Source organism: Paenibacillus sp. sgz302148 (assembly GCF_056120465.1).
Genome location: NZ_JBVYOJ010000003.1, coordinates 120,957 through 351,642, shown reverse-complemented (window position 1 = coordinate 351,642; position 230,686 = coordinate 120,957). Strand labels below are relative to the sequence as shown.

The window sequence follows — 230,686 nt, the reverse complement described above, 5'->3', positions numbered from 1 at the left end:
CGAATTTGTTCGACGGCCCGAAATACCGGTTGTCGGGGCTTAGCGGCATGGCGTTTAAGCTGTCGGTTCATCGCCAATTGCTCCCATTGTCGGTAACGGCGTACGGGCAATGGGGAGACGAGCATTGCCCCGCCGTCGACCGCCTCGGCATATTCACGCAATTTGACGGCGGACGTACAAGGCATCCGACGTTTCGGTGTTATCAGCAGGCGGGGGTGCGTCAAGTAAAGCGAGAGCTGGATCAGGGCCGCGGCGTCATCTATTGGATTCCCGAATTCGGCGTCATTCACGGCTATGATGATGAGGATGAAGTGTTCTACATCCGGAATGGTTGGTCGGAGGCAAGCGAAATCGTATTATATGATAATTTCGGGCTGAACGTGACCCCGTTCTGGTATATCCAGACCGTCGGCGGCCAAGTCCACGTTCCGCTGCACGAACAAATCGCGGAGTCGCTGCGCGCCTCCGTGCAGGAGTGGAATACGCCCTATAAGACGCTGCCGGACCGCGATATCGGCTCGGGCAGACTGGCGTATCGCTATTGGCTCGATGCGCTGGAAGCGGGAGATTACGACGAGTTCGGTGCCGTATATATTTTGCAATCTTACGCGACGGCCAAAAGTGAAATTCGCGATTACATGCACGAAGCCGCGGCTTCGATTGCCGAATTGGGCGGAATCGCCGAGCTGAGCGCACGCATCGCGGATGCGGCGGACGAAGCCGCGCGCTGCATCGATCATCGCGGTAAAGGCCCGAAGCTCGACCGCGGCAAGCTGGCCGAGCTGCAGCAAGCGCTTCGCCAGGCGTTGGCCGTGGAAGAACGGTTCGCCCAAGAAGCCGAAGCGTTCCTGGCTAGCCGCGAGACGGAGCGAACGATCGTCCCGCGCTGGGGAACTTGTTCTCCGCGATAAGCAAAGTGGGGGACCGCAAGAAACCAAGTGGAATCAAACCGCAAGAGAAGGGGTGGAAACGATCGCGAGAAGATGTATCGACGCGATTCAATATACGGCCGAGACGGGAGCTTATCCCGAGGCGATGCACGCCGTCCTGACGGAAGCCGGCTGGACGGACGCGCCCAGGGCGGTGCTCGCCGGCATGACGGTAAGCTCGTTCCGGTTCCAGGTGCACCGCAGGCTGCTCGCCGAGTCGCCGACCGCCTACAACTGGAAAGCGGAGAACTTCCTCGCCGCCGACTTCATCGGTGTTGCCCCCAGCGGGGATGCGGGCTCCGTCTTCGCGCGGACGTTCCCGCTATACCGCGAGCATGCTGTCGCCGTGCTGAAGCAATCGATCGACCGCGGCATCGGCGCCGTCATCTGGCATAACGGCTTCGTTGCGGTTAAAGGCTACGACGATGCGGAGCGGGCCCTCCTGTACACGGACGGCCGATCGTCCGGGGATTTGCTGCTGCCTTATGACTCGTTTGGTATGAACGGTACGCCGTATTGGTACTACCAAACGTTCGAGCAGGCGATCCCGCTCGATCCGATCGAGGTGTACCGCGAATCGCTGATCCAGGCCGTGTTCAAGTGGGAGACGCATGACAGCGTGCTGCCGGCCGCCGATTACGGTTGCGGTAAGCAGGCGTACGAGGTGATCGCGGCTGCCCTTGCAAGCGGCGATTACGACGCTGTTGAGGCCGCCAACACGCTGTCCGTTTACGCCGCCCACAAAAGGGACATTGCGGTTTATCTGGCCGAAATTCAGACCGTCTGGCCCGATGTATCGATCGCAGCCGAACATTACGGCGATCTCCGCGAGGCGTGGACGCGAATCGCAAGCCTTGCGTCCAAAGGCGCGACTACGCATGAATCCGGCGTTTACGCGCCGGACAAGGAGCTCCTGGAAGCGGTCGTCTGCGCCCAGGAGACCGAGGAGCAAGCGATACGGGCCGCGTATCGGCTGCTTCGCGAGAAAATAAGCAACCGGTACGGCGATATCGGGTTGCGCTAACCATTCAGGAAAGGAGGGATACCGATGCCAAAAACAAAGCGAGGCCGCGTGTTATGGAGCCTGCCGTCCCGCGGGCGGGGCACTTGCCCGATCTGCAACGCTACCCGGATCAAGCTGCTGTACAACAAAGCGCTTGAGGACGGAAAGTCGATCAAAGTATGCAAGCGATGCCAATAAATCGAGAAGGACAGTGCCCGTTCGGTGCTGTCTTTTTTTTGCGCGTATTTTGTAAAATTTACTCGGATTTTGAAACGGGCCTACGCTCCTCTGCGTAGAAAATGGGTGGCAACGACAATCATTTATGGGAGGTTTTCGGTATGGGGTTGTTCGATATGTTCAAAGGGGATAAGAGCGAGGAAATGACGCCGCATTTTGCGTTTGCGACATCATTGCTGTACATGATGGGCTCCGACGGCGAAATGGATCAAGAGGAAATCGGACAGCTGCTGGCCGTTCTCGGCGGCGAGGAAAGCAACGGCGTCATCAGCGTAGGCGCCAACAACCGCCACTTGCTTGACCGCGCGTTCAAATACATACGGAAGCATTCGCTTAGCGAGTTCCTGAGCGAAGCCGCTCCAATTCTGACGGATGCGCAAAAAATTTGCATCCTGATCAATCTGGTCGACTCCTCTCTCGCAGACGGCCAGCCGGAAAAAGAAGAGCAGCAAATGTTCGCGCAATTCCTTAGCGCATTCGGCATTTCGGAAGAGCGCTTTAAGCCGTTCTTCGAAACGATTGCACTGAAGAACGACCGCTCGGTTTTCCTGAACCAGAACCATCCGAAAAACGCGCCGGGCTATGAGGTTAAGCTATCTGTATAATTCGTTATTTGCCCTTAAGGGGCTGTCCCAAAAGTCAATTTTGGATTTTTTAATGTCCGCTTTGAATGTTTCATTGGTATGAAATAAAGTTGGAGAGCTTCAGTCCCTAAATAAGAAAAAAGTTTCTGAAATTCAGAAACTTTTTTCTTACTTTATGGGCGAAAGAAGAGTTGTAGGGCGAATTCAGAAAGTTAATTCTGAATTTCAGCTAAAAATTTCTTAATTTCAGAAAATAAGTTCTGAATATGATGATTAACAGACGTTACCGTAAGCAAATCAGAAAATAATTACTGAATTTCAGCCAGAAACTTCTGAGTACCCGCTAAAGCAGCCATCCCGAGTCCTGCAACAACCGTCAGGAGGTATAAATCAGGTGCATGAAGCAAACAGGTGCATGAAGCTACCAACTGCATGAAGCAAACAACCTCAAGAGCCAACGTCGCACCTGGAACCCGGTCCCGTTCGGCGATGAGCTGCTTTAATTGTGCAGCCTGGCCGGCACGTTCCGGCTTCGTGCTTGTTATACAGCCGCACGAGCGCCGCCGCGCAGCTTGCCATACAGCAGCTTGATGCCGGCGCACACGACAACGCTGTCGATAATAATGAACAGCGGCATCATCAGGTAGTTGTACCTGTATTCCGGCACGAACAGCAGACGGAGCAGCGACATAACGACGATAATAATGGCGAGCGGCGTCATGAGCTGACGCCAGCGGATGGCCGTCAAGATCAGTCCGAGTACGCCGACCCAAATGATCGCTTTATGGTATAAGTCCGGTTTCGGAATGATATTGTATGAACCGTGAATGCTGCCGAAATACATGCGCGAATACGTATAATCCAGCTTGCCGATCGTATACCACTTCACGAACGTCCACGTGTGCTGCGTAAAGCCGATGCGCAGCCGCTCTCGCGCCACTTCGTCCTGCGTTTTGCCGTGGCGGTCGACGAGGCCGTCCTCGTAGTTTTTGTTCGGATATGTGCCCGCCGTGAACGGATTTGTTTGCGTGGCGGTCAGGATGATTTTGTCCATCGTCACCAGATTGCGAATCCACCAAGGCGACATGACGACCCCGATGCCGATGCAACCGATCAGCAGCAGCTTCCAGAAGTCGCGTTTTTTCTTCCAGAACCAATAAAACAAATAAATCGGCACGATAACCGGCAGAAATTCGGCGCGGACAAGCCCGGTGCAGCCGAGAAACGCCCCGGCGATAAGCGAGTCGTACCACGTTGCCGTTTCCAAGGCGCGAAGCTGCCAATAAATGTACAGCAAGAAGAAGAACAGCGCCAGCACTTCCGTCAGAATCGCCCCGTTAGCCCATACGAACGGCGGATAGATGGCGGAAGCCATCATGGCGGCGAGACCGACCCAGCCCCCGGCCACTTTGCGCGCAATAAGGAAGATCAACGCGAGACTGACCAGGCTGAGCAGTACTTGGGCATTACGGACGTAGGGAAACGGGTCGCGAACCGTGTAATCCACGATTTTGTAGATCGTCGCCAAAAATAACGGGAATCCCGGCATGACTTGGGCGTTCGAAACTTCGTCCTTGTAGGCGTAGATGCCTTTTTCGATGATTTGTTTGACCATGACATCGTAATTGATCGTATCGTGCGAATCCTTCTGCGTTACGTTGTTCACGAAATCGAATCGTAAAAATGCCCCCAGCAGCATAATCAGAACGAACAAAATCCATATCGTTTTTTGGGAGCGGAGTATGGTTTGGATGTTCAAAGCATGTCCTCCTAAACTAAAAAAAAAAGCGGCTACTTCCAGCTAAGCACGGCGATGCCGCAAATGATGATCAACGCGCCGATCCAGCGGTTCAGCGGCACGACTTCATGGAACAGGAAGAAGGCGACCGCAAGGCCGAGCACGAACGCAAGGCTTTGCAGCGGATAAGCGATGCTAAGAGGCAGACGCGACAGCACGGCGAGCCAGAGCACGGTGGCTATGCCATAGATGACGATGCCCAGCAAAATAAGCGGAGAGAACAACACTTGCATCAGGTTGTCCATCCGCAATCCGCCCAGCTTGTCCAGCCCGATTTTCCAAACTGTCTGGCCTGTCAGCAGCAGCAATACGTTAATGATTAACAAAATATAAACGAACATGAATCAGTTCTCCTTCTTGCGGAGCCGTTCCCGTTCCTGCTCGTTTTTCAATATCGCCATTTCCTGCGTGAGCCGAACGACCCGCTCCGTCAGTTTCGAGACGACCACCGTCAAATGCAGGATCAGAACTAGGCAAAAAATAATGCCGACCAAGAAAAGCAGCGCCGGCGCGTATTTGACGTCGACAAGATGCGCAAGCCATTCCAGCCAGGACGTGCCGATCGATAAGACGATCATGCTTAATCCGAACAGCAGCCACAATAGGGAATATTGCTCGCGTAAATATTTTTTGCGGATGAGGTGCAGAACGACCAGAACAAAAATGATGCTGAGCACCATCGAAAGCATTTGAACGATTTCCATGTTGTTTCTCCTCTACCTAGCGAAAGCTCTTCATCAAAATGGACAACGTCACTTTGATCATATAATAACCGGATTTGATCATCGTAATCGATGAGGTGCCGGCGACCCGCTGCTCCATTTCGACCGAAACTTCCTTGATGCGGAACCCTTTTTTCTTCACGAGGACAAGAGAATCAACCTCAGGGTAATCGGTGGAATAATCTTTGGCGAACATTTCGATCGTCCGGCGGTTGATGGCGCGGAATCCGGATGTTACGTCCTTAAGCGGCTGTCTTGCAAAAAAACTGACGAGTCCGGACAAAATAACGATGCCTGTCCGGCGGCTAAGCGAAGACTGGTAGCTCGTCTTCTCCACGAATCGGGAGCCGAGAACTAGATCGGCTTCGTCCCGCACGAGCGGAGCGAGAACTTTTTCCAGCTCCTCCGGCTTATGTTGTCCGTCCGCATCGACCTGCACCGCAATATCGTATCCATGGCGGTGGGCATAAATATAGCCGGTTTGCACGGCCCCGCCGATGCCCAAATTTTGTGGCAAAGTAATGACATTTGCTCCGGCGGCGGTTGCGACGGCTGCCGTACGGTCTGCCGAGCCGTCATTAATGACGAGCACGGTAAAGTTCGGATGCAGCGAATGAATCGTGCGAACGACGGCGCCGATACTTTTTTCTTCATTATATGCCGGAATAATAATGGCCACTTTCAAATCGTTAAAATTCATTGTCGTTTCCTTTCGCGATAATCTCGGGAAGTTGCTTTCAAGGTCCGCGCACTATCCATAGATATAGTTAACTGTATTAAGTTGAAGAAATCAAGCGTTAATTTCCGGTTTTCTTGGCACTTGGGGCGTTTTGCCTAGCGTATATCGGCGGGTCATATCCGAAGCTGCGATGACAAGAAGCATGGCGGCCATCATCATGAACGGCACCGCATAACGCGCGGTAGGGATGAAGAGCAGCTGGAATGCCAGCATGCCGGCAAAACTCCAAGCGATCATGTCCTTGCGCCACATTTTCCAGGGCACGGTGACGAGAGCCGAGCAAATCAGTCCATAATGAAGCAATACGGCCCCCATTCGGTATATACGCGGGAAATGCATCGTTTCGCTAATCCACATATGCTTGAACAGGTAAACGAGCTTGCCGTACGTGAACCAGGCGGCGTAGTTCCAGAAGTCGCTCTTGAAACCGCTCGTAATCACGCGCAGGCCGTACGAAGTTTGGTCCAATCCGAGCGCATACATCTCTTTCCAGTTTGCCTGATCTTTGAAAAAAGGATACGCGCCGCTAAGCAGGGCATTGCCGCTGTCGGAGGCGAGTAAAGTAAATTCATGCAGAACGACGATGTTGCGAATTGTCCATGGCGCGAACCAGGCGAATACGTAAAGGACGAAAAAAACGGCCTTCAGGCGCGTAGCCCGGTTCCACAGCAGGAACAGCACCATCACCGCCGCGATCGGCAGCGCGCCGGGGCGAGCCAGGATCGCCGCAACAAGCAAGAACGCACATCCAATTAGACGCAAATGCGATGCATTTTGTTCCACTTTCGTCCAAATCCAAAAAATACAGGCAAGCAGCAGCAAAAATACCGTTTCCGTCAAAAACAAACCCGCCCCGTAAATGAACGGAGGGTATACAGCGACAACGGCAGCGGCAATCAACCCCCAAACCGGGCCGGTACGAGGTTTGATCGTATAATAGACGGGAAATACCGTCAGGGCGCCAAGCAGAATGTGAACCCATTTGGCCAGCGTGAGGCTAACTCCGAATAACTGGAACAGAGCGGCGAATAATAGCGGGAACGTAGGCGTGACCCGTGCGTTGGACTGCTCCGAGTTGTAAGCGTAAACGTTGTCGTCCAGCAGTTGATTTACCATTGCAAAATAATTTTTTCCGTCGCCCTCGAGAAAATTTTGTCCGCCGTAAAATACGAAATAAATGCGCAGCATCAGGGCTAAAGTAAAAATCGCGAGAAGTCCGTATAAAGCATTGGAACGGGTAATGGCAGAAAATCGCTGAAACATGAGCAGCGCGAAGCCTCCTTATTATGTACAAAATAAATGGCGTAGCGGAACTTCATTAGTACTAGTAAAAATCATCAGGAAAATAAATGCAAGCCTCTATACCTTTGACGAATGGAAGGCGAATTGAGTTTTATGTACCTTATTTTTAATGAACATTCGCGTAGAACTCCCGCAAGCTGCGCTTAACCGATCTCCGATCGCCTGAATACAATGGGAAAAACCCCACCTGGGCGAATAAGGATGATGGACGATGGAGGAACGCGAACGCGAGACGCTGCATTCCGCGGTCGGACGGAGAATCGAACGGTTGTCGCAGGCGCTGCTGCGGGAGCAGAAGCCCGACGGGACGTGGCGGTTTTGCTTTGAAGGCAGTCTCGTAACGGATGCGTATATGATCATATTGATGCGGATGCTAGGGCTTGCAAGTGAGAAGGATCTTGTCGAAAAACTGGCGGAGCGGGTCGCGAACATGCAGCAGCCGAACGGCGCATGGCGGCTGTACGAGGATGAGGCGGCGGGCGGCAATTTGTCCGCGACCGTGCTGGCGTACTACGCCTTGCTGTATGCGGGGCGTTACCGGAAAGAGGATCCGCAAATGCGGCTGGCCCGGGATTTCATTATGGCCCAAGGAGGTCTCCGCGAAACGGATATTTTGACCAAGGTGCTGCTGGCGGTTGGCGGCGAGTACCCTTGGCGCAATCATTTCACAGTGCCTGTAGAGGTTCTGCTGCTGCCCGAGCTGTCGCCGATCAAATTTCAGGATTTTAGCGCTTACGCGCGCGTCTATATGGCGCCTTTCTTTATTTTATCGAATAAGCGGTTTACGCTGCGGACGCCGGACGGCCCGGATTTGTCGGAGCTCGCGGAACGAAGAGCGGAATATGGCTGGAATGCAAGTGAAGGGGATGCAGGCGAATCAGACGGTTATGCTGCAAGGAGCCGTGAGCGAAACGCAAACGAGTGGGCAGCGGGAGATGAGGCCGGCGAAACGCCCGGTTTCGGGGACCATGGGCTTCACGGCGGGCGTAGATGGACGCCTCCGCTGCGCGCCCATTCCTTGTTCGGCAAGCTGGAGGAAGGCATCAAAGCGTTGTGGCATATGCCGGAGAAGCTGCACGCCGAAGCGCTCGCCAAGGCGGAACGGTACATGCTGGAGCGGGTGGAGCCGAACGGGCTGCTCTACAGCTATGTCACAGCGTCCGTCTGGATGATCTGGGCGCTGCTGGCGCTTGGCCGCCCACAGGACGATCCGATGATCGTCAAGGCGATCGGCAGCATGAAGACGATGGCGTGCCGGAACGGCCACATCCAGAATTCGACGTCGACCGTATGGGATACGGCGCAGATCGGACACGCGCTGCTTGCCGCAGGCGTCGATCCGAAGCGCGAGCCTGTGCGGCGGACCGGCGCGTACCTGCTGGCGCGGCAGCAGCAGCGGTACGGCGACTGGAGCTGGCGCAACCCGCGCGTGTTGCCCGGCGGCTGGGGGTTCTCCGACGTCAACACGATGCAGCCGGACGTCGATGACTCGACCGCGGCGCTGCGCGTGATCAACCGGCTGCGCGGCAGCACACCGGAGTATGACGCCGTCTGGAGCCGCGGTCTCAACTGGGTGCTGTCGATGCAGAACGACGACGGCGGCTGGGCCGCCTTCGAGCGGAACAGCGACAAGCAAGTGCTGACGTGGCTGCCTGTGCCGGGCGGCGAGTGGGCGGCGATCGACCCGTCCACCGCCGACTTGACCGGCCGCACGCTCGAGATGCTCGGCAGCGCGGCGGGCCTCCGCATGAGCCACCCGATCGTCAGCCGCGGCGTGAACTGGCTGCTGAGCCGTCAGCGGGACGACGGCTCATGGTTCGGCCGCTGGGGCGTCGCGTACCTCTACGGCACGTGGGCCGCGCTAACCGGCCTATGCGCCGTCGGCGTCCCGCCGGAGCATCCCGCCGTGCGCAAAGCGGCGCAGTGGCTGCAACAGCGCCAGCTCCCCGACGGCGGCTGGGGCGAGTCGTGCCGCAGCGACGCCGCGGGGCGCTACGTGCCGCTCGGCTTCAGCACGCCGTCGCAAACCGCCTGGGCCGTCGACGCGCTCGTCTCGGCGCTGCCCGAGCCGACGCCGGAGCTTGAGCGCGGCGTGCGGCGGCTCGCCGATGGCGGCTGGTCGGCGGCGCAGGTGCATTACCCGACCGGCGCGGCGCTGCCCGGCAGCTTCTACGTGGATTACCACAGCTATTCGNCTCGGCGCTGCCCGAGCCGACGCCGGAGCTTGAGCGCGGCGTGCGGCGGCTCGCCGATGGCGGCTGGTCGGCGGCGCAGGTGCATTACCCGACCGGCGCGGCGCTGCCCGGCAGCTTCTACGTGGATTACCACAGCTATTCGTCCGTATGGCCGCTGCTTGCGTTAAGCCGATACAGGGCTAAGTTCGGTTGAACTTAGCCCTGTATCATTTACATTTCTCTCCCTCTATAATGAACCTTCGCGTTCAGGTCCCCGAACCGGCCGGTTCATACGGCGTCAGGCCAAGCGGCTTGCCCTTTTCGTTCAAGCGCCCGGCTTTCGCTTCTTGGTACAGCCGCTTCAGCCAGTTCAGCTCCGTCAGCGAATGCTCGTAGCCGACCCATAGCGTATGCAGCGTGGCCCGCGAGGCGATTTCAACATGCTCCTCGTATAATTCCCGCATCTTGATGACTTGCTTCCCGAGCGCCGCGATTTTGCGTTCCAGAATGTCCGCGATCTTCTTCTGGTCGCCATACGAAGCGAAGATGAGCGCCACGAACATCGGGTGGTTCATCTTAGGCTCCTCATCCATATGTTCCAGCAGCAGCTTGTGGAATAATGCCTTTCCGTCCTCGGTAATGCGGTAAATCGTTTTGTCCGGCCGAGTGCCTCCGCTGACGACTTCTACCGGCTCGATATACTCGTCTTTCCTTAATTGATCGATCGCGTAATAAAACGTGCCGTATTGGATTTTGACATAGTTGTGCATTTGCCGCTCCTTCATCATCTGCACAATCTCGTAAGGGTAGCTGTCGCCCTCCATCAGCAGGCCGAGAATGGCGAGCTTGATTGACATGTCATTCACCTCTTATCCCGTTGCTTGCTTGTCTCCTTTTATCATTTTAGCATTTCCGAGCAGAATGACCAACAAGGCGGCGAGTGCGCTAGGGAGGAATCAATATCCGTCTGTGGACGTATCGCAAAATCAATCCGAGGACAATGGCTGCCGAAGGCGATCCGGCTTATGCTAAAAATAACAATACGAAGGAGGAACAAGCAATGACCTTGCTTTTGCCGAATACATTACGTACTTTTCCGTCGGAGGCGCTCGCCAAACCGGATATGGAGCAAAGCGTTGACGCCGATGGAATCGGGGTGCTGCGCGTAGATGCGCATGCGATCGGAAACCTGATGATTCATTTTGATGCCGTATCGGAAGCCAAGGTCGCTTCCTCAGGCGATGCTTACCTGCTGCCGAATCGGATCGCGCGCGTCGACGATACGTTGCTTATCGAAGCTCGCAACATGCGGGCGTATCTTCGCCACGGGCAAACGCGGAAAATCGTGACGGAAGTGCATGTTCCGGCAGAAGTGAAGGTAGATATCGCGTTTACGGCAGGCGTCGTCATTCTGAACGGAGGTTTCGGGGAGGTTACGATCCGCGGCAAATTCGGCGAAGTCGCGGGAGTGAGCCATTCCCGAAAAGTCGACATCAGGCTGCAAGGCGGGGACGTTTCCTTGAACGAGCTGTCCGGCGAAGCGGATGTTCACATCACGCTGGGCAGTGCAACGCTCGGTTGGACGGAGCTGCGGGGCTCCGAGCGGATTCAGGTCCAGTGCGGCTTCGGCGGCGTCGATTTGCTGCTCCCACCGGGCATTTCGCCGGTAGAGGAGCATGGAGGCTTCTTCAAGAAGAAAAAGGTCCAGACGGAGTTTGGGACGGAGATTGCAGCAAAGCTGGGCTTCGGCGGCTTGGATGTGTTGGACTGGGGATTGCTTGACCACAACAAGCAGTAGGACAGTATGGCGAAGCGAACAATCGATGCAAAAATTCGATACAAATATCCGATATCGAATTGCATATTAAGCATTGGCGGGGGCATAGGCAGATGATAAAATAGCGGTATATTCATCTATAATCAATTTTATTGGAGAATATTTTCTCGATTGATGAAGGGGGATTGCCGTTATGAGTCAGCAGCCGACAGTCAAGGTTCATTTCCTTGGCACCGCCGCCGCCGAAGGGTTTCCGGCTATATTTTGCCGCTGCGAGCACTGTGCCAAAGCGCGGGCGCTTGGCGGGAAGAACATTCGCACGCGTACGTCCGCAATCATTGACGACGTGCTTAAAATCGATTTTCCGGCGGACACGAACCATCACGTACTTCGCGACGGCATCGACTTGGGCAAAGTGAAGGAGTTATTTTTTACCCATACGCACCTCGATCATTTGCATGCCGAAGATTTAAGCATGCGGCTTCCCGTTTATGCGCACGGCATCGAATATCCGCTGAAGATTTACGGCAATGACGCGGCGCTTCGCGTATGCAGCGAACGAATCGAGCGGGTGGAACGGCATTTTGAATTCAAGCTGCTGCAGCCGTACGTCACCGTCGAAGCGGAGACGGCAACGATTACGCCGCTGCTCGCCGATCATGACAAGCGGGAAACGTGTTACATCTTCTACATTCAGCGTAACGGCAAGAACATTTTGTACGGTCACGATACGGGCTGGTTCCCGGAGCGGACGTGGGCATGGCTCGAAGACAAGAAGATCGACCTCGCCATCTTGGACTGCACGAACGGCAATCTGCCTTACCGCACGAACCATATGAATGTGGAAGCGGTCATCGAGACGCAGCAGCGGTTCCGGGACAAAGGCATTTTCCATGAAGGCAGCCGGGCGATCGCAACGCATTTTTCGCATAATATCGGCTTGCAGTATGACGATTTGGCCGAGATTTTTGAGCCGCATGGCATCGAAGTGGCTTATGACGGCCTAGTTTATCATTTATAAACGCAACTTACAGAACCATACCAGAAGCCATGAAGTAAAACAAAGCAACAATCGCCCTGTTCCGGTTCGATGAGCCGGAGCGGGGCGATTGGCGTTTGAAACGGTTGCTTGGCTGAGCTGTCCGAACCTGCGATTCGTCCGTAACATGTTCGAGCCTGCGGTATCGGATGATGAGGTTCGAAGTTACGGCGATCTGAATCGTCGTTATACCTGTGGCATTTCGTTGCTGTCGCGTTCATACATGGCGATCGTGTCGTTGTTCAGCCAACCGATCCACGTCCCCGCCCCCGCAAGCTGGAATTTGCCCTTGGCGGTATCATACACCCATATCTCCGTCAGAAGCTGGTTGCGGACCGCATAGGCAACCTTGCTCCGGTCGGGGGACCAATAAAACGTAAGCCAGTTTGTTTGCTCCTTCGAGAGCGCCTTTTTCTCCGCGGCATTTTGTTGATCCGCGAGCTCTTTTACCTTGTTCGCCTTGATATCGACGGAGCGGGAGCCTAGCTTCATCGAGTCTTTGACCGAGATTTCCGTCTTCGCTACAACCGTGCGATTGTCCGTCCAAGCGATCGGGTAGCTGCCGAGCACGCCGTCGCTTTTGGAAGTAAACGACACCTTCGAGCGTTTGTATACCGTTTTGCCCTTCGTATCCAAGACGAGCAGGTCTGCCCATGGGCCGGCTGCCGTATCGTGGCTGACCAAGACGGCAACCTTCGTTCCGTCCGGGGAGGATGCGATGTCATAGATCGGTTTGTCCTTCGAGCTCCACAATGGAGTCGGCTTTTTGGATTTGAGGTCGATCTTGTACACATCCGTATGGCCCTTGACCATGAACGTATGGCCTTCATAGAATCGATCGCTGTACAACTCGTCTTGATATAACATCCAATCGGCAAACGGAGATTTTCCTTTGACCGAAACTAGCGGTAGGGTTACGGAAGTTCCTTTGACGGGATCGACAAGCTGGTGCCCCTTGGCGCCGTAAAGCAGCGCATATGTAGCGGCAGCTCCTTTAGTGGCTGTTTTCAGCACCGATTTCACTTTATAATCCGAACCGTATTGCCGCTCGGCGAGCATGGCGTCAGAACGCTTCACTTGGCCGGTTCGAACGTTCTTGGTGACGATATTAGGCTTATCGGACGATGAACGTTTAACCGTGACGTGCGGCGGGTTCACCTGCGTCGGATCAATGAAGGCAACTCCCCGTTTATTTTTAGCTCCGGTAAAATCCAACCGTACCACTTCGCGGTCAGCCAGCTTCGGCAATAACACCGTAAATTCCCGGTCGCTTTTCCAAACCAATTGAAAATCAACTTTTGTCCGCGACGTATCGCTGCTAACGATCGACTTGCGAATCGCAGCCTCTACGGATGCACGGTCGGCATCCGAATTTGACGTTATCTCGACCGTGACTGGTTCGTCTGCTGAGAAGCTAGGGTATGTGAAGGCAAATTGAGGAGAACGGTCGTTGTCTGGGACGGACTCCTTCTTGGAAGAAGCGGACGATTCAACTGCCGCTGCTGGTGATGCATGGCCGGCGGCATACGCCGAGGGTGCCGTCGCCAACAGGGTGACGCCAATGACGAGAGGGATAGCTTTTTTCACGAGGGGTTCTCTCCTTTTTCTATATGGGAATTTACAAAAATTAGACGAATTGTTATGTGAGAAGGTTTCAAGCTTTGTGGAAAAAATGTTCATACCCGGGAAGGGCTGGTTTCCAACGTTGCTTCCATTATTCCGGCCTTTTCGTCGATATCCCGTTCGCTCAGGTAACTTGAACGAAACTTCGCAAGAGGCCATTTCCCAAGTCGGGCAGCTCGACCGAACCTAAGAGGCATCTTCTCTGGCGTGATCTCATCCTGAAGCAAATTCTCAGCGTGCCTCTTCCTGAAGCAAATGGATAGTGGAATATGTCGTTTTGAATTATGATTGGAAGATGGCTGTACTATTGAAGATGGTTTAGATGATGTTTGAAGGACGGGCGCTGCATGAATCCGTTTCTGAGTGAAGGGGATACCGACAAAAGGGGCAGAAAAATCCCAAATAAAGCAAGCGTTTTTACCGAAGAAAAGGTTTCTTGTCGGGATTGACGCGGTGTTGGTAACGTGATAGTATACCAATAATATCTTTACTTTGGCAGTATGGTAATATGGTAACACTGCAATGAACTAAAGTGTTTGACGGGGTGATGTTGTGGCAAAGCCAAAAGTGTTCGAAAAACCGGCCGGTTTCAAAGATTATTTGCCGGTGGCGGTGGATAAACTTCGCGCAATTGAAACGAAGGTGCTGGATTGCATGCAGCGTTGGGGATATCGGCAAATGATTACGCCAACGATCGAGTTTTACGATACGGTCGGGGTGGCGAGCTCGACTTCGGACCATAAGCTGTTCAAGCTGCTGAACAATCGAGGGCAAACGTTGGTTCTCCGTTCCGATGTCACGGGACCGATCGCACGCGTTGTTGCTTCCTTATTAAAGGAAGAGTCTTTCCCGCTGCGGTTGTCGTACCACGCCAACGTGTTCCGGGCGATTGAAGAGGAAGCCGGGCGAGAGGCGGAATTTTTCCAGACGGGCGTTGAGCTTGTTGGCGATGCGTCGGCCGAAGCGGATGCGGAAGTTGTGGCGCTTGCGATTGCCACGCTGCGGGCGGCGGGTGTAGACAAGTTCAAAATCGCGATCGGACACGTCGGATTTTTGAACGGGTTGTTCGAGGAGACGCTGCAAGGGCGCGAGGAAGAGCAGGAAGGGTTAAAAGCTTGCCTGCTGAACCGCGACTATGTCGGTTACCGTCAGCAAATCGGCGAGCTTCAGCTTGACGAGCATGTGCGCAAGGAACTGGAAGGCATCCTGCGTCTGCGCGGCGGACAAGAAATATGCGACCAGGCACTCAGCCTGACGAGCCATGCTACGGCGCAAGCGGCGATTCGCCACTTGTGCGACGTGTGGGACGTGCTGGACGCATACGGCGTTTGCGAGCATGTTTTGATCGATTTGACGATGATCGGCGATTTTACCTATTATACGGGTATGACGTTCGAAGGATATGCGTCCGATCTCGGCTTTCCGGTATGCAGCGGCGGCCGTTACGACAAGCTGCTGGAGCAGTTCGGCCGCCCGGCACCGGCGACGGGGTTTGCGCTCAAGACGACGCGCATTCTGGAAGTAGCAAGCGATGCGGAGGGCGAGTTCATCCTGCCGGTGCTTGTCGCTTATACGGCGGAACACCGCGCGGAGGCGCTGGGCGTGGCGCAAAGCTTGCGCCAGCAAGGCGCTAAGGTCGTCACGGCGCGAGTTGACGACGAAGCGGAGAAAGCGAAGCTGAACGAGCTGAAAGCAGGCTCCGTCACACGCTATCTCGGAGTCGAATACGGCGAGATCCTCGCATTTTTTCAAACTGAAGCTTAAGGAGGCAGCACGGTGCAGCAAACGTTGAAGGTAGCCATGCCAAAAGGACGGATTTACAAACAGGCATCGGCGCTGTTCCGCAAAGCGGGGCTGCCGATTCCAACCGATTTTGACGATTCGCGAAAATTGATTATTCCCGTAGAGGATGCCCATATGGAATTCATTATGGCGAAGCCGGTGGACGTTCCGACGTTCGTCGAATACGGCGTCGCCGATATCGGCATCGTCGGCAAAGACGTGCTGATGGAGGAAAATAAGGATGTCTACGAGCTGCTCGATCTGGGCATCGCGCGGTGCCGGATGTCGGTGATCGGGCTGCCTGGCGCGAAGCCGGCCATTCATCCGCGGGTCGCTACGAAATATCCGCGAGTGGCTTCGCAATATTTTCGCGAGCAAGGGCAGCAGGTTGAAGTGATCAAGCTGAACGGCTCGATCGAGCTGGCGCCGCTGATCGGATTGGCCGACCGGATCGTCGACATGGTCGAAACCGGACAGACGCTCCGCGAGAACGGGCTCGTCGAGCAGGAGCAAATATTCAGCATTACGAGCCGGCTGATCGCGAACCGCGTCAGCTATCGAATGAAGAACGAGCCGATCCAGAAGCTGTGCGACTTGCTGCAGCAGACGATTGTGGCAGACAATTCGTAGATGAATGATATTCAACGTGAATGCGTCCGACATGAATGACATTCAATGTAAGGGTCGTATATCATAAGGGTTGTACAACATAAGGGCCGTATAACATCAATAGCGTATAACATAAACGATATACAACATGCACGGCATTAATTATTTATCGGTTAAAATGATAGGGGTACGTTCCAACGATAGGGGCATGCGCCTATGAGAGGGGAAGCGACAACGATGCGGATCATGCCTGCGGCACAATTTGCAATCAACCGGGAGGTCGAATACGGATCGCCCGAGCAAAATGAAACGGTATCACGCGTGCTGAGCGCAGTGCGTCAAGAAGGTGACGCCGCGCTGCTCCGCTACACCGAGCAATTCGACAAGGTCAAGCTCGACACGACGAACCTTCGGGTGACCGACGATGAAATCCAGGCCGCTTATGCGCAGGTGGAAGCGCCGTTCTTGGAAGCGATCCGCGAGGCCGCGGCCAATATTCGCGCTTTTCATGAAAAGCAGCTGCGCCGGTCGTGGATGGACTTGCAGCCGGACGGCACGATGCTCGGGCAGATTATTCGCCCGCTGAAGCGGGTCGGCGTATATGTGCCCGGCGGCAAAGCGGCTTATCCGTCTTCGGTGCTGATGAACGTCATTCCGGCGCAGGTCGCCGGCGTGCCGGAAATCGTCATGGTGACGCCGCCGGCTACCGCGGGCCAAGAGGGCATCAACCCGTACATTCTTGTCGCCGCCGCGGAAGCGGGGGTCAAGGAAATGTACCGGGTTGGCGGCGCTCAGGCGATCGCGGCGCTTGCGTACGGCACGGCGACGATTCCGCCGGTGGACAAAATTTGCGGCCCGGGCAACATCTATGTGGCGCTGGCCAAGCGCGGCGTTTACGGCGTCGTCGACATCGACAGCATCGCGGGTCCGTCGGAAATCGCCGTACTCGCCGACGATTCGGCCGATGCGGCTTATGTCGCCGCCGATCTGCTGTCGCAGGCGGAGCATGACGAAATGGCGTCGGCCATTCTCGTCACGACATCGCAGCGGCTGGCCGAAGCGGTGCAGCGCGAAGTCGAGCGGCAGCTCGCCGAGCTTCCGCGCAAGGACATCGCGCAGCGCTCGATCGACGACTACGGCGCGATCCTGACCGTTGATACGCTGGCGGAAGGGCTAGACGTGATCAACCGGATGGCTCCCGAGCATTTGGAGCTGATGGTCGCCGAGCCGCTGGATGTGCTGGGCAAAGTGGAAAACGCCGGAGCGATCTTCATCGGCGCATACAGCTCGGAGCCGGTCGGCGATTATTTTGCCGGTCCGAACCATATTATCCCGACGAACGGCACGGCGCGGTTTGCGTCGCCGGTCAGCGTGGACGATTTTATCAAAAAATCGAGTCTGATTCATTATAGCAAGGACGCGCTGCTCGCGAACGGCGAGAAGATCATCACCTTGGCGCGGCATGAAGGGCTGGAAGCCCACGCAAGGGCAATACAAGTTCGATTGGATAAAGAAGGGCGGTAGATCAAGATGGCGGAGCAAAACATGAAACGCGAAGGCAGCGTCGCGCGCAAGACGAACGAAACCGACATTAAGCTTTCGTTTGCGGTGGATGGCACGGGCGTATCGGAACTCGAAACGGATGTGCCGTTTCTGAACCATATGCTCGATTTGTTCACGAAGCATGGACAATTCGATCTGAAGGTTGAAGCGATCGGGGACGTCGACATCGACGATCATCATACGGTGGAGGATATCGGAATTTGCTTAGGGCAAGCGCTGAAGGACGCGCTCGGCGACAAACGAGGCATCAAGCGCTACGCGAGCGTTTTCGTGCCGATGGACGAGGCGCTTGCTCAAGTTGTCGTCGATTTGAGCAACCGTCCGCATTTTGAATACCGTGCATCGTACCCATCCACGCAGGTGGGCAGCTTCCAGGTGGAGCTGGTGCATGAGTTCCTATGGAAGCTTGCGCTGGAAGCCCGCATGACATTGCATGTCATCGTTCATTACGGGGTCAATACGCACCATATGATCGAAGCGGTGTTCAAGGCGCTTGGACGGGCGCTCGACGAAGCGACGAGCATCGATCCGCGCGTACAGGGGGTTCCTTCGACGAAAGGAGTGCTGTAAGCCATGATTGCGATCATCGATTATGGAATGGGCAACTTGCATAGCGTGAGCAAAGCGGTTGAACGCCTTGGCTATGAAGCGGTCGTGACCTCGGACGAAGCGGAAATCATGGCGGCGGACGGCGCGATTCTTCCTGGCGTCGGCGCGTTCGGCGACGCAATGGAGGAGCTGGCGGCTACTGGGCTTGATGGCGTCGTGAAGCGTTACGCGGCTTCCGGCAAACCGCTGCTCGGCATTTGTCTAGGTATGCAGCTGCTGTTCAGCGAAAGCGTAGAGCATGGGCAGCACAAGGGGTTAGATTTGCTGCCGGGGCGCGTCGTCCGCTTCCAAGGCAGCTATAAGGTGCCGCATATGGGCTGGAACCGGCTCGCCTTCGGGCAGAATAGCCCGTTGTTCGCGGGACTTGCGGAAGGGCACGTTTATTTCGTCCATTCCTACCACGTGAAGCCGGAGGTCGCATCGGATCTGCTCGCGACGACGGACTACTACCAGCAAGTGACGGCGATCGTCGGCCGCGGCAACGTATACGGCATGCAGTTCCATCCGGAGAAAAGCGGCGAGCTCGGCATGAAGCTGCTGGGCAACTTTTTGAACTTGTGCGGAGCGGGAACGGCACTACAAACTTCGATAGAAAAAGGGAATGTATCGTGAAATTCAGGCCATGTATCGATCTTCATCAAGGCAAGGTCAAGCAGATCGTCGGCGAAACGCTGCAGCAGGATGCAAGCCGCGTCGTCGAAAACTTCGTATCCGGCCATACGGCCGATTATTATGCGGCGATGTACCGCGATGACCGGTTGACCGGCGGCCATATCATCATGCTGGGCGGCGGCAACGAAGAGGCTGCCGAGCAAGCGCTTCGCGCTTATCCGGGCGGCATGCAAATCGGCGGCGGCATTCATGAAGGGAATGCGGCGCGTTATTTGGACATGGGCGCGTCGCATGTGATTGTGACTTCGTATATTTTCCAAGACGGAAAGCTCAATATGGATCATCTGAACGCCATTGTCGGAAAAGTTGGCAAAGATCGGCTCGTGATCGACCTGAGCTGCAAGGAGCGGGACGGAAAGTACTTCGTCGTCACGAATCAGTGGCGGACGTTCAGCGATTTTGAAGTCAATGCAGCGGGCATTGCGATGCTGGAGGAGTACTGCAGCGAGTTCTTGATTCACGCGGTGGACGTTGAAGGCAAACGCGAAGGCGTACAGGAACGGCTGGCGTCACAATTGGCGGAATGGACAACGATTCCGACGACGTACGCCGGAGGCGCCAGGTCGATTGCCGATTTGGAGCGTTTCCGCCAAATTACGAACGGCAAGCTGGACATCACGATCGGCAGCGCGCTTGATATATTCGGCGGTCAGCTAGCTTACCGCGATGTCATCGATTATTGCCGCTCCTGAACCTGTTGGGCGGCGGCTAATGGGCTCGGATGAGCCCAGGGAGGAGGAGGACGGACATGTTAGCGAAACGAATAATCCCTTGCCTTGACGTGAAGGACGGGCGTGTCGTCAAAGGCGTCAATTTCGTCAACTTGCGCGATGCGGGCGATCCGGTCGAGCTTGCGGCGACGTATGACCGCGAAGGCGCGGACGAGCTTGTATTCCTCGATATATCGGCTTCGGTCGAAGGCCGGGCGACGATGATCGAGGTCGTTAAGAAGACCGCCGGCGAGATCACGATTCCTTTCACGGTGGGTGGCGGTATCTCACATGTCGATGACATGAAGCGTCTGCTGCGCGCAGGCGCCGACAAAATCGGCATCAATACCGCGGCGGTCAAAAATCCGCAGCTCGTCTCGGATGGCGCCCGTAAATTCGGCTCCCAGTGCATTGTCGTGGCGGTGGACGCCAAGTATAATGAGACATGGGGCGAATGGGAAGTGTTCACGCACGGCGGCCGCAACGGCACGGGCATCAAGGTGCTGGAGTGGGTGAAGACGGTGGAGAAGCTTGGAGCCGGCGAAATTTTGCTGACGAGCATGGATGCCGACGGCACGAAGGACGGCTTCGATATTCCGCTCACGCGAGCCGTATCCGATCTCGTGACGATTCCGGTTATCGCTTCCGGCGGCGCGGGACGCGTCGAGCATTTCGCCGAGGTGTTCCAGCAAGGAAACGCGGACGCGGGGCTCGCCGCTACGATTTTTCATTATAAGGAAATGACGATCGATCAGGTCAAAGCCGACCTGAGACACAAAGGGGTTGAAGTCCGGTGACGGAACAATATATAGCGGGATCGCTTGAACAAGTTATCGACGCGATCAAGTGGGATGAGGCAGGACTCGTGCCTGCAATCGTCCAAGACGATGTCAGCAAAGACGTCCTAATGATGGCGTACATGAGCAAGGAATCGCTGAAGCTGTCTGTAGAATCGGGAGAAACCTGGTTTTGGAGCCGTTCGCGCTCGGAGCTCTGGAATAAAGGCGCAACGTCCGGCCATAAGCAAAAAATCGTGTCGATGAGCTACGACTGCGACGGCGACACGCTGCTCGTACGCGTTGTGCAGCAAGGCCCCGCTTGCCATACAGGGCGTTACAGCTGCTTCTACAACGACATTCCGTTGTCGGCTGCTGCCGCTCCGGCAGCAGAAGGCGATGGCGCAGCACCTGGATTGCTCGTGATGTCCGGTGCCGAAGGCGTGGAGGTTTGCACTCCTGAAGGATGTGCAATTCCTGGTGCAGCCGAGCCCGCAGCGGATCGCTTCGCGATTTTGTCCAAGCTGGAGTCGGTCATCGCGCAGCGCGACGCGGAGCGTCCGGAAGGCGCTTATACGACGTATTTGTTCGAGAAGGGCGTCGACAAAATTTTGAAAAAAGTCGGCGAAGAAACGGCGGAAGTCATTATCGCCGCGAAGAATAAAGATAACGATGAGCTGCGTTACGAAGCGAGTGATTTAATCTTCCATCTGATGGTACTGCTGCGCGAGCGTAAGCTGCCGTTCGATCAGCTGCTGAGCGAGCTGGACCGCCGGCATGTGAAGGCGAAGAAGTAAACCGAACGGATACGAAAGAACGGACAAACGGAGGAACGCATTCATGCTGATCGATTATCATACGCACCACGCCCGCTGCGGCCACGCCGTCGGCGAGCTGGAAGATTACGTGCGTCAAGGCATCGCCATCGGGCTGTCGCAGCTCGGACTGTCGGATCATATGCCGCTTATTCATGTGGATCCGGCTTCGTATTATCCGGAAATGGCGATGCCGATGAACGAGCTGCCGCGTTATGTTGAGGAGTGCTTTGCTCTCAAACAAAAATATGCAGGCCAGATCGATATTCGCATCGGCATGGAGGGCGACTACATCGAAGGCTACGAGAAAGAGATCGAACGGCTTGTCCGCGCCTATGACTGGGATTACGTCATAGGCTCCGTTCATTTTCTCGGGGAATGGGACGTCACCGACTTCCGCCAAACTCATGGCTGGGAAGGCCGTGACGTCTTCGATGTCTATGCCCGATATTACGATGCCGTGATCAAAGCGGCCGCGACCGGCTTTTACGACTACATCGGCCATATCGACGTCATCAAACGGTTCGGCTTTAAGCCGCCCGAGGATCGGCTTGCCGACGTAATCGCGCTTGAGCATGCGGCGTTAGACGCCGTCAAACGTCACGATCTGGCCATCGAGCTGAACGCGTCCGGCTTGCGGATGCCCGCGCAGGAAATGTTCCCGAGCCGCCGCATGCTGGAATATTGCTTCGCGCAAGGCATTCCGGTGACGATCGGCTCCGACGCCCATCAGCCGGAGAGACTCGGCCAATATTTGGATCAGGCGCGCGAGATGCTGAAAGACATTGGATTTCGGCAGCTGGCGACATTTTCCGAGCGCAAACGCCAGATGATTACTTTTTGAAAATTGGCCGAATCCATGTATAATGTAGCTGTATCGGTTTTTGCTCGGTATAAATTAGCGAAAGCTTCACAAATATTTAGGAGGGTATCATGATTTCCGACAAGTTGCGCATCTTTTCCGGTTCCTCGAATCCAAAGCTGGCGGAGCGTATCTGCCACGAGCTAGGACAGCCGCTAGGGAAAATCAAGTTGTCCCGTTTCAAAAGCGGGGAAATTTATGTCCATTACGAGGAAGGAATCCGGAACTGCGACGTATTTCTCGTTCAGACGTTTTCCAACCCGGTTAACGATCATTTCGTCGAGCTGCTCGTCATGATCGACGCAGCCAAACGTGCGGCTGCGCGCACGGTAAATGTCGTGATCCCGTATTACGGCTACGCCCGCCAAGAACGGAAGGCGAAGCCGCGCGAGCCGATCTCGGCCAAGATGGTTGCCGACGTCCTGACAACCGTAGGCGCGAACCGCGTCATTACGATCGACTTGCACGCGCCGGCGATCCAAGGCTTCTTCAACATCATGGTGGACCACCTGACCGCGCTGGATCTAATCAGCGATTACTTGAAGTCGAAGAACATACCGAATCCGGTTATCGTATCCCCGGATGCCGGACGCGCCTCGACCGCGGAGAAGCTGGCGAGCTACTTGAATTCGCCGTTCGCGATCATGATCAAGAATCGCCCGGCTCATAACGAAGCCGTCATCACGCACGTCATCGGCGACGTGGAAGGCCGGACGCCGATCATTATCGAGGATATGATCGACACGGGAACAACGATCGTCAACGTCGTTGAAGGCTTGAAGGAACGAGGCTCGGAGGACGTATTCGTCTGCGCGACGCATCCGCTGTTCTCGGGACCGGCGCTGCAGCGCCTGGATCATCCGAATATTAAGGAAGTCGTCGTCACCGATACGATTGCGCTTGCGGACAATCATTCCGATAAATTCAAAGTTCTTTCCGTCGCGCCGCTGCTGTCGGAAACGATCCGCATTATTTTGCAAGGCGGTTCGATCAGCACGTTGTTCAAGGATAAAGGACTATAATTCGACAGCCCGTTTCCGGTTCGTTCGCGAGTCGGGTCGTGGTATACTCTTCTTAAAACATAGACTTTATAAGATTCACCGCGCCCAATGTCGACGGCGCAAGCCGTTTATCTTGACCGTAATAGAATTTATAAGTTTTCCGCAGATAACTCGGTGCTCTAAATTCTATTTGGCAAGAAAAGCTTCCTCTTACGCAGGGTCATTCGTCGTGGAGTAGGCTTCGAATTGAAACTTTTCTTATTCGCCCATTATGATCTACCGGAGGTGCCTTGCCATGGAGAAGAAAAAGCGTGTCGCTGCGCACATACAACCACAGAACGTCATCCCGCTGCAGCTCGATGCCACGTTCTTTTTCGAACGAGCCGTCCGCAATCTGGATCGATACCATTACGACAAGGCATTGAAGTACTTTCGCCGTGCTGTCGAATACGAGCCGGAAAATCCGGTCAACCATTGCAATATGGCGGGTATTCTTTCCGAGATGGGCAATTTCGAGCAGTCCAACGACATTTTGCGGCACGTTCTGGACCATATTGATCCAAGCATGACCGAATGCCACTATTATATGGCCAATAATTACGCCAACATGGAAAATTTTGCGGAAGCGGAGCAATCGCTCGTCACGTATTTGGAGAACGATCCGGTCGGACACTACTTGGAAGAGTCCGAAGAAATGATGGAGATGTTCGGTATCGAGCTGTCCCGTCCGACGAAGCTTAAGACGATCAAAAGCCGGGAAGCGTTGTTCGAGCATGACAAAGCGCGCTCGATGCTCGAGGAGGGCCGGTTCGCGGAAGCGGTCCGCATTCTGGAGAAGCTTGCGGTTAATTTTCCCGACTTCACGGCATCTCGCAACAATTTGGCCTTGGCCTATTATTACATGGGTTATTTCGATAAAGCGATGGAGACGATCGGGGAAGTGCTGGAGCATGAGCACGGCAATATGCATGCGCTATGCAACCTGGCGATCTTCTATCAGCATGCGGGCGACCGCGAACAGCTGGCTCCGCTCGTGGAGCTGCTGAAAAAAACGTACCCGTTCCATTCGGAGATCAGCTTCAAGCTGGCGACGACGATGGGCATTCTGGGGGAGCACGAAACGGCGTATCGGCTGTTCCGGTCGCTGCTGAAGGATCCCGAAGCGGGGTACGATCCTTGCTTGTATCATTATACCGCGGTTGCGGCTTGCAATATCGGGAAATTCACCGAAGCGGAACGGTATTGGCTGCAAGCGGCGAAGCTTGATCCGGGCTCGGAGATTTCGCATTTTTACCTGGACCGTCTGCCGGAGCTGAAAGCAAGCGGCATCGCTGGACGCCGGGAAGTCCCGCTCAGCTACCATTACCATCTGCCGTTCGACGAGCAGTTCCGGATGTGGGAGCAATCGGAGACCGGCATCCCCGATCATCTGAAGCGCGATCCGCTCGTTCGCTCGTCCTTTTTCTGGGCGTTGCGCCACGGCGACCCGCACACGAAGCTGCAGGTCATCCAGGCGCTCGGCATGATTGCCGACGACGAGGTGGAGGAGACGCTGCGGGCATTTCTGCTGGAGCCTGACGAGGACGATTACCTGAAGAAAGTAGCTGTCTTCGTGCTGCGGACGATGGGCGTGAAACAGCCGATCCGGGCTCACCTGAACGGCAAGGAAACGGAAGTGGATCCTGCGCTGTTATCGCCCAGCCTGCCCGTCTGGGAAGAAAAGTGGCAGTCCGTGATGGAAACCGCGCTTCGCAAAATGAACAAGCGGTACGACATGATCCAGCAGCATGATCTGCAAACGCTGTGGGTGGAGTTTCTGACCCGCTTGTACCCTGAAGTGCCGAAGATCAACAAAGTTGAAGGCTGGGCTGCGGCGCTTGAATATTTGACCGCCAAAATGCACCGACGGGCGATATCGTATCACGAGGTCGCGCTGCAATACGGGACTTCGATTACGACGGTCAGCAAATATGCCAAATGGATCGACGAAACGTGCGGCATCAAGGAAAAAATGAAGGCGATTTTTCCGAAGTTTACGGAGAACTGAAGTTGTAAATAGTAAAAGGGATAACATTGATCTTTATCAAATGTTGTCCCTTTTTTTTACCGTTAAGGGATGTGAGTTCGCTGAAGCTTAAAGCGAAAGTGAACTTTCTTTACCAAGAACAAACTTCCGCAATTTTGGGGTCCCCGCAGTATCGCTTCCGATGCAAGTTTGCTACGCAAACTTTTTAGTAATCGGAATAAGCTCCGAAGCAGATCTTCACTTTGTGGGTTGAGTAACGGTCGCTCATCCTTGAAGGTCTTCGATAGAAGTTTTTCTTATTTTCAACAGGGGGTAAGCCTTATGCACAAAACGATTGTCATCGGCACGGGTCCGGCGGGACTGACGGCAGCGATTTATTTGGCGCGCGCCAATTTGAGCCCGCTCGTCATCGAAGGGCCGGAGCCCGGGGGCCAATTAACGACGACGACCGAGGTGGAGAATTTCCCGGGATTTCCGGACGGCATCATGGGGCCGGAGCTCATGGGCCATATGCGCAAGCAGGCCGAGCGGTTCGGCGCCGCCTTCCGATCCGGGTGGGTGAACTCGGTCGATCTGTCGAAGCGGCCTTTCAAACTTTCGGTGGAAGGGATCGGCGAGCTGGAGGCGGAATCGCTCATCATTTCGACGGGCGCATCGGCCAAATATCTCGGCATTCCGGGAGAGAAGGACAATGTCGGACGCGGGGTCAGCACCTGCGCGACGTGTGACGGCTTCTTCTTCCGGGGCAAAAAGATCATCGTGGTCGGCGGCGGCGACTCGGCCATGGAGGAGGCGAACTTCTTGACGCGCTTCGCGTCCGAAGTCGAACTAGTCCATCGCCGCGCCGAGCTGCGGGCCTCCAAGATTATGCAGGATCGCGCCCGCGAGAACGGCAAGATCAAATGGAGCCTGAACCGGACGCCGCTTGAGGTGATCGCCGGTGACAAAGGGGTCACCGGGCTCAAGGTTCATAACAATGATACCGGCGCAGATGAAGTGATCGAAACGGACGGTTTGTTCGTGGCGATCGGCCATACGCCGAACACGAAGTTTCTGGGCGGGCAAATCGATACCGACGAGCTAGGCTATATCGCGGTGAAGCCGGGCACGACCGAAACGAACGTGGCTGGCGTATTCGCCTGCGGCGACGTGCAGGACCACAAATACCGCCAGGCCATTACGGCGGCGGGATCGGGCTGCATGGCCGCGCTCGATTGCGAGAAGTTTCTGGAGCATAACGCGGTGCATGACTGGAGCCTTACGCTTTAAGCTGGCGTAGAGGAAGTGAGGGGGCCTTGTCGGTTTTGTGCCGCGCGCTTGATGCGAATGTATAAGCAACAATGAAAAGTAATGAATTTGTTGGGGAGAAGGGGTTAGTTAGGTAAGGTATAAGTTTGGTATAAGAAGGATTTGGGCCAGGCGAGTTCAGTTCAGGTTAAGACATTGGAGTCCAGCGAAGATGGATTAATTTCGGCAAATGGAATCCAGCGTGGCTAGATTAATTCACATTAGGTTGATTGAGTCCAGTGACGATGAATCAGTTCATGTCAGGCTAGTGGAGTCCAGATGGAGGAGTCAGCTCAGGTGAGGCTAGCGGAGTCCAGAAGGATGAATCAGCGCAGGTCAGGCTAGGGAGTTCAGAAGGATGAATCAGCACAGGTCAGGCTAGAGAGTCCAGAAGGATGAATCAGTTCATGTCAGGCTAGTGGAGTCCAGAAGGAATCAGCACAAGTGAGGCTAGGGAGTCCAGAAGGATGAATTAGCACAGGTGAGGCTAGGGAGTCCAGAAGGATGAATCAGCACAGGTCAGGCTAAGGAGTCCAGAAGGATGAATCAGCACAAGTGAAGCTAGGGAGTCCAGAAGGATGAATCAGCGCAAGTGAAGCTAGGGAGTCCAGAAGGATGAATCAGCGCAAGTGAAGCTAGGGAGTTGAAGGATGAATCAGCACAGGTCAGGCTAGGGAGTTCAGAAGGATGAATCAGGTCAGGTCAGGCTAGGGAGTCCGGAAGGATGAATCAGCGCAGGTCAGGCTAAGGAGTCCAGAAGGATGAATCAGCACAGGTCAGGCTAAGGAGTCCAGAAGGATGAATCAGCACAAGTGAAGCTAGGGAGTCCAGTATGGCAATATGAGTTCGGGTATAGGCCGTTTCTCGATGAGGGCGGTCTCTTTTTTTTGCGATGCTATGTTTGACCGCTCCACTCAAGAGAAAATAACTGGAAAACATGTAGTTAATTTTATTTGTATTACTACAAAAATACTAAATAACTGGAAAACATGTAGTTAATATTTAGCTAGGGACTGGATTAGGCGGAATGCCTGCAAATTAAATACATGAAATCCAGTTAATTGGTCGGTCCCAGTGCAAAACGCTAAAAATAACTACATATAATCCATTTATTTTTCGCCAATGCTGTGATTAGAAGGGGGAGAGGAAGCCGGAGCCAGTACCGGAGCTAGCCAAACGTAAAGCTAAAGCCACGCAAGAGCAAGAGCAAGAGCAAGAGCAAGAGCAAGAGCAAGAGCAAGAGCAAGAGCAAGAGCAGCAGGAGCAGCAAGAGCAGCAGGAGCAGCAGGAGCCGGAGCCAGTGTAGTGCTAAAGCTAAACCAGGCTACAGCTGCTACTAGTCCAGCCCCCTTACAACCGAATGCATTCGCAATGACAGCCTCTTACCCCCGCAACAACGACTCCGCCCCGTCGATATAAATCGATGTTCCCGTAATGTGCGACGATTCCTTGGAAGCCAAGAACAGGACAAGGTCGGCCACCTGCTCCGGTTTGCCCGGTCCTTCTTCCAGCGGCTGGTCTCCCTCCGGGAATTGGATCGGGATTTCGATTTCCTTCAGCTCCGGCGTAGGATGCGTGCTCTGGCCGATGTTCGTTTGGATCGCGCCGGGGCAAATCGCGTTGACGCGGATTTTATATTGCGCCAGCTCCAGCGCCGCCATTTGCATGAACGCGACCTGACCGGCTTTGCTTGTGCTGTAGGCACAAAATCCGAAGCCGGAAAACACCCTGTTCCCGTTGATGGAACTCGTGATGATGATGCTGCCGCCTTGTTTCTTCAAATAAGGTATGGCGTATTTGACAGTAAGAAACGTGCCGCGCAGATTGACGCCAAGCGTCTCGTCCCAGTCTTCCGGCGGCATATCCTCGATCGGCGCCATCGTCCCGTTGATGCCCGCGTTGGCGAAAACGATGTCGAGCCGTCCCCATCTTTCGACAATTTCCTTCACGGCTCGCTCCATATCGGCTGCGGAAGCCACATCCGCGCCAACCGCCATAGCCTCGCCCCCTGATCTGACAATGTGCTCCATGACAAGGCTTGCATCGCTTGAGTGTCGATCGACGATCCCAACCTTGGCGCCGTGCTGCGCAAGCCGGATTGCCGCCCCGCGGCCGATCCCGGATGCGCCGCCGGTCACCAGGCACACTAGATTTTGCAGTCTATGTTCATTGCTCATCATTAGATTTCCTCCATTCCTCTGCCGGTAAAGTTGATTGGTTTCCTATGCACCATTGCGAACTAAAAACGTTCTCATCTTAACCAAGTTGCCTGCGATTATTCAGAAACATATTGGAAAAGTCAATTGACAATAAACGACATCAATCGATAGAATCTCGTTAGAAGGAATAATGTTTCGGGTAGAGGAGCACGACATCATGGACAAGGAATGGCTGTCAGAGGCGAAATTTTTGATTGTGGACGATCAGGAATACAATATCGGCTTGCTTGACCGGATATTAAGGCGTGCCGGGTTCGTTCATCTGCACGCAACCACGAAACCGCAGGAGCTTGTTCGGCTGTTCAGTGATGTGCAGCCGGATATTGTATTGCTCGATTTGCATATGCCGGAGGTCGACGGCTTCGAAGCGATTCGCCGATTGCGTGAGCTGATGGAGGATGATACGTTCCTGCCGATTCTCGTGCTCACGGCGGACGTCACACCGGAAGCTCGGCAGAAGGCGCTGCACGAAGGCGCTAACGACTTTTTGACGAAGCCGTTCGATAAGACAGAAGTGATTTTGCGGATCCAAAATTTGCTCAAAACCCGTTATCTTTATTTGGAGCTGCATGGGCAGAACACCATGCTCGACCGCAAGGTCAAGCAGCGGACGGTGCAATTGGAGGAAGCGAAGCACGAAATCCTCCACCTGCTTGCGCGCGCATCCGAGTTCCGCGACGACATGACGGGCCAGCATACGCAGCGCGTCGGCCGCATGTCGGGGGAAATCGCAAGGCTGCTCGGATTATCCAAGCGGGAGACCGAATTGATCCGGCTTGCCGCGCCGCTGCACGATTTGGGCAAAATCGGCATTCCGGATGACATCTTGTTAAAGCCGGGCCGATTTACGCCGGAGGAATTCGATCAAATGAAGTCTCACACTTCGATCGGCGCCTCCATTTTGTCGGGCAGCCAGTTTGAGGTATTGGAGGTTGCCGAAGCGATCGCGCTGTCGCATCATGAGAAGTGGGACGGCAGCGGTTATCCGAATGGCCTGCAGGGGGAGGAAATCCCGCTTGCAGCGCGCATCGTGGCGCTTGCCGATTTCTACGACGCCTTGACGCACGAGCGGCCGTACAAACGGGCTTGGACGCCGGAGGAGGCATTGGAGGAAGTAGACCGGCAGTGCGGAAAGCATTTCGATCCGCGTGTCGTGGACGCGTTTAAGCGGGTTGTGCTGGGGAATCGGACGTAAAACGAGTCTACTACATATTTTCGCGCTAACGCGAAGGAAGCAGGGATTGTTGATGAAAGACATCGTTTTTACGGCTTTTTTGGAAAGGGTAGAGTGCATGTCCGGACGGAACGGGCGATGGCACGGCTGCCCGATTTACGCTAGATCGGCAGGTGTAAGAAGATGACGGAAATCGAGCTGCTGCGCAAACAGTTGGAACAAGAACGCAAAGCGCGCAAGGAAGCGGAGAATATCGCCGAAGAAAAAACGCGCGAAATTTATGAAATGAACCGGGAGCTGCATCTACTGAACGAGCATTTGGAGGAAATGGTCAAGGAGCGTACTTCGGAGCTTGCCAGAGCGCGGGACGAGGCGGTCGAAGCGAACCTGATCAAGAGCCAGTTCCTGGCCAATATGAGTCACGAGCTGCGGACGCCGCTCAATGCCATCATCGGCTATAGCGAAATGCTCCAGGAGGAGGCCGAGGAGCTTGGCGAAACGATGTTCGCTGACGATGCGTCCAAGATCAATAAGGCAGGCAAGCATTTGCTGTCGCTCATCAACGACATCCTCGACCTGTCCAAAATCGAAGCCGGCAAAATGGATCTATATTTCGAATCCTGCGATGTGTCAGGTCTTGTCGAAGACGTGCTCGCGACCGTTGCTCCTCTGGTAGAGGCTAACGGCAATACGCTCGAGGTAGATTATCCGCAAGGGGAAATCAACACCGACGTGACGAAGCTGCGGCAAATTTTGTTTAATTTGCTGAGCAACGCGAGCAAGTTCACGTCGAACGGCAAAATCGCGCTAACGGCTGCGTACGAGCAGCGGGAAGGCCGGAACGGCCTGCTGTTCCGCGTCAAGGATACCGGCATCGGGATGACGGCGGAACAGCTGGGCAACCTGTTCCAAGCGTTCATGCAGGCCGATTCCTCGACGACGCGCAAATACGGCGGCACCGGCCTTGGACTTGCGATCAGCCAGCGGTTCTGCCGCATGCTCGGCGGTGAAATTGCGGTTGGGAGCGAGTATGGGGCGGGCAGCGAGTTTTCGTTCTGGCTGCCCTCGCAGAAGGTCTCGAGCGAGGAGCTTGATTTACCGGCCCAGCCGCCGGCGTCAGCAGCCGAAGGCGTCTGCACGGTGCTCGTCATCGACGACGAGCCGTCATCACTTCAGCTCATCCAGCGCTATCTCAGCAAGGAAGGCTGGCGTGTCGTTCTTGCCCAGAGCGGGCAAGAAGGGTTGCGCCTTGCCATGGAGCTGAAGCCGGATGTGATCTGTCTCGACGTGCTGATGCCGAGCATGGACGGTTGGACCGTCTTGACGACGCTTAAGAATACACCCGAATTGGCCCGCATTCCGGTCATTATCGTAACGATGATGAACGACAAAAACTTGGGCTACGCACTCGGCGCTTCGGAATTTATGACCAAGCCTGTCGGGCGGGAGCGGCTTGTGTCCATGCTTGACAAGTACGTACCGAACCGCCAGGCGAACAGCATCCTTGTGATCGAGGACGATGTCACCACCAGCGAGATGATGACCAAGGTGCTGGTGAAGGAGGGCTATCGGGTCAGGCGGGCAAGCAACGGTCGAATTGCCTTGGATAGCATGGCGAAAGAACAGCCGGAAATCATACTGCTCGATTTGATGATGCCGGAGATGGACGGCTTCCAATTCGTCGAGGAGCTGCGCAAGCAGGAGGCGTGGAGATCCATTCCGGTCATCGTCGTAACGGCGAAGCATATGACGGGCGAGGATCGCGCGAGGTTGAACGGTTATGTGGAGAAGATCGTACAGAAGGGATCGTTTAACCGCGAATCGCTGCTGCAGGAAATCCGGGTCTGGATCGCCAGATCGGTAGAACGGAGTGCGACATGAAAACGATACTGCTCGTGGAAGACAACGAAATGAACCGGGATATGCTGTCCCGGCGGCTCGCCCGGAAAGGGTATGAAGTGATGATCGCCGTGGACGGCGAGCAAGGCGTCGCGATGGCGGGGTCGGGACAGCCGGATCTCATCCTGATGGATATGAGCCTTCCCTTGCTGGACGGCTGGGAGGCGACGCGGCGGATTAAGGCGGATGACAGGACGAAGGCGATTCCCGTGATCGCGCTGACGGCGCATGCCATGGACAGCGATCGGGAACAGGCGCTTGCGGCAGGATGCGACGACTTCGACACGAAGCCGGTCGACCTGGAAAGGCTGCTCGGCAAAATCGGGAAGTTTGTGTAGCTTGCAGCAATTCCTGGGAGCGTAGGCGCCTCTTACTTGACCTTGTTCTAGGCATAGCTTATAGTGTTACTGGAGTGATTATTCTAGATTTGTAGAGGTGTCATTTAGATGTCGAGTAAAATCTATATTGGCGTCGACTTGGGCGGTACGGCGATTAAGGTCGGGATCTGCAACGAAGACGGAGAGCTGATCCAAACGTACGAAGGCCCGACGGGCACGGAGAACGGTCCGGATGCAATTTTGGACAACATCTGCACATATGTACGCAAGATTGTGGAGCAATCGCAATATACATGGGAGCAAGTAGAAGGAATCGGCGCGGGGATTGCCGGCTTTATGGACATTCCGGAAGGATTCGTGAAGTTTTCGCCGAATCTTGGATTCCGCAACGTGCCGGTGAAGAAGATATTGGAAGAAAAGCTGGGCAAGACGGTGAAGATCGACAACGACGCCAACGTTGCGGCGCTTGGCGAAGCATGGGCGGGCGCAGGCAAAGGCGTGCCGAACTGCGTATGTTATACGCTCGGCACCGGCGTAGGCGGCGGCATCATCATTCACGGCAAAATCTATCAAGGCTTCTCCGGCATGGCCGGCGAGCTCGGCCATATGTCGGTCGTGCCCGACTTGGAAGCGATTCAATGCGGCTGCGGACGGATGGGCTGCCTGGAGTCGGTATCTTCCGCGACGGGCATTATCCGCATGGCGAACGATGCCGTGGAGCGCGGCGACCGGACGACGCTGTCGGCCGTCGAGAAAATTACGGCCAAGGACGTGTTCGACGCGGCGAAGGCCGGCGACGAAGTGGCCGCGCGCATCGTCGCGCGCGCAGCGTTCTATCTCGGCAAATCGATGGCGGCGATTGCCGTTGTCGTCAATCCGCAGCGGTTTATTATCGGCGGCGGCGTGTCGAAGGCGGGCGAATTCCTGTTCGAGCAAATTCGTGAGGTATTCAAGCGTTACGCGCCGGAAGTGGCGCAAGAAGGCGTAGAAATCGTGCCGGCGCAGCTCGGCAATGACGCGGGCGTCGTTGGCGCGGCGGGACTGCTGCTGCGTTCGTAGCTTATACGCGTAGGGTGAGGGCAGTATCTTTTTCACATCGCTGAAAAAGATATGCCCTTTCTCGGCATCCAAAGGGCATGTTCCATAAGCGTGATTGCTGCGAGCGCTTGCTGCCCGCACAATTCAGGGAGGGAATTTGCATGGAAGACAGAATGGCCATGGCCAAGCTGGTTATCATAACGGGCATGTCGGGGGCAGGCAAAACGATCGCCGTGCAAAGCTTGGAGGACCTCGGCTTCTTCTGCGTCGATAACCTTCCTCCGGTGCTCATACCGAAATTCGCCGAGCTGATCGAGCAGTCGAAAGGCAGAATCGGCAAAGTCGCGCTCGTGATCGACTTGCGTGGACGGGAATTTTTCACGGCGCTTTCGGAATCTTTGAACTATATTAAAGACAACTATACGTTGAATTACGAAATTTTGTTTCTGGATGCAACCGATTCGGTGCTCGTGCAGCGGTACAAGGAAAGCCGCCGCCGCCATCCGCTCGCTCCGGACGGCATGCCGCTTGACGGCATCATGATGGAACGCCGTTTGCTGGAGGAGCTGAAGGGCTGGGCGACGCAGGTTATCGATACGAGCAGCATCAAGCCGGCGCAGCTGAAGGAAAAGATCATTTCGCGTTTTAATGATCTGGAGCAGAATATCCTATCGATCAACGTCACCTCGTTTGGTTTTAAGTATGGCATCCCGATCGATGCGGACTTGATTTATGACGTTCGTTTTTTGCCGAATCCTCATTACATTGAGCATTTGCGCCCGAATACCGGCCAAGACCAAGAAGTGTACGATTATGTCATGAAATGGCCGGAGACGCAGACGTTTCTGGTGAAGCTGCTCGATATGCTGAATTTCCTAATTCCGCAATATCGCAAGGAAGGTAAGAGCCAGGTCGTCATCGGCATCGGCTGTACCGGCGGCAAGCATCGCTCCGTCGCCATCGCCGAATATTTGGGCAAAATGATCGGCTCAAGCGAAACGGAACAAGTGCGGGTACACCATAGAGATGCGGAAAAAGACCGACACTAAGAGGTGAGGATACTGTGCCGAAAACTGAAGGCATCAAACGTCCCCGCATCGTCGTGATCGGAGGGGGGACGGGACTGTCCGTCATGCTGCGGGGGCTCAAGGAAAAGCCGCTCGACATTACGGCGATCGTCACCGTGGCCGACGACGGCGGCAGCTCCGGCATTTTGCGCAGCGAGCTGCAGATGCCGCCGCCGGGTGATATTCGCAGCGTGCTGACGTCGCTTGCCGACGTGGAGCCTCTGCTCACCGAGCTGCTGCAATACAGGTTCAACAGCGGCGCCGGATTAGCCGGGCATAGTTTGGGAAACCTGATATTGGCGGCAATGACGGATATATCCGGCGATTTCGTCACCGGCATCCGCGAGCTAAGCCGGGTATTTGCCGTGCGCGGGCGCGTGCTTCCCGCCGCAGGTCAAGCCATTGTGCTGAAAGCCGAGCTGGATGACGGTACGGTCATTTCCGGCGAATCGAGCATTCCGAAGGCCGGGCTGCCGATCAAACGGGTGTTCATCGAGCCGGCTGACGTCGAACCGCTTGAAGAAGCCGTCGAAGCGCTGCGTGAAGCGGATGCGATCTTGATCGGACCGGGGAGCCTATATACAAGCATTATTCCGAACCTGATCGTGCCGAAGCTGGCGCAAACGATCGTCGAATCGGACGCGGTCAAAATATTCGTCTGCAACGTGATGACCCAGCCGGGCGAAACGGACAATTATTCGGTCAGCGATCATTTGAAGGCGGTTTACCGCCATATCGGGCATCATTTGTTTGACTACGTCATCGTGAATGACGGAGAAATCCCGCCGCAAGTGCAGGATAAATACGCCGAAAAAGGCGCCAAGGCCGTGCATCTCGATTTGGATGAGGTGACAAAACGCGGCTACCAGGTCATCGCCGACAGTCTGGTGCTATTCCGGACGTATTTGCGGCATGACGCGGAAAAACTAAGTCACCACATTTATCAATTGGTGGAGGACTGGATGAATAAGAAGAGGTGAGTCCGTTGTCTTTCGCGGCACAAACGAAAAAGGAACTGACGCTGGTCGAAGCCGATGCGTGCTGCGAGAAAGCGGAGCTTTCGGCGCTCATTCGGATGAATGGCTCGGTGCAGCTGAGCAATCGCAAGGTTGTGCTGGACATTTCGACGGAGAATGCGGCGATTGCCCGGCGGATTTATTCGCTGATCAAAAAAACGTACCAACTGCATACCGAGCTGCTCGTGCGCAAAAAAATGCGGCTCAAAAAAAATAACGTCTACATTGTGCGAATCCCGAACAAAGTGGAGGATGTATTGTCCGATCTGCATATCGTGTCGGAAGGCTTTATGTTCACCACCGGTATCGATAAACATATCATCAAGAACAACTGCTGCAAGAGAGCGTATCTGCGCGGCGCTTTCCTGGCCGGCGGCTCCGTGAACAACCCGGAGGGTTCGTCGTATCATCTGGAGATCGCCTCCATGTACGAGGAGCATTGCCAGGCGCTCGTGCAGCTCGCCAACCGTTTCGGACTCAATGCAAGATGTATCGAGCGGAAGAAAGGCTTTATTTTCTACATCAAAGAAGGCGAGAAGATTATCGAGCTGCTGAACATTATCGGCGCGCACCAAGCGCTGTTCAAGTTCGAGGATGTCCGCATCATGCGCGACATGCGCAACTCGGTGAACCGGATCGTCAACTGCGAAACGGCCAACCTGAACAAAACGATTGGCGCTTCCGTCCGGCAAATCGATAACATCAAGCTGCTGGAAAAGGAAATGGGGCTGGAAAACTTGCCGGATAAGCTGCGCGAGGTCGCGGAAATCCGCTTAAAGCATCCCGACATGAACCTGAAGGAAGTCGGCGAATTGCTGAAAGGCAAGGTCAGCAAATCCGGCGTCAACCACCGGCTTCGCAAAATCGACGAATTGGCGGAAAAAATCAGGAACAGTTCAGGGTGACTAGTAGTTTCTGTGCGCCATAAATGTTATAATATTTAAAAACTGCGTTACATGAGGTTTTTCAATACGTTGCGACTGACAAAAGCAAGTCATGCTTTCGGTCGTCGACACTTTTGCGTAAATTTGTAAGGGGGGTATCGTATAGGATGACAAGGCACCCGGTAGTGGTTAAGTTAAAAACGGGATTACATGCAAGACCTGCGGCATTATTCGTACAAGAAGCGAATAAGTTTTCTTCCGAAGTGTTCGTGGAGAAGGACGACAAGAAAGTGAACGCGAAGAGCATCATGGGCATTATGAGCCTCGCAATCAGCTCCGGCACCGAAATTCACATTAGCGCCGAAGGTTCGGACGCAGAACAGGCTGTAAACGCTTTAGTCGTATTGGTCAGCAAAGAAGAGCTGGAGAACCAATAATTGTTGCCGTAGGGAGGAAATTCGCCTCCCGGAAGCTATAATGGAATGAACGAACAATAAGGGGAACCTGCAGGGTTCTCTTTTTCGTTTTTTTGGATATGCTGCAACATTTTAGATCGCGCTGCGTCTATGATGGCAAATACAGATTCAACCATTTTGAGGAGGGTGACGACAATGCAATTTGCAGCAAACGGCGTTAAAAAAGCAACGATGATCGCCATCGTGCTGGCGGCAGTAGCGATCGTATCGGTCATGATGGGGGGCTTCATGAAGCCGGTGCCGGCAAAGGCGGAAGGAACGGCGGCGGACAAACGCGTCATTAGCGTGTCCGGCAACGGGGAAGTGACGGTGGAGCCGGACGTAGCCTATCTGAATTTCGGCATCGAGACGAAAGGCAAAACGGCAAACGAAGCACAGAAGGCAAATGCCGAGCTGTTCGCCAAGCTGAACAAAACGTTGCTGGAAGACTACAAGCTGGATAAGAAGGACGTAAAGTCAACTTCCTTCAACGTGCAGCCGGAGTACACGTACACGGAGAAAGACGGACAGAAGCTGGTCGGTTATATTGCCTACCACCAAGTTCAAGTCACCTACCGGGCGTTGGATAAAATCGGGCAGCTGCTCGACACGGTATCGGCAGCCGGCGTCAATCGCGTGAACAACATTCAGTTCAGCACGGAGAAACAAGAGCAATACGAGCTGCAAGCGATCGAAAAAGCGATGAAAAACGCCGAAACGAAAGCGAAAGCGATCGCCAAGACGACAGGCAAGGAGCTGAAAGGCGTCATTAGTGTGCAGCAATCCGGCGGAGGCTACAACCCGATCATGTACGGAGGCGGCTATAACGGCGTCGCATTCGAAGCAAAAGCGGCGGACACGTCGATCCAAACCGGGCAAATTACGATCAATACGAGCGTCAGCGTGCAATATGAGTTTTAAGTTCATAGCTGAATTGCGCAATAGCGGCGGTTTCATAGGAAAAGAGGGCATCGGCCCTCTTTTTTTTCGTTCACGTGCATTCGTTACCCCTGAAGCCTTTTGACCAGTTTATCGCACCATTCAATATACAAACGCTCATATTCAACCCCGAATTCCACGACGGAGATGCTGGACGAGAGCGGATCGCCGCTTCGGGCCGATTCGAGCAATCCGTTTAATTCAGCCACTTTATCTTCGTATACCGCCAAACGTTCTTCGTGTTGTTTCTTTATTTCCTCCACTTGCCGGATCATTTGGTCCGGCGCCACAAGCCAGGCGTTGTAAGCTTTCAGCAGAAAATCGTCACGAACATTTTCAGCGCCCCCCGGCGAGATTGTCCACTCGATTAACGCCTCGCGCCCCGCGTCCGTCAGTTCATACAATTTGCGGGCAGGACGGTACGTATGCTGTTCTACCCCTTGCAGCTTGACGAGACCCTCGGCTTCCATTTTGGATAATTCCGGATAAACCTGGTTGCTGCCCACCTTCCAGAAAGGGCCGATCCGGCTGTTCATGTGCTGCTTGATATCATAGCCACTGAGAGGCTCACGGGCCAATAACGACAGCAGCGCAAATCTAATGGAACTCATGGAATCAACTCCTTATCGACGTAAACAATGAACATTTCGCATAGGTTCATTTTAATCTATATTCGTTCCAATAACAACAAAATGATATAGGTCAAATTTAACTTATATTTTTGTTGACACAATAAATGTGTATAGGTTAATATTGACCTATATCAATGATAACTTATAACGAAAAGAGGACAATGAAATGAAACATGCATTCAAAACGTATTTGAAAAAACCGCAAACGACGCTGGCCGTCGTCGTGGCGCTGATGGCCCAGCTCATATTTTGCGTCGTGTGGATGACGGCGTATGACGGCGTGCTGGATCGGGTCGACCGTCTGAAAATCGCCATCGTCAATGAGGACGGCGAATCGGGGAAACAAATGATTCAGCAGTTGCGGCGGAATCTTCCTTTCGAAATCGTAACGCCGTCCAAGGATGAAGCGATGGATGAGCTGATAGGGCGGAACGTGCATCTCGTTCTGACGATTCCGGCGAAGTTCGGCCAATCGTTATCGACGCCCGGTACGCAAGCGAAGCTGTCTTACGTCCTGAATGAATCCAATCCGCAACTGACCAAAAACGTCATGCAAACAGTCGAAACGAACGTGACGGCGGAGCTGAACCGAAATACTGCGCTTCAAGGCACCAAGATCGTACTTACGCAGATGAAGCTGCCGGCGGACCAAGCGGAGCAAACCGCCCAAGGCTTAATGAACAAAGTGGGGGCGGACGTTCAATCGCTATATCCCGTACATGGCATGCACAATCAGATGGTACCGATGATGCTCGTATTGGCGTCGTATGTCGGCGCGATGCTGATGGCGATGAACATTCATCAAGCCTCGGAGTCGATCGGAGCCGCGCTTTCGAAAGGGCAACATCTTGCCGTACGCTCGGCCGTTATTGTCATTGCGGCGTTTCTTATCTCGATTGCCGGGTCTTCGCTCATCGCGGCGTTAGGCGGACAAATGGAGAGTGGCTTCGGTATGTTTTGGCTGTTTCATTTTCTGACGCTAATCACCTTTATGTTCTTCGCGCAAATGTTTCTGGTTGTCTTCGGGATGGCGGGAATGTTCCTCAATATGGCCGTGCTTTCGCTGCAGCTGGTCACTTCCGGAACGATCGTGCCAAGAGAAATGCTGAGTGATTTCTATCAATGGCTAGGCCAATATTTGCCGGCGACCTACGCGGTCGAAGGGATTATGAATTTGCAGTTCGGCGGTACGAATACGGCGCAGGATGTTTGGACGCTGCTTGCGGTGATCGGTGCCAGTCTCGTCATTACAATCGCGGTTGCCGTCGCGAAGAAACAAAATAACCCGCAACAAACGGCAAAAGCCGTTCAAGCCGCGGCAGCGGTCTAGAACCGGAATTGAAAAGAAGGTTCGAGGGAGCATCTTGATGCTCATCACTCGAACCTTCTTTATGTTTAAATCGCGTGCGTGGCCGGCCACTCCAGCTCGACGCCTTGCGATCGCAATAAGCTTTGGAATTCCGCAAGCAGCGATTCCGTGTTCCGTACTTGCCGCGGCGTGACGTTGCGCTCGAGGCAAAATGCGGCCAGGAAGCCGGCCGATTCGCCGATGTTCCATTCCGCGGGGTGGACGCGGTAGCAGCCGTTCGTAATGTGGGTCGTGCCGATATTTTTGCAGGCCGGCAGCAGGTTGTTGACCCGCACCGGGATCATGCTGCCGAGCGGAATTTGGAACGGATATACCGAGCTGTCGATATAGTTGCGTCCGCCTGTGCTCGGATGCAGGTCGATCCGGTAGCAGCCGACGCCGACGGAATCGGCGAAAGGCATCGCGCCTTGGTCGCCCCGGCTGAGCGGGCTCAAGTGCTGCTCCAACACGGTGAATTCCGCCCGAATCCGGCGCGATTCCCGGATATACGGCGCCATCGCGAGTCCGTCCGCCGTGCCGACGACGTCCTTGCGCAGCCGAAGGCCGGGATACCCTTTGCCGCCGTCGGGGCGAGGCGCTTCCGTCTGCATCCAATAGAGGAAGGAGAGGCTGAGCTGCTTGGCGCCTTCCAGATGCCGCTGGCGCTCTTCCTCGCTAACGTCGATAATCGAGCCGAGCCAATAATCGTGCATGATCCAGTTGCAAAGCGTAATGTCGCTCTCATAAGTGCCGGGTACAAAATTCGATTGATCGATAATGCGGCGGTAACGCCAGAAATCGACTAGCCCGTCTTGCGGGAAGATGGAATATAAGGTCGGCTCCAGCGTGATGTAATGCGGAACGAGCATGCCAAGCTGCTTGCCCGGCCAAAAGTCGGCCTGATAGTTGCGCCAAAATTCATAATCGCGCGGCTTCTCGATTGTATGATCCTCGCCCTCGATATAATCCATGGCGAAGCAATGCGTAATCGCCTGCATGTCTTGCGGATCGGCGTCGCCGGCCAAAGCCTGCGGCTCGCCGGTTTCCTGCTTCGATTCGGCCCCCGTGACATACTCGACTCCGGCCATCGGCAGCAGGTCGCCGCAATCGGTCGCATCGAGGAAATACGGCGCGCGCAGCACCAGTTCCTCTCCGTCGTCCAATCGGCGGACGGTGACGGATTGAACCCGGTCACCCGATGCTTCGGCGTGGATCGGCTTGCAACGCGTCAGCAAGGTGATTTTGCCCGTATGGATGTAAGGGGCCAGCATCTGCTGGAGGACGGCCAGCGCGGTGCGCGGTTCGAGGCATATCCGGCTGACGTAGCCGTTGCCGGGATTCAGGTGCGGGTTGGCCCGCGCGGCTGCCGTTAACGGCATATGCTGGCGGTAGTATTCACGAACGCCGTCCCGGAATTGCCTGTATGTACGGGTACAGCCGAATTGCTCGATCCATTTGTGCTCATCGGGAGGTACGGCTTGGCTCGTCAGTTGACCTCCGATCCATTCGGTTTCCTCGGTCATAATAACCTTCTTCCCCAGCTTGGCGGCGGCAAGAGCGGCGGCGCATCCGCCTGTGCTGCCTCCGATAATGACAACGTCGCTTTTCCATTCAGCCTTCATCTGATCCCACCCTTAGACAAGTTGACATTCATTTGTGTATTATTTTATAATCAAATCAAACAATAATCTAGCTCCATTTTAGTTTCACTTTTGTTTCACTTAGGTTACATATTTCAATTGAGTTCGGAGTGAGCGTTTTGTCGCGTAAAAAAGCCATTACATTGGACGAGCTGGCCAGCGAGTTAGGATTGACCAAGCATACCGTGTCCAAAGCGCTGCGCGGTTTGCCCGGCATGTCGGAGGAGACGCGCCTTGCCGTATGCGAGCATGCGGCAAAGCGCGGTTATTATACGAAGGAGCAGAAGCAGAACGCGATGCTGGAGAGGACCGCGGCGCCTGACGCCGTCAAGCCGCGCCGGTTTTTGTTTATCGTCCCGACCCAAGCGACCGGTTCGGATACGCATTATTTATTGCTTCAGGGCTTGCAGGAACGCGCGACGGAAGCCGGCCATTTCGTCAACATGCTGTTCGTTCCGACGACGATCGAGAACGATCGGCAGTTCGGCGATTGGCTGGAGCAGAACCGGGTGATGGAAGCCGACGGCATTTTTATTACGCCGAATACGCCGCTATTCATCGAACAGAAGCTTCTTGGCCTTGATATGCCGCGGATCATGCTGAACTTCAAGCTTCCGGAATACAAGGTGGACAGTGTCATCTGGGACGTCCAGGACGTTACCCGGGTCGCCGTAAAGTATTTGCTAAGCCAAGGCCATCGGCGGATTATGTATATCGGAGACGTGAGCGAAAATCGCGGCAGCAAGCTGCGCTGGGAAGCGTTCGAGCTGGAAATGAGAGAAGCAGGTATCGATATTGATCCCCGCCGTCATCTGCTGGAACGTTCCGAACGGCTGGAGCTGCTGTCCGAGCATTTTTTGGAGCGATATCGAAGCTACAAACCGACGGCCTTGATTTCGACCGGTTATTATGATTTGAAATGGATTTATTACGCTTGCAGCACGCTTCAATTGCAAATTCCACAGGATTGCTCGTTAATGACGTTGTCTACGTTCCCGCTTGTCGCCAACGAAACCCGCCCTTTGTTCATGATCAAGGAATGCGGCAGCCGCGCGGTCGACAGCATGTTATGGCGGATGGAGCATCCGCAGGCTCCGTACGAGCAGGTTCGTCTGTTCAGCCCGTTTCATGAAGGATCAACGGTTGCGCCCGTCGGCGATGCGGCCGTTCAGCTAGCATAATGGGGACTCGGGAGGAGGCAGTTATTTCAAATATACGCCGATGTACGGCATTATTATCGTTTTTAAAGATTTTAATATTTTTAAAGGCATGGCGAAGAGCCCTTGGTTCGGCTTCAAAAATTTCGAGAAGCTGTTTGCTTCGTCGGATTTCATGCGGGTATTTTCGTACACGATGATCATCGGGACGAGACGGGCAAAGGCGCGAACGATTGGTATCAAGCGAATAAAAAATAACGTTTCGAGCGGCATGGGCCGCTGCAGCTATGGGAGGTACTCCTAAGTTGCAGCGGTTTTTTAATTTTAGGTAAGCGTTGTCAAAAAGTTGTTGCAACTTGTAGAAGTTAGGATATAATGGAATTATAAATGCGAAAATACGTTCGCATAATCACGGTCGCTTGGGGGAGCTATGGCGTTGTACAACGACGAATTAATCGAAAGTTTGGAACAGCGGCCCGATGAAGAGCTGGTCGAGCTCGCGCGCTGCGGCGATAAGGAAGCGATGAACGCGCTGCTGACGAGGCATCGGAACCGGATGTTCGGTTGGGCGAGGAACATTACGCGAGACGCGCACCTGGCGGAGGATGTCGTACAGGAAGCACTTGTGCGTGCATTCCTGAAGCTGGCGACGCTAACCGACGTCCGCAGGTTTTTGCCGTGGTTGCAGACGATCGTGCGCAATTCGGCGCGGATGAAGCTGCGGCGCGGCGGGCCCCACGGGCGGGAGAAGCCGCTTTCGGCGTTTGACCGTTCCGGAACCGCTGAGGAGCCGGACTGGAGCAATATGGAGACGGTGCTGTCGGAGCTCATGCGCCGGAATCAAACCCACCAAACGCGGGTTTGGACGGACGATCCGGCGAATTGCGTTGTCGAGCCGGAGTTGGCCGAGCTGATGAGCGTGCTGCTGCCGCGCCTTGGGGCGAAGGAAAGGCTCATCTTCGAGAAGCACTTTTACGAGCAGATCAGTCCGACGGAACTGGCCGAACACTTCAATACGTCATTGAACAACGTGCATAAGACGATATCACGGGCTCGGCAGAAGCTGCAGCGCGAGCATATGGAGCTGGACATTCGGGCGAGCCTTCGAATGCACCTGGATAGGCATGGGCGAAGGCAGGCGATGATCGCCGAGCCGCCGATCCTGGGCCAAGCATATATGCATCCGGATGCGGCGTTTATCGATTGCTTGTATTATACCGTGTCCTATGCCGGACACGCCGATATGACGATGACCGACGTGATGGGCTACAGCGGGTACGCTTTTTTGTTACAGTTGGTGACCCACAACGCCGCGATCGAAAGCTTGTTTTATTGGGACTGGGATACGTATTGGAGCAATGCCATTCTCAATTTCGGCATGTATTCACGATTCGTCGATTATCAGCATTTTGTGCCCGCGCCGCATAGCCCTCATCGCACGCGCAACCTGATGTTCGCCCTGGAAGTCATTCGCGAGTCGGTCGATCAAGGCTTTCCGGCGTGGGTGACAAGCTGCAGCCGGTACGGCTGCCAGATGATCTATGGCTACGACGACGAAGAGCAAGTTTTGTATTCGGTTGATCCCGACGGCCGCGAGAAAATTCCTTATATCAAGCTGGCTGCCGGCGTAACGAATTCGCTGTATTTATTCGCGTGCGACGGCAAGTTTGATCTACCACCGGACAAAGCATTGACCCGGCTGCTCGCCATGATGGTCAACCATGCGCGAGGCAACGTTCTGACGTTCGGCGGCTGCATCAACGGGCTTGCCGCATACGAAGCCTGGATATCCGCGCTTCGCCGCGGCGAGGTCCAGGAGCTTGGCCATGCCTTCCACGCGATGACAGTTGGAAAGGCGCGAAGGTACGGCGCCGATTTCTGGCGGCAGCGGGCGAATCGACTTCCGCAGGAGTGGGCGCGGATTGAGGGAGCTGCCGGTTTTGTATCCCGGATTGCCGAGCGTTACGACTGCGTTGCGGGATGCTTCATGCGGCTGCACGAAAGGTTTCCTTACCCGTCGGGCGGACAGCCGAACGAGCCGGAACAAGCGGCTTATGCGGTATCGCTGCTGGAAGAGGCCCGTCACGCGGAGAGCGAGGCGATTGAATGCGCCGAGCGGCTGCTGGAGCTGCTGCACAGCAAAGGGACGAACGGCCCTGCGCCGGGGCTCGTACCGATTCATCCGCTATACTGCTTCGGACACGCGTTCGAGAATAATCGGGAGGATTTCCCCGCGGCACGATTCGCCTATCGCGGCCAAGTGGTCCATAGTCGCCGTCTAAGGCGGTCGATCCGATTGTATGCCGCCTTGTTCGGCAGGGAGCGGGAGCTCGATGACGGCATCTTGAACCGGTCGATATACGATATCCCGATGGACGACGGCATCAGCCTGCTGTTGATGGATCCGCGGCTCGACCTGGTCCACGCGGATTGGCGTCCGCAGTACCTTATCTGGACGGAAGATATTCTTAAGGCGAAGAAAAGACTAGTGGATCACAAGTTTGCGATCGTGACGGACATTATGAAGGGCGCGCGCAGCCAATTTTTCGTATGCGCCGATCCGGACGATAACCAGCTGCTTGTTTATGACGGCAGCCTGAGGTGGGAGGAACCTCCTTTGCATGCCGGCTTGAATGACGCAGCGGCTTCGTATCCACCGTCCATTCCGTTTCGGCTTGCCGCGAGGAACCCGCAGCGGTCCGCTGAGCTATACGATTCGGCGTTCATGGGCCTTGTACCTGAGATCGTCGAGAAGCTGCGCAGCGGCTCGGACGAACCGCGCCTTTGCCTGCAGGTGCCGGACGTGGTCGCCGCATATCGAGTCGTACGGCAAAGTGGCGTTCGCATCGTGCGTCACCTGGCCGAGAAGGAGCGGGAAGCGTGGGCAGCAGGGGGAAGATCGGGCACGGATGAATGGGCAAGGTCAGGAACAGATATCGAATACAAATCCGGCGCAGGTAAAGAAACAGCCCCGGATGCAGTTGCAGACGCAAGAGCAAGTTATAATGCGGTATCAGTTAGGAACATACATAGACGAGTCGGAACTAGCTCAGTAGCGCTCGCAAGCAACGGAGTCGGTTTGCGAGCGGAGGAGGGAGCGGGAGCGGGTACGGTTGCTCGTGCCGATGCCAATGCCAATGCCGGTGCCATTGTGGGTGCCGTTGCCGGTGCCGATGCCAGTGCTGTTGCCAATGCCAATGCCAGTGCCAGTGTCGATACCGGTGCAGTAACGGGTGCAGTTGCCCGTACGGCTGCCAGTGGCGATACCAGTATTGATCCCGGCGGAGGTGCGGGTACCGAGGTGGGATCCGGAGAAAAATTAGGCGCGGGTTTTACGTTTGTCGATTATGATGGAACGCCGGTCCGGGTTGTCGGGGTAAAAGTTTGAACTTTTTTATATCCGAAGTCAGTTTAACACCCCTAGCGGGCATCTATTTATTAGAGTGATAAAAAAGGAGGTACTTTCATCGTGAATCAGGTTGATCAAGTCAAACAGTCGAATCGACGGACTAAAGTGAAACGTATTGAATGCATCTATATTCCCGTCACCCATGCGGAAGATTCGGCACACTGGTATATCGAGTATTTCGGCATGGAACTGCTCCGTCCGGCATCGGCAGACCAAGCGCAGCTTCGCATCAGCGACGATCAGACGATCTTTCTAATCCGGACGGCTGAGCGGACGACTTTGAACTATACCAAGGCGAACGGCAACGAGATGTCGGCTTTGACGCTCGAAGTCGAGCATCTTGACGAGCTATACCGTTCGATGAAGGAAGCCGGGGTGCGGACCGACGAGCTGGAGGACGCCGGCGGCTGCGGGCGCGGCTTTCATGCCTACGACCCTGACGGGAATATGCTTCATGTCTGGGGAGGTTGGCCTGAGCCGTGGAGGCGTAACGTTGACGGAGTATATAAAGTCGACTTGTCGTTTAACGGTCCTGAGGTCCGTGAACGAAGCCGTATCCAATCTACGTTATGCGTAGAAATTCCGGTGACGAACGTGCCTCGCGCGGTTGATTTTTACGTTAATAAGCTCGGTTTATTCATTAATCGCGAGTGCAACCCGTACCCGATTCAGGACGAGTGGGACATTACATTCGTCGATCCGGTCGCTGCCGGGCCGCGGCTCGTGCTTGTCAAAGCGGATAACGGCGGCCTTGGATATACTGTCCAAGGAGAGCCGCATCATTTTTTGCTGCTGCAAATCGATCCGCATCAAGATCTGTTACAGCTGCGGCAAGAGCTAATCTCTATGGGCATCAAGGTCGGCGAGTATCGTGACAGCGGGGGCTGCGGGCGGGCGTTTAACGTGTACGACCCCGACGGCAACATCATTCGATTGAGCGATTGGAAATAAACGATAGCTTTTGCAGGACCGTAATCAGATGAAACAAGGGAGAGTGATCGAATGTCGAGTGTCGAGCAAGCTCAGGCTTTGGCTGCGAATACGGCAAGCCGGCCATCGTTTATAGGAAGTATTGCGACTATTTACGTTCCCGTTTCGGACTTTTGGAAATCGAAGAAGTGGTATGAGTCTGTTCTCGGGTTAGAGTGGGGAGGACACTGTTTTCTTTTGGATTCTGGACCGACCTTATTTCTGTGTGAAACCAAGGATCACGCGAAACCTCATTTCAATTTCAAGGAAAGAGAAGGCTACGAGATGTTTGTCGTAACCTTCCAAACGAAAACGATCGAACAATTGCACGATTTCCATGTGTATTTACAGCAAAACGGCGTGAAAGTCGAAGATATCGAAGATCGAGGATTATGCGGACGGAACTTCAAATTTTACGATCCGGACGGAAATAAGTTCGATGTGTGGAACGGCGATTATCGCCATGAAACCGCTCCGCAATGGGTCGAACCGGAATAAGTGTTTCTCATGCTTACACCGTTTTATCGAAATGATATTCCATTACCCCGGCCAACGCGGCCGGGGTATCGCCGGTTTCGTGGAAGTCGAGAGTACCGGAAAAACAATCTTTGATTGTTTTGAAATAAGCAGCTACTCCTTCGTAGGGCCCAACTCCAGTTGACGCCCTATCTCTTCATGCTATAATAAACATAAGGATTAGGGAAAGCGCTTAACCGTATTTGGCCGAAGTTGAGTGACTATAGAGGTTAAGCAAAACAGGTGATTATAGCACTTAACCATACGAATGATTATGGCGATTAAGCAATGCCCTATTTTGTTGTGCGGTATAATCCATGCACGCGGTGTTGCGTCATATGACCGGGGACATGAAGCCAAGCTGCTGTTGCAGTCATCGAAGGGGAGGAACCTCAATTGAACAAGACATTAATCGTGACCGATATGGATGGGACATTGCTTAACGGACAGGAGCGCATTAGCGAAGAAAACTTGCGGGCGATCAAAGCGTTTATGGAGGCGGGAGGATTGTTCACGCTGGCGACGGGCCGCGCGGAAAAATCCGTAATGCCGTACGTTCGGGAGCTGGGAGTGCAGCTGCCGCTTATTTTGTACAATGGGGCGCGAATCGTTCATCCCGAGACGCTCGATATTTTGTACGAAAAGCAATTAACAGTGCCGCCGGCTCTTTGGAACGAATTGTTGGAGCGTATTGACTCCGGGCTGGAACTGCTCGTTTATCTCGGGCGCGACGTATTCCCGCTGTCGGCGGAGTCTTGGACGAAACGTATTGCCGAAGGGAAATTCGACAAACCGGCACTCGAGTTCGGCGAGAAGAACGTTGCGAAGCTTGTTGCGGTTTCGGCCTCTCACGAACGGTTGGAAGAGATGAAACGATTGATCCAAGAAAGCGGCATGCCTTGCACGCTAGTCTATTCCGAGCCGACTCTGCTCGAAATATTGCCGCAAGGGGCTTCGAAGGGCGACGCGCTGAAGGAGCTCGTGCGCATGCTGCAAATTGACGGCCTTCGCACAATCGCGCTTGGCGATTATTTGAACGACGTTGAGATGCTGAAGTGGGCCGATAGCGGCATCGCGGTCAGCAATGCACATCCGCAGTTGAAGGAAGTCGCCGACGAAATTACGGTACACCATGAGCAGCATGCCGTAGCGACTGTTATTTTTGAGAAGACAGGTTTAAAAGTTTCGTAATAGAGGGAAGCACCGGTTCGAGTGAGGTTGTGGTCGTATTGAGGACTTTTTTGAGTCGTAAAGATAAAGTATTCGAATGAGATCATTGCCGATTCGGACCAACGGAGCATCGTATCTTTTCTCTATATATTGTATAATGTAATAATGGTGTGTACCAAATATAGAGTAATCTCAGCAGGGAGTAGGAAAATACGATGAAGAACATTTGTGTTTTTTCGGGTTCGAATCCGGGGAATGGTCCGGAATTTATGGAAGCGGCGGAAACGCTCGCGAAGCTGCTTGTATCGCGCGGGAAAGGTCTGATTTATGGCGGTTCCCGGTTCGGTCTGATGGGAAAATTAGCGGATACGGTGCTGGAGGCGAAGGGCGAAGTTGTTGGCGTCATGCCAAGGGGCTTGTTCCGGGGCGAAATGATACATACGGGACTGACGAAATTTCATGAAACGGCCAATATGCACGAGCGTAAGGCGAAAATGTATGAGCTGTCCGACGCTTTTATCGCCATACCGGGTGGTTACGGAACGTTCGAAGAATTGTTCGAAGTGCTTAGCTGGTCTCAGCTCGGCATTCACCAGAAGCCGATCGGATTGCTCAATACAAAAGGTTTTTACACGCCGTTGGTCGACATGGTTAAGCATGCGATCGATGCCGGATTTATTCGCGAATCGCAAATCGGTTTGTTCGTCGTTGATGAAGATCCGGAAGCGCTGCTGCAGAAGCTGGAGCAGTTCCAAAGACCGGTTTACGAGAATAAGTGGAAAGACCTCGAGAACAAGTAAACAACATCTATCGTGGAGCTTTAAAAAAGAAACCGCCTTGCCTTGCTGCACGATGTGCGCTTCGGTCGAGGCGGTTTTTCGTATTTGGCCGGAGCCGGTGGCAGGCGTTTATTAAATGCTTCGCTTCTTCTTACAGGTAATTGTCCTTCAGCCAGTTCATGCTGATCGCGATGCTGTTCAGCGCGCTGCCTTTGCAGTTGTCTTGCTCCACGATAAGCCATTGCGTGCCGGCGGCACCCGCGGAGGCAATAACGCCCGGCAGGTCGATGTCGCCTGCGCCAAGCTCGACGGTTTCGATGGAGCCGTCGCTATGCTTTTTCGTATCTTTTAAGTGAAGGAGCGGCAGTCTGCCTTCGTATTTGCCGATATAGGCAACAGGATCGAAGCCGGCTGCATGAACCCAGCAAGCGTCAAGCTCGCAGAACATTTCTTCCGGCGTAGTCGAAGTGAATAGAACGTCCATAAGCAGCTGCTCGCCGATTTTTTCTTTCAGCTCAAAATCGTGGTTATGATATCCGAACCGAATGCCGCTTGCCGCGAATTGACGCGAGGCATGCTTGAACAGCTCAATCAGCTCGGTAATGTTCTCCGGCGATTTGCGCATCTCCTCGGACAAATAAGGGCAAACGACATATGGGCTGCCGATGGCCGTGTTCATCTCGATTTCTTCTTGCAGGTGATCGCGCAAACGCTCGACGCTAACATGACTGCCTACCGAAGTCAGCTTCAATTCGCCCAGAAGTTCTTTCAGTTCTTGCGGAGCCAATCCGCCGTAACCCGCAAACTCAACACCCTCATAGCCAAGCGCGGCGACCTGCCGCAGCGTTCCTTTGAAATCTTGCGCCGTCTCATTGCGCAGTGTGTACAGTTGAATTCCGATTCCCATACGTGACATTGATTTCACCATCCATCCAGAGGTATGTAACATTCTACTTTTATGTATATCACAGCTCGCCTATAATGAACATGAATGATCTTATCAAACATGAACAATCTTGCTACATATCGACAAGAGGTGAGTTTGCCGATGCTACCGGACCCACCGTCCGAAATATTGATCTCCGGTTATTCCACGCATACGAAGCCATTCATAATGAACGAACGCCAAGGGCTTCCGATGTACCTGTTCCGCATGCAAACGGAAGGCAGCTGCGAGGCTTGGGTGCGTGACCGCTTCGAACCGATCATTGCTGGCGATCTGCTGATGTACGGGCCCGGAGAGCCGTATGAGCTGCGCGTTGGCGCATCCGCCCCGCCGCCGGCGAAAATCCACAGCACCGACTATTTTATCATGTGTCAGGGGCCGTGGCTTGATGCTTGGTGGAAAGGGAGCGGAGGGCAGGCCCGGGCTATCAAAACCTATATCGGGCTGGACGAAAGCTGGATCTCATTATGGCGCCAAATTATTCTCGAAAAAAGGCGCATCCGCGACGCCGACCCTTCGATCGCCGAGCATTTGCTACGGCTGCTGTGCCTGACGCTCGACAGGGCGATCAACGAACGGACGCAGGCTTCGCCCAGTTCCCGTTCCTATGTGGCGTATCGGCTGAAGCATTATGTGGAGCGGCACGCGATCGAGCCGTTCACGCTGGAAGAGGCGGCAGGCAGCGTCGATATGAGCGTTTCCCGGGCCAGCCATCTGTTCAAGGATACGTTCGGCCAATCGATTATCGACTACGCGATCGAGGTGCGCCTTAGTCTCGCATGCGAACGCATCCGGTTCAGCAGCATGACGCTGGAGCAGGTCGCCGAAACGACCGGCTTCCACAGCTACAGCTATTTTCACCGCACGTTCCGCGCTCGAATGGGCATGTCGCCGAAAGAGTACCGGGAGCGGATGTAGTGGAGAGTCCTGGCGATGCGGCTATGCGTAATAGCGAATAGAACGATGCGAATGCATGTATATCGTGTAAAAAAAAGCCTTTCCCCTGACCCGACGCGAGGTCGTGATGGGGAAGGCTTTTATCGTTGTGGCTTACGCCTTATACGCGCTCGATCACTTTATCGATCAAACCGTAAGCTGCGGCTTCTTCCGCGCTCATGAAGTAGTCGCGGTCCGTATCCTTCTCGATGCGGCTGAGCGGTTGGCCCGTACGCTCGGCCAGGATCGTGTTCAGCTTGTCGCGCATTTTCAGGATGCGCTTCGCGCGAATTTCGATGTCGCTCGCTTGCCCTTCGGCGCCGCCGAGCGGCTGATGGATCATCACTTCGCTGTTCGGCAAAGCGAAACGTTTGCCTTTGGCGCCCGCCGCAAGCAGGAATGCGCCCATCGAAGCGGCCATGCCTACGCAGATCGTAGATACGTCGGGTTTGATGAATTGCATCGTATCGAAAATCGCCATGCCGGATGTGATCGATCCGCCCGGGCTGTTAATGTACAAATGAATGTCTTTATCCGGATCATCGGCTGCCAGGAACAACATTTGCGCTATGATGGAATTGGCGACGACATCGTTCACCGGGGTGCCGAGGATAATGATGCGATCCTTCAATAGCCGGGAATAAATGTCATAAGCGCGCTCGCCGCGATTGCTTTGTTCGATAACCATAGGGACAAAACTCATATTTATCTGCCTCCTGACATGTGAAATAATTGCTACATCGCTATCATACAAAAAACAAATACAAAAGTCAAAGATAGTCAAACTTTTTTGATCAAATTTTAAATTGATATATTCCGTCATATTCCATAAATTATCCAGAAAACGGAGTCAAGGGGTGACGCTTGCTTTATTTCCGGTGGAACAAAATGTTAATTCGTGCGTCTAATGATGCAGGAGGTGGTTCATCGTGATCAAACAATTGATCGCAGTGTCCTTGTTATTGATGATGTTAGCGACAAACGGCTATTCGTATAACGTAGTACCTGCTGTGAAGTCGGCCGACCCGCCGAAGCAAGAGCTGAAAACCCCACCCTTGCCCAAGATTAGCACAACGTCACAAGACATTCCTGCCTACCAGAGCAGCTATTGCTGGTACCGGCTTGGCTGTGCCGATTTTATCGGCGGCAAAGCGCAGCTTCGGGGCAATGCACCTACCGCTGTAGAACCTGGAACGCAAATATGGATCACCTGGGACTATGAGCCGCATCCAATGCGTATGAATGTGAACGTGGAAGACGATTCTCAAGGGAAACCCGCAACGATAGCGTTAGAAAACGGCTCGTTCCAAGCGCCTGAAGAAGCCGGAGAATACTACTACACGATTTCGGCGGATTGGCTAACGAAAGACCAACAATTCGTTACGAACCAAACGTCGGTCGTCATCGGAATCAAAGTGAAATAACAAAACCGCATTTTGCTAGTATAGGTCATCTGGCATATTGTCATACGGGGGTGAGAGGAAATTGATTATATGTTGAGTTTATGAACCGTTGGACCTGCGGATGCAGGGTCCGGCGGTTATTTCTCTTAGGTGATGAAGATGTGAATGCATCGATTCGCCGGGATTTACGGAAAATGAAAAAAAGCCACCCGATGTCGGATAGCTTCTTTATAGGAAAAATGGCGCGCCCGCGAGGAATTGAACCTCGATCTCAGGCTCCGGAGGCCTACGTCATATCCATTGGACCACGGGCGCATGTGAGATAGCGAAATTTATTATATGACAGATAGATGAGAAAAGCAAGCATGTTTGTTCAGATTTTTTTGGAAGCCGATTGTGTCTACTGTTACGGGAGGAATCTCGCGGGGATAACTGCAAAAGTACATCTATTATTTCCTCTCTGTCGGACAAGCCAAGTGTTACTGCAAAAATGCAGCTATTATTCTCGAAATCATCGGTTCAGACGTTCATTCCGGCCAATAACTGCACGGTTGCAGTTATTTGTCTGTTAAGGTGATCAAGTTGGTTAAATAAATGTACTTTTGCATCTAAGTTTGTAGAGCGTCCCAAGAGCGGTCCAAGTGAAGGTGCCTGCAGTCCCTTTCGAGCACTTAGTTCTCATCACTTCCTTTTGGAGAATTTCCGCCACAAATCAAATAACAAACAGTATAAAAGTTTAAATGCCGAATGTTGTGTCGAATACTTGAAAATCGACATCTTTTTCGTTACAATGATAGTGGGACTTAAAAAGAACACGCGGGACGTTTTACGACCAGCTATTGATGTAAGCAGGGCGCATCAGAATTAGTCGTACACCTTAGCCGATGTGTCACCGTAATTTTTGCTGGGGCGGATCCAATGAGGAATATTGTAGACATTCAGAAGCAGCTTGTGCCGGACATCATGGACGTATTGAAAAAAAGATACACCATCCTGCGACACATCATGCTTTCCGACGTAATCGGCCGCAGAATGCTGGCATCCAGCCTCGATATGACGGAGCGTGTGCTGCGGACGGAGGTCGATGTGCTGAAAGCGCAAGGGCTGCTCGAAACCGACGGTCTCGGCATGCGGATCAGCGAAGCGGGACGCAAGCTGCTCGACGACATGGAGCCGGTCGCCAAGGAACTGTTCGGCTTGTCCGACATGGAAGAGGCGATTCGCGACCGATTCGGCCTGAAGCAAGTGTTCATCGTACCCGGCGATTCCGATGTCTCGGAGATCACGAAGAAAGAGCTTGGACGCGCGGGTAGCGCGGCACTTCGCAAATACGCGGCAAGCGGCGACATCATCGCGGTAACCGGCGGCTCGACGCTGGCGGAGATCGCGGGGCAGCTATCGCTGCCGGCCCAACTGAAGGGCATATGGTTCGTGCCTGCACGCGGCGGACTTGGCGAAAGCCTCGACTACCAAGCGAATACGATCGCATCGATGATGGCGAAACGGACGGGCGCACGCTACCGACTGCTGCACGTGCCGGATCATCTCAGCGATGAAGCGTATCAATCGCTGATGCAGGAGCCGAACATCCAAGAGGTCGTCCAGTTCATCCGGCAAGCGCGCATCGTCGTTCACGGCATAGGAGACGCGATGGTGATGGCCCGAAGGAGAAAGGTCGACGAACAGACGATCGAGAGCATCGCAGCCGACGGAGCTTTGGCGGAGGCGTTCGGGTATTATTTTGACCGAAGCGGTAAAGTCGTCCACAAGATGCCGACGGTTGGACTCCGCATCGAGGACATTCAAGAAATCGAAACCGTCATTGCGATAGCAGGCGGCAAAAGCAAAGGCGAAGCGATCGCTTCGGTGCTGCGGTTCGGTCACGAAGACCTGCTCGTCACGGACGAGGCGGCCGCACACGAAATGCTGAAGCATGCGCCGACGCGAGATTGAACGTAACAGATCAAGAGATCTTGACGTGCCTCTGGCTCGTCTTGAAATATAAAAAAGCAAAAAAACAGGAGGAATTATCATGGTAAAAGTAGGTATTAACGGTTTTGGACGTATCGGCAGAAACGTATTCCGCGCTGCGCTGAACAATCCGGAAGTGGAAATCGTTGCAGTCAACGACTTGACGGACGTTAACACGCTTGCTCACCTTCTTAAATATGACACGACGCATGGCAAACTGAACGCGACGGTTCAAGCGGGCGAAGGCGCGCTGATCGTAAACGGCAAAACAATCAAAGTATTCGCAGAGCGCGACCCAGGAAACCTGCCTTGGGCTTCCGTAGGCGCGGAAATCGTCGTTGAATCGACGGGTATTTTCACGGCGAAAGAAAAAGCCGAGCTTCACCTGAAAGGCGGCGCGAAAAAAGTTATCATCTCCGCACCGGCTACGAACGAAGATATCACGATCGTTATGGGCGTTAACGAAGACAAATACGATCCAGCTCAACATACCGTAATCTCGAACGCTTCTTGTACGACGAACTGCCTTGCTCCTTTCGCGAAAGTTCTGAACGACACGTTTGGTATCGTAAAAGGCATGATGACGACGGTTCACTCCTACACGAACGATCAATCCGTTCTTGACCTGCCTCACAAAGACCTGCGCCGTGCTCGCGCCGCTGCAGAGAACATCATTCCTTCGACGACGGGCGCTGCCAAAGCGGTTGGCTTGGTACTGCCTGAGCTGAAAGGCAAACTGAACGGCGGATCCATGCGCGTGCCTACGCCTAACGTATCCGTTACGGATCTGGTTGTCGAGCTGTCGAAAGACGTTACGGTTGAAGAAGTCAACGCAGCGTTGAAAGCCGCTTCCGAAAGCACGCTGAAAGGCATCTTGAACTACAACGAAGAGCCGCTTGTATCGAGCGACTACAACGGCGACCCTGCTTCCTCCACGATCGACGCTCTGTCGACGATGGTCGTTGGCGGCAACATGGTTAAAGTCATCTCCTGGTACGACAACGAGTGGGGCTACTCCAACCGTGTCGTTGACCTTGCCGCTTTCATCGCGAAAAAAGGTCTGTAATCTTAGCAATAACCGCATAATATAGCGCCAAATAAAGAGGAGAAGCTGCAAAGTGACTCCTCTTTAGCTAGTTTGTGTTTGATGTATAGATGCCCATTACCGAACCTTAGGAGGTCCAAGCGATGAACAAAAAAAGCGTGCGCGATGTAGAAGTAACGGGGAAAAAGGTGTTTGTCCGCGTTGATTTTAATGTACCTTTGGAAAACGGCAAAATTACCGACGATACGCGGATCCGCGAAACGCTGCCGACGATTCAGTATTTGACCGAGCGCGGCGCGAAAGTGATCCTGGCGAGCCACTTGGGACGTCCGAAAGGACAAGTCGTCGAAGAAATGCGTTTGACGCCTGCGGCAACCCGCCTGTCCGAGCTGCTCGGCAAACCGGTTGTCAAAGCCGACGAAGCGATCGGCGACGCCGTGAAAGCGCAAGTAGCCGCTCTGAACAACGGCGACGTATTGCTGCTCGAGAACGTCCGCTTCTATGAAGGCGAAGAGAAGAACGATCCGGAACTCGCAAAAGCTTTTGCCGAGCTGGCTGACCTGTACGTGAACGACGCGTTTGGCGCTGCACACCGCGCTCATGCGTCGACGGAAGGCATCGCTCATTATTTGCCGGCCGTTTCGGGACTTCTGATGGAGAAAGAGCTGGACGTGCTCGGCAAAGCGCTTCATAACCCAGAGCGTCCGTTCACGGCGATCGTAGGCGGATCGAAGGTTAAGGACAAAATCGACGTGATCAACAAGATGATCGAGATCGCCGACAACATCATCATCGGCGGCGGCCTGTCGTATACGTTCTTCAAAGCGCAAGGCTATGAAATCGGCCAATCGCTCGTCGATAACAGCAAGCTGGATCTTGCCCTTGAGTTCATGGAAAAAGCGAAGAAGCTCGGCAAAAACTTCCTGATTCCTGTCGATATCGTCGTATCCGACGATTTCAGCGCTAGCGCCAACACGAAAATCGTTGATGTTGACGGCATCCCGGCCGACTGGGAAGGTATCGACATCGGACCGAAAACACGCGAAATTTATGCGGAAACGATCAAAAATTCGAAGCTTGTCGTCTGGAACGGACCGATGGGCGTATTCGAAATCGAGCCGTTCTCCCACGGCACTCGCGCGGTAGCGCAGGCTTGCGCGGAAACCTCCGGCTACACCGTCATCGGTGGCGGCGACTCCGCTGCAGCGGTTGAGAAATTCGGCCTGGGCGACAAAATGGATCATATCTCCACAGGCGGCGGTGCTTCCCTCGAGTTCATGGAAGGCAAAGCACTGCCGGGCGTTGTAGCGTTAAACGATAAGTAAAATTTCGATCAGACAAGACGAAAGAGAGGGACTCCACTTGAGAAAACCGATCATCGCAGGCAACTGGAAAATGTTCAAAACGATTGGCGAAGCGACCGCTTTCTTGAACGACGTGAAGGGCAAAGCGGAAATCGACGGCGTAGAGAGTGTTGTATGCGCTCCGTTCACGGCGCTGCCGGCACTTGTCGAAGCAGCAAAAGGAACATCGATCCGCATCGGCGCACAAAACCTTCATTTCGAAGACAACGGCGCGTTTACGGGCGAAATTAGCGGCGTGATGCTGAAGGACATCGGCGTTGATTATGTCATCATCGGCCATTCCGAGCGCAGAGCTTATTTCGCAGAGACGGACGAAATCGTGAACAAGAAGGTCCAAGCGGCGTTCAAGCACGGCATTACGCCGATCGTTTGCGTAGGCGAGAAGCTGGAAGAGCGCGAAGCAGGACAAACGAAGGACGTATGCAAGGTGCAAACCGAAGGCGCGTTCCAAGGCCTGTCCGCTGAGCAAGCGGCACAAGTCGTTATCGCATATGAGCCGATCTGGGCGATCGGAACTGGCAAATCTTCGACGGCTGAAGACGCAAACGAAGTATGCGCGTATATCCGCAGCCTGATTTCTGGACTGTACGGTCAAGCAACGGCGGACGCGATCCGCATCCAATACGGCGGCAGCGTGAAGCCGGGCAACATCCGCGAGTACATGGCGGCGAGCGACATCGACGGCGCGCTTGTCGGCGGAGCAAGTCTGGAGCCGGCTTCGTACATTCAATTGGTCGAGGGGGCGCGCTAAATGTCCGCTCCTAAACCGGTAGCACTGATTATTATGGACGGCTTCGGGCTGCGCGACACGGTAGTAGGAAATGCCGTAGCGCAAGCGAAAAAGCCGAACTATGACCGTTATATGGCGACGTATCCGCACACGCAGTTGACGGCGTGCGGGGAAGCGGTCGGTTTGCCGGAAGGGCAAATGGGCAACTCCGAAGTGGGCCATTTGAACATCGGCGCAGGCCGCATCGTGTACCAGGATTTGACCCGCATCACGAAGTCGATTCGCGAAGGCGATTTTTTCGACAACGAAACACTGCTTGCGGCGGTTCGCCACGCGAAGCAAAACGGCAAGAAGCTTCACCTGTATGGCCTTGTATCCGACGGCGGCGTGCATAGCCACATTGGACACTTGTTCGCGCTGCTGGAGCTTGCGAAGAAGGAAGGGCTGGCCGACGTATACGTTCATGCGTTTCTGGACGGCCGCGACGTTTCGCCGGACAGCGCCAAAGGGTACATCGAGCAGCTGCAGAAAAAAATCGCCGAAATCGGCGTAGGCAAAATCGCGACGGTGCAAGGACGTTACTACTCGATGGACCGCGACAAGCGCTGGGATCGGGTGGAGAAGTCCTACCGCGCGATGGTATACGGCGAAGGCCCGCAATACACGGATCCGATCAAGGCAATCGTAGAGTCGTACGAAAAATCCGTGTTCGACGAGTTTGTCGTTCCGACGGTCATCGTTGATGAGCAAGGTAAGCCTGTCGGGCAAGTGGAATCCGGCGATGCGGTCATCTTCTTCAACTTCCGTCCGGACCGGGCGATTCAGCTGTCGCAGGTGTTCACGAACGAAGATTTCCGCGGTTTCGACCGCGGCGACAAGTTCCCTCGCGGATTGCATTTTGTATGCTTGACCTTGTTCAGCGAAACGGTTGGCGGTTACGTTGCGTATAAACCGAAGGATTTGGACAACACGCTGGGCGAAGTACTCGTGCAGCATGGCAAGAAACAACTGCGCATCGCCGAAACGGAGAAATACCCGCACGTGACGTTCTTCTTCAGCGGCGGACGTGATGTTGAGCTTCCGGGCGAAACGCGCGTTCTGATCAATTCGCCGAAGGTGGCGACGTACGATTTGAAGCCGGAGATGAGCGCATACGAGGTGGCTGCTGCGGCTGTCAGCGAAATCGAAGCCGACAAGCACGACGTCATCATCTTGAACTTCGCGAACCCGGACATGGTCGGACATTCGGGCATGCTCGAGCCGACGATCAAAGCGGTAGAAGTGACGGACGAGTGCATGGGCCAAGTCGTCGAAGCGGTACTCGCCAAAGGCGGCGTGTGCATCATCACGGCCGACCATGGCAACGCCGACATGGTATTCGACGAGCAAGGCCGTCCGTTCACGGCGCATACGACGAATCCGGTACCTTTTATTGTGACCGATTCTCGTGTTAAACTGAGAGACGATGGCATTTTGGCCGACATTGCACCGACGATGCTGGACTTCTTGCAGTTGCCGCAGCCGGAGCAAATGACCGGACGTTCGATGCTGGTGAAGTAACCTATTACTATTTCAAAGGAGCGTTTTACGATGACTACGATTTCTGACGTTTTCGCCCGCGAAGTGCTTGACTCCCGCGGCAATCCTACGGTTGAAGTTGAAATTTACCTGGAATCCGGCGCAATCGGACGCGCGATCGTTCCTTCCGGCGCTTCCACGGGCGCTTATGAAGCTGTCGAACTGCGTGATGGCGACAAAGGCCGTTATTTGGGGAAAGGTGTCCTAAAAGCGGTAGAAAACGTGAACGAGATTATTGCCCCGGAAATAATCGGCTTGGATGCCCTTGATCAAGTAAAAATCGACAAAAAAATGATCGAGCTTGACGGAACGCCGAACAAAGCAAAGCTTGGCGCCAACGCGATTCTTGCCGTTTCGATGGCAGTAGCACGCGCGGCGGCTGAAGCTCTTGCCGTTCCTCTATATACTTACCTTGGCGGCTTCAACGCCAAAACGCTTCCTGTACCGATGATGAACATCATCAACGGCGGCGCGCATGCCGACAACAACGTCGACGTTCAAGAGTTCATGGTTCTGCCTGTAGGCGCACCTACGTTCCGCGAAGGTCTTCGTTGGGGCGCGGAAATTTTCCACTCTCTGAAATCGGTTCTGAAAGAAAAAGGACTGAACACGGCAGTAGGCGACGAAGGCGGTTTTGCACCGAACCTGGGATCGAACGAAGAAGCGATTACAACGATCATCTCCGCGATCGAGCGTGCCGGCTACAAACCAGGCGTTGACGTATTCCTGGGCATGGACGTTGCTTCGACGGAATTTTTCAAAGACGGCAAATATCACCTGGAAGGCGAAGGCCGTTCCTTCACTTCCGCGGAATTCGTTGATTTCCTTGCTTCCTGGGTTGAGAAATATCCGATCATCACGATCGAAGACGGCTGCTCCGAAGACGACTGGGAAGGCTGGAAGCTGCTTACCGATAAGCTTGGCGGCAAAGTGCAGCTCGTTGGCGACGACCTGTTCGTAACGAACACCGAGCGCCTGTCCGACGGCATCAAGAAGGGCGTAGGCAACTCGATCCTCGTTAAAGTAAATCAAATCGGCACGCTGACGGAAACGTTCGACGCGATCCAAATGGCGAACCGCGCAGGTTACACGGCTGTTATTTCGCACCGCTCCGGCGAAAGCGAAGACAGCACGATCGCCGACATCGCCGTAGCGATGAACGCAGGCCAAATCAAAACCGGCGCTCCGTCCCGTACGGACCGCGTGGCGAAATACAACCAGCTGCTTCGCATCGAAGACCAACTGGGCAACGTTGCGCAATATGCGGGCGAAAAAGCATTTTTCAACTTGAAAAAATAATTCGGTTTCAGCTTAGGCTGAACTGAATTGAGGAAGCAGGCAACACACGCAAGGCGAAAAGGGAAGGGCAGTTCTGATCGATCGATGGAGCCGCCCCCCTTTCTGAATCGAGAAAAAACGGCATACACCGGATGGCGAGCGTAAGCTTGCGGGCGGTGGCAGAACGTATTTCGGTATTCGTATCGCCTTTCACGGCGGGTGTGGCCTGCTTCTTTTTTTAAATGTACGGCTTATACATAAATGAATTCATTTACTTTGGGAGGGAACAATCATGGGGAAAATACCGGTAGGCGTACAAATGTACACGCTTCGTGACGAAGCGCAAAAAGATTTTGTCGGCACGTTGAAACAAGTGGCTGAAATCGGCTACAACGGGGTGGAATTCGCCGGTTATTATGGCCATTCGGCCAAAGAATTGAAGCAAATCGTGTCCGATCTGGGCCTTGGCACGCCGTCCGCGCACGTTGGCTTAAACTGGCAGGCGCCTGATCAATGGGAGTCGGATTTCGCGCGCCAAGTTGAATACGCTTCCGAGCTCGGCATCAAGTATATCGTGCTGCCCGGCATGCCGTATCAATCCACTTGGGGTAAGGCGGAGCTTGACGACGCCATCGCCAAAATCCGCAAAGCGGCCGAAATGACGAAAGCGGCCGGCATGACTTACGGCTATCATAACCATGCGTTCGAATTCGACAAAATCGAAGGCGAGTATGTGCTCGACACGATTTACCGCAGCATTGGAGCAGATTTGCTCGTATGCGAAATCGACGCAGGCTGGGTGCATCGCGGCGGCATCGATCCGGCCGAATATATGTCGCAGTACAAGGGACGCGTGCCGCTTGTGCATGTGAAGGATTTTACGGCGGAGAACGAGTTTACGGAAGTGGGCAATGGCGTTGTGAACTTCAAAGGCGTATTCGACAGCGCGCAAGAAGCGGGCATCGAATATTACATCGTGGAACAAGATCAGTGCAGCGGCTCGCAGCTCGAGAGCATCAAGATCAGCTTGAATTACCTCAAAGGGCTTGGCATTGCATAAAAAGCAGGAATATGGTAAAATGAGAGTGCTGTTTTTGTAACTTGATGTGGTTACTGAATGGGGTCAAGCTTATGCTTACGATGTGACTTTCTAACGAAAGTCCAGCTTATGCTTACGAAGTGGCTTTCTTCGAAAGCCGAGCTTATGCTTACGATGTAGCTTTCATACATGAAAGCTTTCAGGAGGTGGAACAAACATGTTAATTTTCTGGAAAGTTCTTTTGATCATTTTCTCGTTGGCCCTGATTGCTGTTGTATTGCTCCAGAAGGGCAAGAGTGCAGGGTTGTCGGGTGCCATCTCCGGAGGCGCGGAGCATCTGTTCGGCAAGCAGAAGGCGCGTGGGCTCGATTTGTTGCTATCTCGAGTGACGATCGGTATTGCGGCAGGATTTTTTATTCTTTCGATCGTCGTCGCTTATTTTGTGAAAGCTTAACATGACAAATGAAGCAGCAGGAGATCATTCTCTTGCTGCTTTTTATTTGGGATTGCGCCGATATATTTTTGTACATACTGAAATTATATTAAAGAACGGGCATCTCTGTCTAAGGGATGACAAAGGAAGGTGACCTAATACTAGATGATATTGGAACAGCAAATCATGGATTTGATGCAAGATCCGGATTATAAACCGATGACGTACCAGGAGCTTGCGGAGCATTTTGGCGTGACAGAGGCCAAGGAATTCAAAGATTTCCTCAAGCAGCTGAACCAGCTGGAAGAGGAGGGCAAAATTCATCGGACCCGAACGGAGCGCTACGGCATTCCGGAACGGATGAATTTGCTGCGCGGCCGGATGCAAGCCCATGCGAAAGGCTTCGGATTCCTTATTCCGGAGGACCGCGAGCACCAGGACGTGTACATTCACGCGAACGACATGAGGGGCGCAATGAACGGCGACATCGTTCTTGTGCGTATTACGACAAGAAGCGCAGCCGGCGGCAAAATCGAGGGTGAAGTCGTCCGCATCGTGCAGCGCGCGGTCACGCAAGTTGTCGGCGTGTTCGAAAATTTGGACAGCTATGGCTTCGTTCATGCAGACGACAAGCGGATCGGCAAAGATATTTTCGTGCCGAAAACGAGCTTTATGGGTGCCGTTACGGGGGATAAAGTCGTCGTCCGCATCGTTACCTATCCGGAAGGCCGCGCGGCGGCTACGGGCGAAGTGATCGAGGTGCTGGGACATAAAGACGATCCCGGCGTCGACATCATTTCGATCATTCGCAAGCATCAGCTGCCGGAGGCTTTCCCGGAAGAAGTGATGCATGAGGCGGAACAAGCGCCGGACTCGATCACCGACGACGAAATCGTGCGCCAGAAACGGCGGGACTTGCGCGGCAAGCGGATCGTCACGATTGACGGCGAGGACGCCAAAGACTTGGACGACGCCGTTAACGTGGAGCGTTTGCCGAACGGGAATATCCTGCTGGGCGTGCACATTGCCGATGTCGGTTATTATGTTCGCGAAGGCTCCGCGCTCGACCGGGAGGCTTATAACCGCGGCTGCAGCGTGTATTTGGTGGACCGCGTTATTCCAATGCTGCCCCACCGGCTGTCGAACGGCATATGCAGCTTGAATCCGAAGGTCGATCGGCTGACGTTGTCGTGCGAGATGGAATTCGACGATAAGGCGAAAGTCGTTCGCCATGATGTTTTTACGAGTGTAATCAAGACGACGGAGCGGATGACGTACACGAATGTCCGCAAAATTTTGATGGACGAAGACCCGGAATTAATCGAGCGGTATGGTGATTTGGTCGAGGATTTCCGGCTAATGCGCGATTTGGCGATGTCACTGCGGCAGGCGCGGATGCGCCGAGGGGCGATCGATTTTGATTTTCAGGAATCGAAGGTGCTCGTCGATGAAAACGGCAAGCCAACCGATATCGTGAAACGCGAACGCTCCATTGCCGAACAAATTATCGAAGAGTTCATGCTGGCGGCGAACGAGACGGTGGCGGAGCATTTCCACTGGTTGAAGGTGCCGTTCTTGTATCGGGTTCATGACGATCCCGATCCGGAGAAGCTGATGACGTTCATGCAGTTCGCGGCCAACTTCGGGTATGTGGTGAAGGGGCGCGGCAACAGCGTGCATCCGCGCGCATTGCAGACGCTGCTGGAGGAAATCAGCGGCACGAAGGAAGAGACAGTCATCAGTACCGTCATGCTGCGTTCGATGAAGCAGGCGAAATATGACGCGCAAAGTCTCGGGCATTTTGGGCTTGCTGCGGAGTTCTATACGCACTTCACGTCGCCGATCCGGCGTTATCCGGACTTGGTCATTCACCGCGTCATCCGCGAGGTGATCGAAAACGGCGGCTTGTCCGAGCAGCGCTTCGAATATTTGAACGGACGCATGCCGGACATTGCGCAGCAATCGTCAGAGCGGGAGCGCGTCGCGGTTGACGCGGAGCGCGATACGGAGCAGCTGAAAAAAGCGGAATACATGCTCGACAAGGTGGGCGAGGAGTTCGAAGGCATTATCAGCAGCGTGACGAACTTCGGGATCTTCATCGAGCTGGAAAATACGGTTGAAGGCTTGATCCGCTTAAGCGATCTGACGGACGATTATTATCATTTCCACGAGCAGCATCTTGCGCTGATCGGGGAGCGGACGTCGAGAGTATACCGGATCGGCGACGAAGTGATCATTCGCGTGAGCCGGGTCAATATGGACGACCACACCATCGATTTTGAGATGGTGGAAGCGAAGTCGCGCGAGAAGGCAAGCCTCGTCGAGGAGCTCGCCATAGGGCGGCGTCCGCGAGGCGGCGCTGGCGGTCGCGGCGGGCGCGGCGAAGGCGGCAAGCGTGGCGGTGAAGGGCGCAGCGGCGGGCGCGGCGAACGCGGCGAGGGCGGCAAGCGCCGAGGCGATAGCGGCGCGTTCGGCGGCCGCGGTGGCAAAAGCGGCGGCGGAGGCATGCGCGCCGGTGCGAAAGCCGCCGGCAAGGGCACGAAGCGCGTCAGCCGCCGCGGCGAGGTGTTCCGCCCGGCGGATAGCGCCGGCGCCGCTCCGCGGAGCGAGGGCGCGAGCGGCGGGCAGCGCAGCGGCGAAGGCGGCACGCCTGGCGGTGGCGACGCACCGAGCGCAGGCGGCAACGGCGGCGTGCGCCTCGACGCGGGCGCGGCCCGTGCGGGCGGCCGCCGAACCGCCAGCGGCGTGCGCGAGTTCGGCGAGCAGATGATCGCTCGCGCCGAGGGCGCGGGGCAGCGCGGCAAGCGCAAAAGCCGCAGCGTCGACGGCGGCGGCTCCGGGCGTCGCGGTTCGGGTGGTCCCGGCACCGTAACGAAGAAAAAGAAGAAAAAATGACGGATCTCCGTCGGAAATAGGAAAGGTTGTTGAGACCGCCGGGTTAATCCTGCGGTCTTTTTGTCTAGAAGGGATGTCTTTGTACCATCTTTTGCGTCGGATAGCCGGGAAACGGCATGAACACAATAACTTTGTCATTTCAAATATGTCGACAAAGGAGATTTATTGTGACTAACGTACTCGTCGTATATTACAGCGCTTATGGACATATTTATAACATGGCCCGTTCGGTGGAGGAAGGTGCAAAAAGCGTTCCCGGCGCTAACGTGAAGCTCGTAAAGATCCCCGAATTCGAAGTCGCGAAGAAACATTTGTCTACCCAGGAACCCTATGTGAGAGCGCAGGAAGCGCAAAAAGACGTTCCGGAAGCGACTCACGACGATCTGGTTTGGGCTGACGGCATCATATGGGGCGTTCCCACGCGTTACGGGATGATGCCGGCACAGATGAAGCAATTTTTCGACGCTGCCGGAGGACTTTGGGCAAGAGGCGAATTGGAGGGAAAACCAACCGCCGTATTCGTGAGCACGGGCTCAATTCACGGTGGCCAGGAAACGACGGCGATCACGACTTTTGTGCCGCTGCTCCATTTTGGCATGATCCTCGTTGGGTTGCCTTATGGAGAAAATGCGGAACAATTGACCGGAGAAGGCATCGGCGGTACCCCTTATAGCGCGTCGGTCGTTGCAGGCCCGGACGGCTCACGGTCGGCAGACAATCGTGAGTTGGTCATGGCTTCTCGTCTCGGCAAGCGCGTGGCCATCGTGGCCGATGCATTAAAAGGCAAGCTGGATAAGCCGGGCGCGATTGAAGGCTCGTCCGTGTAGAGCTAGAGCGACTCATTTTGCATGGATTTGAATCGCGGTGCAACCCGGTCATCCGAAGAGCTGCTTCCGTTTATACTAGTTCTTTCCCTTGATTTCCACCCGGGAAGTTGATACAATTGCTCCTGAACAACGTTAGCGCGGGGCTCTTCGCCCCGCCGGCGTTCAAAGTCGAAGGGGTGATAACATGGGCAAGAAGAGTGACGGGAAACAGCTCGCCCAGAACAAGAAAGCTTCCCATGATTATTTCATCGAGGAGACTTACGAAACCGGGCTTGTATTAACCGGGACCGAGATCAAATCGCTTCGGATGGGAAGAGCGAACATCAGCGACGCCTTTGCCACGATCCGAAACGGCGAAATTTTCATCCACAACATGCATATCAGTCCGTTCGAGCAGGGCAATCGGCACAATCCGATCGATCCGACGCGCGCGCGCAAGTTGCTGATGCATAAGAAGGAAATTAGCAAACTGTTCGGTCTGTCGAAGCAAGAAGGTTACACGATCGTGCCGCTGAAGATTTACGTGCGCAACGGTTATGCGAAGCTGCTTATCGGCCTCGGCAAAGGGAAGAAGCAATACGACAAACGCGAAACTTCGGCCAAACGCGATGCGGAACGCGACATTCAACGCGCGCTGCGCGAGAAGCAGAAGGTTGCAAGGTAAATCGTGTCATGGTACGCCAGCCATGCGCCGCCTTATTTTCCATGAACAAATGGAGTAAAAAGCGCGCGGCTGTGCTATAATGGTATTATTCGATGGTTACTCCATCGCTCGGCGGAATCTAACCCGTTCCGTTGGTTATTCTCTTTTTTAATCCGGGGGCGTTCTTGGATTCGACGGGAATAGTTCGAGCATGGGTAGCGGGTAGTGGGGACGCGTCCACTTCATCAACGCTAAAGCCTATTAAACGGCAAACAACAACCTAAATTAGCTTTAGCTGCTTAATAACCAGCTAGCTGGCTTCTACCTCGCATCGCCCATGTGCTAGGATAGGGGCTCAACTTTAGTGGGATACGCCGCTCGGTCTCCGCCTGGGGTCGACGGAAGAAGATAATCAGGCTGACCCAAAGCATAGCCGGTTACGGGGCGATGCTCGGGTGACATCAAAACTGTGACTACACCCGTAGAAGCCTGTGTGGCGTTATTTTCGGACAGGGGTTCAAATCCCCTCGCCTCCACCATGAAGAACCCCGACCGCAAGAGGTCGGGGTTTTTGCTTTATCTTGAAACAACTATACTGGTGCTTACTTTGCGTTCTTATCGGGCTGATGAATACCAAAAGTATTTCCTTCGGTATCTATGTAATAACCCTGCCACGCCATCCCAGGCAAGGCATACTTCGGCAATGCGATCTTGCCACCATGGTTGAGAATTTTTGCTTCGGTAGAATCGTAATCTTCTACTCCCATTGTACATGCATAGCCGTTCAAAGATTTGCCTGGCTCTGGGGAAGCACCATGACGCTGCATCAAAGCTCCGTTAATTCCAAGCTCATCTGCACTGCCAGTGACAGCCCCGAAATAAGGCATTCCGGCGTATTCGCTCCAATCTTCAAATGTCCATCCAAATACTTCTCCATAAAACTTTTTAGCACGCTCCATGTCATCTACATGGATTTCGAAATGAACTAATCTGCCCATGATCTCCTCCTAATTTTAATTACTTCAATCTTTTGTTATGTTTTCTGTCTACAGCTTTATTCTCCTCCTTCATTATTGTGTTTAATATAAAAAAGTATTCAGTTTCAGAAGAATGCCAAGACTTTGGTCCGAGGTTTTGCATTCAAAACCGCACGAGGTTGTAGATTTTTTCTATATTCGTTTATACTCTTAATACATCATAAATCCAGGGGTGAGTGAAATAGCTAACATATTAGCAATTCCAGAATTAAAAAGTGAATTAAAATCGCTTATACGGTATAACTCCGATCGCGGTTTTTTACATTATAGCGGCTGTAATCGAGTATGCAATGCGATGAGCGATATTTTGGATGAAAGCAGGGCGCTGGATGACCGTGATTTAACATTTGATATTCATTTATTGATCTTGGTTGAGCTTGTCAAGCTGTTGGCCCATGCAGACACATCGTCTGGTATCGCGGGAGACACAATCCGTTATTGCCTTGCAGGTTTAGCCGAGCTTAATAAATCTGCCGCAGACGACAAACGCAAGTCCATGCTGGACAAAATCATAAAGACTGCTAAGAACAAAGTGTTCAAAGAGTGGGCAGATGTTGGCTACCAATTATTGCGTGGTGCTGTTTCTTTAGTGCAAGACCAGAAACAGGCCGAGAAGGTGTATGAACTTTTTCCGATCCTTGGCCCGATGTATAGTGGCGAAGAATACCCTGACCGGTATTTGATTACACTTGGTATAATTGAAAAACTAGAAGGCGATGCAGCGGCGGATCAATATCGGATGGAGCATCTCGATGTATATGAGATCAGGGTCTCGGCGGTTGATCGTGCTTTGGGCGCGGGGCAGTATGCCTTAGCCGAAGAACTGTGTCTTGCTGCGTTTAAAAAAGATAAATCGTATGGCAGACCGGCGGTATGGGCGTATTATCTTGAGCGGATTTATTCGGAGATGAACATGAAGGAGAAGCAGATGAAGATGATTCATCTGATTCTCAGGCGGGGCGATAAGTCCTACTATAATAAACTAAAAGAGATCTATCAGTCTGACGGGACTTGGGAGCACAAGAAAGAGTCGATCCTGATGGAGTTGTCGAAGGCATATATGTCTCATGAATATGCTGCCTTGCTGGCGGAGCAGGGGGAATTATTGCTTTTGCTGAAGGTAGTACAGGAGAACCCGATGTATATCGAGCATTTGGGCAAACTGCTGGCGCAAGAATACCCTAAGGAGACATTTCTTATTTATGAGAACTACATTATAGATGAAGCGGCAGCAGCTACGGAGCGAAGAAAGTATAAAGGTGTTTGCAAGCTGATCAAAGGTTACTCCGACGCGGGCGCTAAGGCTGAAGCAAGGAATATGATTCAACGTCTTATCGAAAAGTATCCTCGCCGCGTGGCTATGGTGGACGAGCTTCAGATGCTGGATAGGAAGCTGATGAAGTAATTTTCTTGCGACTACACCCGTGGAAGCCGTTATGGCGTTATCAGGAGCTAGAACCCTTGAATGGGGGCTAGCTCCTTTCCGTGACTAACAATATTCGCTTCAGTAGAATCGCACGCCGCACTATCTCGTTTCCATATCATCGTCGAATACGTTATTCGCTGCCTCATAAAGCTTGCCGGCCTCGTGACGATCGGTTACCTGCAGTTTGCTGAGGATATTGGAAATGTGGTTCGCGACGGTTTTTGGGCTTAGATGCAGAGATGCGGCGATTTTTGCGTTCGTGTAGTCCTCTTTGATCAATTGCAAAATTTCCATTTCCCTCGCCGTCAATTCGGCCAATGCCGGATTGCGAGGAGGGTTCTGCTTCGCAACCGAGAAGTAATCCATCATTCTGGAGGCAATATCGGTGCTGAAAACCGCGCCGCCGCCCCCCACCATCCGAATGGACTGCAGCAGCTCCATTTCGCCGGCATCCTTTAACACATAACCTCGTGCACCGTTCTGCATCGCGCTGAAAACCGACTTATCGTTTTTGAGCATGGTAACGATTAGAATTTTAATCCCGGGGTCCTTTTCCTGAATCATGCGAGTCGCTTCAATTCCGTTGATTCCCGGCATTCGGATGTCCATGACAATCACGTCGGGCCCAAGCCGTAGAGCCAGATCAACGGCCTCTTCACCTGTCGAAGCTTCCCCGATCACTTCAAGATCGTCCGTCGTTTGAAGCAAATTTCGAACCCCGCTTCGAAACAGCGGATGATCATCGGCCAATAATACTTTCATGCGCTTTCCTCCCCCTTCGTACCATACGGGATGGCAGCCTGGATTATGGTTCCGCCGGTGTCCCGTGCTTCGATCGTGCAGTACCCTCCGAGCTCTGCAGCCCGTTCTTGAATCGAATGCAGGCCAATGCCGCCGCCCGGCTCCGGCTCTGCGAAGCGGGAAATGCCGATCCCGTCATCTGCGACCTGCAGGATGAGTTTGTTATTCTGAACGTCGATCGATATATGACAAATGGCTGCATTTGCATGCTTCACGACATTAACGAACGATTCCACAATGATGCGATAAGCGGCCACCTCGACAGCCGCGGGCAGCGGAGGAAGCTGTTCCGGGCCATGCAGACGAACGCTCAGTTCGCGGCGATGTCCGGTGTTATCGGGATCATTTTGCAGTTTGACCGTTTGGTCAATACGCGCTTGAATCGCTCCAAGCAAGCCGAACTCGTCTAAAACCGGCGGTCGCATGTCATGGACTAAGGTTCGAATATCCGTAACCGTAGACCGGATTTCTCCGCGTAATTCCGCAAGCATTTGCTTGGCCGTATCCGGATTCTTGTCAATGTACTGTTCGGCCGCCGCGACGTTGAAGCCAAGTGACAGAAGCCGGGGAGCGAGTTCGTCATGCAGATTTCTTCGGATTTGCCTGCGTTCTTCCTCCCTGGCGAGTACAAGCTTTTCTCGGGACTCCTGCAGGTCGTTTGCAAGGAGCTTCATGCCCAGGTGCATTTTCACGTTTTGGACGATCGGTCCGGCTTGGCGCAGCAGAACTTCCAGAAGCTTGCGGTCATCCGCAGAAAATGCTTCGTCCGGGGAACGGCTTGAGACGACCAACGATCCGACCCGTTCTCCCCCGTGAACAATCGGGAAGTTATAGGTATCAAATCGGATGTCCCCGGAAGCTGCCGCGGGCTGCGATAGACCGTTAACTTCGATCATGATGGCTGCATAAGGCAGGCGAAGCGCATCCCGGACCGACGCTGCGACAACCTTCACCATTTCCTCGGGGACAATCGGTTTAATCAACTGATTGCCTAAGCCTGCCAATACGGCGTAAGGGTCATCATGCCTGCCCTTCATCAAGCGGTTCAGAAGCTTCTGCAGCCATTCTTTCAAGGGGCCGAACATGACGGCGACAAGGGCGGTTGCGATCAAGGAAACCCAGTAACTTCCCCTTGTCTGAAACAAATTTCCCAGATACCAGACGGAAACGGAGTAAACAAGCAGGATAGACAGCGATAAGGCTCCATACAAAAGCGTTCGTTTGACGAGCGGATCGATATCCCACAACCGGTGGCGCAGCACGGCGAAAGCAAGCGTAATGGGGATGATGGAGACAGCCGCCGATAGCGCAACAATAAGGCTGATATAGGTGATCGGATTCGGCTCGGGAAGCAGCACAATGAAGCCGCTGGCTACAAAAAAGCCGAGAAATGACATGACAGCGCCATAAACGGCCCATTTCGTCTGCTGCCGTTGCTCATGGTTCATCCGTATTCGATAAGAATGAATTTGCGACCATAATGCGGTAGCGATCATAATTCCATAATATAAAATCCTTACATGATCAGGCCAATTTTTGAGATCAAGCGGCGTTCCGGGGAAGGACAAACTCAACATTTGCACGATGCAAAAAGGAACGAAAACAGCCAAGGTCCACGGAGTCGTCAGCTTGCCGTTCGGAAACAACAACAGAAATAAAAACAATGCCATTCTTCCGATGACGGCCATGAATTCCGTCCATAACGCCATGGCCGGGCTTCCTTCGGCGGCAATATATAACAGAGATGAAAATGTGCAGCCATAAGTAACGAGAGCTACCGCCGCAAGACACGCGATCCCGTCCCGTTTGCTTTTGAATAGAATGAGGATCGCCGCCGCGAAATAAACGAGAGCCAATCCGCAATCGTTGATCACGAATGCCAATGCATAAGAGTCCGGTGTCAGGCGATATTGGCCAAGTGTCTCGATCGTATAAAACAACGGCCCTTGCGGCTCGCAGGATTGAAGAATGCACTTCGAACGCAGCACTTCGTAATAAACAGGCACGTTTTGGACAAAAAAAAGTACGGCAACCGCAATGATCAGATAAGCGAGAAGTTGATAGATCAGCTGTCTAGTTCGCACCACGATCACCTCGCTCCCATTTTGATGCCGTCATTATAGCAAATAAGGAAATCGCTGCATAGGACAGGAGCCGCCGGTCCGTTCATTTTCCCGAATCTTACCACGAAAATTCCCGATCGAAATAGGTATGCCCTGCCCTCGTGACCGGGAATACCTTCTTGCTATGATTCAATTGTAAGATCAATTCATGGAGGTTGAGAGACGGATGCAAAAAATTTTGAAGTGGTTAGGCGTAGTTGTGATTTTGGCCGGTATTGCAAGAATGGGAATGACCCCCGCAGCGCTCATCTGGGGGAGCGACAGTCATCAGGAGCTGTTGTGCGGATATATTGCCGCGATTTTGATGGCTTTCAGTTCTATCGCCTTATATTTGCCCCAAATGAAGGAAACCCGCACACTCGGATTCGCCGCGGCTTTCATTACGGCAGCCGGCAACATCATTATTTCCGGTCAGCAATACGGGATTTGGGCTTACGGAAAGTACGCCGATGAGGGCTTATTCGTGAACGTAACCGGCATGCTTGTGGGGATCGGCATGATGCTGGGCACTGTTCTGCTGGCTTTCGTGACGTTCCGTGCAAAAGTTTTTCCGCTTTGGAACGTGCTGCTGTTTGTGGTGATGCTGGTATCGTTCGGCATTCCGGGGCTGGAGAGCTGGTTCGCGCTTTTCTGGGGGCTGGCCTACGGAGCTATGGGATACACCATTGTGACCGGAAACTATCGCAATAAGGAAGCCGCGGCAGCATCGCTGCACGTTGCATCGTAAGGAAAGGCCCGTCCATGCGGACGGGTTTATTTTTTTGAAAATTTTATTTGATGCAACTGAGAACGCGAATTATTATGGTAGTATAAGTTAAAAAAATGAATTTTGTATGGCAAAATCATAGGGTATAAAAATAACCTACATATGGGGAGTATGTTATGGCAGCCAGAAACAAATTCATCCTTCATCGTGATAAGGAAGAACGGGTGGCGCTTGAACGCGAATGGGAGAAGTTCATTTCCGGGAACGATTCGCAGCTCAATATTAGGACGGAGACGCTCGCATCCTGGAAGCGTTGTCTTGAACAAGGCGTGAATCCTTTTCAAATCAAACCTCCCTTAAACTTGGGCATTGATGAAGTTCAAGATTTTGTAACCTCCGATCCGACTTTCCGAATGATAGAACCGATCTTGAAGAAGCTGAAGCAAATTGCTTTGGATACCGGCTATTTGGCGGCGTATTGCAACTCGGCCGGCGAAGTGGTTTATCTTGACGGAGAATTGTCTCTGTTATTGAAGGCGGAGGACATCAACCTGTCCCTTGGCGCCGATTGGCGCGAAGGAAGCGCAGGAACGAACGGAATCGGAACGTCCTTGGCTACCAATACCCCGACTCAAGTATATGCCAGCGAACATTTTTGCCATGAGATCCAATCCTGGAATTGTTCCTCTGCTCCCGTACGCGACCCGGCGACAGGCAAAACGCTCGGCGTCGTTAATTTATCCTGCTTTTGGACGTCGAATCATCCGAACATGCTCAAAGCCGTTATTTCGTCGGCCTATGCTATCGAGCATATGCTTTATTCCCAATTAAAAGCCGACCGGTACAGACTTTCGTCCCATTTTGAGGAATTATCGCGAAAAACGACGCTGCCGTTAGCGGTTTTGGATCGCGGGGGGCGAGTTGTCAAAGCATCTCCGCGGCTGCATGAGCATGGTTGGATCGGCGAGGACCGACGAATGAAAAATTCCTTTTTCGACCCCAACCCTTTACCTTCCAAAATGAACTGGGAATACGAGATGTGGCGGTTTGAGCTCCTGCCTTATTATTACGGGGGACTGCCGATCGGATTCGTCCTGTACGCCCTTCCGCCGGACGTAGGCCGCTTTTCCGATCTGCCGCATATCGGCCATCTTCCTGCAAGCGAAAAAACCCCGCAACAGAATCAACTTTACAAGTCGCTGTTTGAACACCATCCGGACAGCATATTTGCATATGATGTAAAAGGAACGCTGATTGAGGCGAATCCGGCAGCAGCGAGATTGCTCGGCTATGAGACAAGCGAATTGAGTGCCTTGAAACTCGAGAATGTTATCGTATCCAGGCAGGAAGATCAGAGACTGCGCGCTTTTGCCAATGCCAGGCAAGGTATGCATGATGAATATGAAGCTGTTCTTCGGCATAAACAGGGGCATTCGCTGGATGTGACGATAAAGAGCTTCCCGGTCATTGTAGAAAACGAAATCGTCGGCGTGTTCGAAATCGTACGCGACGTTACGCCCAATCAGCAAATTCTCGAAGATTTGAGGTCAACCAAAGAGCAACTCGAATTTTTCCTTCAGAGCACCGAAGAAGCCGTCGTTGTCGTCGATACCCATCTTAGGGTCATAAAGGTCAATAAATCGTTTGAAACGGTTTACGGCTGGAAGGAGCATGAAGTGCTCGGCAAAGAACTTCCGATCATCCCCGACCACCCGAAACCGGAAAACGAATGCGTTCGAAACCAATTGCTTCATTCCCGGAACGCCATCGCCTGTGAAACCGTCAGACAGTGCAAAGACGGCACCTTGATCGATGTCAGCAATTTCTCCTCACCCCTGTTTAACAGCAAAGGTATTCCGGTCGCTTTTGTCATCATATCCAGAGACATCACGAAGCTTAAGCGTATGAGCGAAGCGCAAATCGAAAGCGAAAAGCGACTACGAACGTTGATCGAAGCGATACCCGACCTTGTCATTTTCAAGGACGGCCAAGGAAGATGGATAGAAGCCAATCATCAGTCGCTGGTCTGTTTTCAATTGGAAAACAATGGTTATTCGGGTAAAACAGATCTTGAGCTTTCCGAAATAACTGCGTTTTATCGGGAAGCATTGCTGCAGTGTATGGTTTCCGATCAATTGGCCTGGGAAACCGGCGGCCTGGTAAGAACACAGGAAATCATCCCGCAGCCGGGCGGCGTGGACATCATTTGCGATGTGATCAAAATCCCCGTCTTTCACGAGGACGGCACGCCTAAAGGGCTTGTCATTATCGGGCGGGACATCACCGAATTGAAGCGAACGGAGGATTTGCTCCGCAAATCGGAGAAGCTGGCCGTTGTCGGTCAGCTAGCAGCAGGTATTGCCCACGAAATTCGCAATCCCCTCACTACACTTAAAGGCTTTTTAAAGATTCTCGAATGCCAGCTAAACGCCAAGGGCAAAGAATATTTGGAGACCATGCAGGCCGAGATCGAGCAATTGGAATGGATTACGAGCCAATTTATGACCGTCGCGAAGCCTCAAGCGGTGGCATTTCAATGCCATGATTTGCGGAGACTGATCGGACAAGTCACTACTTTTCTTTATCCTTATGCCACCATGCACAACGTGCAAATCAAGATGGAGCTGGAGGAGGATCTTCCTTTCGCCTATTGCGATGGCAACCAGTTGAAGCAAGTGTTCATCAATATTTTGAAAAATGCCATAGAAGCGATGCCCATAGGCGGCCCAATCGATATCCGGATGAAAAGGATCAAGCCGAATACCGTATCGGTTCGAATATCCGATCGCGGCTGCGGCATACCGAAAGACAGAATTCCTCATCTTGGCGAGCCGTTCTATAGCCTGAAAGAAAAAGGGACGGGTCTCGGCTTGATGATTTGTTATAAAATAATGAAGGAGCATTTCGGAACGGTAACGATCGAGAGCGAAGAAGGTCTGGGCACGACTGTTATCGTCGAGATGCCGCTTTCGAACGCCGCTTTCTCTTCCGACATGCGAAGCTGATCTAAGGAAACTTAAGCAAGGCTGCTTTGAAGTCAAATTCAAGGCTGCCTTGAATTTGAATATAACCACTGCGGAGCTTTATTGACGCAGCATCAAGCTGCCGCCCTTACAGACAGGCTGATGTAACGACGAAACTTAGCCAGCCGTTTCACTTCGGCTTGAACATGTTCCATCCGCCCATGCTCGGAGGATTGCCCGTATCGCCTTCCAACAATGCCGAATAGTTGGCGGCAGCCTTCTTGAAGGCGCGCGCATATTGCTCGATGGCTTCGGGCCGATAATGCTTGAACCACGGAATGCTGTAAACCTTGGCGGCAATCCCGCCGCTGACCGGCAAATCCGCGTCCATCTCTCGGACATCGCGCGATGCGTGCGCGATCCGTGTCGGTTTGCCATGTCCGTAGACATCGGCATCTTGAAACAGGGGATGATGATGCAGCGGAAGATTGCAGCCCGGGTAGCAGTCGCTCACGCCTTCGGCTCGGACCGCCTCGCAGAAGCGGGATACCGATAGGCCGCCCAGCTCTTCCGAGCGATAATGGCCGTGTGCCGCGTACCATCCCCCCATCAGGGTGCCGGAATCCTTTTCCGTGCGGTGGGCTCTGAGCCCCGGGACATCCTCGAGCAAATCCCAGAAGTAATTCATCGCCCGGCGGATTTCGGCTTGCCTCGTTTCATAATGCCGCAATTGGACGCGTCCGACCGCCGAGCTGATTTGATGCATTCGATACTTGTAGCCGCCCAGCGGCAAACCGATAAAGGGCTTCAGCGCCTCGCTCTCAATCCCGCTATTGAAGCGCTCATAGTGTCCAAGCGCGATGGCTTTCTCATAAATTTCCCTATCGTTCGTCACGAGCATGCCGGCTTCGCCGATCGCCAGCGATTTGCCGGTCATCATGGACATCGCGCCGACATGTCCGATCGTTCCCAGCTTGCGTCCTTTGTAAACGCCGCCGTGTGCATGGGACACGTCTTCAATGACCTTGAGGCTATGCTTCCGCGCGATTTCCATAATTGGATCCATATCGGCAGGATGGCCGAAATAATGGACGACGACGATTGCCTTGGTCTTCTCGCCGATGCGGTGTTCAAGGTCGCTCGGATCCAGGCATAGGCTGACCGGATCGATATCGGCGAAGACAATCGTTGCGCCGAGTGAATAGGCGGGGACTCCCGAAGCCCAATACGTAATGCTCGGACAGATGACTTCGTCGCCGACCCCGACGCCGCAGCCGTACATTGCCGCTTGCAGGGAAGCTGTCCCGTTGTTGAATCCGAGCGCGTAGTCGACCTCGAGCCACTGTCTGAAATCTTCCTCGAATTGCTTGGTTATATCGGTGCCGGACATGGCCCCCCTGCGTAAAACGTCCAGTGCCGCTTCCTCGTCTTCCTTCGTAATAATGGGCCAGGTGAACAGGTCGCCGGGTTCATCCGTTACGGCTTTATCGCCGCCAAACAAGGCCAGTTGTCGTTCGTTATCGGGCATTACGGGCATACCTCCTTAACTCATATAATAAGCCGTTACTTTACGAATGGCGGCGATGATCTCTTCCATGTCCCGGGTCGTGTAATATTCGCTGATTCCGATCCGGACGGACGTCTGCAAAATCTCTTCGGCACGAGGACATATTCCTCTATCATACGAAACGTCGGAGAGGCTGAAGGGATAGTTCGTGCCGGGAAAAGCTTCCTTGTTCTGGAACATGGGCTGCATATATACAGGCTGAGGAATGTATCCGCGCACGCACGGGATGCCTTCCGCATTCAGTGCGGCGACAAATTCATCGACAGTTCCCTTCAGCAGATTCATATCGAGACGAAACAGGTAAAACCAATACGAGCTAGAGCCGCCTTCTGTGATTTGCGGCGGATGGATGCCGGCAATACCCGATAAACCCTCAGTCAGCAACGTTCCGTATTCCCTTCGCTTGCCGCATATCCAGGCCAGCTTATCCAGCTGCGCGACGCCAACCGCGCCTTGGAGCTCAGTCATGCGATAGTTGGGCGCAAGGGAATGAATGCCGATACGGTCTGTCTTGGTTTCGAAACGCTGATAGTTTTTGTCGGCGAACGAGTGGGCAATGGAGTAATCCTCATGCAGCCCCGAATTGATCGTGACGATCCCGCCGTCTCCGGTCGAAATATGCTTGAAATCGTTCGTGCTGAAGCACCCGTAATCTCCGATGGTGCCGGCCAGCCTGCCTTTGTACACGGCAAGATAGCTCTGCGCGCAGTCTTCGATGACCTTCAGCTTATGCTTGCGCGCAATCGCCATAATCGCGTCCATGTCGCAGCAGTTGCCCGCCAGATGAACGGCCAGGATCGCTTTGGTTCGCGGCGTAATGTTTGCTTCAATGGAAGCGGGATCCAAATTGTATGTATCCGGCAGCACATCGGCGAAAACCGGGATAGCGTTCTGATAAAGAATGCCGATGACGGATCCTTGGTCGGTAATCGGACTTGTGATGACCTCGTCTCCAGCCGTGATACCGGCGGCACCAAGGGCAACGTGAATGGCCGCAGTTCCCGAGCTGGTCGCGACGCTGTATTGTACGCCATACATCGCATTGAATTTCTGCAAAAACTGCTTAACCTTACCGCCATAATGATAGAAGAGCGTGTCTTGCTCCAACGCTTCGCGAAGCTCCTTCAGTTCCGCCTCCCCAAAGCGCTTGCCCGTTCCAAGCGGAGTCGTCTTGACCTTCGGTCCGCCGTGGATCGCCAATTGCTCTGCCATATGAATCCCTCCAGGAGTTATCTATTCATTACATACAGCGTGGAGTTGATCGAAAAATAAAGCTTTCCGTCATGCATGGCCGAGGCCCCGACATAGCCTGGAACCTGAGATACGAAACGGCTTTCGCCGGACAGCACGTCGATCTCCCAATATTGATCGCCGCAATACGCGCCGACCGTTGCATCGCCGACCGCTACAAGCCAGTGGCATGGCTGCCCGGTCGAGATGGTATGGACGAATGTTTTGCCGGCCGGATTGAAGATCCGAATCTCGCCCCCGACGCCGATGACGACTCGGCCGCCTACCGCCGCAATAGCCTTCCCGGCTTCTTGGCCTTCCGGGAAGACCTCGTCATGAACCAATCCGCGTCCGGGAGACCAGACGCCGAAATGACACTGCACACTGCGGGTGACGAGGCCGCTCGCGGCGCCGTTGGTTGTGAAATAGACGTATTCGCCGTCGGCCGCAATGCCGGCGACCTGCTGCTCGGGGACGGGATCGTGCCAGCATTCGACCTCGAGCGTAACCGGATCGATGCGCGACAAACCACCGCCGTAAACGCCGTAATTGGCCGACCATCCCGTCCAGACGGCGCCGTCGGGACCGATAGCGCTTCTGCCTTCCGGCCGGATGAGCGCAGGCGCGACCGAGCGCAGCGTGCGAGGGTTGACGTTGTTCAGCTGATCCCAAGGGGCCGCGGGATCGTAGACGATATGGTCGCCTCCCACGTAGGCGCTTAGAAACAGACGATCCTGAACGAACTGCATGCCGTACACCTCGCCGCCGGCGTTGCAGACGGAGGAAGAATTCCAATGGGCACCGGTTGCGGGATCGAAGCTGAAGATCGTTTGCCCAAAGCCGCTGGAGCCCCATAGCAGCCCTTTATCGTCTGATTGCATTGTGAAGATCGCCGTTGCGGGGGCGGTTACGGGAATTCGCTTCAGCTCGACCTGGAGCGGAACGTAGTACCCCTCCCGAGTAGCCGGCGCGTCTACGATGAAGTAATCCTGTCCTCGTATTCCGGCCAATCGGTTGCCGCTTATTCGCCGTACGAAAATGTTTTGCCCATTGAATAAAGTGACCGCGTTCTGGGGAATCTCCGTCTCCGTATCCTGCACGGTTCCCTCGAAGGGAAGCAAGGTGGCCGGATCATAATAGACGAGCTCGCCGTCCTTCTCCGCACAGATGAAACGACCCGTCACCCACTTGATTTGCTCGCCCGGAGCGCCGAAATCGAGAAATTTATTTTCAGCGATGACATAAGCTTTCATGCCAGGGGAATGGAACCCATAGTTGATGAGAATGTAGCCGGGGGCTTCGCCCCACAAATATCTGCTGTATAGATTGTCTGCGTTGTCGGATACCTTGCCCAGATTGACCAGCGTATGGTTCTCCGGGTCATATTGCATCAGCGAGCATCCGGGATAAGTACCTCCGTAAACCTTCCCGTCGGAGCCCAATACGATTTGCCAGAAGTAGGACTCGCCCGCCGACTCCAGTACCGTGGCCCATTGCCTTGTACGCAGATCAAACACATGAAGATACGCTTGATCTACGCAAGTGCCGACAACGAGCTTCTCATTGCGAAGGTTTAGAAGACCCCATCCTCCTGCTCCGACGGGGAGGTCGTAGCTTTCGCCTACCCCAGTGAGCGTATCGATCAGAATGATGCTCCCAAGCTCACCCATCGCATAGTTGGACAGGACAAACTTTTCCCGGCCGTCCATAGGATCCTCTATTACGGCAGTCGCGAGAATATTGAAATTTCGGCACGGCTGCCCTACATACTCATACGCTTGACGATTTGTCATCAACAAACACTTCTCCTTTATTCGCCCCGTCACGAATCATATACTTTCGGCAGGCGAAGCCCAATTTGATCTCGCCGGTCTCATCCGATAAATTCCCGTCAGCGGCGATGGCGACAGGAATATAAACGCCTACGGATTGCGGGAGTGCCGAGCCTTCAAGAACAGGCCGCCCCGACTCGTTGATTCCGGCAATCCGAATTTTCCTTCTCGCTCGCTCCCAGCGGTTCACCTCGTCGATCGTCCACAGGGCGAAGCCACGCTCTCGGGTGCAGGCCACAACCTCGCGTACAGCTTGGCGAACGGATTCGTAGTTGTGGATATGAACCTGATGAAAAAGAAAATGCGCAACGCCCTCCGATTCTTGGACAGCATCCAGAAACGGGCCGATCAGGCTTGAGTCATACAGCTCGGGGTGGTTCAAATCTTGACTGAGAAATCCGATTTCGAGCACGTCATACAACCGGTTTCCTTCCCAAAAATCACTGATCGGGTAATAAGGGTGGCAAGTGCCGAAAATAAGGCCGGTATTTCCCCGCTTGCTCGGTCCCCGGGTCTGATCGGATTCGATTCCGTTCTGCTCGCACCAGCGAAACAGATCTCCCCAGCCTTCGAAACGGGTGTAATGATTTTTGTTGGACGAAATGCAGTCGATCCGCGCGGAGTGCTTCAACCACTCGCTCTGGCTGTGAAAGGCTTCCTCGCCCCAGACGCCGCCGTCCGCTGCCAATGCGTTATAATGCAGGCATAGATCGTGCCGGTCAGCTTTAACCGCATCGTAAATGGGGGAGGAGTATCCCGGCTCGATCATGCACCATGTCGTCCGGATGCCGACCTCCCGCAGAAGCTGGAGCGTCGATTCCGCGTGCGCGTCGACGTTAAGATCGCTGTCATGCGAGATGGCAGCAACCGCCGGGATGCCGGAAGGCCAATAATCCATGAAGGGGAGCGTTTGGCCTTTGGCGATGCTGATCGCAATAAGGTGGCGGACCAATACGTTTCTCCACCAATCCGCGTAAGGATAAGCGTAAAACTGGATCCCCGTTTCGGTGGCCAAACGATCATACTCCCAATCCATTGCACAGCGATCGTCCGCCTTCAGAATGTCGTCCTTTACCGGGATCGACCCGTCCGGGGCGGAGGGACCGTCATCGCAGACCGGCCCGGTGCCTTGCTGGAGGCCGACAATGGTGGCGGTGATATCGACGGACCACCGTTCGATCGATCCTTTGCCGAGCCGAATGGAGAGCAGCGCCGGACCGGATTCTGGCCCGTGCGGACTGCCGCTGCGCAGATTTCCCGACGGCTGTACGTCCGAGACGTCGCTTGTGCTTCTCCAAACCTTGGCCGACAAGAAGCGGATCGGATGCTTGAACTCCGGAAGCAAGGCGTAACCCGCCGAAAGCGGCCGATCTTCGTAATATCCAAGCTCGTTGGCCAGGCTGCCGAGCCCTGTATAGGATACGACGGTTCCCCCGGCTTCCGCATAAGCTTTAAGCTTCCGGCCATTCTCCGCGTTGTCCTCGCATAGAGCCGGGATAACAATGTCCGGCCCGGATTCCAAGGCGGCATCCAGTGATTCAAACACGAGGTAAGGGATACGGAGCTGCTGCAGCGCCTCTTCGATATACAATTCGAATGCGTTCATGCCATACCGGTTCTTTCTCTGGCGAACCGACAACGAGTTAATCAGTGCAATTTTGCTTATTTCCACAGGACGCCACTCCTTTTTGTATATGAACAACGTTTAACAGATATTGCGTCACTAAAATTGGTACAGGTTTAGTACCAATACCATTATATCACGGTGAACTTGAGAACCGTCAACCATAAAGTCATCTTTTCCCACGAAAAAAGGAAACCGCTTCAAAATTCCGCGATTTCCTTGTAAGCTGCGCCCTCCGTCATCGACTTGCCAAACCGATCTCTGAGCCTCGACGTCAGCTCATCCGGGGTTTCGAATCCTGCCCAGAACTTCCTCATCTCTTGAGGAATAAGCTGTTCGATGCTTGGATCAGGCCAAATATCGTTCATAAAATAAAATTGCTCCTCTTCTCCCGGGTTCACGCCAAGCGCGTTTCGTTCGAGATCCGTCCATACTTCTTCATTCACTTGCGGATAAACGGACAGAAACTTGGCTTGTTTCGCCATTCGTTTCTGATAATCCGTACGCATGGCGAATTGCACAAACTGCTTGGAGAGCTCCGGATTGCCGCTCGTTCGCGGAATCATCATGCCGTTGGCGATCGTCATGTTCCCTTTCATGGCCCGCGGACTTCTGGGCAGGGGGATGACCGTCACGGGGAAATTCGGATTATTCATGCTCGTGGTCAGCGTGGAGGTCAGAAACATGCCCAACCTGCCTTCATCAAACAGCTGAGCCAGCAGCTCCCAGTCATTCACGGCCATAATCGGGCAAACGCCCTCCCGATAGATGAGCTTCTGGATGAAATCGAGGAACTCAGGCAGCCCTTCCGTATTCAGCTCTCCGGATTCGTTTTGCATGAGCGGACAGCCATACTTCCTGGCGAGTACCGGCCATCGGTATACGGATGACGACAGCCCTAACCCGTAAATATCGTTAAGGCCGTCCCCGTTCGAATCGCGGGTCATGATTTTGGCGGTTCTGACGAATTGGTCCCAATCCCAGTCCCCTTGGGGCATGTCCAGACCGTGAAACGCGAACAGATGGGGATTGCACGCTAGGAAGATCGGTGAATAAGTTAGCGGGACGGCATACTGCTTGTCGTCATGGCTGAAAACCTGCATCAGTTTGCCTTGCGTTATGTCCTGTTCCGGCACGATGTCATCCAAGGGCATATATTCATCGAGCGGCAATCGCTGCATGTCGCTGGCGCTCATGATGACGATGTCCGCATGGATGCCGAAGCTGGACAAGTCCTGGAGCAAATCCTCATTGCTCACCCCGGTGCCGAATTGCCGGAATTCCACGTTCGGGTAATGTTCCTTGAACATTTCGATCAGAATGGGGAGAGCCTTCGACACGTAGGAGGAATGCTGCGGACAAATGATATTGATCACGTTGGTTTCATGCTTGCCGATATCGAGATCCTTGGCCACCATGGTCCCTCGGCCGACCATTTTGACCAGCAATCCCTCGTTCGTGAGCAGCTCCAGCGCCTGGCGTAGCGAATTTCGGCTGATATTGTATACTTGGCAAAGCTCTTTTTCGGGAAGAAGGAATTGGCCCGGCTTCAAGAAGCCCGACAAAATTTCCATTCGCAGTTTCCCGGCTAACTCGATATATCGAAATTCCCTTTTGATCAACAAGACCCCTCCATATATTCGCAAGCTTCCTACTCGCTATTATAAATGTTTCTCAGCAGTTGGTACAGGTTTGGTACAAAAGAGCGTTGACAGCGTTTTCAAGCGAGTGATATAGTAGCGAGTGAAAAAATCGCCAAGGGGGCATGATCCGTGAATACGTTGCGCAAAGGCGTCGCTTATCATGGCAACCGGATCTTAAAGCACGTTCATGAAGACATGATTGACATCGTCAATCACCATTTCAATTTGGTCGTTCATATGTTTTCTCACACGGATTGGGACCGTCACCGGAGCATCATGAAAGAAATTGTGGCGATCACGGAGGGGTACGGCTTGGAGGTATGGATCGATAATTGGGGGTTAGGAGGGCCTCCGGGAGATAAATCGCACTTCCTGTCCTACCACCCGGATTGCCACCAGATTTATGCCGACGGAACGCGGGCTCCTGTCCATGTGTGCTTGAACCGCAAGGAATTCCGCAGCTTCACGAAAGAATGGATCGATACCGTCCGCGAGATTGGGGGACGCAAAATTTTCTGGGACGAGCCGCATCTGATCATGAAGGAAGGCAGCGACAAGCAGCCGGTATGGACGTGCCGTTGCCCGGTTTGCCGGCAGCTTTTCGAAGAACGCTACGGAAAGCCCATGCCGAGCGAGCTCACTCCGGAAACGGAAGCCTTCCGCGTGTGGACGATCGCGGATTATTTTAACGAAGTGACAACCTATAGCGGCTTAAAAGGGATGGAAAATATCGTCTGCGTGATGCTCGGCGAGTCCTTCGGCATCCATCTGGACACGCTTGGGGAAATTGCTAGGCTGGAGCATCTGCATAATATCGGGTCAGACCCGTATTGGGGTTGGGACGGCACTAAGGATCCTTACACCTTCGTTTATGAATCGACACGCAAAAACCTGGACATATGCAAGCGGTACGGCAAGGATCATAATATTTGGATTCAAGGCTACGGGACGAAGCCGGGTACGGAGGAGGAAATCGTTCAGGCCACGGATGCGGCATACGATGCGGGGGCAAGGAACATCCTCGTATGGGGGTATCGCGGTTCCGAATCCAACGACTACCGGGCCAAGCACCCGGATATGACCTGGAAAACGATCGGCGATGCCATGCACCGCATTACGGAGAAAGAGCGGGAGGCGCTGCGGCTGCAGAAGCGAAAACAGTTGGGGATCGAGTGAAGGTGCTAAACGACTTTTTACCCCCGAATCAACTTCCGCAGCTGATCCGCGAACCCCTTGTCCATGGTCACGTGCGCGTTGTTGACGTAGAGAATTTCCCCGATGCGATGCTTTTGAATAAACGGCACGATCTGCTGGTCGAATTGGCGCGGGTCGACGACGAAAATCTCGGCGTAATGCGGAAGCAGAAAAGGGACCAACGCGTTGCCGTAGGAGTCTTTGATCACCAACAGCCTACGGTCGTTGTTGGTCTGCGTCGTGATCTGGGACCAAGGACGGTCCCCGCTTAGGAAGATGCGGTATTTGTTCTTCTTGGCGGCATGGCCCAAATCGATGAGCGGCATGTCTAGAGAGCCGGTATAATGGACGGCGTATCGATGCTTCACGAATGGCTTGTAAAATACGATCGTATCCGGACGAGCGGCAAGCCCGCGGTTCATGGTCGAGGCATACAACGAGCCCAGAAAACCCGGCACTTCCCCTTTTTCATAAGCCGTAAGGGGTACCGGTTGCATGCCCTTGGCCTCTGCAAAGGCGGCGTAAGCATAATAAGCCCCGGTCGCTGTCCAATGGTGGTCCGTGCGGAAGAACAAAGCCTCCTCCGCATGAAGGCTCATCGCCGATAAGGCATCGATCTTCGCGATCTCGGGGCCGATCTTGGCGTATACGTCGTCGGTGGCTTTCCTCTGCGAACCGGAAAGCGACTTGAGCTTCGCCGATTGGATAAATTCGGCGGCGGTCGGAGCGAGCAGCACCGAGGATTGGACGGTGTTCGGGATAGCTTCGTTGATACGCGCTTGGATCCGATTGATCGCGTCGGCATAGTCTTGCCCCGCAGCGGCATTGTAACCGAACAGGTTCACGGCCCTGTCCCCGAGGATCAGCATTCGGCCTAGAACCTTTCCCTTTGCTTCGGCAGCCGTCAGCGTCGGGAGAGGCCCGGCGGCCTGCTGCGCTTTTGATTGCGTCCCCGGCGACGGCGGCTCGATTTTGCCCGCATTGGAAGTACTTTGACCAGGGGAAGCGGGTTGGGCCTCACCGGTATTATTCGCGTTCGAATTCACGATGATCGCCGAGTCGCTGCCGGGTTTGCCCTGCAACGAGGCAATGAATTTGCTCGTTTGTACGAGCGAATCGCGAAACCCGATATGATCGGCGGTGTAATTTTCGAGCTGACGGAAATAGGCGCCCGACCATACCGTCTGTAACGAAAAGTCGGGAAACGAAGCAAGTTTGCGGTTTTCCGTCTCCGAGCCGGCCGCGGTCATGCGAAAAAATAGCATTAACGCGGATCCTGTGACGAGGAAGCCGATAAAAAGCAGAATCTGCAGGAAGTTCCCAATCCGCATGTACAGTGACCTCGCTATATTTTTTAAAAACGGAAATAGAAAAACGGCGTATACGTCTTCCCGACCAGCAGTATGGCGGAAATCGTTAAAAGCGTTAAACATCCGACAGGAACCAATGTATTCAGGTAGACGGCTTTAATCGCATTCCGCGTGCGATCGGCGATGATGCGGTGCAAACGTGCGGTCAACGGGAGTGCCGATACGCAGGCAATGAGCAGCAGCCAAACGTGATTTTGAAGATGAATGAGCGTTTCCGTGTCTGCCCAAGGCGCGCTGTTCAGCCCGAACATCGCTCGAAGATATATCCCCCCGCGACGCATCGATTCGAAATAGAAGAACACCCAGCCGACCAAGACGATGACGCCGAAATATAGATGCGAAAAAAGCTTCGGGAGACGAGACATCACCGCTAACAGAAACTTTTTCTCCAGGCCGATCAATACCCCGAAATATAAGCCCCACAGCACGAAGTTCCAACTGGCTCCATGCCACAATCCGGTCAGAGACCATACGACGAACAGATTGAACCAAGGCCTGCGGCGATTGCCGCCCAAAGGGATGTATACATAGTCCCGGAAAAAGCCGCCGACAGATATGTTCCAACGGCGCCAAAACTCGGTAGCGCTCCTCGACATGTACGGGTAATTGAAATTTTCCTTGAACGTAAAACCGAACATCCGGCCTAAGCCGATCGCCATATCCGAATAACCGGAGAAGTCGAAATAAAGCTGCAGCGCGAATAACATGATGCCAAGCCACGCCCCGAGTACGGACAACATTTGCAAATCGCCGTCGAGAAAGGTTGGAGACAGTTCGGCAAGGGAGTTGGCCAAAATCACCTTTTTTCCGAGACCGATCGCGAAGCGGCCGACCCCGTAGCTAAATTCCGCAATCGTCACGGTGCGGCGGCTCAGTTGATGCTGGACATCCGCATACCGGATAATCGGACCAGCCACGAGCTGAGGGAACATCGATATATAGAGCAGCAGCTTGGAATAAGACCGCATGGCGGGCGCTTCCCGGCGATAAACGTCAACCAGATAGGAAATGAGATGAAACGTATAAAAGGAAATCCCGATCGGAAGCCCGGGATCATGATAGGCAATCGGAATCGAGGTTAATGAAGCGAACGTTTGGAGGGCAAGGCCGAGGTACTTGAAATAAAAAAGAAACAGGACCTGGCCGGCAATCGAGGCTGTGAGAATGAGCCGCGAGCGAGCCGAATCTCGGCTTCGTTCCAGGAAAAGCCCTCCGATCCACCCAAGCAGCGTGTTCAGTAGCAAAATAACGATCCAGAACGGCTCCCCCCACGCGTAAAACACCAGCGAAAAGAGCAGCAAGATCCCGTTCCTCCACTTGTCCGAAGCGGCGAAATAACTGAAAAGCGCGAGAGGAAGAAACGCGAACAGGAAAATAAAGCTGGAGAAGACCATACGTTCACACCCCGATGACATCCTCGAATGGTTAGTATTATAAACATTCAATGGCATAATATTCATATTGAAAGCCAGCCGCAGAGGCCGGCTTATTGTGCATCCGGGATGAAAATAGGCAGGAGGGGAGCTAACTCGCGAGGAGGAGGAGGTTAGAAGTAAGAAAAGGCCGCCGCTATGACGCAAGCGCCTCGTTCGAAATCTCGGCAATATTGATCGGAGATTTCGATCCTTCGCTGACCAAATCGGGCAAAATGTGCTGCAGGAAATAATCCACGCAGTGAAGTTTGATTCCTTTGATTTTGATCAGCGCATTTCGGTACATCACGATAAATTCCTTTTCTAAATTTCCTCTTTGAAGCTCCGCAAAGGCTTCGTAAATCTGATCCATTTTATCCGCAACTTCTAGGATTTGTCCTTCCACCGAATCGTCCTTGCCCTCGCGCAGCTGCCTGCGAAAGATCGGCTTGAACTCCTCCGGAATATGCTCGTCGATGAAGTGGGCGACCATGCCTTCCTCCACTTGCTGCAGCATGGCGCGAAGCTCCAACGAATAATGCTTAACGGGCGTTTTAATATCCCCGATAAAAATTTCGCCGTAATCGTGGCTGCTCGTAATTTCGTATAGCTTCTTCCAATCGACAGTGACGCCGTTGCTTTCTTCGATATCCGCCAATGTTTTGGCGTATTGAACGACTTTCCATGAATGCGCGGATACGCTGTGCTCTTGAAACTTGAACTTGCCCGGGCAGCGGATGATGCGCTCCAAGTCGGTTAGCGACTGAAAGTACGTATGAATCCCCATAATTTGAATTCCTTTCCGCGATGAGTGTGTTGTTCGCTGCTTTTCGTATAGTATAAGCTCCGTTTGTTAATGGATGATTAATTCTAATAGGGAGTATTGCTAAATTTGAGTTCATAAATGAGAGCCGGACTTTTTACCCTCTTTGGGACGAACTGCCCATCGCCTATAGAATGAAATTGTAACCTTGGCACTCTTTTTTCGTATTATAACCAAGAAGTGGACTTGGCAAATCCGTTACAGCTTGCGGAGAAACGTTTCCCCGATCATGCATGCTGTCATTCCAACAAAGAAGTTGAGGTTATACACCTATGATGGAGCAACTCATCGTAAATCCCGATATTCGTTATCGGCTATCCGAGCAGAAGGCCGCCCGCTATTTTGCATCGCTCTATGAGCAAGTGACGGCAAAGACGTATGTGCCTACCCTGACCGAGGACTTTCAGCTGTGGGAACGAAACCATATTCATCGCCGTTCATGGTTATCCTTTTTATCATGGGGAAAAAGAATACCTAACGCAAGGGATGACCGCCGATACATCCAATGGCTGACGCAAACAGGCAAATTGGACGATTACCTGGATCGAAGCGTTTCCTATATGTACATGAGGGATCTCGGCAAAGCCATGGATTCGCCGGATACGCAGGCCAGAATTCAGCGTGTAGCCGCCGACATTAAACATCACTTGACTCGTTCCGACGGGGGAAACAAGGGAGAACAGCCGGAGTTCATCAGTTTGGCGGAGCTGTATCGGTGGGCTCAGAAGGAAGGCGTCGAGACCGCCGTCATCTGGGTAATCGACAAGCTGAAGGCCGTATCGGCCCATATTCCGGAAGAAATGAATGCCGAGCATGCCCAGCGCAAGCTGATTAAAATAATTTTAGGCGTCGTCCTGCATGCGATCGAAGAGATGGGCGAGGAACGATCACCCGCGGAACGTGCCAAGATATTAGATGAAGCGATCCGGCTCGGTTATTCCTACGGTCTGACGTATCCGTTTATTGACGATCTTCTGGACGCGCAGGTGTTAACCGCCGGGGAGAAGGCGCAATTCTCCCGGATGATACGTACCGCGCTTCTCACGGGATCGGTGCCGAAATTGGGCGAGTGGGCCGGAACCAAGCAGGATTTCATTGGGTACGTGCACGCGGAGCTGAAGGAAGCTTTTGAATATATTAATCGTTATCAGCGGCCCGAGACAAGGCACCTGTTTTTCGAGCAGGCCTACGTATTTTTTCACTCGCAGGAACTGGACCGCGCCAAGGTTCTGTCCGACGCATCCTATACGAACGAAGAGCTGTATATTCCGATCGTTTTAAAATCCGCTTCCTCCCGCTTGATCGCCCGTTCCGTCCTTCATGCTCCGATGGACGAAGGCTTCGAGAGCCGTACCTTCTATTATGGCATCTACAACCAATTGGCCGACGATTTCGCCGATATGTTCGACGATATGAGAGACGGCGCGGTAACGCCTTACACCTATTATTTAACCTACCGCGATCGGCGCCCGGATTTGATCAATCCTTTTGAATTATATTGGGCGGTTATTTACCACCTAATCCATAACGTGTATCATTCCGACGCCAAAGCCCGCGAGGTCATTTTGGATCGCGCCATCAACGGTCTGAAACGTTGCAAAGCGCGCATCGGCACGGAAAAGTATAACGGCATAATGGAAATTTTCGCTTCCGGAAACCCGGCGTTCAACCGGCTGGTTCAGCATATGGTTCATAAAGCGGACGACGTCGATTTTTTCGACAAGCTGCTTCGGGACCAATTGATCGTCATGCTGAAAAACGAACGGAAGGTAAAGGAGGAGTTTTTCGAGGCGATTCAAACGGCTCGCGAGCAGATCAACAACACCTTGCAAATCGTCAAGCCCGCCGGCATTCCGCCGATGAAAGAGACGCTGATCGATGCGGCCAATTACAGTCTCGCCGGTGGCGGGAAACGTCTGCGCCCGATCTTGACCTGGGTTATGGGCGTGCAAGAATATGGACTGCAGGCGCCGGCCATCATTCCTTTATTGAGATCGCTCGAGTATATGCATACGGCATCTCTCATTTTCGACGATTTGCCGTCCCAGGATAATGCGTCTACCCGCAGAGGACGCCCTACGCTGCACCGGATGCACGATAGCGCCACGGCGGAATTAACCGGCCTGCTGCTCATTCAGCGGGCGACGCAGGAACAAGCGTCCCTCGACCCATTCGATCCGAAAACGGTGCTCGCCCTGATCCGATATTCGGCTCAGAAAGCGGAAGATCTATGTGTCGGACAGGCGATGGACTTAAGCTCCAAAGGAAAAGCTTTGACACTGGAGCAATTGAATGCGATTTGCTTTTACAAAACCGGACTGGCGTTTGAGGCCGCTTTGGTCATGCCCGCCATTCTTGCGCAGGTGAATGAGCAGGAAATCGCGATTTTGAAATCATTCGCTTATCATGCGGGCATCGCTTTTCAGATCAAGGATGATTTGCTCGATTTCGAGGGGGATGACCGCTTGCTCGGGAAACCCGTCGGCCAAGATGCCGAAAACGGCACTTCGACTTTTGTGACTATTCTCGGGCGTGAAGGCGCCAAAAAAGCGATGTGGGATCACTACTGCCGCGCCATGGAGGCGCTCAAGGAGATGCCGCGCCGTGCCGGTTTTCTGAGGCTTGTGTTGCATTACATGATTAACCGGGACCGTTAAGCGGAAAAAGAGCAGGAAGCACATCGCTTCGCTGCTCTTTTTAATCTTAAAATTTGATTTTCAAACTATCTCCCTTGACATACACGCCCTCGGAACGAGTGATCGGCAGCTTCTGTTCCGCCGTGAAGCCGATCGTTTCTCCATCCTTTAACGTGACATTATACTCCACGACATAGCCGGAAATGTCGATCAGGAAGTCTCGCAGCTCGGCGGGGGTTACCTGGCTGTCCAACACTTCGATTTCGTCCTTGCCGAACCGGTTCAGCCCGGCCGTATAGCCGCTTATTCCCGTTTCCGTCCCGACAAGGCCGAAGTGAACCAGATTCAATAAAGGAAAGGTGTCTTCATCGGACTTCATCAGTTCAGCCATTTCTACAAAGAGCTCAGGCTGGAATACGGTGCCGGACGAATAAAACCCGATCGCATTCGGCAGCTTCAAGCAGCTTGCCGCCGCTTTGGCATACAGCCTTCCGCTGTCCAGCGGGGAACCGGAGCGGGTTAATACGGCCACGATCATTTGGGCCACATGGGTTTTGGCAACCTCCGCGGCTTCCTTCCAGAGGTAGTTGCCCTGCGCGTAATATTCGGCCTCGCCATCCGGCACGGGAGCGTCGATAAAGCTGATGGCTACGGTGAAGCCGTCTGCGTCAAAGACGAGAATTCCGTCCTTTTCTTCCTTGGGATGCTCGCTTTCTTCGTCTGCCTGCGAACAGGAAATGTTCCAATCCTGCAGAAGGTTGGCCTTCACCTGATCAAGATCGCACGCCGAGGAGTTCAACAGAACGAACCCGTTAAAGATGCCGGATGAATCGGACGAGTCGGATGAGTCGCCGCTAGGCTCATGATCGTCATTTTCCGATTGGGCCGCTTCCAAAGCTGCCGCCTGCTTCATCCAATATTCGCGGATCATTTCGACCATGGCGATTGCTTCTTTCTGCGCGGTAGCCGGATCATAGAGCTGCATCTCGCTGAAGACGTGGCCGCAATGCTCCGCGTCGGACGGCGTTTCATAGCCGCCGCATACGCCGAGAAGCCATTTTCCGAACATTGTTTTTTTGTATTTGAATATGTAGTAATGCATGCCGTGCAAATCAAATTCCCCTGCGATTTCAATTTTGCTAGGTTTGTGGCCAAGCTCGCGTTCATTCGCCAGCCAGTCAATCATCGATTGCGTAGCCGCTTGTTGTTGGGCAGTCATGGCATCTTCTCCTCTTATTTCTGCTATGATTCTATTATTGTATATACTACTAACTGCTAAGGTGTTTATCAACCTGATAGGTTGCCGGAAGGGAGGCGTCCATCGGAGGTGAACCTAAGCCATCCGTGTTTTGTCTATATATCGAGGTGAGAAGGTTGGGGGACGAGTATTTAAAACATTTGCGCAGCATGGACCGGCACACACTTGAGGACATTATGGGGAAATACGGGCAGAAGGTATGGAACTACGCCTATTGCATAACGAAAAACCGAAGCATGGCGGACGACGTCACGCAGGATGTGTTTCTCCAGGTATACCGTCATGTCGCAACGTTCCGGGGGGAGTCTTCGGTGCTAACCTGGCTGCTCCGAATCACCCGCAATATCAGCTACAACTATCGCAACACGGCGTTTTTCCGCAAAGTCTCCCTTGTGGATGCGATCATTCCCAAGGAGCACGGCCATTCGGCGGAGGATGCTTATTTGGAACGGGAGGCGGCAAGCGAGGTGTGGAGGAGGGTGCTTCTGCTGCCGGCGAAACACCGGGAGGTGCTTACGCTGCATGCGCACTATCAACTGCCCGTCGAGGAAATCGCCTTGCTGCTGAAGATTCCCGCGGGAACGGTGAAATCGAGATTATTCGCGGCACGGAAGAAGTTATCGAGCTTAATGAAGGAGGAGAGCGATGTCGATGAAATCATCTGATCCGGATTGGTATGCGTCGCTGCGCCAGGACCCGTTCAAGGAAAGCACGTTTACATATGAATTGGCGGCAAAAATCCAGAAGGAGGCCGGGTTGTTGGATCGTGGAAAATTCGGGTTGCGCCGACTGCTGCTTGGGGCTATGGGAGTAATCTGCGCGATGGGGATCCTATGGATGGTAAAGGAACAGGGCGCTTTCGGCTTTATGGCCGATCCGGCCGCGGCAACGTCTTCGGCATCGGGAACGGCACCATCACCGGCGGCGTCCTCAAAAACACTTACGGATAGCGAATGGAAAAGTTTTGTCGATTCAAACTCGGGGAAAGAAGAGTACAAGGAAGTGTTGTACCGGAAGAGCATCCGGGAAGACGCGACGCTGGTGTTCTCAAAGCGGCTTGTGGGCGTTCCGGGCTTCAAGCTGCCCATCCTGGAGGCCGACTTGTTCCTATGGGACGACAAAGCCGCGTCTTGGAAGCAGACGACGTCAGGCACCTATTCCGTACCGTTCGACGAGATCAAGACTGGAACCACGACGAAGCTGACGACAACCCGATTTCGATTCGGAGAAGATGTCACCATGTATTTCGGCGTGATCGTTGATCCCGGGATTTCCGATGTGATTGTCTCCGACAGCGGCGGAGAGCGGCATTCTGCCTTTATAGTCCTCGATAAAGACGGCTACACCTATTGGTTCGCCGCTCTGCCAAGGCAAACGGGCGATAATAAGGTCCAAAGCTTGGATGCTTCGGGGAATGTTGTGACGGAGGATCGTTATTATAATTCTTGAACGATGAATATGCGAAAAGTCGATCGGATTCTCCCGGTCGGCTTTTTGCCGTCATTCCTCGTTTTCCTTACGTCTGGCATTCCTCAATCTTGTGGCAAATGAAACCTTTTTCCCGAATATAATGTATCATATAGATAACGCGAAATCTTGTCGGAGGAGGAGTGCCGCTTGGGTATTTTATCGAGGTTCAAGGATATTATGGCGAGCAACGTAAATGCCTTGTTGGATAAGGCGGAAGACCCGGAGAAGACGATTAACGAGTATATGCGGAATGCGAGCGGCGATTTGGGTAAGGTGAAGGCGGAGACGGCTTCGGTGCTGGCGGAGGAGCGAAGAGCGAAGCGGGCGCTCGATGAATGCAAAGCCGAGATCGCCAAGCTGCAAAATTATGCCGAGAAGTCCGTGCAGGCGGGTAAGGAAGCGGATGCGCTGAAGTTTCTGGAGCGAAAGGCCGCGCAAACGGAGAAGCTGGATCAGCTGCAAGCTGCTTACGATACGGCTCGCGGAAGCGTCGAGGGCATGCAGCGCATGCAGGATAAGCTGACGGCGGATCTGGGACGGCTGGAGGAAAGGCTGGCCGGCTTGAAAGGGAAGATGGCCGCGGCCAAGGCGCAGCAACGCCTCAATGCGCTCGGTTCGGCTTCGGGCGATTCCGCGCTGGATACGCTGGAGGAGAAGGTGAACAAGGCCTATGACGAGGTGATGGCCGTTGCCGAGCTGAGAGCCGGAGCTAAGGACGACTTCGACGACCTGTTCGCGCAGTTTGAGAAGAGCAACGGCGGGAGCCCCGGCTCCGGCCCGACCCCGAGCGCAAACCCGAGCCCGGAAGAAGAACTTCGGGCCATGAAAGAACGAATGAACAATAAACCATAACGGCGTCGTCATTGAGGTGAGTGCATGCAGGTAATCGAATACAAATGCCCGAATTGCGGCAGCGGCATGGTGTTTGACAGCGCCGCGGGCACGTTGTCCTGCCACAGCTGCGGCAGAAGCGAGAATATCGAGACGGCTCCCGATCCTTTGGCGCACAATACGTTTGCGGAGGACGAAGGCCATGAGTATCATTGCACGAGCTGCGGAGCCGTCATTATGGCCGAGGCGGAGACGACGGCTACAACGTGCAGTTTTTGCGGATCCGCCGTCGTTTTGGGCGACCGGCTGACGGGGAAGCTGGCTCCGGCGAAGGTCATTCCTTTTGCGATCAGCAAGGAAGAGGCGATGAGCGCGTTCAAGAAATGGTGCAGGAACGGCCGCCTGACGCCAAGCGGGTTCATGACCGCGGATCGGGTCAAGAGCATCACCGGCATTTACGTGCCTTTCTGGCTCTATGATCTGGATAATCACATCGAGGCCCAGGGGCCAGCCACGAAGGTGAGGACGTATACGCAAGGCGACTATCAGGTTACGGAAACGCAGCATTTCGATGTCTACCGGAAGCTACGCGTCAACTATGTGAGGGTGCCGATCGATGCCGCGGCGAAAATGAACGACGTGCTGATGGATAAGCTGGAGCCTTTTCCTTACGATCGGTTAAAAAGCTTCAAAACTCCCTACCTCGCCGGCTACATCGCGGAAAAATATAGCTACGACGAAAAAGAGCTTTTTCCGCGGGCCAAAGATAAAATAAGCAGCTATATCGATGCTTATATCCGATCCACGACGGCAGGGTATACGACCGTGAATTTCATCGACCGGCAGATCGATACCGATTTGAAACGCGCGGAATATGTGCTGCTGCCGGTATGGATGGTACACTATGACTACAATAGGCTGGAGCATACGTTTGCGATGAACGGCCAGACAGGCAAGGTGGTCGGCAAGCCTCCGATCAGCAAGGCGAAGGTGGCTGCATGGTTCGCCGGCATATCGGGCGTCTCCCTTTTGTCGCTGAAGCTGATCTCTTGGATGATGGGGGGAGGATTTTGGTGACAAGGCTTAAAGCGATTGCGGCGCTCCTGCTCTTCATTGCCATCGGGCTGGCCGTTTCGATGGGAACCGCGGCGGGCGAAGCGGCCGTTCAGGCGAAGAAGCTGATTTACGACGAAGCGGGCCTGCTCAATCAGGCAGAGTCCGATCGGCTGAACGAGATGGCCGGCGAATACGGCGCCAAACGAGAAACGGACTTCATTGTGTATACGACGAGCAATGCGGGGAATGCCGACGTCAAGAAAATGACGGAGGACTTTTATGACGAGCATGGGCCCGGGTATGACAAGGCGCACGGCAATGCTGTCATTTTGACGCTGGATATGCGAAACCGGGAGCTGTATTTGGCCGGCTTTTACAAAGGGGAGGACTACCTCGACGACGAAAGGCTGAATAAAATACGCGACACAATCAGCCCGTATTTAACGGACGGCGAATACGAGCTTGCCTTCCAAACGTATATCGAAAAAGCTTACAAATATATGGGCTACCGCCCGGGGGTGAACCCGGACAACATTTTATTCAATATTTGGTTCCAGCTTGTGGTGTCGCTCGTCATTGGTGCGGTTGCCGTTGGCATCATGGCTTATAATTCGGGCGGCCGCGTTACGGTATCATCACATACCTATGAGGATGCAAGCACGTCGGGGGTTCTGGACCACCGGGACCTGTACCTTCGGACAACAACGACGAAACGGAAAATCGAAAGGAACAACCGAAGCGGCGGCGGAGGCGGAGGCGTTACCGGCGGTGGCCATTCGCACAGCGGCAGCCGAGGATCATTTTAACTTGAAGAAAGGGGTAAGGCATGATGTTTTTCAAAAATCAATTCGCGAACGTGGTGGAATGGGAAGAATTTCGGGACGACATGATTTTCTGGAAATGGAGCAACCGGGAGATCAAAAAAGGAAGCAAGCTGATCATCCGCGCGGGGCAGGACGCGATTTTTATCCATAACGGGAAGATCGAAGGGATTTTCGAGGACGACGGGGAGTACAACATCGATTCGGAGATCATCCCGTTCCTCTCCACGCTGAAAGGCTTCAAATTCGGTTTCAACAGCGGGATGCGGGTGGAAGTACTGTTTGTCAACACGAAGGAGTTCACCGTCAAATGGGGAACGCAAAATCCGGTGTTGATCCCAACTCCACAATTGCCGGGCGGCATGCCGATCCGTGCCAACGGCACGTTCAATTTTAAAGTGAACGATTACGTCACGCTCATCGATAAAATTGCCGGGATGAAGGACAGCTACCTGGTGGAGGACGTAAAAATCCGGATTACGTCGGTACTGGACCAGCTGTTGATGAAGTGGATCAGCAAGGAAGGCAAGGACATGTTCAATCTGCAGGCGAACGCTTCCGATATCGCCCAAGGCATCCGCGAGGACCTGGACATGCAGGTGATGGACAACGGCATGACGATTACGGGCTTCAACGTGATGAGCTTCAGCTATCCGCAGGAAATCCAGGATAAGATTACGAAGACGGCTTCCTACGAAATGATCGGCAATGTGCAGAAGTACCAGCAGGTGGCGATGACGGACGGCATCGCATCCGGGAACGTGAAGGGCGGCGGCGCCGCCGCGGATATGGCCGGCATGATGATGGGGATGAACATCGCGAACGAAATGATGAAAAATATGAATCCGAACCAAAAGCCAGCCGACAATCAGCAACCTGTGCCTGCTACGGGCTCCTCTTCGCAGGGCGGCAAAAAGCCGAACTTCTGCCCGAACTGCGGCACGAAAAACGAAGGGGCCAATTTCTGTCCGAATTGCGGGCAAAAGCTGGGCTAGCCGAAACAAAGCGGCCCGGATGAGGCGGATGGAAGGCGCATGAGAGGGAGAGCAGAGCATGGATAACTCCAAATACGAGAAGTTTTTTACGGAAGAAGGGTTTTGGGGCAAATTAAAAAAATACGCCAAGGATGCCGGACTCAAGGTGGTTTACAGCGGTTTGTTGCTTTATTATGCGCTGGAAAGCCCCAAGACGCCCCTACGGGCCAAGGTGCAAATCTATGGAGCGTTAGGTTACCTGATTCTCCCGATTGACGTCGTGCCCGATTTTGTGCCGGTTGTCGGTTATGTCGACGATTTGGGGGCTTTGATGCTGGCGATCGGCGCAACCGCGATGGCGATCGACGGCAACGTCAAGAACAAAGCCAAGGACAAGCTGCACGACTTTTTTGGAGCCGGCGCGGCGGACAATCCGGATATCATCGATATTGACGCGCATATCGTGGAAGATGACGACGTAGAGCGGACGACGCCTGCGAAATAATGTTAAAGCCAGCCACCTCATTGCAGGAGGCTGGCTTTATTTTTTGGAGACGATCGTCGTCTCAGGCGAGCGTTGACCCCGTTTCAAGCAACGTCTTCTTCCCCGAAAGGACGATCGGCACGCCGTTTTCGAGGATTAGTGAAAGGGGAATTAACGATTTAAAAAGAAGGAAGGAACCTCCAGCGCGGAGGTTCCTTTTATTTGGTGTGAATAAGGTAAGGGGTTAAACCCTTGGCAATAACCCGATGCCCCCGATCATTAGGATGGATGGGCGGGGAGCCGCTGAGCGCATCCTCAATCTTGCCGTTGCGGTACCCGGAAATAAGAGCCGCTTGTTGTCCTTCAAACCATAGATGAGCGGGAGCGAGCGCTGCACCGTGGCTCCGGGCGATCTGCTGCGTCATTTGATTCAAGCGTGAAATCCACTGGGCCGCAAGCGGGCTGCCCGGGAACGGATTGTATTGCGTGCAGCACACGATTCGGGCATTGCTCTCCTTTTGGATTTGAGCCAGAATGGCACTCACGTTTCGTTTATAGGAGGCTTCCAGCTGCTGATCTTGTATGGGTTGCGCGTTTCGAAGCGACTGCAGCGCGGCATTCGCCAAATCGACGCCCCCGATCCAAACGGAAACAACGACGGCATGGCGAATCATCGGCGTTCCCCGCGATCGCACGGCATCCAGCAAGTCGGTGCTGCTCCAACCCGGCCGGGCCAATACATATCCCTTAACGCTACGATCGTATGACTGTAAAGCGTTCAACGCCAATCGGGAAAAAGCTTTTTCCCGTGACGAGGCCTCTTGCCCGTACGTAATCGAATCGCCTAGCGCTGTGTAAATCATCGCAATATATCACCAACTTCGTTTTCGTCGTGGCTGCGATCTGCAAATCTGCAAATCTGCAAATCTGCAAATCTATCTACGATATCATATGGCAACAATGTGCGCGATGTGCGGGCGTTTGCGATCTATGCGCAAACGGCCGCCGGACCGTCTCGGTAATGCTCAAACAAAATTTTCAATCGTTGGATTTGCCCAAACCCGCCATATAGCGATATAATTATTCATATTTATTGTGGAAAGCGAGCGAGGACGTATGGGTCGTAAATGGAACAATATTAAAGAAAAAAAGGCGAACAAGGATGCCAACACAAGTCGAATATATGCGAGGTTCGGCCGTGAGATCTACGTCGTAGCGAAGCAAGGCGAGCCGAATCCGGAATCGAACCAGGCTTTGAAATTCGTGATCGAGCGGGCCAAAACGTACAACGTACCGAGAGCGATCATTGATCGCGCGGTGGAGAAGGCGAAAGGCGGTTCGGACGAAAACTTCGACGAGCTGCGTTACGAAGGCTTTGGCCCGAACGGCTCCATGGTCATCGTGGACGCATTAACGAATAACGTGAATCGTACCGCTTCCGAGGTACGCGCCGCATTTAACAAAAACGGCGGCAGCCTTGGCGTAAACGGTTCGGTATCGTATATGTTCGATCAGACGGCGGTGATCGGTCTCGAAGGCAAAACAGCCGAAGAAGTGCTGGAGATCTTGATGAATGCGGAATTGGACGTTCGCGATATCATCGAGGAAGAAGACGGGGTCATCGTTTACGCGGAGCCCGATCAGTTCCATGTTGTGCAAGACGCACTCAGACAAGGGGGCGTTACGGATTTTACCGTGGCCGAACTGACGATGCTGGCTCAGAACTACATTACACTTCCGGAAGACGTGCAAGCGCAATTCGAGAAGTTGATCGACGTGCTGGATGATCTGGACGATGTTCAGCAAGTGTACCATAACGTCGAGTTGGAAGACGAATAAATTCAGGCGCCCAAAAACCGAACCGTTGCGTTCGGTTTTTTTTGTGGCCATGCCGTCCCGCCGCCAAACGGCCAACGCGGGTTCATCAGCCTCGCCATAAGCTCTTTTCGCGCTTTCTCGTATTAATCCGTATTTTTTTATGTTATATTCAAGGAGATATGAATTCGGGCAACATAAATATGGGTAGCGGGGGCAAGCATGCTAAGCTATTTCAAAGATTTTTTGTTGAACATTTTTATCATCGGTTCTTTGTTTATGCTGTATCCCCATATTCATAAAGCCCAAAGCAGAGCGGCAATGTACCGTTTCTTGTTGTATTTCCTCTTCTCGGCCGCGTTAGTCGCTACGATGTCTTTTCCGATCAATTTGAACGGACTAAACTATGATTTTCGATCGATTCCTTTAGTCGTAGGTTCTTTATATGGCGGATGGCCAATATGCGTATTGTTATACTTAACGCTTTTCGTTTACCGCTTCTTTATGGGGTATCCCAGCGGAGCCGTGTATGGCCTATCCTTGCTGCCTAGTATGATGCTCGTGATTTTGTTTCTTCGAAGATACGAGCATATGAATTTATCGCAAAAAATCGCCGTATCCATGTTGCTGTGCACGCTTATTAAACTGATCACGTTTACAATCTACTTGACGGTTACACAGGATCTCGGTAAAATGCTGAGCCATCCGATCGATTCGGCGTTGGCCTACGTAGTGCAAGGCTTCATCGCTGGATTGTCCGTCTATGTCATCGAATTTCTCAAGCATTACAACCGCATGCAGGAAGAGTTCCTGAAGAGCGAGAAGATGAAAATCGTCGGCGACATTGCGGCGTCCGTGGCGCATGAAATCCGCAATCCGCTGACAACGGTTCGAGGCTTCATTCACTTGTTCGGGACGGCGAATTTATCTCAGGAGAAGAAAGAAGCGTATAAGAAGCTATGCTTCGAGGAGCTGGATCGCGCGGAGTTCATTATTGCGGACTACCTGTCGCTCGCCAAGCCCGACCCGGAACATGTCGAGAAGATTAATGTGCAGGATGAAATGATGTATTTGTCTAACGTGCTGTCGACGTACGCCAGCTACAATAACATTGAAATTTTTGTGGATACCTCTAACGAAGGCGCTCTCTACACGATCGGTGACCGATATAAATTCCGACAGGCGTTAATCAATATATGCAAAAATTCGATCGAAGCAATGCCCGGCGGGGGTGTGCTGAAGCTTCGGGCGGACAAGCACCAGGAAGGCGTCGTTATGATCATCCGCGACTCCGGAGCGGGCATGACCCAGGATCAGATCAAGCGGCTCGGGACGCCGTATTATTCGACGAAGGAAAAAGGCACCGGCCTTGGGACGATGGTGTCATTTAACGTCATTAAGAAGATGCATGGGAAAATCGATATCAAAAGCGAGCTCGGGAAAGGGACGGAGTTTGTATTGACGTTACCGGCTTCATAAGCGTACATAAAGAAGAAGCAGCCTGACAGGGCTGCTTCTTCACGTTTGCATCAAGCAAGGAGCTTGTTAATGCATGGCTTGTTCGGACCAAGGATCGATGCCCGGGTCTTGACCTTACGCCAACATGTGCAGGCGAGCCATGTAATGCGTCCAGCCTTGCTGGTGAGACGCGATTTCCGTAGCGGGCAATCCGTAATGAGTCAACGTCAATAGGGTGCCGCTGTCTTTCGGCGTCAGTCTGAACTCCACGGTGCTTGACCCCGGAGGGACAAGCTTCGATTTGACCCAGCCCCAGGACATGACGATCTTCTCGTTCGGGACAATTTCATTGTATTCGCCCGTCGCGATGTCGCTGCCGTTGACGTCGATTCGGTATTTGCCGCCGATGCTAGGCTCTAGCAAGACGTGGCGGCCCATCCAGCGAACCAATTTGTCCGGATCGGTAAAGAATGAGCACAACGTCTCGGGACTGCATTCGATAAAAATTTCTTTTGTAATCATGTCACTGCTGCCGATTGGATTCATGTTTTCTCCTTTCTTCTTCTTCCGCGGCTGCTTTCAGGCGCATCAAGCTGTCATCCCAGAAGCTCTCGATATACTGCTTCAATTCAGCGAAACCTTCCCTCCTAATGCCGTAAAATCGTTTGGTACCTGCCCGCCGGACAACGACGAGCCCGGATTCTTCAAGAACCTTCAGATGCTGCGAGACGGCCGGCGCCGAAATGTCAAAATGCGATGCAATGGCGCTGGAGGTCAGTTCCCCATCGCGAACGAGATATAAAATATCTCTGCGCCTCGGCTCCGCTAATGCGTGAATGGCTTTATCGATCATGCGATAAATTTAGCATACACTTAATTAAGTGTCAACTTAAATAATGCTTGCACATTCATTAATCATGAGATATTCTGAGCTTGAGTCCAAGCATTCATGCGCAATGAAGCGATTAATATAGGAGGTTTTTTCCATGTCAATGCCACGTCCCGATGATGAATCCAAAACTTTGTTCAGAGCTGCTGTGCCGCTCGATCCGCGTATTACGATCAAACCGATGTTCGGTTCTTTGGCCGGTTTTATTCATGGCAATATGTTTACGGGCTTGTATGGACAGGAAATATTCGTCCGCTTGCCGGAAGAGCTTCGGCAGCAACTGCTTCAGCTGGGAGGAAAGGAATTTTCGCCGATGCCGGGGAAACCGATGAAAGAGTATGTTGCGGTACCCGAAGAGTGGCGGCAAGACCCGGATAAGATAAGCGATTGGATCGCCAAGTCGATGTCATGGGCGGAGACTTTGCCGGAGAAGCTGCCGGCCAAGAAATCAGGCAAAAAGTCGAAGTAACGATCATAGGCAAGGAGAGCGAGTATGGTAGACGTACGAACGGAAATCGTCATTCATCGTCCATGCGATAAAGTCGCAGATTATGCAGCGAACCCGGATAATGCGCCTGAATGGTATGAAAATATTAAGTTTGCGGAATGGCAAACGCCAAAACCGCTGGCGACAGGTTCCAGAATCGCATTTAAAGCGCAATTTCTAGGAAAAGAGCTTGCCTACGTCTATCAAATCGCGGAATACGAACCGGGCCGTTTGCTAGTCATGCGAACGGCTGACGGACCTTTTCCGATGGAAACAACGTATACCTGGGAAACGGCCCACGGCAATTCAACCCGTATGACTTTGCGAAATAAAGGGAATCCGTCCGGGTTCTCGAAGTTGTTTGCTCCGTTTATGTCGCTCATGATGCGGAGAGCAAACAATAAAGACCTGCGAAAAATCAAGAACATCCTAGAGGATCAAAAGAAATAGACAAGGGTTATTATTTCCCTCTTGAAACGGCAGGGAAGAGTGTGTACTATACGAAGAGTGTATTTATCGCGTAAAAACAAAATCAGCTCATATATCTAAGGGAATATGGCCCCTAAGTTTCTACCGGACGACCATTGCAATTGTCCGACTATGAGTGAGAGCGGACGCATCCGGGAAATTAAGGGTGCGTGCACTTTTCGTGCACCATAAGGGATATGGCATTCCGAAGGGACAAGCTACACTTGAGAGAACGACGGCTCAAGGAGTTTGTCTCTTTTTTGCGATGATTGGACTTTTCTAATTTCAGACAAGGAGCGGGTAGGCAACATGAAATTACTGCAAGAGCGCATACGTCAAGAGGGATTGATTTTGTCCGATACGGTGCTGAAGGTCGATTCGTTTCTGAATCATCAGGTGGATACGCAGCTGGCGCTTGCGATCGGCAAGGAATTCGCGCGGATTTTCGCCGATAGACCGATTACGAAAGTACTTACGGTCGAAGCGAGCGGCATTCAGTTTGCGATGGCGGCGGGAATCGCGCTTGGCGTTCCGTTCGTGTACGCGAAGAAGAAAAAAGCGGTGACCCTCTCCGAGCAGGTGTATTCGGCGCCCGTGCATTCGTTTACCCGGCAGGAGACGTACCAGATCAGCATTTCGCAGAAGTATTTGGGTCCGGACGACAAAGTGCTCATCGTAGATGATTTTCTCGCAACGGGTGCGGCGCTTGTGGGGCTCGTGAACATCGTGAAGGAATCCGGCGCGGAGCTTGCGGGCGTCGGCTGCGTTATCGAGAAGAGCTTTCAGGAGGGCCGCGGCTTGCTGGAGGAGATGGGCGTTCGCGTCCATTCGTTAGCGCGGATCGCTTCGATGTCCCCGGGGCATATCGATTTTGTGGAAGAAGGCAATCATGCGATGGGGGAGAAGGTTTAGCATGCTAAGCAAACAGAGGGTCGTCACGTTAGGCTTTCAGCACGTGCTGGCAATGTATGCGGGCGCGGTCATCGTACCGCTGATCGTTGGAGGAGCACTTCATCTGAACGAAACGCAAATGGCGTATTTGATCGCAGCGGATTTGTTTACGTGCGGCCTTGCTACCATTTTGCAAGTGATGGGAACCAAATATTTCGGCAGCAAATTGCCTGTCATTCTCGGATGTACGTTTACGGCGGTTGGTCCGATCATCGCGATAGCTTCCGCTTCGAATTTGGCGACCGTTTATGGTGCAATTATTTTATCCGGCGTATTCGTTGTATTGGCAGCTCCTTTGTATGGCAAAATATTAAGGTTCTTCCCGACGATCGTAACCGGATCGGTTGTGACGATCATCGGCTTATCCTTGATTCCGGTTGCGATGAATAACGCGGCGGGCGGCCAAGGAAGCGCGGATTTCGGCGAACCTCGCAATCTTATGCTGGCCTTCGGCACGCTTGTCGTCATTTTGGTCGTGAACCGGGTGGCCAAAGGCTTCCTGCGTTCCATATCCGTCCTTGTCGGGCTTGCAGCGGGTACCGCTGCAGCGTATTTCATGGGCATCGTTCATTTCTCGTCAGTGGCGGAAGCTTCTTTGCTAAGCATTGCGCAGCCTTTCTATTTCGGTACGCCGCAGTTTAGCTTGACGGCGATCATTACGATGATTCTTGTTAATATCGTCAGCATGGTGGAATCGACGGGCGTTTATTTTGCGGTCGGGAAGGCGATCGACCAAAAGGTCGAGCAGAAGCAAATCGTCAGCGGCTTGCGCTCGGAGGGGCTCGCGATTATGCTGGGCGGCATTTTTAACGCGTTTCCGTATACGGCATTTTCGCAAAATGTCGGTTTGATCTCGCTAACGCGCGTCAAATCGCGGGATGTTATTTTTGCCGCTGGCGGAATCATGGTTATTCTCGGTTTGCTGCCGAAGCTGGCGGCGCTAACGACGGTTATTCCGAACGCGGTGCTGGGCGGCGCTATGATCGTCATGTTCGGCTCGGTTGCGGCCTCGGGCATCTCCGTTTTGTCCGAAGTCGATCTGCGCAAGGAAAGCAACCTGCTCATCGCGGCATGCAGCATTGCGGTCGGCCTCGGCTCGGCGACATTGCCGCAAATGTTCGACCAGCTGCCGGACTTCGCCAAGATGCTGCTGCAGAACGGCATCGTGACCGGTTCGCTTACGGCGATTTTGCTCAATTTATTGCTGTCCCGGAAGAAAGAAGCAATACCTGCTGCTGCGCCAGTAGCGCAGGAAGCGTCTTGAGCGGTTAGTTAAAATGAACAGGCCTCCAGGTCATCGTGACCGGGGGCCTGTTTTTATGTTCCCGGCAAACGGTACGCCGGTCAGGGCGGCGTTGTACGGTCAGCGTTGTATGTTTAACGCGATACGATTTTGCTTCAACGCTAGCTATAGAGGGAATGGGGGTAAGAGTGGGAGTGGAGCGAGAGCGAAAGTGAGCGAGATTAAGTAAGAATGAGTGGTGAGTGAGATTGAGTGGGAGGGAGCGAGTGAGATTGAACGAGATTGAGTGAGAGAGCGAGAGTGAGTAAGATTGGGTGATATGGAGTAGGAGTGAGTAAGATTGAGCAAGATCGGGTGAGGCGGAGATTGAGTGAGATTGAGTGAGAGTTGAAAGTTGAAAGTTGAAAGTTGAAAGTTGAAAGTTGAGGTGGGGATTGGGGTTGGGTTGGGCGGGGTGTGCTGGGCTGGGGGGCGAAGATAGGGGTTGGAGATCATCTAAAGCTGCAAAAATACAGTTATTTTTTACTTTTTGAACAAAAAAGCAGTAATTACCTGCAAATCTGCATCTATTTTTCTAAAAAGTGCCCGATCCGCGTGAATGGTTAAAAATAACTGCATAATCGCATTTATTCATTTCCGAGGCCGCTGGTGTGTAGAAGTAACTGCACTTTTGCATTTATTGCGTTATGAAGGGTAGCAAACAGGCGGGCTGCATGGAGGAGACTGATCGCACCCAGTACCCGCACCAGCACCCCGCGCCAGCACCCAGTACCCGCACCAGCACCCCGCACCAGCACCACCCCGCGCACCCACGTATAGCGCCGATCACGATTGGCGCTGGCTGGTTAACCCTGTCGGAATCAGCGGACCCATTCCCGCCTCAAAGTGAACAGATCGCGAAGCGCATCCGTCGAAAGCTCGGTAATCCAGCCTTCGGAGGTGGAGATGACGTCGTCGCTCAGCTGCTGCTTGCTCTCCAGCATCTCGTCGATGCGCTCCTCCAGTGTCCCGAGTGAAATGAACTTGTGCACCTGCACGTCGCGGGTTTGGCCCATCCGGTAAGCCCGGTCCGTCGCCTGGTTCTCGACGGCCGGATTCCACCAGCGGTCGAAGTGGAACACATGGTTGGCCGCCGTCAGGTTGAGGCCGACGCCGCCCGCCTTTAGCGAAAGAATGAACACGCACGGTTGTTCGGCTAAGGTTCCGTCAGGAGCCTGAAACTGCTCAATCATCCGGTCGCGCGCCGTTTTGGACGTGCTTCCGTTCAAGTAAAGCACCGGCTCTTGAAGCTCCTGCTGAAGCACCGACTGGATCATCTGTCCCATGCCGATATATTGGGTGAAGATCAGGCATCGCTCGCCTTCTTCGCGAAGCTCTTTAACCATGGCGAGCAGCCGCTCCAGCTTGGCGGAACGCTCGATAAGCGTTTCGGTCTCGGCCGGATCCGCGATTTCCGGCATCGCTTCTTTGGTAACCAGAATCGGATGATCGCATAATTGCTTGAGCTGCGTGAGCGCGGACAAAATGGCGCCTTTGCGTTCGATGCCTTTCAGCTTTTGCGCCTGTTCCATCAAATTATTCACCGTTTGGTCATACAGCGCGCTTTGCTCCGCCGTCAGATGGATGTAGGTTTTCATTTCGTTCTTGTCGGGCAGATCGAGCTGGATGGAAGGGTCTTTCTTCTTGCGCCGCAGCATAAAAGGCTTCACCAGCTTCTGCAGCTCCGCCGTTCGCTCTTCGTCGCGATCCTTCTCGATGACGCTGGCGAACTGCTCTTGGAAGACGCGCGAGCTGCCCAAATAACCCGGGTTCATGAAATCGTAAATCGACCATAGCTCCGACAAGCGGTTCTCGATCGGCGTGCCCGTCAGCGCCACCCGGTGCAGGGCGGGAATGCTGCGAACCGCTGCCGATTGCTTCGTTTGCGCATTTTTGATGTTCTGCGCTTCGTCCAGGCAGAGCGCGGACCATGTGACCTGTTGAAGCAGCTCCTGATCCAGCGCCGATGTGGCAAAGGAGGTCAGCACGACATCCGCCTGCGCCGCCGCCGCATGAAACTCCTCGCCGCTAAGCCGTTTGCTGCCGTAATGCAATATAACGTTCAGCGAAGGGGCGAACTTGCTAATCTCCTTCTGCCAGTTGCCGAGCACCGAGGTCGGACAAATGATGAGGGAGGGAGCAGCAGCCGGAACCGGAGTCGAATCTGCCATTGCTACTAAAGCCGGCGTTGTAGCCGGAGCTAGAGCTGAATCGGCCGTTGAAGCAGGACCCGCAACCGCAATCCAAGTCTCCTTTAGATGAAGCAAATAAGAGATCAGCTGCACGGTTTTGCCGAGGCCCATATCGTCGGCAAGACAGGCGCCAAGCCCGAACCGCCGCAGAAAGGCGAGCCATGAAAAACCTTCGCGCTGATAGGTGCGCAGATTCGCTTGCAGTCCAGCGGGCACGGCATAGAGCGGCCACTCCGACTGTTGGCCGAGCTGGGCGACGAGCGTGTTCAGATGCGCATCCAGCTCAACTTCGAGCCCGATGCCCGCTTCCTGCTCCTCCTCCTCGGAGGAGGGTTGCCCCGCTGTGCCGCCGCCGATGCCGGCTGGCCGGTATTTTCCGCCGGTCAGATGGAGGTGCAGCACGTCGCGGAAGGACAATCCTTTCTTCTTGCGGACGCTCGCCATCGCTTTCTGGATTTGAGCCAGCAGGACGGGATCGAGCTGCACCCATTGTCCGCGGAACTGGACAAGCCGTTCGTTGCGGGCGACGAGCTCTTGGAACTCGTCTTCCGTGAGATCGGTGTCGCCGATGGCGATGCGCCAATCGAAGTCGATGAGTGAGTCCAGCCCGAACAGCGACCGTCCGGCGGCCCCGCCGGCTTCGGGACCGGAGCGGACCTTGGCGCGCAGCCGCGGCCTCTTCCGGCTCGCGGCTTCCCACCAGCCCGGCAGCAGCACCTGCCACCCGCTGTCCAGCAGCCGGCGGCTGTCCGCCGTCAGGAACCGCCAAGCGGCTTCGTCGTTCAGCGGCGGACCGAGCAAGTCATCGCCGCCACCGGCGAATCGCTCCGCGGGCAGGCACGCGCGCAACCGCTCCAGCCAGCCGGCGGACTGCTCGCTCACATGCGCTGTCCAAGCTTCCGGCCACTCGCCGGACAATCCGCCGCCGGCGGCAAGCCGGACAGCGACCAGCTTCGCCGGCTCCAGCTTGTCCTGCAGCACGAGCCGCAGCCGCCAGGCGGGCGCGTCCTCGTCCGGCTCCAGCAATTGCAGCATGGGCCGGAACGGCGACGTGTCGGCTTTCCAGCCGATCGCGACAAGCCAGGACTTCGCATCGATTCCGGCGAAAGCATCGCTTCCCGGAGAGGAGAGAAGCGGGTAATCCCTGCGCAAGTCCGCCGCGGCCGCTTCCGTTCCGTACACCTGCTGGCCTACGGCGGCAGAAAACGCGGCCTGCAGCCCTTGGATCAACTCGGGGCTGATGTCCTTGCTTCGAAGCTCGGATTTTTGTTGCGAGGTCAACGCATCAAGGTCCCACGTCCATTGCAGTTCACCGGCTCGAAAAGCCGAGAAGCTAGGGATAAACTTCTTCCCCTCGATGCATGCCGCGAGCATGGGAGCGAGCTTCATGATGATCGCGGCGTCGCCTTCCCATGCCCATTCGATATGCCGAAGAAGCTGGGGGCTCGCAAAGAAAGGAACGACTTGTTCGGCGGGCAGGATGACAAGCTCAAGGTCCTGAACCTGCTGAATCTCAAGCTCGGTACCGTAGAAGGAAGCTTCGTGCCAAGCGAACAAACGCTGCTTAATATGGAGGCCGGGCACTTCATGATACGTATTCTTGAACCCGTAGATAAGCGCATCGCCGTATTCGGTTAAACTGATTTGAATGTGGATCGTTTCCATCGAAGTACTCATGGCATCAGCTTCCCTTTCCGCAATTCCTCCTGCAGCGCGCGAAGCCGGCTGTTGCGGCTCGCAAAAGCGTCGAGGAACAGCTCCCAGCGTTCTTCCCGCTTTAATTTTTTATACAGTTTGGCCAGCCGCTTCAGCAGTTTTACCGCGGATTTGTAGCCGTCTCTGTTTTTGAGCGCGACAAATCTTTCGACTGCTTGATGATAGAAGGGCAACAGTACTTCCGGCGCGTGCTTTTCCAGCGGCTGCAGCTCGGTCACCCGAAAAGCCGAAGGCTCTCGGCCGGCGCTCAGCTGGTAATCCATCCACTCGCGCCATTTTGCGTATTCGAGCAGTTTCGTCTCATACACGTTGCCGGAATACGGAAGCATGCGGATCAGCGCGCCCCACAGCTGCTGCTCAAACTCCGGCGCCCGCTCCATGGCGGTTTCCCAATAGAGCGAATATTCTTTCATATAATTGTAACGGCGGCCGGCCAGCAAGGGGCCAATTTCGTACAGCCAATCGGCAAGCCTCGGCCATTGCTCCGTTTCCGACAGATAAGCCAAGAACAGGAACAAATCGTCGGGGGAAATTTCGGTGACGCGTTGTGCCGCTTTCAATAGCTCCCAGGCTTCCCGATCATGGGATAAATAAAAGTGCATCCAAGCTTGAGCCATCATCCAAGGAAATCGGAATAGAGCTGCCCCAAGCTCGTTCTCCGCCTGCTTTAGTTGCCGTAATTCCTCCGAATAAAGCTTTGAGTCATTTACGGAAGGGGCTATCCAATGAAACCAGATTTGTGCATAAGGTCTCCAAAAATAAGATTGCGCTTGGGATTCCGTTAACATGGCGTTGCGCAAGAAGGCTAACGTTTGTATGACAAGCTGCCATTGCCGGGGTTCTGCGGCAAGAAGATTATGCTCGAAACATCGCCCGATATCCTCGAATAATTGCGCTGCAGCCAATTGGGTATTATATCCGGTGAAAGCATTGGGAGCAGACCATTGCTGTGAGGGCGCGGACAACTTCCCGAGTATATGGAGGCAAGCATTCAGTTCAAACAACTGTTCCGTCGCAGGGGAGAGCGCGGGCTTGATTCGATGAATGGACGCCGCGGCGTCCCTGACAAAGGAGACGTTCCGTGTGATATCTCGCAGCGACGCCGTAACAAGCTCAAAAAGCTCGTGCCACTCCGCGATCGACATCGAGGGAATTTGGGCTGCCTGCTCCTGAAACTTGGTCTGATTCTCTTGATAAATCTTTTGATTGTTCCGGTTCGCGGCGTTTTTTCCAGCTTCTTGCTTCGAGTTGCCGGGGGGTGGTATATCCGCCGGCTTTTCGGCCGGTTTCGGCAGCACTGCCGACTTGGCGTTCACGAGCGCCTGAACCGGGCGATCCTGCGAAGCGGCGTACTCCAGAAGGACGGCATAGATGTGTTTGCAGATCCTCCCGAGGGGGCAACTGCATTCGCTCATGGTCAGGTTGTCCAAATTGATTTGAACGCGGTAATGCTTCGTTCCCTCAACGACAGCCGACAAGCTGCGAGGGGAAGGCATTTTGAGTCCATGGACACGCTCCTGCTTATAATAGCGGTGCCCTCGCTTGATCGTATTCTCGTCAAAAAAATGATCCGCAACCTGCTGAAGGAGCGTATTCCACTCCATATCATCCATGGGATTGATTGAATTCATGATTGATCCGTTCCTTATGAGAATAATAGCTTGCATCACATCAGCCTATTATATCATGAAGAGGAGCCGGACGAGGAAAAAGCGACCTGTTCAGGTCGCTGCCGTAGTAAAAACGAATATTCAAGTTCAAATCGTTTTTTAATGAATACTGCACTTGTTTTTTATAAAATGAATCTGGTTTTCGATCCGATTGCGCAGCTCGATCGCTGCGGCGGAGTTGTCGTCTCCTTGGCTGGCGATCAGCTCCTCCAGCTCCAGCTTCAGCTGATGGAGATCGGCGCTTGCATTCGCGCAATCATAATTGCTTTCCAGCTGTTGCAGCAAAGGTAAACCCTCCTCTTCAGGCCGTTATTTGTTCCCGGATTTTTTGCCTTTTTTGTCCGAGGTTCTTGTCGTTGTATTTTGCGTGCCGTGACCTTGTTGCTTCGACATGTCATGTCCCTCCTTTTGATGAGCCTCGTTTATTGTTCGCCTGCAAAGTTCACGTTATGCATAACCTAAAGGCCTTTTAACCAGCATTCGCAGATTTCGGAAAAGCTAAGGCTTCGATTAGCAAAAGCACCCCGGCGTGTGCCGGTTCGGCTCATTTTCCGCTAAAGCGGCTCCTTCTTCCGCGCCTTAATCAATTCAAATCGATGTCCAGTTTTGCGGGCAAGCCTTCAACTCCTCTTTTTGCGGTGGAAGTCATTGACATTTCCTGCTGCCCGGACTATACTATTTTATGATGTTAGTGAACACTAACACTTGAAAGGGCTGGATCAATGAACACCATAGTCAAACCGGACAATAGGGACAAGCTGCTGCTTGCGGCCATCGATTTGATGTCGGAGAAAGGGTATAACGGCGTATCGACAAAGGAAATCGCCCTTGTGGCGGGAGTCAGCGAAATGACGCTGTTCCGGAAATTCGGCAGCAAGTTGAATTTGCTTGAAACGGCGGTCGAGCGTTTTCATTACGGCGGGGAAATGAAGCGGATTTTTGACGATCAGCTCGTCTGGGATTTGCGAGCCGACTTGAGCTTGATCAGCCGTACCTATCACGAAACGATGAACCGGAACCGCAAGCTGATCCTTCTCGTGATGAAGGATGCCGACTTGTGCGGGCTAGGCGCCAAAACCCAAGAGCAACCACGTCGGCTTCTGGAGCTGCTTACGGCATATTTTACGAAGATGCGGGAGATGGGCAAGCTCATCGAGACGGACGCCGAGGCGCAGGCGATCGCGTTTATGTGGATGAATTACGGCGCATTTATCAGCAGGCTGTACGGAGCCGAAACAATCACGAGCGTTACGCTTGACGGATTCATGGACAGCAGTATCGAGCTATTTGTACGAGGGTTAACGCCATAATATTTTGAGAGGAGTTCATTCGGATGAAAGAAGATTCTAGAGAAGCCAAACCGGTTGGCCTTACGGCGGCTTGCGGATTCCAGATCGGGGTCCGGCGGACGTTTCCGATGACGCAGCAGGAGGCATGGTCTTTTTTAATTTCGCGCGAAGGATTGAAATTATGGCTGGGCGACGTACCCGCTCTCGATCTTCATGCAGGGTTCCGGTACGAAACGAAAGAAGGCACGGTAGGCGAGCTGAGGGTCGTGAAGCCGTATGAGCAGCTGCGATTGACGTGGCAGAGAAGCGATTGGGACCTCCCGTCGACGCTGCAAATCCGGATTTTGCCGGGCAAAGGGAACAAAACGACCTTGAGCTTTCATCAGGAGAAGCTAAGCGACGCTTCAATGAGGGAAGAAATGAAGCGGCGCTGGGAGAAGGTAACCGCCGTCATTATGGAGAGCATTAAAGCCGGCGCATAAACCGTAGCACAGCAAGTACTTTTCTCCATCTATGCTATAATAAGACCATACATCAAGTTTACATGGAGGCGCGGAAATGCTTAGTTTTGAACAAAAGCTTGCGATTGCGGATTCATTTCCCGAATTAGAACGCAAAGAGGTGTCGCTCGGGCGCGTCAATTATCATTACGAACAAAGCGCATATGACAAAAAAACGGTCGTTTATCATCTCCACCCGAACGGCAACGGTTTTGTGTATGCGGGCTACCTGAAGCAATATGACACGAATGACAAAGGCTTCGTCAACATTCGCGATTTCACGGAATCCGAGCTTCGCGCCGTGATCGGGGATTCGATTCGATCTCTTACTGCAACCGAATCCGATGAACACGCAGTAGCCGGACAAGGACGGGAAGAACGATGGACCAATGCCAAGAACCAGACGCTGACTCTCCGGTTTGAAGAGGAAGACGGGCTTTGGTACATTTATGCGGGAGAAAATTTGGATACCGTATGGGATACATACGAGGAGGCGGCGGAATATCTCGCGGAAGAAGGCTTCTCGCGCGCCTAAGCATAAATCCGTCATATAAGCAGCCTTGTCCAAGTAAGATAATATCAGTTGAATTCCATCGAGAAGGGGGCTGTAAATATGAACCTTGAAAATCAAAGCTATGCGAACCATCGAAGAATGCATCCGCTGTATCACTACGTGCTTTCGCTTCTGAATGTGGCGATGCTCGTCTGCGCCGTCATTTGGCTCGTGCAGTCCGTTCAATCATCGGGCGATTTATTTCCCGCGATCATGTTCCTCCTCCTGTCGCTCATCAGCATCGCGACGTACATCCTGCTGCGGACGTATCCGCTCAAGGCGCAGGATCGCGCCATCCGGGCGGAGGAAAATCTTCGGCACTATGCGTTGACGCAGAAACTTCTGGACCCGCGGCTCGGCATGAAACAAATCGTCGCTTTGCGGTTCGCTTCCGACGCCGAGTTCCCGGCACTGTGCCGGAAGGCAGCCGAAGAGCAGCTGTCGCCCGATGCCATTAAGAAGAGCATTCGGCAATGGAGAGACGACACCTATAGAATTTAGGTTCATGCCGGAGATCGGTTTGGCAGGGCACACGATTCTAGCGAAGGGTGATGAAGACGAAATGAAGGTTCTTTTTTTGGGAACCGCAGCTTTTGAAGGCATTCCATCTTTATTTTGCCGATGCGCGTTATGCAAGAAATCGATGGAGCTTGGCGGACGCAACATGCGCACGCGTACCTCGGTGATGCTGGGCGACGACATGAAGATCGATTTCCCGCCGGACACGCTGCTGCACATGCAGCGCGATAAGCTGGATCTGGAACTCGTGAAGGATTTACTGTTCACGCATTCCCATTCCGATCATCTATATCCGGAGGATCTGGTCGTCAGATTGCCGGGATATGCGCAATCGGCGGACCATCCGATGTCGTCACCCATTTTTCGCACAATGCCGGCTTGACGCACGAAGATTTGACGGGCATTTTCGAGCCGCACGGCATTACGGCGGCTTACGACGGCATGGTGCTGGATATTTAGCGCATAGGATACACGGTCTACATAAATTTATGGATTAATGGAAGAGCGCCGTTTTGGCGCTCTTTTTTGGTGAGAACATGAAGTGAATCATTTCCTGAAACGCCGGCCCCCGGTTCCCCGTATTACCGTGAGTTTGACTTCGATCCACAAAATCCAACCGACAGAAACGGAACCTTAACCTACATGACCAAAATAGCCTGGATTACCGACAGCACGGCCTTTATCCCCGACGATTTGAGACGGCACCCCGACGTGTACGTGCTGCCGCTCGGCATTATGTTCGGAAACGACGTGTATGAAGACGGCGTGGAATTGTCTACGGAGCAGCTTTACCGACGTATTCGCGAGGAACGCGAAATTCCTAGAACCTCCCAGCCCCCGATCGGCAAGTTTGTTGAATTATTCGAGAAACTGAGCAAGGAGTACGATAGTGCGATCGCCGTCCATATCTCGGACAAGCTTAGCGGGACGTTGTCATGCTGTCAATGCGCATCGGAGCAAGTTCCGTTTCCGGTAGAAACGGTAGATTCCAAGTCGATGTCCTACGCCATCACGACGCTGCTCTACAAAGGAATGCGGCTCGCCGGCGAAGGCGTGCCGTACCAAGAAATCGCCGCGCGATTGCGGCTCGAAACCGCCAATTCCGAGAACTATATCGTACTCGGCAGCCTGGAGCAATTTTATAAAGGGGGACGCATGAGCGGCACACAATATTTACTGGGATCGCTGCTTCGGATCAAACCGGTGCTCCGCATCAATGCGGAAGGCGCGTTCGAGCTGTTCGAAAAGGTCCGCTCCGAGAAAAAAGCTTATTCGAGGATGGTCGAGCTGCTGCAAAATGCGTACCGGACTTCCGTCGTTTCGCGTCTGCAAATTATGCACGGTAATGTCCGCGAGCGGGCGGAAGCGCTCAAGCAAGAGATTTTAAACTATTTTCCGCGCCTCGACATTGTCATCGGTGAAATCAGCTCCACGATTGCCGTTCATGCGGGCGAGGGCACGTTAGCCGTCATTTGGCACAAAGAGCTTCGGGAAGATTGAAGCAAGCACGCACTAATATTCATAAGCATGTATTCTAGAGGCGGCTAACCCTGGTTACGAGGGTCGGGCCGTTTTTTTGATCCGATTAAATCGCAAATCGGCAACAGACAGCCGCCGATGTCGAATGTTATAATTTGGCTTGCTAGAAATTCGATAGACAGAAGGTGGCGGCTTGTGAACAAAATATTGATTTGGCTCGGGGTCCTTGTCCTGCTGGTGACGGCGGCGGGGTGCGGCGTCAAAAATACGGGGGAAAACGGCGCAAAACAGGTCCGGATCGGCGTCATGTTATCCGACGTCGGGCTTGGCGACCAGTCGTTCAGCGACACGGCTTTTTACGGATTAATCAAAGCGCGGGACGAGCTTGGCGTTCATTTTGATTATCGCGAAATATCCGAAACCGGCGATTATGAGAAAGGAATCGAGCAATTGGTCCGGGAAGGCAACGATATCGTGGTTGGACTGGGCTTTATGGCGCAAGAAAGCTTGGAGAAAGTTGCGAAAAAATACCCGGATCAGCAATTTCTGCTGATTGACAGCGTATCGGAGCTGAAAAATGTCGTTTCGCTGACGTTCAAGGAGAATGAAGGCAGCTTTCTGATCGGCGCCTTGGCGGCGCTCAAAACGAAATCGGACAAGCTTGGCTTCATCGGCGGGGTGGACGCTCCGGTTATTCGCAAATTCGCCGCAGGCTTCGAGCAGGGCGTGAAGGCGATCAAACCGCAGGCGCAGGTCAGCGTCGAATATGCCGGCGATTTCGGCAATGTGGAGAAAGGCGCGGCCATCGCGAAGAAGATGATCGCTGCCGGTACGGACGTCATTTATCCGGCGGCCGGACTAACCGGCGTCGGTGCGCTCAAGGAAGCGGAAGCGAGCCATATTTACGCTTTCGGCGTGGACAGCGATCAGTATGTGGTGGCCGAGAAGGCGGTCGTCAGCTCGATGCTCAAAAATATCGACGAAGGCATTTACCGCGTAGCCAAAATGCTCGTCGAGCAGGGTAATATCGGCACCGATCATATTGAGCTCGGGCTCAGCGAAAACGGCGTGGCGCTAGCCCCGATCCGGGTCGTTACGATGACGCAGCAGGAAAACGAGCGGCTGGAAGCGCTCAAGGCCGATATTTTGTCGGGCAAAATCACCATATCCGCGGGCTGAGAGCGGGGCAACCGAAGAGGGGATTTCTATGAATTTAAGACGCAAATTGTTTCTGAATGCACTTATGCCTTTAGTACTCGCGATTGCGCTGGTCGGTTACACCATGTTCCAGCTGATGCAAATTCAAAGCTCCAGCGAAAAAGACGTGGGCCTGCTGCTGGAGGTCGAGCGGCTCGACGGAGGCTTGGTCGCCGCGCAATTGGCGCTAAGCAATCTATCCTACAATATGAGCGCGGGCAATGCCAACGATGCGCGGGAGAAAGTGAAGACGGTCGGGGTCGAGATCGACAAGCTGAAAGATTTGCTTACGAAAGACGAGCATTTCGCCTTGCTGACCCGGATGGAACGCAAGTACAAGGAATTGTCGGACGGCGTGCATAAAGCGCTGCAGAGCAACAGCAGCACCGAATTCAAGCGCCAGTCGATCCGTACGCTCGGCATTGCCAACGATTCGTATTTGCTCAAGGATGCGGTACGGAGCTATTATGACAGCACGCTGCAAAAAACCGAATCGATCGTCTGGTTCACGATCGCCGTCAGCGCGGTGCTCATCGTCATCACAACGGTATTGTCCTGGTTCATGGTGGACAAGGTCGTTCGTCCGATCCGCCGCTTGAATGCGACGGCGATGGCGATCGCCGAAGGCGACCTGACCGCGACGGTTGACGAGGTTCACACGCGCGATGAGGTCGCGCAGCTGACGGATTCGCTGCGGAAGGTAGCCGGCAACTTGCACGGGCTGATCGAACGCGTTATCCATACGTCGCAGCAGGTCGCCTCTTCTTCGGAGGAGCTGAAGCTAAGCACGTCGCAGACGAACCAGGCGAGCCATCAGATTACGGCGACGATCGAAGACGTGGCCGCGGGCGCGGAGAAGCAGGTGCACAGCGTCGAGGAGACGTCGCGCGTGATGACCGCGATGTCCGACAGCGTGAAGCATATCGCCGATTACGCGCACCGGGTCGAAACGGCGGCGGAGCAAGCTTCCGTCCGCGCGGCTGAAGGCGGTGAAGCGATCCGGACGGCGGCGGGCCGGATGCAATCGATCAGCGGCACGACCCGGGAGCTGGCCGGCACCGTGCGCGGTCTTGGCGAACGGTCCGAGGAGATCGGCCACATCGTCGAGGTGATTACCGGCATCGCGCAGCAGACGAACCTGCTCGCGCTGAACGCGGCGATCGAAGCGGCGCGCGCCGGCGAGGAAGGGCGCGGCTTCGCCGTCGTCGCCGGCGAGGTGCGCAAGCTGGCGGAGCAGTCGGGCCGGTCGGCGCAGCAAATCGCCGCGCTCATCGCGCTTATCCAGCAGGAGATGAGCCATGCCGTCGCATCGATGGAGACGGCGACGCGCGAAGTCGCGGGCGGCATCGACGTGGTCGAGTCGGCCGGTGCTTCATTCCGCGAGATCGAGCGCTCCGTTGACGACGTCGTACGCCAAATGCGCGACGCCGCGGCGGCCGTCGAGCAAACCGTCGCCGGCACGACGCAGGTCGTACAGGCCGTGCACCTGATCGCCCAGATCGCCGAGGAATCGGCGGCGGGCACGCACAACGTCTCGGCAGCGGCGCAGGAGCAGCTCGCTTCGATGGAGGAAATTTCCGGCGCGACGAATTCGCTGTTCGTGATGGCCGAGGAGCTGCAGCAGCAGGTGAGCCGGTTCAAGGTGTAATTGGTTATAGTAGCGCCGGCGGCATTTTGATATACTGTGAACGAAGCCGTTAAGTCCGGTTATTTCAAAATCGCCGTAGAGCCAAAGGTGATCCATGAAGCAGATCAGAAACTTGTTTTTCATTGCACAGCATATAGGTTGGTGGTATATCGCGGCCATCTCTATTGCTGTTTTTCTTTTTTCGGCCTGGAAATCGTTCGATGTGTACGTCGTTCCATGCGCGGCGCCGGCTTGCGAAAATTTGTTTCAGCTGACCTGGAAGGAGACGGGCGATTTGGCCCGATTCGGCATGTCTCCCGAATTGTACGGCGCGGTCGTGACGACGTTAATCACGATCCAATTCGTTACCTTTTTTGCCGTAGGCTGTCTCCTCTATTATTACGGGCTCAAGGATTCCGTTTGTAGGTTTACGTCGATGATGCTTATCGCCACGGGTACTTCCTTAGGCATCCAGCCGGAAGTTTTCCGGGATTACCCGCACATGGAAACGCTGCTGGGGAACGTGAGCTTTGCGGGCGGGCTGTATTTGTTTTTTCTGTTCTTATATCCGAACGGCAAATTTGTCCCGAAATGGACGGTATTGCCCGCTTTGGTCGGTTTGACGGGCACGGTCGGCGAATATTTTTTTGAGGGCTCCGTCATCGATCCGCTTACATGGCCGGTGATACTGCGCACAGGTACCTTCGTTATATTGCACTTATTGATTGCCTATACACAATTGCATCGGTACAGGAATGCGGCCACCGCGGAGCAGAAGAGGCAGATCAAGTGGTTTATCGCAAGCTTGGGAAGCTTTGTGATCGCCGTACCGGTTAGCTTGGTGCTGCAAAACGTCGACCACGGCCTCGCCAAGATGGCAACCTGGTTCATCATGTATACGGGCCTGCTGTTTATGCCATTTTCAATCGGCATCTCCATATTCGAGCAGCGCTTTCGAAGCATGTCGCTTCTATTCAACCGCACGATCGTTTATATGCTCATGTCCGTATTCGTCGTTAGCATATACGTGATCGTCGTAGGTTTGCTCGGCTCCGTTCTGCAAAGCAGCGGCAACGTGTTCGTCTCCTTGTTCGCGACGGGGTTGGCGGCAGTTCTGTTCCAGCCGATCCGCCGCGCGCTGCAGCTTGGCATGAACCGGCTCGTATACGGCGAGCGGGAAGAACCCTACACGGTGCTATCGAGACTTGCCCAACGTCTGGAATCGGCGATCACGCATTCCAATTTGCTGCAATCGGTGGTGGAAGGCGTGGCGCAGGGCTTGCGGGTACCTTATGTCGCGATTGACATCGATCAAGATGGGGATCGTATTACGTTGGCTTCGCATGGCAATTCACCGGGGGTGTGGTCGGATTTGCCGCTTCGCATCCAAGGCGAGCATGTCGGCTATTTGCGGTTAGGAATCCATTCCTGGCGGGAGACGTTGCCTCCGGAGAAATATCACTTGCTGGACGACTTGATCCGGCATGCGGCAATCGCCGTTCAAGCGGTTCGTTTGTCCGGCGAGCTGCAAACCTCGAGGGAACGCCTGGTGACGGCAAGGGAGGAGGAGCGGCGCCGGCTGCGGAGAGATCTTCATGATGGGCTTGGCGGGGAGCTTGCCGGTGTCGCGCTCAAAATCGACACGATGCTGGCGAACCGTCCGTGTGACGATGAAATCTCCGGGAAGCTGAGCGAGATTCAAGTGCATCTTAGGCAATCGATCGGGAATTTGCGCCGCCTCGTTTATGCGCTGCGGCCGCCAGCCCTAGACGAGTTCGGATTGGTTTACGCCCTCCGAGATATTACGTACCATTTCTCCGATCATCCGCTGCGTATCCATGTCGAAACGCCGGAGCAAATGCCGGTTTTGCCGGCGGCCGTAGAGGTGGCGGCGTATCGGATCGTGCAGGAAGCGGTCACGAATGCCGTGCGCCATTCCAAAGGCAGCCGATGCGATGTCATCGTGCGAGCCGATGAACAGCTGCATATTATCATTCAAGACGATGGTGTTGGGCTGCCTGAACATCGCCGCAACGGGGTGGGGATGCATTCGATGAAAGAACGCGCGGAGGAGCTGGGGGGACGACTATCCGTGACCTCGAACTCCGGCAAGGGGATCGCAATTTATGCAACGATACCGATTTGGGGGGGATATGCAAGTGCTGAACGGCAACATGCGTAAATGGAAACTTCTGATTGCGGAGGATCATCCCATATTCCGGGACGGCTTGGCCGCATTGGTCGGATCGATGCAGGACATCGAATTAGCGGGGCAAGCGGAAACGGGAGAGGAAGCGGTTCGGCTTGCCGATGAATGCCGGCCGGATATTATTCTCATGGATATCAATATGCCGGGGATCAACGGCATTGAAGCGACTCGCCGAATATTGGCCCTGCATCCGGAAACCGCTATTCTTATCATTACGATGTTCGATGACGATCACTCCGTGTTTGCCGCGATGCGGGCCGGTGCCAGAGGATATCTGCTCAAAGAAGCGTCGCAGAAAGAAATCATGCGGGCGGTCGCGGCGGTTGCGGAAGGGGAAGCGATTTTTAGCCCTGCGATCGCGAGAAGGATGATGTATTATTTCGATACGTTGAACAAGAAGCCTAGCCCGGTTGTGTTTCCGGAATTGACGGAACGGGAAAGGGAAATTCTCGACTGGATCGCCAAAGGGTTAAACAATGCCGATATCGCCAAACAGCTTGGCATAGCGTTGAAGACGATGCGCAATTACGTTTCGAATATATTGAGCAAGCTCCATGCGGCGGACCGTGCCCACGTGATCGTGATGGCAAGGGAAGCCGGCTTCGGCCAGTAGATCGCCGAAAATAAACCACTAGACTCCAGCCTCTCGGGCTGCGGGTCTTTTTTTTCCCGCTTGCGCGGGACAATGAACACATGACGACGGGACGCTCAGGACTGTAAAGTTGCGTTAAGAACATAACATTATGAGAGAGGAAGTTGTGCAAATGACGATTCACAAGGTGATTCGGTTTTTGGCGGTTTGCAGTATTGTCGGAGGGGGGTTCCGCGCGCTCATGACGCCACTGGCGTTCGTGTGGGGGGCGAATAGCGTGCCTGAACTCGTTTCCGGGGTGCTCGGAACGATGTTGATGGGGATCGGGATGTTCGGTTTGTATTTCGCTCATATCAAAGAGTTCGGCAAGCTCGGATTCACGGCTTTCGCGTTACATTCCGTCGCCAGCTTTCTGCTGATGGCACTTGTCTTTTCGACTTTGGTATTTGCGGTTCACGATCCTTCCTTGCTTCAATCGGATACGCCGCCCATGCCGATCATGGTCGTTGGGGCCATGATGATGCCTTTGCTCATGCTAGGCATGATTCTGTTCTCCATTGCCGTCATGTGGAGAAAAGCGATGTCCGTCGTTCCGGCCATCCTGCTGCTTATTACGCCTATAATTAACTTCGTTCCCGTAATCTCCGATTACTCGCCGCTTGTATGGGGGATTGCCTTCATATTGTTCGGCATCGAAGCATGGCGGAAAGCCGCAGCCGGCAGAACGCTGACCCATCTCGACATCGCTTCGTAACAAGAGAATGCAGCCTTTTCCTCAAGGGAAGGGCTGCATTCGTTTTTATGGGAAACTTCACGAAATATTCGTTCGCCGTCAATTCCGGGAAGACGCTCCGCAGCGCGGGAGATCGTTAACGCGATGCTTCCGCCGCGTTGCCGGTTTTCCGGGAAGATCTTAAACGCATCGGTTGGAACGACCAATACGTAAACGAACGCCAGATCCATTCCATCGGGCCAAAACGAAAGCTGCGCATCCAAAGCGTACTGAAGCCGATTTGACCGATGTAGATGGCAAGGCACAGAAGGATGGCCTGCATAGTTCCGATGTCGTACAGTCGTGCCAGGATAGCAATGAGGACGCAAACGACGGTCTGGCCCAGATAGTTCGTCAAAGCCATTTGGCCTACATATCCGACCGGACGAAGCCGGGCGATCCATTTCGGATTCGTCATGAGGAACAGGAACGACGTAATGTAGAAGAGACTCATCGTGAAGCCGCTTAGCTGAACGAGCATCGTCGTTACCGCTTCGTGGCGAAAGCCGAAATCGATCTGTTTCGTTAGAATCGCGACCAGAATAAGCAAAATCGGAATATTAACCGCCATGCCGGCGAACCAAGTCTTGCGGATCATTCGCTTATTCTCGGATAAATCGGCGAACCAATTCCGCCTTCCGCAATAAACGCCAATCAGGAACATCGACAATATCGCCAGCATAAATATCGGTTCAAAAGGCGATACCGCAGGAGCGACCATGCTCAACTGGTAATCGATCCATTGCATATACGTCAAATGCTCATACATGCCTTCTACGACAGGGAGCAGCGCCTGCCCTTGGAGCATGCTGTCTTGCGCTTGTTCCGGCGTGGTGATGAAGGACAAGCCGAATAATCCGAACCAAACGGCAATCAGACAAACGGCCCAGACCAGGATCGTTTTGTTCGCTCTCCTGTAGAACAGCAGCAGGAGCAAGCCTGTAACGGCATACAAATGCAAAATATCCCCGGTCCAGCCAAACACAAAATGAATCGCGCCGATGACGGCAAGCGCGGCGATTCTCCTCAAATAAAGCCGGCCCGCGCGATGCGGCTTCGCCTCCGCCCTGCTCATAAAAATGTAAAAGCCAAGCCCGAACAAAAATGAAAAGATCGTAAAAAACTTGCCTTCGACGAACAGTTTGATAAACTGCTGCCCCCAGTAGTCCATCCCTGTATATTCGGACGGAACGCCGTAAACGCCGTACACCCAGCTTGGGTTAAAAAACTGCGGCAAGTTCATCAGTAAAATCCCCAGCAAAGCGAGTCCTCTCAGGATGTCGATCGCGAGATTGCGTTCCTGGGATTGGGTGGGATTTGCATGCATCTTTCATTCTCCTCTTCGTAAATTATTGTTTGATCTAAATTTACTCGGAAGCCGCTACGCTGCCTATTATTCGGAGGTATAGATTGCAGTATCCGTGAGGATATATCTTGGCGCTGGATGGGTAAGATGCAATGCTAACGAAAGTTAGTTACGAAGCGACCTTCCTTCTGGTACAATTCCTTACAAGATCAGGTCGGTATAGGTGACCGTCGGGGGAGAAGGGCATGGGCAGTATGGTTTCCGGCAAGGCGTTTAGCCAGTTGTCAGGGAGGTTTGCGGAAGACCGGGCCGAATACAGGAAAGTGCTCCTGCTGTTCAGCTATTTGTTTTGCGTCGTTTCGGCTTCGACGATCGGGAGAACGGCGGCGGACACGCTGTTTTTGAGCCGATTCGACAACGGATCCCTGTCGGCCATGTATTTGCCGCAAGCGGCGGTGATGATTATCGCAGGCTTGATGTTTCAGAAATACGCGTCCAGGGTGCGTCTTGAACGGCTGATTATCGCTCTGATCCCGCTCATATCGGCTCTTGTTCTAGTCTCCAGAATCGGCGTTGGACTGGAGCTTCGATGGGTATTTCCCGTAATTTATATCGGATTCGACGTATTCAACTTTCTCATGATCGTGTGCTTCTGGCAGTTCGCCACCTCGGTCATGGACCAGCGCAAGGCGAAAAAAATGATCGGGCTCGTCGGCAGCGGCGGCATTACCGGAGGCATATTAAGCGGATTCGGACTTAAGGCGCTTGTCCCGTTGGTCGGCACCGCCAATCTCATTTTCTTCTACGCCTTGCTGCAGCTGCTCGGGTTGGCGGCCGTTCTGCTGATCCTGCGGACAAGCCCGGAAACGGCGGAAGCCGTACCGGCCCAAGCTAGACCCGGCTCCTCGAGGCAAGCCAAAAAGCGCAAAGCAAGCCTTTTCGCGAGCGTGCCTCATTTGAAATACGTCGCGATTTTGTCGGCTGTGCTTGTGCTGTCGCTCACTTTGATCGATTATCAATTCAAAGTCATCTTGAGAGGGACGCTGCAGAACGAAGCGTTAGCCGGTTTTATGGGCAGCTTTTACGGCTTTTCGGGTCTCGTCGCCTTAGTTTTTCAATTATTCGTCTCCGGCCGCATATTGACGCGGTTCGGCGTGATGACGTCGCTGCTTGTTTTCCCGGTTGCGCTGATCGCGGGCAGCTTCGGCATATTGCTGCTGCCGTTTCTGGCGATGGCGGTTGTCGTGAAAGGAAGCGACAAGGTTATCGGCGATACGCTGTATTCGTCCGTGAGCCAGCTTGTCATGTTTCCCGTCCCGCCGGAATGGCGCGGCAAAGCAAAAGGATTCCTTGACGGCATCGTCCGCAACGGAGCGAAGGGGCTTGCCGCAATATGCCTGCTCGTCGTCACCCGGATGCTGGCGCCGGAGCAGCTGAGCTATGTCATCCTGCTGCTGCTGGCTGTCGGAGTCATCGCCGCAATAAGGGTGAAAAAAGCTTATTTGAGCACGCTTCTCGCGAATTTGCGAAGCGGCGGCGATGACGACGCGCATAAGGCGGAGCTCAACTTCATGGACCCGGCCAGCCGCCAAATCCTGCTGGACGCCCTGTCCAGTCCGGAGAAGCAGCAGGCGCTTTACGCCTTTCGTATTTTGCGGGGCATGGAGCCGCCGGTTCTTGCGCCGGAGCATATTCGGACGCTGCTTCGGCACCCCGCCGCGGTAGTTTGCATGGAGGCTCTGGCGTACTTGGAGCTCACGGTTCCCGAAGGTTTCGAGCCGACATTAAGGGAGTATGCGGCATCAAGCCATACGGCCATCCGTGCCAAAGCCATATTGGCTCTGGCCGCCTATGCGAAGGAAGGTTACTTGGATGAGATCACGGACGAACTGGACCATGCCAAGGTCGAAATCCAAGCCGCCGCCATCGCCGGGCTCGTGAAGTATTACGGCATCGAGGGGATGTTCCGGGCGGTCGGCAAGCTGAAGCATTTGATCGGCAGCGCGCATGAGGAAGAGCGGGTGGCAATGGCTGCCTTGTTCGGCGAAATCGGCGTAACCAGCTTCTACAAGCCGCTCATTGCTCTGCTGGAAGACGGCAGTGCGCAGGTGCGGAAGCAGGCATTGAAATCGGCTGCGAAATTGCGCGTGCCCGCGCTCGTTCCGCTGCTTGTCGACCGCCTGCAGGACAGCGAAACGCGCCGCCACGCGATCGAAGCGCTTGCCGCTTACGGCGAAGCAATCATCGTTCCGGCTTTGCAGCCCGATCTCGGCCATAAGGAAATCGGCTTGTATTTGCCCCCCGTGTTCGAGCGGATCGGCACGCAAACAGCGTTCGATACGCTGCTCGCGGCATATGAAACCGCCAGCTTCGACATGCGCGATCGCGTGTTGGAATCGCTGCTTCGCATGCATAAGGACGAGCTGAGGACCGATTCCAAGCGCATTGAGTGGTATATCGGACAAGAGCTGCGGCTTTATGTCCAATTTGCCGAGCAAGCTTCGCATGTCTTCGGCAGAGATGGGTACGCTGAAATTGAAGAGCTGGTCGGCGAAATTCGTTTAGACATCAGCAGGCGTATCTTTCAGCTTCTTTCTTTCCGATACGACAGTTCGACCATGCAGGCGGTATTCTCGAATTGGTCGGAGGGTGACGCGCGGCAGCAGGCCAATGCGGCGGAGGTCATCGACCAGACGCTGCAAGGCTCGTTGCGGGCCGATATGGCCCGGATGATGGCGTCTCCTCGCACCTTATCGCCGGTTTCTTCAGACGAAGTCCAGTTCCACCAGGCTGTGCAGTGGCTCTCCGCTCAAGGCGACGAATGGCTCGGCGACATGCTGCGGTTTATCCGGAGTCGGCTTAATCCCCTAGCGGTGGAAAGCGGCGCGGGACCAACAGCTGCGACAAGAGCCGCAAACGATGCCGGCCAAGCAGAGAGCGATGAAAGGCTCGCCGACCATGTGAGCCGCGTCCGTCTCCTTCGCAACGTATCTTTGTTTCAAGGCCTGACGAACCGCGATTTGTCGGCCATTGCGCTGCGTCTGCAGCAGGTACATATGGGTCAGGGCAGCAAGATCATCCAGGAGGGAGATCCCGGCGACTCGATGATGATTTTGGAGAGCGGCCGGGCCGGTGTCTACCGGAACGGGCAGCTGCTTCAGCAGTTGAAGCGGGGGGATTGCTTCGGTGAAATGGCGATTTTGACCGAAGGGCCAAGAACGGCAACGATTATCGCGGAGGAAAATGTCCTCGTCTGGAAGCTTGATTCAGCGGTATTCTACGACATGATGTTCGATCAGAACAGTATCGCGCTGGAAATGATGAAGCTGCTATCCCGGCGTTTACGGGCCGCGTTGAATCGGAGCGCGGTCCCGGAGCAAGAGCGGGGCGACGCGTCGTCCGGCCATGCCGAAGCCGCGGCGGCACGTTCGGCACAGGAAACGGCTGCCGTATCTTCAATGAAAGACGATGCGATATTGAAGCGAGTTCTCGTATTGCAAAAGATCGACCTGTTCCGGCATTTGTCGCCCGATGACTTTATCTGGCTGGCGCAAATGGTTGACGAGGTTGAATATGAACGGGGCGAAGTCGTTTGCCGGACCGGCGAGTTCGGTGATGCCATGTACGGCATTATCGAGGGCGCAATAACCGTACACCGCGGAAATGAGCGGATTGCCGAGCTTCGGGAAGGCGAGTTTTTCGGGGAGATGGCGCTGATCGACAGCGGCCCGCGCTCGGCGGATTGCACCGCCGCCTGCGACACCGTTCTGCTGCGTCTTCATCGCGATCAGGTGATGACGTATTGCTTCCAAAATATCGACGTGCTTCGGAGCATGATGAGGGTGATTGCGGACCGGCTTAAACATATGGGATGATGGGGATATGGATTCCTGAAGTCAATAAGAAAGGATTGTTTCATAATGGAAGCTACGGCGCAGCAAGTAGCCGAGTGGATGGTCGGCGAAATCAGGAACAAAGGGACATTGCATCAAAGCGATGCGATTGAGTATGTAAAATCCAAGTTTGGCGAAGCTTTTGTTTTTGTCAATGAAAACGGGCACCCTTCGCTCGACAAGGAGGTCAAGAAGGCGTTTCGCAAGCTCCACGGCGGGAAGGTAGCCTGGGATCGGGACGGCTTTTTCTGGGCGTGGACGTAATGCAATCGGCCTTTGCAAGAGGATGTTTTATTCGGGGCTTGGCGTTAAAGCGGGGCTGCTCGTCATGGGCGGCTCCTTCCGAAAATCGAGGAAATATTTAGTTTAAAAAAATGCACGATAATATTTGCTATTCGGTTCATCCTGTGTTATGATTAGGTCATTGAAATTTTGACCTGAATTCACATATTGTAGAGGGTTATATTTTTCAGTCTATAACCTTGTGCAATATGTGAATTTTTATTTTTCGCGAAATAAAGAGGTCATGTAAATTTAATTTTTGGAGGAATTCCCCATGCAAACAGGAACAGTTAAATGGTTTAACGCAGAGAAAGGCTTCGGATTCATCGAAGTTGAAGGCGGAAATGACGTATTCGTACATTTCAGCGCAATCGTAGGCGACGGCTTCAAAACGCTTGACGAAGGCCAACGCGTTGAGTTCAACGTTGTTCAAGGCAACCGCGGACCACAAGCTGAAAACGTAGTAAAACTGTAAGAACATAACCGATGCCCCAAACTAACGTTTGGGGCATTTGTTCTTATAGAGATAAGAAAGAATAAACTCCAGAGTTCCTGCTTCCTTATCTCGCAAGAAAAGCTTCATTTTACGCAGGGTCATTCATCGTGGATGCCGATCATATGAATGATCAGAGCCGTACTGTCCGCTTGGAAATCATGGAACGAAAGAGGGGTCGTCATGTACAATTCACGGAAAAAACCAATGGAAGAGGTTGCCGAGGAAGTAACAACGATCTGGACTTGCACGAACGACAAGTGCAACGGTTGGATGAGAGACAATTTTTCTTTTTCGAACGAGCCGACATGTCCGCAATGTCAATCCGCCATGGAGAAAAGCGAAAGGAAGCTTGCCGTGCTCGTCAATACAAGCCCGAACCAAGTTAAGGAATAGACTGCTGCCAAGACGAGGCAGACATTCGAGGTTATGCAGAAGAACACCGCAAGAGGTGTTCTTCTTCTTTTTTTTTGCAACAATATCAAAAAAAACAAGCCCTCCTCTGGAGGACTCGTCTCACGGCGATTGCGGCCTATGTGCCGCCGTACACGCTGCGGGTAATGATGTCGGCAACTTCGAGCTTCTGCGCTTCGTAGACGTCCGGTGGAATCGATCCGCTGGCGAGCCGCTTGTCCAACTGTTCCGTTAATTCGGCCACTTGCAGGTCGATGACGTTCTGCACATCAGCACCGTTTTCTTCCGCGATATCCGCGAGCGACTTGCCTATGTACAACGCGTCGTAAACTTCCTCATCCGAGCTTGCGCCGAGCGCTTCGCGCAGCGTAGCGGGAGCATCGGCGGATTGTATGGTCGAACAGGCTTCCTTCACATTGCTGCGAACCGATGATTTATCCAGTTGAGCGATTGCGGCGGACGCGCCGGACTCCTCGCTCCACATTGCTAGTGTAATGACGAAAGCTACCGTTCCGGCCATAATGATACGTTTCGGGCTCATCATAACAACCTCTTTTCAACAAACATTATTTTGGCACTGCATAAGATTAGACGATTATACCCAACAAAAGGTCGCAAATAAAAATACGTTTGACTTCAAATTTGGTTTCAAAAATTTTTAGCACCGGCGATGCGGCCTACGTACATTGTAACGCCGCCTCCTTAAGGTTGTCTTAAAATAACGCTAAAATGGGATGAAAAATCGACGGCGAGTCGGATTACGTCTCCCAGCCGATATGTTACAATATAACAATCATAACAGGGGGAGGGCTTCGAATGATATGGATCATTGTCATGATGGCCGTCGCGCTTTGCTCAGCGGCATACTCCCTGAATACCTTATTTCCGATTCGTGAAATAATGAAGGATCGAACGCCGATCGGTTTTGCGCTGCTGTTGCAAAATACGGCGGCGCTTTTCGAATATGCGGCGCTCGTGCTCGCGCTTGACGCCGCGGCAAGCTGCTTCGTCTCCAACCATGCCGTCCAGTCGTTTGCGATCTTATGGACCGAAAGCTCATTGCTCATCGTTATGCTGCGCCGGATCAAGGATCCGGGCCGCCAACTTGTCCTGCAGCCGTTCGAAATTGCGGTACACGACAAGGAGGAGGCTTATGCACGTTCATTCAAGGTCCCGTTCTTTATGGGACACAATCCATATCAAGCTGCAGCAGTATCAGCTGAAACGTTACGATTCGAAGCTGCGCGATATTCGGCGGCTAGGCACGGAAAGCTGGAGCGACGCCCGGCTGCTTGACCGCTCGCGATGGCTCATGGAGCAGGCAAGGGGAGGCGTCCCGCTGAACGGCCTGCTCATCGAAGCCTACGCGCTCGTTGCCGAAACCGCCAAGCGGCTGCTTGGCATGCATCCGTTCGACGTTCAGCTTGTCGCCGGCATGGCGCTGCATGACGGCAAGCTCGTCGAAATGCAGACCGGCGAAGGCAAAACATTGGCGGCCGTATTTCCCGCTTATTTGAACGCTTTGCCGGGCAAAGGCGTGCACGTGCTGACGTTTAACGATTATTTGGCCGGCCGGGATGCCGAATGGATGGGACCGATTTACCGGTTTCTCGGCTTGTCGGTCGGATATATCGGCGAAGGCATGGGCATGCGGGAACGAAGAGCGGCCTATGCTGCCGACATAACGTATGTGACGGCGAAGGAAGCGGGCTTCGATTATTTGAAGGATGCGCTCGTTTACGATCCGTCGGCGCTCGTCCAGCGGCCGTTCCATATGGCGATTGTCGACGAGGCGGACTCGATCCTGATCGACGAGGCAAGAGTGCCGCTTGTCATCGCAGGCGAATCGGACGTTGCCGCCGATACCGGGGACAGCCTTAAGCTTGCGGCTGTCGTCAAGGGGCTGACGCCGGGCGAGCATTACGATACGGACGATTACAAGCGCAACGTCTATTTGACGGAAGCGGGAGCCGATCGGGTCGAATCGGCGCTCGGCTGCGGCAACCTGTACGATGCGGACAACGCGCCTCTGCTGGCTTCGCTGCATTGTGCTCTCCATGCCGAGGCGCTTTTCCGCCGGGACGTCGATTATATCGTTCGCGACGGCAAAATCGAGCTCATCGATGAATTTACGGGCCGAATCGCGGACAACCGGCATTGGCCGGACGGCCTGCAAGCGGCCGTCGCCGCGAAGGAAGGGTTGGTACTGCAGGCCGGAGGCACCATTCTGGGCACGATCACGCTTCAGCATCTGCTCAGCCTGTATCCGAAGCTATGCGGCATGACGGCAACCGCGTTGTCGTCGGCGGACGAGTTCCGCAGAACGTATAGCCTGGACGTTGCCGTCGTCCCTCCGAATCGCCCATGCCGGAGAGTGGATCATCCAGCGCTTGTGTTTACGCACAAGGAAGCGAAGGTGGAGGCGCTGATTCGCGACATTGCTTCCGCACACGTAACAGGGCGTCCGATTCTGATCGGCACCGCCAGTGTCGAGGAATCGGACGAGCTTGCCGGGCTGCTGAAGCAGGCAGGCATTCCCTGTCATGTGCTGAATGCCGCTAATGACGAGCTGGAGGCTTCGATCATCGCCGAAGCGGGCAAGCTCGGATCGGTAACCGTGTCGACGAACATGGCGGGCCGCGGCGTGGACATCAAGCTGGGCGGCGGCTGCGACGACGAATATCGGAAGGTGGCCGGGCTCGGCGGCTTGTATGTCATCGGCACCCACCTCCACGAGAGCGTCCGAATCGACAACCAGTTGAAAGGACGCGCCGGCCGGCAAGGGGACCCGGGTTCGTCGGTTTTCTACGTCAGCCTGGAGGACGACCTGCTCGTTCGGTTCGGGCTGGGGGCCGCGATTCCGGAGCCGTACCGCCAGCTTAGGCAGGACGGACCGATCGACGATGCTGCCGTTGCGAAGACGATCGCGCATATTCAGCGTGTCGTCGACGGGCAAAATGCGGACATTCGCCATACGCTGAACAAATATGCCGATATGGTGGAGCAGCAGCGCCGATTATTCAGCGGCTGGAGGCAGGATGTGCTGCTGGAACGCGTCCCGCCCACGCGGCTTGCTGCCGCGGAGCCGGACCGGTACGCCGCGTGGCTCGAGCTCATCGGACTTCCGGCGCTGGAGAAGGCGGAGCGAAGGTTGACGCTGGTCCAGATGGACCGCTGTTGGGCGGATCACCTCGATCATGCCGCCTACATTCGGGAAGGCATCCATCTGGAGAGCATCGGCAGCAAGGACCCGCTCGAGGAGTATCAGAAGCGGATCATCGCCGCATTCGATGAGCTTTCTCTCCGCCTCGAAGAGCGGATCGTGCAGGCGTTCTTGTCGGTACCTCTGTCTCCGAACGGATTTGCTCCGGACCGGGAAGAGCTGCGAACCCCGTCCTCAACATGGACGTATATCGTGAACGACCGATTTTTCCAGAACAAGGTTTCCATCTAGGGGCCCGGCAAACATTGTAACGAAAAAAACGCTAAGCCTCGGAGCCTGTCCGGCTTAGTGTTTTTTCTTTTGATATTTTTTTAAATATTTTTGTGAAGATGTGTCGATTTTGTCGTTAGCGGTTCGTCGTCTTAATAGAAGCTCGGATATTAAGCAATTCAAAATCCAAAATAAACTGTTACTGCAAAGGAGACATACAATGAACTTCGTAACTTCACAAGACGGAACAAAGATCGCCTATGATCAAGTTGGTCGAGGGCCGGCACTCATATTGGTAGCGGGCGCATTCAGCTACCGGAAATTTCCGGGGCAGGTGCAGCTGGCTGATCTGTTATCCAAGAACTTCACGGTCTACAGCTACGACCGCCGCGGCCGCGGCGACAGCGGAGACGCAAAGCCTTATGCCACCCAGCGCGAGATTGAAGATCTACAGGCTATGATTGATGAAGCCGGCGGCTCCGCATATGTTTGGGGATTGTCGTCCGGGGCGGTTCTTGCCCTGCAGGCTGCAGCGAAGGGGGCAAACATCACGAAATTGGCCCTGCACGAACCGCCATTTGTAGTCGATGCCGCGGACCGCAAGCCGCCGGAACATTTCGTCACGCACGTTACCGAGCTTATTGCCGATAATCGCCGGGCCGAGGCCGTTAAGTATTTTATGACCAAGGGCATGGGTGCGCCTTCGTTCGTAATCGGCTTGATGCGCATCATGCCGGGCGTATGGTCTAGGCTCATCGCCGTTGCTCATACGCTCCCCTACGATGCGGCTTTGCTCGACGGATATATGGACGGGAAACCGCTGCCTGCGAAATTGTGGAGCGAAGTCACGATGCCGACGCTGGTGCTTGAGGGGACGGAAAGTCCTGCTGCGCTGCGTCGCGGTGCCCATGCACTGGCGGACGTGCTCCCCAATGCGCGGCTGATGAGCAAGAAGGGGCTCGGACATACCAAGAAACTCGATGCCAATATCATTTCATCGGAGCTTGCGGCTTTTTTTATGGAGTGATGTCGATTTGGTCCAAAATCATTCGTTGTATATACATAGAAGCGGATTTAACTTCAACTATAAAATAGGAGGTATGTACAAATGAGATTTATGATGATCGTTAAAGCTACAACGGATTCGGAGGCGGGGGTTATGCCCAGCCAGGAGCTTATCGATGCCATGCAGAAGTACAACGAGGAATTGGTAAAGGCCGGCGTATTGCTCGCTGCCGACGGCCTGCAGCCCAGCTCAAGCGGAATCCGGATTTCTTACCCGGAGCCCGGAGGCAAGCCGAAGGTGATCGACGGTCCGTTTACGGAAGCGAAAGAAATGATCGCAGGGTATACGCTGATCGAAGTGAAATCCAGGGAAGAAGCGATTGAATGGGCTCTGCGCATGCCGGATCCGCACGGCTTCGGACAGGGCGAGATTGAGCTTAGACAGGTGTTCGAGGTGGAGGACATCATGAATGATCCTGAATCGCTGGCGAAAGAAGAGGCACTTCGCAAACAAGCCCGGGAGCAGAAAAAAGCGTGACGTTGCCTTCCGCACATCGAACCGTCGATGCGATATGGCGAATCGAATCGGCAAAGCTTATCGCAGGGTTGACGCGAATGGTACGTGACGTAGGTCTCGCGGAGGACTTGGCCCACGATGCTTTGGTGATCGCTCTTGAACGGTGGCCGAAGATCGGCATTCCGGACAATCCGGGCGCCTGGCTGATGACGACGGCCAAGCGGCGCGCCATCGATCTAATTCGCAGGAACAAGCTGCGAGACCAGAAATACGTGGAGATTGCTCACAATACGGAATTGTATACTGAGGAAGACATGGATCATGCGTTGGACGGGAAGATCGGCGACGATATCCTTCGTTTGATCTTTATGACCTGCCATCCGGTGTTATCGCAGGATGCCAGAGTCGCCTTGACGCTTCGCCTGTTATGCGGGCTAACCACGGACGAAATCGCGCGTTCTTTCCTCGCCGCCGAATCGACGATTGCCCAGCGAATTGTCCGGGCGAAGCGAACCCTTAATGCCGAGAAGGTTCCTTTTGAGGTGCCTGCAGGGGAGGAACTCAAAGAGCGTCTGTCCGCGGTGCTTGAGGTGATTTACCTGATGTTCAATGAAGGATATTCGGCAACCTCCGGTGATCACTGGATCCGGCCCCTGTTATGCCAGGAAGCGCTGAGACTGGGACGCGTACTTGCCGAGATCGCCCCGTTCGAGCCGGAAGTTCACGGACTGGTCGCCCTAATGGAGATCCAATCTTCGCGGTTTAAAACCCGGGTTAACTCCAAGGGAGAACCTGTCCTGCTCATGGATCAAAACCGGGCGCAATGGGATCAATTGCTGATCCGCCGCGGTTTGGCGGCACTGGAGCGCAGCCGGAAGCTTGGACGGCCGTTAGGTCCATACGCGTTGCAGGCCGCGATTTCCGCTTGCCATGCCCAGGCGCCGACTGCAACCGATACGGATTGGACCCGAATTGCTGCACTTTACGAAGCGCTTTCGCGAGTCGCGCCTTCTCCGATCGTCGAATTAAACCGGGCGGTCGCCATCTCGATGGCGTTCGGCCCGGCCTTCGGGCTGCAGATTGTCGACGAGCTGAATGCCGAGCCGTCCTTAAAGGGATACCATCTGCTGCCGAGCGTTCGCGGGGATCTCCTCGTGAAGCTTGGGCGGTACGATGAAGCCCGTATCGAATTCGAACGCGCCGCATCCATGACCCGTAATGAGCGTGAACGGGCGCTTTTGCTGAACAGGGCGGCCGAATGCGAGCCTGGAACATCGAATTAAATATTTTAGGGGGGAATCATCATGCGATTTATGATGATCGTTAAGGCGACAGGATATTCGGAGGCCGGAATAAACCGAAGCCGGGAACACAGCGATGCCATGATTGCGTACAAACGGTCTTTGGCCCAAGCCGGTGTGCTTCTTGCTGCAGAGGAGCTTCAGCCAAGCTCGACTGGGATAAGGATATCGTACCCGTCGCATGGCGGCGAGCCGGCGGTACAGGCCGGTCCTTTTCCGGCAGATCAGGAGCTCATTGCGGAGTACACCTTGATCGATGTGGGGACGGAGAACGAGGCTCTGAACTGGGCGCTTCGGATGCCGGTTCCGGCGGGCCGCGGCGAATGCAAGATCGAACTGCGGAGGCTCGAGGAAAATTCGGATTCCTTGCGGGAGCCTAGACTGCAGGCGATGGAAGCCGATTTGCGGGACCATCTCGACATCTTGAAAAAATTTAACGGATGATGACCACACCGAATAAGGAGAGAATACGGAATGAATCAAGAAAGAAGTAACCGATTTTATAGAAGCGTTGCAAGAGCCATGGCAGAGGGAGCTGTCCGCTAAACTGCGTGAGGTTGTTCATCAGGCCGTACCGGATGTGCATGAACGTATTCAGTATAAGAAGCCCCATTTTTTGAAAAACGGAAAATACGCCGCCGTCATCTCCACATCAAAAGACGCGGTCAGCTTTACGATCTTTCATGCTGCCGGGCTGGAGCTTCCGGACGGCGTGTTCGACGGTCCCCCGGAAAGAAAAACAATGAAGCTGCGCAAAGGGGATACGTTTGATTCCGGGCGGCTGGCGTCGTGGGTCGGCCAAGCTTCAAGCTCAATTTAATCGCTAACTCAAGGTAGAGATCCACAAAACGGACAGTGCTTAACTTTGAAAAGCCAAAGTTAGCCTGTTCTTTTTTTTCGCAAACTGGACTTGGGGCGGGGAAGGATTTCATTCGACGGACCAATGCAGGCCGGCGCAGATGCTGGTAGTATGAATACATACAGAAAAGCGCGGTGTTACGCATTTTCGCGAATGAAGGAGAGAATGGATCATGAAAAGTCGGGTTTTGTTGGGCATTTTGTTAATTGCGGCAGGGATCGTGGGAATCTTCCTTGCGATGAATCATTCGAGGATCAGCTTCGGAAACTTTTTGAATTTGTCGTCTTCCAATGTCAATATCGTCAAAACGGTTGACGCGTCGGACGTTCGCGATATCAAGATCAGCGCGGGGAGCTCGAACATATCGGTCGTACGCGGCAGCTCCGACCAAGTCGAAGCTCGTTTGACCGGAACGATCAGCTCGAATAGGGCCGGTGACGTCAAGCTGGACGTTGATACGAAAGGGGATTCGCTGATACTGGAAGCCGACTCGGGCTCGGGCATCGGGATCTCATACTCCGACTTGGAGCTGACCGTTGAACTGCCGGAGAAAGTATGGGACTCCGTTTCGGTTGAAACGGGCAGCGGTAATATCAATGCAGAGCAAATCGATTCGGGTAAAATCGAACTGAGCGCCGGCTCGGGCGATGTGGAGCTGGTACGCTATTCGGCGGATAAGCTGACCTTTGACATCGGCAGCGGCAACGTAGAATTGATTGACGGACAGTCGGCGGTGAAAGGCGAAACGAGCTCCGGCAATATTACGGTAAAAACGGGCGAATTGACGCAGGATACGATTCTTGAGGCAGGCAGCGGCAATGTTATCGTGCAGGTAGACAGGGAACCGGAATCGCTTGAAGTGGATTTCGAAGGCGGCTCGGGCGAAGGGAACGTAGATTGGAAAGGCATGAAGGCAGTTACGATCGACGATGACGGCAGTACGCTGAAAGGAACCTTTGGCAGCGGTGACGCTTTGCTTAAAGTACGCACGGGCTCGGGCAATTTTAAGTTGAAATAAAGCGAACCGGCTGCAGTCGTTCTCGGGACGACGATATCGGAATAGGGAAGATCGCCGACACTGGCCATGAGCCGGTCAGTCGGCGATCTTTTTGTGCTGATCTGCAAATTGGGGGCTGATGATGGATGACGTTAACGTTTAGCGGCATCCATCATTAACGCCGTGAAAAATCCGCTCCGTTCAGTCTCCTCAGGAAGATGCTGCCGCCGTCATGCAACGCCACACCGCCCACAAGGAGCGAACCCGGTTCACTTGACCGCCGGAATTTGCGCTTTCGCTTTGAGAATAACGTCCGCGATCTTCTTCTCGAGCGAATGAATCGCTTGCTTGCGCTCGATCACTTGCCGTGTCGAAGCGACGACGGCCGATAAAGCTTCCGACGAGCCTTTGGCGTCGCTTTTTTTCACTTTGCCGGTAAAGTCTTTCCACTCCAGAGGCAGACGTTTCTTCGGCACGTCGAGCGCGCTTTTTTGCGCTTTGATTTGCGCCTTGAGCGGCTCGATCGCCGCGAGCGTATCGCGGACCGCTTTTGCCGTTCTGGCCACCGCGTCCTTGGCGTTCTTGAGCGCTTGCTCCTTCGAGCGAATATCCTCCCGCGCCAGCTGGACGGCGATTTTCGTCGGCTCAGCCTGGGCGCGCAGCAGCGCGTTCAAGTCTTTGTCTTTCAGCAGCTTGGCGGCGTCGATCTTCTCATTGATCGACTTGTATAGCGCGAACAACGGTTTGTAGTGTTCCTTCGTACGGGTCACGTCACTTGCCAGCTTGGCGAGCTTGGCTTCGTCAATCTTCTTGATGCTTTGCCGCACCGCTTTCTGGGCTTCTTCATTGGATGCATGCTGTGCTGCAATCGAACTGTCCCACTTGCGGTCCTGCTCTTGAACGCTCTGCAAGTCGCCATACTGTGCGTTCAGCTTGTTCCGCTGCGACAAGTCCGCCGCCGCCGTCATTTTGTCGAAAGCGGTTTTGGCCGTTGGCGTCAGCGCGTACGTCGCGGCGACAGCGGCGGACGGCAATGCGGCGGTGCAAGTTATCGCAACAAGCAGAGCCGCAAGCACAACAAAAGATTTTCGGATCCGGTACATCATGAATTCCTCCTTCGAATTTGGATTTAAAAAATATACATCGCCGGAACAAAGCAAAAAAGCACCTGCAAGAAAGGCGTGACGACGCCAGTCTTACGGGTGCTTCCTTCGTAAGCGGGATGTTTATTTTTGTAAATTATAGTTGAAGCAGCTGCGTATTGTCAAGCTGCATCAGCATATTGCGAGTACGAAAGTTCATTGACATTAAGCAAACAAATTAATATAATGTCTATATATAAACAATCAAATATAGAAGGTGTTTGAGTGAAAACAACGGATTGGGTCGCGTTCGCAACTTTGGAGGAGCTGAAGCGCGGTTACGTGGAGCAGGAGGAGCAGTACGTGTGCTTGTGCTGCGGCCTTGCGGTTGAGAAAGGGATCGTGTATCCGGTGGACGGCAAGCTGTATGAAGCGATCAAATATACGAAGCTGCACATTGAGCAGGAGCACGGCTCCGCATTTCAGTTTTTGGCCGCACAGGACAAAAGCATTACCGGTTTGACCGACATCCAGCGCAATTTGCTGGAGCTGTTCTACCAAGGCAAGAGCGACCTTGAAGTCCAACAGGCGCTTGGCACGGGCAGCACATCGACGATCCGCAACCACCGGTTCGTGCTCAAGGAGAAGGAACGGCAGGCGAAGGTGTTTCTGGCGATGATGGAGCTCCTGCGGGAAAAGGATAAACACACGCCGGCGAGCTCCGGTGCAGGTAAGGCCGGACGTGTGAATAAAGGCGTGGACGCTGCGGCTGCGGAGCACGAGAAAGTGATTGCCAAATATTTTGAGAGCGGGGCCGAAAGTTCCTTGAAGAGCTTTCCGGCCAAAGAGAAGCATAAACGGATCGTACTTGGCGAAATCGTCAAATATTTCGAGACGAAACGGAATTATTCCGAGAAGGAAGTTAACGCGATTCTGGAAGAAGTGTTCGACGACTACGCGGTGATCCGCCGAAGCTTGGTTGACTACAGCTTCATGAATCGGGTGGAGGACGGGAGCCGGTACTGGCTGAACGACGAGAATGGAAAGGAGGCGGGCGGCGTGAGCCGACGCGAGGAATTAAAGCAGCAAGCGAAAGAAATTAAAACGCAGGCCGGCGTTTATCAAATCCGAAATACGGTCAATGGCAAAGTATTTATTGAGGCGAGCCGCAATTTGAAATCGGTCAACGGGCAGCTGTTTACTTTGGAAATGGGCTCCCATGCCGTAAAGAGCTTGCAGCAGGATTGGAAGGAATACGGCAAGGACGCATTTGTCGTCGAGGTGCTGGAGCAGCTGGAGAAGGACAACAAGTCGGAGTTCTATGACGAGAAAGATGCCCTGAAAAAGCTAAAGGACAAGTGGCTGGACAAAGTGCAGCCATACGGGGACAAGGGCTACAATGAGCCGAAAAAACAATAACCCTTCGCGCAAATATAACGTAAACGCATGCTTCGACGAGGAAGCGTGCGTTTTTTATTTTTCCATGCAAGCTATTGTATATTGCGAATTTATATATATAATATTGTATATATAAATACATAGGAGGATAAATATCATGCAAGAACATATCGATAGCTTGACCGGGTTGAAAAATGGGGGGGCGCTGGAGCTTGCCCTCAAGCAAGCGTTCAAAAGCGAAGACAGCGTCGGGCTTGCCTTGCTGGACATCGATCACTTTCTGGAAATCAACGAACAGCTCGGCCATGAGGCAGGGGATCGGGTGCTGCAGGGGATATCTTCGGTTATGAAGGAATATTGCGCGGATGCGGAGGCTTACCGCGTATCGGGCGACGAGTTCGCGGTGTTGATGCCCGGCAGCAGCCTGGAGCAGCTGTTTCTGCTCATGGAAGGGCTGCGGGGGCAGGTGTACGATTCGCAGGGGAAGTACCAGCTGCCCGCCGGCGTCGTGTCGGATGTGAGCATCACGATCGGCGTCGCGCAGTACCCGAGGGATGCGAAGGACGAGGCGTCGCTGATGCGGGCGGCGAACGCGGCGCTCATGTCGGCGAAGGAAGCGGGGCGCAATCAGGTTTCGCTGCCGCCGAACGAGGATATGATCATGAAATCGTGTTATTACCCGGCGACGATGGTCAAGCGGCTCAAATCTTTGGCGGACAAGCTTAAGAAGAAGGAATCGGTGCTGCTGCGCGAAGCGTTGTCGGATTTGCTGCGCAAATATGACCGGGTTGAGGAATAAGCGTGATGAGGAAGACGCGTCTTCCTCATTTTGTTGGTATCGGCGCGATCACGGGGAGCGCATTCATGGTGGCCGTCCATGAGATTGAAGCCCGGACCGGGGCTTGGGGCAAATTGTTGACCGTAGTACTCGGCGCGGTCTTCTGTGCGGTGTTGATGGCGGCGTGCGTTCATTGGTATGAAAAAAGCATGATGGACGACATGACCCGGCTATATAACCGGAGATACTTGTTCCGGAGGCTGGATCGGGAGTTCGCTCTTGCCCGCCGTACAATGTCCGCTTTGGCGATTGCGGTTATCGACGTCGACGATTTCAAAAGCTTTAATACGCGGTTCGGCCACTTGGCCGGAGACGAGGTATTGTCTGCGGTCGCCCGAACGATCCAAGCCAATGTCCGAGCCGGCGACACGGTCGGGCGCTGGGGCGGCGAGGAATTCGCGATCGTATTGCCGGGAGCCGATGCTGCTGCCGCAAGCGAAGTGGCTCATCGCGTCCGTGCGCGAGTCGGGGAATTGAGCTTGAATCTCGGACAAGAAGGTGAGCATGTCGGCGTGACGGTGAGCATCGGCGTTGTGGTCGACAGCGGACGGTATGCTTCGCTTAAAGATTTTCTCCATCATGCCGACGAAACGATGTATCAAGCCAAACGTCGGAAAAATTCGGCGGTCGTAGTCGTTTGATCGGAGGGGCTGGAAAAGCCTCTCTTTTTTCATATAAAATCCACAACGTGTCTGCAAAAACAAGGGGTTCGTGTAGTATGATTTGGTAGATGATTGAGTAGACGACAGATTGAAAGGATGATATGATTGCAACTCCATAACAAACGCCGGCGGTTCGGGCGGATCGCAGCATTGCTGATTGCGGTTGTTTGCGTGCCGCTTGTTCAAACCGACGTGCTCGGGAAAACCGCTTACGCGGCAGAAAGCTCTCAGTTTACGCAGCTGACCGCAGGTACAAAGGAAATCAGGATCGGCTTGCGAACTACATTCAGTACGAGTTTTGATGCGATCGGAGGTTTTGGCGTTTCTGAGAACGTCAATGCGTCCAGTACATATTCGATCGACGACCCTTCCGTGGCCATCGTAACGTCCGACGGCCTCGTTCACTCCGTTTCGGTAGGCAGCACGGTACTGCATGTGAAATATCAGCATTTATCGCTTGATATTCCGGTCATCGTAGAGGAGCAGGTGCGCTATAAGACGGAACCTCCGAAGGTCCAGCAATCGCCGCTCGACGTTTATGCCGGCGTCGATATGAAGCGGTTGGAAACGCACCGGCAAGCCTCGCTTGAGTTGATCAACAAGCTTCGTCATGCGATTGGGCTCGAACCGCTCCGCTTCGACGAAAGCCTGCATAAAGCTGCGCAAGCCCACGCGAACTATCAATCCCTGAACGGGAGCATGACGCACATCGAGGACAAAAATAAGCAAGGCTATTCCGGCGGAATGCCGTCGCACCGCGCTCAGGCATTCGGATATCCGAATGTAAGCGTAGGCGAGGTCATAGCCCCGACGAATGAATCTCCCTCCAAAGCGACCCAGTCGCTGATTGACGCGCCATTTCATCGAATCGACTTGCTTTCGCCGAATCTGGACGAAGCAGGCATTGGAGTTACGGACCAATACACGGTCATCAATCCGGGAACGAAAAAGTTCGGAGAACGATGGAAAGACCGGGACATCGTATATTATCCGTACAACGGGCAGAGCGGCATACCGACCTACTGGCTGGCTTACGAAACGCCGAATCCGCTCGCCTATTACAACGAAGAGGGTGCTCAGGTCGGTTACCCGATCTCGATCAGCACTTCTTACAGCCATATCTTGAATTTTAAGTCGGCGACCATTACCGATGCAGCCGGCAAGCCGATTGATTATTATTTGGTTGATGCGGAACGGAAAGGATCGGAAGAGGCGATTTTGCTTATTCCGAAAAAACCGCTCGTGGGAAATTCGACGTATACGGTCTCGGCGAGCTTCAATGAAACAAACAGCTTTAATGTGGAGAAGGGCATTCCGGCAACGGAATTTACGAAAACATGGAGCTTCTCGACGCAAGGGGATCAGGTGGCGAAGTTGTCGGTCGACGACGTCCCGAATTCGCTGGAAGCAGGCGAGACGCTAAAGCTGCCAAAAGTAATGGTACGCACAACAAGCGGCGCTTCCCTCGACGTCACCGCGACGGCGGAGTTTACTTCCAGTTCGGCGTATGTCGCTATCCGGGACGGCAAGATTGTTGGCATATCCGCGGGCAAAGCGGACATCACAATCCGGCAAGGGGAAGGCTCGTACACGTTTACCGTGCAAGTGCTGCCCTCGCAAAGTTTCACCGACACCCGTTCCCATTGGGCCAGAGAAACGATCGAATGGGGCCGCAAGCAGGGCATCGTCAAAGGATATGAGGGAGGGAAATTCAAGCCGGACGGTCAAGTTTCCGAGGCTGAATTTCTGGCCATGGTGTTCAATTTGTATCCTAAAGTGCCGGCGCAGATCGATGCGACCGGAGACAAAAAAGGGGTATGGAGCGCCGGCGCGTGGAGCGATAAGTACTACCGTTATGCAACCGTGCTGAATTTGGGCCTAGAGAAGAGTGCGGCGAATGCCAAGCTGCGGAACGCGACAATCACGCGCGCCGAAGTCGCCCAATTGATTGCGGGATTAAACGGGAAAAACTATAAGAACGACGCCGATGCGATTCGCTTCCTTCTCGATGCGGGTTATTCCAATGGCAAGACAGCGCCGACCGTGGAAGGTTATGCCGGGAAGGACCGCATTACGCGTGCGGAAGCGTTGCAGTTTTTGCGCAATTTGGTCACCAAGGGAATGACGTCGATCCTTTCTCGCCCGGAGACACCGACTTCGTTCGAGAAGGCGGATAAATACATGCGTGCCGTTTATGCGGAAGACCGCAAGCTGTCGATCGCCGGTAGGTTCAAGGAGCTGGCCGGACAAACGCTGCCGATCAAAATTAACGGGCCGGATCCGAAGGTAAAGCATATTACGACTTATACAGTCACGCTGGATGCGGATGGTTATTTCAAGCTGGATACAGCCCCTGTTGTGACGGATGAGCAGACAGCCTATGAATATCTCAATATAGATTTAAATGCAACGGAGCATTTTTCCTATTGGATGAAGGTACAAGCATCGAGCCAGTCGTCCAATCAATATTAGATGACGAAATCAAGCTCGAATCGGCAGGGAATCGGAGATCCATAGCGAATACCTGTGATGAACTTGGAAAAATGCCATGAATGGAGAGGATACGATGAAATCCGTTACCGTGCAAGATGTGGTCAATCGCTTCTCGCTCGAGGTGATCGCCGGCAATGCGGACCTGCATCGTGAAATAACGAAAGCCAAAGTACACCGTCCGGGATTGGAGTTCGTCGGCTATTTCGAATTTTTCTCGCAATCGCACGTCCAGGTGCTGGGGCGCAAGGAAATTAATTATTTGCACACATTAACGGAAGACGAGCGCAATCTTCACATCGGCAATATCGTCAAATACCACCCGCCGTGCTTTATCGTGACGCATAATCAGGAAGGGCTCAAATATTTGACCAAATATTGCGAGGAAGAAGGCATTCCGCTGCTGCGCACGCCGATGCCGACATCGAAGATGATAAATTTGATCGACAGCTTTCTGGCCAAGTCGCTGGCGAAGGAAATTGCCGTTCACGGCGTATGCGTCAATGTGGCGGGCATCGGCATCCTGCTGCGCGGGAAGTCGGGCGTCGGCAAAAGCGAAACCGCCCATACGCTTATCCGGAGAGGGCATCGGCTTGTGGCGGACGATATCGTCGTGCTCAAGAAGATTAGTCCCGAAACGATACTCGGCACGCATAACGGCAAGTCGAAAGAGTTTCTCGCGCTGCGCAGCATCGGGCTTGTGAATGTGACGCGTCTGTATGGCCGAAGCGCATTTCAGGACGAAACGCGCATCGTGCTCGACATCGAGCTGACGAAATGGCAGGACAACGCCTTGAACAACGATCTGGAGCTGGAGCCGAAATATACCGAGTACATGGACATTCGCATCCCGCATATCGAGATCCAGCTGCAGCCGGGACGCGATGTAGCGGGGCTGATCGAAGCGGCCGCGAACAACTGGTATTTGCGCCAGCAAGGCTACAGCGCCGCGGAGGAGTTCATGAAGCGATTGGAGCAGCCGTAGCAGCCGCAGCACGGTACGATGGTTGTCTAGGCGCGAGCTGGCATAAAAATAACGGGAAAAGATGTAGTTAATTGGAGAGGTGCGGGAGAGTAGGGGGAAATAACGGGAAAAGATGCATCTAATTTTTGTCTATCTCTCGAAAAACGGGTAAAGCGCCAAAAATAACTGCATGTTTTCCATGTAATGGACCGAAAATAGGCGATGTGGGCGAAAATAACGTCATGATTTCCAGTTATTTTCGAAATTTATTCGGCAACCGTCGCAAAATCTTGCCCAGAGAAACGTTCTGCAACTCGCTGAACAACTAACCTATGCAAAGCAACGCGCCCGCGGTCGGCTGACCCAGTGCGCGTTGTTTTTTGTGCGGAAGTCTTATTCCGTATCGATAGGGTGCCTAATATTATCTTTGTACAGGTCAAAATATAAACCGCCGTTTGTTCCCCTGACGGCGTAACATACCTCTTCCACCGTCAAACTTCTTTTTTTCAATTGATTGGAAAGCCAATCGTGACTTAAACCTTCCTGCTTAATGTTCTCTACGATGACTTCTCCGTCCATAATCAGCTCGATTGGAAATTTGGGCTTTCCCGTGCTCATGATGGATAAGTCTTTTTTGGTGAGCTGACGATATTCGGGCTTCTTCAAAATAGACAGCTTGCCGTTCAACTCCAGCACGGCATACTCTACTTCTTCGATATCGAAAACGTCTTTCTCACGCAATTCTTGGTTCAACGTATCGAGCGAAAATTTTAGTTTCTTTAAATTTTGCTCCAATATTTTTCCGTTTTCGATCACGATCGTCGGTTTGCCCGAAAACCATTTTCTCATTTTTCGGCTTTTCAGCGAAATAAGCGCGATGAAGAAGGCAATTACGCCAAAAGTGAGGAGCGACGCGATTAAATTCCATGACTTTAGCCCGGTATTAAACGCAAGATTGGCGGTAATGGCGCCAAGCGTGATCGATGAGACAAAATCGTGATAGGTCAATTGCGTAATCGTATGCTTGCCGAGTATTCTCGCAATGATCATGATCAATGCAAACGCGATGATCGTTCTTAAGATGACTTCCCAAAATACGCCCATGCTGCTTCGCCCGCCTCACAATCATCCATTTGACAACTCTATCCAATAGAATCGCCAAGTTGCGGAATCCTTATTCTGCGAAGCGAAAACCCAGCCCTATTTTCCCTCCGGAGGCTCCCCCTGAAAATATTGCCCGTTCCGCAAGCCGTCCACGAACGTTTGCAGCCATTCGTAATATTTGACCGCATGGCGCATTTTGTGTAAATCCTGCAGGCACGCCTGCCGTTCTTCCTCCGGAGTGTCCAGGCTCAAGATCAATTCCTTCAGCTCCGGCATCACCCCGCCTACGGCGCCAAGCATGACATCGATCTCCCTTTGCAGCTTCGCCGTGAAAAAATTTTGGAAGGCGTTGAAAAAGTTCGTCTCCGCGACATACAAGTCCTGCCGGTCCCGTTTTTCTTCCAGCCGGCTCACCATTTTCGATTCCATAAGCGAACGTACGGCGTAGCTCATATTGCTTTTGCTCATATTCATTTCCGTTTTCATTTCATCCAGCGTCATCGGCCGGTCTTCAAAAAACATAATGCCGTACAGCTGGCCGAACGAGTAGTTGGCTCCGTACAAGTCCATCGTTTGGGCGATGGCGTCGATCACATGCCGGCGCAGCTGCGATCTTTGCTCGGATATTTGGGGCGTTTCGCTAGAGGACACGCTAGTCACTTCCTTGGCCATAAAGTTCGTCGTCATTCCTAAGTTTTCATATTTTCATTATACAAGATGCCGGAGCCTGTGACGAACCCATTCAGGTTTTCCGATTTACAAAAGCTTTAAGCCCGCTTGATCTTGCGTTAACCTTTGAAAATAAATCTTTATGTACAGCGACAAAAACCCGCAGGCAAAAGTTCCGCTTATGCAGGCGGCCCATGCTTCTTCTCCGTTCGAGGATCCGACGGGGGGCAAAATATCCGACGCGCTCAAAATCGCCGCGGACAAAGTGCAGATCGAAAACGTCCCGGCAGCCGAGGCGCTGAAAGAAGCGAAGGAAACGGCACAGAAGGAATTGGATAAGAAAATGGGCAACTAAATAAGCTTTTCGCGTGACTGATTGGGAACGGATTTAGTCAACTGATTCAGTCAACCGATTCAGGCAACCGATGTGCGGCTTTGGCAACCGAGCGGGAATGTCCCGCTCGGTTGCTGTTCCAGCCGGGCAAAGTCAACAGCCGTCATTATCGTTCAAATAAAATTGAATTTTGTCACAAGCGAATCAAAATTTCTACATCAGAGATGGAGACCTAGTTTTTTTAATACATGCAGATAAAATATTGTTTCTATATAGCGATATCGAGAGCTTGTCCACTTACGTCAGATCATCCGTCGGCGTGCTTTTTATCATTTGAATGTTAAAAAAATATTGAACGAAATGAAAAGCGCGTGTTAAGATAAAGTGAGTATTAAGAGTGGAACTTTTGGAAAAAAACGAGGAGGGCAATGATGCCGCATTTGCTGATCAACGATACGGAAATTGAAATAGACGGCATTTTATTCGATAAAGACGGAACGTTGCTCGATTTCGTCGGATTATGGGGATTTTGGAGCGAGGCGATGCTCCGCCGATTCAGCGAGCGGCTCGCGGAGCGCGGGCTTGGGCTGCCGGACGAATTATTCCCGTCGCTATGGGGAACGGTTCATGACGCTGACGGACGTATCGTCGACTATGACCGGAAAGGTGCGCTAGCGATGGGCACGATCGGCGATATGCTGGCCATTGTCGCTTGGCAGGCTTACCGTCTCGGCCTATCCTGGGGCGAAGCGATGATTCTCGCGCGCGAGTGCAAGGAGTGGGCTGACGGAGAAATCGAACGCGAGCGTCCGTCTCGGCCGCTGCCGGGAGCAGTCGATTTCCTAAGGCAATGCAAGGAATGCGGGCTCCCGATCGGGATCGTGACCGCGGACGATACGGAGCCTGCCAAGCTGCACCTGGGGTGGATGGGCATCCGCGATCTGTTCGACGTCGTCATAGGCACCGATCGCGTGGAACGCGGCAAGCCTTACCCCGATATGCTTCTCCTTGCTTGCCGGGAGCTGGGGCTTGATCCGGCCCGTGTAGCCGTTATCGGCGATACGAACGGCGACATGGCGATGGGCAAGAGGGCGGGTGCGGCTGTCACGGTCGGCTTGACGATAGGCCCGGGAAGCGACCGGGTTCAACTGCCGGACGCTGATATCATCATCGAAGCATATCGCCAAATGCGCATCGCGGGACAACGACATGAAGGGTGAGAATGTCTTGGGATGGATTTTTTTGTCGCTGGCCATCGTGCTGGAATTGTCGGGAACGGTATCGATGAAGCTGTCGGACGGCTTTACGCGGTTATGGCCCTCGATTCTTATGTTTGTATTGTACGGCGCTAGCTTCACCTGCTTGAATTTTGCGCTGTCCTCCATTCCGGTGGGCGTCGCGTATGCCATTTGGTCAGGCGTGGGGATCGTGCTCATCACGCTGGTAGGCGCATTCGTCTTTCATGAACGGGTGCACCTGTCGTCCATGATCTGGATCACCGTCATTATCATTGGCATCGTTGGGTTGAAAATAAGCGTAAAACCTTCATAAGATCAGCTTATTTGAATCGATTACGGGAGATGTTAACGAGATGGATCATTTACATTCAACGCCTGCGCAGCAACCGGTCATTCGCTTTCAGGTCATTACCGACACGCATGTGACGACAGACCCGGAGCACACCTACAATCGCCACTTTGCCGGGGCGCTTCGCGACATTGCCGCGACCGCACCGGACAGTATCGGCATCATGCACGTCGGCGACTTGACCGATTCCGGCAACGATGCGGAATATGCGGAAGTGCATCGCATTTTGGACGAGAACAAAACCGGATTGCCCAAACTGCTCATGACTTCCGGCAATCACGACGTATCGACTAACGATTGGCGCGCGCGAATCGCGAACTTCTTGGGCCAAACCGGCATGCCCGGCGCTTATCATGATCATTGGGTCAACGGCTATCATTTTATTTTTCTCGGAACCGAAGACGGGACGGATGGATTCGCGGATTTATCGGCAGATCAGCTAGCCTGGCTGGATGCCAAATTATCCGAGCAAGCGCATGACGGCAAGCCGAAATTTGTATTCCTGCATCAACCTTTAAAGAATACCGTGTCCGGCTCCTCGGAAGCTCAAGGCTGGTATGGGGTTAAGCAGGACGAAGAGATGAAAGCGGTCCTTGCGCGCCATCCGCACGCGATATTATTTACCGGCCATACGCATTGGGTATTCGGTTCCCCGAATACGATCCACGGAGGCGATGGCAAAGCAACGATGTTTAATGCCAGCTCGGTGGCATACTTATGGACGGACGAAGACGTTGAACTCGCAGGCAGCGAAGGCTACTACGTCGAAGTATATCCGGATCACGTGCTTGTAAGGGGCCGTGATTTTACGACCGGCACCTGGGTGGAGCAAGCGCAATTTACCGTACCGAACGTCGCGGCAATCTCCGCCACCTAGCATAAGTCCATGACTTAACATAAGTTCGCCACCTAACATAAGTCCATGACTTAACATAAAAAGCGCCCTTCGGGGCGCTTTTTTTAACGCTAAGATAGTTTATTCGTTAAAGCTTGGAGATGATAGAGAGCTTTCTTTGCCAAGCAAAAACATCCGCAAGTACGCGGTCAATTCATCTTCGGTCCGGTAAAGCAAATCCGAGGCAGGGAAACCTCCGACAGCGGTTTCTGGCCTGCGGTCGGAGGTTTCTGATAAGCTGCGTCGTACTCAAAACTGTAGAAGTTCCATTGTATTTTGTGCAATGGATAACGGGCGTGGTGCAAGATTGGGTTCACTCCATTGTACTTCGTACAACGGAAATTACGGCCACTGGGTATTACCAAAAAATATGCGATTGTGATTGCACATTTTGCAATGGAGAGGCTGTATTTTCGTCATTTCAAAGGATTCCATTGCACGTAATGCAATGAAAAATGGTCAAGCTGGTTTATGCGGCTTAAGCTGCGATGAACTCGAAGGTCAAAGAACCCGTCAGCTTTTTTCCTAAGATGCGTTATGGATTAGCGTTATAGATAATCTTGGCGCCGCCCCAGTCTGCATGGTCGTAACCGTTATTGTCGGCGGCATTTGTGACGACGAGCTTAAGGATTTTTGCCCCGGTTATATCGACATCGATAGGCTCTGCCGGTGAACTGCCTGTTATAACCCCGCTCTCATAGATCTTATTTCCATCCGCCCAAACTTGAAACGTGACGGAACCGTTGTTTCCGACTTCATCATCGATGCCAACGTCGGCAATGAATTTGGAGAACTTACCTCCGACGTAATAGGATATAGCGGATTCCGCGTGTGCTCCGAGCCCTTTTTCATAAGTCGTACCGTTGATGGTTATGATGTTTCCGTCCCCTGAAGCGGACTCTCCATTACTGCGATCTTTTTCGACAGGACCCCATCCGTTTGTGGATTCATGCCAGCTCATATCGCTCAGATAGGCATCCGTTGACGGTGGAGCTGCGAACACATGAATCTGGCTTTTTACCTGTTTTTGTCCCGGGAGTTTCTGCCCCCCGTAAACAAAAGTTGCTTTGGCATCGATGTTATATAATGCCGGATTTGCATTGCTAGGTACTGTGACGTCCCACGTCATCGTATTCGACTTGCCTGGAGGCAGATTTTTAATTGTGGTTGGTGAAGCGGTATGAACTCCCCATCCGTCAGGGGTTTGGAGTTTGATCGCAACATCCTTTATAGGATTCCTGCCGTTATTCGTTAATGTAATCGTCACCTTGCTTTGTTGGCCTGCTTCAACATAGTTGTCAGTCGTTATGGCAAGATCCGCCGCCGGCTGAGCCATATTCGGCGTGCCTGGATGGACTCGGAACATGGCTGCCCCATGTGACGGCACGACAGCACTAATGAGGTTAGCTGTTGCGCTTTCACTGTGCTCCCATAAGTCGCGCACGATGTATACAGAAGCATCGTTTAAGCCAAGGTCACTGATGTTCAAATTCATCGTTGTCGATGACTGGCTCCGGTTAAAGAACAACACGGCCTTGTCTCCGTTAGACAGCGGTTTGACCCATACTTCATAGTCTCCGTCGTCGCGGATTTTGCTTCCTTGTATGCCTGCAGGATCCTGATCGATCGCGATAACTTCTTTGTTCAGCAGGATTTCCTTTGTAGCCTCCGTCATGTTGCTAATATCGTTGCCTGCAAGGAGAGGCGCAGCCATGATACTCCATAAGCTGAAGTGCGCACGGTATTCCGTATCCGTCATCCCGCCGTTCCCAACTTCGAGCATATCCGGATCATTCCAGTGTCCCGGCCCTGCATACTGGGCCAGCACCGAATTTTGGTCGAGTATGCTTGTCATGCTATCCCAAGTGTCGGAAATATCGCCGGTCGTGCGCCACAGGTGTCCGACCGACGGACCCCATAACCATGGCTTGTTGGCTCCCCATTCGCAGATGCTGAACATGATTTGGCGCCCCGTAGCCTGCAATGCGTCTCGCATCGCCCCGTATTGCTGTGCCGAAATCACGGCGCCGTCTTCCGGGTTGTAGAACTTGATTTTATTTTCGCCTTGCCGCAAAGTGACTTGGATAGGGTAAGATGCCACAGCATACCAGTCCCCGGACGAAGGCAGGCTATATTTTTCTCCCGTGCTTCCGTTCACGCTGACGTACAGATTTCTGCTGCCGGCGTCCCCGTTATAGTAATGAACCGTTAAAGCATAATCGCCTGCTGTAGGTACGGTGATTTTGTTCATTGTTAAATCTCCGGCGTTATTGCCGATAAATCCAACCCTCGAGCCGTTGATTCTTGCATTTCCGGTAATTGTATTATCGGGCGATTCCGCTTCGTATGCCGTCTCGTTCGTTCCGTCGGATACTGTGATCTTATCCAAATCGGGCGCGTAGGTGCTTGATCTTTCGTTATAGCAGAAGTCATACTTCAGGAAGTCGACCTCCCATTCCGCGAACTTGGCGGCATCCCTTTCCTCATGACCCTGGCTCGCCGGAAGCCCCATGCAGGTCTTCGTGCCGTTGGAGGAGTAGATCCCGAGCTTTAAGCCTTTGCTGTGGACATAATCGGCAACTCCCTTAATTCCGTCGGGAAACCTTACCGGGTCCGGAACAAGGTCGCCGTTCGCGTCCCGCGTACCGGTCATCCAATTATCGTCGATGTTGATGTATTCATAGCCGGCATCCTTCATGCCGCTCTCCACCATCGCATCGGCCATGCCCATAATCTTCCACTGGTCGATGTTGCCCCCGAACTTGTTCCAGCTGTTCCATCCCATCGGCGGGGTAAGGGCCAGTCCATCATCCAACGCAAATGCGGTCGTGGTCAGCTTGCTCATGTAGCCTATCGGGATGAATTGGGCAAATAGAAATACAATTGACAAAACCATAATTTTGAACCTGCGCATTCGATGACCTCCTCATAATTGGATTCATTGTAATACGGACTCTGCGGTTGAAGATCGCACCTCCTTTGTTGCAACCACCGATTACAATGATATGTAAGCGTATTCGGCGACATGCGGCATTTTCCTTCAAAAAAAAGAAAAAAATATTCAGAGGTACTGGCGAATTATCGAAATTATTTCGAATGATCGGTCGTCCGAATAGCGGTTTTTGCGACTTTTCCCGGGTATTATTGTCCTCCGCTCCGGTTTTCCGCCCTTGCGATTTCAAGTAAGCTAACCAATGTAAGCACTTTCTTGATCGGAGGGGGAAAAAGATGGGGCCGGCAACCGCCGTTAGCGCCAAGAAGGAAGAGCGGCTCGTCATGAAGCCGTTCAGGAAGATTTGGAAATTCAAATTGCTTTACCTTTTGCTGCTTCCCGCTTTGGCTTGGGTTTTCATTTTTGATTACCTCCCCCTATACGGGATTAGCATCGCCTTTACCGACTACAACGTCATTCAAGGCTTCTCCGGAAGCGAGTGGGCGGGGCTCAAATATTTCCGGATGCTGTTCGAATCCGAGATGTTCCGCAACGCCTTCGTGAACACGCTCGTGATCAGCCTGTACAAAATGATCAGCGGTTTTCTGTGCCCGATTCTGCTCGCGCTCGCCTTAAACGAAATCCGCGCCGTCTGGTTCAAGAAGACGCTTCAAACCGCCGTTTATTTGCCGCGGTTCGTTTCCTGGGTCGTATACGGGGGGATCATCACGCTGCTGCTCTCGCCGGAAACCGGCGTCATCAACAAAATGATGGAATGGTTCGGCGGAAAGCCGGCTTACCTGCTCGTCGAACCCGCTTATTTCCGCACGATCCTTGTCGTCACCGACGCGATGAAGGAGATGGGCTGGGCCGCCATCATCTATATGGCTGCGATCGCCGGACTAAATCCGGAAGTTTACGAGGCGGCCATTATGGATGGCGCGACGCGCTTTGGGCGCATCGTTCACATCACTTTACCCGGCATTACGGGCACGATCGTCGTCGTTTTCATTCTCAGAGTCGGCACCTTGATGAGCGCCGGACTGGATCAGGTCATCAATCTGTACAATCCGATGGTGTTCGAAGTGGGGGACATTCTCGATACTTACATTTACCGCGTAGGCATCGAGCAGTTTAGCCTCAGCCTTGCGGCGGCGGCGGACGTCGTCAAAGGAATCATCGGGCTCGCGATGGTGCTGATCGCCAACCATATCGCCAAGCGAATCAACGATTCCGGTATTTTCTGATGAAGGGGAAGCGTTAGCCATGAAACTCACGAGAGGCGAAAGCGTCTTCGTTACAACCAACTATGTCGTTCTGACCGTCTTGACCCTGATCATTATCGTGCCTTTCTGGTACGTGATTACCGTTTCGGTTACGCCTTACTCCGTGTTCAGCGAGAAGAACGGGTTGGTCCTGTATCCGGACTCCTTCAGCTTTCAATACTACGCCTACCTGCTGAAGAAAGGCTCGCTCATCTACGGCGCATACGGGAATACGATCCGCAATACGGCAGGGGGCGTGCTGCTGGCGCTGTTTCTCACCGCGACGTCCGCTTATGCGCTGGCGGAGAAGAAATTGCCCGGCCGTCGGTTTCTGATGATGATCTTCGTCTTGACGATGCTGTTCAAGGGCGGGATGATCCCGACTTATATTACCGTCAAAAATCTCGGATTGCTGAACACCGATTACGTTCTTATTTTGGTCATGGCGTACAGCGCTTTCAACATGATCATCATGAAATCGTTTTTCGAAGGTATTCCCGAGAGCCTCAAGGAATCCGCCTCCATCGACGGAGCGTCCGAGGTAACCGTCTTGTGGCGAGTCGTGCTCCCTTTGTCGATGCCGGTAATCGCCACCATCGGCCTGCTCTACTTGGTCGTTTATTGGAACGATTTCTTCAATGCACTGCTGTATGTGACCGATTGGCACAAAGCGCCCGTGCAGCTCGTGCTTCGAACCATTATCGCGAGCTCAAGCCTTCCGCCTGAGCTGCTGGAAGCGGCCGGTTCGACGCCGCCGCCAACGGTGGGCATTCAGATGGCCGCGATCGTGATCGTAGCTTTGCCGATGCTGATTGTGTATCCGTTCATTCAAAAATATTTCGAGCAAGGCATGCTGATCGGATCGGTGAAAGGATAAGCGCAAGGTAAACGCCAGGATAAGTGCAGGCACGCGATTGATTTCCTCATGGTTTATCCCCTAGGGGTAAATATACAATGAATATAAATCAAGGAGGTCTCCATTGTTTATGTCCAAAGCAGCGAAAAGGTGGTCGCATGGCGTGCTGGCCGCCGTATTGGCCGGAATCGTGATAGTTACGGGGTGCGGCAAAAGCAACGAAGCAGAAAGCGGGTCTCCCGCACCGTCGTCAGGCGGAACGTCCCCCGAATCGACATCGTCTCAGCCGGAAAAGCCGTACGAGCTCAAATGGCTGAAGGCGCAAGACATTTCCAAGCCATACGATCCTTCGAAAGACGTGATCAAGCAAGCGATCGAGGCGAAGCTCGGCATCAAGATCGTGCCCGAAATGGTCGATGTGCAGCAGTACAAGACGAAGCTTAATTTAAAAATGTCGAGCAGCGACATTCCCGACGTCGTCCGAATCGATTTTGCCGACGACTTTCAGAAATATGCCCAGCAGGGAGCTTTTGTCGACCTGACCGATTTGATCAACGAGAAGGATACGCCCAACATTATGAAGGAAGTGCCGAAGGAGGTTTTCGAGCAGGCGAAGGTGAACGGCAAAATTTACGGGATTCCTTATCAAGGGGGACCGGGTGCCGGATACCGCTGGAATTTGGTCATGCGCAGCGATTACTTGAAGGCCGCCGGCGCAGACGTGCCGCAAACGCTGGACCAATATTACGAGCTACTGAAGAAAATCAAAGCGGAGAAGCCGGACGTTATTCCGCTCGGCGGCTATACGGCCCAGATCGGCCAGACGAAATATGCCAACAACTCCTTCGATCATATTTTCGGCGCCTTTGGCGTGACGCCCGGATTTTTCACGGAAAAGGACGGAACGTTCAGCAATTACGACATTGATCCGAAAATGAGGGAAGCGCTTCTGTTCCTGCAAAAAATGTACGCGGAAGGGCTGATCGACAAGGAATTCGCGACGATCAAGGAAGAACAGCTGCGGGTGAAGCTTTACAGCGGCAAGCTGTTCTCCTGGATGGGCTGGTGGTCCACCGCCAACGATTACGATACGCAAGTAGAGACGAACGAGCTGATCCGAAGCGGCAAGCTGGAGGCGGACGAAAGTCTCCCGAATCAGGCCGATAAGCCTTTCAACTATTTGACGTTGACCGGTTCGCTCGCTGGTCCGGACGGCACGGCGGTCGCTCCGTCGGGCGCCCCCTTCTCCCAGATGCATGCGATCAGCGCTAAAACGAAGGATCCGAAAAAAGTGCTGGCCATTATCGAAAATTCGTTGTCTCCGGAAAATCAAATGCTGACCGTGTGGGGCATTGAAGGCGAAGATTACAACATCGAAAACGGAAAGATGAGGACGGTTACCGACCTGATCGATCAGCAGACGCAGCAGGACAAAAACGGGAATTTCCGCGGCATTCAGAGCTATCTGTTCGCTCCGGGACTAAAAGGTTGGCCGCATTACCTAGAGTCGCTTCCGCTCCGGTTTTCGCAGTCGCTGGACGTGGCGATCAACAACAAGTTCCAAATTACCGACGCTTCCAACTACCTCGATTCCCCGACCAAAATCGCCAAGCTGGTGGAGCTGAATACGATGCGAGACTCTGTTTTCACGCAGATCATTATGGGCGGCGACATTAAGAAATTCGACGATTTCGTCGAAAAATGGAAGTCTCAGGGGGGAACTCAAATCCTCTCCGAGCTGGAGGAATCCTTCAAGAAGAAATCGGGCAAATAACCGCCGCTTTCGCCGAATTTGTTCCGAGGCGGAAGGAGCTTGCGGCCTTCCTGAAGAAACTGTACAAGATGGCAAAGCCCCTCGGCCTGTTTCACCGGCTGGCAGGGGCTTCTGCCGCAACGCCGGCAAAAGGGGGAGAGGATGGATATTCGGATCCGAAAGCGGGGCGGAAGCTCCAGATTGCTGACAAGGCTCAGTCTTCCGATTTTGGCTTTGATCGTCACCTTTATCGCTCTTTTTGCGACGGCGTCGAGTTATATTCTCATTCGGGTGCAGAACGACCATACCGCCAAGATGGCGGAACAATCGATGAAGTTTGTTTATCGCAACGTCTGGTATCAGTTCGACACGATGAACAATATGGCGGCATTTATTTTATCCAGTCAATCCATCGAAAATTTGCTGGAAAGCACCCATCAGCAACCTTATGAAGCCGTCGACGATTTTTTTGCGCTGCAGGCGAATTTGGAAAACTTGAGCTTGTTGTCGCTTCTGAACGATTTCAGTTCGCGCGACGTCGCGCAGCAATCGTATATGGTATCCGTGGTGCTGGAGCCGGGAAGCGGGCTTTACGCGATGGCGACGGATCATTTCGTCCCGGTGACTGGAATTTTCAAATCATTCGACATTCGGAATGAGGAATGGTTTCGGGATTTGAGCCGAGGGGGACGAAACACCGTTTGGTGGGGCGGGCAAGCGGGCCGTTCAAATACCGCCATGATTTATTCGGCGAGGAAAAAGACGAGCATCAAGGACGGGCGAAGCATCGGCACGGTCATCGTCGGCGCGGATGCCGGCAGCATCAAGAGCGTGTTCGACAGCGCTCCGCTCGAGAAGGGGTACCATCTGCTGTTGGATGAGCGCAATCGGGTCATCTTCAGCGAGCGGTACGGTTTTCTCGAATTCGTAGGCGATCTTCCCTACGTGCGCGACTTGGCCGGCTCCCGAGGCTCGTCCGTCGCGAGCGTCGACGGAGAACAGCACCGGGTCATGTTCGAGACGATGGACAACGGCTGGAAGCTGCTGACCGTCGTGCCCGAAAAACATTTTACCCAGTATGCCTTCGCCATCTCGGCGATCGGTGCCGCCACAGGCGCGGCTGCCTTGCTCGTTGCGGTATTCTGGCTCAGACGAATCGTCGTGCGGGTCACCGTTCCGATTACTCGGCTCGTTGCCGCCATCCAGCGTCCGGAAGTCGTCCAGTTCAAAGAACCGCTTCCTTATCAAAACTCGGGCATCTACGAAGTGGATGAGCTCAATCAGAAGTTTGACTCCATGCTTGTCACCATTCGCGGCTTGATCGAGAAATCGTTTGCCGAGGAGATGGAACGGCGCGAGCTTCAGCTCGAGCTGCTGCATGCCCAGATTAACCCGCATTTTCTGTACAATACGCTTGATTTGATCAACTGCAGGGCAATCCTGTCGGGGGATCGGGAGACGAGCCAAATCGTGCGTTCCCTTGCCAACGTCTTTCGTTACGGCTTGAACCGGGGCGAAACGTGGATTTCCTTGGAGGGGGAGCTGAAGCAAATCGAAGCCTACCTCCATATTCAGCGCATGATGCTGAACGAACTTCACGTGGATATTCAAGCGCCGGACGATCTGCTCTCCGCCCAAATCGTTCACCTTACGCTGCAGCCGCTGGCGGAAAACGCCATTGTCCACGGATTTGCGGATCGAACGTCCGGCTGCCGGATCGCGATTTCGGCGCGAATCGAAGGAACGGCGATCGTGCTGCGGGTCCAAGACAACGGGCGAGGCTGCGACGCGGATCGGATGAACCGGATGCTGGCCGGCGAAGACGTCGGCAAATCAAGCGGCGGAGGAACCGGCTACGGCACGCTGAACGTTCACCGGAGAATCCAGCTGCATTGCGGGGAATCGTTCGGTTTGCGTTATGTGGAAGCGAGCGAAGGAACCTGCGTCGAAGCGGTGCTGCCGTTTCGCTCGAAGATCAATGATGCCGTGATGAAGAATAGGGGGATTGCACATGTTTAAGCTGCTTATCGCGGAAGATGTGAGGACGGTCCGTGAAACGTTAGCGCAATCCATCGACTGGGAAGGTCTTGGAATCTCGCTGCTGGGCGCCGTCGAGAACGGGGAAGAGGTGCTCGCATGGCTGGACCGCGAGGTTCCCGACCTGATCTTGACCGATATCGGAATGCCCAAGATGAACGGATTGGAGCTCATTGCGGTCGTCAAGGAGCGTTACCCGGACATCCGCTGCATCATTTTGTCCGGATTGAACGAGTTCGAGCATGCCCGGCAAGCGATCAAGCTGCAAGTCGTGGACTACGTGCTGAAGCCGATCGATCCGGCGGAGATCGCGAGCGTTGTTGCTCGGGCGGCCGCAGATCTGCACAAGGAACGGGAAGAGCGGCGGGAGCTGGCGCTGGCGGAGCAAGCCGTCAAGGATAAGCTTCCGAACCTGTCAGAGACGTTGTCTTCCGAGGCGTGGCATGGAAGCCTAAAGAAGAAAAAGCTGGTCGAGCAGGCGATCGGTTATGTGAAAGAAATCTACATGCGCAAGGAATTGGCGCTGTCGGACGTGGCCGCCGCGGTCGGACTTAGCGAGAAATATTTGAATGCGATTTTCAAAGAAGTGACCGGCATGACGATCAATCATTTTGTCATTCGTCTCCGCATGGAGGAAGCCGCCCGGCTGCTGAAAGATCCTGCGATCAAAATTTACGAAATATGCGACCGGATCGGGTATGCGGACCAAGATCATTTCCGCGAGAGCTTCAAGAAGCAGTTCGGCCTGACGCCGACCGAGTACCGCAACAAGTTTCTATAACTTTCGATATAAAAGAGGAGGAGGCCGGAATGAAACGGAACGAGCTGGAACAGGCGGCACGCCGCGTGTATTCATTCATGATGCACAGCCGGCGGGAAGAATGGGGAGACCATGCATGGACCGATTGGGCGATGAACCCGGACAAGTGGGACTGGAACCCGGGCGTCGGCATCATTGCCGCGGCGGAATACGGGAAGTCACCCGGGGGCGCCGGCGTTCTTCGGGACGTCGAAGCGTGGGTGAACCGTAATATCGGGCAATCGGACACGGTGAAGGTCATCAATTCGATGGCGCCGTACACCGTTTTTCCGCAGCTGCATGCGGCGACGGGAAGTCCGTTTTATGCGGAGAAAACCAAAGCAATTGCGCTTTGGATGATCGAACAGGCTCCCCGTACGCGAACAGGCGCTTTTGAGCATACGGTAACGGAGAATGCGACGTTCCGCGAGCAAGTATGGGCGGACACCGTCTTTATGGCCGTTCTGTTCCTGGCCCGCGCTTCGCGGCTGCTGTCGGACCGCCGGTTGGCGGATGAAGCGCTGCGGCAGGTGCTTCTGCATCTGCGCGCCCTGCAGGATGAAGAGACGGGCCTGCTCTACCATGGCTGGAACGGCGAAACCGGCGACCATATGTCCGCGGTGCGGTGGAATCGGGCGAATGCGTGGAATGCGGCCGCCGTTCCGATGATTGTGGAAGAGGCGGCGGGCCTGTGTGGGGACGTCGGGACGGTGAGCGAAATCAAGGAAAGGTATCACCGCCTCGCCGAAGCGCTCGTAAGCAGGCAAAACGCTAGCGGACTATGGCCTACCGTATTGGATCGTCCGGATGATGTAGAGGAAACGTCGGGCTCCGCCGGTATCGCCTGCGGCTTGTACAAGGCTGCACGCATGGGACTCGTTCCGGTCTCGATGATCGGCTGCGCCGACAGGGCGGTATCGGCCGTCGTTACGCAAATCGGCGAGAACGGAGCCGTTCGCGGCGTATCCGGAGGTACGCCGGTGCTTGCAAGCACCCAAGCGTACAATGACGTTCCGACGTTCCCGACCTTGTACGGGCAAGGTTTAGCTTTGATGCTGCTTGCCGAGGCGTCTGCGGTTTCTCAAATCAGGAGCAATCGGGCATAATCGTCCGAATACGGCTTGCGTCACTTTCGTCATACGGAATACCGGTCAATATCCGTAAAATACGTGCGGGAATGCGAGTTGATCTACCGGATCAAATCCCGTATCATCGGTTTTACGTGAGGTGGCAGGTATTTTTTTAAATATAAGAAAGTATAAGTTTCACTCTATACTTGGCTTATATTTCTCGGTAAACGATGCGCCGACGAGGACGGCGCCAGCCGTTTAACCTTGGTAGACGGGATGTGGGAATGGTTGAAAGGAACAAAATTGCTGCTTGGCTATATCGGCCCGCGTTTGCCGGTTTATGCGCTAGCGGCCTTGCTGCTGATTTCCGCGAATGTGATCTACGCCTATTACCCGCGAGTGCTCGGCGAATTCACGGATGAGCTGCAGCGGGAGGGGCTGACTCAAGACGCGGTCGTCACCTACAGCTTGCTGCTGCTCGGCATTGCCGTCGGGTACGGCTGTTTTTTCGGCATCGGGCAATATATGAATCATCGCTCCGGCCGCAACTTCGAGTTTTACGTCCGCCAGCTGTTGTTCAAGCATTTCTCCCAGCTCAGCGAAGCGTATTTCTCTAAGAACGGAATCGGCAAGCTGCTGAGCTATGTGATGAACGACGTGACCGCCGTACGCGAGTCGATCGCGAACGGACTTAATCAGATGACGAACGCATGCGTGCTGCTGCTTTCCGTTGTCGCGATGATGGCGCTGAGCGGCATTCCGTTAAACGTGATGATCGTATGCGTGCTGCCGCTGCTGACGATTCCGTTTCTCGTCGTTTTTTTTGGTCCGCGCATTCGCCAGCGCTCACGGCATGTTCAGGAAGCGCTTGCAGCGATGACCGAGTCGGCGGAGGAGCAGTTCGGGGCGATCAAGGTGACGAAAACGTTCGCTGCCGAGGACATCGCCCGCGGCCGGTTCGGGGCAACGGTCGACGCGATCCGAGACAACCAGTTGAAGCTTGTCCGGATGTCGTCCATGTTCCAGTCGGCGCTGCCGTTCGTCGGGGCGCTGTCGCTTGTCGTCGCGATTTTGTACGGCGGCATTCTTGTCGCCCGGCATGAGCTGTCGCTCGGCAGTTTCGTCGCCCTGACGCTTTATTTGCGCATGATCGTGAACCCGCTGCAGCAGATCGGCAACGTCATCAACACGATGCAGCGCTCCCGCGCTTCGCTGGACCGGCTGAACCGGCTGCTGGCGGTGGAGCCGGACATCCGCGAAGCGGAGCTGGCGGCGGCGCTGGAGCCGGGTGACGCGGACATCGACATTCGCGGGCTGTCGTTCGCTTATCCGGATGCCGAGCTGGAGACGCTGGAGGAGATCGACATTCGGCTCCGTCCAGGACAAACGCTGGGCATCGTCGGCCGGACGGGCAGCGGCAAAACGACGCTCGTCAAGCTGCTGCTGCGCATTTACGACCCGCCGCGCGGAACGGTGTTCATCGGCGGTACGGATATTCTCGATCTGTCCTTGGAAAGTCTGCGGACGCAAATCGCTTACGTCCCGCAGGACGGCTTCTTGTTCAGCACGACGCTGCGCGACAATATCGCCTTCTCGGACCGCCAAGCGGACCTTGGAAAGGTCGAGGCGGCTGCCAAGCAGGCGGACATCTACAAGAGCATTACCGGGTTTCCCGATCAATTCGAGACAAAGCTCGGCGAGCGCGGGCTGACGCTGTCGGGAGGTCAGCGGCAGCGGACGGGATTGGCTCGCGGGCTGATCAAGGATGCGCCGATCCTGATTCTCGACGATAGCGTGAGCGCGGTCGACACCGTGACGGAAACGAATATTTTGTCCAATTTGCGGAAGTCCCGCAAAGGGAAAACGACGCTGCTGATCGCGCACCGGATCAGCGCGGTGAAGCACGCGGACGAAATCGTCGTGCTGGACGCGGGGCGTATCGTCGAACGCGGAACCCATGAGGAGTTGCTTCGCCAGGGCGGTTATTATGCGTCGCTTCAAGCGATTCAGGAAGGGGGAGAGTCTGATGAGTAGTCGCGTCTCGCAAGAGCCGGGTACCGCATCCTCGGCAACCCCGGCAAGCCGCAAGCAAGCGATATTCACGCTGCTGTCGTATGCGAAACCGCACCGTAAGACATTTGCGGCCGTCTTGTTTTGCGCTTTGTTCGCCATTTCTTCGGATCTGCTGCAGCCATTGCTCGTCAAAATCGTCATCGACGATAACGTGCTGGCCGGGGAGCATGGCATCGGAACCTTGGTGGCGATCGGGCTCACTTACTTGCTGCTTGCCGCCGTCAGTCTTGTGTTTACGTATCTGCAGTCCAATTTGCTGCAAAAGGCGGGGCAAAGCATCGTCGCCCGGCTGCGCAAAGATTTGTTCCGCCACATTTCGGATCAATCGATGTCGTTTTTCGACCGGAACCCAAGGGGGAGCCTGGTCACGAACGAATCGAGCGATACGGAGACGATCAGCCAATTTTTTACGCAAGTGCTGCTCAGCACCGTGCGCGACGGATTGTCGCTGCTGCTGATCGTCGGGTTCATGTTCGCGCTCGACGTGAAGCTGGCGCTCTATTGCCTGCTCCTGTTCCCGCTGATCGCCGCCATCGCGATCGCTTTCCGCAAGATGATCCGCTCGGCTTATCAGCGGACCCGCGCTCAGCTGTCGCGGTTGATCGCTTTTCTGGCCGAAAATTTGGCCGGCATGAGCCTTATCCAGGCGTTCCATCAGGAGAAGGAGCAGATGAACCAGTTCACGCACCGCAACCAGTCGTATTTGCGCGAAAATTTGCGCGAGGTGCGTGCGTCGGTGCTGTTCAACCGGTCGTTCGACATGCTCGGCAACATGTCGGTCGCTTTTGTCGTATGGATCGGCGGGCAGGCGGTGCTGAACAAAGGGCTGGAATTTGGCGTCCTGTATGCGTTCATCAGTTATATCCGGCAGTTTTTCCAGCCGATCAACCAAATTACGCAGCAATGGAATACGCTCCAATCGACGATGGTGTCGATGGATCGGTTATGGCGGATTTTTTCGGCGAAGCCGGAAATTCAAGATCCCGTGCCGGGGACGGAGAAGCACCTCGACATTGCCGCCGTCAGCGGCCGCGTCGACTTTAACCGGATCCGGTTCGGCTACAACGAAGGCGTGGACGTGCTGCATGATCTTGACCTGCATATCGATCCCGGTGAATTCATCGGCATCGTCGGCACGACCGGAGCGGGCAAAAGCTCGCTCGTCAGCCTGCTGACGCGGTTTTACGACGTGAACGCGGGCAGCGTCGACATCGACGGCATCGACATTCGGCGCATTCCGCTCGATACGCTGCACCGGATCGTCGGCCTTGTGCAGCAGGACCCGTTCCTCTATTCCGGCTCGATCATCGATAATGTGCGGTTGTTCCGCGAGGAGGTCAGCCGCGAAGCGGCGATCGAGGCATGCCGTCTGGTCGGTGCGGAAGCGATGGTGGGCCGGCTCAAGGACGGCTACGACACCGTCTTGTCCGACCGAGGCAGCGGGTTGTCCGCCGGGGAGCGGCAGCTCATCTCGTTCGCGCGCATTCTCGTATTCCGGCCGAAAATATTGATCCTCGACGAAGCGACGGCTCATCTCGACTCGCATACGGAGCGGCTCATCCAGCATGCGCTGCAGGTCGTCTCCGAAGGGCGGACGACGATCGTCATCGCCCACCGGCTGTCGACGATCCGGGAGGCGGACCGGATACTGGTCATGCGCGAAGGCCGGATCGCCGAAGAAGGCCCGCATCACGAGCTGATGCGGCGAGGCGGATATTATGCGGAATTGGTGCGATATTCCCGCGAGGGAGAAACAGCCTGAACGGCCGGTGGCGCGGAAGCGGCCGTGGACTTTTGAAATTGGCAGTGACGAAGAAGGATCGGGAGCCTCGCTTCCCGATCCTTTTTTGCGTTGGCGCTTGTGCCGGCGCATCTTTTTTGCACAACAGCCATTTCCGGTCACGTTTCCGTCATGATCCCGCCGTTGACGTGAAGCACTTGCCCGGTGACGAAGCTGGAATCGTCCGATGCCAAGTAGACGTACGTCGGCGCCAATTCGAAAGGCTGCCCGGCCCGGCGCATCGGCGTTTCGAGGCCGAACGTCTTCACGTACTCCGCCGAATAGCTGGACACGATCAGCGGCGTCCAGATCGGCCCCGGGGCAACGGCGTTGACGCGGATGCCGAAATGGACCAATTGAGGGACAGCGATCGCGTGAAGGAAACGATGGCGCCTTTGGGTGGCGGAATAATCCACGAGCAGAGGCGCCCCGGCGTATGCCGTCACGGAAGCCGTGCTGATGATGGAGCTGCCGGGCTGTAAATAATGCAACGCTTCCTGGGTCAGGAAGAAGTGCGGGAATATGTTGGTGCGGAACGTGTCCTCTAGCTGCTGCCTGCTGATGTTCATAATCGACTTTTGCGGAAACTGCACGGCCTGATTGATGACGAGCACATCCAGCTTGCTGAAGTGGGCGACCGTTCGCCGCACAACCTCCCTACACCACGCCTCGTCGCGCAAATCGCCGGGCAGCAGCAAACAGCGGCGTCCGTATTGCTCCACCATTTGCCGCGTAGCGTTCGCGTCGACATGCTCGTCAAGGTAAGGGATCGCCACATCGGCGCCTTCCTTGGCGAACGCGATCGCAACGGCTCGCCCGATGCCGCTGTCGCCGCCCGTAATGATGGCGACTTTGTCTTGCAGCTTGCCGCTGCCGCGGTATTCGGGATTATCGGAAATCGGCTGCGGGAACATCAAATATTGCATGCCCGGCTGCCGGTCTTGATGCTGCGGCGGAAACGTGATCGGCGTTTGCTTGCATGTGGTTTCATAGCCGTAATACGGGTATTTCGGGTACATGTCGGAACTCCTCCCGGTAAAATCGCATATAGGCAGGATATTCGCCTAATGTATGTCTTGAGAGCGTCCTTATATTTTTTTTGTTAATATAGCAAATCATAAGAAATTACAAGTTTTGCAGTATAGTAAAATAGAGAAGAGCGGAGTAAAAAAACGAGACGGGGTGTAAGTATGGAGGCTTTAGGTTCGAGGAATGTTAGTGTTATTACCTTGTTCGTCGAGGATCTGAACGACGCGAAGTCGTTCTATCAAAAGGTCTTTGGCCTATCCATCGTGTTCGAAGACGATGAATCTGCAGTATTCAGCTTCGGAAATATGAGCATTAATCTGCTGAAAATGTCCGCGGCGCAGGAACTTATCGATCCCGGAACGGTTGCAAGCCGCGAGGCCGGATCGCGTTTCCAGTTCACCATCGGCGTTGACGATGTGGATGCGGTATGCAACGAATTGAAGGCGCGCGGCGTCGATCTTCTTAACGGTCCAATGAACCGGCCGTGGGGAGTGCGCACCGCCAGCTTCACGGATCCGGGCGGGCATATCTGGGAGATCGCGCAGCAATTGGCTTAGACCGGAGGAATGTTATGTTGGGCAAACCTATAGGAATAGGCTCAAACCGCGAGGTGTATGAATACAGGGATGGCAAGGTCGTCAAATTGTTTCATGCGAACACGCCGCTAGAAACCGTTCAACGGAAATATAGGAACTGCTCCGCGGCTTGACCCTATCTCGTGCCTGAAAAAAATAAACCCGAAGCCTCGCACTGGCAAGCAGTAGAGGCCTTCGGGTTTTACTCGTTAAATCGCCGGCATTACGTTGCCGCCGCATACCGGGATGTACGCGCCGGTAATGTAGCTCGACAAGTCGGAAGCGAGAAACGCCACCGCGTTGGCGATTTCCTGATCGGTTCCGCGGCGTTTCAGCGGCACGTTCCGGTCGTACGCTTCGCTGCGCTCCGTGCCTGCCAGCCGGTCACGCTCGCTGATCGTCCAACCCGGCGCAACCTGGTTGACCGTAATCTGATGCTCGCCGACTTCCTTCGCGAGCACGCGAAGCACGCCATCCATGCCGCGTTTGCCCGCGACGTAAGCCGATTGCGACGGGAAGTTCTGCATCGAGCATTCCGTGTTGATGCCGATGAACCGGCCCGCTTGTTTCGCGATCATGCCCGGAATGAACGCCTTCGCCATCAGCACGTTGTGCAGGACGCAGGAGTCGAATTGGCTCTCATAGTCCTCGACCGGCTGCTCCAGCACGCTTGTCCACAAATATTGAATGACCGCGTTCGTCACGACGATGTCCGGCGCGCCGAATTGGCTGACGACCGCATCCTTCATCCGATTGACCGAATCGGCGTCCGTGATGTCCGCTTGTACGGCGAATGCGCGCCGGCCAAGGCCTTCGATTTCGGCTGCCAGCGACTTTGCTTTTTCCGCGTTTTGCAGGTAGTGAATGACGATATCCGCGCCGCATTCCGCCAGCGTGCGCGCCATGACGCGACCGAGCTGGCCGGTGGCGCCGGTAATGATGGCGATTTTGCCCGTTAGATCGATTTTCATGTGATGCTCCTCCTAGGATTTTGTCGAGATGAACCTGCCTGTCCGTATGTACAGCCCCATCATATCATATCGGGGACGGCGTGTAGCCCCCCGCCACATTATTTAATCCGGCCGATCGACAGGCTCAGCTTATAATTGCCGAACTTCAGCAGCTCGTCCAGAAAAGCGTTCAGCGCAAGCTGCGAATCGACCCGAACCCGCATCCAGTATCAGCCTTCGCCGCTTACGCGGTGCATCTCGACAATCCGGTCGTCACCCTGGACAAAGGACTGGAAGGAAGAATGGGCGGCGCCGGACGGCAGAAATACCGTAACGAAGGCGTGCACGGTTTGCCCGATTTTCTCCGGATTCCATCGCAGCGTGTATCCTTCAATGACGCCGAGGTCTTGCAGCTTGCGAATGCGTGCGCCAACCGCTTGGCCGGTCAAATGGACCAACTGGCCGATTTCCTTGTGGGAAAGCGTGGCGTCTTCCAGTAAGGCGGACAATATTTGAAGATCGAGTTCATCGATAGATGGATTGCTCATAGCTCATCGTAATTCCTTTCATCGTGAAAGTGGAAGCCGCTGATTCGTTTCAGCAAGCCCTATGGATCGGATCGGGTGCATCCTATAATTGTAGCAGAACGACAAATCAGAACATAAGGGGTGCTTGGAAATGAAATTGCAACTGATTCGACATGCGACATTATGGCTGGAATACGGGGGAAAAAGCTTTTTGATCGACCCGATGTTTAGCGAAGCAGGAGTTAACCCGCCTATCATGAATACAACCAATGATAGACGCAATCCGCTTGTGCCGATGCCCGTTGCTGTTGACGCGCTGCTTCGGCCGGATGCCGTGCTGGTCACGCATTTACACCCGGATCATTGGGATGCCGCGGCAGCCGAGGTGCTGCCTAAGGCGCTCCCGATCATATGCCAACCGGGCGATGAGACCCGGATCGGTTCTTCCGGTTTTGTATCGGTGACGGCGGTTCACGAGCGTCTAACGTTTCAAGGCATAACGATCATCCGGACAAGCGGGCAGCACGGCACAGGCGAAATCGGGGAGAAGATGGGGCAGGTATCCGGATTTGTCCTGAAGGCGGATGGCGAGCCGACGTTGTACATTGCGGGAGACACGATCTGGTGTGATGATGTGAAGGAGGCGCTGGACAGCCATCAGCCCGATATGGTCGTCGTTAACGCCGGCGGAGCTCGGTTTGCGGTTGGCGATCCGATCACGATGGATGCCGACGACGTGGTAAATCTGTGCAGGTATGTGCCGCATACGACAATCGTTGCCGTGCACATGGATTCGATCAATCATTGCTTGGTGACAAGGGCGGATTTACGCGACAGGCTAGTGGCGGAAGTGCTGCTGCAGCAAGTCGCGATTCCGGAGGATGGCGAGTGGTGTACGACCCCGTAAGGATGTAGTAAAATTTTTTTCGAAAAGTTCCCAACCGATTGCCCCACCCTCATACTTATATGGATGAAGCCGCTTCGAAAGGAAAAGAACCGATGACACTTGCACGTGCAAAAGCTACAAGCGTCGACGAAACGATCATTTCGCACTATTCCAAAAAAATATTCGGATTCGCGCTGTCCCGAACAGGCCATCACCACAACGCGGAGGATTTGGCGCAGGAGATTCTGGTCTCCTTGGTCCGGTCTCTCCGGTCCGGCAAAACGATCGAGAACATGGACGCGTGGGTGTATAAAATATGCTGCTACACTTGGACGAACTATATAGCCAAGGAGAAGCGGCATTGGCGCAACGCCGATGTCGACGCCTTCGAGGTCCATGACGGATCGAAGCCGATCGAGTCGGAGCTGGAGGCGCTGGAAAGTACCGGTCAGCTGCGGCGGGAGATCGCTTATTTGTCCAAGCTGCACCGCGACATTCTCGTTCGTTATTATTACGAAGGCAGGAGTGTGGGCGACATCGCCGAGCTGCTGCGTCTGCCGCAAGGCACCGTGAAATGGCATCTGTTCGAGGCGCGCCAGAAGATGAGGGAGGGCATGAATCGGATGGAGACAGTACAGGATTTGAGCTACCGACCGGTGAAGCTTGTTGTCGGTCATAGCGGATCACCCGGGACGAATGGCGAGCCAAATTGTTATTTCAATTCGCTGCTTGCGAATAATATTTTTGTCGCCGCTTATGAACGGCCGCTGACAATTGAAGAAATCGCCCGCAAGCTTGGTGTCGCCAGCGCCTTTCTTGAGGATTATATCGCGCAATTTGAAAACGCGGAGCTCATGACGAATACGGGTAAAGGAAAATACCAGACGAACTTCGCAATCGACAATATGGGCAACAGGGTGCGCGAAAGAACCTATATGAAGCAAAAAGCGGAAGAGCTGGCTGACGATTTTTATGCCTGCATCACCTCCAGGATGGACGATATACGAAAAATCGGCTTCTATGGATACGACGCACCCGATCATTTTCTGATGTGGACGCTGTTCCTCTATGCGTTATGGCACCAGTACAACACGGCCAAGCCATGGGACTACTATGCGCCGTATCAGCCAGATGAGCGGAAGGATGGCGGCAAGTATATCGTCATGGCGCGCATTTACTATACCCACGAGCAGTACGCGGAGCAAATGGCCGATTACGATATCGTCCGCAAGTACGATTGTAATGGTATTAAATCTCGGGGGGACGACAAGCATCGCGGCGTGCAGATGGAAACATGGTGGTCGGGGATGAAATGGAGAGACTTCGATCGCACCGACGTGATCGAGATGAACCGTATCCTCGATTTGATCGAAAGCGGCGCCGAGCATAACGAGCACGATAAAATTTTGATCAGCAAAATGGTGGAAAAAGGATTCGTCTCCTATCGTGACGGCAAGCTGACTTGCCTGATTCCTTTTTTCAAGCCGGATCAGCATAAGCGATTTTTCGACATCGTCGATGAAGCGTTCCGAGAGGTCGGCGCGAAGCGCAAGCTGGAGCAGGTTCATGACGATTTTCAGGCCATGTGGCAAGAGATGGCGCCTTCTTTTGTACCGAAGAAGGATGTTGTATATAAAGGGTTGCAGCATGGGATGTCCGTCATATTCGCGATCATGGAGTACTTGGAGCGAACCGGCAAAATTCAGCTGCCTTCCGAAGAGGAAAAAGCAAGACTCACCACGATCATGTGGTTGAACGAGTAGGCAGGGGGAGTTTTGATGGACGAGCAACGAATCGCGTTGGAACGGCGGCTTTTGATCATGTCGGAAACGATTCGCTTGGTAGAGCGGGCGTTCATTCATTGGGAAGACGCCGTGATAAAGTCGGATGAGTTGGACCAATTTGCGGAAACGTTTTTTGCAAAAGCGGCGGAAGCGGAAACGAGATCCGATTTCCAAAAGGTGATGTGGGAGCTGTTCGGGCGGCTGAGAAACGCGCATTCCTGGTATGTCGACAAGTTGGCCTCTACGCCGGCTAACGGGAGCATCAGCTTTTCGATGGTGGAAATGGACGGCGAATGGGTCGTACAACGGGATTTGGCTGATGTGTTGCAGCCGGGGGATGCCGTTGTATCCATTGAAGGCAAGCATCCGGCTGAATGGTGCAAGGAACTAGAGCCCTACGTAGGGACAGCGAACGAAAGTGCACAACGAATTCGAGCGATTGGTTCTCTCTCTTATTTTATTCCAGGCGCGACAATCGAAGTTGAATACGAAGATCAATACGGTTCCCGCCAAACGGTGATAATGCCTCGGTTGGCGCACGACGACGAGCGTTTAGCCGCATCGAGACAGGCCTCCGAAACGGAGGGCAAATGGCTGCGCGAGAACCGGGTCGCGTACGTTCGAATCCCGGGCTTTGGCGATCCGAAGTACGAAAACCTGGCGTTGGAGCTTGTTCAGGAGTACCGGGAAGCCTCTGTGCTAATCGTCGACGTGCGCGGAAACGGCGGCGGTTCAACGCCAAGCCGGCTCACGAGGTTACTTATGGACCGGCCTTACCGATGGTGGACGGAACGCTCGCGCCATCCGGAGTGGATGAGGAACCGTCATGGGGACGTAGATATCCGCTTCGCGGACGATTATCGGTATGCCGAATGCCGCCCGGATTGGCAGGAGCCTGCGAACGAAGACGAACGCTACAACGGCCGGATCGTGATTTTGGCAGATCGTTTTGCCGGATCGGCCGCGGAAGATTTTATTATGCCGTTCAAGGATAACGGCCGTGCGACGATCGTCGGCGAGCGGACATGGGGATCGACAGGCCAGCCTGCCTTCAGACACTTCGGTGAGGATATTCAAGTCGGAATCGGTTCGATTCGCGCCTATATGCCGAACGGAGAGCCGTTTGAAGGTACCGGCATCGCTCCGGATGTCGAGGTAAAGCTTATTCGAGAGCATGTGTACAATAAACGGGATGTTGCGCTCGATAAGGCGCTTGAGTTAATCGACTCTGATTGAAAGAATAAACAGTCATTGCAGGATCACCTTTCTGCGACGGCTGTTTTTATTTTTTGCCGAAAATGACGGTGAAAAGTGGGTGAACATGGATTTGAGGAGGCTTCATCAGAGCCTCTTTTTGTTTCTGATGAACCGGTTCCGATCGCCATGCTTTCCATAACGCCAGCCTAGAGCTATAATTTTCAGTATGCGAACGCAAGGAGAAGACGTAAGGAGAGAACATCATGCCGCACAACATACTGCTGATCGAGGACGATACGCAAATCGTCGAAATGCTGCAAAATTATTTGGTCAAAGAAGGCTACAACGTCTCGGTGGCGTTTAATGGATTGGATGGAATCGCCCTGTTCCGGCAAGGCGACTTTGATATCGTGCTCGTTGATATTATGATGCCGAAGCTGGATGGCATTGAAGTGATCAAGCTCATACGCGAAAACAGCGCGGTGCCGATCCTCATCATGTCAGCGAAGGATAGCGACGTTGACAAGGCGATCGGGCTTGGATTCGGCGCCGATGATTACATCGCGAAGCCGTTTTCCCTCATCGAAGTATCGGCCCGGATTAAAGCGGCGATTCGCCGCGCGACGAAGTATTCGCAGACCGCATCAGCTGCCGCCGCGACCACGGAGCAGGCGCCTCCGGCGGCTAAAGTGCTGACGTTCGACGGGCTGCGCATCGACTTGGACAACTTCAACGCATCGAAGAACGACGTGGACCTAAAGCTAACAGCTAAAGAATTCGAAATTCTGAAGCTGTTCGCCACAAACTCGAACCGCGTGTTCACGAAGGCGCAGCTGTACGGTTTTATATGGAACGACGAATATTACGGCGACGAAAACGTCATCAACGTCCATATCCGCCGCTTGCGCGAAAAAATCGAAGACCAGCCGTCCGAGCCCCGCTATATTAAGACGTTATGGGGTATCGGCTACAAGTGGGAAGGACAATGACATGGTAATCGCGCTAGCTGTACTTTGCGTTATTTTGATCGTCATCATTATGGTCCAATATCAAGCCTATCGCACAAGAAGCGCCAACTTGCGGCAAATCCACAGCCGATTGAACGAAATCATCGTGAACAATACAAGCGAGAAGCTGCTTGTTTTTACGGACGACCGCGCGTTGATTCCGATCTTGATCGAGATCAATCATTTACTGGACCATAACCAGCAAACGGCGGCCGATTTCCTGAAGATGGAGCAGTCGATGCGGAAAATGATCTCGAACATATCTCACGATCTGAAGACGCCGCTCACCGTCGTGCTCGGCTACATCGAAACGATCAACCTTGACCCGGACATGAGCGCGGAGGAGAGAGGGATGCTGCTGTCCAAGGTGCACGCTAAAGCGAACGAGGTGCTGGAGTTGATCCGCCAGTTTTTCGATTTGGCGAGGTTGGAATCGGGGGACAAGCCCATCCCGCTTTCCCGGGTTCATATGAACGACATTTGCGGGAAAAATATGCTGGCCTTCTACGATACGCTGACGGTCAAAGGGTTCGACGTGGCCATCCAAATCCCCGACAAGCCGCTGCTCGCTTGGGGGAACGAGGAAGCGCTCGACCGCATCCTGAACAATTTGATCGCCAACGCGATCCAGCATGGCGGCGAAGGGAAGGCGATCGGTCTTGCTTTGCGAAGCGACGACGAGTTCGTATACGTGGACGTGTGGGACCGGGGCAAAGGGATCGATGAGCTGCATCAAGATCGGGTGTTCGAGCGCATGTATACGCTGGAGGACTCGCGCAACAAATCGTATCAAGGCAGCGGGCTTGGCCTCACGATTACGAAAAGGCTGGTCGAAGCGCAAGGCGGGACGATCCGCATCCACAGCAAGCCGTACGAAAAAACGGTATTCACTGTCAAGCTGGAGCGAATCGCCTTCTCCGCTTAAGAAATTTGTAAGAATCGGGTAAGAAAAAAGCAAAAATCGATGCTTACAATAAAGCTTGTAACCAAGGAAAACGGCTGGCGCCGCTTTGATCGGCGCTCGTTTACCGAGAAATAGAAGCCGAGTATAGCGTGAAGCTTATACTTGGGCGAAGGAGGCATCGATCTATGTCGCATATCGTAAGAACGAAGCAGCTGACCCGGACCTATCAAGGGAAAGAGGTCGTTTCGAATGTTAGCTTGAGCATCAAAAAAGGCGAAATTTACGGCATGCTCGGACCGAACGGAGCGGGCAAAACAACGGTGATGAAAATGATCACGAACCTGGTGAAGCCAACGGCCGGCGAAATCGAGATTTTCGGCGAACGGCTAACCGATACGTCGTATCAAATGTTGGGGCGGATAGGTACGATTATCGAAAACCCGATCTTTTACGATAAGCTGTCGGCCCGCGAAAATTTGGAGATCCATTGTGAATACATGGGCTACCATAATAAAAAGTCGATCGACGAAGCGCTCGAGTTGGTGAACTTGAAGGGGATCGACAAGAAAGCGGTCAAGCAATTTTCGCTGGGGATGAAGCAGCGGCTTGGCATTGCGCGGGCGATTACGACGAAACCGGAGCTGCTTATTCTGGACGAGCCGATTAACGGGCTTGACCCGCTCGGCATCAAGGAGCTGCGTGATTTGTTCAGCATGTTGTCCAAGCAATACGGCATCACGATTCTCATTTCCAGCCATATTCTCGGCGAAATCGAGCTGATCGCGGATACGATCGCCGTGATGAACGACGGCAAGCTGCTGCAAGAAGTTGCGATGGAGCGTATCGTCGAACTGAATACGGAATACATCGAGATTACGACAAACGACTGCAGCAAAGCGGCATACGTGCTGGAGAATCAACTGAATATATCCAATGTGCGCGTGATCGACGGAGGGCAAATTCGCATTTACGATTGCCGCGTCCCGCAAAGCGAATTGATGAAAGTACTGGTGCTGCACGATGTCGCCATCGAATCGATATATAAGAAAAAAGGGTCGCTCGAGGATTACTTCCTGTCCATCCTGAACGGAGGTGGCGTCGTTGCTTAAGCTGATGAAGCTTGAAATGCGTAAATTTCGCATGGGGTCTTATGTTCGCGCGGCGATCATCGCCAACATCGTCATTTTGGGTTTAATTTGCTTGATCGGCATTAGTGAGGAAATTAAGGAAGGGATGCCTTTTACGGGCTACGACATGGCGTTCTCCGTCATCGATACGCTCGTGCGCGGGACGTATATCGTATTCGCGTCGGTGCTCATTTCGCGTCTTGTCATCGACGAGTTCCGCAACAAATCGATTACGGTGCTGTTCATGTACCCGATCAACCGCAAAAAGTTGATCGCGGCCAAGCTGCTCGTCGTGGTATTGTTTACGCTGGTTGCGGACATCGCAGGGAACCTGTTTGTTGGCGTCGGCTTTTATATACTGAACCTGTTCGTGTCCATTATTCCGGAACCGCTCACGTTGTCCATCGCGGCAAAATCGCTATTCAAATTTGTGATGAGTGCGCTTGCGACCAGCTTCCTGAGCCTCATCCCGCTGTACTTCGGAATGCGCAAGCATTCCGGCGCGGCGACGATCGTTTCGTCGCTCATTGTCGTAGCGATCTGCTGCCAAAATGCCGATGGCTTTACGTTATATAACTTCATTGCGGTGCCGATCGGCCTCGCGCTTCTCGGCGCGGCAGTCGCCTACATGTCGATTCGCAACATCGAGCATGTCGATGTGCTGAAATAAGAAACGGGGAGAATAAGTCAGAATGATGAATAAAGTATTGAGATGGGTATTTTTGCTGTGCGTCGCTTCGCTGCTTTTGAACGTGCTGCTGTATTGGGGATCGGGAAAGAGTTATTTGCTCATCAACATTTACGGCGCAGCCGGACTAGGCGTTCTGTCCGCGGTCTGGTTGTTGTTCGCGAGGAAGAAGCGGTAAGCGAAAGCCGGCAGGCGGTAGACGATAGCAAGTAGACTATAGATATAGCAGGTAGACGATAGATGTTAGACAAAGACGATAGCAGGTAGACGATAGACGATAGAGCGGGATAAAATTATACGAGGGCTGTCCCTTGAGGTTTATGGAACCTTGGGGACAGCCCTCGTTGCGTGATTGGGTGAATAGGGTGGGGCGCTGAGCGGGCGAGGGGGGTATTGGCGTTACGGACTGAGATGCCGCTATACTCACTACCCGGTACTAGCTCGTTGCCAAAACAACTGGAAAACATGAAGTTAATTCTCGGAAAAAATCAGGATAAAGCAGATTAACTGGAAAACATGCATTTATTTTTTCAACATCTACTGAAAAATCCGGAATCCGTTTGAAATAGATACATGTTTTCCAGTTGTTTTCTTCTAGAACGTTATACCTTGAAAAATTAACGACATGTTCTACAGTTATTTTGTCCGGCCCTGCGCGGTTGCGAGTCCATAACAAAAGCCGCTTTTGCTGCACGAAGATCATGCAGCAAGAGCGGCTAGTTCAGGACGGTTACATATGTTGAATCGTTTTTAAAATCTCTTTGCCCGTGCCGAGCTTGTAGCCGGTGTACTGGTAGCGAATGCGGCATTCGCTATCGATGACGAACACGGCCGGGAAGCTGATTTGCGCCGGCTCCGGCAAGCTTGTAGTGAGTGACTGCAGCGAAGCGTACGCGTTATCTCGGCCGAACGCCACGGAAGCGGGCAGCCCGGTATAGGCTTCCGGCGCGAAGGCAGCCGTGATCTTGTCGTCGCCGGCGACGAGCCATACAGGGCCGCCCCAGGCGTCGAATTCCGCGGCGAGCTCGCCGATTTCGCGGATGAGATGCTTCGACGGCTCGCGGTCCGGCTCGATCCACGCCAGGACGAGGCCTTGCTTCGAAGCCAGCTCCGGCAGGCGGACGGCCGCGCCTTGCAGCGGCGTTAGCGCGCAATCCGGGTTGGCGTCGCCCAGCACCGGCACGGTGATCGTCTCGCGGCGGAACACGAGCGGCAGCTCCAGCGTCTCGCCGGAAGCCACGGTGAAGTGGGTCAGCCGCACAAGCACCGTTCCGTCGGACAAGCGCGTGCCTGTCGTTAGCCGGTATTCGCCGGCAAGCAGCTCGAACGGCTGGTCGAATACGTCGGTTTTGCCGAACTCGTAGCTGAGCGTCCGGTATACGCCGTTTTCGAAGCGCGCCAGCGTAAAGTTGTTGAAATACGCCGCCGCGGTCGAACCGTCGCCGTCGCCGTTTGCATCCGGCAGCAGGCGAACCGAGCCTGGTGCGGCTGCGCTAGGCGCGGCGCTCTCGCAAGACGCGTCCGCTGCGGATGCGGTGCCGCAGCCACAGCTGCTCGACGCCGCTGCGCTGTCGCTACCGTTGCCTGCAGCCGCTGCGCTATCGCCGAACGCGGCGTCTTTCCATATGCCGTCAGCACCGAGGTATTGCGGCCGCTGATCGGTCGGCTCAAGCCGAGCGGCGATGCCGATGCTGCGTGCAGCAGCGACGAACACGATGTCGCGGCACATCCGGTCGCCCTTCTGCAGCTTGAAGCTGCCGACCGGCGCCGCCCAGCCGCGGTAATGGTTCATGCCGTCGATGACCTCGACGTCGCGGCCGATCCGCTCCACGAGCGCAGCCGGCGACTTGCGATACGACGCTTTTTCCGAGTCCGTGAACACGCCCTGGAAGAACGCCTTGTACGGCGCAACCATCTCGTAATGGACGCGAGGGCACAGCACGTATTTGGCGAACGTGTCGTCGTCATACGCATCCTGCTTCGGCAGCGCTCCGGTCAAATGATCGGCAAGCGTCGGGCGGAACGTGTCGGTCATGTCCTTCGGGTTCAGCGACTCGAGCAGCCGAAGCGGCCATTCGCCGTAAACGCCGGATTGCTCGCGCAGAAACGCGGCGATTTCGTGGCTGTTGCCGCGCGCGTGCTTCAGCACCATCCAGACGCGCTCCTCCGGCAGCGACAGTTCGGCGGCGAGAGCTTTGGCCGCTTCCTCGCTCACGAACGTCGCTTCGAAGCCCGCGCGGATTTGCGCGCCTTCCTTCACGCGCTCGTCGTTGCGGCGTTTCTCTTCCTCCGTCGCGAGATCCGACGCCGCTTCCGCCAACTCCGGCGGCGGCACCATCTCGAACTCCTCTACGCCGTGGACAGGAGCACGGTCCGCTACGACAACGGTAAATACATCGCCGTCGCCAACGTGGATTTTCGTATAGCCCCAGCCTTTGCTGCCTGCCGCATGAACGATCAGGTCGCCGAAGCCGGTCGTCAGCTGGACGTTGCCGCCGTCATCCGTTGTTTTGCTGACCATCGTCGACAGCTCCGCGAAGTTGTACAGCTGGAATTGAACGTTGGCGTCCGCCGGAGCGCCGTTTTCGTCGCGCACTTGGATCGTGATCGTTTTGTTCGGCGCGTAGTTGTCCAGCAGGTTAATCTCCGTGAACCACTCGTGAGCGAGCGTCACTTCCTCCGGTCCCGGATAGTTGGCTTGCACGCGCGTATTGACGAGCATCGCCCTGCGCGCAGGTGCGCGGAACCAGCCTTGATTCAGCCGCGGCTCCGGTTCGCAGGCGCCGAGGAAATACCATTTGCCGTCCGCCCAAGCCTCTACCCAAGCGTGGTTGGAGTCGCAATGCGCCCAGCGCGGCGTATAGCACTGGCGGGCCGGGATGCACAGGCTGCGCAGCGCCGCAACGGCCAGCGTCGATTGCTCGCCGCAACGGCCGAGCGTCGTGCGGATCAGCGTCAGCGGCGAAACGGTACGCGGATCGTTGCCGATGTATGTAGCTTTCTCGTGGCACCATTGGTTCGTCTCCAGGATGGCGTCGGCCATCGACAGCTCCTTCGTCCGGTCGAACAGCTCGCCGAACAGGAAACCGCGGCTGTCCTCGATATTTTCGTTGTTCACACGGTACGGCAGCACGAAGTGCAGCAGCAAATGATCCGGCACCTGCATGCCCCAAGGCACTTGCTTGCGGACCGCGAGCGTCGTCCGCACATGGCTCAGAAACAGCTCGCCGTCGTAATCGGCTAGGTCGTTCATCGGCATGTAGGCATACAGAAATTTGAGCGCCACCGTCTCTTCTTCGGTCAGCGGGCCGTCAAAGATGCCGAACAACTCGCGCTCTTTGGCTGCGGCCAGCTTTCTTTTGAAATTAAACTTTTCCTCGATCATCCGGAGCGTTGCCGCATCCAGCGAAAAAGCCGTTGTCGTTTCCATCTTTTATTCCCTCCATAATAAGCCGTCTTCGCGGATATGGAACGTTGCGGTTCCATCATGTGACGGCGCGGATATTTGGAACAGGCTGCTTGTCGTTTCGATGCGAGGCGCGATCGACCAGTCGTCGCTTCCGCGCAGCTCGGCAAAGCCGGGGCAATATACGCCGTGCTCCGCCTGGTAGTTGCGCTGGCGGTAGTACAGCTTGCGCAGCTGCCATTTGATCGTTTCGTCGGCCGGCAGCTCGAAGGAAGCCTGTCCTTCGCCGTCCGTGAACACGACGTATCCCCACAGCTCGGGATAATGCATGTTGATGATGCCCTGCGGCGACCAGACCCAGTTGTCCTCCGGGTAAGGTCGTCCGGTTTCGGGATTGATCGTTTTGACGTATTGCCCGTCCTTCACCTCGGTACGCCATTCGACCCGCGAAAAGTTTACGCGCCAAAATTCCCCCGCCTTCGGAGGACGCCCGCCTGCCGCGCATTCCTTCAGAATTTTCCATGGCATCGCGACTTCAACGCTCCACATCCGGTTGTCCGCGGATGGATCATTCAGCTTGCCGTCAATGTGCACCGCCGTTTTCATCCCGGTGATATCCCAGCCGTTGATCGCCGGGCCGCCGTCGCGGTAAGGCCGCGGGAGCAGCAGGTCCCATACCGTGTTCAGCGCGTTGATTTCGAATTCGTAATACCGGTGCGTGTCACCGTCGGGATCGATGAAAATTTCAAAATCGTTGTCGTAAAAAATAACGGAATCCCGCTCGGTCAGCGTCGCCCAAATCTCGTTTTCGATCAGCTCGGCTCCGAAGTAGAAGTATTCGTCGTCCCATAGCATTTTGACGCGGGTCTGTTTCGCCGGTCTTGGCTTCGCGTCGCCTTCGATATCTACAAAATCCTCCGTCCACTGCGCATCCTGCCAGAACGGCTTATCCAGCCGTCCGTCCAGCTGCAGAAGAGGCTCCTTCGCTCTTTGGCACATGTAGTGCAGGGGGGCATATGTCGCAATGGCCGGTTCCGGCACGCCGCTTCGATACATTGTATTGTCCTCCTTCGTTGAACATACCTTTTTATGAGTTTCATTTTACAACAAGATATATTTTATGTATACGCTGCACTAAAGGATATATCCAATTTGAAAGCGGATAACGTTGTCTTTTATAGGACCATCCTACCAATTTATTGGGACCCTCCAAAAATACCAAATTGATACAAATTCCCCTGTCATGCCGTGGTGAAGGCTGATAACATCAATTGGTACACATAGAGATCAGGAGGAAGAGAGCATTGAAGAAATGGATGGCAGTATTGTTGGGCGTAGTTTTGGTATTGGGCATGACAGCCTGCGGCAAGGCAAAAACGGACGGGGAAGCCAAAGATTCCGCGACGAACGGCAATCAAACGAATAATACCGAGACGGTTGATTCTAAATCAAATATACCAACTTCCCAAGAAATGATTCGCAAAGCAACCGAGGCGAGCAAAAGCTTAACGAGCTTTTCGATGGACTCCAACGTGAAGCAGCATATCATCGTGGCGCAAGGGGATCAGAAGCAAGAACAAAACGTCGATATGAATATGAAGACGGACATCGTCAAAGAACCGCTGGCCATGTACTACAAAATGAAGCTTTCGATGGGAGACCAAGTCCAACAGGATATTGAGCAGTATATTACGAGCAATGGCATTTACTCCAATGCGGGGGGAACTTGGGCCAAACTCCCGGACGAAAACAAAGATGTGCTGCTCGAGCAGCTGGAGCAATCGGCAAGTCCGGAGCAGCAGCTGGAGCAGTTCGAATCGATCGCCGAACAAGCGAAAGTTACGCAAGAAGGAAACGAATACGTTCTTTCCGCCGACCTGTCCGGGGATGGCGTAAAGGAACTTGCGAAATCGATGTTAAATAAAGCCGGCAACAACGAGATGGCCGCTCAAATGCTGGAAAACATGAAAATCGAAAATATTAAAATCGCTTATTCGGTCAATGCCGAAACGTATTTGCCGACAAAATCCACGGTTCAAATGACGATGGGATACGAGGCGGAAGGGCAAACCATGTCCCTTGAGATGAACATGACCGGCGAAATTTCGAAATATAACGAGATTGCCAAAATTGTAGTTCCGCATGAAGTGCTGGACAGCACGAAGTAATTGATACGATTGTAAAAATATAATGAATCAAAGATGAAGTGAACGACAAAAGATGATTCCTGTTTTTCAGGGTCATCTTTTTTTTGTTTTTTAAACGGGTTTTAAACTTAGTCCGGTACAATATTGGACGAACTTTGGAGAATCGCCGCGAATGCTAGGGAAAAAGACGGTTCATTGTCGAGCCGGTACGTAGGGTCGAATGACAACATGAATAGAGCGGCGAGATCAAATTCGATCGCTCCGATGCGGAGCGATATTTAGGGGAGGAGATTGCAAGGAATGAGGAAAAAAGCAAAAGTGACGTCGCTGCTGACGGCGGTTTGCCTTGCCGCGCAGCTGCTGCTCGCGGCGGTATTGCCCGTGAGGGTTGCGGTGGCGGACGAGCCTGCGACGGCGGATGTAACGTTTACGGTGAACAGTACGGAGGATTTATCGATAAGCCGGGGTGGCGATTGTTCTGAGGGATCATCAAAGTGTACGCTTCGTGCAGCCATTCAACAGGCGAATGCCATGCCCGGCAAGCAAACAATCATTTTGCCTGGAAATTTGAGCTATAAAGCAACCATTGATAGTATCGGCGCGGGAGAGGATGCCGCCGCTACCGGCGATTTTGATATCTTGGAAGACCTGGATATCATAGGTCAAACCGATTTTGTTGACGAAGAAGCGAAAAATCCTGTTATCGATTTCTATATTGATGCTGCTTTTGGGTCGGTAGACCGGGTATTTCAAATTTTCCCCAATGCCCATGTTTCCATGTCGAATCTAACTATTAAGGGTGGATACGCCATAAATACCGGCTTCGGCGGAGGGGTCTACAACGAAGGGATTCTTACTCTAACGAATGTTGCTTTGTCAGGTAATGGGGGATATTATGGCGGTGGCGGTTTAGCCAATGTGAATGGTGGACAAGCGACATTAACGGACTGCGTAATATCCGGGAACGGTATGGCAGTGACGCTCCTAAATACGGTATGGCCTCGAATTAGACAAGGAGGCGGTTTATTTCAAATCGGTTCGACAAGCACGATGAGGCTTAATCATACCGTCGTCCATAATAATCAAGCAGAGCAAGGCGGAGGAGGGCTAGATCTAAGTGAGGGAACAGTAGTTATTGACGATAGTACAATTGACAATAACATAGCGGGATCAGGCGGCGGAATTCACATTACAAGTACCGGCAAATTAACCGTGGGAAATTCAAGACTAATTAACAATATCGCCGAGACCAACGGGGGAGGACTGGCTGTAGAATATTATTCCCAAGAAAGTTTGGTCAGTATAGAGAAATCCTTGCTTCAGGACAACAAGGCGGGGGGTGAAGGCGGAGGTATATATGTCGGTCCTTCAGGTTCCGATTTTCCAGAACCGATTACTTCGGTCGCCATACATGATAATAAAATTAACGGAAACACCGTTGGAACCGAGATGCCGAAAGAAAGTAATATCGAAAGTATAGCTCCTTCCAATGTAAAGGTAAACGCATCCAGAAACTGGTGGGGAGTGGATAGCGGGCCAACTGAAGATTCCATCTCCGCAAGTGTCAAACGTATTCCTTGGTGCAGTGTGGAAAATTGCAGCAGTATTTCCGCCCCAGGTGTACTGCAGAATTTAGAAGTATCGCCTAACCCCATGACCCCTGAGTTTTCGCCTGAGGAGAAGGAATATATTGTAAACGTGGGGGAAAGCGACTCTATCCAAATAACGGCCACTGCTTACAATGCCTCGGATAAATTACAGGTGAACGGAGTTGACGTCATAAGCGCTCAACCGTCGACCATCCAATTGAAACCAGGGGTTAACGTGATTGAGGTCACAATAACGGCAGACGGCTATCCGACCCAAACGTACAAGCTGACCGTTGTTCGGAATTCCTTCAAGTTTATTCCGGGTTTGATGCTGCCGAAGAAGCAATGGAACTTTGATAGTCCGCAAAGCGTTGCAACGGATGAACAAGGCAATGTTTTTGTGATGAACTTTAGTTATCGCCCTAGCGGTTCGATCCAATTCATCCAAAAATATAATTCCAAAGGCGAGTTATTGAGAGAATGGAAAGATATAGCGGCACCTCCTGTTCTTGAGGAATTATCCGGTCGAAGAATGATCACTGCGGGCCCTGGCGGAAGCCTTTATGTAAGCGATGCTAGAAATAGACAAATTAGAAAGTACGATTCACTCGGGAATTTGGAAAAATCTTGGGATGGAAGTGTGGCAGGATTTTCATCTCCGGTATTTATTTCAGTTGACAATAAAGGAACGATCTATATTATTGATTCCGCCAGAGAGATAACCGCTCCTTCAATAAAAGTATTGGGAGCCAACGGAACGTTTAGTGAAGTGCCGAATGTTCCGGCAGGAGCTTTTGCGGTATCCGGTTCCGGGAACGATGCGATTATTTATGTTGCTCAAGATATCGAAAATGACGGCTGGCAAATTCATAAATACGATCTGAATGGAAACAGGATCGGCGATTGGTCCGCAAAGCTAACGGGTGCATCAAGGGTGAAAAAAATCGCGATTGGGCCGGGTGGCAACCTATATGTGCTTGGTGAGAGCGACTACAACGAACAAGAGGAAAGTTACGTCAACATCTATATCGTCTCTCCAGACAACGGCACAGCCACCAAAGAGATAGAAACATCCGAAGTATCCTACAATATCTCTGATATGTGCGTTTCTCCCGAAAACTATGTTTATTTCGCGAGAGAAGATGATGATGCAATTTGGCGTTTTGACAGTAAAGCCGTTCAGAATGAGATTAACTGGGAAAAATGGCAGCGCTTCAGCGAGGAAGAGGGATATTTTATAAATCCCAAAGCTTCCGCAGTTGGCAACGACGGATCAATTTATGTGCTGGATTCCCGCAACAATCGCGTGCAGCGGTTTGATCGAGACGGTAATTTCCTTCAAGCTGTGTATGTGTATGGAGCGGGAGTTGATGATCATTTCAACAATCCGGCTGGGATTGCTGTCGGTAAGGATGGCAGCGTGTATGTCACGGATAGAGGCAACAGTAAGATTGTCAGATTTGATAAAGACTTGGGAAATCCCATAAAGTGGGGAAAGTTCGGAACGGGAGACGGACAATTCGATACCCCGACTGGAATTGTTGTCGACGACGAAGTTGTTTATATCGTAGATAGCCAAAACCATCGGGTTCAGAAGTTTGATAAAGACGGAGTGTATAAGGATAAATGGCCAATCGATGCATCGGGCTGGAGCTCGCCTTTTGCAATTGCCGTGGATGCAGGGCATAACGTTTATGTAACGGATAGAGCGCAAAAACTTGTTCAAAAGTACTCTCCAACAGGCGATTTGTTGGCGAAGTGGTCTTTAAAAGACAAGGACGGCGACTTTCCTTGGATTCAAAAAGGATTGGGTATTGCCGTTGATGCTGAAGGTTATGTACATGTCACCAATACCAGCGGTTCCAATATCATGATGTTTAATCAAAACGGGATTTTTATTGGTGAATGGGGAACGGATCTGAATGAGCCCGAAGGTATCGCATCAGACGCCGCAGGGAATCTTTATGTAACGGATACAGGGAACCACCGAGTAACTCAATTCACAAGTGGCCGTGCGGCGGCTGTCATCACCGGCATTTCGGCGCTGCCATCGAATGTCTCCTTGAAACTGGGTGCAACCGTAAGTCAGCAGCTGCAAGTAACGGCGACGATGTCGGACAACACGACCAAGGACGTAACCGCGGCAAGCCAAGGCACGACGTATTTCAGCAGCGTCCCTAGCGTAGCAACGGTATCGCCGAACGGCCTGATCGAGGCGAAGGCGGCGGGTTCGACGGTGATTACCGTGACGAACGGCGCATTACATGCGACGGTTAACGTGACGGTAGCCGCGGCGGATATGCCACCGCCTACATCGCCGCCGGCGACGGGCACTCCGGCGCCAACGACGCCTCCGTCAATGCCAAAACCGCCGGTGAAGCCGGAACAGTCGGCATCGACGGAGAAGCCAGTAAAAGCCTCCGAGGGCGGAACGGTCCAGCTTGAAGGCGTCGGATCTGCGACGATTCCGGCAGGCGCTTTGCCGGGCGACGGTACGATCAAAATTGCCGTTATCGCTGGCGATCAAGCGCCAAGCCTCGACGGACTAACGCTGCTAAGCCAAATCGCCGAATTCACAAGCAGCACGGGCGGCCATTTTAAGAAAAAAATCAAGATTACTTTGCGTTACGATGAACTCAAGCTGAAAAACAGAGAAGCTCCTGCCATCTACTACTACCACGAGAAGCTGAAAAGATGGATCTTCCTCGGCGGCAAAGACAACGGAGACGGAACGATTACGGTCGAAGTCAACCACTTTACGAAGTTTGCCGTGTTCGCGTATCAACCGGTACATTTCGCCGATCTGGACAAGCATTGGGCCAAAACCTATGCGGATCGTTTGGTAGGCATGAACGTCATTCGCGGCTTCGGCGACGGGACATTCCGTCCGGAGGACACCGTAACGCGGGCCCAGTTCGCTAAGATGCTCGCCGACGCATTGGGCCTCAAAACTGCCGAGCAGAATACGACGCTTACGGATCAGGATGGCATTCCGGCATGGGCTTCGGATGCGGTGCATGCAGCGATGCAAGCCGGTATCATCAAGGGTTATTCGGAACAAGGCGCAACGCTCTTCAAGCCGCAGCAGACGATCACGCGGGCCGAGATGGCCGTCATGATCGCCAGGGCATTGAAGTACATGCAGCAAGAGTTAGGGCAAAATCCAGCCACGCCAACCGGACAGTCTACGCCGGCGTTCGCCGACCAAGCCGCCATTCCGGCATGGGCCATTGACGCCGTAAACGAGGCTGTTGCGAGTGGCATCATCCAAGGTTACGGGAACGGTTCGTTCCGTTCCGGCGGTAACGCTACTCGTGCCGAATCGGCAGCAATGCTGTACAAGATGTTTGAGGTGTTGGATATTTAACGATGCAAAAATAAACAAACAGGCCGTGGTCCTCGAGTTTGCGGACAACGGCCTGTTTCATGTTCTACAAATATCGGCTCGCGAGAACTAGGAACACGCTTGACGTCCACGTGAACGCCCGGTCTCGCAAGCCGTCGCCCGTTAACGCGTCGTAATTTTCCGCCATCCCGCTGCGGGCGGCCATATCGCAATAGCTGCGTGCGAGCGACCGCGAGAACTCGAGCTCACCGGCGGAGCGCAGTCCCTCGATGAGCAGCATCGACGACGGCGCCCAGATCGGGCCGCGCCAATAGCCGTCCGGCCGATAGTAGGGGCTTGCGGTGCTTTCCGTCGCGAGCCCGTGTTCGGTCAGGAAGCGGCCTTGCTCGCGCAAGCCGCTTACGAGCGCAGCGCGCACCGGCTCCGGCAGCCGCTTGCCGAGCACGATCGGCACGTACAGCAGCAGGCTGTCCGCGTCCGCGAGGCCGTCGCTCGTCGCGGTGGCGGGGGCGCCTTCGCCTGCGGGGCGAGCCATCGCCGTAGGAGCGCCGCCTGGAGCCACTGCAGCTCCGCTGTTCGACGCTGCCGCAGGACTGCCGCCCGGAGCTGCTGCCGTTCCGCTGTCTGACGCTGCCGCAGGCCCACCGCCTGGTATTGCCGTTCCCTCGCCACTGTCGGAAGCGTCGGCGGGCCGCAGCGCGACGAAGCGCTCGCCGTTCCAGAGCAGGCGGAGCATCTTCTGCAGCAGCGCGTTAGCCTGCTCGCGCCACTGAGCGGCCTCCGCAGGCTTGCCGAGACGTTCGGCGATGCGCGAGAGCACCTCCATCTGCAGCACGAGGTAGGCGCACAGGTCGGGACTCGCGACCGGCGTCCCCGCGCCGAATACCGTGCTGTTGTCCCAGCCGCTGTCGTTGCCGTGATAATAACACGGCAGGCCGATGCGGCGGTCGGTGCGGTGCGCGAGCCACCAGCGCGTCCAGCGGCATAGCGGCTCGTACACTTCGCGCAGTCGGTCATCCGTCACGGCGTCGCTGTTGTCCATCATCCAGCCGAGCGTCCAGCCGTGGATCGGCGGTTTCGTCGCGTTCCAGAGTGCGAATTTATCGTTCATGAAATCTGGCAGCATCCCGTCCTCATGCTGGACGTCAAAAAAGATCATAAACTGGTCCCAAGCGAGATCGGGATTTGTCCGCGCCAGCGCCATCGTATTGAAGCAGTGGTCCCAGCTCCAAATGTTCGTCATCCAGTTTTTCGACATATACATCGCTTGCCGCGGCAAGTGGCCGCCTTGCTCCACGACGCACGACCAAGTAATGTAAGCGGCGAGTTCTCTCGCCTCGGTCAATTCGGCAGGCACGGGCATCGTATGCGCAAGCCACCGGCTCCATTCGGCCGACACGCGATCTGCGCAGGCCCCGAAGCTTGGCTTGGCATCAATCATCGGCTTCCGCACCGTCCGGTACTCTTCGATCGCCAGCTCATACGGCTCTCCGGCCGCCGCAGGCGATATATCCGCGACGACATGCCGGCAGCGGGCGACTTCCCATGGCGCATCAACTTGCATGAGCCCTTGAATATGCGCCAGCGCGAAACGGCATTCGAGGGAATAGCTATTGATCTCCCATACGCCGTCCCCTTGCGGAACGGCATGGTCGTATGCGCCGGGCCGCATGCTGAGACGAAGCCCGACGCCTTGGCCGCGCACCCGGACCTCGCCCGGCTCCGGCAGGCACATTTCGACAATGCCGCCTTCCGCTTCAAGACGAAGCAGCGCGGGAGTGGCTTGCGCTTGGAACGGAACCGGTATTCCGTCACGGACGAGCTCGATGCGGAACAATTCCCCCGTACGTTCGTCGCCGCCCCGGATGCTGCGCAAATAAAGGCCGGCCTCTCTTTCGCCGCGAACAGGCAATTCGGATATAGCAAAAAAAGAACCGTACCGGCTGAACGGCACCGTACGCAAATCGAAATTCATCTCGACATCCCCTATGCATCATGAAGTGGTGACCGCGCCAATCGCACCGATGGTACGGATCATGCCCTTATTCTAGTCGGGCGGCATGCCGGTTGAAACGGAATATTGTCCGCTTTTTCGTGTCAATTCATCTTGATGCCTCCTGGGCAAAGGACGAAGCGATATTTTTTTAAAAAGATATTAACTTTTAGGTATAGCGGTTTGCAGCTTGAACAATTAAGCTAATAAACAGGCGCTTCTACCTATACTTGAAGCCGCAAAACGGTTTTTCAATATAAAAGATCAACATAGGGGAGTAAGCATGAATTTGCATCATATTCAGTTGTTTCAAGGGTTGTCGAACGTCGAATTTGCCAAGATATTAGGGAAGCTCGATAAAAGAACGCTTTCGGCCGGCACCGCCTTGTTCCGGCAAGGCGACAGCGGGGACAGCATGTATATTATCGCTAGCGGCAAGGTGGAGCTGTTCGCGGAGAGGCCGGACGGGACGAGCCAGTCGATCGCGATGTTGGGTGAAGGCGATACGATAGGCGAGATGGCACTGCTGACCGGAGAACCGCGCTCGGCGTCTGCCGTTGCGGCGATGGAAACGGTGCTGTTCGTCATGGACACGGAAACGTTCCAGTCGCTCATCGCCGAGCATCCGGTCATTTCGACTTATTTTATCCGAGTGCTGTCGCAGCGCCTCATCCAGACTAATAGCCGATTGCAGGCATCCAAAGAAACGAAGTCGCAATGGATCGCGCAACAATTGGAGCAGCTTCCCGCAGATTTGGCGGAGGCGGTTCTGGCCGTTTCGCTGCTGCCGAGGGCGAGTGCGGGGCTGTTGCACGAGGAATTCGGCATCGAAAGCGTCAAAGCTGCAATTGCAGCAAACTCTAAGCTGGCTGAGCTGCTTCGGCCCGTGTCGGCGGAAGGGACTTGGTACGCGGCTGAAGCATCGGTAAAGCCGACATTAAACGAATTGTTTATGGCCAAACATGGCTATGACGGCAAAAAACAATGGATCGGGCGCGCGGCGGAATATTATTGGAAGCATGGAGAGAACGCCTTGGCGGCGGCTTTGTTCGTGGAAAATGGTTCCTGGGACGCGGTCTTGGACGTAGTGGAAGGGCTGAGCGATGCGGAGGCGGCCGGGGTTTTGATAGCCGGGACTGCGGCTTTGACCAAAGGCGGAGCACCAGAGGCCGATGTAGCCAAAATTGCAGCCCGTGGAGCCGAGGCATCCACACCCTCGGGCAAGCGCCGCGTCATTGCAGCATCGCAAGATTCAGAAGCCGTTATGCTGCTCGCTGCAAACGAAGCCGCACCGGAGGGAGATGCCGCCGAGCGGCTCCTTCGAGGCGCTGCGGAAAGCGCCACCGCAGCTGTTTGGCAGCACGATGGTGCCGAGCCGCTAACCGGCGACCACATCGGCAGCATCTACCTGCTGCTGGACCGCTGCCCAGGCGAGCTGTTGTTCCGCCGGTTCTCCGTGCTGGGGCGCTACCTGAAGTACGGCATCGAGCATGCGCCGCGAGAGGCGGCCTTCGCCAAGGTGGAGGCGGCGCTGGAGAAGCGGCAGACGTATTTTACACTTGAGCAATCGGTAGCTCTATACGAGTGGGGCGCGGAGCTGTGCCGCAAGATCGGCATGATGGCGAAGGCGCTTGAGTATTTGCAAATGGCGCAGACGCTGGCCTCGACTCGGCAAGGCAATTCGTCTTCGCACGCCTCAAGCGAAAGCGAAGACCGCACCTACCAACTGGCGAAGCAGAAGCTGGACAGCCAGCGAAGCAGGCAGCAAGCCGAAAAAGCCGGTTCCTTATGGAGCCGCAGCAGGTTGACGGGCATCGTCGCCTTAGCTTTGGCGCTGCTCAGCATCTTGTTCTTTCACTATGCGCCGCCTGTGGCGGGACTTTCGCGGGGCGGCATGGACTTCATCGGCATCGGCATCGCGGCGGTAATGCTCTGGATTGTCAACATCGTGCCGGACTATATCGTTGCGCTCGTGATGGCGATGCTGTGGGTGCTGATGGGCCTGGTCACGCCGGAGACGGCATTGTCCGGCTTCGCCACGCCGACTTGGCTATATATGCTGTTCATCCTGGCGATTGGCGCGGTGATTACGAAGTCCGGCATCCTGTACCGGCTTTCGCTTCATGCGCTGAAGCGATTCCCGGCCCACTACCGCGGCCAGTTATGGGGCATCGTTGCCGGAGGTGCGGCGCTGAATCCGCTGATCCCGTCGTCTTCGGCCAAAGTCGCGCTCGGCGTGCCGATCGCGCAAACGTTGTCCGAGTCGATGGGTTTCCGCGACCGCAGCAAAGGCGCGGCCGGACTTGGGATCGCGGCGATGGTGTTCTACGGGTTCACGGCGCCGTTCGTGCTGACCGGTTCGTACACAAACGTGATGGCGTATGGGCTTGTCCCCAATGCCAAACCGCTGTCGTGGTTCGAATGGTTCCTGTACGCGCTGCCCGCTTTTATCGTATTTGCCGTGGTTATGCTGGCCGTGCTCGGCTTGCTGTTCCGCAAGGCGGAGCCCGGGAAAGCGGTGTCCAAAGCTGTCTTGGACGAGCAGCTTCAAGTGCTCGGCAAGCTGACAAGAGACGAGCGGATTACTGTGCTGACGGTGGCGGGCTGCATCTTGCTGCTCATCCTGCAGCCGCTGCACGGGATCGATAACGCGTGGGTCATGCTGCTTGGCTTCGCCGTGCTTGTCATCAGCGGGGTGCTCGACACGCAAACGGTCAAAAGCGGCATCGACTGGACGTTCCTGCTGTTCATCGGCATCGCGTTCAGCTTCGCGGAGGGCGCCCGCCAGCTTGGCATCGTTGATGCGATGACGGCGGCGCTGGGCGACGCGATGACGCCGTTTCTTGCGAACCCGACGCTTTTTCTGATCGCGGTCATCGTGCTTTCGTTCCTCGTTACGCTCGTCGTACGCGACGATCCCGCCGTCATTCTGCTCGTCATCTCGATGTACCCGCTGGCGGCGCAGGCCGGCATTCATCCGTGGGTGCTCGTGTTCGTCATTTTGCTGTCGACCGACCCGTTCTTTTTCACGTATCAATCGCCAACGTACTTAACCGGTTATTACAGTTCGGAAGGGCGATCGTTCAGCCATCGGCAAGGACAGCTTGTCGCGCTTGGATACGGTGCTGCGGTGATCGCGGCATCGGTGGCGAGCGTCCCGTATTGGAAATGGATCGGTTTGATCCGCTAATTGAACTAGACTGCTTGAACAGAGGACAAAGCATGTTCAAAGCACGGACGGAACTTGACGGAGCAAGATTTAATCGTGCTACAATCAATTGATGCGCTTATCCGCGAGCATATCGACGAAATGACAGCTTCTTTTTACAACTTGCGACAGCAGTCATTGTTGCCTTCACCAGGCTGACCATAAAGAGAATACATAAAGAAAATGAACAGGAGCGCCGCATGCCGACAACGACACGTGAAGCCTTTTACCATAACATACCAGCCACTAACTATCTATACACATACGCATGCCATGAGGACGAGCAGGAGCTGTGCCGCTTGGAGCTGCGGACGCTGTTCGGCTGCGAGCCGGACATAGGCGGTTTCGTCATCAGCCAACGCGAAATGGATCCCAGCCGCAGTCCGTTCGTGAAATGGCGGCTGGACGTGTTGTTCGAAGGCGGCAGCGTGGAGGAAATTGCAGAGCAAGCGGCAGCGCTGGAGCTCGACGGCGCGACGTTCAAGGTGATCTGCGTCGACACCGCCGAGCTCGACGACTACGGCGAGCAGCGCGCCGTGGAGCGGGCCGTCGGCGCGCGCATCCGCGGCACGGCCGACATGCGCCGGCCAGAGCGGCTGTACGGCGTCGCCAAGGCGCAGGGCCGCTGGCTGCTCGGCGCAGCGCACAAGAGCGAGGCCGTCTGGCTGCGCCATCAGAGCAAGCCGCAGAACTACTCCACCGCGCTTGGCACCCGCGTCGCCCGCGCGATCGCGAACATCGCCGTGCCCGATCCGCACGGCGTCCGAGCCGTTGACCCGTGCTGCGGCATCGGCACGGTTCTCGTCGAAGCGATGTCGATGGGCATCGACATCGTCGGCCGCGACCTGAACCCGCTCGCGGTGCGCGGGGCCAGGGCGAACTTGAGCCACTTCGGCATGCCGCAGCCGGTGGCGATCCAAGACATGCGGCTCATCGACGAAACGTACGATGCGGCAATTCTCGATATGCCTTACAATCTATGCTCGAAGCTATCGGACGAGGAGCAGCTGTCCATGCTGCAAAGCGCGAGGCGCATGGCGTCGCGGGCGGTAATCGTATCGACGGAGCCGATCGAGGCGGTTTTGGCCGAGGCGGGCTTTCGCATCGTGGATCGCTGCGTCGTACGTAAAGGTGCTTTCTCCAGGCAAATCATCGTATGTGAATGAGCCGGAGCTTCTCGTCGATTGCGCCATGACCCCGTGTTTGTCTGATTGTTTTGATAGGTATACCCAAGTGTATGTCTTCAGTCGCAAAAGTGAACCTTAAGCTTATAGGGCTATGGCAATTGCTTGTACTGCAACAAATATGTGATTCCCGACCTGTCCGACCTGTTGCACAGGGGATGGCGCGTTCACGGATTGTCTGTACGCACGCCGGAACCATCCTGTATAGAAATGGATAGTTGACATTCGAATAACCTGTAACTATAATGATTACAGGTCAACCGATAAACGAAGTCATTTTTTATTTACATGTATGCAATCATTCATTTTCAAAGGAGGTGGGAGAGGTGACCATCAGCAGCCGTTTTGCCGTTGCCATTCATATCTTGTCTTTGCTCGAGATTAATAAAGACGGGCGCAATACATCCGACTTTATTGCAGGCAGCGTCAACACGAATCCGGTAGTTATTCGGCGGATTACGGGCATGTTAAGCAAAGCGGGGCTCGTAAGCACCAGTCCGGGCGTTGCCGGCGCTGCGTTGGCCAGACCAATCCAAAACATTACGCTGCTTGACGTTTATCGCGCCGTGCAGGCCGAACAAGACGGGTTGTTCTCCGTCCACGATAATCCGAATCCGAATTGTCCTGTCGGCCGGAACATTCAAGGCACCGTGGAATCCGTGTTTGCGACTGCGCAAAACGCGATGGAAGCGGAGCTTGCGAAAGTGACGATGGACCAAATCGCGGGCGAAATTGCTCGCCGTGAGATGTAATATTTTTTTGCCCAAACCTGTAACTATAATAGTTACAATATGGACGGACTTTGCATTGTAATTCAATACTAACCCAAAAACAAATTCGAGAGGAATGGTTCAATATGAAAATCGCATTAATCGGAGCAACGGGTACTATCGGACAACGTATTTTGAAAGAGGCGCTGGATCGCGGCCATGAAGTAACGGCGATCGTTCGTGACGCGTCCCGTCTCGGCGAGCAACACGGCAACTTGCGTTCGGCAGTCGGCAACGCGTCCGATGCGGATAGTATCGCAGCGGCGGTTGCCGGTAATGACGTCGTCATCAGCGCCATCGGACCCGCTCACGGAAGCGAGCAGACGCTCGTGGACGCGGCGCACACGCTTGTGGATGGCGTAAGCCGCTCCGGCGTTCGTCGTCTGCTCGTTGTTGGCGGAGCGGGGAGCCTGGAAGTAGCGCCTGGCGTTCAACTCGTCGACACGCCGCAATTCCCAGAAGCGTGGAAGCCGATCGCTCTGGCACACCGCGATGCGATGAACGTTTATCTCGCTTCGGACCTTGACTGGACGTACGTCAGCCCAGCCGCGCTGATCGAGCCAGGCACAAGAACGGGCGCTTACCGCACCGGAACGAGCGCACTTGTTTCCGACGCGGAGGGCAACAGCCGCATCTCTGCCGAAGACTATGCGGTAGCGATGATCGACGAAGTCGAGAGCGGCAAGCATATCCGTTCGCGCCTGACGGCAGCATACTAATACGCATAAGCGTAATCTGATCTTAATGCGGTCATCCCCGAGCCGCCTCGTCTGCCTCGCGCAGATGGGACGGTTTTTATTTTCACGCGATGCCTGCCTTTGGACGGTTATATGCTCGCGCGCTAGGAGTAACTGCGATTGTACATTTATTATTTCTACCTGAATCGTTCGTGAAACAATACCTGCTAAAGTGCAGTTATTTCAAGCGTAATCTCTAGATTGGTCGCCTATATTATGGAATTGATGTACTTTTGCAGGTATTTTCTTTATTTGGCCGGATGTGGATGGAAACAACTGCATTTTTGCATCTATTAAGTTTTTCGTAATCTAACTAAGCGAACCAACCGATATCCCCACAGCCCGCTACTAATCTACCGGTACACTAATCATCGCACTAACCATCGCACAACCTTGCCCGCCAACCCAACTACCGAAAATTCGATACTTAATACGAAATCCGTACCTTATCTACTTCGCGTTCACCCCCTACAATTGATGTGAGCACACCCAGGGAATTCGGGAGAGCCGATAAACCGCGCAACCAGAACACAGCCGTTGCCACCAACACAGCCGTCGAGCCGCGTCGCAGCCTGAATGTCGCAACGGGCGACTTAAGCCGCATCGCAGCCTGAATGTCGCAACGGGCGACTTAAGCCGCATCGCAGCCAAAATGTCGCAACGGGCGACTTAAGCCGCATCGCAGCCTGAATGTCGCAACGGGCGACTTAAGCCGCATCGCAGCCTGAATGTCGCAAAGGGCGACTTAAACCACGTCGCCGCCCTTGAACCTGCTCCGCTCCCCGCCTTGTGGTATACTGTGGAAGATAAGGTTGCGGAAGGAGAATTGGAAGTGGCAAGAGAAACGATACTGCTCGTGGACGATGAGAAAGAGATCGTCGAGCTGATGGATATTTATTTCAAGAACGAAGGGTATACGATGCTGAAGGCTTCGAACGGGCTCGAAGCGCTCGCGCAGCTCAAAAACAACAACGTCGATCTCATCGTGCTCGACGTCATGATGCCGCAGATGGACGGCATGCAGGCATGCATGAAAATCCGCGAGACAAACAACATACCGATCATTATGATATCGGCCAAAAGCCAGGACATCGACAAAATATCCGGCCTCAGCATCGGCGCCGACGATTACGTGACGAAGCCGTTCAATCCGCTGGAGCTGGTTGCCCGGGTCAAGTCGCAGTTGCGCCGCTACAAGCATTTGAACGTGCCGCACGCGAACAACGACAAGGAGATCGAAATCGACGATCTCGTGCTCAATATCGAAACGCACCGGGTTACGATCGATCAACAGGAAATCCGGCTGACGCCGCGCGAGTTCGCCATTTTGAAGCTGCTTGCGGTCAACCGCGGCATCGTGCTGAGCATGGACAAAATATACGAAGAAGTATGGAACGAGCCTTTTTTCGATGCCAAAAATACGGTGATGGTTCACGTCCGCAAAATCCGCGAGAAGCTCGAAAAAGACCCCCGCAAACCCAAATATATTCAAACGGTATGGGGGATCGGCTACAAAATCGAGAAGACATAGGGCGGAGGAGCGCAAGCAGTGAACAAAAACGTATTTTTTACGATTCGGTGGAAATTCATACTAAGCTTCTTATTCAGCATAATGATTACGGCGCTGATCGCGCTCGGCATGTATGGACTGGCATCGATATTTATCCGCATTTATCCATTCAGCATACCGATCGAATGGGTTGTCAACCATATCGGCTCGCTTCCCGTCATCATCGTTATCGTCTGTCTTCTGTTCCTCGTGTTTTTCTTCGTGTTCAGCCGGACGACGATCCGTTACATCGAGCAAATCACGGACGGGCTGCAGCATATCGCCAAAGGAGATTTCGATCAGAAGATTCCGGTTTTGACGATGGACGAGCTTGGAACGCTGGCGGATCATATCAACCGGATGACGGAACAGCTGAAATTGTCGATCGAGGAGGAGCGGTTTGCCGAGAAAACGAAAAACGACCTCATTACGGGCGTTTCGCACGATTTGCGCACGCCGCTGACGTCCATCCTCGGCTTCCTGGAGCTGATCGAGAATGACCGCTACCGCGACGAGATCGAGCTGCGCCATTATACGAATATCGCTTATGAAAAAACGTTAAGTCTTAAAAAGCTGATCGACGAGCTGTTCGAATATACGCGCATCAACAACGGGCTGCCGCTGGTCACGGCGGAGCTGGACATCGACGGCTGCCTTCGCCAGCTGGCTGAGGAATTCGTGCCGACGTTGGAGCGGGAAGGCATGACATGCCGCGTAACGGTGCGCGGCGACGATCTGATCGTTATGGCCGATGCGGACCAGCTTGTGCGGGCATACGAGAACTTGATTTCCAATGCCGTACGGTACGGCAAGGACGGCCGGTTCGTCGATATTCAGATCGAACGGGCGGGCGAGCAGGTGGTCGTGAAGGTCATTAATTACGGCGAGCCGATTCCGGCGACCGACATCCCGTATATTTTCGAACGGTTTTATCGGGCGGAGCAGTCGCGAACTTCGGGGAGCGGAGGCACGGGGCTCGGTTTACCGATCGCCAAAAGCATTATCGAGCTGCACGGTGGGAAAATTTCCGTCAGCAGCACGCGCAAGATGACCGTGTTCGAAACGAGGCTGCCTCTTCTAAAATAGGCGTGTCCGGGAAAGTACTTTTGCATATGGAAAACAAAAACCCCACCGTCATTTTGGCGGTGGGGCTGACGCATAACCGTATAACACTGCAATTCCGCAATCCTACAACTCCGCAATCCTACAACTCCGCAATCTTGCAATTCTGTCCGAAGACTAATAAGCCAATCGTCCATCCGAAACGACGATTTTGCCTTTCTTCACGACGGTATGAACGTGGTTGATGCCGAAATGGTAAGGCAAATACGCAAGATTCGGCGCATCGAACAACACGATATCCGCCTGCTTGCCGGGTTCGAGGCTGCCCGCCGTATCGGCTTTCCCGATCGCATGGGCGGCGTTGACCGTGACCGCCGTGATGACTTCCTCCGGCGTCAGCCCGAGGTTCAGGCAGCCGAGCGTCATCGCGAGCTGAATCGATTCGGTCGGCGAGCTGCCCGGATTGTAATCGGTCGACAGCGCCACGGCAAGGCCCATCTCCAGCATGCGGCGCGCGCGTGCATGCTGCTTGAGGCGCAGGTTGAACGAGGTGGCCGGCAAGCATACCGCCACGACGCCCGCGCGCCGCATCGCTTCCAGTCCTTCGTCCGTCGCCGCGATCAGATGCTCCGCCGAGATGCAGCCGAGCTTGCCCGCCAGCTGCGCTCCGCCCATCGGCTCAATTTCGTCGGCGTGAATTTTAATGCCGAAGCCGAGCTCCCGGGCCGCGGTCAGAATCCGCTCGCATTCCTCCACGGAGAAAACGCCGTGCTCGCAGAACACATCGCAAAATTCGGCCAGCTCTTGCCGCCGAACCTCGGGCAGCATATCCTCGATCACGTGGCGCACGTATTCGGCCGAACGGCCTTTATACTCCTCGGGCACCATATGAGCGCCCATAAACGTCGAAACCAAATCGACCGGATGGTCTTCCTGCAGCCTGTGCGTGACGCGCAGCTGCTTCAGCTCATCATCCAGCGTGAGGCCGTAGCCGCTTTTCGCTTCCGCGGTCGTTACGCCGTAAAGAAGCATCGTGTCGAGACTTTTTTTCGCTTTACGGTAAAGCTCGTCTTCGGTAGAGCTTCTTGTCGCCCGCACCGTGCTGAGGATACCGCCGCCTTGGGCCAGGATGTCCAAGTAAGAAGCGCCCTTCAGCTTAAGGCTCAGCTCGTTCTCGCGCGAGCCGCCGTGCACCAGATGCGTATGCGGATCGATCAGCCCCGGCGTCGCCAGCATGCCCTGCGCGTCCAGAGTGTCATGCACGCGAGAGCCGCCGATTTGCGCGAGCACGTCCTCCTCCGGGCCGGCCGCGACGATCGCGCCGTCACGGATGGCCACGGCGCCATCGGAAATAGCCGATACGTCGGCCATTTCGCTTCCTTTTCGCGCGCCTGGCGTCCCCTGCATCGTAATCAGCGTGCCGATCCGGCGTATCAGCAAATCTACCGGACGGTTATCCATATCCTTATTCAAATCCTTATCCATATCGTTATATCGCTCCTTCGAAAGCCAACAGCCCGAAACCGTGAAGATATCGGGCCGTTGGACATGTTTCGTGCGGTACTCGGCCGCCGTTTATATGCCCAGCATCGGCACGCGGACGCCGCGCTGCTTGGCCGTTTCGATCGCCAGCTCGTAGCCGGCGTCGGCATGGCGGATGACGCCCATCCCGGGGTCGGTGTTCAGCACGCGAGATAGCCGCTCGTCGGCCTCCTTCGTTCCGTCGGCAACGACGACCATGCCGGCATGCAAGGAATACCCCATGCCTACGCCGCCGCCGTGATGGACGGAAACCCAGCTCGCGCCGGATGCGGTGTTGACGAGCGCGTTCAGAATCGCCCAGTCGCCGACGACGTCGCTGCCGTCCTGCATCGCTTCCGTCTCCCTGTTCGGGGACGCGACCGAACCGCAATCCAGATGGTCGCGCCCGATGACGATCGGCGCCGACAGCTCGCCGTTACGTACCATTTCATTGATCGCAAGCCCCAGCTTCGCGCGTTCTCCGTAGCCTAGCCAGCATATGCGCGCCGGCAAGCCCTGGAACGCGATTTTTTCCTGCGCCATGCCGATCCACCGATGCAGCGGCTCGTTGTCCGGGAACAGCCTCAGCACGAGCTCGTCGGTCTTGCGGATATCTTCCGGATCGCCGGACAGCGCGGCCCAGCGGAACGGGCCTTTGCCTTCGCAGAACAGCGGGCGGATGTAGGCCGGAACAAAACCCGGGAAGTTAAACGCGTCTTCGACGCCTTCGTCCAGAGCGACTTGGCGGATGTTGTTGCCGTAGTCGAACACGACCGATCCCATGCGCTGCAGGTCGAGCATCGCTTGCACATGCGCGGCCATCGACCGCTTGGACAGCTTCACGTATTCAGCCGGATCGCTCTTGCGTAGTTCGGCGGCAGCTTCAAGGGAATAGCCGCTTGGCACGTAACCGTTCAGCGGATCGTGGGCGGACGTTTGGTCTGTCACGAAATCGGGAACGATGCCGCGAGCCGCGAACTCGGGGAATATTTCGGCCGCGTTGCCGACAAGCCCGATCGAAAGCGGCTTGCCTTGCTCCTGGGCTTCGCTCGCCAGCTTCAGCGCCTCATTCAAATCATAGACCATCACGTCGCAATAGCGGGTGTCGATTCGGCGCTGAATGCGGGACGGATCGACGTCCACGCCGATCACGACGCCGTCGTTCATCGTTACGGCCAGCGGCTGGGCGCCGCCCATGCCGCCGAGTCCCGCCGTTAACGTCAGCGTTCCTCTCAGCGTGCCTCCGGCGTGCTGGCGGGCAGCTTCGGCGAACGTTTCGTACGTTCCTTGCAAAATGCCTTGGCTGCCGATGTAAATCCAGCTGCCCGCCGTCATTTGGCCGTACATCATCAGTCCTTTTTTGTCCAGCTCGTGGAACGTGTCCCAGTTGGCGAAAGCCGGAACGATGACGGAATTGGAAATGAGCACGCGCGGAGACAACGGATGCGTCTTGAAGACGCCCACCGGCTTACCCGATTGAACGAGCAGCGTCTCGTCGTTTTCCAGCTGAGTCAAGCATTCCACGATTTTATCGAAGCATTCCCAATTTCGCGCCGCTTTCCCGATGCCGCCGTAAACGACGAGATCTTCCGGACGTTCCGCCACTTCGGGGTCCAAATTGTTCATCAGCATCCGAAGCACCGCTTCCTGCTGCCAGCCTTTCGCTGTAAGCTTCGTTCCGCGAGGCGCGCGAATCGTACGTCCAGCCGTATTTTGCATGTTGCCCATGTTGCTATCCCCTTTGCTTTATAAATGGATGAATGAATGATCAACGTTTCATATAACCGGCGAGAAAAGTGAGTATGACGTGCAGCGCGGTTCGGACGGTCGCTCGCCGAGTATCCTGCATCGGATCCACGCAGACGATATCGAACCCCTGTACCTTCGGGTGCCGCCCGAGCAGGAAAACCGCCTCCAGCAGCTGCCAGGATGTCATGCCGGCCGGCACCATCGCCGGAACTCCGGGTGCATAGGCTTGATCCAACACATCCATGTCCACCGTCACATAGATTGCATCCGTACCCGTACCTGCAACGTTTATCGCCTGTTCCACCAAAGGCTCGATCCCCACTTGGGCGACTTGTCGGGCGGTGAACTGGGTGATGCCTTGCGAGACGGCATATTCCCGGTACGGCTTGGAATTGGCGAAGCTGTGCAGGCCGATCTGGGCGATATGGCGCCCTTCGATCGTCCCCGATTCGATCAAGCCGCGAATGGGCGTGCCATTCGTTGGTCCCCCGTCTTGCAGGTTTCGGACATCCATATGGGCATCCAACTGCACGATGCCGACTTTTCCGCTGCCACTACCGCCACTACCACTACCACCGTTACCATCGCCGCCACCGCCGTAGCGTCGTTTGAACGCTTTGACGGAAGGACAGGTGATGGAATGGTCGCCCCCGGCGATAATGGGGAAGAGGCGAGGGATCGCCGTATACACATTGCTTAAGCCTTGCTCGATGTTGGCGTGGCACTGCAGCAGGTCGGTGACGTGCATGCGGATATCGCCCAAATCGCGAGCCTGCAGCTCCTGCAAATCGACATCGTGGTCGAGGCAATACGTCGTCACATTGGCGAATAGCTCGCGCAGCGCATTGGGCGTCATGGATGCGCCCGAGATGCTGATCGAGGTTTTGGATAACGGCACCCCGATGAAGCCGATGTCCACCTGCTCTTCTCCGTCCCAGGGAGTAAGCCACTGGGCCACTTTCGTTTCATAGCGGTCACGCCAGTTGGAGCGCCGGGCGATTTCGGGCGGATTCAACAAGTCGATCGTTTGCAACATAAATCCCTGCTTCCTGATGAAAATATATTAGTGCCCGAGGTATGCCTTCTTGACGTTTTCCTCCGTACGCAACCGGTCCGCGGTGTCGTGGAACCGGATTTCCCCGTGCTCCATCACGTAGCCGCGGTCGGCCACCGATAGCGCCATGGACGCGTTTTGCTCGATGAGCAGCGTCGTTAAGCCTTGCTGCTTGATGACGCGCAGCGTTTCGAATATCCCTTTGACGACGATCGGCGCGAGGCCCATGGACGGCTCGTCCAGAATGAGCAGCTTCGGCTTCGCCATCAGCGCCCGCCCGATCGCGAGCATTTGCTGCTCGCCGCCGCTCATCGTGCCGGCGAATTGGCTTTTGCGTTCCGCAAGCCGCGGAAACAGCCCGTAGACGAAATCGATATCGCGCGCAAGCTCCGCCTTGGACGCTTTTCGCGAGTAGGCGCCCATGGCCAAATTGTCGGCGACGGTCAGCTTCGGAAACACGCGTCTTCCTTCGGGAACCATCACGATCCCGCTTTTTACAATGTCGTGCGTGGAGGCGCCGATCAGCTCCTTGCCGTTATAGCGGATGGAGCCGCGGGAAGGGATCACCCCGCAAATCGCGTTCACCGTCGTTGATTTCCCGGCCCCGTTCGAGCCGATGAGCGCAACGACCTCGCCGGCATCCACGCGAAGCGACAGGCCGCGTACGGCGTGAATGCTTCCGTAAGATACGTTAAGCTCATGAATTTGCAGCAAGGGGATGCACCTCCTCGTCGGATTTGCCGATGTACGCCTCGATGACCTTCGGATGCTCGATGACCTGCTCCGGCGCACCGTCGGCGATTTTTTCGCCGTGATCCAGAACGACGAGCCGGTCGCACAGGTCAACCACCATGCCTACGTTATGCTCGATCAGAATGACCGTCGTTCCGTGCTCCCGGATTTTGCGCACCAGATCGTCCACTTCCTTCGTCTCCTGCGCGTTCATGCCGGCCGTTGGCTCGTCGAGCAGCAGCAGCTTGGGGCTTGCGGCCAAGGCGCGGGCGATTTCGACCCGCCGCTGATTGCCGTACGATAAGCTTCCGGCCGACTCGTGCTCGAAGCCTCGCAGCCCGACCAGCTCGATCGCCCGAAGGCTCGACTCCGTCACGTGCGCTTCTTCCCGCGCAGCGGCGCGCAGGCCGAGGATGGCCGACCACAAACCGGACTTGGTTCGGCCGAACATGCCGACCTTCACGTTTTCGAGCACCGTTTCATCCTTGAGCAGCCGTATATTTTGAAACGTCCGGGACATCCCGCTGTTGGCGATCCTGTAGGAAGGGAGGCCTTGAATCGCTTTGCCTTCGAATTCGATCGTTCCTTCGTCCGCCTTGTAAATGCCCGTCAATATATTGAAAAACGTCGTTTTGCCGGCGCCGTTCGGGCCGATCAGCCCGACGATTTCGCCTTGCCTGACTTCAAAATCGACCGCTTGGACGGCCGTCAGCCCTCCGAAGCGCTTCGTAATGCCTTTGACTTTAAGCAACCGCGTCACCGTCCTTCGGCGACCCCGCTTTTTGCGGCTGTTTCGGCTTCAGCTTGATTCCCGTCTTGCCGAAAATGCCTTTCGGGCGGTAGCGCACGACGAGAACCATCAACAGCCCGTAAAGGGTCATTTTGTACATATCCAAGTACTTCATGTCGATAAAATCAAACTCGAACAATCGGAACATCTCCGGCAGCAAATAGAGCAGGCTGACGCCGAACAACGTGCCGCGGATGCTGCCGAGGCCGCCGATGACGACCATGCTGAGCACCGTTGCCGATACGGTGAAGCCGAAGGAGTCCGCGCCGATAAAGGAAACCTTGTGCGCGAACAGCGCTCCCGCGGCTCCGGCGTATGCCCCGCCGATCGCGAATACGAGCACCTTGTAATACGTCGTGTTGATGCCCATCGCCTTGGCGACCGTTTCATCCTCGCGGATGACCATCCACGCTCTGCCGATGCGCGAGCCGGTCATCTTCTTCAGCGCATAAATGCCGGCCGCCATGACGAGGATGACGAGAAGCAGGTACCCCGAATTATCAAGCTTCCAGCCGAACAAGGAAGGTGCCGGAATCGAATCGATGCCGTACGCGCCTCCGGTAATTTCGGCGTTTTTGAAAAACGATTGGATAATCAGCCCGAGCCCAAGCGTCGTAATCGCCAGGAAATCTTCCTTGACCCGAAGGCTCGGCAGCCCGAGCACCGCGCTGAATACGAACGTAATGACGACCGCGAGGATCATCGAGAGCCAGGTATCAAGTCCGGCCTTTACCGACAAAATCGCGGAAGCATAAGCCCCGATTCCGAAAAATGCCGCATGTCCTAGCGATACTTGCCCGGCAAAGCCGGTAATCAGATTGAGCCCAAGGCCCAGCAAAATGTAGATGACCAGAAAAACGAAGATATCAACGTAATAAGGATTCAGTATGCTGTCCATACGGATCACCTACACCTTCTCGATGTTTTTGCCAAAGAGTCCGGATGGCTTCACCAATAAAATAAGAATGAGAATGATAAAAGCGATCGCGTCTTTATCGACGACCATGCCCGTCATATAGCCGTCGCTCAGCGATTCGACAACGCCGAGAATGAGGCCGCCGACAATCGTTCCGGGAATGGAGCCGAGACCGCCCAGCACGACGACGCAAAACGCTTTGAGCCCTGGTATCGCCCCCATGGTCGGAAACATGGAATTGAAGTTCATGGCGACCAGAATGCCTGCGGCGGCGGCAAGAGCCGATCCGAGCGCGAAGGTGACGGCCACGACGCGGTTAACGTTGACGCCCATTAATGAAGCTGCGCGCAAATCCTGGGATGTCGCCTGGATGGCGAGCCCCATTTTCGTAAATTTGAGAAACAGGTACAAGAGTCCAAGCCCGATGACGCCGGCGACAATAATGTAAAGCTTCATATTCGTTAACGTAATCGATTCGGTCAGCTTGATGACGGAAATCTCAAAGCCTGTTTCCGGAAACGCTCTGGTGTCCGACGAGAACATAACCTGGAACACGTTCTCCAGGATGATGGCGATGCCGATGCCGCTGATCAGCGTCGTGATCGGATGCGTCCCGCGCAGCGGGCGGTAAGCGAATTTCTCGATCATCATGCCCGCCACGGCCGAGATGGCCATGGCGAACAGGAAGGCGACGATAACAGGCAGGTGCAAATAAGTGATTCCGGCCATGGCGGCAAAAGCACCGACCGTATAAATCGTCCCGTGGGCAAAATGAAGCAGCTTTAGCACGCCATAAACCATCGTCAGGCCAACCGCGATCAAAATATAAATGAATCCGAGGGATATGCCGTTAAGCAACTGCTGTAAAAAAACCAATGGGATCCATCCTTTCTGCAGGCGGATTGTCAGTTATACGCTTTCGATTTGACAAATTGGAATTTGCCGTCCTTCACGGTCATGAAGATGACCGGTTTAATGACTTCATGGTTCGCGCCGAACGAAATTTTGCCCGACGTGCCTTCGAGATCCTTCGTTTCGTTAATGGCTTGCTTCAGCTTTTCTTTGTCAGCCCCGGCTTTCTTCAGCGCTTCCATAATGACGGTCGCCGCATCGTAGCTTTGCGAGGAGAGCATGTCCGGAACCTCGCTAAATTTCTTCTGCCATTCCTCAACGAATGTTTTGACGATTTGGCGCTCGTCCGTTGCGTAGAACGAGGTGGTGAACGTCGAGCCTTCCGTATTGGACTTGCCGAGCTCCAGAAACTTCGGCGAATCGAATCCGTCAACGCCAAGCAGTTGAGCGTCTACACCGGCTTCCTTCGCTTGCTTGACGATCGCCGCGGCCTCATTGTAATACCCGACGACGTACAAGGCATCCGGGCTTGCGGCTTTGACGGCGGTCAGCACCGAGCTGAAGTCTTTGTCGCCCATTTTGAACGGACGCTCAATGACGACATTCGCACCAAGCTTGCCGACCTCTTCCTTAAAGGACGTATAAATTGATTTACCGTAATCGATATCAACGTAAAGCACGGCGATGTTCTTCTTCTGCAAATCGTTCACGGCGTAATCGGCCATCGCTTTCCCTTGAACCGGCCCCGTATAGATGACGCGGTTTACGTAATCGCCGCCTTTGGTCGCATCCGGGTGAACGGCGTAGGCGATGACCATCGGCACTTTGAGCTCTTGCATTTTGGCGGCGACCGTCTTCGTCGGACCGCTGTAAGCGCCGCCGACAACGGCAACGACTTTATCGTTGTTAATGAGCTTTTGCACGCCCTTTAACGCTTCTTCGGGCTTCCCTTGATCGTCCTCAGCGATCAATTCGATTTGTTTGCCGCCAATGCCCCCGGCTTTATTGTATTGGTCTACGGCAAGCATCGCCGCGTCTCTGCTGTGCGTCCCGTCCGTGGCGGTAGGTCCGGTTAACGGCCCGATCCAGCCCAGCTTGATGACATCGCCGCTTGAATTGGCAGCGCTATCATTTTTCATCGAATCATTTTGCTTTGTCGCGCAACCGGAAAAAAGAAGGGAAATCGAAAGCAAACTTGCCGCAATGATGGATATCTTTCTCATCGAATAGCCCCCTAATCGTTTTGTGTACCCATCTTACAATAAAAGCGCTTTCTTGAATCTAGTTAAACTTGCGGAACACTAGCACAATTTTGCTGCGCGGTATTCCGTCGGGCTTAAGTTCGTAACCATCTTAAATTTGCGCGAAAAATAGTTCGTATCCTGAAATCCCGTCCGCGCCGCGATCGCTTTGATCGGCAAATCCGTCGTTTCCAGGAAGTGCACGGCTTTTTCGATGCGGAGCTTGTTCAGGAAATCGACGAAGGGCATGCCGACCTCCTTCTTGAACAAATGGGAAAAATGGTAAGTGCTAAGGTAACAATATTGTGCTATTTCTCCCAAGGTGATTTTTTCCTGGAGATGCTCTTTCATGTAACCGATGGCCGAGCGGATGGCGGGCGATGCTTCCAGCGCGTGCGCTTCCGCCACTTGTCTCGCCAGCTTGCGCCAATATTCGCACACCTTGACGACGTATTTGTCGTAGCGAATCGTATGGTACAAATCCTGCATAATTCTTGCGCTGTCCGATAGCAGCACGGAAGCGTTTTGTCCGACATCCAGCACGAGCCGCGAAACGGTCATCATCAGCTCGAACGTCTCCGACTTGAACATGTCGATATTATGCTTATAGGCTTGGGCCAAACGCTCCAGCAATATTTTCAAATAAGCGACCGAACCTTCCTCGTCTCCGATCCGGACCCGGGCGAGCAGCTCCATTTTCTCTTCATGGGTCACGACCGGCACCCATTTGTCCCCTTTGGCGGATTGCTTCGTATATTGAAAAATAAGCCGGTTTCCCTGGAAAAACCGGTCGATCATCGATTCTTTCGCTTCCTCGTAAGAATGATTCAGCAAGTAGGGGTTATCGTAATAGGTTCCGATGCCGGAAGAAACGGAAAAGCCGTGCTGGTCCGTAATGTTCTGAATGTCGCGAACCATCCGCAAGGTCAGCTCGACGTAAGCTTCCTTCTCCTTGTCGGACTTCAGCTCCAGCAAGGCAGCCAGGACGCCTTCCGACACCCACACCCACAGAAACGGTACGGTGATTGCCCGATAAAGCGCGCCTACGAGCTTCTGCCCGATGTCCGCACGCCAAATAAACGGCTGTCCGACGGCCAAATCGTAATAACGGTCAATGGAGAAAACGATCACCACGTTCGGGTGGACTTCGATGCCGAGTCGTTTTTGCAATTCGCCGTACGTTCCTTCATGCACAAGCGTTCCGGAGATCAGCAGTTGGGAAAATGAAGCATGGGCCGCGTTGAATGCCAATGGTCGAGCCTCCCGGCAATTGCCATTTTTACTGTTTTAGAGTGAGCGCAGCGATTCTTTTTTATTCAAACAGCACCGGAAGGAAATTGTCGAATCATGCCGAATTTTCATAGTACATCAAGAGGAAACGGGGAACCATCATGTTGCGCGTCATGCTAGTGGATGATGAAGAGAATGCGTTAGATTTCTTGGAAATATTAATGCGGGACATCGGGCAAGTAACGATTGTCGGCCGGCATCGCAACGCGCTTCAAGCGCTGGAGGCCCTGCAGTCTACGCCGGTGGACGCCGTGTTCATGGACATCGAGATGCCTGGGCTTAACGGCCTGGAAGCGGCGAAGCGATGGCGCGCCATCGATCCGAAAATACAGCTCGTGTTCACGACCGCTTACACCGAATACGCCGTAGAGGCTTTTGCGATCCGATCGGTCGATTACTTGCTGAAGCCGTATACGAAGATTAGACTGCAAGATACGCTTGAGCGCCTTTCGGAAGCGGTGCGCAATTTGCCGCCCGCGGCGGACTCTCGCGAAGATTATTATATCCGCTGCCTTGGCGGATTTTATATCGAGCTCGGTTCGGCTAACGGGCTGTTCCCTTGGCGTACCGGCAAGGAAAAGGAGCTGTGCGCCCTGCTGATTCATTATGGAGGGATGCCGGTGGATACCGCGATGATCATCGAATCGTTATGGCCGGATTCCGATTTGGAGAAGGCGAAGACTTACCTGTACACGTGTTTGTCTTATCTCCGCAAAGACTTCGACAAATTCGGCGTTCCGCTCCGGGTGAGCAAAGCCGATAAAGGCTATGCCATCGCAATGAATGGCGTCAAAAGCGATTTGGCCGAGTTCGAGCAATTGCTCCAAACGGTCCCAAAAGACCCGAACACCTCTGATCAACATTACGCGAGATTAAACGAATTGTATAAAGGGGTATATTTGGAGGGCTGCGACTACGGCTGGGCGGCTGCCAGAGCAGAGGAGCTGATCTTCGGATACGTCCGGGCGCTGCGGTTGTTTTACCGGTATTACGAAAGCCAAGGCAATCTTCTATTGGCCGAGGATTGCTTGAAACGGATTGTTTCCGTAACGCCGGATTCCGAAACGGATGGCCGGGAGCTGATTCGGTTCTATTTGCAAACCGACAAACGAAGCGAAGCTTTAAAAGTTTACGTGCAGCTGGTGCAGACGGTTCGCCTCCAATTGGACGTAGAGCCCGAGGATGAGACTTTGCGTCTGTACGGGCAGATGGCGCAGCAAGGAGCTCTATGAGAAAGAAGCTATCGGCGGCGGTTATTGCCTTGGTTATCCTGGCGGCAACGTATGTATTGTTTTTGCAGATTTTCACTCCCGACGGGGAACATGCGCCGAAGGCGGTTCAAGGGAAGCTGGATCTGACGGATTGGTCCTTCTCCGATCAAGGTACCGTCCCCCTGGACGGGGAGTGGGCGTTTTACCCGAATCGGCTGCTGGATCACAATGATTTCGCCGCGAAGGACGGCCGAGAGCAATCGTCCGCGCCCGCTCCGGCATGGATCGATGTTCCCGGATCATGGACGGACAAGATGGACACGCTCGGCAAAGCGACTTACCGGCTGCTCGTCCATATCGGCGAAGCCGGGCATGTTTTCGGACTTAAAACATCTTCGATCCAAATCTCGAACCGAATCATCATCAACGGGCAAACCGTAGGCGAAAGCGGAAGTCCGGCAGAACCTTACGATGCGAAAAATAAGCCCTATGTCAGCTACTTCAATTTGCGCAGCGGGTGGAACGAGATCATCGTGCAGGTGGCGAATCACGAATTTCGTGTGAGCAGCGGCATCAAGCATCCCATTGAATTGGGATTTCAATCGGATATTGCCCGATTGCGCGATGTTGCGCTGGCGAACGATTGGATCGCCGTAACCGCCTTTTTAATCATGGGGCTGTATTTCATCGGGCTGTTCACCCAGCGCAGGAGCGATTATTCCCTGATTGCGTTCGGATTGCTCTGCGTGTTCATTGCCTCTTATACGGCAACGCGCGGCGAAAGAGTGCTGCTCGTCTTGTTCGATTCGGTCCCGTTCTGGTTATTTATCCGCATCCAATTATTGTCCACTCTAGGGGCGGGGGCCGGGCTTCTAATCTATCTTTATTTGGCGTTCCGGCAGTTTTGCTCCGCACGGTTCATTCGGATCGGTTTGAGCGCCGGAATCGTGATGGGCGTTCTGTTGGTCGGATTTACCGAATTTTTCGCCAACGAGTATTCACTCGTATGCTCGACGTTATACGCAACTTTGCCTTTCCTGTATGCGACCTATGTTTTTGTATTGGCCGCTTTGCACAAGGTGGAGGGAAGCATTTATCTGGTCGTTGCGGCTATTGCCTTGAATACATACGCCTTGCTGCAAAATCTTAACGTATACACGGCAACTTCGGTTTCTTTTGTCCCCTTCGAGCCGTTTTTGTTCCTGCTCATGCTTGCGCTGGTCATGTCGCTGCGGTTTTCGAACGCTTTTAAGCAAATCGAGGATTTGTCGTTGAAGCTGATCGAGGCGGATGCGCTCAAGGATGATTTTTTGGCGAGAACGTCCCATGAATTCAAGACGCCGCTTCACACGGTAATGAACATTTCCCGGTCGATGATCGACGACGAGCACGAGACGTTGACGGCGACGCAGCAAGAAAAGCTACAGCTGATGATGGAGATAACCGGCCGTTTGTCGCAGCTGGTTTACGATATTCTGGATTTGTCCAAGCTGAAGCAAGGCCGCTTGACCGTACATCCGATTCCGGTCGACGTTTATTCGGCCGTTGAGCTCAATCTGCAAATATACGGCTATTTGTCCGCGGACAAAAATATACGGCTAGTAAACCACGTGCCGCGGCAAATGCCGTTCGTTCTCGTGGATGAAAGCCGGCTTCATCAAATTATCGGCAACTTGCTGGACAATGCGATCAAGTATACCGCCCAAGGCAGCATTGAAGTTTCGGCTGAGGAAGCGGGGGATATGATCGTCGTCTCGATTCGGGATACGGGGGCGGGGATGGATGAAGCTTCGCTTTCCATGATTTTCGAGCCTTTCATGACGTCCAGTCAGGCGGAAAGAAATTCGATCGGATTAGGCCTGTCCATCGTGAAACAGCTTCTTCAGCTTCAGCAAGGGGATATCTCGATCGCTTCCTCCATTGGCGAAGGGACAACGGTTGCCTTCCGGCTTCCGAAAGCCGGTTCCGGCAGCAAATCGGGGAGCATCCGCACAGGTGGAGAACGCGTTATGCCTGCGCAGGATTATTCGTTTCCGACGCCTTATTATTCGGAGGGCGAAGGAACGTACACGGTGCTCATCGTGGACGACCATTATCCTAATTTGCGAATTCTGATCGACATGCTGCGGCCGCTCGGCTGCAACGTCATTGCCGTCAAGAACGGATACGAAGCGCTCGAACAAGTGGCGAGTCCGAAGGGGATCGACCTTGTTGTTCTCGATCTTATGATGCCGGGCTTGTCGGGTATCGAAGTGTGCCTGGCCATCCGAAAAAAATATTCGCTGCTGGAGCTCCCGGTATTGATGGTCACGGCAGCAATCCAGCCGCAGGACAAGTTAGCCGCGTTCGATGCGGGGGCGAACGATTTTTTGTCCAAGCCGTTTGATACGGCGGAACTGAAAGCGCGAATCAAAGGATTGCTGGCGATGAAGCGGACGTTAGGCAAGACGATCGAGTTGGAGATGGCGTTTCTGCAGTCGCAAATCAAGCCGCATTTTTTATATAACGCCTTAAACTCGATCATTGCGCTCAGCTATACGAACGCGGAGCAGTCCAGGAAGCTGACGACCGATCTTGCCGACTATTTGCGCGGCAGCTTCCGGTTCAGCAATACGCAGAAGCGGGTTTTGTTCGTCCGGGAGCTGGAATTCATTCAGACTTATGTCGATATTGAGCAGGCGCGGTTTCTGGATCGTCTGCGAATCGAATATGACATTGCGGAGCCGATCTATAACGTCAGTATCCCGCCGCTGCTCATTCAACCGCTTGTCGAGAATGCCATCCGCCACGGAATCGGACGGCGGGTTGAAGGGGGCACCGTACAAATTTCGGCTCTGCAGGAGGGCGGGCACTTCAGCTTCGTCATTGAAGACGATGGCGTCGGCATGACGGAGGAGTCGCTTGCCAAGCTTAAGAGACGGCTTGAAGGGAACGAAAGCGAATCGGATGCCTCTCAGGGTGTAGGCCTCTACAATATCGGAAAACGTCTGAAATTCGAATACGGGACAGAGCTGCAGCTGGAAAGCAGGCCGGAATTTGGTACAAAAGTCACGGTGCTGATCCCGATCGATTCGGCGAAGGCGCAAGCAGGATGAGTGCAATATTGCGGAATCAACCGAGTGAAGCCGTCGCAGCGGCGGAGCTCGGTTTTTGTCGTTTTTAAGGTTTTTTTAAGGTCCGATATCGTACGATAGTCCCATTCACATTCATCATCAAGAATGAAATCGGAGGTTGGAATTGGATGTTGGCGAAACGTAGGAAGAAGGATATGAAGTGGGTCAGTTCATTGCTGATCGCGTGCCTCATGGCCCAAGTGCTTTTTCTATTGCCGGGCGGCGTTGCGGAAGCGGATGCAGCTCCTCGTTATGAGGACCAAATGACTTGGTATGACTTGAACCCGGTTGGTGGCGGGCCAAGCGGACGAACGGCGCCGAGTGTGGCGTATGATCCTGTACAAGATAAAGTGCTGCTTTTTGGCGGACACGTTGGCTCAAAATTAAATGATACGTGGATTTGGGACGGTAAGACGAATACTTGGACGAAACAAACCCCAGCCCATATTCCGACTCAACGGAGCGGCGCAGGAATGGTCTACGATCCGAAGCATAATAACATTGTCCTTTTTGGCGGAGACAGCGGTTCTCTTCTAAACGATACCTGGATCTGGAACGGATCGGATTGGACGAAAGTTACTCCCGGCTTATCGCCTCCTGCAAGAACTACCCTGCAGATGGCTTGGGATGGGAAGCAAGTTGTCTTGTTCGGGGGCGGAACAAACTCAGGTTCATTGAACGATACGTGGACTTGGGATGGTACGAATTGGACAGAGCGGACGCCAAGCGAGAAGCCGGGAGCACGTGAGTTTGGCGGTTTTTCGTATGATGGCACCGGCGGGGCCGTGCTGTTCGGGGGCATAAAGCAACCGGGCGCATCGCTGCTGAACGATACATGGAGGTGGAATGGAACTACATTCGAATGGGAGCAAATAACAACGGCTGTATCTCCCCCGGTTTTAGTAGCCTTTGGCATGAATTATAACAATGAGGGCCGCGTCGTGTTGTTCGGCGGGGAGTCCAGTCTAGCCCGGATCAGCGATGAAACCTGGGTATTCGACCCGGCGGCAAAGCAATGGTCTAAATCTACGGCTACTAGAACCCCGGGCGCTCGTGCGCATAATACTCTTACTTATGACGGAAGAAAGATGATCATGTTCGGAGGTTTTATACCAGACATTCAAACTTTACCAAACTATACATGGGGATTTGATTTGGGTTTGAAGCCGGGTGTAAGCACGAACGATATTAGCGTGTCCGAAGTGGACAAAATGGCTAAAGTGACTGCCCAAGTGAATAACGACGGTGGGCTTATGATTACGGATAGAGGCGTTGAATATCAAAAAGTCGGGGATGCTGACTGGACAAGAAAGCAGCTTGGAAGCGGAGCCAGTTCATTCGAGGTAAACATCGGCCCACTTGAACGGGGTACCGATTACGTAGCTAGAGCTTATGCAAGCAATGCTGTCGGCACTTCCTACGGAGATATTAAGTCTGTTACGCGATTGAAAAAAGGCGTTACCGTTGAGGCGAATGTTTCAAAAGGCGCGATTATATATGGCAGTGACAGTGAAGTGACGGTAACGGCGTTAGTGTCGGGTGGAGACGATACGCCTACAGGCAACGTAACCTTCAAGGCGGGTGAGACGGTACTCGACACGGTGCAACTTGATGAGAACGGTCAGGCATCGCTGACCATGGCTAATTTTCAGGAGCCAACCCATTACGATACTATGCATATTACCGTAGAATATAGCGGCGATACAAACTACGCTGTGGGCACTTCCAATCCGATTGACGTGAAAGTGTACAAATACATTGATTCGACATTAACGCTCACTTCCTCGGTGACGGACTCGGTATACGGGCAAGAAGTGCAGTTCACATTGGACGTGAGCCCGGAATCGACCGCCGGAGGAGCGCCAACCGGCACGGTGCAATTTAAGGAAGGCAGCACAGTGCTCGGCGAAGCTCCGGTAGAAGTGCAGCTTGATCAATCTTTCAAAGCGATTTGGAAAACAAAGGTTCTTCCAGTCGGTTCGCATCCTATTGCGGCGGAATATTCGGGGAACCTCGCAGCCGGGGGTTATCATTCAGGCAATGACACCGGCTCCGTAACCTTGACCGTCAACGAAGCAAACGTGAAGGTTGAGGTCGAGGCGTCAAAAACGAACCTCGTCTACGGCGAGCAAACCGTGCTGTCCGCGACGGTTGAAGCAGTGCCTCCCGGCAGCGGCATCCCAAGCGGCACGGTTACGTTCATGGTCAATGGATCACAGATTGGCGAACCGGTAGTCCTTGAGGAAGGCGAAGCTTCGCTGACCGTATCCGATCTTGAGCTTGGCAGCCACTCGTTCACGGCAACGTATAGCGGCAGCGAATCGTACAATGCAGGGGCCGACTCCACCGGAGTTGTGGTCACGGTCATCGAAAGCGCCGAAGCAAGGCTTAGCAATCTGGAACTGACGGACGGCAGCGGTACGCCGATTTTGCTACAGCCGACGTTCGCAGCAGAGACGAACAACTATACCGCAATCGTTCCCGGCAGCGTAACAACGGTGAATCTAAAAGGGGTAACACAGAGCGACTATGCGGAAATGACAGTGAACGGCAATCCGGTGGATTCGGGAGACATGTTGACGGACTTGCGGCTCGTACCGGGTACCAACACGATTACGATTGTCGTCAAAGCGCAAAATGGCGACGAGCTCACGTATACGGTTGTGATTACCCGGGCTTCGGCGCCAAGCTCCCCGACGGACGTTACGGCGGTGGCCGGGAACGGACAAGCAACCGTCAGCTTCACCCCGCCGATCAGTAGCGGCACCAGCCCGATCACCGGCTACACCGTAACTGCTTATCCCGGCGGAATGACGGCTACGGGGAACGGCAGTCCGATCACCGTGACGGGCCTTTCCAACGGGACGGCCTATACGTTCACCGTGACGGCAACGAATGCGGCAGGAACGTCGGCGCCTTCCGCTCCATCGTCGGCCGTTACGCCGAGCAGTCCTGGCTCGCCTTCTTGGCCGAGCAATCCGGATACCGGCAACGGGTCAACGAATCGTACGCCTGCTCCTGCGCCATCGCCCGTGGAAGTCATCACGGTTGATGTCGAGGATTCCGGATCCGCATCCGGAGGCGTTGTCGCTAAGGCTGTGATCGAGCGGACGAAGAAACAGGACGGCACGAAAAAAGACGCTGTCAAATTCACGCCAGAGCAAGCGAAAAAAACGGTCGACAGCATCGTTTCGGCCGGTTCATCGTCGGCAAGCATCGTTATACCGGATTCGAAGGACGAGGTATCCGAGCTGAACGTTACGATGCCGAAAGACTCGGTTGGCATTGTGTCCGGGGCGAGCATTGACTTGGGCATCGTAACGGACAATGTGAAGGTGCGGATTCCGAACGAATCGCTGCGCGGCTTCACAGAGGACTTGTATTTCCGGTTCGTCCCGGTGAAAGAAGAATCGAAGAAACAGGAGATCGAAGAGCGCGCCAACCAAGAGGTGGTCGTCAAAGTGGTGGTGGGCGATCAAGAGGTAAGGGCAATCGGCCGTCCGATGACGATCGAAACGAACATGCAAAACCGCGAAGTTACATTGGTTATGCCGATTGTAGGGGACAAATTAACGGAAGCGGAAATGAATAGCTTAGCAATCTATATCGAGCATAGCGACGGGACGAAGGAGCTGCTGAAGGGCGTTCTTGTATCGTATAACGATAAAGGCGTTAGGGGGCTTCAATTTACGGTCCATAAATTCAGCACATTTACACTCGTGCGTATGCCGGCCGAACAGCATAAAGCGTACATCAAAGGTTATAAAGACGGCAGCTTTAAACCGGACAACAACATTTCCCGTGCGGAAATGGCGGCGATCTTGTCGAGAGTCGTCAAAAAAGATACTGTTGCCGCAGATGTATCCTACAGCGACGTGACGGAAACGTACTGGGCCAAAGACGCAATTTACCAAGCAACTGCTATGGGCTTGATGCAAGGTTATCCCGGCGGAGCTTTTGGCGGGCAGCAATCGATAACCCGCGCCGAGATGGCTAAGCTTATCTCGCTGCTTATAAGCGATGATAAGCCGGCTGGAGCAGGCTTTACGGATATTGCGGGCCATTGGGCCAAGGAATACGTCGTCAAGGCGCAAGCAGCGGGAATCATTACCGGTTACGAGGACGGGACATTCCGGCCCGATCAACCGCTGACGCGTGCCGAAGCGGTGACGATCATCAACAAGGTGCTTGGACGGGTTCCGTCTGCGGAAGCTCCCGAATCACCGTGGAAAGACGTTCCTGCGACATACTGGGCGTTGGCCGATATCGTGGAGGCGTCCGTAGATCATTAATACGAAGGAAGCAACATTGGAAGCTCGTACCGGAGAGGTACGGGCTTCCTTATTTTTTTGAAGACGATGGCGACGATCTGAATAATTCTTAACTTTTGTTAAGAAAAGCTTCAGCGGTCGTTAAGCGATTGGCAACTAAACCGTTAAGGAGTCTCTTCTATACTGTAGTCAAGTATGGAGGAGGTTGTTTATCGAAATGAAAGTACTAGGAAAAAATCAGATCGTGATGATCGCATTGGCATGCATTTTTATTATCGCTGCATTTCTGCGAATCAACTTTATCGGATCGGTGTCGCATAACGTATCTCATGACAGCAAATATTACGACGAGATGACGAAGCGCATGCTGGAGAAAGGCGTGTATGCGTATAAAGAGGAAGTATCGAACGCACGCGTAACTCCGGGGTTTCCTTTAATTATGGCCGCTGTATACAAAATCGTCGACTACAAGAACAACGATCCGTTCCCGTATATCCGATATCTTAACGTGGCCTTAAGTTTAATCAGCCTTTATTTGATTTATCGCATCGCGCGCAAGCTGGCGGGCATATGGGTCGGCGTGACCGCCGCGTTCGTCGCGGCCATCTATCCCCCGTTCACATGGGCGAATGGAGCCATTCTTACCGAAGTACCGGCCAATTTCTGCTTTCTGGCATACTTATACTGGCAGCTTCGCGCCTTGGAGACGAAGAAGCGGTGGGATGCGCTAATCGCTGGTGCGCTGCTTGGTGCGACCGCGCTCATCCGCCCGGAATTTCTGCCGGTCGTCGTGCCGGTTTATGTGTTCCACTGGTTATGGCACCGCAGGCTTGAATCGTTCAAGCTGCTGCTGTGCAGCTTGCTCGGCATCGCCATCGTCATGTCGCCGTGGTGGATACGCAACCTTGTGACATTGAACGAAGTTGTCCTCACCGCTACGCAGACCAACCCGTTTGCGGCAGGTACATATCCTGATAAAAACTATGACGACGGCCTTGTCGATCGCAAAGGGAAAACGCAGGATCAAGTGGCGATGGAGCGATTGAAGGTAGGTTTTACCGAACATACGTGGACGTTCGTCAAATGGTATACGATCGGCAAGCTCGATTATACGTATTCGAGAATGTTTTTTGGCAGTGGCCATAAGCCGATGTTTAAAGTGATTCCGCTCGGCCATCAATTTCATACGATGATCATATGGAGCGGGCTGCTTGGACTGATCTTGGTTTACCGCCGCTGGCGTCAGCCGCTTACCGTACTTGCCGTCATCATTACCGTCATGTCGATGATTCGGCTTCTGTTCGTGCCGGAATACCGCTACAACTTCGTCATGATGCCGCTGATCGTCATAATGTCTTGCTGGGTCGCGGTGCGGGCGGGACGATGGGTTTTCAACAAAATGCGCGAATACGAAGCGAAGCATTCCGAAGCGGCTGATCTCGCAGTCGGCGGCGGAGCGGAGCTAGGAGCGAGCTTGCCTGAGTCGGCTGATGCAAGCGCAAGTCTAGTCGCGGCAGCAGCCGAAGTTGACGATGGTGTGGAGCCGGGTACAGATACAGCCGCGAAGGAGCGGAACCATGCAACATGACATACATCCGGGAGGTGGCGAGATGGCACGTCTGCGAGGCTTGATGCCCGTTATTATTGCGATCGGTGCGGTGACTGTCGTGCTGGTTGCGCTGTTGTTCGGAGCGATTGGCTTCCTGAAGCAGCAGAAGGCGCCGAACCCAGGCGCAATGCCTGCGCCGGCGCCGCAGCCGGTACCGATCGAGCGGCCCGAAAAGCCGGTGTATTACAGCAATAAGGTGAACGTACTCATGTATCATCATTTGGAGCTAAAGCCGCCGAACAAGTCCATCATTACGCCGCAGCTGCTCGACGACCAGCTGGATGCGATGCTGGAGAACGGCTTCAACATCATTACGATGGACCAATACGCCGATTTTATGCTTCGCGGCAAGCCGGTGCCCGACAATGCCGTGCTGCTGACCTTCGACGACGGATATGCCAGTTTCTATGAATTGGCGTATCCCGTCTTAACGAAGCACAAGGTCACGGCAACCGATTTTATTATGGCGGGTACGATCGAAAACGACAAACATCACGGCTATAAAAAGCTGACTTGGGATCAGATGCGCGAAATGATGCAGAACGGCCACCGGTTCATGAACCATACGTTCGATTCCCATCAATACGCGGCGATTGACGCGCAGGGACATACCCGGCCGATGCTGGCGAGCAAAATTTATATGGAGCGGGAGAAACGGGGCGAACGGACGGACGAATACATCCGGCGGATCTCGACCGACCTCCGGGAGGCGGAGAAGCTGCTCCGGGAGCAGCTTGGCAACACGTACGGCGTGCTTGCTTTTCCGTACGGCGTCTATAACAAGGAAGTGCTTCAGGCAGCGAAGGAGGCGGGAATCGAGTTATTCCTGACGATCAGGCCGGGCATTAACACAAGGGAACAGAAGGTGGGCTACCGTATTAACGCAGGCAACCAAAACATAACTCCGGCCAAATTGATCGAATCATTGAAAAAAACGGCTGCCGAAGCGGAGTCTAACGATAAAACAAAACATTAAGCTGCAGTTGATTATATGGAGAAACAAGGGAATGAAAAAAAAGATTACTGTATGCAGCGTTGCTATCCTGTTAATTTTAGGGATAATATTAAGAATTTACGCTATGGATTGGAATAAGGAACTAGCGGGAGATGAAATTGGATATGATAAGATGGTACGACAACTCATTGAAACAGGAACTTTTGGATATGCCCCTTATTCTTATTCCAAGGAACCAAATGCATTTACCACTCCGGGATACCCATTATTCTTATCCAGTATCTATCTTTTATTTGGCTATCATGATTCTGCCCCAATATTTGAAATTCAAATTATACAATTATTACTTCAAATACTGAGCGCATTGGTTCTGTATTTCATATCTGAACAGTTATTTTCAAAGGTCACCGTGTCAATTATCGCGATGTCAGTTTATTTATTCCATCCTACTTTTATTTTATCTCCTTCATTTTTATTAACTGAGTCGCTATATGAATTTATATTCATGTTATTTACATATATGTTGCTTATTGTTTTTAGAAAAGAAAGCTCCATTCAACATCTAGTATTGGGATTCGTATTTGGAGTTGTTGTTCTTATTAGACCGGCGATATTTCCATTTATTATCATATATTTTGTTTATAGTTGGGTGGTTTATAAAGCAAAGGGAAAACACGTTTTCATGAAACGAATATCCATGTTTATCATTGGATTTATTGTGGTTATGTCCCCGTGGTGGATACGTAATTATATAACGCTTAACAAGGTTGTTCTTCTTGCGGAGCAAGGTGGTAATCCGTTATTATGGGGGACGTTTCCATATAACTCGAATCCAAAAATTAATGTAAGTATTGCGCCGGCGGAAATGGGGGAAAGAGCACTTTCACGAATTATTGAAGGTTTTAAAAGTCAACCGCTATATTATGCAGGCTGGTATACATGGGGAAAAACATGGTACCTTATAAAAGATATTTGGCCCGGGAATCATTATATTTCTAGAAATACGATTTCAAAAATACTCCACTATGCTATTATTTTCTTTGGGGCAATCGGACTAATTTTTATGTTATTAAGTAAGGAGAAAAAAAGGTCTTTAATGGTTCTTATAGTCGCATTAGCGCTAATTAGTTTTGTGATTTATTTGCCATTTGCTCCTACACCAAGATATTTCTACTCCAGTATTCCATTTTTCATACTTGGGGCAGGGTACCTAATAGGGTTACTGATGAAAATAACCAAAATGGAATTAAACAAGTTTATAGGTAAAAAAATACCCTTATCGAAGTAGAAGCCACTAGGCTTCTATTTTTATTTGAGATTTCGAATCCTATGCAAAAATAGCCCTCCCCGCGTTGCTACCGGCAGCCGGGAAGAGCTATTGCATTTGATCGGGTCAGCCGTTTGAATCGGCTTGCCTTATTGCGCGCCTTGTGAAACGCCGGAGCCTTCACTTCTGCGCATCCGAAGTTTTCCTTGGTGCTTGGAGTCGATAATTTGATCCAGATGCTCGCTAAACTGCTTTTTGCGCTCATCCATTCTTTTGTTGAACGACGCCGTCATCGCCTGCTTCAGGCTATCGCGCGAAACGCCTTGCTCCGTGGCGATTTGCGCCAGTGTTTTGCCGGATTGCAGCTTCTGCTGCAGCGTTGCTTCATCGAGCTTAAGCACCTTCAGCACGTCATCGCCGATGCCTCTTTTATACCCGCCATGGCGGCCTTTGTCCATGTAACCCGGATGCTCCGATTGGATGCCTCCCACCGAAGCGGCACTAGCGCCAATCGGGATCATGACGGCTAACGCGGTCGTTAGGCCAAGCGCTTTTACAAACTTGTTCATTGTGTAACCTCCTGTGTAGGGTGTGAGATTCGCCTCTACCAGTATTGCCCTTTTTCATCAAATTTAGATAAACCGAACCTTAAAGAAAGCTGAAAATAAACTAAAATTTTGTCGATGGCCGTCGGTCTTCCCTATTTTTGACGGATGGAGGGCGGTTGACATCGATGGCGCACAGCAGTATGATCTAATTGTTAATACTTTTAACTATTAATATTTTGAACTAAAAATACAGCGAGGTGGTGCTTGGAGCCTATGAAGGAGAAAGAAGAATTAGCCAAGCTGCTATCGGCGATGTCCTACAAATTCGTCGTCGCATACGGCAAAATACTTGATAGCGATTTGTCGGGATCGCAAGTCTATATGATGCAATTGCTGCAGACGGAAGGGCCGAAGAAAAGCTCGGAGCTTGCGGAGCTGCTGGAAATTAGCCTGCCTGCGATTACGAATCTGGCGGGAAAGCTCGTGCGCAAAGGGTATATCGAGCGTAACATTCCGGAGCACGACCGCCGGGTGACCATGCTGCAAATCACGGCCAAGGGCAACGAGGTGCTCGAGAAGACAAACGACAAATACGCGACCTTAACGGACACGTTATGGAGCGGTTTTACTCAGGATGAACTAAGCCAACTGCTAAATTTCAATAAACGTATGTTCCAGAATCTAATCGAACAACCTAAGGAGTGAACGATGATGACACAAACAGTGCAAACGGCAGTCATTACGGGAGCGGGCAGCGGAATGGGACGCGCAACCAGCTTGAAGCTGGCCGAAGCGGGAATGAACTTGGTGCTTGTCGATTTCAACGAGAAATCGGGTGCGGAGACGCTTGAATTGGTAAAGGGAAAAGGCGTGGAAGCGATTTTCGTCCAAGCGAACGTATCGGTGAGCGCCGACGTGCAGAACTACGTGAACAAAGCGGTCGAAGCATTCGGCCGGATCGATGTATTTTTCAATAATGCCGGTATTATTCAAAAACCTTATCTGCTGTCCGACATTCCGGAGGACGAATTCGATCGTGTCGTTGCGGTTAACCTGAAAGGCGTATTCCTTGGCCTGAAATATGTGCTGAAAGTGATGGAAGCGCAAGGCTCCGGATCGATCATCAATACGGCTTCCACCGCAGGACTAAAAAGCGAGCACAGCGTGTCGGTATATTCCGCGACGAAGCATGGCGTTGTCGGTTTGACCAAAGGCGCAGCGATCGAATATGCCAAAAAAGGGATCCGCGTCAACGCGGTATGTCCGGGCGGCGTCATGACGAACCTCGTTGCCGGTTTCGAGCAGAACGTCAAGGAAACGGGTAACGTGCCGGAAATCCAATTTCCGCGCATGGGCCGTATGGCGGATGCAGACGAAATCGCGAACGTAGTCGCGTTCCTGGCATCGCCGGGTTCCAGCTATATGACCGGCTCCATCGTCACCGTCGACGGCGGTCTGACGCTGTAATCCAACATCCCGGTAAGTTCAGGCTATAAATGGGGCAAGGAAAAGGGCTTTGCTTCTGTCTATCCGACAGAGGCAAGGCCCTTTTTCACGTTTCGTATGTGTCTAACCTAATTTCTTTTCCTTAAGATTGAGTCTCTGTCGTCTGTGTAGATTGTTTTTCTTCTTGCTTTTCCGCACGCTCAAACTTGCGGCCGCGCTCGCCGCGTTCGACGTGTTTAAAGCCTTTGCCGTTCACCATTTTCTCCGCGATATTGACAGCATCGGCTTTGAGCTTATCGGCTTGCTCCTGCGTCATGTTGCCGTCTTTGACCGCTTGATCGATGTTGCTGATCATCGCTGTTTTCTGCGCATCGATCAACTTCTGAACGTCGACGTTTTTCTCTTTGGCGATATCGGCCAGCGATTTGCCGGAAGAGAGCTTCGTTTTCAGCTCATCGGCCGTAAGGCCAAGCAGCTTGGCTGCCTCGGTCAAGTCTTGTTTCATGCCGAAGCCGAATTTGTCGCCTTTCTCGAACTTCCCGTCAACCATGTTGTCCAAGTTGCTGGCGAATTGTTTTTTTTGCTCGTCCAGTGTTTTGTTAAACGCATTGGTTAACGTTTGCTTCAGCTTGTCGCGTGAAACGCCCTGCTCCTCTGCAACTTGCGCCAACGTTTTGCCGGACGACAGCTTCTCTTGCAGCGTCTTCCGGTCCAGCTTCAGCAAGTCGAGCACCTCTTGGCTGACGGCTTCTTTATGTCCGAACATACCGTGTTTGCCTTTTTCTTGAATTATCGTTTGCTGTTTTGCGTCCCCGGCCGAAGAACCCGTCGTGCTGCTGGCAGCGTAAGCGCCGAGCGGGATCATTACCGCAAGTGCGGTTGTAATTCCAAGGGCTTTTGCTAATTTGTTCATCTACATTCCTCCGTTTCGGATCTTTGTGTGCATCGCACAAGCCCATTATTGACCCCGCTCCTTAAACGAAGGTGAAAGATTGCTTAAAGAACGATGAAGACAAACTGAAAGTTTGCTGAATGAGAGAGGGTTATCAAGAGGATTCGACTTCGTTAGGTTTGTCTCTACAAATGATTCCAAAAAGCGTGCAGTTCGACTATAATTAAAAATAGTTATTATTTCCAAGTGGGAGTGGTTGAACTTATGTTTCGGGTAAAAGCGTTATTGACATTGGCTGGATTTATATTGGGCATTGCCGGCGGTATCGGCATTATGCTGAACGATCAAGCTTCGGATTCGATCCGGCAGGCGATCGGCGCGTCCGCGACAAGCAATGCCATCGGATTCGACATGTCGAATATCCAGGGCATGGACCTGGAGACGGCGTTAATGGCCGTTCAGAGCAATAGGGCGAATCTACTTGATCAACAGCTGAGAGATCAAATCAATCAGGTTCAAGCGCGCAACGAGATGATCAGCAAGCTGAGTACGCTTCTCGGAAGGCTTCAGCAGCTTCGGCCGGGGAATGGCTCTGCGGCGCTGCCCGCGGAATTGCGTCTCGAATTGACGAATGCCGGCGTTAAATTGCCTGCGGCCGAAGTTTTGAAGGGCGAGGAATGGACAAGCCTGATGACGGAGCTGAAAACGAAGATCGACGGCATTTCCAGCAATCAACAGATGGACATGCTTCGATTGCAGAGCTTGTCCAACAAACGGAACGAAGCGTTCGATGTCATGACCAATTTCATTAAGAAAATGCAAGATTCCCGCTCGTCGATCATCGGCAATATGCGATAATTCGGTTCTAGATGGAGCGTCATGCGATGTCCGTATCCACTTATGAATATTTTCTGAACCACCCGTTGTTCCATGGCGTGCCGCGGGAGCAATTGCAGGAAGCGGCCGGTTTGCTGAAACCGGCTTTTTTTGCTCCGAAGACATGGCTCATGCGAGAGGGCGAGTTTGCCGAAGAATGCTTCCTGCTGCTTGAGGGCAAAGTGCAGGTCAGCTCCCGCAACCTGGTCGGGGAGCAGGTGCTGCTTACGGAGCTTGCGGCCGGGGAGCTTGTCGGCGAAATGGCGTTATTGCGGAACGATCGGCGAAGCGCAAGCGTGCAAGCCGCATCGGAAGTGAGGGCGCTGCGCATCGACCGCGACGCATTTGCGAGGTTGTCGGCAATAAGTCCGTTATTTTACGAAAGCTTATCTTATACGGCGGAAATTCGCATGATTCATGCTTTGCTGCAGAAGGCCTCCATCTGGTCGGCCATCCCGGAATCGGAGCTTCGGGGGCTCGCGGAAATTTCGGTGCGGGATCAAGTTGCAGCCGGGGAAACGATTATACGGGCCGGCGAATCGTCGAGTGTTTTTTACATGGTACTGGACGGCCGGTTTGAAGTGTTCCGAGAGGACAAGCGTTCCGCCTTGCTGCGCAAGGGTGATTTTTTCGGCGAAGTATCCCTGCTGACCGGCGTGGCGGAGGAGCAGACGATCGTCGCGGCAACCGACGGGGAGCTTCTGCTTATGGCGGAGGATGAGTTTCATTCGATCCTGGCGTATTACCCGCCGGTCAAACAGCAGTTTGCCGAAGTCATGCGCATCCGGAGACCCGACTTGGCCGTTACCGATGCAAGCGGAGTGGCTGCAGACGAAAATATCGCTACCGTTGGCGGGATGGAGGCGGCGGCGGTGAAGCAAGCGCCGATAGCCGGGCGCAAGCGGGATTCATGGATGAATGTGCTGCTGCTGTCGGCGGGAGCATTTATTTTGCTGAGCTTGCTTGCCGTTGTGATGAAAGGAAATTCGGCGGTCATTACCGCTTCGCTGATCGTTGGAGGTTTGGTTGGCCCGATTACGTTCGTTTCCGTTATTCGGGATGCGCAGCTTCTTGGTTTTCAGGCGAGGAGGCTGGCCATAACGTTTATTGTTTCGGGAGGAATCGCGGTGCCTTTGGCCTGGGTGCTGGAACGCTGGCTGCTTGTCGGCGGAGGCATATCTCCCGAATCGCTTCGGATCGTTACCGTGCCTCTTGTCATCGGCGTTGTAGAGGAAGTATCGAAGCTGTTGTTTGTTATCGCATTGCTTCGCGTGCGGCGCATGCGCTTTCTGATGGACGCCATCGTATTCGGGGCGGCTGCCGGCATGGGCTTTGCTGCGCTGGAGAGCGCCTATTACGGATGGATGCACCTTGAACAGAACTCGGCTTGGCAAATGCTTGCGGTGTTATGGACGCGCACGCTGCTGTCGCCGTTCGGCCACGGCACATGGACGGCGATCGCCGCTGCCGGCGTATGGTACGGGCTGACGGTGCACGGCAAACGCGGGGAGGCTGCGGGAAGCGGACGGATCCGCAAGTGGGCCGTTTCCGCGACTCTGGTGCTGGCGGCGATTCTGCTGCACGCCTGCTGGGACTTCCAGCCTTGGAGCGGCTGGGTTAGGCTGGCGTGGATGGGCGCAATCGGCTGCGGCGGGCTGCTGCTGCTGCTCCTGCTTATCCGGCGCGGCACGGACGAGGAGCGGCGCTCGCTGGCCGCGCTGAATCCGCCGCGGCAGATGAGGCTGCGGCAGGAGGATGCGGAGCAGCCGGGCGGCGATTTGCTCTGTGCCGCTTGCGGCACCTATTCGCCGCGCGGCGCCTCGTATTGCCCCCGCTGCGGCCAGGCGCTGCTGCTGGAGGGGGACAGCGGGTAGCTCCCGCTAGGGCCAATGGGCCTCGCGCGCCCCGTGGCTATCCGGGGCTTCACCGCCGCTGCGCTTGCTGTTCCGGACGCGTGGACGTGCCGTCCCGGACGCAGGCTTGTGCTAATTTTGAAGGTTCTCATGACGATTCAGAAAAAAGTTTCTTAATTTCAGAAACAATTTTCTATCTTTCGTCGGAAAAATGGGCTATTGAGCCGAATTCAGAAAAAATTTTCTGATTTTAGCCAAAATTTTCTGTATTTCAGAAAATCTTTTCTGAATCCTTGATTGAGCTTGAGGATTTTAGGGATTTTCAGAAACTTTCGGCTGAATTTCAGCCAAAAGTTTCTGAATGACTGCAAGGATAAACCTCCGGGGAGGTCCTTCATTATGTCGCCGGAGCCAGAGAGGGACATTGCAAAGAAACTGGCTAAAGGCTAAGAAATTCTCGCAAACCTCGCAAACCTCGCAAACCTCGCAAACCTCGCAAACCTCGCAAACCTCGCAAACCTCGTAAACCTCGTAAACCTCGCAAACCTCGTAAACCTCGTAAACCTCGTAAACCCGATGCCCCCCACGAACCCCACCAGCCAAAGCTTCCTTTTTGAAAATGCTGCATTGTATGCAACAACCGCCCTTCGAGCCGGCTAAAAAATTTATCCCGCCCCCTTTACAGACCGACCGACGGTATGTATACTAAATTCATATAAACCGACCGACGGTATGCCAAAGAAGATGGACGGTATGCTTAAGAGGGAAACGGGTTGTTGGCAAACGAAACGATACGTTGATGAACGAAAAACGACGGTTGGTAAAAAACAAAACCAAGGAGAGATGAAACGATGACACAGCAACAATGGGATTTGATCGGTTATGGCGTATGGGCGCTCATCATTTGGATGACGCTCAAGCAATTCATGCAAACGCGCAAGGAAGTGAAAGGGACGGGGCTTCGCATCTTGCTCGGCGACTGGCTGATGTTCGCGCCGCTGCCATGGATCGTGTATTGCATGGCCAGCCGGGCGACGATGGAGCAGCTTGAATGGGCGATCGGAATCGGCCTCGGGCTGTCCATACCTTACATTTTGACTTCCAAGTTTATTCAAAGGCCCGACGGCAAAATCCAATTCAAGTCGAACGTCCTATTCTACGTTTTCTTGTTCGGTTTTCCGTATGTCCGCTATTTGATCCGCGACCGCGTATTCCACGAGCATCCGATTTTGACCGCGAATCACCGGCCGGATATCGAACTGATGCTTGCCGAATATATCACAGTATTGATTGTGTATACCTTCGTTTGGCGTTTATTCATGTACCTGCAATACAAACGGACGGCACAACGCGCCGCCGCCGTTGCGATTGAAGCTTAAGGAGGCTATAACGATGACGAATTTACTTATTGGGGCACTGATTCTGCTCATTATTATCCGCAGCCAGCTCGTCGCCAAACCGCTGAAACGAAGCGCTTATACGCTTCCGCTGCTGCTTCTGCTGTTCGCCGTTTATGCCTCTCAGCAGGCTAACGTCCAAGTGGGCGAAGGGATCTCGCTTGCGATTTGCGTAGTGCTGGGCGCGGTCGTCGGACTCATTCAGGGCCGCCTCATCCATGTGTACTCGGAAAACGGCATCTGGTGGTCTGCAGGCTCATGGTTGACGCTGCTTATCTGGCTGGCATCGGTTCCGATCCGCTTTGGCGTCAAATACGGCATCATGGAACTATTCGACATCCCGACGCAATTGACCGGCAGCAACGCCTACGTCCCGTTCTTGTATTCGATCGCAGGCATTTTGCTGGGCAAAGCCGTCATGCTTACGATTCGTTACCCGAACCAAATGCTCGCCGCAGCAAGCGGCGAATACCGCAGAAGAAGGAGAGTTTTGTAAAATGAACCCGCGCATCAAATCGCCTTTTGGCCGAATCGCCGTTGCGATCGTCTGCAATATCGCCATCCTGCTGCTTATTATGCTGCCCGTCGTGCTTACCGGGTCGCTGGATTACGTTCTCGATCATTATGGGATCGAGTCCGCGATGAACATTCTGATCGGCGTCGTCGCCACGACGGTGACGCTGGCCGTTTACCGCTATATTGACCGCGGTCGGATCGGCGCGTTCTCGCTGCGGTTGCGCCGCAAAGATATCCTGTTCTCGCTTGGTGCTTTCGCCATTACATCTGTGTCGGCTTTGACCGCGTTATGGCTGATGCATCGAAACGGCGGCTTGAACGTCGGCTTCGACGCGAACAGGGTTCTGACGCCATCGTACATCTCGCTTGCGCTATTCGCTCTCATCGCTTGGGTGTTCGCCGCGATGCAGGAGGAAGCGTTGTCCCGCGGGTATATGCTCGCCAATTTGCACCGGTACGGCATCGTCAAAGCGATCCTCATTTCGTCGGTCTTATTCTTCGTCGTACATCTTCCGTTCCGCGGATTCGAGACATACCACGCAATTAGCATCGTGCTCGGCGGCATCGTGTATGCGTATATGTACATCAAGTCGGGATCGCTGTTTGTTTCCGCTATCGCCCACGGCATTTACGATTATGTGGACGGTCTTGTCTTTAACGTGAGCGACGCTTCTTTATTCATCCTCCGTGACTCATTGTCGATGAGCGACAAGCTGCCCTATAAGCTAACGCTCGCCGCGCTGCTGTTGCTGTTCACGTATCTTGTTTACGGAAGAAACGGATTGTGGACGCCGGCCGCAACACTTAAGTCCCGCTGGGAAACACGTACTTTTTTCTAAATAAGAAAGTGGCGCTAGTCCGTTATCCTTGACGGGCTTGACCATACCGACGGTTGGTATACAATAGAGAGAAGAAGGTTAGATCTATAAATATGATGTTGTTCAGACAACTCCATCGACGACGAAATCGATGAACCAAAGGGAGGCATAAGCCATGTCCGATTCGGGGAGCCGAAGCGCAAGTTTCCAGCTCATACTGGAAACCGCGGAACAATTGATTGCGGAGAAAGGCTGCCGCCAGACGACGCTGCAGGACATCATCGACCGATCCGGCTTATCGAAAGGCGCCATATATCATTATGTATCAGGGAAGGACGAGCTGTTCGGGCTGATCTTGAAGTCCAAGATGGAAGTGATGAACGGCAAGTTCAACGAGGTTGTCGCGGGAGCTGCCGCAGGAGACGCCGTGCAGCCGATCCGGACGATATCCCAAGGCATGGTGGATCGAACGAATGAACAAGAGGTTTCCAATAAAATATTTACGTATTTGCTCAGCCAAATCGACAATCCGAAAATCGCGACGATCTTAAAAGACGTCTACGAGTTCTCCTTGCAGACGGCGAGCAGATGGATTGAAACGGGGCAGCAGGCGGGAGCGATTCCGCCTGCTGTCGACGCGCAGAAAATGGCCGCGATCTTCATGGTATTCACATACGGATTGCGCGTGCACAACGTCATTGCCAAGGATGTCGGCGGCGCGATCGAATTCGAGGATATTTTCCGCCTAATCTTCCGCACGCTTCAATAGCTGCCGGAGTCGAGCATTTTCTGATAGTAGACGACATCGAGCAGCCGCCCGAACTTAACGCCGACTTCGCGCAGGTGAGCGCACTGGACGTAGCCTTTTTTCTGGCACAGCTTGATGCTTCCGATATTCTCGCCGCAGATGCTGGCGATCAGTACGTGGATGCCGCGCTCCCGGGCAATCGATTCAAGATAGTCGAAGGCGATGCCGCCAAGACCCCGGTTCGTGAGATCGTGCCGCAAGTATAACGCCACTTCCGCCGTCCGGGCGTAAGCTTCGCGTTTGTGGTAGGGCTGCAATATACAATAGCCGCACACGGTGTCTTCGTCCAGAATGACGAATGCCTCGTAGCGGCTATTGTCAAAAAACACGATCTGGCGCATCTCGTCGGCAGTCAGCGGGTGGAGATGGAACGTTGCGGTCGAATGCTCGACATAATAATTGTAAATGTCCAGTACGGCAGGGACATACTGTTCTTCCATGGATAGAAACCGGTATGAGGTCATACAAAGTTCTCCTTGTTCAGCTTATTCGTGTGGATTCCAATATTTTAGCATAAGAAGATTCGGTTTAACGATAGTGAAAATATGACAAGCACGCATAAAAGCGACAGGTTGACGGGTTAACAACAACATTGAACTGCGGAGTGGATCGAACGTGAAGATCAAGGAGAATGCCCGGCGGCGGTCGGTCGCGATGGGGATTGTGTTTACGATTGTATGGAACGGCTTCGTGCCGTATGGGGCGTACATGCTGCTCAAGCCGCATATGCCAAGTCTGGCGGCGCTGCTTCTGGCTACGCTGCTGCCGCTCACCGAGAATATCGCCAGCTTCCTCAAGCGGCGCAAGCTGGATGCGTTCGGAGCGATCATGCTCGGGACGTTCGCTTTGGCCGCAGGGCTTGCGGCGCTCGGCGGAAGCGAAAGGCTGATTCTCATTCGCGAATCGTTCGTGACCGGGGCGGTAGGGGCGCTGTTCCTGCTGTCGCTTAGCTTTCGAAGGCCGCTGATCTTCCATCTTGCCGGGCGCTTCGTCCCCCAGAAGAGCGTGGCTGCGTATGAGGAACGGTGGACCCACCCGTACATCCGGTTCGTGTTCCGGTTCATGACTGTCGTATGGGGGGCGGCGCTCCTTGGCGAATCCGCGCTTCGTACCGTGCTGGTCGTGGAGCTGCCGACGGAGCAATTCCTGGCCTTATCGAATCCCGTGCTTTACGGCATATTGGTTGCCACGATCGGCTGGACGTACCTATACCGCAAGCATGCCATGCGCAAATTTGCGCAAATGCAATCGTAGCATACAGTGTGCGTCATGATTGCAGCAGGATGGACGCATAAACGAGGCGCGGATCAGGACGGCATAAACCGCTTATCCTTCACGGGGATGTACAGTTCCACTTCGCAGTAGTTCTCCGAGGCAAGTTCCATATCGATCCGCTCGAAGAAGAACGTGTCCGCGATTTCGCGGTCCGCGCCGTTCAACCAAGTTTCATTGATGTAGGCCCAAATCTCCTTCAGGTGATGATAAGTCAGCTCCCGCGGATGGAATCGGCCGATATATTGGAATACGGCATACCGGTGAGGGGCGACCTTTTCGCTGCTCAGCCCTTCCGGCAGCCGGCTCGCATCGGTTACCTCGATGGAGGGCATATAGCTATTGGAGCCCGGATCGCCTTGAATCCACCTCGTAAACCCGATATACGTATCGGGGCGTACGGGGTTTTTTATTTCATGGCGGCGATGGTAAAAAAAGTCGTTCCCGGCCGCATTGGCCGTATTGTGGTTATAATTCTCCTCCGGAGAAAAACGATGGCGGACGCCAGCCACGATAAAAGCTGTTTTCACCACATAGTGAGGCTTAAAAATAATGCCGTCCTCCAAAGCTTTCAGCTGCGAGATATCGATTGGGGGAGTTATTCGAACCGAGTAGCTGCCTTTTTTGAATTTGAAAGGAGTTACGCCGAATTCGCTTGTGAATGCATGAATATAAGATTGTTCGAAATCAAAGCCGCATTCCAAGGCGATATCCAGTATCGTCATGCCGGTATGCAACAGCCGGTCGAGGCTGGAAGCCAGCCTTCGCGCGCGGACGTAATCCATGAGGGGGCGTTCCGCCGCCGCGCTCATGATCCGGTGCAGATGATATTTCGACAGGTTGACTTCGGCGGCGATTTCATCCAGCGTAATTTTCCGGTGAACGTTACGTTCGATAAAGTCGACTGCAGTCTTTATGCTGTCCAGCCATATATTCTTCATGGGCGTCGCGGCCTCCTCGTGTTGTGAGCAAGATCGATTCATTTTTGACGGTATCCGGTTAGTACAATAGTAGCGTAGATGAAAAATAGGGATGGAGTGATGACCATGAATTTACGTGAACTAGCCGAACGAATCGCATCCGGTACGTTAAAGGAAACATTCAAGAGCGATTTTCCCGACGATGCGGTCGCGCGCCTGCAAGAAATGAGCGCCGATGAAATCGAACGGCAGCTGGAGCAAGTGATTCAAATTCCGCTGAATTTGTCGAAGCCGGCAAGCTACGAGCTGTATCAGCTTTATTATATGGTGTCCTGGCAGCAGATTTTTGCCAAGCTGAAGCTTCCGGCCGATGCCGAAGTATTCGAAATCGCCGCCGGCGACACCGCTCATGTTCCGAAAGCGCTGGACGCTTATTCCGAAAGCGCAAGCTATGTCACCGCCAATTTGAATAAAGCGCTGACGGAGCGGTTTATCGACAAAACGGAGGAATTGAACATCGGTGTCCGGGTTATTGAAGACGACGGCGTCCGGATATTGGACTATGTGCCCGAAGGTACGGTGGATGTCGTCGCCTTTCACCATGCGGTCAACGATATCGTGCAGACGATCCTGTCGGGCGTAGAAGGCATCGATACAGTGGGCAGCGACTGGTGGTCGATTGAGCCGCAGATGCTGAGGGCCGTCATGGCTTACCATGAACGCGGCGATTTAAAAGAAGCCGTCTACGGCGATTTCATCCGCATTATCGAGACGTGCGCCAAGCTGCTGAAGCCGGGCGGTTACATGGTTTTCGATAACTGTACGTTCGAAGGTTACGAGGAAATCGGATATTCCACCTCGTTCCACAGCGCCTATATCGAGCTGACGCGACAGTGGGTTCAAGAAGCCGATCTCGGCCTAACGGAAATCCGCCTGGATGGCTACGACAGCGCGCATTGGTGGCTCATCCTGCGCAAAGCTTAACCGTCAGCCGTCCAATCGCATTCTACCACCGGATATCGAACGTTCCGGATAACATGCCGGCCTTCATCTCGTTTGCGATGCGGCCGGCTTCTTCAGGGTCGTCGGTAATGATCCCGTCGACGCCCATGCCGAAAAATTTCTCCATATCCGCCGTTTCGTTGACCGTCCAGACAAAAATCGATTTTCCGTACCGCCTTGCCTCCGCAACGACCGATTCGCTTACCCAATATTGCTCCATCACGATAAAATCGGCTTGAATCTTCTCCAGCTCGGGGATTCCCGCAAACACGATATAGCCGACGCGCAGCCGCGGTTCTTTCGTTCGAACCTGCTGCACGATTTCGTAATCCAGCGACTGTACGACACATTCGTCGATGAAGTTGTTTTCTCGGATCGTCTGAATGAATTTATCGACGAGACGGCGTTCATGTCCGTGAGTTTTGAGCTCGATATTCAGCTTGATTTTCCCTCTGGCGGCGTTGATGAAATCGTCCAAGCTGCCGATTTTGCCCCGGAAATCCCCTTGTTCGATCGTCAGCTTCCTCAATTCATCCATCGTCAGATCATACACATCGGCATTCACGCCCGCTAATCTTTTTAAGTTGGTGTCGTGGATGACGGCAAGCTGCCCGTCCTTCGTTTCCAGAATGTCGATTTCCGCAAAATCCGCCTTTGCCTCGATAGCTCCCTGAACCGCCTCCAGCGTGTTCTCCGCTCCTTTGGCGATATAGCCGCGGTGCGCCATAACCTTCGGTTTGGCGCCTTCCGGCTGCACGTTGCCGACGGCGGGAATAAGGACAAGCGCCGTTGCGACCGCCGTAATGGCGACGAGCGCTATCAGCTTCCCTTTGTGCCTGCTCAGCAAGCCCTGGCTGCGGAAACTTAAAGCATCGTGCGGCTCGGGCAGGGGCAAAACGGCAAGGTGCGGATCGGCTTTGGCGACGTACAGCCGCGTCAGCGTTGTCATGTACAGCGGCGTTATGAAAAGCGTTGAAAGGTAGAAAGCAAGAATGACTCCTTTGACGATAAAGGCCTCGGCGGCTTCGGACCAATCGGCTTGACCCGGCAGCATGGCGTAAATCAACAGCGCGACGGCTAACAGAATGGCGGTCAGCAGCGCGATCATCACGACGAACAAGACAAAGACGCTCAGAAGGACAGCGGTCATTTTCCAAAAGCTTTTTTTCAGAATGGCGGCGCTTCTTCTAGCTGCAATGTGGAACTTGTTGATGCCTTCGATGACGATGACATGGAGCAGGAACGTCCACCGGATATTCAAAAAACCGACAATGGCGAACGCGGACAAATAAAGCAGCGTGCCTTTGCCGGTTTTGAACAGCTCTCCGGAAATGAAAGTTGGTATGTCCAGAGAAGGCAGCAGCGACGAGCCGAAGCCGTTAATTAGCGGCACCACGAGCAGTAAATATAGAGCCCAGCCGAGGAAGCCGTATTTGAACAGGGACGGCAAATAAGCGAGCGATTGCAGAAAAGCCGGAATGAGCTTGACCTTGCGCTTGTGGTGCCCGTTATACGAGAGGACGACCAGCACCGCAAATTCCAGGAAGATCATCACCGTCGCCACCGGCACGAGAATGAGCATGCATAGGAATCCGTATCTGCTGAAAACGAATTGCAGCAGCTCGTAATTCGTCGCGCCTGCGTACCCGCCAAAGCGGAGAACGCGGTGGAAAATAAACGAAATCGCCGGTA

The 230,686-nt window shown here is 53.8% G+C and carries 194 protein-coding genes, 1 tRNA gene, 1 other RNA gene, 3 pseudogenes and 1 riboswitch (2 of these 200 only partly in view); of the genes and pseudogenes, 141 read left to right on the top strand and 58 right to left on the bottom strand.

Annotated features, from left to right (window positions below; genetic code table 11):
* The 4 genes from AC0LWM_RS06955 to AC0LWM_RS06940 form a co-directional block, all read left to right on the top strand.
* Window positions 1–911: the 3' portion of a cysteine peptidase family C39 domain-containing protein gene (locus AC0LWM_RS06955; RefSeq protein ID WP_474674180.1), read on the top strand. Its footprint begins 85 nt before the window's first position; 911 of the gene's 996 nt are visible here — the last part of the coding sequence; its start codon lies off the left edge, out of view; its stop codon occupies window positions 909–911.
* A 52-nt stretch (window positions 912–963) separates the two neighbouring features.
* The gene (locus tag AC0LWM_RS06950; protein ID WP_474674179.1) at window positions 964–1,953 is read left to right on the top strand and encodes a hypothetical protein; all 990 of its coding nucleotides are present in this window, start codon (window positions 964–966) and stop codon (window positions 1,951–1,953) included.
* A 24-nt stretch (window positions 1,954–1,977) separates the two neighbouring features.
* A complete protein-coding gene (locus AC0LWM_RS06945; protein WP_474674178.1) occupies window positions 1,978–2,130 on the top strand; it encodes a hypothetical protein in 153 nt (50 codons plus the stop codon).
* Between the two features lie 140 nt (window positions 2,131–2,270).
* Window positions 2,271–2,774: a tellurite resistance TerB family protein gene (locus AC0LWM_RS06940; protein WP_474674177.1), complete on the top strand. Its 504-nt coding sequence runs from the start codon at window positions 2,271–2,273 to the stop codon at window positions 2,772–2,774.
* A 520-nt stretch (window positions 2,775–3,294) separates the two neighbouring features.
* Here the strand turns inward: AC0LWM_RS06940 and AC0LWM_RS06935 are convergent.
* From AC0LWM_RS06935 to AC0LWM_RS06915, 5 genes are all read right to left on the bottom strand, one after another.
* A complete protein-coding gene (locus AC0LWM_RS06935) occupies window positions 3,295–4,512 on the bottom strand; it encodes an ArnT family glycosyltransferase (RefSeq protein ID WP_474674176.1) in 1,218 nt (405 codons plus the stop codon).
* Window positions 4,513–4,544: 32 nt separating this feature from the next.
* Window positions 4,545–4,892, bottom strand: coding sequence for an EamA family transporter (locus AC0LWM_RS06930; RefSeq protein WP_474674175.1), 348 nt, complete (start codon window positions 4,890–4,892; stop codon window positions 4,545–4,547).
* Between the two features lie 3 nt (window positions 4,893–4,895).
* Window positions 4,896–5,255, bottom strand: a complete 360-nt coding sequence (locus AC0LWM_RS06925; protein ID WP_474674174.1) for a DUF2304 domain-containing protein — start codon at window positions 5,253–5,255, stop codon at window positions 4,896–4,898.
* A gap of 16 nt (window positions 5,256–5,271) precedes the next feature.
* Window positions 5,272–5,973, bottom strand: coding sequence for a glycosyltransferase family 2 protein (locus tag AC0LWM_RS06920; RefSeq protein ID WP_474674173.1), 702 nt, complete (start codon window positions 5,971–5,973; stop codon window positions 5,272–5,274).
* A gap of 90 nt (window positions 5,974–6,063) precedes the next feature.
* The gene (locus AC0LWM_RS06915) at window positions 6,064–7,275 is read right to left on the bottom strand and encodes an ArnT family glycosyltransferase (protein WP_474674172.1); all 1,212 of its coding nucleotides are present in this window, start codon (window positions 7,273–7,275) and stop codon (window positions 6,064–6,066) included.
* A 250-nt stretch (window positions 7,276–7,525) separates the two neighbouring features.
* Between AC0LWM_RS06915 and AC0LWM_RS06910 the strand changes: the two are divergent.
* A pseudogene (locus AC0LWM_RS06910) lies at window positions 7,526–9,448 on the top strand (terpene cyclase/mutase family protein); the annotation flags it as partial.
* A gap of 101 nt (window positions 9,449–9,549) precedes the next feature.
* Window positions 9,550–9,702, top strand: a complete 153-nt coding sequence (locus tag AC0LWM_RS06905; protein ID WP_474674171.1) for a hypothetical protein — start codon at window positions 9,550–9,552, stop codon at window positions 9,700–9,702.
* A 52-nt stretch (window positions 9,703–9,754) separates the two neighbouring features.
* Here AC0LWM_RS06905 and AC0LWM_RS06900 read toward each other — a convergent pair whose 3' ends face one another.
* Window positions 9,755–10,345 (bottom strand): PadR family transcriptional regulator, encoded by a 591-nt coding sequence (locus tag AC0LWM_RS06900; RefSeq protein WP_474674170.1) that lies wholly within the window; start codon window positions 10,343–10,345, stop codon window positions 9,755–9,757.
* A gap of 203 nt (window positions 10,346–10,548) precedes the next feature.
* On the opposite strand from AC0LWM_RS06900, the gene AC0LWM_RS06895 reads away from it, so the two are divergent.
* Both AC0LWM_RS06895 and AC0LWM_RS06890 read left to right on the top strand, forming a co-directional pair.
* Complete coding sequence (locus tag AC0LWM_RS06895; protein WP_474674169.1) at window positions 10,549–11,286, top strand: hypothetical protein; 738 nt, start codon at window positions 10,549–10,551, stop codon at window positions 11,284–11,286.
* Window positions 11,287–11,458: 172 nt separating this feature from the next.
* Window positions 11,459–12,286 carry an MBL fold metallo-hydrolase gene (locus AC0LWM_RS06890; protein ID WP_474674168.1) on the top strand — a complete coding sequence of 276 codons (828 nt, stop codon included), beginning with the start codon at window positions 11,459–11,461 and terminating at the stop codon, window positions 12,284–12,286.
* A 204-nt stretch (window positions 12,287–12,490) separates the two neighbouring features.
* On the opposite strand, the gene AC0LWM_RS06885 is transcribed toward AC0LWM_RS06890, so the two are convergent.
* Window positions 12,491–13,891: a hypothetical protein gene (locus tag AC0LWM_RS06885; RefSeq protein ID WP_474674167.1), complete on the bottom strand. Its 1,401-nt coding sequence runs from the start codon at window positions 13,889–13,891 to the stop codon at window positions 12,491–12,493.
* Between the two features lie 588 nt (window positions 13,892–14,479).
* Here AC0LWM_RS06885 and AC0LWM_RS06880 point away from each other — a divergent pair.
* From AC0LWM_RS06880 to trxB, 12 genes are all read left to right on the top strand, one after another.
* Window positions 14,480–15,691: an ATP phosphoribosyltransferase regulatory subunit gene (locus tag AC0LWM_RS06880; RefSeq protein WP_474674166.1), complete on the top strand. Its 1,212-nt coding sequence runs from the start codon at window positions 14,480–14,482 to the stop codon at window positions 15,689–15,691.
* Window positions 15,692–15,703: 12 nt separating this feature from the next.
* Window positions 15,704–16,339: an ATP phosphoribosyltransferase gene (gene hisG, locus AC0LWM_RS06875; protein WP_474674165.1), complete on the top strand. Its 636-nt coding sequence runs from the start codon at window positions 15,704–15,706 to the stop codon at window positions 16,337–16,339.
* Window positions 16,340–16,555: 216 nt separating this feature from the next.
* Window positions 16,556–17,842, top strand: coding sequence for a histidinol dehydrogenase (gene hisD / locus AC0LWM_RS06870; protein ID WP_474674220.1), 1,287 nt, complete (start codon window positions 16,556–16,558; stop codon window positions 17,840–17,842).
* 6 nt (window positions 17,843–17,848) lie between these two features.
* The gene (gene hisB / locus AC0LWM_RS06865; protein ID WP_474674164.1) at window positions 17,849–18,451 is read left to right on the top strand and encodes an imidazoleglycerol-phosphate dehydratase HisB; all 603 of its coding nucleotides are present in this window, start codon (window positions 17,849–17,851) and stop codon (window positions 18,449–18,451) included.
* Window positions 18,452–18,454: 3 nt separating this feature from the next.
* Complete coding sequence (hisH, locus tag AC0LWM_RS06860) at window positions 18,455–19,102, top strand: imidazole glycerol phosphate synthase subunit HisH (RefSeq protein ID WP_474674163.1); 648 nt, start codon at window positions 18,455–18,457, stop codon at window positions 19,100–19,102.
* Window positions 19,099–19,854, top strand: a complete 756-nt coding sequence (hisA, locus tag AC0LWM_RS06855; protein WP_474674162.1) for a phosphoribosylformimino-5-aminoimidazole carboxamide ribotide isomerase — start codon at window positions 19,099–19,101, stop codon at window positions 19,852–19,854. Before hisH ends, hisA begins: the two co-directional genes overlap by 4 nt.
* Window positions 19,855–19,910: 56 nt before the next feature.
* The gene (hisF, locus tag AC0LWM_RS06850; RefSeq protein ID WP_474674161.1) at window positions 19,911–20,669 is read left to right on the top strand and encodes an imidazole glycerol phosphate synthase subunit HisF; all 759 of its coding nucleotides are present in this window, start codon (window positions 19,911–19,913) and stop codon (window positions 20,667–20,669) included.
* Entirely contained in the window at window positions 20,666–21,445 is a 780-nt protein-coding gene (gene hisIE, locus AC0LWM_RS06845; RefSeq protein WP_474674160.1) for a bifunctional phosphoribosyl-AMP cyclohydrolase/phosphoribosyl-ATP diphosphatase HisIE, read from the top strand. Before hisF ends, hisIE begins: the two co-directional genes overlap by 4 nt.
* A gap of 43 nt (window positions 21,446–21,488) precedes the next feature.
* Window positions 21,489–22,307 (top strand): histidinol-phosphatase HisJ, encoded by an 819-nt coding sequence (hisJ, locus tag AC0LWM_RS06840; protein ID WP_474674159.1) that lies wholly within the window; start codon window positions 21,489–21,491, stop codon window positions 22,305–22,307.
* A gap of 89 nt (window positions 22,308–22,396) precedes the next feature.
* Window positions 22,397–23,347: a ribose-phosphate diphosphokinase gene (locus AC0LWM_RS06835; RefSeq protein ID WP_474674158.1), complete on the top strand. Its 951-nt coding sequence runs from the start codon at window positions 22,397–22,399 to the stop codon at window positions 23,345–23,347.
* Between the two features lie 274 nt (window positions 23,348–23,621).
* Complete coding sequence (locus tag AC0LWM_RS06830; protein ID WP_474674157.1) at window positions 23,622–25,373, top strand: tetratricopeptide repeat protein; 1,752 nt, start codon at window positions 23,622–23,624, stop codon at window positions 25,371–25,373.
* Between the two features lie 300 nt (window positions 25,374–25,673).
* Window positions 25,674–26,621: a thioredoxin-disulfide reductase gene (gene trxB, locus AC0LWM_RS06825; protein ID WP_474674156.1), complete on the top strand. Its 948-nt coding sequence runs from the start codon at window positions 25,674–25,676 to the stop codon at window positions 26,619–26,621.
* Between the two features lie 1,400 nt (window positions 26,622–28,021).
* On the opposite strand, the gene AC0LWM_RS06820 is transcribed toward trxB, so the two are convergent.
* Window positions 28,022–28,816, bottom strand: coding sequence for an SDR family oxidoreductase (locus AC0LWM_RS06820; RefSeq protein ID WP_474674219.1), 795 nt, complete (start codon window positions 28,814–28,816; stop codon window positions 28,022–28,024).
* Between the two features lie 199 nt (window positions 28,817–29,015).
* On the opposite strand from AC0LWM_RS06820, the gene AC0LWM_RS06815 reads away from it, so the two are divergent.
* The 9 genes from AC0LWM_RS06815 (at window position 29,016) to AC0LWM_RS06775 (ending at window position 37,650) form a co-directional block, all read left to right on the top strand.
* A complete protein-coding gene (locus AC0LWM_RS06815) occupies window positions 29,016–30,053 on the top strand; it encodes an HD domain-containing phosphohydrolase (RefSeq protein WP_474674155.1) in 1,038 nt (345 codons plus the stop codon).
* A gap of 162 nt (window positions 30,054–30,215) precedes the next feature.
* Window positions 30,216–31,913: a response regulator gene (locus AC0LWM_RS06810; protein ID WP_474674154.1), complete on the top strand. Its 1,698-nt coding sequence runs from the start codon at window positions 30,216–30,218 to the stop codon at window positions 31,911–31,913.
* A complete protein-coding gene (locus AC0LWM_RS06805; RefSeq protein ID WP_474674153.1) occupies window positions 31,910–32,269 on the top strand; it encodes a response regulator in 360 nt (119 codons plus the stop codon). Before AC0LWM_RS06810 ends, AC0LWM_RS06805 begins: the two co-directional genes overlap by 4 nt.
* Before the next feature lie 108 nt (window positions 32,270–32,377).
* Window positions 32,378–33,328 (top strand): ROK family glucokinase, encoded by a 951-nt coding sequence (locus tag AC0LWM_RS06800; RefSeq protein ID WP_474674152.1) that lies wholly within the window; start codon window positions 32,378–32,380, stop codon window positions 33,326–33,328.
* A 140-nt stretch (window positions 33,329–33,468) separates the two neighbouring features.
* Window positions 33,469–34,356 (top strand): RNase adapter RapZ, encoded by an 888-nt coding sequence (gene rapZ / locus AC0LWM_RS06795; RefSeq protein WP_474674151.1) that lies wholly within the window; start codon window positions 33,469–33,471, stop codon window positions 34,354–34,356.
* 14 nt (window positions 34,357–34,370) lie between these two features.
* Complete coding sequence (locus AC0LWM_RS06790) at window positions 34,371–35,354, top strand: gluconeogenesis factor YvcK family protein (protein ID WP_474674150.1); 984 nt, start codon at window positions 34,371–34,373, stop codon at window positions 35,352–35,354.
* A 5-nt stretch (window positions 35,355–35,359) separates the two neighbouring features.
* Window positions 35,360–36,295: a DNA-binding protein WhiA gene (gene whiA, locus AC0LWM_RS06785; RefSeq protein ID WP_474674149.1), complete on the top strand. Its 936-nt coding sequence runs from the start codon at window positions 35,360–35,362 to the stop codon at window positions 36,293–36,295.
* A 146-nt stretch (window positions 36,296–36,441) separates the two neighbouring features.
* The gene (locus AC0LWM_RS06780) at window positions 36,442–36,711 is read left to right on the top strand and encodes an HPr family phosphocarrier protein (RefSeq protein WP_474674148.1); all 270 of its coding nucleotides are present in this window, start codon (window positions 36,442–36,444) and stop codon (window positions 36,709–36,711) included.
* Between the two features lie 174 nt (window positions 36,712–36,885).
* The gene (locus AC0LWM_RS06775; RefSeq protein WP_474674147.1) at window positions 36,886–37,650 is read left to right on the top strand and encodes an SIMPL domain-containing protein; all 765 of its coding nucleotides are present in this window, start codon (window positions 36,886–36,888) and stop codon (window positions 37,648–37,650) included.
* An 83-nt stretch (window positions 37,651–37,733) separates the two neighbouring features.
* Here AC0LWM_RS06775 and AC0LWM_RS06770 read toward each other — a convergent pair whose 3' ends face one another.
* Window positions 37,734–38,279 (bottom strand): PadR family transcriptional regulator, encoded by a 546-nt coding sequence (locus AC0LWM_RS06770; protein WP_474674146.1) that lies wholly within the window; start codon window positions 38,277–38,279, stop codon window positions 37,734–37,736.
* Window positions 38,280–38,466: 187 nt separating this feature from the next.
* Here AC0LWM_RS06770 and AC0LWM_RS06765 point away from each other — a divergent pair, with 187 nt between their 5' ends.
* Window positions 38,467–39,630, top strand: coding sequence for a YhgE/Pip domain-containing protein (locus AC0LWM_RS06765; RefSeq protein WP_474674145.1), 1,164 nt, complete (start codon window positions 38,467–38,469; stop codon window positions 39,628–39,630).
* Window positions 39,631–39,695: 65 nt separating this feature from the next.
* On the opposite strand, the gene AC0LWM_RS06760 is transcribed toward AC0LWM_RS06765, so the two are convergent.
* A complete protein-coding gene (locus AC0LWM_RS06760) occupies window positions 39,696–41,270 on the bottom strand; it encodes an FAD-dependent oxidoreductase (RefSeq protein ID WP_474674144.1) in 1,575 nt (524 codons plus the stop codon).
* A 137-nt stretch (window positions 41,271–41,407) separates the two neighbouring features.
* Here AC0LWM_RS06760 and AC0LWM_RS06755 point away from each other — a divergent pair, with 137 nt between their 5' ends.
* The 4 genes from AC0LWM_RS06755 (at window position 41,408) to AC0LWM_RS06740 (ending at window position 47,321) form a co-directional block, all read left to right on the top strand.
* Window positions 41,408–42,469, top strand: a complete 1,062-nt coding sequence (locus AC0LWM_RS06755) for a LacI family DNA-binding transcriptional regulator (RefSeq protein WP_474674143.1) — start codon at window positions 41,408–41,410, stop codon at window positions 42,467–42,469.
* A 412-nt stretch (window positions 42,470–42,881) separates the two neighbouring features.
* Window positions 42,882–45,833: an RNA polymerase sigma factor gene (locus AC0LWM_RS06750; protein WP_474674142.1), complete on the top strand. Its 2,952-nt coding sequence runs from the start codon at window positions 42,882–42,884 to the stop codon at window positions 45,831–45,833.
* 81 nt (window positions 45,834–45,914) lie between these two features.
* Entirely contained in the window at window positions 45,915–46,805 is an 891-nt protein-coding gene (locus AC0LWM_RS06745) for a VOC family protein (protein WP_474674141.1), read from the top strand.
* 51 nt (window positions 46,806–46,856) lie between these two features.
* On the top strand, window positions 46,857–47,321 hold the full coding sequence (locus AC0LWM_RS06740) for a VOC family protein (RefSeq protein ID WP_474674140.1): 465 nt from the start codon (window positions 46,857–46,859) through the stop codon (window positions 47,319–47,321).
* Window positions 47,322–47,334: 13 nt separating this feature from the next.
* On the opposite strand, the gene AC0LWM_RS06735 is transcribed toward AC0LWM_RS06740, so the two are convergent.
* On the bottom strand, window positions 47,335–47,436 hold the full coding sequence (locus AC0LWM_RS06735; protein ID WP_474674218.1) for a DUF3238 domain-containing protein: 102 nt from the start codon (window positions 47,434–47,436) through the stop codon (window positions 47,335–47,337).
* Between the two features lie 299 nt (window positions 47,437–47,735).
* Between AC0LWM_RS06735 and AC0LWM_RS06730 the strand changes: the two genes are divergently transcribed.
* On the top strand, window positions 47,736–48,530 hold the full coding sequence (locus AC0LWM_RS06730; RefSeq protein ID WP_474674139.1) for an HAD family hydrolase: 795 nt from the start codon (window positions 47,736–47,738) through the stop codon (window positions 48,528–48,530).
* A 194-nt stretch (window positions 48,531–48,724) separates the two neighbouring features.
* Window positions 48,725–49,309, top strand: coding sequence for an LOG family protein (locus AC0LWM_RS06725; RefSeq protein WP_474674138.1), 585 nt, complete (start codon window positions 48,725–48,727; stop codon window positions 49,307–49,309).
* 130 nt (window positions 49,310–49,439) lie between these two features.
* On the opposite strand, the gene AC0LWM_RS06720 is transcribed toward AC0LWM_RS06725, so the two are convergent.
* A complete protein-coding gene (locus AC0LWM_RS06720; protein WP_474674137.1) occupies window positions 49,440–50,204 on the bottom strand; it encodes a sugar phosphate isomerase/epimerase family protein in 765 nt (254 codons plus the stop codon).
* A 132-nt stretch (window positions 50,205–50,336) separates the two neighbouring features.
* Between AC0LWM_RS06720 and AC0LWM_RS06715 the strand changes: the two genes are divergently transcribed.
* Window positions 50,337–51,152, top strand: a complete 816-nt coding sequence (locus AC0LWM_RS06715; RefSeq protein WP_474674136.1) for a helix-turn-helix domain-containing protein — start codon at window positions 50,337–50,339, stop codon at window positions 51,150–51,152.
* A gap of 139 nt (window positions 51,153–51,291) precedes the next feature.
* Here the strand turns inward: AC0LWM_RS06715 and clpP are convergent, their stop codons facing one another.
* Window positions 51,292–51,873: an ATP-dependent Clp endopeptidase proteolytic subunit ClpP gene (gene clpP, locus AC0LWM_RS06710; protein ID WP_474674135.1), complete on the bottom strand. Its 582-nt coding sequence runs from the start codon at window positions 51,871–51,873 to the stop codon at window positions 51,292–51,294.
* 226 nt (window positions 51,874–52,099) lie between these two features.
* Between clpP and AC0LWM_RS06705 the strand changes: the two genes are divergently transcribed.
* Window positions 52,100–52,594, top strand: a complete 495-nt coding sequence (locus AC0LWM_RS06705) for a hypothetical protein (protein ID WP_474674134.1) — start codon at window positions 52,100–52,102, stop codon at window positions 52,592–52,594.
* Window positions 52,595–52,813: 219 nt separating this feature from the next.
* Here the strand turns inward: AC0LWM_RS06705 and AC0LWM_RS06700 are convergent.
* Window positions 52,814–52,888, bottom strand: a tRNA-Arg gene (locus AC0LWM_RS06700).
* A gap of 603 nt (window positions 52,889–53,491) precedes the next feature.
* Between AC0LWM_RS06700 and AC0LWM_RS06695 the strand changes: the two genes are divergently transcribed.
* The 12 genes from AC0LWM_RS06695 (at window position 53,492) to ssrA (ending at window position 66,915) form a co-directional block, all read left to right on the top strand.
* A complete protein-coding gene (locus tag AC0LWM_RS06695) occupies window positions 53,492–54,526 on the top strand; it encodes a sugar-binding transcriptional regulator (protein ID WP_474674133.1) in 1,035 nt (344 codons plus the stop codon).
* A 76-nt stretch (window positions 54,527–54,602) separates the two neighbouring features.
* Window positions 54,603–55,610, top strand: a complete 1,008-nt coding sequence (gene gap, locus AC0LWM_RS06690; RefSeq protein ID WP_474674217.1) for a type I glyceraldehyde-3-phosphate dehydrogenase — start codon at window positions 54,603–54,605, stop codon at window positions 55,608–55,610.
* A gap of 122 nt (window positions 55,611–55,732) precedes the next feature.
* Window positions 55,733–56,914, top strand: a complete 1,182-nt coding sequence (locus AC0LWM_RS06685; RefSeq protein ID WP_474674132.1) for a phosphoglycerate kinase — start codon at window positions 55,733–55,735, stop codon at window positions 56,912–56,914.
* Window positions 56,915–56,951: 37 nt separating this feature from the next.
* Window positions 56,952–57,704, top strand: coding sequence for a triose-phosphate isomerase (gene tpiA, locus AC0LWM_RS06680; protein ID WP_474674131.1), 753 nt, complete (start codon window positions 56,952–56,954; stop codon window positions 57,702–57,704).
* A complete protein-coding gene (gene gpmI, locus AC0LWM_RS06675) occupies window positions 57,705–59,243 on the top strand; it encodes a 2,3-bisphosphoglycerate-independent phosphoglycerate mutase (RefSeq protein WP_474674130.1) in 1,539 nt (512 codons plus the stop codon). It begins immediately after the preceding gene.
* 30 nt (window positions 59,244–59,273) lie between these two features.
* Complete coding sequence (eno, locus tag AC0LWM_RS06670) at window positions 59,274–60,560, top strand: phosphopyruvate hydratase (protein WP_474674129.1); 1,287 nt, start codon at window positions 59,274–59,276, stop codon at window positions 60,558–60,560.
* 271 nt (window positions 60,561–60,831) lie between these two features.
* Window positions 60,832–61,599, top strand: a complete 768-nt coding sequence (locus AC0LWM_RS06665; RefSeq protein WP_474674128.1) for a sugar phosphate isomerase/epimerase family protein — start codon at window positions 60,832–60,834, stop codon at window positions 61,597–61,599.
* Between the two features lie 196 nt (window positions 61,600–61,795).
* On the top strand, window positions 61,796–62,032 hold the full coding sequence (gene secG / locus AC0LWM_RS06660; protein ID WP_474674127.1) for a preprotein translocase subunit SecG: 237 nt from the start codon (window positions 61,796–61,798) through the stop codon (window positions 62,030–62,032).
* 144 nt (window positions 62,033–62,176) lie between these two features.
* Complete coding sequence (rnr, locus tag AC0LWM_RS06655; protein WP_474674126.1) at window positions 62,177–64,906, top strand: ribonuclease R; 2,730 nt, start codon at window positions 62,177–62,179, stop codon at window positions 64,904–64,906.
* Between the two features lie 167 nt (window positions 64,907–65,073).
* Window positions 65,074–65,733: an NAD(P)H:quinone oxidoreductase gene (wrbA, locus tag AC0LWM_RS06650; protein WP_474674125.1), complete on the top strand. Its 660-nt coding sequence runs from the start codon at window positions 65,074–65,076 to the stop codon at window positions 65,731–65,733.
* Window positions 65,734–65,917: 184 nt separating this feature from the next.
* Complete coding sequence (gene smpB / locus AC0LWM_RS06645) at window positions 65,918–66,397, top strand: SsrA-binding protein SmpB (RefSeq protein WP_474674124.1); 480 nt, start codon at window positions 65,918–65,920, stop codon at window positions 66,395–66,397.
* A 154-nt stretch (window positions 66,398–66,551) separates the two neighbouring features.
* Window positions 66,552–66,915, top strand: a transfer-messenger RNA (tmRNA) gene (gene ssrA / locus AC0LWM_RS06640).
* Window positions 66,916–66,978: 63 nt separating this feature from the next.
* Here the strand turns inward: ssrA and AC0LWM_RS06635 are convergent.
* On the bottom strand, window positions 66,979–67,374 hold the full coding sequence (locus tag AC0LWM_RS06635; RefSeq protein ID WP_474674123.1) for a VOC family protein: 396 nt from the start codon (window positions 67,372–67,374) through the stop codon (window positions 66,979–66,981).
* Between the two features lie 334 nt (window positions 67,375–67,708).
* On the opposite strand from AC0LWM_RS06635, the gene AC0LWM_RS06630 reads away from it, so the two are divergent.
* On the top strand, window positions 67,709–68,818 hold the full coding sequence (locus tag AC0LWM_RS06630) for a hypothetical protein (protein WP_474674122.1): 1,110 nt from the start codon (window positions 67,709–67,711) through the stop codon (window positions 68,816–68,818).
* 120 nt (window positions 68,819–68,938) lie between these two features.
* Here the strand turns inward: AC0LWM_RS06630 and AC0LWM_RS06625 are convergent, their stop codons facing one another.
* A complete protein-coding gene (locus AC0LWM_RS06625; RefSeq protein ID WP_474674121.1) occupies window positions 68,939–69,601 on the bottom strand; it encodes a response regulator transcription factor in 663 nt (220 codons plus the stop codon).
* Window positions 69,598–71,727 (bottom strand): sensor histidine kinase, encoded by a 2,130-nt coding sequence (locus tag AC0LWM_RS06620; RefSeq protein ID WP_474674120.1) that lies wholly within the window; start codon window positions 71,725–71,727, stop codon window positions 69,598–69,600. Before AC0LWM_RS06620 ends, AC0LWM_RS06625 begins: the two co-directional genes overlap by 4 nt.
* Window positions 71,728–71,929: 202 nt before the next feature.
* On the opposite strand from AC0LWM_RS06620, the gene AC0LWM_RS06615 reads away from it, so the two are divergent.
* Entirely contained in the window at window positions 71,930–72,490 is a 561-nt protein-coding gene (locus AC0LWM_RS06615; protein ID WP_474674119.1) for a hypothetical protein, read from the top strand.
* Window positions 72,491–72,645: 155 nt separating this feature from the next.
* Window positions 72,646–75,474: a PAS domain S-box protein gene (locus tag AC0LWM_RS06610; protein ID WP_474674118.1), complete on the top strand. Its 2,829-nt coding sequence runs from the start codon at window positions 72,646–72,648 to the stop codon at window positions 75,472–75,474.
* 148 nt (window positions 75,475–75,622) lie between these two features.
* Here AC0LWM_RS06610 and AC0LWM_RS06605 read toward each other — a convergent pair whose 3' ends face one another.
* From AC0LWM_RS06605 to AC0LWM_RS06585, 5 genes are all read right to left on the bottom strand, one after another.
* A complete protein-coding gene (locus AC0LWM_RS06605; RefSeq protein ID WP_474674117.1) occupies window positions 75,623–76,960 on the bottom strand; it encodes a DegT/DnrJ/EryC1/StrS family aminotransferase in 1,338 nt (445 codons plus the stop codon).
* 15 nt (window positions 76,961–76,975) lie between these two features.
* A complete protein-coding gene (locus AC0LWM_RS06600) occupies window positions 76,976–78,211 on the bottom strand; it encodes a DegT/DnrJ/EryC1/StrS family aminotransferase (RefSeq protein ID WP_474674116.1) in 1,236 nt (411 codons plus the stop codon).
* 17 nt (window positions 78,212–78,228) lie between these two features.
* On the bottom strand, window positions 78,229–80,022 hold the full coding sequence (locus AC0LWM_RS06595) for an NHL repeat-containing protein (RefSeq protein WP_474674115.1): 1,794 nt from the start codon (window positions 80,020–80,022) through the stop codon (window positions 78,229–78,231).
* Window positions 80,000–81,733, bottom strand: coding sequence for a polysaccharide deacetylase family protein (locus AC0LWM_RS06590; RefSeq protein WP_474674114.1), 1,734 nt, complete (start codon window positions 81,731–81,733; stop codon window positions 80,000–80,002). Before AC0LWM_RS06590 ends, AC0LWM_RS06595 begins: the two co-directional genes overlap by 23 nt.
* Before the next feature lie 152 nt (window positions 81,734–81,885).
* Window positions 81,886–83,307, bottom strand: coding sequence for an extracellular solute-binding protein (locus tag AC0LWM_RS06585; protein WP_474674113.1), 1,422 nt, complete (start codon window positions 83,305–83,307; stop codon window positions 81,886–81,888).
* A 150-nt stretch (window positions 83,308–83,457) separates the two neighbouring features.
* On the opposite strand from AC0LWM_RS06585, the gene AC0LWM_RS06580 reads away from it, so the two are divergent.
* Window positions 83,458–84,504, top strand: coding sequence for a hypothetical protein (locus AC0LWM_RS06580; RefSeq protein WP_474674112.1), 1,047 nt, complete (start codon window positions 83,458–83,460; stop codon window positions 84,502–84,504).
* A gap of 17 nt (window positions 84,505–84,521) precedes the next feature.
* Here the strand turns inward: AC0LWM_RS06580 and AC0LWM_RS06575 are convergent, their stop codons facing one another.
* The 3 genes from AC0LWM_RS06575 to AC0LWM_RS06565 form a co-directional block, all read right to left on the bottom strand.
* Window positions 84,522–85,853: a DHHW family protein gene (locus AC0LWM_RS06575; protein ID WP_474674111.1), complete on the bottom strand. Its 1,332-nt coding sequence runs from the start codon at window positions 85,851–85,853 to the stop codon at window positions 84,522–84,524.
* Between the two features lie 23 nt (window positions 85,854–85,876).
* A complete protein-coding gene (locus AC0LWM_RS06570) occupies window positions 85,877–87,286 on the bottom strand; it encodes an MBOAT family O-acyltransferase (protein WP_474674110.1) in 1,410 nt (469 codons plus the stop codon).
* Between the two features lie 175 nt (window positions 87,287–87,461).
* Window positions 87,462–88,091 (bottom strand): YfbR-like 5'-deoxynucleotidase, encoded by a 630-nt coding sequence (locus AC0LWM_RS06565; RefSeq protein WP_474674109.1) that lies wholly within the window; start codon window positions 88,089–88,091, stop codon window positions 87,462–87,464.
* A gap of 308 nt (window positions 88,092–88,399) precedes the next feature.
* On the opposite strand from AC0LWM_RS06565, the gene AC0LWM_RS06560 reads away from it, so the two are divergent.
* Window positions 88,400–90,784 (top strand): polyprenyl synthetase family protein, encoded by a 2,385-nt coding sequence (locus tag AC0LWM_RS06560; protein ID WP_474674108.1) that lies wholly within the window; start codon window positions 88,400–88,402, stop codon window positions 90,782–90,784.
* A gap of 46 nt (window positions 90,785–90,830) precedes the next feature.
* On the opposite strand, the gene AC0LWM_RS06555 is transcribed toward AC0LWM_RS06560, so the two are convergent.
* Window positions 90,831–91,982 carry a DUF4261 domain-containing protein gene (locus tag AC0LWM_RS06555; RefSeq protein ID WP_474674107.1) on the bottom strand — a complete coding sequence of 384 codons (1,152 nt, stop codon included), beginning with the start codon at window positions 91,980–91,982 and terminating at the stop codon, window positions 90,831–90,833.
* A gap of 146 nt (window positions 91,983–92,128) precedes the next feature.
* Here AC0LWM_RS06555 and AC0LWM_RS06550 point away from each other — a divergent pair, with 146 nt between their 5' ends.
* From AC0LWM_RS06550 to AC0LWM_RS06520, 7 genes are all read left to right on the top strand, one after another.
* Window positions 92,129–92,686, top strand: a complete 558-nt coding sequence (locus AC0LWM_RS06550; RefSeq protein ID WP_474674216.1) for an RNA polymerase sigma factor — start codon at window positions 92,129–92,131, stop codon at window positions 92,684–92,686.
* On the top strand, window positions 92,673–93,470 hold the full coding sequence (locus AC0LWM_RS06545; protein WP_474674106.1) for a hypothetical protein: 798 nt from the start codon (window positions 92,673–92,675) through the stop codon (window positions 93,468–93,470). Before AC0LWM_RS06550 ends, AC0LWM_RS06545 begins: the two co-directional genes overlap by 14 nt.
* Before the next feature lie 168 nt (window positions 93,471–93,638).
* Entirely contained in the window at window positions 93,639–94,343 is a 705-nt protein-coding gene (locus AC0LWM_RS06540) for a PspA/IM30 family protein (protein ID WP_474674105.1), read from the top strand.
* A gap of 24 nt (window positions 94,344–94,367) precedes the next feature.
* Window positions 94,368–95,399: a TFIIB-type zinc ribbon-containing protein gene (locus tag AC0LWM_RS06535; protein WP_474674104.1), complete on the top strand. Its 1,032-nt coding sequence runs from the start codon at window positions 94,368–94,370 to the stop codon at window positions 95,397–95,399.
* The gene (locus AC0LWM_RS06530) at window positions 95,396–96,184 is read left to right on the top strand and encodes a TPM domain-containing protein (RefSeq protein ID WP_474674103.1); all 789 of its coding nucleotides are present in this window, start codon (window positions 95,396–95,398) and stop codon (window positions 96,182–96,184) included. Before AC0LWM_RS06535 ends, AC0LWM_RS06530 begins: the two co-directional genes overlap by 4 nt.
* 20 nt (window positions 96,185–96,204) lie before the next feature.
* Window positions 96,205–97,194, top strand: a complete 990-nt coding sequence (locus tag AC0LWM_RS06525; protein WP_474674102.1) for an SPFH domain-containing protein — start codon at window positions 96,205–96,207, stop codon at window positions 97,192–97,194.
* 58 nt (window positions 97,195–97,252) lie between these two features.
* Window positions 97,253–97,678, top strand: a complete 426-nt coding sequence (locus tag AC0LWM_RS06520) for a YkvA family protein (protein WP_474674101.1) — start codon at window positions 97,253–97,255, stop codon at window positions 97,676–97,678.
* 197 nt (window positions 97,679–97,875) lie between these two features.
* Here AC0LWM_RS06520 and AC0LWM_RS06515 read toward each other — a convergent pair whose 3' ends face one another.
* Window positions 97,876–98,520, bottom strand: coding sequence for an SGNH/GDSL hydrolase family protein (locus AC0LWM_RS06515; protein ID WP_474674100.1), 645 nt, complete (start codon window positions 98,518–98,520; stop codon window positions 97,876–97,878).
* 253 nt (window positions 98,521–98,773) lie between these two features.
* Here AC0LWM_RS06515 and AC0LWM_RS06510 point away from each other — a divergent pair, with 253 nt between their 5' ends.
* Together AC0LWM_RS06510 and AC0LWM_RS06505 are read left to right on the top strand one after the other, a co-directional pair.
* A complete protein-coding gene (locus AC0LWM_RS06510) occupies window positions 98,774–99,496 on the top strand; it encodes a YebC/PmpR family DNA-binding transcriptional regulator (RefSeq protein WP_474674099.1) in 723 nt (240 codons plus the stop codon).
* A 198-nt stretch (window positions 99,497–99,694) separates the two neighbouring features.
* Window positions 99,695–100,951 (top strand): ATP-binding protein, encoded by a 1,257-nt coding sequence (locus AC0LWM_RS06505; RefSeq protein ID WP_474674098.1) that lies wholly within the window; start codon window positions 99,695–99,697, stop codon window positions 100,949–100,951.
* Window positions 100,952–101,065: 114 nt separating this feature from the next.
* Here AC0LWM_RS06505 and AC0LWM_RS06500 read toward each other — a convergent pair whose 3' ends face one another.
* Together AC0LWM_RS06500 and AC0LWM_RS06495 are read right to left on the bottom strand one after the other, a co-directional pair.
* Window positions 101,066–101,476 (bottom strand): SRPBCC family protein, encoded by a 411-nt coding sequence (locus tag AC0LWM_RS06500; protein WP_474674097.1) that lies wholly within the window; start codon window positions 101,474–101,476, stop codon window positions 101,066–101,068.
* Window positions 101,454–101,783 carry an ArsR/SmtB family transcription factor gene (locus AC0LWM_RS06495; protein ID WP_474674096.1) on the bottom strand — a complete coding sequence of 110 codons (330 nt, stop codon included), beginning with the start codon at window positions 101,781–101,783 and terminating at the stop codon, window positions 101,454–101,456. Before AC0LWM_RS06495 ends, AC0LWM_RS06500 begins: the two co-directional genes overlap by 23 nt.
* Before the next feature lie 133 nt (window positions 101,784–101,916).
* On the opposite strand from AC0LWM_RS06495, the gene AC0LWM_RS06490 reads away from it, so the two are divergent.
* The 4 genes from AC0LWM_RS06490 (at window position 101,917) to AC0LWM_RS06475 (ending at window position 104,989) form a co-directional block, all read left to right on the top strand.
* Window positions 101,917–102,288 (top strand): TfoX/Sxy family protein, encoded by a 372-nt coding sequence (locus AC0LWM_RS06490; RefSeq protein ID WP_474674095.1) that lies wholly within the window; start codon window positions 101,917–101,919, stop codon window positions 102,286–102,288.
* 24 nt (window positions 102,289–102,312) lie between these two features.
* Complete coding sequence (locus AC0LWM_RS06485) at window positions 102,313–102,756, top strand: SRPBCC family protein (protein ID WP_474674094.1); 444 nt, start codon at window positions 102,313–102,315, stop codon at window positions 102,754–102,756.
* 67 nt (window positions 102,757–102,823) lie between these two features.
* Window positions 102,824–102,927, top strand: a riboswitch (purine riboswitch).
* A 156-nt stretch (window positions 102,928–103,083) separates the two neighbouring features.
* A complete protein-coding gene (locus AC0LWM_RS06480; RefSeq protein ID WP_474674093.1) occupies window positions 103,084–103,686 on the top strand; it encodes a xanthine phosphoribosyltransferase in 603 nt (200 codons plus the stop codon).
* A gap of 1 nt (window position 103,687) precedes the next feature.
* Complete coding sequence (locus AC0LWM_RS06475; protein WP_474674092.1) at window positions 103,688–104,989, top strand: nucleobase:cation symporter-2 family protein; 1,302 nt, start codon at window positions 103,688–103,690, stop codon at window positions 104,987–104,989.
* An 839-nt stretch (window positions 104,990–105,828) separates the two neighbouring features.
* Here AC0LWM_RS06475 and AC0LWM_RS06470 read toward each other — a convergent pair.
* From AC0LWM_RS06470 to AC0LWM_RS06460, 3 genes are all read right to left on the bottom strand, one after another.
* Window positions 105,829–108,876: a DEAD/DEAH box helicase gene (locus AC0LWM_RS06470; RefSeq protein WP_474674091.1), complete on the bottom strand. Its 3,048-nt coding sequence runs from the start codon at window positions 108,874–108,876 to the stop codon at window positions 105,829–105,831.
* Entirely contained in the window at window positions 108,873–110,546 is a 1,674-nt protein-coding gene (locus AC0LWM_RS06465) for an SWIM zinc finger family protein (RefSeq protein ID WP_474674090.1), read from the bottom strand. Before AC0LWM_RS06465 ends, AC0LWM_RS06470 begins: the two co-directional genes overlap by 4 nt.
* A gap of 138 nt (window positions 110,547–110,684) precedes the next feature.
* On the bottom strand, window positions 110,685–110,870 hold the full coding sequence (locus AC0LWM_RS06460; protein ID WP_474674089.1) for a DUF2524 domain-containing protein: 186 nt from the start codon (window positions 110,868–110,870) through the stop codon (window positions 110,685–110,687).
* 437 nt (window positions 110,871–111,307) lie between these two features.
* Here AC0LWM_RS06460 and AC0LWM_RS06455 point away from each other — a divergent pair, with 437 nt between their 5' ends.
* The 11 genes from AC0LWM_RS06455 (at window position 111,308) to AC0LWM_RS06405 (ending at window position 121,304) form a co-directional block, all read left to right on the top strand.
* The gene (locus tag AC0LWM_RS06455) at window positions 111,308–111,895 is read left to right on the top strand and encodes a TetR/AcrR family transcriptional regulator (protein ID WP_474674088.1); all 588 of its coding nucleotides are present in this window, start codon (window positions 111,308–111,310) and stop codon (window positions 111,893–111,895) included.
* Window positions 111,896–111,918: 23 nt separating this feature from the next.
* Window positions 111,919–112,356: an SRPBCC domain-containing protein gene (locus AC0LWM_RS06450; RefSeq protein WP_474674087.1), complete on the top strand. Its 438-nt coding sequence runs from the start codon at window positions 111,919–111,921 to the stop codon at window positions 112,354–112,356.
* Window positions 112,357–112,432: 76 nt separating this feature from the next.
* Window positions 112,433–112,909, top strand: coding sequence for a hypothetical protein (locus AC0LWM_RS06445; protein ID WP_474674086.1), 477 nt, complete (start codon window positions 112,433–112,435; stop codon window positions 112,907–112,909).
* Between the two features lie 78 nt (window positions 112,910–112,987).
* Window positions 112,988–113,428 (top strand): DUF6526 family protein, encoded by a 441-nt coding sequence (locus AC0LWM_RS06440; RefSeq protein ID WP_474674085.1) that lies wholly within the window; start codon window positions 112,988–112,990, stop codon window positions 113,426–113,428.
* Window positions 113,429–113,447: 19 nt separating this feature from the next.
* Window positions 113,448–113,828, top strand: coding sequence for an MBL fold metallo-hydrolase (locus AC0LWM_RS06435; RefSeq protein WP_474674084.1), 381 nt, complete (start codon window positions 113,448–113,450; stop codon window positions 113,826–113,828).
* 260 nt (window positions 113,829–114,088) lie between these two features.
* Entirely contained in the window at window positions 114,089–114,946 is an 858-nt protein-coding gene (locus AC0LWM_RS06430; protein ID WP_474674083.1) for a DegV family protein, read from the top strand.
* A gap of 174 nt (window positions 114,947–115,120) precedes the next feature.
* Window positions 115,121–116,104: a BMP family ABC transporter substrate-binding protein gene (locus AC0LWM_RS06425; protein WP_474674082.1), complete on the top strand. Its 984-nt coding sequence runs from the start codon at window positions 115,121–115,123 to the stop codon at window positions 116,102–116,104.
* 28 nt (window positions 116,105–116,132) lie between these two features.
* Window positions 116,133–117,770 (top strand): methyl-accepting chemotaxis protein, encoded by a 1,638-nt coding sequence (locus AC0LWM_RS06420; protein ID WP_474674081.1) that lies wholly within the window; start codon window positions 116,133–116,135, stop codon window positions 117,768–117,770.
* A 94-nt stretch (window positions 117,771–117,864) separates the two neighbouring features.
* Complete coding sequence (locus tag AC0LWM_RS06415; RefSeq protein ID WP_474674080.1) at window positions 117,865–119,931, top strand: ATP-binding protein; 2,067 nt, start codon at window positions 117,865–117,867, stop codon at window positions 119,929–119,931.
* On the top strand, window positions 119,876–120,571 hold the full coding sequence (locus AC0LWM_RS06410) for a response regulator transcription factor (RefSeq protein WP_474674079.1): 696 nt from the start codon (window positions 119,876–119,878) through the stop codon (window positions 120,569–120,571). Before AC0LWM_RS06415 ends, AC0LWM_RS06410 begins: the two co-directional genes overlap by 56 nt.
* A gap of 151 nt (window positions 120,572–120,722) precedes the next feature.
* Complete coding sequence (locus AC0LWM_RS06405; protein WP_474674078.1) at window positions 120,723–121,304, top strand: hypothetical protein; 582 nt, start codon at window positions 120,723–120,725, stop codon at window positions 121,302–121,304.
* 115 nt (window positions 121,305–121,419) lie between these two features.
* Here the strand turns inward: AC0LWM_RS06405 and AC0LWM_RS06400 are convergent, their stop codons facing one another.
* The gene (locus tag AC0LWM_RS06400; RefSeq protein ID WP_474674077.1) at window positions 121,420–122,649 is read right to left on the bottom strand and encodes a DUF418 domain-containing protein; all 1,230 of its coding nucleotides are present in this window, start codon (window positions 122,647–122,649) and stop codon (window positions 121,420–121,422) included.
* A 224-nt stretch (window positions 122,650–122,873) separates the two neighbouring features.
* Between AC0LWM_RS06400 and AC0LWM_RS06395 the strand changes: the two genes are divergently transcribed.
* From AC0LWM_RS06395 to AC0LWM_RS06380, 4 genes are all read left to right on the top strand, one after another.
* Complete coding sequence (locus AC0LWM_RS06395; protein WP_474674076.1) at window positions 122,874–126,503, top strand: Npt1/Npt2 family nucleotide transporter; 3,630 nt, start codon at window positions 122,874–122,876, stop codon at window positions 126,501–126,503.
* Between the two features lie 45 nt (window positions 126,504–126,548).
* Window positions 126,549–126,785 (top strand): DUF6953 family protein, encoded by a 237-nt coding sequence (locus AC0LWM_RS06390; RefSeq protein ID WP_474674075.1) that lies wholly within the window; start codon window positions 126,549–126,551, stop codon window positions 126,783–126,785.
* A gap of 292 nt (window positions 126,786–127,077) precedes the next feature.
* Window positions 127,078–127,278: a cold-shock protein gene (locus AC0LWM_RS06385; RefSeq protein WP_025692494.1), complete on the top strand. Its 201-nt coding sequence runs from the start codon at window positions 127,078–127,080 to the stop codon at window positions 127,276–127,278.
* A 201-nt stretch (window positions 127,279–127,479) separates the two neighbouring features.
* Window positions 127,480–127,692, top strand: a complete 213-nt coding sequence (locus AC0LWM_RS06380) for a cold-shock protein (RefSeq protein WP_474674215.1) — start codon at window positions 127,480–127,482, stop codon at window positions 127,690–127,692.
* Between the two features lie 136 nt (window positions 127,693–127,828).
* On the opposite strand, the gene AC0LWM_RS06375 is transcribed toward AC0LWM_RS06380, so the two are convergent.
* Complete coding sequence (locus tag AC0LWM_RS06375; protein ID WP_474674074.1) at window positions 127,829–128,251, bottom strand: hypothetical protein; 423 nt, start codon at window positions 128,249–128,251, stop codon at window positions 127,829–127,831.
* 275 nt (window positions 128,252–128,526) lie between these two features.
* On the opposite strand from AC0LWM_RS06375, the gene AC0LWM_RS06370 reads away from it, so the two are divergent.
* From AC0LWM_RS06370 to AC0LWM_RS06335, 8 genes are all read left to right on the top strand, one after another.
* Window positions 128,527–129,006, top strand: coding sequence for a hypothetical protein (locus AC0LWM_RS06370; RefSeq protein WP_474674073.1), 480 nt, complete (start codon window positions 128,527–128,529; stop codon window positions 129,004–129,006).
* Entirely contained in the window at window positions 128,903–131,164 is a 2,262-nt protein-coding gene (gene secA2 / locus AC0LWM_RS06365; RefSeq protein ID WP_474674214.1) for an accessory Sec system translocase SecA2, read from the top strand. Before AC0LWM_RS06370 ends, secA2 begins: the two co-directional genes overlap by 104 nt.
* 199 nt (window positions 131,165–131,363) lie before the next feature.
* Window positions 131,364–132,170 carry an alpha/beta fold hydrolase gene (locus tag AC0LWM_RS06360; RefSeq protein ID WP_474674072.1) on the top strand — a complete coding sequence of 269 codons (807 nt, stop codon included), beginning with the start codon at window positions 131,364–131,366 and terminating at the stop codon, window positions 132,168–132,170.
* A gap of 81 nt (window positions 132,171–132,251) precedes the next feature.
* A complete protein-coding gene (locus AC0LWM_RS06355) occupies window positions 132,252–132,686 on the top strand; it encodes a YciI family protein (RefSeq protein WP_474674071.1) in 435 nt (144 codons plus the stop codon).
* The gene (locus tag AC0LWM_RS06350; RefSeq protein WP_474674070.1) at window positions 132,683–133,948 is read left to right on the top strand and encodes an RNA polymerase sigma factor; all 1,266 of its coding nucleotides are present in this window, start codon (window positions 132,683–132,685) and stop codon (window positions 133,946–133,948) included. Before AC0LWM_RS06355 ends, AC0LWM_RS06350 begins: the two co-directional genes overlap by 4 nt.
* Before the next feature lie 21 nt (window positions 133,949–133,969).
* Window positions 133,970–134,410: a YciI family protein gene (locus tag AC0LWM_RS06345; RefSeq protein WP_474674069.1), complete on the top strand. Its 441-nt coding sequence runs from the start codon at window positions 133,970–133,972 to the stop codon at window positions 134,408–134,410.
* 34 nt (window positions 134,411–134,444) lie between these two features.
* Window positions 134,445–134,786, top strand: coding sequence for a DUF1801 domain-containing protein (locus AC0LWM_RS06340; protein WP_474674213.1), 342 nt, complete (start codon window positions 134,445–134,447; stop codon window positions 134,784–134,786).
* A gap of 211 nt (window positions 134,787–134,997) precedes the next feature.
* A complete protein-coding gene (locus AC0LWM_RS06335; protein WP_474674068.1) occupies window positions 134,998–135,843 on the top strand; it encodes a DUF4097 family beta strand repeat-containing protein in 846 nt (281 codons plus the stop codon).
* Window positions 135,844–136,091: 248 nt separating this feature from the next.
* Here the strand turns inward: AC0LWM_RS06335 and AC0LWM_RS06330 are convergent, their stop codons facing one another.
* Window positions 136,092–136,925: a hypothetical protein gene (locus tag AC0LWM_RS06330; protein WP_474674067.1), complete on the bottom strand. Its 834-nt coding sequence runs from the start codon at window positions 136,923–136,925 to the stop codon at window positions 136,092–136,094.
* A gap of 264 nt (window positions 136,926–137,189) precedes the next feature.
* Between AC0LWM_RS06330 and AC0LWM_RS06325 the strand changes: the two genes are divergently transcribed.
* The 5 genes from AC0LWM_RS06325 to hprK all read left to right on the top strand — a co-directional run bounded on the left by AC0LWM_RS06325 (window position 137,190) and on the right by hprK (window position 143,277).
* Entirely contained in the window at window positions 137,190–138,323 is a 1,134-nt protein-coding gene (locus AC0LWM_RS06325) for a DUF2087 domain-containing protein (RefSeq protein WP_474674066.1), read from the top strand.
* A 136-nt stretch (window positions 138,324–138,459) separates the two neighbouring features.
* Complete coding sequence (locus AC0LWM_RS06320; RefSeq protein WP_474674065.1) at window positions 138,460–139,101, top strand: GGDEF domain-containing protein; 642 nt, start codon at window positions 138,460–138,462, stop codon at window positions 139,099–139,101.
* Between the two features lie 5 nt (window positions 139,102–139,106).
* A complete protein-coding gene (locus AC0LWM_RS06315) occupies window positions 139,107–139,781 on the top strand; it encodes a GGDEF domain-containing protein (protein WP_474674064.1) in 675 nt (224 codons plus the stop codon).
* Window positions 139,782–139,907: 126 nt separating this feature from the next.
* On the top strand, window positions 139,908–142,274 hold the full coding sequence (locus AC0LWM_RS06310; protein ID WP_474674063.1) for a CAP and S-layer homology domain-containing protein: 2,367 nt from the start codon (window positions 139,908–139,910) through the stop codon (window positions 142,272–142,274).
* 94 nt (window positions 142,275–142,368) lie between these two features.
* Window positions 142,369–143,277, top strand: coding sequence for an HPr(Ser) kinase/phosphatase (gene hprK / locus AC0LWM_RS06305; protein ID WP_474674062.1), 909 nt, complete (start codon window positions 142,369–142,371; stop codon window positions 143,275–143,277).
* A 372-nt stretch (window positions 143,278–143,649) separates the two neighbouring features.
* Here hprK and AC0LWM_RS06300 read toward each other — a convergent pair whose 3' ends face one another.
* Together AC0LWM_RS06300 and AC0LWM_RS06295 are read right to left on the bottom strand one after the other, a co-directional pair.
* Window positions 143,650–144,360, bottom strand: a complete 711-nt coding sequence (locus tag AC0LWM_RS06300; protein ID WP_474674061.1) for a DUF421 domain-containing protein — start codon at window positions 144,358–144,360, stop codon at window positions 143,650–143,652.
* Window positions 144,361–144,456: 96 nt separating this feature from the next.
* The gene (locus AC0LWM_RS06295) at window positions 144,457–145,032 is read right to left on the bottom strand and encodes a GbsR/MarR family transcriptional regulator (protein WP_474674212.1); all 576 of its coding nucleotides are present in this window, start codon (window positions 145,030–145,032) and stop codon (window positions 144,457–144,459) included.
* Window positions 145,033–145,174: 142 nt separating this feature from the next.
* On the opposite strand from AC0LWM_RS06295, the pseudogene AC0LWM_RS06290 reads away from it, so the two are divergent.
* From AC0LWM_RS06290 to AC0LWM_RS06275, 4 genes and pseudogenes are all read left to right on the top strand, one after another.
* Window positions 145,175–145,384 (top strand): annotated as a pseudogene (locus AC0LWM_RS06290) (ABC transporter substrate-binding protein); the annotation flags it as partial.
* 410 nt (window positions 145,385–145,794) lie between these two features.
* Window positions 145,795–146,583 (top strand): HAD family hydrolase, encoded by a 789-nt coding sequence (locus tag AC0LWM_RS06285; protein WP_474674060.1) that lies wholly within the window; start codon window positions 145,795–145,797, stop codon window positions 146,581–146,583.
* On the top strand, window positions 146,573–146,914 hold the full coding sequence (locus AC0LWM_RS06280; RefSeq protein WP_474674059.1) for a DMT family transporter: 342 nt from the start codon (window positions 146,573–146,575) through the stop codon (window positions 146,912–146,914). Before AC0LWM_RS06285 ends, AC0LWM_RS06280 begins: the two co-directional genes overlap by 11 nt.
* 40 nt (window positions 146,915–146,954) lie before the next feature.
* Window positions 146,955–147,827: a metallophosphoesterase family protein gene (locus AC0LWM_RS06275; protein ID WP_474674058.1), complete on the top strand. Its 873-nt coding sequence runs from the start codon at window positions 146,955–146,957 to the stop codon at window positions 147,825–147,827.
* Between the two features lie 553 nt (window positions 147,828–148,380).
* On the opposite strand, the gene AC0LWM_RS06270 is transcribed toward AC0LWM_RS06275, so the two are convergent.
* Complete coding sequence (locus tag AC0LWM_RS06270) at window positions 148,381–150,759, bottom strand: NPCBM/NEW2 domain-containing protein (RefSeq protein WP_474674057.1); 2,379 nt, start codon at window positions 150,757–150,759, stop codon at window positions 148,381–148,383.
* A gap of 314 nt (window positions 150,760–151,073) precedes the next feature.
* Here AC0LWM_RS06270 and AC0LWM_RS06265 point away from each other — a divergent pair, with 314 nt between their 5' ends.
* The 8 genes from AC0LWM_RS06265 to AC0LWM_RS06230 all read left to right on the top strand — a co-directional run bounded on the left by AC0LWM_RS06265 (window position 151,074) and on the right by AC0LWM_RS06230 (window position 162,392).
* The gene (locus AC0LWM_RS06265; protein WP_474674056.1) at window positions 151,074–152,024 is read left to right on the top strand and encodes an ABC transporter permease; all 951 of its coding nucleotides are present in this window, start codon (window positions 151,074–151,076) and stop codon (window positions 152,022–152,024) included.
* A gap of 19 nt (window positions 152,025–152,043) precedes the next feature.
* On the top strand, window positions 152,044–152,919 hold the full coding sequence (locus AC0LWM_RS06260; protein ID WP_474674055.1) for a carbohydrate ABC transporter permease: 876 nt from the start codon (window positions 152,044–152,046) through the stop codon (window positions 152,917–152,919).
* A 109-nt stretch (window positions 152,920–153,028) separates the two neighbouring features.
* Complete coding sequence (locus tag AC0LWM_RS06255) at window positions 153,029–154,672, top strand: extracellular solute-binding protein (RefSeq protein WP_474674054.1); 1,644 nt, start codon at window positions 153,029–153,031, stop codon at window positions 154,670–154,672.
* Window positions 154,673–154,813: 141 nt separating this feature from the next.
* Window positions 154,814–156,670 carry a cache domain-containing sensor histidine kinase gene (locus tag AC0LWM_RS06250; RefSeq protein ID WP_474674053.1) on the top strand — a complete coding sequence of 619 codons (1,857 nt, stop codon included), beginning with the start codon at window positions 154,814–154,816 and terminating at the stop codon, window positions 156,668–156,670.
* Entirely contained in the window at window positions 156,663–157,469 is an 807-nt protein-coding gene (locus tag AC0LWM_RS06245; protein ID WP_474674052.1) for a response regulator transcription factor, read from the top strand. The genes AC0LWM_RS06250 and AC0LWM_RS06245 overlap by 8 nt, the downstream gene beginning before the upstream one ends.
* Before the next feature lie 29 nt (window positions 157,470–157,498).
* A complete protein-coding gene (locus tag AC0LWM_RS06240; RefSeq protein WP_474674051.1) occupies window positions 157,499–158,593 on the top strand; it encodes a glycoside hydrolase family 88 protein in 1,095 nt (364 codons plus the stop codon).
* A 252-nt stretch (window positions 158,594–158,845) separates the two neighbouring features.
* The gene (locus AC0LWM_RS06235; RefSeq protein ID WP_474674050.1) at window positions 158,846–160,591 is read left to right on the top strand and encodes an ABC transporter ATP-binding protein; all 1,746 of its coding nucleotides are present in this window, start codon (window positions 158,846–158,848) and stop codon (window positions 160,589–160,591) included.
* Window positions 160,584–162,392 carry an ABC transporter ATP-binding protein gene (locus AC0LWM_RS06230; protein ID WP_474674049.1) on the top strand — a complete coding sequence of 603 codons (1,809 nt, stop codon included), beginning with the start codon at window positions 160,584–160,586 and terminating at the stop codon, window positions 162,390–162,392. Before AC0LWM_RS06235 ends, AC0LWM_RS06230 begins: the two co-directional genes overlap by 8 nt.
* A gap of 137 nt (window positions 162,393–162,529) precedes the next feature.
* Here the strand turns inward: AC0LWM_RS06230 and AC0LWM_RS06225 are convergent, their stop codons facing one another.
* Entirely contained in the window at window positions 162,530–163,429 is a 900-nt protein-coding gene (locus AC0LWM_RS06225; protein ID WP_474674048.1) for an SDR family oxidoreductase, read from the bottom strand.
* A gap of 171 nt (window positions 163,430–163,600) precedes the next feature.
* Here AC0LWM_RS06225 and AC0LWM_RS06220 point away from each other — a divergent pair, with 171 nt between their 5' ends.
* A complete protein-coding gene (locus tag AC0LWM_RS06220; protein ID WP_474674047.1) occupies window positions 163,601–163,996 on the top strand; it encodes a VOC family protein in 396 nt (131 codons plus the stop codon).
* Between the two features lie 227 nt (window positions 163,997–164,223).
* Here the strand turns inward: AC0LWM_RS06220 and AC0LWM_RS06215 are convergent, their stop codons facing one another.
* Both AC0LWM_RS06215 and AC0LWM_RS06210 read right to left on the bottom strand, forming a co-directional pair.
* Complete coding sequence (locus AC0LWM_RS06215) at window positions 164,224–164,985, bottom strand: SDR family NAD(P)-dependent oxidoreductase (RefSeq protein WP_474674046.1); 762 nt, start codon at window positions 164,983–164,985, stop codon at window positions 164,224–164,226.
* A 98-nt stretch (window positions 164,986–165,083) separates the two neighbouring features.
* Window positions 165,084–165,512: pseudogene (locus tag AC0LWM_RS06210) on the bottom strand (Lrp/AsnC family transcriptional regulator).
* 130 nt (window positions 165,513–165,642) lie between these two features.
* Between AC0LWM_RS06210 and AC0LWM_RS06205 the strand changes: the two are divergent.
* The 8 genes from AC0LWM_RS06205 (at window position 165,643) to AC0LWM_RS06170 (ending at window position 173,262) form a co-directional block, all read left to right on the top strand.
* Window positions 165,643–166,398, top strand: coding sequence for an MBL fold metallo-hydrolase (locus tag AC0LWM_RS06205; RefSeq protein WP_474674045.1), 756 nt, complete (start codon window positions 165,643–165,645; stop codon window positions 166,396–166,398).
* A 92-nt stretch (window positions 166,399–166,490) separates the two neighbouring features.
* Window positions 166,491–168,140 carry an RNA polymerase sigma factor gene (locus tag AC0LWM_RS06200; protein WP_474674044.1) on the top strand — a complete coding sequence of 550 codons (1,650 nt, stop codon included), beginning with the start codon at window positions 166,491–166,493 and terminating at the stop codon, window positions 168,138–168,140.
* Window positions 168,141–168,155: 15 nt separating this feature from the next.
* Window positions 168,156–169,397, top strand: coding sequence for a S41 family peptidase (locus tag AC0LWM_RS06195; RefSeq protein WP_474674043.1), 1,242 nt, complete (start codon window positions 168,156–168,158; stop codon window positions 169,395–169,397).
* Between the two features lie 224 nt (window positions 169,398–169,621).
* Entirely contained in the window at window positions 169,622–170,347 is a 726-nt protein-coding gene (locus AC0LWM_RS06190; RefSeq protein WP_474674042.1) for a response regulator transcription factor, read from the top strand.
* Window position 170,348: 1 nt separating this feature from the next.
* Window positions 170,349–171,290: a sensor histidine kinase gene (locus AC0LWM_RS06185; RefSeq protein WP_474674041.1), complete on the top strand. Its 942-nt coding sequence runs from the start codon at window positions 170,349–170,351 to the stop codon at window positions 171,288–171,290.
* A gap of 164 nt (window positions 171,291–171,454) precedes the next feature.
* Entirely contained in the window at window positions 171,455–172,378 is a 924-nt protein-coding gene (locus AC0LWM_RS06180) for an ABC transporter ATP-binding protein (RefSeq protein ID WP_474674040.1), read from the top strand.
* On the top strand, window positions 172,371–173,066 hold the full coding sequence (locus AC0LWM_RS06175) for an ABC transporter permease (protein WP_474674039.1): 696 nt from the start codon (window positions 172,371–172,373) through the stop codon (window positions 173,064–173,066). The genes AC0LWM_RS06180 and AC0LWM_RS06175 overlap by 8 nt, the downstream gene beginning before the upstream one ends.
* 22 nt (window positions 173,067–173,088) lie before the next feature.
* Window positions 173,089–173,262, top strand: coding sequence for a hypothetical protein (locus AC0LWM_RS06170; RefSeq protein ID WP_474674038.1), 174 nt, complete (start codon window positions 173,089–173,091; stop codon window positions 173,260–173,262).
* 552 nt (window positions 173,263–173,814) lie between these two features.
* On the opposite strand, the gene AC0LWM_RS06165 is transcribed toward AC0LWM_RS06170, so the two are convergent.
* Both AC0LWM_RS06165 and AC0LWM_RS06160 read right to left on the bottom strand, forming a co-directional pair.
* Complete coding sequence (locus AC0LWM_RS06165) at window positions 173,815–176,514, bottom strand: transglutaminase domain-containing protein (protein ID WP_474674037.1); 2,700 nt, start codon at window positions 176,512–176,514, stop codon at window positions 173,815–173,817.
* A 3-nt stretch (window positions 176,515–176,517) separates the two neighbouring features.
* Window positions 176,518–177,546: a carbohydrate-binding family 9-like protein gene (locus tag AC0LWM_RS06160; protein WP_474674036.1), complete on the bottom strand. Its 1,029-nt coding sequence runs from the start codon at window positions 177,544–177,546 to the stop codon at window positions 176,518–176,520.
* A 248-nt stretch (window positions 177,547–177,794) separates the two neighbouring features.
* Here AC0LWM_RS06160 and AC0LWM_RS06155 point away from each other — a divergent pair, with 248 nt between their 5' ends.
* Together AC0LWM_RS06155 and AC0LWM_RS06150 are read left to right on the top strand one after the other, a co-directional pair.
* Window positions 177,795–178,658: a DUF6612 family protein gene (locus tag AC0LWM_RS06155; protein WP_474674035.1), complete on the top strand. Its 864-nt coding sequence runs from the start codon at window positions 177,795–177,797 to the stop codon at window positions 178,656–178,658.
* Window positions 178,659–178,937: 279 nt separating this feature from the next.
* Window positions 178,938–183,593, top strand: coding sequence for an S-layer homology domain-containing protein (locus tag AC0LWM_RS06150; protein ID WP_474674034.1), 4,656 nt, complete (start codon window positions 178,938–178,940; stop codon window positions 183,591–183,593).
* A gap of 64 nt (window positions 183,594–183,657) precedes the next feature.
* Here AC0LWM_RS06150 and AC0LWM_RS06145 read toward each other — a convergent pair whose 3' ends face one another.
* Window positions 183,658–185,547, bottom strand: coding sequence for an amylo-alpha-1,6-glucosidase (locus AC0LWM_RS06145; RefSeq protein WP_474674033.1), 1,890 nt, complete (start codon window positions 185,545–185,547; stop codon window positions 183,658–183,660).
* Between the two features lie 301 nt (window positions 185,548–185,848).
* Between AC0LWM_RS06145 and AC0LWM_RS06140 the strand changes: the two genes are divergently transcribed.
* The 6 genes from AC0LWM_RS06140 to AC0LWM_RS06115 all read left to right on the top strand — a co-directional run bounded on the left by AC0LWM_RS06140 (window position 185,849) and on the right by AC0LWM_RS06115 (window position 194,099).
* Window positions 185,849–188,755, top strand: coding sequence for an SLC13 family permease (locus tag AC0LWM_RS06140; protein WP_474674032.1), 2,907 nt, complete (start codon window positions 185,849–185,851; stop codon window positions 188,753–188,755).
* A gap of 218 nt (window positions 188,756–188,973) precedes the next feature.
* Window positions 188,974–189,939 carry a TRM11 family SAM-dependent methyltransferase gene (locus AC0LWM_RS06135; protein WP_474674031.1) on the top strand — a complete coding sequence of 322 codons (966 nt, stop codon included), beginning with the start codon at window positions 188,974–188,976 and terminating at the stop codon, window positions 189,937–189,939.
* 344 nt (window positions 189,940–190,283) lie between these two features.
* Window positions 190,284–190,709: an Rrf2 family transcriptional regulator gene (locus AC0LWM_RS06130; RefSeq protein WP_474674030.1), complete on the top strand. Its 426-nt coding sequence runs from the start codon at window positions 190,284–190,286 to the stop codon at window positions 190,707–190,709.
* A gap of 104 nt (window positions 190,710–190,813) precedes the next feature.
* Window positions 190,814–191,446, top strand: coding sequence for an NAD(P)-dependent oxidoreductase (locus AC0LWM_RS06125; RefSeq protein ID WP_474674029.1), 633 nt, complete (start codon window positions 190,814–190,816; stop codon window positions 191,444–191,446).
* A gap of 850 nt (window positions 191,447–192,296) precedes the next feature.
* The gene (locus tag AC0LWM_RS06120) at window positions 192,297–192,995 is read left to right on the top strand and encodes a response regulator transcription factor (RefSeq protein WP_474674028.1); all 699 of its coding nucleotides are present in this window, start codon (window positions 192,297–192,299) and stop codon (window positions 192,993–192,995) included.
* Window positions 192,996–193,013: 18 nt separating this feature from the next.
* Window positions 193,014–194,099, top strand: a complete 1,086-nt coding sequence (locus AC0LWM_RS06115) for a sensor histidine kinase (protein WP_474674027.1) — start codon at window positions 193,014–193,016, stop codon at window positions 194,097–194,099.
* A 153-nt stretch (window positions 194,100–194,252) separates the two neighbouring features.
* Here AC0LWM_RS06115 and hutI read toward each other — a convergent pair whose 3' ends face one another.
* From hutI to AC0LWM_RS06070, 9 genes are all read right to left on the bottom strand, one after another.
* Window positions 194,253–195,560 (bottom strand): imidazolonepropionase, encoded by a 1,308-nt coding sequence (hutI, locus tag AC0LWM_RS06110; RefSeq protein WP_474674026.1) that lies wholly within the window; start codon window positions 195,558–195,560, stop codon window positions 194,253–194,255.
* Window positions 195,561–195,650: 90 nt separating this feature from the next.
* Complete coding sequence (hutU, locus tag AC0LWM_RS06105; RefSeq protein WP_474674211.1) at window positions 195,651–197,315, bottom strand: urocanate hydratase; 1,665 nt, start codon at window positions 197,313–197,315, stop codon at window positions 195,651–195,653.
* Window positions 197,316–197,364: 49 nt separating this feature from the next.
* Complete coding sequence (locus AC0LWM_RS06100) at window positions 197,365–198,381, bottom strand: agmatinase family protein (protein WP_474674025.1); 1,017 nt, start codon at window positions 198,379–198,381, stop codon at window positions 197,365–197,367.
* Window positions 198,382–198,408: 27 nt separating this feature from the next.
* The gene (locus tag AC0LWM_RS06095) at window positions 198,409–199,113 is read right to left on the bottom strand and encodes an ABC transporter ATP-binding protein (protein ID WP_474674024.1); all 705 of its coding nucleotides are present in this window, start codon (window positions 199,111–199,113) and stop codon (window positions 198,409–198,411) included.
* Window positions 199,097–199,882, bottom strand: coding sequence for an ABC transporter ATP-binding protein (locus tag AC0LWM_RS06090; protein WP_474674023.1), 786 nt, complete (start codon window positions 199,880–199,882; stop codon window positions 199,097–199,099). The genes AC0LWM_RS06095 and AC0LWM_RS06090 overlap by 17 nt, the downstream gene beginning before the upstream one ends.
* Window positions 199,875–200,819 carry a branched-chain amino acid ABC transporter permease gene (locus tag AC0LWM_RS06085; protein ID WP_474674022.1) on the bottom strand — a complete coding sequence of 315 codons (945 nt, stop codon included), beginning with the start codon at window positions 200,817–200,819 and terminating at the stop codon, window positions 199,875–199,877. Before AC0LWM_RS06085 ends, AC0LWM_RS06090 begins: the two co-directional genes overlap by 8 nt.
* Before the next feature lie 9 nt (window positions 200,820–200,828).
* Complete coding sequence (locus AC0LWM_RS06080) at window positions 200,829–201,713, bottom strand: branched-chain amino acid ABC transporter permease (RefSeq protein WP_474674021.1); 885 nt, start codon at window positions 201,711–201,713, stop codon at window positions 200,829–200,831.
* Window positions 201,714–201,742: 29 nt separating this feature from the next.
* The gene (locus AC0LWM_RS06075; RefSeq protein ID WP_474674020.1) at window positions 201,743–202,912 is read right to left on the bottom strand and encodes an ABC transporter substrate-binding protein; all 1,170 of its coding nucleotides are present in this window, start codon (window positions 202,910–202,912) and stop codon (window positions 201,743–201,745) included.
* Between the two features lie 78 nt (window positions 202,913–202,990).
* Window positions 202,991–204,181 carry a helix-turn-helix domain-containing protein gene (locus AC0LWM_RS06070; protein WP_474674019.1) on the bottom strand — a complete coding sequence of 397 codons (1,191 nt, stop codon included), beginning with the start codon at window positions 204,179–204,181 and terminating at the stop codon, window positions 202,991–202,993.
* A 140-nt stretch (window positions 204,182–204,321) separates the two neighbouring features.
* Between AC0LWM_RS06070 and AC0LWM_RS06065 the strand changes: the two genes are divergently transcribed.
* From AC0LWM_RS06065 to AC0LWM_RS06040, 6 genes are all read left to right on the top strand, one after another.
* The gene (locus tag AC0LWM_RS06065; RefSeq protein WP_474674018.1) at window positions 204,322–205,452 is read left to right on the top strand and encodes a response regulator; all 1,131 of its coding nucleotides are present in this window, start codon (window positions 204,322–204,324) and stop codon (window positions 205,450–205,452) included.
* Window positions 205,449–208,526: an ATP-binding protein gene (locus AC0LWM_RS06060; RefSeq protein ID WP_474674017.1), complete on the top strand. Its 3,078-nt coding sequence runs from the start codon at window positions 205,449–205,451 to the stop codon at window positions 208,524–208,526. Before AC0LWM_RS06065 ends, AC0LWM_RS06060 begins: the two co-directional genes overlap by 4 nt.
* A 146-nt stretch (window positions 208,527–208,672) precedes the next feature.
* A complete protein-coding gene (locus AC0LWM_RS06055) occupies window positions 208,673–212,836 on the top strand; it encodes a Kelch repeat-containing protein (protein WP_474674016.1) in 4,164 nt (1,387 codons plus the stop codon).
* A 196-nt stretch (window positions 212,837–213,032) separates the two neighbouring features.
* Window positions 213,033–214,403 (top strand): ArnT family glycosyltransferase, encoded by a 1,371-nt coding sequence (locus tag AC0LWM_RS06050; protein ID WP_474674015.1) that lies wholly within the window; start codon window positions 213,033–213,035, stop codon window positions 214,401–214,403.
* A 22-nt stretch (window positions 214,404–214,425) separates the two neighbouring features.
* A complete protein-coding gene (locus tag AC0LWM_RS06045; protein WP_474674014.1) occupies window positions 214,426–215,400 on the top strand; it encodes a polysaccharide deacetylase family protein in 975 nt (324 codons plus the stop codon).
* A 31-nt stretch (window positions 215,401–215,431) separates the two neighbouring features.
* Window positions 215,432–216,667: a glycosyltransferase family 39 protein gene (locus AC0LWM_RS06040; RefSeq protein WP_474674013.1), complete on the top strand. Its 1,236-nt coding sequence runs from the start codon at window positions 215,432–215,434 to the stop codon at window positions 216,665–216,667.
* A gap of 128 nt (window positions 216,668–216,795) precedes the next feature.
* Here AC0LWM_RS06040 and AC0LWM_RS06035 read toward each other — a convergent pair whose 3' ends face one another.
* Window positions 216,796–217,215: a hypothetical protein gene (locus tag AC0LWM_RS06035; protein WP_474674012.1), complete on the bottom strand. Its 420-nt coding sequence runs from the start codon at window positions 217,213–217,215 to the stop codon at window positions 216,796–216,798.
* A 252-nt stretch (window positions 217,216–217,467) separates the two neighbouring features.
* On the opposite strand from AC0LWM_RS06035, the gene AC0LWM_RS06030 reads away from it, so the two are divergent.
* Both AC0LWM_RS06030 and AC0LWM_RS06025 read left to right on the top strand, forming a co-directional pair.
* Complete coding sequence (locus AC0LWM_RS06030) at window positions 217,468–217,899, top strand: MarR family winged helix-turn-helix transcriptional regulator (RefSeq protein ID WP_474674011.1); 432 nt, start codon at window positions 217,468–217,470, stop codon at window positions 217,897–217,899.
* Window positions 217,900–217,905: 6 nt separating this feature from the next.
* Window positions 217,906–218,661: an SDR family NAD(P)-dependent oxidoreductase gene (locus AC0LWM_RS06025; protein WP_474674210.1), complete on the top strand. Its 756-nt coding sequence runs from the start codon at window positions 217,906–217,908 to the stop codon at window positions 218,659–218,661.
* Window positions 218,662–218,782: 121 nt separating this feature from the next.
* Here AC0LWM_RS06025 and AC0LWM_RS06020 read toward each other — a convergent pair whose 3' ends face one another.
* Window positions 218,783–219,553, bottom strand: a complete 771-nt coding sequence (locus AC0LWM_RS06020; RefSeq protein WP_474674010.1) for a hypothetical protein — start codon at window positions 219,551–219,553, stop codon at window positions 218,783–218,785.
* A gap of 243 nt (window positions 219,554–219,796) precedes the next feature.
* On the opposite strand from AC0LWM_RS06020, the gene AC0LWM_RS06015 reads away from it, so the two are divergent.
* The 6 genes from AC0LWM_RS06015 (at window position 219,797) to AC0LWM_RS05990 (ending at window position 225,761) form a co-directional block, all read left to right on the top strand.
* Window positions 219,797–220,390 carry a hypothetical protein gene (locus AC0LWM_RS06015; protein WP_474674009.1) on the top strand — a complete coding sequence of 198 codons (594 nt, stop codon included), beginning with the start codon at window positions 219,797–219,799 and terminating at the stop codon, window positions 220,388–220,390.
* A 26-nt stretch (window positions 220,391–220,416) separates the two neighbouring features.
* Window positions 220,417–222,282, top strand: a complete 1,866-nt coding sequence (locus AC0LWM_RS06010; RefSeq protein WP_474674008.1) for a cyclic nucleotide-binding domain-containing protein — start codon at window positions 220,417–220,419, stop codon at window positions 222,280–222,282.
* Between the two features lie 830 nt (window positions 222,283–223,112).
* Window positions 223,113–223,640: a CcdC protein domain-containing protein gene (locus tag AC0LWM_RS06005; RefSeq protein WP_474674007.1), complete on the top strand. Its 528-nt coding sequence runs from the start codon at window positions 223,113–223,115 to the stop codon at window positions 223,638–223,640.
* Between the two features lie 13 nt (window positions 223,641–223,653).
* Window positions 223,654–224,154 (top strand): hypothetical protein, encoded by a 501-nt coding sequence (locus AC0LWM_RS06000; RefSeq protein ID WP_474674006.1) that lies wholly within the window; start codon window positions 223,654–223,656, stop codon window positions 224,152–224,154.
* Window position 224,155: 1 nt separating this feature from the next.
* The gene (locus tag AC0LWM_RS05995) at window positions 224,156–225,013 is read left to right on the top strand and encodes a CPBP family intramembrane glutamic endopeptidase (protein WP_474674005.1); all 858 of its coding nucleotides are present in this window, start codon (window positions 224,156–224,158) and stop codon (window positions 225,011–225,013) included.
* 154 nt (window positions 225,014–225,167) lie between these two features.
* Entirely contained in the window at window positions 225,168–225,761 is a 594-nt protein-coding gene (locus tag AC0LWM_RS05990) for a TetR/AcrR family transcriptional regulator (RefSeq protein ID WP_474674004.1), read from the top strand.
* On the opposite strand, the gene AC0LWM_RS05985 is transcribed toward AC0LWM_RS05990, so the two are convergent.
* Window positions 225,755–226,264 carry a GNAT family N-acetyltransferase gene (locus AC0LWM_RS05985; protein ID WP_474674003.1) on the bottom strand — a complete coding sequence of 170 codons (510 nt, stop codon included), beginning with the start codon at window positions 226,262–226,264 and terminating at the stop codon, window positions 225,755–225,757. The genes AC0LWM_RS05990 and AC0LWM_RS05985 overlap by 7 nt on opposite strands.
* A gap of 151 nt (window positions 226,265–226,415) precedes the next feature.
* Here AC0LWM_RS05985 and AC0LWM_RS05980 point away from each other — a divergent pair, with 151 nt between their 5' ends.
* A complete protein-coding gene (locus AC0LWM_RS05980) occupies window positions 226,416–227,054 on the top strand; it encodes a VC0807 family protein (protein ID WP_474674002.1) in 639 nt (212 codons plus the stop codon).
* Between the two features lie 53 nt (window positions 227,055–227,107).
* Here the strand turns inward: AC0LWM_RS05980 and AC0LWM_RS05975 are convergent, their stop codons facing one another.
* Complete coding sequence (locus AC0LWM_RS05975) at window positions 227,108–228,013, bottom strand: AraC family transcriptional regulator (RefSeq protein WP_474674001.1); 906 nt, start codon at window positions 228,011–228,013, stop codon at window positions 227,108–227,110.
* Window positions 228,014–228,118: 105 nt separating this feature from the next.
* Here AC0LWM_RS05975 and AC0LWM_RS05970 point away from each other — a divergent pair, with 105 nt between their 5' ends.
* On the top strand, window positions 228,119–228,976 hold the full coding sequence (locus tag AC0LWM_RS05970; protein ID WP_474674000.1) for a hypothetical protein: 858 nt from the start codon (window positions 228,119–228,121) through the stop codon (window positions 228,974–228,976).
* A 22-nt stretch (window positions 228,977–228,998) separates the two neighbouring features.
* Here AC0LWM_RS05970 and AC0LWM_RS05965 read toward each other — a convergent pair whose 3' ends face one another.
* A protein-coding gene (locus AC0LWM_RS05965) for a glycerophosphoryl diester phosphodiesterase membrane domain-containing protein (protein WP_474673998.1) crosses the window boundary here: on the bottom strand, window positions 228,999–230,686 show its 3' portion. The gene runs 127 nt beyond the window's last position; 1,688 of the gene's 1,815 nt are visible here — the last part of the coding sequence; the start codon falls outside the window, past its right edge; the stop codon is at window positions 228,999–229,001.

Excerpts from the sequence above, each read along its gene's own strand:
- AC0LWM_RS06945 (WP_474674178.1), top strand. The coding sequence starts at position 1,978 with ATGCCAAAAACAAAGCGAGGCCGCGTGTTATGGAGCCTGCCGTCCCGC.
- AC0LWM_RS06940 (WP_474674177.1), top strand. The coding sequence starts at position 2,271 with ATGGGGTTGTTCGATATGTTCAAAGGGGATAAGAGCGAGGAAATGACG.
- AC0LWM_RS06930 (WP_474674175.1), bottom strand. The coding sequence starts at position 4,892 with ATGTTCGTTTATATTTTGTTAATCATTAACGTATTGCTGCTGCTGACA.
- AC0LWM_RS06925 (WP_474674174.1), bottom strand. The coding sequence starts at position 5,255 with ATGGAAATCGTTCAAATGCTTTCGATGGTGCTCAGCATCATTTTTGTT.
- AC0LWM_RS06920 (WP_474674173.1), bottom strand. The coding sequence starts at position 5,973 with ATGAATTTTAACGATTTGAAAGTGGCCATTATTATTCCGGCATATAAT.
- AC0LWM_RS06915 (WP_474674172.1), bottom strand. The coding sequence starts at position 7,275 with ATGTTTCAGCGATTTTCTGCCATTACCCGTTCCAATGCTTTATACGGA.
- AC0LWM_RS06900 (WP_474674170.1), bottom strand. The coding sequence starts at position 10,345 with ATGTCAATCAAGCTCGCCATTCTCGGCCTGCTGATGGAGGGCGACAGC.
- AC0LWM_RS06895 (WP_474674169.1), top strand. The coding sequence starts at position 10,549 with ATGACCTTGCTTTTGCCGAATACATTACGTACTTTTCCGTCGGAGGCG.
- AC0LWM_RS06890 (WP_474674168.1), top strand. The coding sequence starts at position 11,459 with ATGAGTCAGCAGCCGACAGTCAAGGTTCATTTCCTTGGCACCGCCGCC.
- hisD (WP_474674220.1), top strand. The coding sequence starts at position 16,556 with ATGCGGATCATGCCTGCGGCACAATTTGCAATCAACCGGGAGGTCGAA.
- hisB (WP_474674164.1), top strand. The coding sequence starts at position 17,849 with ATGGCGGAGCAAAACATGAAACGCGAAGGCAGCGTCGCGCGCAAGACG.
- hisH (WP_474674163.1), top strand. The coding sequence starts at position 18,455 with ATGATTGCGATCATCGATTATGGAATGGGCAACTTGCATAGCGTGAGC.
- hisF (WP_474674161.1), top strand. The coding sequence starts at position 19,911 with ATGTTAGCGAAACGAATAATCCCTTGCCTTGACGTGAAGGACGGGCGT.
- hisJ (WP_474674159.1), top strand. The coding sequence starts at position 21,489 with ATGCTGATCGATTATCATACGCACCACGCCCGCTGCGGCCACGCCGTC.
- AC0LWM_RS06835 (WP_474674158.1), top strand. The coding sequence starts at position 22,397 with ATGATTTCCGACAAGTTGCGCATCTTTTCCGGTTCCTCGAATCCAAAG.
- AC0LWM_RS06830 (WP_474674157.1), top strand. The coding sequence starts at position 23,622 with ATGGAGAAGAAAAAGCGTGTCGCTGCGCACATACAACCACAGAACGTC.
- trxB (WP_474674156.1), top strand. The coding sequence starts at position 25,674 with ATGCACAAAACGATTGTCATCGGCACGGGTCCGGCGGGACTGACGGCA.
- AC0LWM_RS06820 (WP_474674219.1), bottom strand. The coding sequence starts at position 28,816 with ATGAGCAATGAACATAGACTGCAAAATCTAGTGTGCCTGGTGACCGGC.
- AC0LWM_RS06815 (WP_474674155.1), top strand. The coding sequence starts at position 29,016 with ATGGACAAGGAATGGCTGTCAGAGGCGAAATTTTTGATTGTGGACGAT.
- AC0LWM_RS06810 (WP_474674154.1), top strand. The coding sequence starts at position 30,216 with ATGACGGAAATCGAGCTGCTGCGCAAACAGTTGGAACAAGAACGCAAA.
- AC0LWM_RS06805 (WP_474674153.1), top strand. The coding sequence starts at position 31,910 with ATGAAAACGATACTGCTCGTGGAAGACAACGAAATGAACCGGGATATG.
- AC0LWM_RS06800 (WP_474674152.1), top strand. The coding sequence starts at position 32,378 with ATGTCGAGTAAAATCTATATTGGCGTCGACTTGGGCGGTACGGCGATT.
- rapZ (WP_474674151.1), top strand. The coding sequence starts at position 33,469 with ATGGAAGACAGAATGGCCATGGCCAAGCTGGTTATCATAACGGGCATG.
- AC0LWM_RS06780 (WP_474674148.1), top strand. The coding sequence starts at position 36,442 with ATGACAAGGCACCCGGTAGTGGTTAAGTTAAAAACGGGATTACATGCA.
- AC0LWM_RS06775 (WP_474674147.1), top strand. The coding sequence starts at position 36,886 with ATGCAATTTGCAGCAAACGGCGTTAAAAAAGCAACGATGATCGCCATC.
- AC0LWM_RS06770 (WP_474674146.1), bottom strand. The coding sequence starts at position 38,279 with ATGAGTTCCATTAGATTTGCGCTGCTGTCGTTATTGGCCCGTGAGCCT.
- AC0LWM_RS06765 (WP_474674145.1), top strand. The coding sequence starts at position 38,467 with ATGAAACATGCATTCAAAACGTATTTGAAAAAACCGCAAACGACGCTG.
- AC0LWM_RS06760 (WP_474674144.1), bottom strand. The coding sequence starts at position 41,270 with ATGAAGGCTGAATGGAAAAGCGACGTTGTCATTATCGGAGGCAGCACA.
- AC0LWM_RS06740 (WP_474674140.1), top strand. The coding sequence starts at position 46,857 with ATGTCGAGTGTCGAGCAAGCTCAGGCTTTGGCTGCGAATACGGCAAGC.
- AC0LWM_RS06725 (WP_474674138.1), top strand. The coding sequence starts at position 48,725 with ATGAAGAACATTTGTGTTTTTTCGGGTTCGAATCCGGGGAATGGTCCG.
- AC0LWM_RS06720 (WP_474674137.1), bottom strand. The coding sequence starts at position 50,204 with ATGTCACGTATGGGAATCGGAATTCAACTGTACACACTGCGCAATGAG.
- AC0LWM_RS06715 (WP_474674136.1), top strand. The coding sequence starts at position 50,337 with ATGCTACCGGACCCACCGTCCGAAATATTGATCTCCGGTTATTCCACG.
- clpP (WP_474674135.1), bottom strand. The coding sequence starts at position 51,873 with ATGAGTTTTGTCCCTATGGTTATCGAACAAAGCAATCGCGGCGAGCGC.
- AC0LWM_RS06695 (WP_474674133.1), top strand. The coding sequence starts at position 53,492 with ATGAGGAATATTGTAGACATTCAGAAGCAGCTTGTGCCGGACATCATG.
- AC0LWM_RS06685 (WP_474674132.1), top strand. The coding sequence starts at position 55,733 with ATGAACAAAAAAAGCGTGCGCGATGTAGAAGTAACGGGGAAAAAGGTG.
- gpmI (WP_474674130.1), top strand. The coding sequence starts at position 57,705 with ATGTCCGCTCCTAAACCGGTAGCACTGATTATTATGGACGGCTTCGGG.
- eno (WP_474674129.1), top strand. The coding sequence starts at position 59,274 with ATGACTACGATTTCTGACGTTTTCGCCCGCGAAGTGCTTGACTCCCGC.
- AC0LWM_RS06665 (WP_474674128.1), top strand. The coding sequence starts at position 60,832 with ATGGGGAAAATACCGGTAGGCGTACAAATGTACACGCTTCGTGACGAA.
- secG (WP_474674127.1), top strand. The coding sequence starts at position 61,796 with ATGTTAATTTTCTGGAAAGTTCTTTTGATCATTTTCTCGTTGGCCCTG.
- rnr (WP_474674126.1), top strand. The coding sequence starts at position 62,177 with ATGATATTGGAACAGCAAATCATGGATTTGATGCAAGATCCGGATTAT.
- smpB (WP_474674124.1), top strand. The coding sequence starts at position 65,918 with ATGGGCAAGAAGAGTGACGGGAAACAGCTCGCCCAGAACAAGAAAGCT.
- AC0LWM_RS06635 (WP_474674123.1), bottom strand. The coding sequence starts at position 67,374 with ATGGGCAGATTAGTTCATTTCGAAATCCATGTAGATGACATGGAGCGT.
- AC0LWM_RS06630 (WP_474674122.1), top strand. The coding sequence starts at position 67,709 with ATGAGCGATATTTTGGATGAAAGCAGGGCGCTGGATGACCGTGATTTA.
- AC0LWM_RS06625 (WP_474674121.1), bottom strand. The coding sequence starts at position 69,601 with ATGAAAGTATTATTGGCCGATGATCATCCGCTGTTTCGAAGCGGGGTT.
- AC0LWM_RS06615 (WP_474674119.1), top strand. The coding sequence starts at position 71,930 with ATGCAAAAAATTTTGAAGTGGTTAGGCGTAGTTGTGATTTTGGCCGGT.
- AC0LWM_RS06610 (WP_474674118.1), top strand. The coding sequence starts at position 72,646 with ATGGCAGCCAGAAACAAATTCATCCTTCATCGTGATAAGGAAGAACGG.
- AC0LWM_RS06605 (WP_474674117.1), bottom strand. The coding sequence starts at position 76,960 with ATGCCCGATAACGAACGACAACTGGCCTTGTTTGGCGGCGATAAAGCC.
- AC0LWM_RS06600 (WP_474674116.1), bottom strand. The coding sequence starts at position 78,211 with ATGGCAGAGCAATTGGCGATCCACGGCGGACCGAAGGTCAAGACGACT.
- AC0LWM_RS06595 (WP_474674115.1), bottom strand. The coding sequence starts at position 80,022 with ATGACAAATCGTCAAGCGTATGAGTATGTAGGGCAGCCGTGCCGAAAT.
- AC0LWM_RS06575 (WP_474674111.1), bottom strand. The coding sequence starts at position 85,853 with ATGCGGATTGGGAACTTCCTGCAGATTCTGCTTTTTATCGGCTTCCTC.
- AC0LWM_RS06570 (WP_474674110.1), bottom strand. The coding sequence starts at position 87,286 with ATGGTCTTCTCCAGCTTTATTTTCCTGTTCGCGTTTCTTCCTCTCGCG.
- AC0LWM_RS06565 (WP_474674109.1), bottom strand. The coding sequence starts at position 88,091 with ATGGGGATTCATACGTACTTTCAGTCGCTAACCGACTTGGAGCGCATC.
- AC0LWM_RS06560 (WP_474674108.1), top strand. The coding sequence starts at position 88,400 with ATGATGGAGCAACTCATCGTAAATCCCGATATTCGTTATCGGCTATCC.
- AC0LWM_RS06555 (WP_474674107.1), bottom strand. The coding sequence starts at position 91,982 with ATGACTGCCCAACAACAAGCGGCTACGCAATCGATGATTGACTGGCTG.
- AC0LWM_RS06545 (WP_474674106.1), top strand. The coding sequence starts at position 92,673 with ATGAAATCATCTGATCCGGATTGGTATGCGTCGCTGCGCCAGGACCCG.
- AC0LWM_RS06535 (WP_474674104.1), top strand. The coding sequence starts at position 94,368 with ATGCAGGTAATCGAATACAAATGCCCGAATTGCGGCAGCGGCATGGTG.
- AC0LWM_RS06525 (WP_474674102.1), top strand. The coding sequence starts at position 96,205 with ATGATGTTTTTCAAAAATCAATTCGCGAACGTGGTGGAATGGGAAGAA.
- AC0LWM_RS06520 (WP_474674101.1), top strand. The coding sequence starts at position 97,253 with ATGGATAACTCCAAATACGAGAAGTTTTTTACGGAAGAAGGGTTTTGG.
- AC0LWM_RS06515 (WP_474674100.1), bottom strand. The coding sequence starts at position 98,520 with ATGATTTACACAGCGCTAGGCGATTCGATTACGTACGGGCAAGAGGCC.
- AC0LWM_RS06510 (WP_474674099.1), top strand. The coding sequence starts at position 98,774 with ATGGGTCGTAAATGGAACAATATTAAAGAAAAAAAGGCGAACAAGGAT.
- AC0LWM_RS06505 (WP_474674098.1), top strand. The coding sequence starts at position 99,695 with ATGCTAAGCTATTTCAAAGATTTTTTGTTGAACATTTTTATCATCGGT.
- AC0LWM_RS06500 (WP_474674097.1), bottom strand. The coding sequence starts at position 101,476 with ATGAATCCAATCGGCAGCAGTGACATGATTACAAAAGAAATTTTTATC.
- AC0LWM_RS06495 (WP_474674096.1), bottom strand. The coding sequence starts at position 101,783 with ATGATCGATAAAGCCATTCACGCATTAGCGGAGCCGAGGCGCAGAGAT.
- AC0LWM_RS06490 (WP_474674095.1), top strand. The coding sequence starts at position 101,917 with ATGTCAATGCCACGTCCCGATGATGAATCCAAAACTTTGTTCAGAGCT.
- AC0LWM_RS06485 (WP_474674094.1), top strand. The coding sequence starts at position 102,313 with ATGGTAGACGTACGAACGGAAATCGTCATTCATCGTCCATGCGATAAA.
- AC0LWM_RS06480 (WP_474674093.1), top strand. The coding sequence starts at position 103,084 with ATGAAATTACTGCAAGAGCGCATACGTCAAGAGGGATTGATTTTGTCC.
- AC0LWM_RS06475 (WP_474674092.1), top strand. The coding sequence starts at position 103,688 with ATGCTAAGCAAACAGAGGGTCGTCACGTTAGGCTTTCAGCACGTGCTG.
- AC0LWM_RS06470 (WP_474674091.1), bottom strand. The coding sequence starts at position 108,876 with ATGAGTACTTCGATGGAAACGATCCACATTCAAATCAGTTTAACCGAA.
- AC0LWM_RS06465 (WP_474674090.1), bottom strand. The coding sequence starts at position 110,546 with ATGAATTCAATCAATCCCATGGATGATATGGAGTGGAATACGCTCCTT.
- AC0LWM_RS06455 (WP_474674088.1), top strand. The coding sequence starts at position 111,308 with ATGAACACCATAGTCAAACCGGACAATAGGGACAAGCTGCTGCTTGCG.
- AC0LWM_RS06450 (WP_474674087.1), top strand. The coding sequence starts at position 111,919 with ATGAAAGAAGATTCTAGAGAAGCCAAACCGGTTGGCCTTACGGCGGCT.
- AC0LWM_RS06445 (WP_474674086.1), top strand. The coding sequence starts at position 112,433 with ATGCTTAGTTTTGAACAAAAGCTTGCGATTGCGGATTCATTTCCCGAA.
- AC0LWM_RS06440 (WP_474674085.1), top strand. The coding sequence starts at position 112,988 with ATGAACCTTGAAAATCAAAGCTATGCGAACCATCGAAGAATGCATCCG.
- AC0LWM_RS06430 (WP_474674083.1), top strand. The coding sequence starts at position 114,089 with ATGACCAAAATAGCCTGGATTACCGACAGCACGGCCTTTATCCCCGAC.
- AC0LWM_RS06420 (WP_474674081.1), top strand. The coding sequence starts at position 116,133 with ATGAATTTAAGACGCAAATTGTTTCTGAATGCACTTATGCCTTTAGTA.
- AC0LWM_RS06415 (WP_474674080.1), top strand. The coding sequence starts at position 117,865 with ATGAAGCAGATCAGAAACTTGTTTTTCATTGCACAGCATATAGGTTGG.
- AC0LWM_RS06410 (WP_474674079.1), top strand. The coding sequence starts at position 119,876 with ATGCAACGATACCGATTTGGGGGGGATATGCAAGTGCTGAACGGCAAC.
- AC0LWM_RS06405 (WP_474674078.1), top strand. The coding sequence starts at position 120,723 with ATGACGATTCACAAGGTGATTCGGTTTTTGGCGGTTTGCAGTATTGTC.
- AC0LWM_RS06400 (WP_474674077.1), bottom strand. The coding sequence starts at position 122,649 with ATGCATGCAAATCCCACCCAATCCCAGGAACGCAATCTCGCGATCGAC.
- AC0LWM_RS06395 (WP_474674076.1), top strand. The coding sequence starts at position 122,874 with ATGGGCAGTATGGTTTCCGGCAAGGCGTTTAGCCAGTTGTCAGGGAGG.
- AC0LWM_RS06390 (WP_474674075.1), top strand. The coding sequence starts at position 126,549 with ATGGAAGCTACGGCGCAGCAAGTAGCCGAGTGGATGGTCGGCGAAATC.
- AC0LWM_RS06385 (WP_025692494.1), top strand. The coding sequence starts at position 127,078 with ATGCAAACAGGAACAGTTAAATGGTTTAACGCAGAGAAAGGCTTCGGA.
- AC0LWM_RS06380 (WP_474674215.1), top strand. The coding sequence starts at position 127,480 with ATGTACAATTCACGGAAAAAACCAATGGAAGAGGTTGCCGAGGAAGTA.
- AC0LWM_RS06375 (WP_474674074.1), bottom strand. The coding sequence starts at position 128,251 with ATGAGCCCGAAACGTATCATTATGGCCGGAACGGTAGCTTTCGTCATT.
- AC0LWM_RS06370 (WP_474674073.1), top strand. The coding sequence starts at position 128,527 with ATGATATGGATCATTGTCATGATGGCCGTCGCGCTTTGCTCAGCGGCA.
- AC0LWM_RS06360 (WP_474674072.1), top strand. The coding sequence starts at position 131,364 with ATGAACTTCGTAACTTCACAAGACGGAACAAAGATCGCCTATGATCAA.
- AC0LWM_RS06355 (WP_474674071.1), top strand. The coding sequence starts at position 132,252 with ATGAGATTTATGATGATCGTTAAAGCTACAACGGATTCGGAGGCGGGG.
- AC0LWM_RS06345 (WP_474674069.1), top strand. The coding sequence starts at position 133,970 with ATGCGATTTATGATGATCGTTAAGGCGACAGGATATTCGGAGGCCGGA.
- AC0LWM_RS06335 (WP_474674068.1), top strand. The coding sequence starts at position 134,998 with ATGAAAAGTCGGGTTTTGTTGGGCATTTTGTTAATTGCGGCAGGGATC.
- AC0LWM_RS06330 (WP_474674067.1), bottom strand. The coding sequence starts at position 136,925 with ATGTACCGGATCCGAAAATCTTTTGTTGTGCTTGCGGCTCTGCTTGTT.
- AC0LWM_RS06320 (WP_474674065.1), top strand. The coding sequence starts at position 138,460 with ATGCAAGAACATATCGATAGCTTGACCGGGTTGAAAAATGGGGGGGCG.
- AC0LWM_RS06315 (WP_474674064.1), top strand. The coding sequence starts at position 139,107 with ATGAGGAAGACGCGTCTTCCTCATTTTGTTGGTATCGGCGCGATCACG.
- hprK (WP_474674062.1), top strand. The coding sequence starts at position 142,369 with ATGAAATCCGTTACCGTGCAAGATGTGGTCAATCGCTTCTCGCTCGAG.
- AC0LWM_RS06300 (WP_474674061.1), bottom strand. The coding sequence starts at position 144,360 with ATGGGCGTATTTTGGGAAGTCATCTTAAGAACGATCATCGCGTTTGCA.
- AC0LWM_RS06295 (WP_474674212.1), bottom strand. The coding sequence starts at position 145,032 with ATGGCCAAGGAAGTGACTAGCGTGTCCTCTAGCGAAACGCCCCAAATA.
- AC0LWM_RS06285 (WP_474674060.1), top strand. The coding sequence starts at position 145,795 with ATGCCGCATTTGCTGATCAACGATACGGAAATTGAAATAGACGGCATT.
- AC0LWM_RS06280 (WP_474674059.1), top strand. The coding sequence starts at position 146,573 with ATGAAGGGTGAGAATGTCTTGGGATGGATTTTTTTGTCGCTGGCCATC.
- AC0LWM_RS06275 (WP_474674058.1), top strand. The coding sequence starts at position 146,955 with ATGGATCATTTACATTCAACGCCTGCGCAGCAACCGGTCATTCGCTTT.
- AC0LWM_RS06270 (WP_474674057.1), bottom strand. The coding sequence starts at position 150,759 with ATGCGCAGGTTCAAAATTATGGTTTTGTCAATTGTATTTCTATTTGCC.
- AC0LWM_RS06265 (WP_474674056.1), top strand. The coding sequence starts at position 151,074 with ATGGGGCCGGCAACCGCCGTTAGCGCCAAGAAGGAAGAGCGGCTCGTC.
- AC0LWM_RS06260 (WP_474674055.1), top strand. The coding sequence starts at position 152,044 with ATGAAACTCACGAGAGGCGAAAGCGTCTTCGTTACAACCAACTATGTC.
- AC0LWM_RS06255 (WP_474674054.1), top strand. The coding sequence starts at position 153,029 with ATGTCCAAAGCAGCGAAAAGGTGGTCGCATGGCGTGCTGGCCGCCGTA.
- AC0LWM_RS06250 (WP_474674053.1), top strand. The coding sequence starts at position 154,814 with ATGGATATTCGGATCCGAAAGCGGGGCGGAAGCTCCAGATTGCTGACA.
- AC0LWM_RS06245 (WP_474674052.1), top strand. The coding sequence starts at position 156,663 with ATGTTTAAGCTGCTTATCGCGGAAGATGTGAGGACGGTCCGTGAAACG.
- AC0LWM_RS06240 (WP_474674051.1), top strand. The coding sequence starts at position 157,499 with ATGAAACGGAACGAGCTGGAACAGGCGGCACGCCGCGTGTATTCATTC.
- AC0LWM_RS06230 (WP_474674049.1), top strand. The coding sequence starts at position 160,584 with ATGAGTAGTCGCGTCTCGCAAGAGCCGGGTACCGCATCCTCGGCAACC.
- AC0LWM_RS06225 (WP_474674048.1), bottom strand. The coding sequence starts at position 163,429 with ATGTACCCGAAATACCCGTATTACGGCTATGAAACCACATGCAAGCAA.
- AC0LWM_RS06220 (WP_474674047.1), top strand. The coding sequence starts at position 163,601 with ATGGAGGCTTTAGGTTCGAGGAATGTTAGTGTTATTACCTTGTTCGTC.
- AC0LWM_RS06215 (WP_474674046.1), bottom strand. The coding sequence starts at position 164,985 with ATGAAAATCGATCTAACGGGCAAAATCGCCATCATTACCGGCGCCACC.
- AC0LWM_RS06205 (WP_474674045.1), top strand. The coding sequence starts at position 165,643 with ATGAAATTGCAACTGATTCGACATGCGACATTATGGCTGGAATACGGG.
- AC0LWM_RS06200 (WP_474674044.1), top strand. The coding sequence starts at position 166,491 with ATGACACTTGCACGTGCAAAAGCTACAAGCGTCGACGAAACGATCATT.
- AC0LWM_RS06195 (WP_474674043.1), top strand. The coding sequence starts at position 168,156 with ATGGACGAGCAACGAATCGCGTTGGAACGGCGGCTTTTGATCATGTCG.
- AC0LWM_RS06190 (WP_474674042.1), top strand. The coding sequence starts at position 169,622 with ATGCCGCACAACATACTGCTGATCGAGGACGATACGCAAATCGTCGAA.
- AC0LWM_RS06185 (WP_474674041.1), top strand. The coding sequence starts at position 170,349 with ATGGTAATCGCGCTAGCTGTACTTTGCGTTATTTTGATCGTCATCATT.
- AC0LWM_RS06180 (WP_474674040.1), top strand. The coding sequence starts at position 171,455 with ATGTCGCATATCGTAAGAACGAAGCAGCTGACCCGGACCTATCAAGGG.
- AC0LWM_RS06170 (WP_474674038.1), top strand. The coding sequence starts at position 173,089 with ATGATGAATAAAGTATTGAGATGGGTATTTTTGCTGTGCGTCGCTTCG.
- AC0LWM_RS06165 (WP_474674037.1), bottom strand. The coding sequence starts at position 176,514 with ATGGAAACGACAACGGCTTTTTCGCTGGATGCGGCAACGCTCCGGATG.
- AC0LWM_RS06160 (WP_474674036.1), bottom strand. The coding sequence starts at position 177,546 with ATGTATCGAAGCGGCGTGCCGGAACCGGCCATTGCGACATATGCCCCC.
- AC0LWM_RS06150 (WP_474674034.1), top strand. The coding sequence starts at position 178,938 with ATGAGGAAAAAAGCAAAAGTGACGTCGCTGCTGACGGCGGTTTGCCTT.
- AC0LWM_RS06145 (WP_474674033.1), bottom strand. The coding sequence starts at position 185,547 with ATGAATTTCGATTTGCGTACGGTGCCGTTCAGCCGGTACGGTTCTTTT.
- AC0LWM_RS06140 (WP_474674032.1), top strand. The coding sequence starts at position 185,849 with ATGAATTTGCATCATATTCAGTTGTTTCAAGGGTTGTCGAACGTCGAA.
- AC0LWM_RS06135 (WP_474674031.1), top strand. The coding sequence starts at position 188,974 with ATGCCGACAACGACACGTGAAGCCTTTTACCATAACATACCAGCCACT.
- AC0LWM_RS06125 (WP_474674029.1), top strand. The coding sequence starts at position 190,814 with ATGAAAATCGCATTAATCGGAGCAACGGGTACTATCGGACAACGTATT.
- hutI (WP_474674026.1), bottom strand. The coding sequence starts at position 195,560 with ATGGATAAGGATTTGAATAAGGATATGGATAACCGTCCGGTAGATTTG.
- hutU (WP_474674211.1), bottom strand. The coding sequence starts at position 197,315 with ATGCAAAATACGGCTGGACGTACGATTCGCGCGCCTCGCGGAACGAAG.
- AC0LWM_RS06100 (WP_474674025.1), bottom strand. The coding sequence starts at position 198,381 with ATGTTGCAAACGATCGACTTGTTGAATCCGCCCGAAATCGCCCGGCGC.
- AC0LWM_RS06085 (WP_474674022.1), bottom strand. The coding sequence starts at position 200,819 with ATGGACAGCATACTGAATCCTTATTACGTTGATATCTTCGTTTTTCTG.
- AC0LWM_RS06075 (WP_474674020.1), bottom strand. The coding sequence starts at position 202,912 with ATGAGAAAGATATCCATCATTGCGGCAAGTTTGCTTTCGATTTCCCTT.
- AC0LWM_RS06065 (WP_474674018.1), top strand. The coding sequence starts at position 204,322 with ATGTTGCGCGTCATGCTAGTGGATGATGAAGAGAATGCGTTAGATTTC.
- AC0LWM_RS06060 (WP_474674017.1), top strand. The coding sequence starts at position 205,449 with ATGAGAAAGAAGCTATCGGCGGCGGTTATTGCCTTGGTTATCCTGGCG.
- AC0LWM_RS06055 (WP_474674016.1), top strand. The coding sequence starts at position 208,673 with ATGTTGGCGAAACGTAGGAAGAAGGATATGAAGTGGGTCAGTTCATTG.
- AC0LWM_RS06050 (WP_474674015.1), top strand. The coding sequence starts at position 213,033 with ATGAAAGTACTAGGAAAAAATCAGATCGTGATGATCGCATTGGCATGC.
- AC0LWM_RS06045 (WP_474674014.1), top strand. The coding sequence starts at position 214,426 with ATGGCACGTCTGCGAGGCTTGATGCCCGTTATTATTGCGATCGGTGCG.
- AC0LWM_RS06040 (WP_474674013.1), top strand. The coding sequence starts at position 215,432 with ATGAAAAAAAAGATTACTGTATGCAGCGTTGCTATCCTGTTAATTTTA.
- AC0LWM_RS06035 (WP_474674012.1), bottom strand. The coding sequence starts at position 217,215 with ATGAACAAGTTTGTAAAAGCGCTTGGCCTAACGACCGCGTTAGCCGTC.
- AC0LWM_RS06030 (WP_474674011.1), top strand. The coding sequence starts at position 217,468 with ATGAAGGAGAAAGAAGAATTAGCCAAGCTGCTATCGGCGATGTCCTAC.
- AC0LWM_RS06025 (WP_474674210.1), top strand. The coding sequence starts at position 217,906 with ATGACACAAACAGTGCAAACGGCAGTCATTACGGGAGCGGGCAGCGGA.
- AC0LWM_RS06020 (WP_474674010.1), bottom strand. The coding sequence starts at position 219,553 with ATGAACAAATTAGCAAAAGCCCTTGGAATTACAACCGCACTTGCGGTA.
- AC0LWM_RS06015 (WP_474674009.1), top strand. The coding sequence starts at position 219,797 with ATGTTTCGGGTAAAAGCGTTATTGACATTGGCTGGATTTATATTGGGC.
- AC0LWM_RS06010 (WP_474674008.1), top strand. The coding sequence starts at position 220,417 with ATGTCCGTATCCACTTATGAATATTTTCTGAACCACCCGTTGTTCCAT.
- AC0LWM_RS06005 (WP_474674007.1), top strand. The coding sequence starts at position 223,113 with ATGACACAGCAACAATGGGATTTGATCGGTTATGGCGTATGGGCGCTC.
- AC0LWM_RS06000 (WP_474674006.1), top strand. The coding sequence starts at position 223,654 with ATGACGAATTTACTTATTGGGGCACTGATTCTGCTCATTATTATCCGC.
- AC0LWM_RS05995 (WP_474674005.1), top strand. The coding sequence starts at position 224,156 with ATGAACCCGCGCATCAAATCGCCTTTTGGCCGAATCGCCGTTGCGATC.
- AC0LWM_RS05990 (WP_474674004.1), top strand. The coding sequence starts at position 225,168 with ATGTCCGATTCGGGGAGCCGAAGCGCAAGTTTCCAGCTCATACTGGAA.
- AC0LWM_RS05985 (WP_474674003.1), bottom strand. The coding sequence starts at position 226,264 with ATGACCTCATACCGGTTTCTATCCATGGAAGAACAGTATGTCCCTGCC.
- AC0LWM_RS05975 (WP_474674001.1), bottom strand. The coding sequence starts at position 228,013 with ATGAAGAATATATGGCTGGACAGCATAAAGACTGCAGTCGACTTTATC.
- AC0LWM_RS05970 (WP_474674000.1), top strand. The coding sequence starts at position 228,119 with ATGAATTTACGTGAACTAGCCGAACGAATCGCATCCGGTACGTTAAAG.